Origin of the sequence: Paenibacillus tuaregi, from assembly GCF_900086655.1 — a bacterium.
GTDB lineage: Bacteria > Bacillota > Bacilli > Paenibacillales > Paenibacillaceae > Fontibacillus > Fontibacillus tuaregi.
In genome coordinates this window covers 952,243-1,182,928 of sequence record NZ_LT575476.1, presented here as the reverse complement: position 1 = coordinate 1,182,928, position 230,686 = coordinate 952,243, and the positions used below count along the sequence as shown (strand labels likewise).

General features: G+C 49.1%; 198 protein-coding genes (1 of these 198 cut by a window edge). 55 read left to right on the top strand and 143 right to left on the bottom strand.

The window, feature by feature from the left end; all coding sequences use genetic code 11:
- From BN6628_RS05395 to BN6628_RS05350, 9 genes are all read right to left on the bottom strand, one after another.
- Positions 1-779: the 5' portion of a cellulose biosynthesis cyclic di-GMP-binding regulatory protein BcsB gene (locus BN6628_RS05395; protein WP_068615324.1), read on the bottom strand. Its footprint begins 1,303 nt before the window's first position; 779 of the gene's 2,082 nt are visible here — the first part of the coding sequence; the start codon lies at positions 777-779; its stop codon lies beyond the left edge, outside the window.
- Positions 780-795: 16 nt separating this feature from the next.
- Positions 796-2,046, bottom strand: a complete 1,251-nt coding sequence (locus BN6628_RS05390) for a glycosyltransferase family 2 protein (protein ID WP_068615322.1) — start codon at positions 2,044-2,046, stop codon at positions 796-798.
- A 12-nt stretch (positions 2,047-2,058) separates the two neighbouring features.
- Complete coding sequence (locus BN6628_RS05385) at positions 2,059-3,609, bottom strand: hypothetical protein (RefSeq protein ID WP_068615320.1); 1,551 nt, start codon at positions 3,607-3,609, stop codon at positions 2,059-2,061.
- 41 nt (positions 3,610-3,650) lie between these two features.
- Positions 3,651-5,147, bottom strand: coding sequence for a glycan biosynthesis hexose transferase WsfD (wsfD, locus tag BN6628_RS05380; RefSeq protein WP_187386111.1), 1,497 nt, complete (start codon positions 5,145-5,147; stop codon positions 3,651-3,653).
- 41 nt (positions 5,148-5,188) lie between these two features.
- A complete protein-coding gene (locus BN6628_RS05375; protein WP_068615318.1) occupies positions 5,189-6,346 on the bottom strand; it encodes a glycosyl hydrolase family 8 in 1,158 nt (385 codons plus the stop codon).
- Positions 6,347-6,389: 43 nt separating this feature from the next.
- The gene (locus tag BN6628_RS05370; RefSeq protein WP_068615316.1) at positions 6,390-7,397 is read right to left on the bottom strand and encodes a glycosyltransferase; all 1,008 of its coding nucleotides are present in this window, start codon (positions 7,395-7,397) and stop codon (positions 6,390-6,392) included.
- 447 nt (positions 7,398-7,844) lie between these two features.
- Positions 7,845-8,315 (bottom strand): GNAT family N-acetyltransferase, encoded by a 471-nt coding sequence (locus BN6628_RS05365; protein WP_082926806.1) that lies wholly within the window; start codon positions 8,313-8,315, stop codon positions 7,845-7,847.
- Between the two features lie 395 nt (positions 8,316-8,710).
- Entirely contained in the window at positions 8,711-9,205 is a 495-nt protein-coding gene (locus BN6628_RS05355) for a hypothetical protein (RefSeq protein ID WP_235847582.1), read from the bottom strand.
- A 227-nt stretch (positions 9,206-9,432) separates the two neighbouring features.
- Entirely contained in the window at positions 9,433-10,359 is a 927-nt protein-coding gene (locus BN6628_RS05350) for a DMT family transporter (protein ID WP_068615312.1), read from the bottom strand.
- 217 nt (positions 10,360-10,576) lie between these two features.
- On the opposite strand from BN6628_RS05350, the gene BN6628_RS05345 reads away from it, so the two are divergent.
- From BN6628_RS05345 to BN6628_RS05325, 5 genes are all read left to right on the top strand, one after another.
- Positions 10,577-11,308 carry an MORN repeat-containing protein gene (locus tag BN6628_RS05345; RefSeq protein ID WP_068615310.1) on the top strand — a complete coding sequence of 244 codons (732 nt, stop codon included), beginning with the start codon at positions 10,577-10,579 and terminating at the stop codon, positions 11,306-11,308.
- A 186-nt stretch (positions 11,309-11,494) separates the two neighbouring features.
- Positions 11,495-12,616, top strand: coding sequence for a VanZ family protein (locus BN6628_RS05340; protein ID WP_068615309.1), 1,122 nt, complete (start codon positions 11,495-11,497; stop codon positions 12,614-12,616).
- A gap of 105 nt (positions 12,617-12,721) precedes the next feature.
- Positions 12,722-13,060: a VOC family protein gene (locus tag BN6628_RS05335; RefSeq protein ID WP_068615307.1), complete on the top strand. Its 339-nt coding sequence runs from the start codon at positions 12,722-12,724 to the stop codon at positions 13,058-13,060.
- A gap of 99 nt (positions 13,061-13,159) precedes the next feature.
- Entirely contained in the window at positions 13,160-13,927 is a 768-nt protein-coding gene (locus BN6628_RS05330; protein WP_068615305.1) for a MerR family transcriptional regulator, read from the top strand.
- A 170-nt stretch (positions 13,928-14,097) separates the two neighbouring features.
- The gene (locus tag BN6628_RS05325; protein WP_068615303.1) at positions 14,098-14,673 is read left to right on the top strand and encodes a hypothetical protein; all 576 of its coding nucleotides are present in this window, start codon (positions 14,098-14,100) and stop codon (positions 14,671-14,673) included.
- A gap of 112 nt (positions 14,674-14,785) precedes the next feature.
- Here BN6628_RS05325 and BN6628_RS05320 read toward each other — a convergent pair whose 3' ends face one another.
- The 3 genes from BN6628_RS05320 to thrC all read right to left on the bottom strand — a co-directional run bounded on the left by BN6628_RS05320 (position 14,786) and on the right by thrC (position 18,769).
- Positions 14,786-16,177, bottom strand: coding sequence for an aldehyde dehydrogenase (locus tag BN6628_RS05320; protein WP_068615301.1), 1,392 nt, complete (start codon positions 16,175-16,177; stop codon positions 14,786-14,788).
- 29 nt (positions 16,178-16,206) lie between these two features.
- Entirely contained in the window at positions 16,207-16,971 is a 765-nt protein-coding gene (locus BN6628_RS05315; RefSeq protein ID WP_068615299.1) for an exodeoxyribonuclease III, read from the bottom strand.
- 397 nt (positions 16,972-17,368) lie between these two features.
- The gene (thrC, locus tag BN6628_RS05310) at positions 17,369-18,769 is read right to left on the bottom strand and encodes a threonine synthase (protein ID WP_068615297.1); all 1,401 of its coding nucleotides are present in this window, start codon (positions 18,767-18,769) and stop codon (positions 17,369-17,371) included.
- A gap of 195 nt (positions 18,770-18,964) precedes the next feature.
- Between thrC and BN6628_RS05305 the strand changes: the two genes are divergently transcribed.
- Complete coding sequence (locus tag BN6628_RS05305) at positions 18,965-20,125, top strand: MFS transporter (protein WP_068615294.1); 1,161 nt, start codon at positions 18,965-18,967, stop codon at positions 20,123-20,125.
- A 240-nt stretch (positions 20,126-20,365) separates the two neighbouring features.
- Here the strand turns inward: BN6628_RS05305 and BN6628_RS05300 are convergent, their stop codons facing one another.
- The 14 genes from BN6628_RS05300 to BN6628_RS05235 all read right to left on the bottom strand — a co-directional run bounded on the left by BN6628_RS05300 (position 20,366) and on the right by BN6628_RS05235 (position 34,425).
- The gene (locus tag BN6628_RS05300) at positions 20,366-22,336 is read right to left on the bottom strand and encodes a methyl-accepting chemotaxis protein (protein ID WP_068615291.1); all 1,971 of its coding nucleotides are present in this window, start codon (positions 22,334-22,336) and stop codon (positions 20,366-20,368) included.
- 293 nt (positions 22,337-22,629) lie between these two features.
- On the bottom strand, positions 22,630-23,001 hold the full coding sequence (locus BN6628_RS05295) for an Ig-like domain-containing protein (RefSeq protein ID WP_068615288.1): 372 nt from the start codon (positions 22,999-23,001) through the stop codon (positions 22,630-22,632).
- Between the two features lie 140 nt (positions 23,002-23,141).
- Positions 23,142-23,468 carry a hypothetical protein gene (locus tag BN6628_RS05290; protein WP_148449260.1) on the bottom strand — a complete coding sequence of 109 codons (327 nt, stop codon included), beginning with the start codon at positions 23,466-23,468 and terminating at the stop codon, positions 23,142-23,144.
- Positions 23,469-23,643: 175 nt separating this feature from the next.
- Positions 23,644-25,023: a PQQ-binding-like beta-propeller repeat protein gene (locus BN6628_RS05285; RefSeq protein WP_068615282.1), complete on the bottom strand. Its 1,380-nt coding sequence runs from the start codon at positions 25,021-25,023 to the stop codon at positions 23,644-23,646.
- 244 nt (positions 25,024-25,267) lie between these two features.
- A complete protein-coding gene (locus tag BN6628_RS26045; protein WP_157692460.1) occupies positions 25,268-25,438 on the bottom strand; it encodes a hypothetical protein in 171 nt (56 codons plus the stop codon).
- 534 nt (positions 25,439-25,972) lie between these two features.
- Positions 25,973-27,274: a pyrimidine-nucleoside phosphorylase gene (locus BN6628_RS05275; protein ID WP_068615275.1), complete on the bottom strand. Its 1,302-nt coding sequence runs from the start codon at positions 27,272-27,274 to the stop codon at positions 25,973-25,975.
- A gap of 92 nt (positions 27,275-27,366) precedes the next feature.
- Complete coding sequence (gene deoD / locus BN6628_RS05270) at positions 27,367-28,074, bottom strand: purine-nucleoside phosphorylase (protein WP_068615272.1); 708 nt, start codon at positions 28,072-28,074, stop codon at positions 27,367-27,369.
- A gap of 25 nt (positions 28,075-28,099) precedes the next feature.
- Complete coding sequence (gene deoB, locus BN6628_RS05265) at positions 28,100-29,278, bottom strand: phosphopentomutase (RefSeq protein ID WP_068615269.1); 1,179 nt, start codon at positions 29,276-29,278, stop codon at positions 28,100-28,102.
- A gap of 26 nt (positions 29,279-29,304) precedes the next feature.
- Positions 29,305-30,483, bottom strand: coding sequence for a NupC/NupG family nucleoside CNT transporter (locus BN6628_RS05260; protein WP_068615267.1), 1,179 nt, complete (start codon positions 30,481-30,483; stop codon positions 29,305-29,307).
- A gap of 79 nt (positions 30,484-30,562) precedes the next feature.
- Positions 30,563-30,991 carry a cytidine deaminase gene (locus BN6628_RS05255; protein WP_262363163.1) on the bottom strand — a complete coding sequence of 143 codons (429 nt, stop codon included), beginning with the start codon at positions 30,989-30,991 and terminating at the stop codon, positions 30,563-30,565.
- Position 30,992: 1 nt separating this feature from the next.
- Positions 30,993-31,658, bottom strand: coding sequence for a deoxyribose-phosphate aldolase (gene deoC, locus BN6628_RS05250; protein WP_068615261.1), 666 nt, complete (start codon positions 31,656-31,658; stop codon positions 30,993-30,995).
- Positions 31,659-31,829: 171 nt separating this feature from the next.
- On the bottom strand, positions 31,830-32,765 hold the full coding sequence (locus BN6628_RS05245) for a sugar-binding transcriptional regulator (RefSeq protein ID WP_068615259.1): 936 nt from the start codon (positions 32,763-32,765) through the stop codon (positions 31,830-31,832).
- A gap of 36 nt (positions 32,766-32,801) precedes the next feature.
- Positions 32,802-33,395, bottom strand: a complete 594-nt coding sequence (locus BN6628_RS05240; RefSeq protein WP_068615256.1) for a YdeI/OmpD-associated family protein — start codon at positions 33,393-33,395, stop codon at positions 32,802-32,804.
- Between the two features lie 142 nt (positions 33,396-33,537).
- Positions 33,538-34,425, bottom strand: coding sequence for a LysR family transcriptional regulator (locus tag BN6628_RS05235; protein WP_068615253.1), 888 nt, complete (start codon positions 34,423-34,425; stop codon positions 33,538-33,540).
- A 191-nt stretch (positions 34,426-34,616) separates the two neighbouring features.
- On the opposite strand from BN6628_RS05235, the gene BN6628_RS05230 reads away from it, so the two are divergent.
- The 4 genes from BN6628_RS05230 to pstB all read left to right on the top strand — a co-directional run bounded on the left by BN6628_RS05230 (position 34,617) and on the right by pstB (position 38,205).
- Positions 34,617-35,546 (top strand): phosphate ABC transporter substrate-binding protein, encoded by a 930-nt coding sequence (locus BN6628_RS05230; RefSeq protein ID WP_068615250.1) that lies wholly within the window; start codon positions 34,617-34,619, stop codon positions 35,544-35,546.
- A gap of 90 nt (positions 35,547-35,636) precedes the next feature.
- Entirely contained in the window at positions 35,637-36,536 is a 900-nt protein-coding gene (gene pstC / locus BN6628_RS05225) for a phosphate ABC transporter permease subunit PstC (RefSeq protein WP_068615248.1), read from the top strand.
- The gene (gene pstA, locus BN6628_RS05220) at positions 36,533-37,420 is read left to right on the top strand and encodes a phosphate ABC transporter permease PstA (protein ID WP_068615245.1); all 888 of its coding nucleotides are present in this window, start codon (positions 36,533-36,535) and stop codon (positions 37,418-37,420) included. Before pstC ends, pstA begins: the two co-directional genes overlap by 4 nt.
- A 29-nt stretch (positions 37,421-37,449) precedes the next feature.
- On the top strand, positions 37,450-38,205 hold the full coding sequence (gene pstB, locus BN6628_RS05215; protein ID WP_082926805.1) for a phosphate ABC transporter ATP-binding protein PstB: 756 nt from the start codon (positions 37,450-37,452) through the stop codon (positions 38,203-38,205).
- A 418-nt stretch (positions 38,206-38,623) separates the two neighbouring features.
- Here pstB and BN6628_RS05210 read toward each other — a convergent pair whose 3' ends face one another.
- Complete coding sequence (locus BN6628_RS05210; RefSeq protein WP_068615239.1) at positions 38,624-39,190, bottom strand: GbsR/MarR family transcriptional regulator; 567 nt, start codon at positions 39,188-39,190, stop codon at positions 38,624-38,626.
- A 228-nt stretch (positions 39,191-39,418) separates the two neighbouring features.
- Between BN6628_RS05210 and BN6628_RS05205 the strand changes: the two genes are divergently transcribed.
- Both BN6628_RS05205 and BN6628_RS05200 read left to right on the top strand, forming a co-directional pair.
- A complete protein-coding gene (locus BN6628_RS05205; protein ID WP_068615236.1) occupies positions 39,419-40,621 on the top strand; it encodes a quaternary amine ABC transporter ATP-binding protein in 1,203 nt (400 codons plus the stop codon).
- The gene (locus tag BN6628_RS05200) at positions 40,621-42,378 is read left to right on the top strand and encodes a glycine betaine ABC transporter substrate-binding protein (RefSeq protein WP_068622010.1); all 1,758 of its coding nucleotides are present in this window, start codon (positions 40,621-40,623) and stop codon (positions 42,376-42,378) included. The genes BN6628_RS05205 and BN6628_RS05200 overlap by 1 nt, the downstream gene beginning before the upstream one ends.
- A gap of 249 nt (positions 42,379-42,627) precedes the next feature.
- Here BN6628_RS05200 and BN6628_RS05195 read toward each other — a convergent pair whose 3' ends face one another.
- The 3 genes from BN6628_RS05195 to BN6628_RS05185 all read right to left on the bottom strand — a co-directional run bounded on the left by BN6628_RS05195 (position 42,628) and on the right by BN6628_RS05185 (position 44,220).
- Positions 42,628-43,020 (bottom strand): response regulator, encoded by a 393-nt coding sequence (locus BN6628_RS05195; RefSeq protein WP_157692459.1) that lies wholly within the window; start codon positions 43,018-43,020, stop codon positions 42,628-42,630.
- A gap of 171 nt (positions 43,021-43,191) precedes the next feature.
- Positions 43,192-43,866 (bottom strand): Na-translocating system protein MpsC family protein, encoded by a 675-nt coding sequence (locus tag BN6628_RS05190; RefSeq protein WP_068615230.1) that lies wholly within the window; start codon positions 43,864-43,866, stop codon positions 43,192-43,194.
- 129 nt (positions 43,867-43,995) lie between these two features.
- Complete coding sequence (locus BN6628_RS05185; RefSeq protein ID WP_068615226.1) at positions 43,996-44,220, bottom strand: hypothetical protein; 225 nt, start codon at positions 44,218-44,220, stop codon at positions 43,996-43,998.
- A gap of 187 nt (positions 44,221-44,407) precedes the next feature.
- Between BN6628_RS05185 and BN6628_RS05180 the strand changes: the two genes are divergently transcribed.
- Positions 44,408-45,286: a cation diffusion facilitator family transporter gene (locus BN6628_RS05180; protein WP_068615223.1), complete on the top strand. Its 879-nt coding sequence runs from the start codon at positions 44,408-44,410 to the stop codon at positions 45,284-45,286.
- A 366-nt stretch (positions 45,287-45,652) separates the two neighbouring features.
- Here the strand turns inward: BN6628_RS05180 and melA are convergent, their stop codons facing one another.
- Positions 45,653-46,954 (bottom strand): alpha-glucosidase/alpha-galactosidase, encoded by a 1,302-nt coding sequence (melA, locus tag BN6628_RS05175; protein WP_068615220.1) that lies wholly within the window; start codon positions 46,952-46,954, stop codon positions 45,653-45,655.
- Between the two features lie 543 nt (positions 46,955-47,497).
- Here melA and BN6628_RS05170 point away from each other — a divergent pair.
- Positions 47,498-48,367 carry an AraC family transcriptional regulator gene (locus tag BN6628_RS05170; protein ID WP_068615217.1) on the top strand — a complete coding sequence of 290 codons (870 nt, stop codon included), beginning with the start codon at positions 47,498-47,500 and terminating at the stop codon, positions 48,365-48,367.
- A 528-nt stretch (positions 48,368-48,895) separates the two neighbouring features.
- On the opposite strand, the gene groL is transcribed toward BN6628_RS05170, so the two are convergent.
- The 7 genes from groL to BN6628_RS05135 all read right to left on the bottom strand — a co-directional run bounded on the left by groL (position 48,896) and on the right by BN6628_RS05135 (position 54,243).
- Positions 48,896-50,515 carry a chaperonin GroEL gene (groL, locus tag BN6628_RS05165; RefSeq protein ID WP_068615214.1) on the bottom strand — a complete coding sequence of 540 codons (1,620 nt, stop codon included), beginning with the start codon at positions 50,513-50,515 and terminating at the stop codon, positions 48,896-48,898.
- A 97-nt stretch (positions 50,516-50,612) separates the two neighbouring features.
- Positions 50,613-50,894, bottom strand: a complete 282-nt coding sequence (gene groES / locus BN6628_RS05160) for a co-chaperone GroES (protein WP_068615212.1) — start codon at positions 50,892-50,894, stop codon at positions 50,613-50,615.
- A gap of 270 nt (positions 50,895-51,164) precedes the next feature.
- A complete protein-coding gene (tatC, locus tag BN6628_RS05155; RefSeq protein WP_068615210.1) occupies positions 51,165-51,926 on the bottom strand; it encodes a twin-arginine translocase subunit TatC in 762 nt (253 codons plus the stop codon).
- Positions 51,927-52,246: 320 nt separating this feature from the next.
- Positions 52,247-52,474, bottom strand: coding sequence for a twin-arginine translocase TatA/TatE family subunit (tatA, locus tag BN6628_RS05150; RefSeq protein WP_068615207.1), 228 nt, complete (start codon positions 52,472-52,474; stop codon positions 52,247-52,249).
- An 81-nt stretch (positions 52,475-52,555) separates the two neighbouring features.
- Positions 52,556-53,041 (bottom strand): MogA/MoaB family molybdenum cofactor biosynthesis protein, encoded by a 486-nt coding sequence (locus tag BN6628_RS05145; RefSeq protein WP_068615203.1) that lies wholly within the window; start codon positions 53,039-53,041, stop codon positions 52,556-52,558.
- A gap of 39 nt (positions 53,042-53,080) precedes the next feature.
- On the bottom strand, positions 53,081-53,548 hold the full coding sequence (gene moaC, locus BN6628_RS05140; RefSeq protein ID WP_068615200.1) for a cyclic pyranopterin monophosphate synthase MoaC: 468 nt from the start codon (positions 53,546-53,548) through the stop codon (positions 53,081-53,083).
- Positions 53,549-53,610: 62 nt separating this feature from the next.
- Positions 53,611-54,243, bottom strand: a complete 633-nt coding sequence (locus BN6628_RS05135; RefSeq protein WP_068615197.1) for a 5-formyltetrahydrofolate cyclo-ligase — start codon at positions 54,241-54,243, stop codon at positions 53,611-53,613.
- A gap of 247 nt (positions 54,244-54,490) precedes the next feature.
- Between BN6628_RS05135 and BN6628_RS05130 the strand changes: the two genes are divergently transcribed.
- The 3 genes from BN6628_RS05130 to BN6628_RS05120 all read left to right on the top strand — a co-directional run bounded on the left by BN6628_RS05130 (position 54,491) and on the right by BN6628_RS05120 (position 58,246).
- A complete protein-coding gene (locus BN6628_RS05130; RefSeq protein WP_068615194.1) occupies positions 54,491-56,443 on the top strand; it encodes an ABC-F family ATP-binding cassette domain-containing protein in 1,953 nt (650 codons plus the stop codon).
- 422 nt (positions 56,444-56,865) lie between these two features.
- Entirely contained in the window at positions 56,866-57,786 is a 921-nt protein-coding gene (cysK, locus tag BN6628_RS05125; protein ID WP_068615191.1) for a cysteine synthase A, read from the top strand.
- Between the two features lie 88 nt (positions 57,787-57,874).
- Entirely contained in the window at positions 57,875-58,246 is a 372-nt protein-coding gene (locus tag BN6628_RS05120; protein WP_082927081.1) for a rhodanese-like domain-containing protein, read from the top strand.
- Between the two features lie 149 nt (positions 58,247-58,395).
- Here the strand turns inward: BN6628_RS05120 and BN6628_RS05115 are convergent, their stop codons facing one another.
- Positions 58,396-58,764 (bottom strand): hypothetical protein, encoded by a 369-nt coding sequence (locus BN6628_RS05115; RefSeq protein ID WP_148449259.1) that lies wholly within the window; start codon positions 58,762-58,764, stop codon positions 58,396-58,398.
- Positions 58,765-58,914: 150 nt separating this feature from the next.
- Between BN6628_RS05115 and BN6628_RS05110 the strand changes: the two genes are divergently transcribed.
- Positions 58,915-59,694 carry a YqcI/YcgG family protein gene (locus BN6628_RS05110; RefSeq protein ID WP_235847581.1) on the top strand — a complete coding sequence of 260 codons (780 nt, stop codon included), beginning with the start codon at positions 58,915-58,917 and terminating at the stop codon, positions 59,692-59,694.
- Positions 59,695-59,702: 8 nt separating this feature from the next.
- On the opposite strand, the gene BN6628_RS05105 is transcribed toward BN6628_RS05110, so the two are convergent.
- The 12 genes from BN6628_RS05105 to tsaE form a co-directional block, all read right to left on the bottom strand.
- On the bottom strand, positions 59,703-60,263 hold the full coding sequence (locus BN6628_RS05105) for a GNAT family N-acetyltransferase (RefSeq protein WP_068615183.1): 561 nt from the start codon (positions 60,261-60,263) through the stop codon (positions 59,703-59,705).
- Positions 60,264-60,359: 96 nt separating this feature from the next.
- Positions 60,360-60,818 (bottom strand): GNAT family N-acetyltransferase, encoded by a 459-nt coding sequence (locus BN6628_RS05100; RefSeq protein WP_068615179.1) that lies wholly within the window; start codon positions 60,816-60,818, stop codon positions 60,360-60,362.
- Complete coding sequence (locus tag BN6628_RS05095; RefSeq protein WP_068615173.1) at positions 60,811-61,227, bottom strand: DUF2500 domain-containing protein; 417 nt, start codon at positions 61,225-61,227, stop codon at positions 60,811-60,813. Before BN6628_RS05095 ends, BN6628_RS05100 begins: the two co-directional genes overlap by 8 nt.
- A gap of 446 nt (positions 61,228-61,673) precedes the next feature.
- Complete coding sequence (locus BN6628_RS05090; protein ID WP_068615170.1) at positions 61,674-62,249, bottom strand: DUF1572 family protein; 576 nt, start codon at positions 62,247-62,249, stop codon at positions 61,674-61,676.
- A gap of 46 nt (positions 62,250-62,295) precedes the next feature.
- Positions 62,296-63,486 (bottom strand): SLC45 family MFS transporter, encoded by a 1,191-nt coding sequence (locus BN6628_RS05085; protein ID WP_068615168.1) that lies wholly within the window; start codon positions 63,484-63,486, stop codon positions 62,296-62,298.
- Positions 63,483-64,226: a glycerophosphodiester phosphodiesterase gene (locus BN6628_RS05080; RefSeq protein ID WP_082926803.1), complete on the bottom strand. Its 744-nt coding sequence runs from the start codon at positions 64,224-64,226 to the stop codon at positions 63,483-63,485. The genes BN6628_RS05085 and BN6628_RS05080 overlap by 4 nt, the downstream gene beginning before the upstream one ends.
- Positions 64,227-64,428: 202 nt before the next feature.
- Positions 64,429-65,085 carry a cysteine hydrolase family protein gene (locus BN6628_RS05075; protein WP_082926802.1) on the bottom strand — a complete coding sequence of 219 codons (657 nt, stop codon included), beginning with the start codon at positions 65,083-65,085 and terminating at the stop codon, positions 64,429-64,431.
- Between the two features lie 249 nt (positions 65,086-65,334).
- A complete protein-coding gene (locus BN6628_RS05070) occupies positions 65,335-66,123 on the bottom strand; it encodes an SDR family oxidoreductase (protein ID WP_068615163.1) in 789 nt (262 codons plus the stop codon).
- Positions 66,124-66,571: 448 nt separating this feature from the next.
- Positions 66,572-67,621 carry a tRNA (adenosine(37)-N6)-threonylcarbamoyltransferase complex transferase subunit TsaD gene (gene tsaD, locus BN6628_RS05065; RefSeq protein ID WP_068622003.1) on the bottom strand — a complete coding sequence of 350 codons (1,050 nt, stop codon included), beginning with the start codon at positions 67,619-67,621 and terminating at the stop codon, positions 66,572-66,574.
- Positions 67,618-68,139, bottom strand: a complete 522-nt coding sequence (gene rimI, locus BN6628_RS05060; protein ID WP_068615160.1) for a ribosomal protein S18-alanine N-acetyltransferase — start codon at positions 68,137-68,139, stop codon at positions 67,618-67,620. The genes tsaD and rimI overlap by 4 nt, the downstream gene beginning before the upstream one ends.
- Before the next feature lie 12 nt (positions 68,140-68,151).
- A complete protein-coding gene (gene tsaB, locus BN6628_RS05055; protein ID WP_068615157.1) occupies positions 68,152-69,003 on the bottom strand; it encodes a tRNA (adenosine(37)-N6)-threonylcarbamoyltransferase complex dimerization subunit type 1 TsaB in 852 nt (283 codons plus the stop codon).
- Positions 69,000-69,494: a tRNA (adenosine(37)-N6)-threonylcarbamoyltransferase complex ATPase subunit type 1 TsaE gene (tsaE, locus tag BN6628_RS05050; RefSeq protein WP_187386110.1), complete on the bottom strand. Its 495-nt coding sequence runs from the start codon at positions 69,492-69,494 to the stop codon at positions 69,000-69,002. The genes tsaB and tsaE overlap by 4 nt, the downstream gene beginning before the upstream one ends.
- Positions 69,495-69,773: 279 nt before the next feature.
- Between tsaE and ku the strand changes: the two genes are divergently transcribed.
- From ku to ligD, 3 genes are all read left to right on the top strand, one after another.
- Positions 69,774-70,679, top strand: coding sequence for a non-homologous end joining protein Ku (gene ku, locus BN6628_RS05045; protein ID WP_068615154.1), 906 nt, complete (start codon positions 69,774-69,776; stop codon positions 70,677-70,679).
- A 97-nt stretch (positions 70,680-70,776) separates the two neighbouring features.
- A complete protein-coding gene (locus BN6628_RS05040; RefSeq protein ID WP_068615151.1) occupies positions 70,777-71,721 on the top strand; it encodes an ATP-dependent DNA ligase in 945 nt (314 codons plus the stop codon).
- Between the two features lie 278 nt (positions 71,722-71,999).
- Positions 72,000-72,893 carry a non-homologous end-joining DNA ligase gene (gene ligD, locus BN6628_RS05035; RefSeq protein WP_068615148.1) on the top strand — a complete coding sequence of 298 codons (894 nt, stop codon included), beginning with the start codon at positions 72,000-72,002 and terminating at the stop codon, positions 72,891-72,893.
- A 7-nt stretch (positions 72,894-72,900) separates the two neighbouring features.
- Here the strand turns inward: ligD and cls are convergent, their stop codons facing one another.
- Positions 72,901-74,331, bottom strand: a complete 1,431-nt coding sequence (gene cls / locus BN6628_RS05030; RefSeq protein ID WP_068615145.1) for a cardiolipin synthase — start codon at positions 74,329-74,331, stop codon at positions 72,901-72,903.
- Between the two features lie 196 nt (positions 74,332-74,527).
- Here cls and BN6628_RS05025 point away from each other — a divergent pair, with 196 nt between their 5' ends.
- On the top strand, positions 74,528-75,493 hold the full coding sequence (locus BN6628_RS05025) for a M23 family metallopeptidase (protein ID WP_068615142.1): 966 nt from the start codon (positions 74,528-74,530) through the stop codon (positions 75,491-75,493).
- A 93-nt stretch (positions 75,494-75,586) separates the two neighbouring features.
- The gene (locus BN6628_RS05020; protein ID WP_068615140.1) at positions 75,587-76,006 is read left to right on the top strand and encodes a bactofilin family protein; all 420 of its coding nucleotides are present in this window, start codon (positions 75,587-75,589) and stop codon (positions 76,004-76,006) included.
- 374 nt (positions 76,007-76,380) lie between these two features.
- Here the strand turns inward: BN6628_RS05020 and BN6628_RS05015 are convergent, their stop codons facing one another.
- The 9 genes from BN6628_RS05015 to BN6628_RS04975 form a co-directional block, all read right to left on the bottom strand.
- Positions 76,381-77,208, bottom strand: a complete 828-nt coding sequence (locus tag BN6628_RS05015) for an ABC transporter permease (protein WP_235847580.1) — start codon at positions 77,206-77,208, stop codon at positions 76,381-76,383.
- On the bottom strand, positions 77,192-78,097 hold the full coding sequence (locus BN6628_RS05010; protein WP_068615134.1) for an ABC transporter ATP-binding protein: 906 nt from the start codon (positions 78,095-78,097) through the stop codon (positions 77,192-77,194). Before BN6628_RS05010 ends, BN6628_RS05015 begins: the two co-directional genes overlap by 17 nt.
- A gap of 89 nt (positions 78,098-78,186) precedes the next feature.
- Complete coding sequence (rfbD, locus tag BN6628_RS05005) at positions 78,187-79,074, bottom strand: dTDP-4-dehydrorhamnose reductase (RefSeq protein ID WP_316245794.1); 888 nt, start codon at positions 79,072-79,074, stop codon at positions 78,187-78,189.
- A gap of 300 nt (positions 79,075-79,374) precedes the next feature.
- Positions 79,375-79,920 carry a dTDP-4-dehydrorhamnose 3,5-epimerase gene (gene rfbC, locus BN6628_RS05000; protein ID WP_068615131.1) on the bottom strand — a complete coding sequence of 182 codons (546 nt, stop codon included), beginning with the start codon at positions 79,918-79,920 and terminating at the stop codon, positions 79,375-79,377.
- 702 nt (positions 79,921-80,622) lie between these two features.
- The gene (gltB, locus tag BN6628_RS04995) at positions 80,623-85,218 is read right to left on the bottom strand and encodes a glutamate synthase large subunit (RefSeq protein WP_068615128.1); all 4,596 of its coding nucleotides are present in this window, start codon (positions 85,216-85,218) and stop codon (positions 80,623-80,625) included.
- 351 nt (positions 85,219-85,569) lie between these two features.
- Positions 85,570-87,843 carry a YhgE/Pip family protein gene (locus BN6628_RS04990; protein ID WP_068615125.1) on the bottom strand — a complete coding sequence of 758 codons (2,274 nt, stop codon included), beginning with the start codon at positions 87,841-87,843 and terminating at the stop codon, positions 85,570-85,572.
- Positions 87,844-87,888: 45 nt separating this feature from the next.
- Positions 87,889-88,467 (bottom strand): TetR/AcrR family transcriptional regulator, encoded by a 579-nt coding sequence (locus BN6628_RS04985; protein ID WP_068615122.1) that lies wholly within the window; start codon positions 88,465-88,467, stop codon positions 87,889-87,891.
- A gap of 212 nt (positions 88,468-88,679) precedes the next feature.
- Entirely contained in the window at positions 88,680-90,863 is a 2,184-nt protein-coding gene (locus BN6628_RS04980; protein WP_068615119.1) for a YhgE/Pip family protein, read from the bottom strand.
- 24 nt (positions 90,864-90,887) lie between these two features.
- Positions 90,888-91,502 carry a TetR/AcrR family transcriptional regulator gene (locus BN6628_RS04975; RefSeq protein ID WP_068621995.1) on the bottom strand — a complete coding sequence of 205 codons (615 nt, stop codon included), beginning with the start codon at positions 91,500-91,502 and terminating at the stop codon, positions 90,888-90,890.
- Between the two features lie 304 nt (positions 91,503-91,806).
- On the opposite strand from BN6628_RS04975, the gene BN6628_RS04970 reads away from it, so the two are divergent.
- Positions 91,807-92,982 (top strand): MGDG synthase family glycosyltransferase, encoded by a 1,176-nt coding sequence (locus tag BN6628_RS04970; RefSeq protein WP_068621993.1) that lies wholly within the window; start codon positions 91,807-91,809, stop codon positions 92,980-92,982.
- Between the two features lie 37 nt (positions 92,983-93,019).
- Here BN6628_RS04970 and BN6628_RS04965 read toward each other — a convergent pair whose 3' ends face one another.
- The 7 genes from BN6628_RS04965 to tatA (BN6628_RS04940) form a co-directional block, all read right to left on the bottom strand.
- Complete coding sequence (locus BN6628_RS04965; RefSeq protein ID WP_068615117.1) at positions 93,020-93,784, bottom strand: cell wall hydrolase; 765 nt, start codon at positions 93,782-93,784, stop codon at positions 93,020-93,022.
- A gap of 145 nt (positions 93,785-93,929) precedes the next feature.
- The gene (gene thpR, locus BN6628_RS04960) at positions 93,930-94,493 is read right to left on the bottom strand and encodes an RNA 2',3'-cyclic phosphodiesterase (RefSeq protein WP_068615113.1); all 564 of its coding nucleotides are present in this window, start codon (positions 94,491-94,493) and stop codon (positions 93,930-93,932) included.
- 183 nt (positions 94,494-94,676) lie between these two features.
- The gene (locus BN6628_RS04955) at positions 94,677-95,015 is read right to left on the bottom strand and encodes a KGG domain-containing protein (protein ID WP_068615112.1); all 339 of its coding nucleotides are present in this window, start codon (positions 95,013-95,015) and stop codon (positions 94,677-94,679) included.
- Positions 95,016-95,202: 187 nt separating this feature from the next.
- Positions 95,203-95,370 carry a hypothetical protein gene (locus BN6628_RS26395; RefSeq protein ID WP_187386109.1) on the bottom strand — a complete coding sequence of 56 codons (168 nt, stop codon included), beginning with the start codon at positions 95,368-95,370 and terminating at the stop codon, positions 95,203-95,205.
- A gap of 274 nt (positions 95,371-95,644) precedes the next feature.
- Positions 95,645-96,112, bottom strand: a complete 468-nt coding sequence (locus BN6628_RS04950; RefSeq protein ID WP_068615109.1) for a Dps family protein — start codon at positions 96,110-96,112, stop codon at positions 95,645-95,647.
- A gap of 208 nt (positions 96,113-96,320) precedes the next feature.
- Positions 96,321-96,710, bottom strand: a complete 390-nt coding sequence (locus BN6628_RS04945; RefSeq protein ID WP_068615106.1) for a DivIVA domain-containing protein — start codon at positions 96,708-96,710, stop codon at positions 96,321-96,323.
- Positions 96,711-96,952: 242 nt separating this feature from the next.
- A complete protein-coding gene (gene tatA, locus BN6628_RS04940) occupies positions 96,953-97,156 on the bottom strand; it encodes a twin-arginine translocase TatA/TatE family subunit (protein WP_068615103.1) in 204 nt (67 codons plus the stop codon).
- A 183-nt stretch (positions 97,157-97,339) separates the two neighbouring features.
- Here tatA (BN6628_RS04940) and ytaF point away from each other — a divergent pair, with 183 nt between their 5' ends.
- The 3 genes from ytaF to BN6628_RS04925 all read left to right on the top strand — a co-directional run bounded on the left by ytaF (position 97,340) and on the right by BN6628_RS04925 (position 99,424).
- Positions 97,340-97,957 (top strand): sporulation membrane protein YtaF, encoded by a 618-nt coding sequence (gene ytaF / locus BN6628_RS04935; protein ID WP_068615100.1) that lies wholly within the window; start codon positions 97,340-97,342, stop codon positions 97,955-97,957.
- A 204-nt stretch (positions 97,958-98,161) separates the two neighbouring features.
- A complete protein-coding gene (locus BN6628_RS04930) occupies positions 98,162-99,097 on the top strand; it encodes a hypothetical protein (RefSeq protein WP_068615098.1) in 936 nt (311 codons plus the stop codon).
- A 75-nt stretch (positions 99,098-99,172) separates the two neighbouring features.
- A complete protein-coding gene (locus BN6628_RS04925; protein WP_068615092.1) occupies positions 99,173-99,424 on the top strand; it encodes an NHLP leader peptide family RiPP precursor in 252 nt (83 codons plus the stop codon).
- 41 nt (positions 99,425-99,465) lie between these two features.
- Here the strand turns inward: BN6628_RS04925 and BN6628_RS04920 are convergent, their stop codons facing one another.
- Positions 99,466-101,364, bottom strand: coding sequence for a sensor histidine kinase (locus tag BN6628_RS04920; protein WP_068615089.1), 1,899 nt, complete (start codon positions 101,362-101,364; stop codon positions 99,466-99,468).
- A 258-nt stretch (positions 101,365-101,622) separates the two neighbouring features.
- Positions 101,623-102,657, bottom strand: a complete 1,035-nt coding sequence (locus tag BN6628_RS04915; RefSeq protein ID WP_068615086.1) for a LacI family DNA-binding transcriptional regulator — start codon at positions 102,655-102,657, stop codon at positions 101,623-101,625.
- Between BN6628_RS04915 and BN6628_RS26040 the strand changes: the two genes are divergently transcribed.
- The 3 genes from BN6628_RS26040 (at position 102,647) to BN6628_RS04905 (ending at position 104,508) form a co-directional block, all read left to right on the top strand.
- A complete protein-coding gene (locus BN6628_RS26040; RefSeq protein WP_148449258.1) occupies positions 102,647-102,934 on the top strand; it encodes a hypothetical protein in 288 nt (95 codons plus the stop codon). The genes BN6628_RS04915 and BN6628_RS26040 overlap by 11 nt on opposite strands.
- Positions 102,935-103,094: 160 nt before the next feature.
- Positions 103,095-104,018: a hypothetical protein gene (locus tag BN6628_RS04910; RefSeq protein ID WP_068615083.1), complete on the top strand. Its 924-nt coding sequence runs from the start codon at positions 103,095-103,097 to the stop codon at positions 104,016-104,018.
- Positions 104,019-104,064: 46 nt separating this feature from the next.
- Positions 104,065-104,508 carry a hypothetical protein gene (locus BN6628_RS04905; protein ID WP_068615079.1) on the top strand — a complete coding sequence of 148 codons (444 nt, stop codon included), beginning with the start codon at positions 104,065-104,067 and terminating at the stop codon, positions 104,506-104,508.
- 181 nt (positions 104,509-104,689) lie between these two features.
- Here the strand turns inward: BN6628_RS04905 and BN6628_RS04900 are convergent, their stop codons facing one another.
- The 7 genes from BN6628_RS04900 to BN6628_RS04870 all read right to left on the bottom strand — a co-directional run bounded on the left by BN6628_RS04900 (position 104,690) and on the right by BN6628_RS04870 (position 112,853).
- The gene (locus BN6628_RS04900; protein WP_068615076.1) at positions 104,690-105,466 is read right to left on the bottom strand and encodes a Cof-type HAD-IIB family hydrolase; all 777 of its coding nucleotides are present in this window, start codon (positions 105,464-105,466) and stop codon (positions 104,690-104,692) included.
- A gap of 116 nt (positions 105,467-105,582) precedes the next feature.
- The gene (locus BN6628_RS04895; protein ID WP_068615073.1) at positions 105,583-106,398 is read right to left on the bottom strand and encodes an alpha/beta hydrolase; all 816 of its coding nucleotides are present in this window, start codon (positions 106,396-106,398) and stop codon (positions 105,583-105,585) included.
- Between the two features lie 39 nt (positions 106,399-106,437).
- A complete protein-coding gene (locus BN6628_RS04890) occupies positions 106,438-107,466 on the bottom strand; it encodes a FecCD family ABC transporter permease (protein ID WP_068615070.1) in 1,029 nt (342 codons plus the stop codon).
- Positions 107,463-108,467 carry a FecCD family ABC transporter permease gene (locus BN6628_RS04885; protein ID WP_068615066.1) on the bottom strand — a complete coding sequence of 335 codons (1,005 nt, stop codon included), beginning with the start codon at positions 108,465-108,467 and terminating at the stop codon, positions 107,463-107,465. The genes BN6628_RS04890 and BN6628_RS04885 overlap by 4 nt, the downstream gene beginning before the upstream one ends.
- 9 nt (positions 108,468-108,476) lie before the next feature.
- Entirely contained in the window at positions 108,477-109,460 is a 984-nt protein-coding gene (locus BN6628_RS04880; protein ID WP_068621991.1) for an ABC transporter substrate-binding protein, read from the bottom strand.
- Between the two features lie 154 nt (positions 109,461-109,614).
- Entirely contained in the window at positions 109,615-111,225 is a 1,611-nt protein-coding gene (locus BN6628_RS04875) for an AraC family transcriptional regulator (protein WP_068615063.1), read from the bottom strand.
- 185 nt (positions 111,226-111,410) lie between these two features.
- Positions 111,411-112,853 carry a SulP family inorganic anion transporter gene (locus tag BN6628_RS04870; RefSeq protein WP_089153592.1) on the bottom strand — a complete coding sequence of 481 codons (1,443 nt, stop codon included), beginning with the start codon at positions 112,851-112,853 and terminating at the stop codon, positions 111,411-111,413.
- Positions 112,854-113,054: 201 nt separating this feature from the next.
- Here BN6628_RS04870 and BN6628_RS26390 point away from each other — a divergent pair, with 201 nt between their 5' ends.
- On the top strand, positions 113,055-113,231 hold the full coding sequence (locus tag BN6628_RS26390) for a hypothetical protein (RefSeq protein WP_187386108.1): 177 nt from the start codon (positions 113,055-113,057) through the stop codon (positions 113,229-113,231).
- 344 nt (positions 113,232-113,575) lie between these two features.
- On the opposite strand, the gene speB is transcribed toward BN6628_RS26390, so the two are convergent.
- Positions 113,576-114,577 (bottom strand): agmatinase, encoded by a 1,002-nt coding sequence (speB, locus tag BN6628_RS04865; protein ID WP_082926800.1) that lies wholly within the window; start codon positions 114,575-114,577, stop codon positions 113,576-113,578.
- A gap of 328 nt (positions 114,578-114,905) precedes the next feature.
- Here speB and BN6628_RS04860 point away from each other — a divergent pair, with 328 nt between their 5' ends.
- The gene (locus BN6628_RS04860; RefSeq protein WP_157692458.1) at positions 114,906-116,138 is read left to right on the top strand and encodes a M20 family metallo-hydrolase; all 1,233 of its coding nucleotides are present in this window, start codon (positions 114,906-114,908) and stop codon (positions 116,136-116,138) included.
- Between the two features lies 1 nt (position 116,139).
- Positions 116,140-117,087: an AEC family transporter gene (locus BN6628_RS04855; protein WP_068615057.1), complete on the top strand. Its 948-nt coding sequence runs from the start codon at positions 116,140-116,142 to the stop codon at positions 117,085-117,087.
- A 240-nt stretch (positions 117,088-117,327) separates the two neighbouring features.
- Here BN6628_RS04855 and BN6628_RS26785 read toward each other — a convergent pair whose 3' ends face one another.
- On the bottom strand, positions 117,328-117,597 hold the full coding sequence (locus BN6628_RS26785) for an IS3 family transposase (protein ID WP_262363144.1): 270 nt from the start codon (positions 117,595-117,597) through the stop codon (positions 117,328-117,330).
- On the bottom strand, positions 117,497-117,949 hold the full coding sequence (locus BN6628_RS26565; protein ID WP_235847579.1) for an IS3 family transposase: 453 nt from the start codon (positions 117,947-117,949) through the stop codon (positions 117,497-117,499). The genes BN6628_RS26785 and BN6628_RS26565 overlap by 101 nt, the downstream gene beginning before the upstream one ends.
- A gap of 958 nt (positions 117,950-118,907) precedes the next feature.
- Here BN6628_RS26565 and BN6628_RS04840 point away from each other — a divergent pair.
- From BN6628_RS04840 to BN6628_RS04825, 4 genes are all read left to right on the top strand, one after another.
- A complete protein-coding gene (locus BN6628_RS04840; RefSeq protein ID WP_068615053.1) occupies positions 118,908-120,143 on the top strand; it encodes a helix-turn-helix domain-containing protein in 1,236 nt (411 codons plus the stop codon).
- A gap of 256 nt (positions 120,144-120,399) precedes the next feature.
- Positions 120,400-121,728, top strand: coding sequence for an aminotransferase class III-fold pyridoxal phosphate-dependent enzyme (locus tag BN6628_RS04835; RefSeq protein WP_068615049.1), 1,329 nt, complete (start codon positions 120,400-120,402; stop codon positions 121,726-121,728).
- Between the two features lie 37 nt (positions 121,729-121,765).
- Positions 121,766-123,109 carry an MFS transporter gene (locus BN6628_RS04830; RefSeq protein ID WP_068615046.1) on the top strand — a complete coding sequence of 448 codons (1,344 nt, stop codon included), beginning with the start codon at positions 121,766-121,768 and terminating at the stop codon, positions 123,107-123,109.
- A 538-nt stretch (positions 123,110-123,647) separates the two neighbouring features.
- Positions 123,648-123,971, top strand: a complete 324-nt coding sequence (locus BN6628_RS04825; protein ID WP_068615041.1) for a hypothetical protein — start codon at positions 123,648-123,650, stop codon at positions 123,969-123,971.
- A 92-nt stretch (positions 123,972-124,063) separates the two neighbouring features.
- Here BN6628_RS04825 and BN6628_RS04820 read toward each other — a convergent pair whose 3' ends face one another.
- The 5 genes from BN6628_RS04820 to BN6628_RS04800 form a co-directional block, all read right to left on the bottom strand.
- Complete coding sequence (locus BN6628_RS04820) at positions 124,064-125,002, bottom strand: aldo/keto reductase family protein (RefSeq protein ID WP_068615037.1); 939 nt, start codon at positions 125,000-125,002, stop codon at positions 124,064-124,066.
- A gap of 88 nt (positions 125,003-125,090) precedes the next feature.
- A complete protein-coding gene (locus BN6628_RS04815) occupies positions 125,091-126,194 on the bottom strand; it encodes a Ger(x)C family spore germination protein (RefSeq protein WP_082926798.1) in 1,104 nt (367 codons plus the stop codon).
- Positions 126,191-127,294, bottom strand: a complete 1,104-nt coding sequence (locus BN6628_RS04810; protein ID WP_068615034.1) for a GerAB/ArcD/ProY family transporter — start codon at positions 127,292-127,294, stop codon at positions 126,191-126,193. Before BN6628_RS04810 ends, BN6628_RS04815 begins: the two co-directional genes overlap by 4 nt.
- A complete protein-coding gene (locus BN6628_RS04805) occupies positions 127,287-128,663 on the bottom strand; it encodes a spore germination protein (RefSeq protein WP_068615030.1) in 1,377 nt (458 codons plus the stop codon). Before BN6628_RS04805 ends, BN6628_RS04810 begins: the two co-directional genes overlap by 8 nt.
- Positions 128,664-128,775: 112 nt before the next feature.
- A complete protein-coding gene (locus BN6628_RS04800; protein ID WP_068615028.1) occupies positions 128,776-129,849 on the bottom strand; it encodes a GGDEF domain-containing protein in 1,074 nt (357 codons plus the stop codon).
- A gap of 240 nt (positions 129,850-130,089) precedes the next feature.
- On the opposite strand from BN6628_RS04800, the gene BN6628_RS04795 reads away from it, so the two are divergent.
- The 3 genes from BN6628_RS04795 to BN6628_RS04785 all read left to right on the top strand — a co-directional run bounded on the left by BN6628_RS04795 (position 130,090) and on the right by BN6628_RS04785 (position 133,812).
- Positions 130,090-130,830 carry a peptidylprolyl isomerase gene (locus BN6628_RS04795; RefSeq protein ID WP_082926796.1) on the top strand — a complete coding sequence of 247 codons (741 nt, stop codon included), beginning with the start codon at positions 130,090-130,092 and terminating at the stop codon, positions 130,828-130,830.
- Positions 130,831-130,942: 112 nt separating this feature from the next.
- Positions 130,943-133,015, top strand: coding sequence for a class I SAM-dependent methyltransferase (locus BN6628_RS04790; RefSeq protein WP_068615023.1), 2,073 nt, complete (start codon positions 130,943-130,945; stop codon positions 133,013-133,015).
- A 128-nt stretch (positions 133,016-133,143) separates the two neighbouring features.
- Positions 133,144-133,812: a hypothetical protein gene (locus BN6628_RS04785; RefSeq protein ID WP_082926795.1), complete on the top strand. Its 669-nt coding sequence runs from the start codon at positions 133,144-133,146 to the stop codon at positions 133,810-133,812.
- Between the two features lie 134 nt (positions 133,813-133,946).
- On the opposite strand, the gene cyoD is transcribed toward BN6628_RS04785, so the two are convergent.
- The 5 genes from cyoD to BN6628_RS04760 form a co-directional block, all read right to left on the bottom strand.
- Positions 133,947-134,273, bottom strand: a complete 327-nt coding sequence (gene cyoD / locus BN6628_RS04780; protein ID WP_068615019.1) for a cytochrome o ubiquinol oxidase subunit IV — start codon at positions 134,271-134,273, stop codon at positions 133,947-133,949.
- A gap of 1 nt (position 134,274) precedes the next feature.
- Positions 134,275-134,880, bottom strand: a complete 606-nt coding sequence (gene cyoC, locus BN6628_RS04775; RefSeq protein ID WP_068615015.1) for a cytochrome o ubiquinol oxidase subunit III — start codon at positions 134,878-134,880, stop codon at positions 134,275-134,277.
- Complete coding sequence (locus BN6628_RS04770) at positions 134,880-136,862, bottom strand: cbb3-type cytochrome c oxidase subunit I (protein WP_068615012.1); 1,983 nt, start codon at positions 136,860-136,862, stop codon at positions 134,880-134,882. The genes cyoC and BN6628_RS04770 overlap by 1 nt, the downstream gene beginning before the upstream one ends.
- Before the next feature lie 24 nt (positions 136,863-136,886).
- Complete coding sequence (locus BN6628_RS04765) at positions 136,887-137,807, bottom strand: ubiquinol oxidase subunit II (protein ID WP_082926794.1); 921 nt, start codon at positions 137,805-137,807, stop codon at positions 136,887-136,889.
- A 280-nt stretch (positions 137,808-138,087) separates the two neighbouring features.
- A complete protein-coding gene (locus BN6628_RS04760; protein WP_068615010.1) occupies positions 138,088-138,348 on the bottom strand; it encodes a hypothetical protein in 261 nt (86 codons plus the stop codon).
- A gap of 327 nt (positions 138,349-138,675) precedes the next feature.
- Here BN6628_RS04760 and BN6628_RS04755 point away from each other — a divergent pair, with 327 nt between their 5' ends.
- Together BN6628_RS04755 and BN6628_RS04750 are read left to right on the top strand one after the other, a co-directional pair.
- A complete protein-coding gene (locus tag BN6628_RS04755; RefSeq protein WP_082927079.1) occupies positions 138,676-139,368 on the top strand; it encodes a threonine/serine exporter family protein in 693 nt (230 codons plus the stop codon).
- A gap of 21 nt (positions 139,369-139,389) precedes the next feature.
- Entirely contained in the window at positions 139,390-139,821 is a 432-nt protein-coding gene (locus BN6628_RS04750; RefSeq protein WP_068615006.1) for a threonine/serine exporter family protein, read from the top strand.
- A 30-nt stretch (positions 139,822-139,851) separates the two neighbouring features.
- Here the strand turns inward: BN6628_RS04750 and BN6628_RS04745 are convergent, their stop codons facing one another.
- Positions 139,852-141,474, bottom strand: coding sequence for an S-layer homology domain-containing protein (locus BN6628_RS04745; protein ID WP_235847578.1), 1,623 nt, complete (start codon positions 141,472-141,474; stop codon positions 139,852-139,854).
- 170 nt (positions 141,475-141,644) lie between these two features.
- On the opposite strand from BN6628_RS04745, the gene BN6628_RS04740 reads away from it, so the two are divergent.
- Both BN6628_RS04740 and BN6628_RS04735 read left to right on the top strand, forming a co-directional pair.
- Complete coding sequence (locus BN6628_RS04740) at positions 141,645-142,622, top strand: aldo/keto reductase (RefSeq protein ID WP_068615003.1); 978 nt, start codon at positions 141,645-141,647, stop codon at positions 142,620-142,622.
- Between the two features lie 107 nt (positions 142,623-142,729).
- Entirely contained in the window at positions 142,730-143,521 is a 792-nt protein-coding gene (locus BN6628_RS04735; RefSeq protein WP_068614999.1) for an SDR family oxidoreductase, read from the top strand.
- A 116-nt stretch (positions 143,522-143,637) separates the two neighbouring features.
- Here BN6628_RS04735 and BN6628_RS04730 read toward each other — a convergent pair whose 3' ends face one another.
- Complete coding sequence (locus tag BN6628_RS04730; protein WP_068614995.1) at positions 143,638-144,246, bottom strand: alpha/beta hydrolase; 609 nt, start codon at positions 144,244-144,246, stop codon at positions 143,638-143,640.
- Positions 144,243-145,193: a ring-cleaving dioxygenase gene (locus BN6628_RS04725; RefSeq protein ID WP_068614992.1), complete on the bottom strand. Its 951-nt coding sequence runs from the start codon at positions 145,191-145,193 to the stop codon at positions 144,243-144,245. Before BN6628_RS04725 ends, BN6628_RS04730 begins: the two co-directional genes overlap by 4 nt.
- A gap of 550 nt (positions 145,194-145,743) precedes the next feature.
- On the opposite strand from BN6628_RS04725, the gene BN6628_RS04715 reads away from it, so the two are divergent.
- On the top strand, positions 145,744-146,667 hold the full coding sequence (locus BN6628_RS04715) for an exonuclease domain-containing protein (protein ID WP_068614986.1): 924 nt from the start codon (positions 145,744-145,746) through the stop codon (positions 146,665-146,667).
- A 79-nt stretch (positions 146,668-146,746) separates the two neighbouring features.
- Here the strand turns inward: BN6628_RS04715 and BN6628_RS04710 are convergent, their stop codons facing one another.
- From BN6628_RS04710 to BN6628_RS04690, 5 genes are all read right to left on the bottom strand, one after another.
- Positions 146,747-148,687, bottom strand: a complete 1,941-nt coding sequence (locus BN6628_RS04710) for a sucrose-specific PTS transporter subunit IIBC (protein ID WP_068614982.1) — start codon at positions 148,685-148,687, stop codon at positions 146,747-146,749.
- Complete coding sequence (locus BN6628_RS04705; RefSeq protein WP_068614979.1) at positions 148,680-149,678, bottom strand: PfkB family carbohydrate kinase; 999 nt, start codon at positions 149,676-149,678, stop codon at positions 148,680-148,682. The genes BN6628_RS04710 and BN6628_RS04705 overlap by 8 nt, the downstream gene beginning before the upstream one ends.
- 42 nt (positions 149,679-149,720) lie before the next feature.
- The gene (locus BN6628_RS04700; RefSeq protein ID WP_068614976.1) at positions 149,721-151,190 is read right to left on the bottom strand and encodes a glycoside hydrolase family 32 protein; all 1,470 of its coding nucleotides are present in this window, start codon (positions 151,188-151,190) and stop codon (positions 149,721-149,723) included.
- A 164-nt stretch (positions 151,191-151,354) separates the two neighbouring features.
- Positions 151,355-152,353, bottom strand: coding sequence for a LacI family DNA-binding transcriptional regulator (locus BN6628_RS04695; RefSeq protein ID WP_068614972.1), 999 nt, complete (start codon positions 152,351-152,353; stop codon positions 151,355-151,357).
- Positions 152,354-152,511: 158 nt separating this feature from the next.
- Positions 152,512-153,027 (bottom strand): mismatch-specific DNA-glycosylase, encoded by a 516-nt coding sequence (locus BN6628_RS04690; RefSeq protein ID WP_068614969.1) that lies wholly within the window; start codon positions 153,025-153,027, stop codon positions 152,512-152,514.
- Between the two features lie 627 nt (positions 153,028-153,654).
- Between BN6628_RS04690 and BN6628_RS04685 the strand changes: the two genes are divergently transcribed.
- The 3 genes from BN6628_RS04685 to BN6628_RS04680 are packed head-to-tail and all read left to right on the top strand — an operon-like array spanning position 153,655 to position 154,690.
- The gene (locus BN6628_RS04685) at positions 153,655-154,269 is read left to right on the top strand and encodes a sigma factor-like helix-turn-helix DNA-binding protein (protein WP_068614966.1); all 615 of its coding nucleotides are present in this window, start codon (positions 153,655-153,657) and stop codon (positions 154,267-154,269) included.
- Positions 154,262-154,432, top strand: coding sequence for a YvrJ family protein (locus tag BN6628_RS25500; RefSeq protein ID WP_082926793.1), 171 nt, complete (start codon positions 154,262-154,264; stop codon positions 154,430-154,432). The genes BN6628_RS04685 and BN6628_RS25500 overlap by 8 nt, the downstream gene beginning before the upstream one ends.
- Positions 154,433-154,438: 6 nt before the next feature.
- A complete protein-coding gene (locus tag BN6628_RS04680) occupies positions 154,439-154,690 on the top strand; it encodes a helix-turn-helix domain-containing protein (protein ID WP_068614963.1) in 252 nt (83 codons plus the stop codon).
- A gap of 73 nt (positions 154,691-154,763) precedes the next feature.
- Here the strand turns inward: BN6628_RS04680 and BN6628_RS04675 are convergent, their stop codons facing one another.
- The 6 genes from BN6628_RS04675 to BN6628_RS04655 all read right to left on the bottom strand — a co-directional run bounded on the left by BN6628_RS04675 (position 154,764) and on the right by BN6628_RS04655 (position 162,661).
- Positions 154,764-157,145, bottom strand: a complete 2,382-nt coding sequence (locus BN6628_RS04675; protein WP_068614960.1) for a transglutaminase domain-containing protein — start codon at positions 157,143-157,145, stop codon at positions 154,764-154,766.
- A 307-nt stretch (positions 157,146-157,452) separates the two neighbouring features.
- Positions 157,453-159,432: a methyl-accepting chemotaxis protein gene (locus BN6628_RS04670; RefSeq protein WP_162272652.1), complete on the bottom strand. Its 1,980-nt coding sequence runs from the start codon at positions 159,430-159,432 to the stop codon at positions 157,453-157,455.
- Positions 159,433-159,715: 283 nt separating this feature from the next.
- The gene (locus BN6628_RS04665) at positions 159,716-160,342 is read right to left on the bottom strand and encodes a DedA family protein (protein WP_068614953.1); all 627 of its coding nucleotides are present in this window, start codon (positions 160,340-160,342) and stop codon (positions 159,716-159,718) included.
- A gap of 249 nt (positions 160,343-160,591) precedes the next feature.
- Positions 160,592-160,765, bottom strand: coding sequence for a hypothetical protein (locus BN6628_RS26035; RefSeq protein ID WP_157692457.1), 174 nt, complete (start codon positions 160,763-160,765; stop codon positions 160,592-160,594).
- Positions 160,762-161,778 carry a TIR domain-containing protein gene (locus tag BN6628_RS04660; protein ID WP_068621975.1) on the bottom strand — a complete coding sequence of 339 codons (1,017 nt, stop codon included), beginning with the start codon at positions 161,776-161,778 and terminating at the stop codon, positions 160,762-160,764. The genes BN6628_RS26035 and BN6628_RS04660 overlap by 4 nt, the downstream gene beginning before the upstream one ends.
- 67 nt (positions 161,779-161,845) lie before the next feature.
- On the bottom strand, positions 161,846-162,661 hold the full coding sequence (locus BN6628_RS04655) for a helix-turn-helix transcriptional regulator (RefSeq protein WP_235847577.1): 816 nt from the start codon (positions 162,659-162,661) through the stop codon (positions 161,846-161,848).
- A gap of 206 nt (positions 162,662-162,867) precedes the next feature.
- Here BN6628_RS04655 and BN6628_RS04650 point away from each other — a divergent pair, with 206 nt between their 5' ends.
- Positions 162,868-163,617, top strand: a complete 750-nt coding sequence (locus BN6628_RS04650) for an SDR family oxidoreductase (RefSeq protein ID WP_068614950.1) — start codon at positions 162,868-162,870, stop codon at positions 163,615-163,617.
- Positions 163,618-163,738: 121 nt separating this feature from the next.
- On the opposite strand, the gene BN6628_RS04645 is transcribed toward BN6628_RS04650, so the two are convergent.
- Positions 163,739-167,815 carry an RCC1 domain-containing protein gene (locus BN6628_RS04645; RefSeq protein ID WP_162272651.1) on the bottom strand — a complete coding sequence of 1,359 codons (4,077 nt, stop codon included), beginning with the start codon at positions 167,813-167,815 and terminating at the stop codon, positions 163,739-163,741.
- A gap of 306 nt (positions 167,816-168,121) precedes the next feature.
- On the opposite strand from BN6628_RS04645, the gene BN6628_RS04640 reads away from it, so the two are divergent.
- Positions 168,122-170,728: a winged helix-turn-helix domain-containing protein gene (locus tag BN6628_RS04640; protein ID WP_068614941.1), complete on the top strand. Its 2,607-nt coding sequence runs from the start codon at positions 168,122-168,124 to the stop codon at positions 170,726-170,728.
- 231 nt (positions 170,729-170,959) lie between these two features.
- Here the strand turns inward: BN6628_RS04640 and BN6628_RS04635 are convergent, their stop codons facing one another.
- The 22 genes from BN6628_RS04635 to BN6628_RS04530 all read right to left on the bottom strand — a co-directional run bounded on the left by BN6628_RS04635 (position 170,960) and on the right by BN6628_RS04530 (position 203,881).
- Positions 170,960-171,556 carry an SLOG family protein gene (locus BN6628_RS04635; protein ID WP_068614938.1) on the bottom strand — a complete coding sequence of 199 codons (597 nt, stop codon included), beginning with the start codon at positions 171,554-171,556 and terminating at the stop codon, positions 170,960-170,962.
- A 114-nt stretch (positions 171,557-171,670) separates the two neighbouring features.
- Positions 171,671-172,114, bottom strand: a complete 444-nt coding sequence (locus BN6628_RS04630) for a hypothetical protein (protein ID WP_068614935.1) — start codon at positions 172,112-172,114, stop codon at positions 171,671-171,673.
- Positions 172,115-172,222: 108 nt separating this feature from the next.
- On the bottom strand, positions 172,223-173,218 hold the full coding sequence (locus tag BN6628_RS04625) for a Gfo/Idh/MocA family protein (protein ID WP_068614932.1): 996 nt from the start codon (positions 173,216-173,218) through the stop codon (positions 172,223-172,225).
- 333 nt (positions 173,219-173,551) lie between these two features.
- Positions 173,552-177,973 (bottom strand): S-layer homology domain-containing protein, encoded by a 4,422-nt coding sequence (locus BN6628_RS26560; protein ID WP_068614929.1) that lies wholly within the window; start codon positions 177,971-177,973, stop codon positions 173,552-173,554.
- Between the two features lie 236 nt (positions 177,974-178,209).
- The gene (locus tag BN6628_RS04615; protein WP_068614926.1) at positions 178,210-178,836 is read right to left on the bottom strand and encodes a spore coat protein; all 627 of its coding nucleotides are present in this window, start codon (positions 178,834-178,836) and stop codon (positions 178,210-178,212) included.
- Between the two features lie 92 nt (positions 178,837-178,928).
- Positions 178,929-180,761, bottom strand: coding sequence for an ABC transporter ATP-binding protein (locus BN6628_RS04610; protein WP_068614923.1), 1,833 nt, complete (start codon positions 180,759-180,761; stop codon positions 178,929-178,931).
- A complete protein-coding gene (locus BN6628_RS04605) occupies positions 180,742-182,508 on the bottom strand; it encodes an ABC transporter ATP-binding protein (protein WP_068614920.1) in 1,767 nt (588 codons plus the stop codon). Before BN6628_RS04605 ends, BN6628_RS04610 begins: the two co-directional genes overlap by 20 nt.
- Before the next feature lie 46 nt (positions 182,509-182,554).
- On the bottom strand, positions 182,555-183,277 hold the full coding sequence (locus tag BN6628_RS04600; RefSeq protein ID WP_235847576.1) for an HAD family hydrolase: 723 nt from the start codon (positions 183,275-183,277) through the stop codon (positions 182,555-182,557).
- Positions 183,278-183,546: 269 nt separating this feature from the next.
- On the bottom strand, positions 183,547-183,813 hold the full coding sequence (locus tag BN6628_RS04595; protein ID WP_068614914.1) for a metal-sensitive transcriptional regulator: 267 nt from the start codon (positions 183,811-183,813) through the stop codon (positions 183,547-183,549).
- Between the two features lie 101 nt (positions 183,814-183,914).
- A complete protein-coding gene (locus tag BN6628_RS04590; protein WP_089153533.1) occupies positions 183,915-184,421 on the bottom strand; it encodes a DsrE/DsrF/DrsH-like family protein in 507 nt (168 codons plus the stop codon).
- A 292-nt stretch (positions 184,422-184,713) separates the two neighbouring features.
- Positions 184,714-186,558 (bottom strand): S-layer homology domain-containing protein, encoded by a 1,845-nt coding sequence (locus BN6628_RS04585; RefSeq protein ID WP_235847575.1) that lies wholly within the window; start codon positions 186,556-186,558, stop codon positions 184,714-184,716.
- Between the two features lie 116 nt (positions 186,559-186,674).
- A complete protein-coding gene (locus BN6628_RS04580; protein WP_068614905.1) occupies positions 186,675-187,925 on the bottom strand; it encodes an MFS transporter in 1,251 nt (416 codons plus the stop codon).
- A 177-nt stretch (positions 187,926-188,102) separates the two neighbouring features.
- A complete protein-coding gene (gcvPB, locus tag BN6628_RS04575) occupies positions 188,103-189,662 on the bottom strand; it encodes an aminomethyl-transferring glycine dehydrogenase subunit GcvPB (RefSeq protein ID WP_068614902.1) in 1,560 nt (519 codons plus the stop codon).
- 28 nt (positions 189,663-189,690) lie between these two features.
- Positions 189,691-191,094, bottom strand: a complete 1,404-nt coding sequence (gene gcvPA, locus BN6628_RS04570) for an aminomethyl-transferring glycine dehydrogenase subunit GcvPA (RefSeq protein ID WP_068614899.1) — start codon at positions 191,092-191,094, stop codon at positions 189,691-189,693.
- Between the two features lie 142 nt (positions 191,095-191,236).
- Entirely contained in the window at positions 191,237-192,019 is a 783-nt protein-coding gene (locus tag BN6628_RS04565) for an SDR family NAD(P)-dependent oxidoreductase (RefSeq protein WP_068614896.1), read from the bottom strand.
- A gap of 14 nt (positions 192,020-192,033) precedes the next feature.
- Positions 192,034-195,294, bottom strand: coding sequence for a glycoside hydrolase family 2 TIM barrel-domain containing protein (locus BN6628_RS04560; protein WP_082926791.1), 3,261 nt, complete (start codon positions 195,292-195,294; stop codon positions 192,034-192,036).
- Positions 195,295-195,883: 589 nt separating this feature from the next.
- Positions 195,884-196,696 (bottom strand): carbohydrate ABC transporter permease, encoded by an 813-nt coding sequence (locus BN6628_RS04555; protein WP_068614891.1) that lies wholly within the window; start codon positions 196,694-196,696, stop codon positions 195,884-195,886.
- Entirely contained in the window at positions 196,696-197,682 is a 987-nt protein-coding gene (locus tag BN6628_RS04550; RefSeq protein WP_068614888.1) for a carbohydrate ABC transporter permease, read from the bottom strand. Before BN6628_RS04550 ends, BN6628_RS04555 begins: the two co-directional genes overlap by 1 nt.
- A 26-nt stretch (positions 197,683-197,708) precedes the next feature.
- On the bottom strand, positions 197,709-198,971 hold the full coding sequence (locus BN6628_RS04545) for an ABC transporter substrate-binding protein (protein WP_068614886.1): 1,263 nt from the start codon (positions 198,969-198,971) through the stop codon (positions 197,709-197,711).
- Positions 198,972-199,086: 115 nt separating this feature from the next.
- Positions 199,087-200,304, bottom strand: a complete 1,218-nt coding sequence (locus BN6628_RS04540; RefSeq protein WP_068614884.1) for a response regulator transcription factor — start codon at positions 200,302-200,304, stop codon at positions 199,087-199,089.
- Entirely contained in the window at positions 200,291-202,033 is a 1,743-nt protein-coding gene (locus tag BN6628_RS04535) for a sensor histidine kinase (RefSeq protein WP_068614881.1), read from the bottom strand. Before BN6628_RS04535 ends, BN6628_RS04540 begins: the two co-directional genes overlap by 14 nt.
- Positions 202,034-202,174: 141 nt before the next feature.
- The gene (locus BN6628_RS04530) at positions 202,175-203,881 is read right to left on the bottom strand and encodes an amylo-alpha-1,6-glucosidase (protein ID WP_068614879.1); all 1,707 of its coding nucleotides are present in this window, start codon (positions 203,879-203,881) and stop codon (positions 202,175-202,177) included.
- A gap of 475 nt (positions 203,882-204,356) precedes the next feature.
- Here BN6628_RS04530 and BN6628_RS26780 point away from each other — a divergent pair, with 475 nt between their 5' ends.
- Positions 204,357-205,175 carry a DUF4183 domain-containing protein gene (locus tag BN6628_RS26780; protein ID WP_082926790.1) on the top strand — a complete coding sequence of 273 codons (819 nt, stop codon included), beginning with the start codon at positions 204,357-204,359 and terminating at the stop codon, positions 205,173-205,175.
- 119 nt (positions 205,176-205,294) lie between these two features.
- A complete protein-coding gene (locus BN6628_RS04520) occupies positions 205,295-205,579 on the top strand; it encodes a DUF4183 domain-containing protein (RefSeq protein WP_068614876.1) in 285 nt (94 codons plus the stop codon).
- Positions 205,580-205,881: 302 nt separating this feature from the next.
- Here the strand turns inward: BN6628_RS04520 and BN6628_RS04515 are convergent, their stop codons facing one another.
- A complete protein-coding gene (locus tag BN6628_RS04515; protein ID WP_068614873.1) occupies positions 205,882-206,337 on the bottom strand; it encodes an acyl-CoA thioesterase in 456 nt (151 codons plus the stop codon).
- A gap of 186 nt (positions 206,338-206,523) precedes the next feature.
- Positions 206,524-206,946, bottom strand: a complete 423-nt coding sequence (locus tag BN6628_RS04510) for a GNAT family N-acetyltransferase (protein WP_068621969.1) — start codon at positions 206,944-206,946, stop codon at positions 206,524-206,526.
- 334 nt (positions 206,947-207,280) lie between these two features.
- Between BN6628_RS04510 and BN6628_RS04505 the strand changes: the two genes are divergently transcribed.
- On the top strand, positions 207,281-208,045 hold the full coding sequence (locus BN6628_RS04505) for a carbohydrate-binding protein (RefSeq protein WP_068614870.1): 765 nt from the start codon (positions 207,281-207,283) through the stop codon (positions 208,043-208,045).
- A 47-nt stretch (positions 208,046-208,092) separates the two neighbouring features.
- Here BN6628_RS04505 and BN6628_RS04500 read toward each other — a convergent pair whose 3' ends face one another.
- From BN6628_RS04500 to BN6628_RS26385, 5 genes are all read right to left on the bottom strand, one after another.
- Positions 208,093-208,650 (bottom strand): GNAT family N-acetyltransferase, encoded by a 558-nt coding sequence (locus BN6628_RS04500; RefSeq protein WP_082926789.1) that lies wholly within the window; start codon positions 208,648-208,650, stop codon positions 208,093-208,095.
- A gap of 24 nt (positions 208,651-208,674) precedes the next feature.
- Positions 208,675-209,553: a GNAT family N-acetyltransferase gene (locus BN6628_RS04495; protein ID WP_068614863.1), complete on the bottom strand. Its 879-nt coding sequence runs from the start codon at positions 209,551-209,553 to the stop codon at positions 208,675-208,677.
- A gap of 18 nt (positions 209,554-209,571) precedes the next feature.
- Positions 209,572-211,104 carry a carboxypeptidase M32 gene (locus BN6628_RS04490; protein ID WP_068614860.1) on the bottom strand — a complete coding sequence of 511 codons (1,533 nt, stop codon included), beginning with the start codon at positions 211,102-211,104 and terminating at the stop codon, positions 209,572-209,574.
- A 169-nt stretch (positions 211,105-211,273) separates the two neighbouring features.
- A complete protein-coding gene (locus tag BN6628_RS04485) occupies positions 211,274-211,918 on the bottom strand; it encodes a TetR/AcrR family transcriptional regulator (protein WP_082926788.1) in 645 nt (214 codons plus the stop codon).
- A gap of 152 nt (positions 211,919-212,070) precedes the next feature.
- Complete coding sequence (locus tag BN6628_RS26385) at positions 212,071-212,178, bottom strand: sporulation protein YjcZ (protein WP_204249254.1); 108 nt, start codon at positions 212,176-212,178, stop codon at positions 212,071-212,073.
- A gap of 229 nt (positions 212,179-212,407) precedes the next feature.
- Here BN6628_RS26385 and BN6628_RS04480 point away from each other — a divergent pair, with 229 nt between their 5' ends.
- A complete protein-coding gene (locus tag BN6628_RS04480) occupies positions 212,408-212,788 on the top strand; it encodes a DUF1259 domain-containing protein (RefSeq protein WP_068614857.1) in 381 nt (126 codons plus the stop codon).
- Positions 212,789-212,935: 147 nt separating this feature from the next.
- Here BN6628_RS04480 and BN6628_RS04475 read toward each other — a convergent pair whose 3' ends face one another.
- From BN6628_RS04475 to BN6628_RS04450, 6 genes are all read right to left on the bottom strand, one after another.
- Complete coding sequence (locus tag BN6628_RS04475; protein ID WP_082927078.1) at positions 212,936-213,745, bottom strand: carbohydrate ABC transporter permease; 810 nt, start codon at positions 213,743-213,745, stop codon at positions 212,936-212,938.
- 93 nt (positions 213,746-213,838) lie between these two features.
- A complete protein-coding gene (locus tag BN6628_RS04470; RefSeq protein ID WP_068614854.1) occupies positions 213,839-214,720 on the bottom strand; it encodes a carbohydrate ABC transporter permease in 882 nt (293 codons plus the stop codon).
- A 54-nt stretch (positions 214,721-214,774) separates the two neighbouring features.
- On the bottom strand, positions 214,775-216,112 hold the full coding sequence (locus BN6628_RS04465) for an extracellular solute-binding protein (RefSeq protein WP_068614851.1): 1,338 nt from the start codon (positions 216,110-216,112) through the stop codon (positions 214,775-214,777).
- A gap of 182 nt (positions 216,113-216,294) precedes the next feature.
- Positions 216,295-217,083 (bottom strand): response regulator transcription factor, encoded by a 789-nt coding sequence (locus BN6628_RS04460; RefSeq protein WP_068614848.1) that lies wholly within the window; start codon positions 217,081-217,083, stop codon positions 216,295-216,297.
- The gene (locus tag BN6628_RS04455; RefSeq protein ID WP_068614844.1) at positions 217,058-218,863 is read right to left on the bottom strand and encodes a sensor histidine kinase; all 1,806 of its coding nucleotides are present in this window, start codon (positions 218,861-218,863) and stop codon (positions 217,058-217,060) included. The genes BN6628_RS04460 and BN6628_RS04455 overlap by 26 nt, the downstream gene beginning before the upstream one ends.
- Before the next feature lie 55 nt (positions 218,864-218,918).
- Positions 218,919-219,812 carry an AraC family transcriptional regulator gene (locus tag BN6628_RS04450; RefSeq protein ID WP_068614841.1) on the bottom strand — a complete coding sequence of 298 codons (894 nt, stop codon included), beginning with the start codon at positions 219,810-219,812 and terminating at the stop codon, positions 218,919-218,921.
- Positions 219,813-220,032: 220 nt separating this feature from the next.
- Here BN6628_RS04450 and BN6628_RS04445 point away from each other — a divergent pair, with 220 nt between their 5' ends.
- Positions 220,033-222,171, top strand: coding sequence for a glycoside hydrolase family 52 protein (locus BN6628_RS04445; RefSeq protein WP_068614837.1), 2,139 nt, complete (start codon positions 220,033-220,035; stop codon positions 222,169-222,171).
- Positions 222,172-222,331: 160 nt separating this feature from the next.
- On the opposite strand, the gene BN6628_RS04440 is transcribed toward BN6628_RS04445, so the two are convergent.
- From BN6628_RS04440 to BN6628_RS04430, 3 genes are all read right to left on the bottom strand, one after another.
- Positions 222,332-222,934: a restriction endonuclease gene (locus tag BN6628_RS04440; RefSeq protein WP_235847572.1), complete on the bottom strand. Its 603-nt coding sequence runs from the start codon at positions 222,932-222,934 to the stop codon at positions 222,332-222,334.
- Positions 222,935-222,978: 44 nt separating this feature from the next.
- The gene (locus BN6628_RS04435) at positions 222,979-224,187 is read right to left on the bottom strand and encodes an MFS transporter (protein WP_068614832.1); all 1,209 of its coding nucleotides are present in this window, start codon (positions 224,185-224,187) and stop codon (positions 222,979-222,981) included.
- 267 nt (positions 224,188-224,454) lie between these two features.
- Positions 224,455-230,686 (bottom strand): alpha-amylase family glycosyl hydrolase (locus tag BN6628_RS04430; protein WP_148449257.1); only part of this gene is annotated, 6,232 nt, incomplete at its 5' end.

Sequence of the window (230,686 nt, the reverse complement as noted above, 5' to 3'; positions counted from 1 at the left end):
GGTTGTCCGAGTGCTGTCTTCCACTTGTCAGGCAGGTTCTTAAACAGGGAGACGATAACAAGTTGACTCCGCTCGGCCAGATCTGCATCCTCCAGAGTCAGCATCGGAATCGTGGCATCTTCTGACCGGTTCCCCTTGGCCAAGCCTGAGAGAGCATAGACTGCCGCCTCAAGCTCGGAAGAGTCGCTGCGGTTTGGAACTGCGAGCGCGCTCATCTTGCCTTTTAACGTATCCGTCCCCACAAACTGCTGATAAAAGCTATGAATGCTGTTTCCTATAGCTTGTTTAGCATAATTAATCTCCGCATATGAGGTCTTATACAGCTCAAGCCAGCTGTCCCGTTTCTCTGTAGGGACACAAACACCATCAGGGAGATCGGTCACAATATACCCGTTGATGGACAGTGTATTGTTGCCTTGGACGAGTAACTCTTTGGGTACAGGTACTGTCAGGTTCATCTGCTTTTTGTCCACTACAGGACGGAAGGAGTAGAACCCTGTACCGTTCATCTTGAGGGTTACACTTGAATGCTCCTTGGCTGCCAACTGGGTGGCCTGATAATCCAAGTGCAGCGTCAGCGAGTTGACATTCCAGTAATCCTCCAGCCGGATATACATGGAGCTGGAGGCGGTGACTCCAGATAAGGAGACATTTGAGGTAGTAATCGGTGCCTCGTAGGTTAACCTGCCGCTTGAATCAGGCAGCGCAAATACCTGACCACAGGTAATAAAGAATAGAATCAAGCAAAGAATACCGGAGACCGTTGATTTGGTATTCACATTTCTCCCCCTTGTCTTAATAACGTTCGGTTTTATACCATTTGACTTCTCTTTTAAACAGCAAATCTTTGATATAGTTATACATGCCGTAGGCAACAACAACCATCCACAGCTGACAATACGAGATATACATCAGCATAATGATCCACAGATTCGAGAGTCTCATCTCTCCCTTTTCCGTAATCAGCGTAATAAAGGTCCCGCTCACAAATAGAATAATAGCCAGCAGCCATAGAAATGAGCTCAGCCCGGCAATGGTCGTATGCACCAGCCCAAGCGCGTATAGAATCAGCAGCGCATCGGACACAATCAGCGAGGTCAGCAGCAGGAAATAGATAGATAGGAAATAAAGAAGGTCGAAATGTATTCGTTTGGCTGACCGGTTGAATAACAACGGCACATTTTTGACAATGACATAAATATTCCCCTTGGCCCATCTCGTCCGCTGCTTAAACCATACCTTCAGCGTTTGAGGTTCCTGCTCCCAGGTCACAGACTTGGGCTGGAATTTGATCCGGTAACCCATCATGTAGATGCGGAAGCTGATTTCCGTATCCTCTGCAATCGCCTTAACATCCCACCCGCCAATCTCCTCGATAATCTCCCGGCGCATAATAAAGTTCGTGCCTGGAATGGTGCAGAGCTTGAACAGCTTCCAACGGCCGGCCTGAGCCATCCACTGGAAGGATAAGGTCTCAATGTTGATAAACCGGGTTAACAGGCTTGCAAAACGGTTGCGTGTACGGAACTTGCCAATTACCGCGCCAAGGGTTGGATCATGGCTCAGCTCGGCGACCAGATACCGCAGGGCCGTCTTCTCCGGGGTATTATCAGCATCGTAGATAGCGATAAACTCGCCTTTGCTCCGTTGAAAGCCGATATTCAGCGCGTTCGACTTCCCTTTTCCACCGGTAATGTTATCTGTATTGATCACGACCAACTGCCGAGTTGGATGCTTGGCCTGCAGCTTGGCAAGCAGCTCACTGCTGTTATCGCTCGAATTATCGTTAATGACGATGATCTCATAGCGGTCATGCGGATAATCTAGTGCAAGTAAGGCCTCGACCGTTTGCGTGATCACCTTGCCCTCGTTATGTGCAGGAACCATCAGCGTGACAAACGGTACCTCCTCGGGAAGCGGCGGCACCTCCCGGTTCTCATTCTCCATATAGTAGAGATAGCCGGCGATAATCAGCACCACATTCACAAGAAGCAGTGACCAAATACTCACGACAGCAATCAGCATCAAGATGTCTGCAGCAGTCATTAAACTGCCTCCTTACTTGTAAAATTTCCGTTTATACATGCGATAACCAATAATAAGGAAGCCGCCGAATACAAACAAGGTGATGAATATAATTACAATAAAAATTTGGTTCTGAACCGTAAACCAGGTCTCAAAACTCTTCTTGCCCTGCTGCTTGTATACATACTTAGAACTGGTCTCCACATGGCTGGCCTGAATGCCCAAGCTGACCCCATTCAGCACCAGGGAGCCCCGGTCTGAGCCTAGCTCGTTGATTTTGGTTTTCACATGATGGGCTTCACTTTTGTAGTCTTCAAAAGCGATCCAGCTCTTCTTCAGCCCCTCAATCAGACCTTCCAGCTCCGATTCCTTCTGCACAAAATCAAAAGTTACCGCAGTGTCCATCGGCAGCGAAGCGATATGGCGGTCATCCGTAAGATAACGCTGAAAGAACGCTGAGTCCAGACTGTACAGTGAGGACGCGAAGGCAGTTGAACGATTCCGTTTCGCTTTGTAGATCTGCCGCGTATCCGGGAACAGGATCACAGAGTCAAAAAACGCCATTCCCTCCGACACGTAATGCTCATCATAAGACCAATACATCTGGGCTCCCATTCCCAGCGGAACGACGCCCTCTTGTGCCAGCGCATCAATAAAATGCTCTGTCTGTTGATATAAGCTTCGATCCAGATCCTGGATGGTGGAGGCGACAACCGGAGCTTCTACAAGAATCGTTCCATTACGGGACTGGATGTACTTCAACGTATTGATATATCGTTTCATGGCCGGATAATCGGTATTGCTGTAAACCGGATGCACGCTAACCATGAACGGGATCCCTGCTTCAAACAGCTCATCCGACATTTTCTCCAGCAAGCCTAGATCTGAAAAGGGGTAAATCTCTTTAAAAACAAGAAAATAATGGCCTTCCTGATTCTCCTGAAGCCAATCCTTCAGCACGTAGGACAGGGCAAGCTCGCTTAAAGTATCCTTTTCCATAAAAGGAACATAAGCGTTAGCCCCCTTCCGTATTCCATAAGGGTAACTTAGATCTGCGGCTTGTACTTTCAGCTCGCCATACTTCTTCACACCGGGCTGCTTCGAGTCATACAAGTAGGGGACGCTGATGGATCTCTGGGCAAAGGTCCCAATCTGAAGATCCGCTACCTTCTGTTCGGATTGAAGCTGAAGCCCCAAGGACTGGACCAGCTTCTCTCCCGGCTTCTCGCCAATATAGAGGAAGTCCCCGGTATAAGACTGCTTGTCCTTGAGGAAATCATTGTTGTCATCTAAGAAATCAGAGCGGTTGCGCACCTCGATGAGCTTGGAATATTGGCTTAGCGATCCTGCGGTATATGAATCTAGCGATTCCGCTGTAACTTGTACGTGAAATGCTGCAAGCAGCCGCTTTAAGGCCTCCACATTTCCTTCCTGTTTCATACCCATTCCAAGACTGTCATACACAACAAGAACCGAGGAAAAAGAGGATGGGGCCGCCGCCCGCACCTGAGCAGGAAGAACCGCACTGGTTACCAGCAGCAGAAGCACCACCAGCACAACACCCCAGCGGTGGTTTCGTCTCATTAAATGTCGCCCCTCCCTTCTACCCTGTATCATCTGTGCCCTCATGCTGACTCATATTCAGCAAGCTGGTCATGCCACAAATTCCGGCATATCGCATCCGCTACTGCGGTGAACGTAACCAAATCAAAAGCCGCTGTAAACAAAAATTCATGTTTCGACAAATCCGCATCCCCTGCCCCGATAATCGAAACGAGGATTCCGGAGAGCCCCATCAACATCAGCATAAGAATCAACGGCAGCCGTACCATGCCGCGCACGTGCTTGGCCTTGACCGCGGCAGCAAATTGCGCGGTGTACAATCCCGCTACAACCAGCATCCAGATGATGATGAAGCCAAATGTCTTAGGGGCAAGCGCTTTTTTCAGCTCACTATATCCGGAGAAAAACATGGACTGCGCCCCAAAGGGCTTACCCACCGACTTCTCATAGTTCCCCATTGCGGATGGCCGGATCGTAAACGCATTTTTAGCTGCCAAGTCCATCATTTTCCCCGCCTGATCCGGATGGCTTACGTAATAAGCAAGGATAGATGCGAAGCCGTAGTGGTTATAGAAGTTATTCTCAAGAATCTGGGAGTTCACATCCACTGTCGTGTAAGGCTCATAATAAATGCTTCCATTAAGAATGGCGTACTGCTTGTCGATCCCGAAGGACTTCAAGGTCTCCTCAGGGTCTTCAGACTGCATAAGCACACCGCGGGTCATAGCATGGTATTTGTTGATATTGACGAATTCCTTCGGAATCAGCACATAGGTGGCAATCCCGGTAAGCATTAGAAGCACCAGCGATGAGGCTACAAAGGTTCTGTAAATCCGCTGCTTGCGCACGAAGATAAAGATGATACCGATCACTGCAACAATGATACCGACGGGGGCATTTTGCTGTTTGCTCGTTGTTAATAACAGACCGCTTATAAAGAACACAATCATCATCATATAGTCAGGATATCGTTTCCGGTACAGCAGCAGGCCCGAAGCGAACAAATAGATCAGCATGATCCAAACCATACTCTCGCTGAAGAACGAGTTGAAATATGCCGTATAGGCCGTATCCGCAAACAGAAACACAGCCAGCACAGCCACCCAGTACCCATACTTCGGTTTTACTTTCCAGGTTAACGCCTCAACGAATAGATAAACGCCAACTGTATATAAAAGCACCAACAGAGCCCCTTGCACCCGGATGTCAAACACCTGCTTGTCGAACCATTGATTCACCCATACCGACAAACGAATAAGCAGGGATTGGGAGGAGGTCAAGGTAGCTCCGTTTTCGTTGTAATACTGGAATATCCCAAATGCCTTGTTAAAATAGCCCAAGTATAAACTGTCATACTCAGGGTTATTAAAATACAGTCCGTTGCTGTACAAGACGCGAAAATAATCCCCATTGTCAGCCATCCCAATATAGGGCGGCACGAACAAGGCAAAAACCGTAATGATCAGCACCAATGACGCTGCCAATAAAGAAGGCGAAACATAACGGCTGAGAAGGGCCACCCTGGACCCGAACCCTTTCAACCACTGGGCTTTTGGCAAAATTCACACACCTACCTTCGTTCTCTCAAATGCCCGAGCTGCTAGTGAGCATAAGCGAGCAATGCCATTAAATTATCGAATGAAAAAGCTTGGTTAGCAGCCGCATCGCCATATCCGCCGTACAGCGGACTGTCCTTATCCGTAACCCGGTATTTCTCCATCTGCTTGATGCTGTCCCCATATAAATCAGCATCCTTCAGTGCCGAACCGATCAACGCGGTTATCGCATAAATTGCGGTAGACTGAATCTGATTTTGCGGCCTGCCCTTCTTGTCATACTTTCCGTACAAGGTTCCAGCCTTAACCTGCTGCTTCAAATAAGCAATGCTTGCCGGCTTCTGGAGACCAGCTTCAGATAACGACAGAATCGTCAGCAGCGATTCCACCGTATTGATGCCCTCTGAGCGGTATGTGTCCGTAGAATAATGATATCTCGTCTCGTAAAATGGGAACTCGTCCGACAAGTAACCCTGCTCAATAATCTTCTGCATGCTGCTGATTAAGGTTTCCTTTTCTGTGGAAGGGATGGGCAGCCGTTTCAACGTGGTCAGATCAATATAACACAAGGTAACAAAATCATTCGTGACCTTATAAGTGTCGTCGTAGAAGTCGTAAAGCTTGCCGCCCTTGATGTTATAGCTGGAGAAGCGCTTGCCGTAAGTGTCTGCCAATTCCGTATATGCAGCGGAATGAAACTTCTCCCCCGCATCATACAAGGCCCTGATCATCCGAAGATCGTCGACGGCAGCATTGATCGTATATTTCTTGTCCTGCTTGGGACTGTATCGGTAGCTGAAGCCTGAAGCAAGCTCAAAAACCTGCTTCGCCCGTTCCCATTCGGTCTGAAAGGCATCCTTCCGGTTCATCAGCACGTCATAACGCATCAGAAGTCCAGCGGACTCACTCAGTACCTCATGCCCTGTGGCAGCCGTGTCCGATTCACCCGAATCCTGATAATTCGTGTACACTCCATAAGGTCCGTACATCTTACTCATGATGAAACGTTCAGTCTCTTCACGGTGCGGCTGCAGCCCAAGCTGATCGCTAAACCGGGAAGTATGGTCAGGCACCGCTTTCTCAGATTTGTTCTGCTGTTCCGGCGGCTTCGGCAGAGCAGTCTGGGCCGGGGCATTTCCACAAGCCATCAGGACATTTAGCAGCAAAACGGCACTAAGTCCGCCTGTCCAATATTTTTTCACCTTCTAACCTCCCGCTCTGAGCCAGCTTCATGGTCTTTCCGGTCTACTTAGATACCATTTCTGACCGGGGATATTCACTTGAGTAGGACCCCTGCTGCCGGTTCATTTCCTCATGTGGATAGTGTACGGTGTCTTTAATAATGTACTGGGGTCTATTCTTGCTCTCATCATAGATGCGGGCAATGTATTCGCCTATGATGCCGAGCGATAGCATCTGTACTCCACTAAACAGAGTAATGGCCATCATAATCGATGTCCAGCCACGTTCTACTTGGGGAAGGTTGAACAACTTCGCACATAACGAGTACACAAGCACCACAAAAGCGAGGACAACCGTCAGCATACCCATTCGGGTAATCAGCTTGAGCGGTTTGGAGGAGAAGGAAATAATTCCGTCAGAAGCAAAGGCGATCATTTTGCGCAGTGGATATTTCGTCTCTCCGGCGGCCCGTTCATTCCGGTCATACTCCACAAAGGTCTGGTTGAACCCAATCCAGCTGACGATCCCCCGGATAAATTTATTCCTCTCTGTCATCCGGTTGAACACATGTACGATCTTGCGGTCGATCAGACGGAAATCCCCTGTATCGCGCGGAATGTCGGTGTCTGACATCCGTCTAAGAAAACGGTAGAACAACGAAGCTGTGGCAAGCTTGAAGAATGTCTCGCCTTTGCGCTTCCTCCGTTTTCCGTACACAACCTCGTATCCTTCCTCCCACTTTCTGAGCATGTCACGAATGACTTCGGGAGGGTCCTGCAGATCCGCATCAATAATAACGACACAGTCCCCTCTGGATTGATTGATTCCCGCAGTTACCGCGGCCTGGTGGCCAAAATTCCTGGCGAAGTTAATCACCCGCACATGCTCATCGTGCTTGGCCAGCTCATCCAGAATACGCATCGTCTGATCCTTGCTGCCGTCATTAACAAAGAGCAGCTCGTATTCATAGTCTATGCTCATCATGACGTCCGTTAGTGCGTCATAACATAACCGGATAACCTTCTCTTCGTTGTAAGCAGGGACAACCACCGAGACACGCTTATCGTCCATTCATCCCACTCCTTTTTAACCTTATAAACATATATAAACACTAGGCCCGGATACCTAGCGAATTACATCTATGAAAATAATTTGAAAACAAAATTGAAAATAGGCAATTTTCTACTCCATTACCTCCAATATAACATATGATCCTGTTACAGCGGCTTGGAATTTCAATAGTTTTTGCCTAAAAGATCACCTTTTTGTCTATGAATTGGCATCCTTTTCCTGAACAGCAATGTGTTCATCTGATTTTCAACCAAGTTAACCTGCATCGATCGGACTATGACTCTGTTCACACGAACAGGACTAACATTTCTCGCTCCCTAAGTCTGAGGGATTACGGACATTCCGTCTAATATAGGTGACCCGCCGACTAAGCGATGAGATTCTCAAAGCAGACGAAAAAAGCCGCCATAATTATGGCGGCGAGATCCTCTGGCTTCGTGTGATGGATCACGAAAACCTCAATTCACGAATAACTTCTTGTTCTTCACGGTCTACCTCTTCAAAGCCTAGGGAAGCGTACAAAGCAGCTGCCTGAACATTCTCGGGCCGGTGCCCGATTACAATCTTACTGCAGGCGTACTTATCCCGCATATACTGGATAAGCTGCTTCATTCCTGATCTTCCCAAACCCCGATTCTGGAATCGCTGATCAATCATAAAGGCCATGATCCAGTGGCTCCCGTCGTCAGGATCGACAGCCGTTACAGCATAACCGACCAGCTCTTCATCAGTGTACAAGGCCAGCGGGGTGAACCCGCAATAGGCTGATTCTGCAAGCCAATAGACTGCCGGCACAGGAAAAAAGCTCTTCTGCTCATCTGACACTTCGAGCTCGGTGCAGTCATACCAGTTGTTTTCATCAACCGGTCTGAGTTCTACCACGGGCCCGCAGCTATCGCGTAAATCTTCATTTAACAATTCCTTTTACCTCCCATTACCTAATGAGAGGAGTACGTCCTTATGAGTAACAACCTCTCACTGGTTCTTTAAATTGGATAACTTGGATATAAGTTTTCATAGCACCATCACTCCTAAAATTCATAGTAGGGACTTGAACATCAAATTCTGAGGTGAATTCTCCCTCATGGAATATTGTTGAATGGACTACCACTTTTATCAAGTTCAAGTTTGGTTTAAATTGTTTTATCCTACAACTGAATACTTGCAATAGGATACTGGCAAAAAAAGAAAACCCGCTTGCGCGGGCTCCTGGCATTAATCAATCTCTTGAATGAGCAGATGGTTATATTCATATTTGCTAAATGAATATTTAAAGCTCAGCACAATCCCGGCCTCTTCGATCCTTACGGACTTCAGTGCACGCGTTCGAATCCGGCTGCGGACAAGCCGGGCTGCCGCCATCCGGTCCCCCGCCGAATTGCACGGGCCAGTGCCAGCGCGTATCCCGATTTGGAGGCCAGCTCGCAATAGTACGGCAGAAGAGCCTTGGCAACCAAGCGGTGCACCCGGGGATTGAAGTAAAATTGTACGCTGCCCGGCGGTATCGTAGTTCCACTCGAATAATAGGCCCCTGCTGCCGAGAAGGAGATGAAGTAGCCAATTCCGTTGCTGCCCAGGCCCTGATTTCCAAGCCGCGGCGACACCTTATGCAGCAGCCTGCGCATGGCATCCAGGTCAGCTTTGACAACCGCCCGGCTCCAGGCTGAAGCATACCCGCGGCTGCGTTCCACAGCTCTCAGGAACGGCAGCATTCCTGCCGCCACCCGCCGCAAGAGTGCGGCTGTCGGCTGCTGCTTCGCGGTCCGCCGCTGACTCCCGCCTCTCCTAATGGTTCTAGACTTGCCCACTTCCCATCCCTCCTTAGGATAGACCAGCGTCCGACTTCTTCAGACTTCATTTCTCTATCCTATGTAAAAGCCTGGAACTCGGGAAGGGCTCCTGTCTAGAGACAGTCCAATATACAAACGTACACAACGTACGCCCCACATATCGCTACAATTAATCAGTCTCCTAGGGGACTCTTACATAAAAAAACCGGATGCGGCGAGCACCCGGTCTTTCACCAGTTCAAAGTTCAGGCAGACTCCTTAAGCGACGGAGGTTCAGTTCCGGCAGTGTCCGGAGCTTCTTTGCCATAACGGATAAATATCCATACCCCTGCCAGAATGGCCGCGCCCGCCAGCAGCTGCAGACCTGTCAAGCTTTCCTTAAGCAGCAGCCACGCCAGCAGCGAGGCAACGACCGGCTCGCCAAGAACAGCCATGGATACTGCCGAGGCGCTGATGAATTTCATCAGCCAGTTGAACAAGTAATGGCCGAACAAGGTAGGTATGAGGGCAAGCAGCAGGTAAATCCCCCACTCCTCCGGCACATAGCCGGTAAACGGGTAACCGCGGAGCAGATTATACCCCGCAAGCATGGTTGCCGCTATGAAAAACACCCAGAAATTATATACAAAGGCGCTCATTCCCCCCAGCAGCCGCTTGCCCATCAGCATGTGGGCGGCAACTGCTACCGTGCCAAGCAGAGACAATATATCTCCTTGGAGCGCCGTACCCGACAGCTTGAAATCTCCTGAGCCGATAGCTATCGAACCAATCAGGGCAAGACCCATTCCCGCCATCATGAAGCGGTTGATCTTCGCCCCGAACAAGAAGAATGAACCGAACACTACAAGAATCGGCTCCAGTGTCAGAATCACGGTGGAACTGGCTACCGTAGTCAAGCGGAGGGAGCTCATCCACAGCAGGAAATGCAGTCCAAGCATGGCTCCAGACAGCAGCAGCCCCAGCCACTGCTTAGGCTTAAGCGATAAGATTTCCTTGCGGTATTTCCAGGCAGCCGCCAGCATTAGCAGATTCGTCATGTACAGACGATACATGCCGACGACGGAGACCTCCGCGGTCGACCAACGAATAAAGATGGAAGAGAACGAAATCGCAATAATTCCGATAATATAAAGAAACTCCCAAGATACGAAAGATTTAGTTTTAATGTTCATCAGTCTGCCCCTAACCTCTTGATGATGCCTACAGACATCATCCGCAGGCCGCATTTAATTATAGAGCCTGCCGTGGATTCCAGCAATGGGGGACACTCAACCAGCCATCCCCCGTGGGCGTCTGCTCTGCTAGGGATGGCAACTTACCGCAGATTCTTGCGTCTAATATGGAAGAAAGCCAAACACACAATACATAATCTTGAAAGGATGTAGCACCATGAACAAAATATCAGCTCTAACTCTGACTGCAGCACTCAGCCTCTCCTTGACAGCAGCTTCTGTGACTGCAGCATCAGCTTCAGCCGATGCCGCTTCCGTCAAAGAACGGATTCAGGTAGCCGGGCAGGCTACGTATTACGGTGAAGTCAAGGAGGGTGTGCCCTCAGGGAGGGGGACGATCTCATGGGGGGCAAGCAAGCAGTATTCCGGTGATTTTATCAGCGGCAAGCGCGAAGGAACCGGCAAATACGTGAATGAATATGTTTCTGATGGAGAGAAGCATAAGATCGTATACACGGGAGCTTGGAAGCAGGACCAAATGAATGGCAAAGGCACGCTGACCCACAAAGTGACCATGCAGGACGGTGCCGTTAGATGGAACGAGATTCAAACGGGAACCTTTAAGAACGGAGTGCTTCAAGAAGGTTACGATGTCATTCATGCCGTGGCAGATCCCGATTACAGCTTCACCTACAAAAGCTCCCGCGAAACCTTGACTGTCATGGGCAGCAATACGAATATGAAGACAGATTGGAGAAAGGGAACCCTGTTCAGCGTAGATTACCTTAACGGCTCTGTCCACAAAGTCTACTCCATATTCCCCGGAGATACGAAAGCCGAGGAGCGTAAGAATCAAGACGCCTTAAAATATTTGCAGCCGATTCAGACGAAAATAAATCCTTATCTTGAGCAATTCGAGAAGCTGTCCAAACAGCTTCCACTGAAATAATCTATATAATCCCTTGTAAAAGCTGAGGCTGCGTGTATAGCGCAGTCTTATTTATTTTTTTCAAATTCTGACCTTATGCCAATTTTTAAACAAAATTTAACCAGAAAACAACTTAACCTGTGTTATGATGAGTACCGGCTGTTTGCGAACAGCTGAAGATTACCCTACAGGCAGGTGTACACTTATATGCTTCACTCTTATTTGTTCCCGATTTCGTATGCTTTTCTCGCATTCCCTTTTGTGGCAATGGCCTTCACACTCCCATTTCTGATCGTTCAATACCGTAAGCATGGTTATATTAACAAAGTGCGGGCGCTAGTACTTTATCTCTTTCTCTTATACTTGCTGAACGCTCTGTTCCTGGTTATACTGCCGCTGCCCTCCTCAAGGCATAACCCGCCGCTGGCCTCCGGCGCGCTGCAGCTCGTTCCGCTTAATTTTATTCATGATATTCTGAAGGAAACTTCCGTCAACTTCTCACAGCCGTCCAGCTATATTCACCTTCTGAAAGAGCGCGCTTTTCTTCAGGTTGTGTTCAACGTGCTGCTGACGGTTCCTTTCGGGATGGTGCTCCGCTACTATTTCCGCATCAACTGGCTGCGCGGACTGCTGCTCTCGTTCCTGCTGTCCCTGTTCTTCGAGGTGACACAGGTTACCGGCATTTATGGCCTGTATGACCATGCCTACCGTGTATTTGACGTTGACGATTTAATGACCAATACGCTTGGGGGAATCATAGGATATCTTGCAGCTGAATGGCTGGCCGGTCTGCTGCCCCGTATCGAGCAGCTCGATGCCAAGGTGGATATATCCGCCAAACGGGTTACTTATACCCGGCGGGCAATGGCTTTCATAGTGGACTCCATACTATGGCCTATCCTGCTGGGAATATGCATTATTCTCCAAATCCCTTTCTCCTTCTGGGTGGCAACTGGCCTGTATTTCATTCTGATGCCTTGGATCACTAACGGGGTTACTCCCGGAAAATGGCTGGTGCGCATCCGTCTCACCGACGGACAGGAGCGGATTAGCCTTGCATCCCTGATCGTCCGTTACGGTCTTCTATACTGGCTCTTCTTCGGAATGAATCGGCTGATGGTTGGCTCTCTGGGTGAAATCCCCGACATCGGAAGAGCCTTCTTGGGGCTGGTGGTGTTCGCCATGAACGCCTGGTTCTTCTTCCATGTTATCATCCGGGTAATCCGCAAGGATTCAGCCTTATTCTATGAGAAAATTAGTAAAACAAGCCACCAGATTATATGGCATGCCCCCTCTCCTTCCGCTAAAGAAGAACAAGGACCGTTATAGGCCCTTGTTCTTCTTTTTTTCCATTTTACACCAGCCATTATTTCGGTTTAATATGATAACTAAGCCCCCACCATCTTCTTAACAATATGAAAAAGGAGTGATCCCATGATTCTGAACCATCTCAATCTTACGGTCACGGATGTAACTGCTGCTAAGGACTTTCTGGTAAAGTATTTCGGGCTGCGCTGTCTGAATACACGCGGAAATGCGTTTGCTCTGTTGAACGATGACAACCAGATTATCCTTACCTTGATGAAAGGCTCAGAAGTTCACTATCCCGAAACATTTCATATCGGATTCACCCAGGAAAGCGAGGCCGTCGTAGATCAAATCAATCAGAGGCTGAAGGAAGACGGCTATGATGTTAATCCTCCAAAGCATGCTCACGGCTATACCTTTTATGTGAAGGCTCCAGGGGGATTTACGGTTGAAGTGGTGAGTTGAGCCGAATAAAAAGTTCTGAATCGGTCAAAAGTTCGAAAATCCCCTTGACCTTCACGTAGCGTTAAGGTGTACCCTTTAGTTGTCAGGAGGGAATTCAAGATGGAATACACGATACAGAAGCTTGGCCGGATGGCTGGCATTAGCACAAGGACGCTCCGTTACTATGATGAGATTGGCATTCTTAAGCCGGCAAGAATGAACTCATCTGGCTATCGGATCTACGGCCAGGCCGAAGTGGACAAATTACAGCACATTTTATTCTACAGGGAGCTTGGACTTAGTCTGGAACGGATTAATGAACTTGTGAACTCCGATTCCTTCGATGGAGTCAGCGCCCTGAAGGACCATCGCGAACAGCTCCTGGACAAGAAAAGGCAGCTCGACCTGCTCATCTCCAATGTGGAGAAGACCATCGCACTGCATGAAGGGAGAATTACCATGACCGATCAGGAAAAATTCGAAGGCTTCAAACAGAAGCTGATTGATGAAAATGAACTCAAGTACGGACAGGAAATCCGGGAGAAATACGGCGAGGATGCTATCGCCCGATCGAACGCCAAGCTGAAGAATATGAGCCAATCCGAGTACGAGGAAGTTACCCGTCTAACCGAAGAGCTGTATGCCACTTTGGCCGAAGCCTTCAAAACAGGGGACCCGGCAGGTGAACTGGCACAAAAAACAGCGGAGCTGCATAAGAAGTGGCTGACTCACTACTGGAGCAGTTACAGCAAGGAGGCACATGCTGGGCTTGCCCAAATGTATGTGGATGACGAGAGATTCAAAGCGCATTATGATGAGAAGGTGCCGGGAACGGCAGAATTTCTCCGGGATGCGATACTGATCTACACGGGAGTATCCAACCCGTAAGGTTATAAGGCTTTTAAGGGCAGCTTTCGGGAATAACAACCCACGGGCTGCCCTTAAGCCTTTTCACATGCATATCTCGTATGGTATATTGATCTGAGTCTTCAAGTCACCATAATTATCCAAGCAGTAAGTCCAGTTTAAATGACGGGGAACTGTACACGGAGGTCCATATGAAAGCAAGCAAGTTATTAGCATCATTTATTTTACTAATTTCAATTCCTATGTTCTTGGGTTCATCTGTGGATGCCCAGGCCGTTAAACCTCAGGATATAATGAAGAAAAAGTATCCTAAAGAAGTCATTACCGTAATAAAAACAGCGGACATCAATGCGGACAAGAAGAATGAATCTTTTGTGCTGACTAAATCGGGTAACTTCTACTACATGAATTCCAAAGGTGCTGTTGCTCTTATCAATACAGGAATAATAAGCGACGAGGAATACGGGGAGGACCCATCCATCCAAATCTACCCGGTATCCAAAAAAGAAAAACATGTTGCTGTGACCTACTCCTATTTCCCTTCAAATACCCAGCTGTATGTATACAGACTCCAGGGAGGAACACTGAAGAAGGTGCTGCAGCTGATGGGCGATCAGGGAGTTAAGATCGATTCCAAGGGAAGGGTACTTCAATATTGGAAAAAGTACCGGGAAGAAGGCGGATGGGACCCGGTGGAAGGAATTCTGACCTGGAATTCTAAGACGAATACATACAAGGGAACAGGTCAATATATTTTGCAAAAATAAAAAGAGCTCCTCTTAAGTGCTCTCCTTCAGATTAAATGAGACCCCCCGTCTTTTAGACAGGGGGTTTTGTTTTTTCATTGCCCGTACTGAGCATGGCGCAGACAGCTTTCCTTTACTTCAACAGCTTCTTCATTATTTTCAGAGCATATTTGGAGGAAGGATAACGGAAAGTGAAGTCAAAACGGGTAGTTTGCACGAGCACGCTCTTCTCATGCGAAAAGGTCTTGAAGCTCTCATAGCCGTGGTAGCTGCCCATACCGCTCTCCCCGACGCCGCCGAACGGCAAATAGGGGGTCGCGAGATGCATCAGCGTGTCGTTGATCGTGCCGCCGCCAAAAGATAGGGACTCTGTTACCTGCTGCTGGACAGAGCGGCTCTCGCTGAACAAGTACAGCGCTAGCGGCTTGGGATGGCTGCGGACTCCTTGGATAACCTGATCCAGGGAATCATACTCCATGACCGGGAATACCGGACCGAAGATTTCCTCTTTCATCATAGGCATATCCCAAGTTACCTGGTCAATGACGGTAGGTTCGATCTTGAGGAGCTCCTCATCCGAGCCGCCCCCCATAACAATCCGCCCATTCCCCGCGAAGGATACCAGCCTGTCGAAGTGCCTGCGGCTTACGATCCGGCCATAATCAGGATGCTGCAGGGGGCGTTCCCCGTAGAAACTATGCACGGCAATCTTCAGCTCGGATAACAATTCATCCTTGATGTCCTTATGAACCCACAAATAATCTGGGGCCACGCAGGTCTGGCCCGCATTGGTGAATTTACCGAAGGCAATCCGTCTGGCCGCAAGCTTCACATCCGCATCATGATGGACGATGCAAGGACTTTTCCCCCCAAGCTCCAGGGTGACCGGGGTAAGGTGCTTGGAAGCGGCCTCCATCACAATGCGTCCAACATTCACACTCCCGGTGAAGAAAATATAGTCAAATTTCTGTTCAAGCAGTGCGGTGCTTACCTCTACACCACCTTCTAGGACAACCACCTCATCTTCGCTAAACACCTCGCCCAGTATCCGCTTCAGCAGCGCCGACATGGCAGGCGCCAGCTCGGAGGGCTTTAGCACGACTGTATTCCCTGCCGCAACCGCTCCAACCAGCGGGGATACTGCCAATTGGAAGGGATAATTCCATGGGGCGATAATCAGCACGGTGCCATAAGGCTCAGGCACAATATAGCCTTTGGAGCCGACATGGGTGAGCGCTGTCTTGACCTTGCGCGGCTTCGCCCACCTGCGCAGGCGTCTGCGAATGTGTCTGATCTCCTCAAGCACAATCCCCAATTCGGTTGTGTAGGATTCCAGCTCAGACTTGTTCAGATCCTGCTGCAGCGCAGCCATAATATCGCGCTCATAAGACCTGAGCACCTCCGCAAGCCGCGCCAATCTTTCCAACCTCATGCTCACACTGCGGGTATTCCCGCCCTCCTGATAACGCCGCTGCCGCTGGAGATATGCTTCGATCTCTTGTCTGATAGGGCTAGAATCATTCATAGGCTCCTCCTCTTCTAGTAGCCATCCATCTATTTCAACTCATCCGCTAGAATTAATACGACCGGACAGTGGTCGCTTCCCAGGACGTGAGAATGAATCTCGGCGTCAGCCAGATTAGGCCCAAGCCTTGTGGAAGCAAGGAAGTAGTCGATCCGCCAGCCCACATTCCGCTCCCGAACCTTGGGCATATTGGACCACCAGCTGTAAGCCTCCTTCCGGTCCGGATAAAAGTGGCGGAAGGTGTCTATAAATCCGGCTTCCAGCAGCCGGGTCATCTTTTCCCGTTCCTCAGCTGTAAATCCCGAGTTGCCCTTATTCCCCTTGGCATTCTTGATATCAATCTCCTGGTGCGCCACATTCATATCCCCGCACACGATAACCGGCTTGCGTGCATCCAGCTTCTGCAGGTAAGACTTGAACCGGTCCTCCCATTCCAGACGATAATCCAGCCTGGACAGGTCCCGCTTGGCGTTTGGCGTATAGACATTAACCAGGTAGAATTCCTGGAACTCCAGGGTCAACACGCGCCCTTCCGGCTCATGATCCTCCTCCAGGCCATAGCGCACCGATAGCGGTTTGATCTTGCTGAATACCGCTGTCCCGGAGTAGCCTTTCTTCTCGGCATAGTTCCAATACTGCAGATACCTTCCTCCATGATCCAGATCGATCTGACCTTCCTGAAGCTTGATCTCCTGCACACAAAATATATCCGCATCCACCGCGTCGAAATAATCATTAAACCCTTTATTCACACAGGCTCTCAGCCCGTTCACATTCCAGGATACCAGCTTCACCTTATTCTTCCCCCTTACTGTAGGTAATTTAACCCAACTTCTATAAATTCAGATCCATCGTCTTTAGGAACAGCCTAAATTATACGATAGATAGAGAGCAAAGACTTATGAAATCTTTTAGAAACCTAGAATGAAAGAAGGTTGCAAGAATGAGATTTATTGTGAATCAGCAGCTTGCAACCATGAAAGAGGTTGAAGAGGCTGTGCAGATCTTGACCACTAAGACCGTGGAGCTTCAAGAGCTCTCCTCGCGCTTCCGGCTGTAGCGCATGTGAACGAGTTCCAGATCAGAATCCCCATTCGGACAGAAATAGATTTAAGCGCAAAAGACAAAGAACCTTCGATGCCATCCCAAGGGGTGGGAATATCGAAGGTTCTATTTATAAAATTAACTCTCTTACTTGTCTCCGTAGAACGTTTCCAGTTCACGAACAATCTTGTCCTGATCGTAGTCAACAACCTGCTGGTATTGAGGCTTCGACAAGAGAGCCGAGATTTCATCCGGGAACTGCTGCTTGATTTGGCATAGTCCAATGGCTTCATCAAATTTTGCCGGATGGGCGGTAGCAAGCGATATGGTAACTTCGCCGTCTCCGCTGCATTCTTGGTAAGCTGCAATCCCGCATGCCGTGTGCGGATCAAGCAAATAGTTATACTCGTTATAATATTTTCCGACATATTCAAGGCACTCCTCATTGGAAGCCCCGTAAGCCGAAAATTCAGACTGTACCCGCTTAAGAAGCTCAGGACTGATGTTGATTTGTCCCTCATTCTTCAGTTGAGCCATATATTCCGCGACCTTCCCGGCATCCTCATCCAGCAGGTAATAGAGATATCTCTCAAAGTTGCTGGCAACCTGAATATCCATGGAAGGACTGTACGTACTCTTAAAGTCCCCTGGCTTGTATTCACCAGTGCGCACAAAGCGCTCCAAAATATTATTTTCATTCGTCGCAATAATCAACTTATGAATAGGCAGTCCCATCTTCTTGGCCAGGAAGCCGGAGAATACGTTACCGAAGTTGCCGGATGGCACGCTGATGTTGATCTTCTTGGACTGCTGGTCCTCCAGATCCGTACGGAAGTAGGCATAGAAATAATATACGGTCTGGGCCAGAATACGCACGAAGTTAATCGAATTGATCGCCCGAAGATGATGCTTCGCCTTGAAGTCCAGATCCGAGAACAGGTCTTTAATCACTTTCTGGCAGTCATCAAAGTTTCCTTTGACTGAGAGGTTGAGCACATTGTCATCGTTCACCGTGGTCATCTGAAGCTCTTGAATCTTGCTGACCTTCTGATGAGGATAGAGAATGCAAATCTTAATCCCTTCCTTGCCTCGTACACCTTGGATCGCGGCCGCTCCGGTATCTCCAGAGGTAGCTCCGAGAATATGAATGATCTCCCCCTGCTTCTTGGAGACATAAGAATAGAATTCTCCCATAAATTGCAGCGCTACATCCTTGAAAGCAAAGGTAGGACCATGGAACAGCTCAAGAATGTACAGAGAGTCATTAATCTTTCTAACCGGTGCCACTTCCGGAGAACGGAAGCTCGCATAGCTGCGCCGTACCATATCCTTCAATTCCTCGGCAGGAATCTCATTATTAATGTAGTAAGAGAAAATGCGCAGGAACAGCTCTTCATAGCTCAGATTCCTCCACTCTTCCAAGGTGGAGGGGGAAATGACCGGGATTTCCCGGGGAATCATCAATCCGCCATCATCCGCAAGCCCCATGAGCACTGTATCGATAAAACCTTTGGGTTCTACTTGCCCCCGTGTACTAACATATTGCATACTCTTCCTCCAAAAGTGTATTTTGATTATGTCTATATTAACCTTTAAGAGTCCATCAACCAAGTACTATTTTTAATTTTATTCGTTTACATGCTTAAAGTTAAATCCCGGATTCAGAAATGTGCACTACCATGTTACAATGAATAAATTGGTTCAGTGAATCAAATATGTCATCATAAGGCAGGTATTATAGCTATGAAATCAACTACCCCGCTGCGGGCGTTTAATTTTTTGTATTTTGCGCTTCTGGCCATCTTTATCCCGTTTCTTCCGGTGTATCTCAGCGAACAAGGGCTGAATCCGGCCCAAATTGGATTCATCGTGGGAAGCGGCGGATTTATCACAATTATTGCCCAGCCCTTATGGGGGATGATCAGTGACCGCACCAAGACCATCCGTAAAGTGCTTCTGCTGCTGATAATATTTTCCACCTTACTGGGATATCTGCTTTATGCCTCGACAAACTACGGCATGCTGATTGTCTATGCCATGTTTCTCTATTTCTTTCTGATGCCGATCGATCCGTTAACCGAAAGCCTCAACTTCCGGGTCGGTGAAGCAGCTGGGGTCAGCTACGGTTCAATCCGTACTTATGGCGCTTTGGGTTATGGGGTTATGTCCCTTGCCGCGGGATATATTATGTCCTGGTACGGAGCCCATAGCCTTGCCTACCTGTTCGCCATCATCGGCGGTGTCAGCTTCCTGATCAGTCTGATTATGCCAGATGCCCCCGTTGCCGGGAAACCTGTTACACTGGAGAGCCTGAAGAAGTTTCTCGGGAACCGCGAAACTCTGTTGTTCCTGGTTCTCGTGTTCATCAGCTCTGTCCCGGCCCGGATGAACGATACGTTCCTCGGGGTCTACATCGGCCAGCTCGGCGGGAATTCCGAGCTCGTCGGCCAGGCCTGGTTCCTTGCTGCGGGCAGTGAAATTATCGTCTTCGCCCTCAGCTTCTGGTGGATGCGCAAGGGACACGAGCTGATGATCATTACTATTGCCAGCGCTTTCTATTTCCTGCGCTTCTTCATCTCAGCCTGGGTCACAGACCCGCATGCTCTGGTGTACATTCAACTACTGCAAATTCTCACCTTCCCTATATTCTACTCTGCCGCAATCCAGTACTTGTACCGGATTGCGCCGGTCGAATGGCGGGCTACCAGTCAGACGGTACTGGCTCTCCTGTTCTTCGGTGTATCGGGAATTATCGCCTCCTATGCTGGCGGAGCCCTGTATGAGGCCTTTGGCGGGCAGGCGCTGTTCTTAACAATCTCGGTCATGTCGCTCGCCGGCATGGTATTCGGGATTGTGCTGAACCGGATATATGGAAGGCGGAATATCCCCGCAGCCCAAGAATAGAAGTAGACATGTAGAGGCGGCACAGGTTGTGCCGCCTCTTGGTATTTTCAAAGATACTGTGTATGATCTAATGCCAAGTTATGCCCAGCACTCTAACTACAGATTAGCCGTTTAAACAGCACCTTCTCTCTGAAGCTGATCCAACTGGCCTGCTGCCACAAGACAAACACCTCCAAGATTCCTGTCCATATCTTATGACATGGGGTTGCATTTTCTTGGAGGTGTTTTATTAGTATTAGATTAAATCTTAAATCTACCGACCTCTTCCAGAAGACTGTCCGCGTTCTTCGTAAGCTCCCCGGACAGTTCAGAGATCTGGATAATCGCTCCCGACTGCTCATGAGTCGAGGAAGCTACTTCTTCCGTAGATGCCGCGCTTTGTTCCGCCACGGCCGCAACCGTCGAGATGACATCGGAAATATTGGTGGCATTGGCACTCAGCGCAGCTTCCGCTGCAGACACCTCATGAATCTGGACCACAATATTCTCTACAGATTCCTTAATTTTATCAAACGAGGCTTTCGTATCGCTTACCGCAGACTCCTGGTATTCTACGACTTGTTTGGCCTTTGCCATCTTATCCACACTTTGCAGGGTGGCCTGCTGAATCTCCTTAATCAGCACAATAATATTGTCACTTGATGCGGCCGACTGCTCAGCCAGCTTGCGGACCTCCCCGGCTACGACAGCAAATCCTCTGCCGTGCTCCCCAGCCCGGGCCGCTTCAATAGCGGCATTCAGAGCAAGCAGATTAGTCTGTGTGGCAAGGTTATGAATGACTCCGACAATCTCTTCAATCCGGTGTGATTTATCTGCCAGCAGCTGAATGGATTCCCCCACATCCTTCGTGGTCAGCTTGCTCTCACCCGAGAGCTGTACTTGGTTCACAATGGTCTTAAAGCCATCGCTCACCGCTTGGTTCACTTGATCGATCATCTGGACAGAGCGTTCGACGTTCTGTGAAATGCGCTGAACTGACTGGGTCATCTCAGTGACCATCTCTGCTCCCGTAAAGACCGACTCTGCCTGGTCTGTTGCTCCCTTGGCCAGTTCTTCCACTGCCGTCGAGATCTGTTCCGCGATCTTGCCGCTGTCAGACGCATGATGATGCATATTCTTGGATGTAGTGTCTATCGTGGTGGCTGAATCCGCCACCTTCTGAATAAGATGACGTAAATTCTCCGCCATGGTATTAAAGGAGTGCCCTAGCTCGGCAATCTCATCCTTCCCGTTAACGGATACTTTCACCGTCAGATCCCCTTCAGACATCTTCTGTGAGGTTGCTTTAAGGCGTGCCAAAGGCTTAATAATCTGCATGGAGAGAAAGAACGCCAAAGCTATCACAACCACAAGCGCAGCCACGTTAATCCAAATAAACTGTGTGCGGATTCGAGTCAGCTGCTCATAAGCCAGATCTTTGGAGATGGACGCCGCCACCACCCACCCGGAGCTCGGAATTTTTTTATACACAAGGATCTGGGTTTCATTCGTGTGGGTATACTCCGCTTGGCCTGAAGGCTTGGATATCATATCGCCTACCACAGATTTCAGGTCAGCGTTGTTCTTGAGATTCGTATTGAGCAGCTTCTTGTCCGGATGAGCCAGGACAGTTCCATTCTTATCCACCAAGAATGCAAAGCCCATCCCATCCAAGTTCACCTTGCTCACAATCGACGTAATATCGGACAGCAGAATATCCAGTCCGATTACTCCTTGAAGCTGACCGTTTTGATTTTTGAAGGGATAACTGATGGAAATGGTATAGCTTTTCGTTCCCATATCAAGGTAAGGATCCGTAACTACGAGCTTGCCAGTCTCTTTGGCCTGCTTGTACCACGGTCTCTTCCGGGGATCAAAATTCTGCGGTGCATTTCCCGAATCAATAAACTTTCCATCCTCATATCCAACATAAATACTCGTGACACTCCGGGCGATGTCATCATTTTTATGCGCCTGCAGATAAGCGGGGGTCAGTTGGTCCTCAGACACAGCGTCTTGCAGGAGTGTTCCCAAAGTTTTGACGACCTTAATATTCCCTTGAATCCAGCCATTCAGATCACTAGTTACTGTATTGGCTGTTCCTAGCATTTTGCTCTCGACCCTTTGGGTAGCCTGCTGCTCCAGATTCTTAAAACTTAAATAGCTGGTAGGCGCAATCGTGATTAGGGCAACTAAGATAAACATGGTAATCAGCTTAAATTTCACAGACATGGCAGCACCTCGAATATTATTTTTTTTGCCTACTAAGTGGATTGAATTAAAGATATTGCTGCTGATATAACATGATCGAGAATATGTCCCTGCAAATCTTTAATTTGTTACACCTTGTATTATGATTTAATTAGTTATATCGACAAAAAAAGACAGGATTTTATATTAATTGCCGAAAATGTTTTAACACAGATTTTACCAGGCAATCCTAAGTCCACTTGTTTCTGAGCATCACAAAAACCCTCCAGCCCACTATGGCTGAAGGGTTCAATCCTACTTATTGATAGAATATATTAATAAACATTCACCATTGCTGCTGCCGTCTTGCCACCATAAGTGGCCGTGATTACGGCCACCCCACGCTTCAGTCCTGTGATGTTGCCTTGCGCATCAATGGACAGCACGTCCGGGTTATCGGATTTGTACGTGCTGAATTTGGTTACCTTAACAAGAGCTCCTTCCGGTCCATTTACTGTAACTACAATATTAAAGGTGTCTCCCACATTAATGCTGTACTCTTCATCTTCAAACCTTAAGCCATCCCCAGGCAGATTCGGGTCGGTGCCAGGATTATCCGGATCGGCAGGAGTGGTCCACGACAACTTGACCAAACGATTTTTATCCGCGACCGCTACAACCTCTCTATTCGCAAGAGATTCTGCCACAGTTACACTTCCCCTGAAATGTCGGTCTGATAAATTCCGGTTGTTGCTCCAAAAAATATCCATGCGGATTCTCATCAAGCCATTGTATACTGCCGCTTCCCACTTTCTTACTCCATTCCGTATTTCCTACTCCATCTGTCTTAAGCAAATTGAATTGTTCGGCACCCCGACTGGCTATAAGATATCCTCCACTCCAAGTTCCCTTGCTCATCCATGCGGCCTAAAACGGCGTGCTCAAATTCATTGTATGAGTTACGCTGACCCAAGCCCCCAAATGAAAACTTACTCTGTTCAATTTGAGATACACCTGTAATTTCGCTGACTACCCCATCCAGCTTCTTCTCCCACTGGGTCACAGGCTCCTGGACTCCCGCAGAACTAGGTGGTAAAGCCGACTGAATCCCAGATTGTGCATCTCTCTCCGCTGCCGAGGCTTGCCCCGACCATGAGCCCGCAACCAGCATCACCGCAGTCATACTGCTGAACAGACCTTTTTTTCAGCTAATCCCTTTTATTTTTTATACACTCCTCCTAAAATTTGGTTCACCCATGTATAAAAAAAACAGCAAGTCAAGATGCGCACTGAGCACTTCAGTCTTGACCTGCTGTAGATATTTAGTTGGCCTATATGGTTAAATGCCGCTAGTACACACTCACTTCCGCAGCAACGCTCTGCCCTTCATAGCTCGCCCGGATCACGGTCTTTCCCCGCTTCACGCCTGTAATGTTCCCTTCGTTGTCAATTGTGAGCACCTTCGGATTATCTGATTGGAACTTGCTGAGCTTGGTTACTGGCACACGCCTTCCATTGCCGGATCTGGAGGAGAGTACGACCGTATCAAAGGTATCCCCGCTGCTGATGCTGTATTCCTCGGAGTCGAATTGAAGCTTGTCCGCCACCTTCGGCTGCAGCTTGGGCAGATTTCGATCAGACTTAAGTGAAGTGAAACTGCCTAAAGACAGTTTCTCCAAACGGTTTAAGGAACGGACTGCAACCATAGCCGTCCCGGCGGTCTTGTACAAGCCGGTTACTTTACGTATATTTGACGTCCCTTGGACTTCACCTTGATGGTTGAATTTAACGATTCCTTCAGAGGTACCAAGCAAGTAACCTCCATCTTGTGACAGTTCAAGAGACAAGATTGCTTTGGCCTTAAACGGTTGGCTCCACTCTTCGCCGCCTGCCCGCCCAAGCTTTACCAGCCGACCTTCTCCTGTTCTGCTTACGAGTGCCGCGATACCTCCCCCATCCTTGGATGCGATCACCCTGCCGCTTGAAGCTCCCTTGAAATTTTTGCTCCACACCATCTTCCCCGCTGAATCCAGTTTCCATACCGAGCATCTGCCGTTCTGGCTTCCTCCAACTAGAAAGCTCCCACCCGCAGAAGGATAGATAGACTCTGCGGTCACCCCTTCAGGGTCTGAGCCACTTGAAGAAATCACCTTGGTCCAGACGGACTCTCCCTTTTTGTTCAACCTTCCAATATAGGCATCCTGAGACTGACCATTTTGGGACGAGACGGCAGTGTAAACCATACCCCCATCTGATACAGGAGCAACAGAATAAACGTACCCAAAGCCTCCCGTCTCAACAACCTTTTTCCACTTCACAGCTCCGCTGTTATCCAGCTTAGTAAAATAAAGATCGGCATAATATTGACTTCTCCCTGGCTGGGAACCGCCGAGAAAATAAGCCCCCTGCACATCAGACTGTACGCTTGTAAATTGAATCTGCTTGTCATCCTCGGAAATTTCAACATCCTTGGACCAAATAATGTCCCCTTCTTTATTCGCCAGCGCGATATAACCATGTTTCTCGGAAGTAATCCCGCCAAGGGTGTACTGGACATTTCTAGTCAACTGAACATCGGTAATTCGTATACCCGGCCCAAGCCCGGCGGCCTCGAAGATGTTATGCCGTTCCCCTTCTGCTGAAGCCGTTCCTGCAGCCACAACCGCCACCAACAGGCAAATCATGAATTTGCCGGTTAACCTGCCGCCCCATAGGCGCTGCCTGCTCAACCCATATTCCCCCTTAATTCGTTCATGACAACATCTTGAAGGTGGTCTGGCAGCTTATTCAAGCTATTTATTACTAACCTTTTTCTATAAAAAGTACCGTTCGTTCGATATGTTTTCATAATAGCTGAAAAAGCAGCAGTCCACCTAAGCAGCCATACTTTAACAAAACCAGTGTGGACAAAGAGGTGGACAATCAAATATTCTATGTATTTGTCTTGGGTGCAGTAAAAATTCACACAAAGGCCTATCTTCTTAGACCAGACTTAGACGACTCCATTTTCTCACTTAAAATATCCCGGAAGCTCCGATGGTTGTCGTTCTCGCTCTCTTTTTTCTGTATATTAACATTTTGAGTTCTGAAGGGCTGATAGTGCTGATAAGCCATCGCCTGATGAACGGTCAAATTCGAATTCATATGTTCTCCTCCTAATACCACAGCATGCTAACAGCACATGCGAAATTTAGCCCTTTAGTTACCGGGTACGGGTCATTCAATCTTCGTTACGGGTCATCCAATTTTCGTGCGGTGACCCAATCTTCGATAATAACAATACCCGAATCCAATATAACGTAAACACTTTTTCGCAATTTAAGGAGGAAAGGGCCATGAATTTCAGCACAAATCACGACCTGCGGGGTAGGATATATGAAGAAAGGTCTACATAAGGCTTTCTTCTATTTGGGACAGTAATCAGACGATGTCCCTTGTCAACCAGGGACCAGAGACACCGTAAAATTCAGGACATTAGTCAGGTGTGCAGGCCTTCACTATGCTCCAAGTCACTATGCTCCAAGCCTCATCTCAAGCCAACCCTACGAGTTAAAACAACCTTTTATAGTTACTAATCACTTTCCTGCACATGAAAAAGAACATGGACCCGCAAAGGTCCATGCTCTTTAAATAAATATCGTTATCTGATCCGGTTCGCCGATCCAGCTACCAGATCATTTACTCCGTTACGATCCCATGCACCAGCACAGGCGCTTCCGCATGATCCGCAATACGGATGTTCTCATAAATCATTTCAATCACATCGTCCACCTGCTCGCGATTGGCATGGATGGTCACCAGAGACTCTCCAGCTTTCACCTGATCCCCGATCTTCTTGTTGAGCATCAGACCCACGGCCAGATCGATTTCCGATTCCTTGGTAGCGCGTCCTGCCCCAAGCAGCATCGCAGCTGTACCGATCTCGTCGGCCACAATCTCGGCCACTACCCCATCGGTCTTGGCTGGAACTTCAATCAGATATGCGGCCTGCGGAAGTTTCTCTGGATGATCCACAATCGAAGCGTCGCCGCCCTGATTCGCGATGAACTCTTTGAACTTCTCAAGCGCCTTGCCGTTCTTGATCACTTCCCGAAGCTTCTCTTCCGCTTCTTCCAGAGATGCCGCCTTGCCTGCCAGGAAGACCATCTGGCGTCCAAGGGCCAGACACAGCTCCTCAAGATCCTTAGGACCATGACCCTTGAGGGTATCAATGGCTTCCTTGACCTCAAGCGCATTCCCGATAGCCAAGCCCAGAGGCTGGCTCATATCTGAGATCACCGCCATCGTTCTGCGGCCTACATTGTTGCCGATGCTGACCATGGCATGCGCAAGTGCTCTGGCATCTTCGGCTGTTTTCATAAATGCGCCAGCCCCAGTCTTCACGTCAAGCACAATCGCGTCTGAACCAGCCGCGATCTTCTTACTCATGATCGAGCTGGCGATCAGCGCGATGGAGTCTACCGTTGCTGTCACATCCCGCAGCGCGTACAATTTCTTGTCGGCAGGAGTGATGTTCCCGGTCTGCCCGATGACCGCAATCTTGTGATTGTTCACAAGGTCCGTGAATTCCTCCTTGGTAATCTCCACGTGGAAGCCTTCAATGGCTTCCAGCTTGTCAATCGTACCGCCGGTATGGCCCAGTCCGCGGCCGGACATCTTCGCCACCGGAATGTCCAGGGCGGCAACGAGGGGCGCAAGCACGAGCGTAGTGGTATCTCCGACACCGCCAGTTGAGTGCTTATCCACCTTCACGCCTTCAATTGCGGACAAGTCGATGGTCTCTCCGGAGTTCACCATCGCCATGGTCAGATCGGCGCGTTCGCGTTCTGTCATGTCCTTGAAGAAGATCGCCATGGCAAGCGCGCTTACCTGATAATCAGGAATATCCCCTTTGGTATAGCCTTCGATAATGAAGTTGATTTCTTCTGTTGATAATTCCTTACCGTCGCGCTTCTTCTCAATAAGATCCACCATTCTCATACTTACACTCTCCTCACATTTCTTTTGTTGTAATGCCGACCTGCATAAACCTCTCCGCTGAGATCAGTTCATTCCAAAGTTCACTTATTTGCCTACAAAGTAATCGCTGTATCCAGAGCAACCTCTAACATTTCGTTAAATGTGGTCTGACGCTCTTCCGCTGTAGTTTCTTCCCCTGTAAGAAGATGGTCGCTCACAGTCAGAATGGTCAGTGCGTTAACACCGAACTTCGCAGCCAGGGTGTAGAGGGCTGTCGTCTCCATCTCAACCGCCAGAACTCCGTAATCCATCAGCTTCTGGGTGATGGATTTGTCATCACGATAGAAGATATCCGAACTGAAAATATTGCCGACATGCAGCTTCAATCCTTTCTCCACCGCACGGTCATAAGCTGCTTTAAGCAGCGGGAAACTTGCCACAGGAGCAAAATCATATCCGCCGAACAAGTTGCGGTTCATGCTGGAGTCCGTAGAAGATGCTTGCGCAAGAATGACATCACGCACGCGGATGTTCTGCTGCATTGCTCCGCAGGTTCCCACGCGGATCAGGTTCTTCACACCATATTCACTAATTAGCTCATTCACATAGATACTGATGGACGGAACGCCCATTCCAGAACCCTGTACCGATATTCTTTTTCCTTTGTACGTACCGGTAAATCCAAGCATTCCCCGTACCTGGTTGTAACAAGTTGCATCTTCAAGGTAAGTCTCTGCAATATATTTGGCCCGGAGCGGGTCACCTGGCAATAGAATCGTCTCGGCGATATCGCCTTTTTTCGCATTAATATGAACGCTCATGTGTGAATCCTCCCATTATTTATAATTATTTCAAATCCGCCAGAAAGCTTGTTCCGTACTCCGGCATCTTCACACCGAAGTTCTCCGCAACCGTTGCACCGATATCGGCAAACGTCTTACGAAGCGGCAGTTCCTTGCCTTCAGCAAATTTCGGCGAGTAGACCAAGAGCGGCACATATTCACGGGTATGGTCTGTCCCGCGGTAAGTCGGGTCATTCCCGTGGTCGGCTGTAATAATCAGCAGGTCTTCATCCGTCAGCTTGGCAAAAACCTCAGGCAGACGCGCATCGTACTCTTCCAGAGCTTTGGCGTAGCCTTCCGGATCACGGCGGTGTCCGAACAGGGCATCGAAGTCAACCAGGTTCAGGAAGCTGATCCCGGTGAACTTCTCGTCCAGCACCTGAACAAGTTTGTCCATCCCGTCCATATTGGACACAGTACGGATCGACTTAGTTACCCCTTCACCGTCGTAAATATCCGAGATTTTGCCAAGTGCGATCACATCCAGTCCCGCATCCTTAAGCTCATTCATCGTAGTCCGGCCAAACGGCTTAAGCGCGTAATCATGACGATTCGCAGTCCGGGTGAATTTACCTGGTTCGCCCACGAACGGCCGTGCGATAATACGTCCAAGCATATATGGATCATCCAGCGTAATCTCACGGCAGAATTCGCAAATTTCATACAGTTCCTTCAGAGGCACAATATCTTCATGAGCGGCAATCTGCAGAACGGAATCCGCAGAAGTATATACGATCAAAGCGCCCGTCTTCACATGCTCTTCCCCGAGCTCTGCGATGATCTCGGTTCCGCTGGCCGGCTTGTTACCGATGACCTTGCGGCCGGTCTTCTCTTCGATGCGCTGAATAAGCTCATCCGGAAAGCCGTTCTCAAATACACGGAACGGGGTGTCGATGTAGAGGCCCATGATCTCCCAGTGTCCTGTCATCGTATCTTTGCCTTTGGAAGCTTCCTGCATCTTGGTGTAATAGGCCATCGGCTTGTCCGCCTTCGGAACTCCCTTGACCTCCTTGATGTTGGACAGACCCAGCTTAGCCATGTTCGGCATGTTAAGCCCTCCGGTCGCCTCGGCGATGTGCCCGAATGTGTCCACATCGAAATCATCGAACTGGGCGGCATCCGGCGCTTCTCCAATCCCGACAGAGTCCATCACGACTACATGAATTCTTTTAAAATCTGCCATGTTCAGCATCTCCCTTACATTGTGTCTTAGATAAACAACCCTGCAACTGTAGCCGACAGCACACTTACCATAGTAGCTCCGTATAACAATTTAAGACCAAATCGTGCCACCACATTCCCCTGCTTCTCATGAAGCCCTTTTACCGCACCCGCGATAATTCCGATAGAGGAGAAGTTCGCAAAAGATACCAGGAATACGGATACAATTCCGACGGTATGTGCGGAAAGCGCCGTATGCTTGCCAAGGTCCAGCATCGCCACGAACTCGTTGGAGACCATCTTCGTTGCCATAATGCTTCCGGCCTCTACCGCTTCCTTCCACGGAACTCCCATTACAAAAGCAAACGGGGCGAACACATAACCGAGCAGCTCTTGGAACGAAATTCCCAAAATACCGCTGAAGATCCCATTAACCAGCGCAATCAGGGCTACGAAACCAATCAGCATGGCTGCAACGGTCGTTGCAACCTTGAAGCCGTCCATGATGTACTCTCCGAGCATTTCAAAGAACGACTGCTTCTCTTCCTCCTGCACCTCTAGAATATCCTCATCTTTGGACACCTCATAAGGGTTCAGAATAGAAGCAATGATGAATCCACCGAAGAGGTTGAGCACCAGGGCGGTCACCACATACTTGGGATTAATCATGGTCATATACGCACCCACGATCGACATGGAGACCGTAGACATGGCAGAAGCACACAGCGTATAGAGACGGTGCTTCGGCAGCATGCCGATTTGCTTTTTCACGGAAATAAATACCTCGGATTGTCCTAAAATCGCCGAAGCTACAGCGTTGTAGGATTCCAGTTTACCCATTCCATTTACTTTACTCAATATAAGTCCAATGTATTTAATGACAAAAGGAAGAACTCTCGTGTACTGCAAAATACCGATCAACGCCGAAATGAAGATGATGGGCAGCAGCACGGACAGGAAGAATGGAGCTTGTCCTTCATTTGCCAGACCGCCAAATACAAAGTTAACCCCTTCAGAAGCATAACTGAGCAGATTATCGAATACCGAAGCAAAACCTCCGATTAAGAATTCCCCTACACCCGTATTCAGCAGGATAAAAGCAAGCACCGCCTGCAGGACAATCATGATAACTAGCGGCCTGTAGCGAATCTTGCGCTTGTCATTGCTTGCGAGATAGGTAAGCAGAAATACAACCACAATCCCAATTAACGCAATTAAGTATTTCATGTAGTCTTTTCTCCTAACTCAATTTCGTATTTTCATTAAGCGCTTACAGCGTATTGAAAAAAGAAAAAATCCCGCAGGATTAATTCTTCTTATCCATATCCTCAGCCTGAAAGGCTCCAGGAAGGAGGCGTTCCATCGTCCACTCTTCTGTGTCACCATGAAGGTTAGTCAAATAAATCTTCGTATCTTGATCGCAAAATTCAGCCAGTACCTGACGGCAAGCCCCACACGGGGATACCGGACCCTCAGTGTCCGCAACGACTGCAATGGCTTCGATTTTCTTATGACCTTCGGATACTGCCTTGAAGATCGCCGTGCGTTCAGCACAGTTGGTCAGACCGAACGAAGCATTCTCGATGTTGCACCCACGATACACCTTTCCGTCCGTCAATACCGCGGCTCCGACTTGAAATTTCGAATAAGGCACATAGGCCGTCTTCCGTGCTTCAATCGCTTCATGAATCAACTGGTCTTTCATGGATAACTCCTCCTTCTTGGATAAACCTATCTTAATAAGAAGATGTAGACTGTCCGCCTTCCATGATCTTCACACCAGAGCTGGCTCCGATCCGGTTAGCGCCGGCTTCCACCATCTTGGTCATATCTTCAAGACTGCGTACGCCGCCGGATGCCTTAACCCCAACCGCATCTCCTACCGTGCGGCGCATTAAAGCCACATCTTCTGGAGTCGCTCCGCCTGTCGAGAAGCCAGTCGAAGTCTTCACAAAGTCCGCTCCGGCTTTGACCGCCAGCTCACATGCACGAACCTTCTCTTCATCTGTCAGAAGGCTGGTCTCAATAATAACCTTAACCAGTGCTTTGCCTGCTGCAGCATCAACCACAGCTCTGATGTCCCGTTCCACAAGCTCATCGTTGCGGTCCTTCAGAGCACCGATGTTGATGACCATATCCACTTCTCCGGCTCCGTTCTGAATCGCGTTGGAAGCTTCAAAGGCTTTGACTTCAGGTGTGTTAGCCCCTAACGGAAAACCGATAACTGTACATACCTTGACCGGAGTGCCTGCAAGCTGCTCAGCGCAGTAAGCAACCCAAGTTGGATTCACACATACCGAAACAAACTCATATTTCTTTGCTTCTTCTGTAAGCTTAGTAATCTCACTCTTCGTTGCATCCGCACGAAGCAGAGTATGATCGATTAATGCTGCAACATTCATATTGTTCACTCCTCAGAGAAAGTTGTCTAGACATTAGCTTGATTCATAGATATCTTACCACGCCATTGAACAAATGTAAACGTTATTATGAAATTATGTTCAAGTGTGATCTATATCCTAGTATTCACCCAAAAGAAACAAAAAAATCTGCCGCAGCAGGCGGCAGATTCATCATAATAACAAAGACTGGGCCGTGAATTGATCCGTAACCAAAATATTTGCATATCCCCCAATGAGGGCTGCACGGATCGCTTCAATCTTGCGGTGGCCTCCAGCCACAAGGATCGACTTCTCCTTGTTTCTTAAGTCCGGAAGATCAATGCCCACCGTGCGCTGGTTAATCTCTTCACTGATAATATTACCTTCTGTATCAAAAAATCTGGAGCAGATATCCCCCACGCCAGTTGATTCCAGCAGGTGCTGCTCCTCCTTGCTGAAATAACCCAGACGGAACAGCAGCGCATCACTCTTCACCGTTCCAACGGTAAATATGGCGATGTTCGCCTGCCTGCCGAGCTCGATAATCCTCTGGATATGCCGATCCTGCTCGACCATCTGCTTCACTGCAATATTGTCAAAGATGACCGGGAGCGGAAGATAACGGGCAGCGGTCTGATAGGCTTCAGCGAACAAATTCACGGTCTCCACCGCGTAGGTGTTGACGTGGGAATGGCTCACCCCGCCTTTCAGCTGGACAACCTCCACTCCCTTAACATGCTTCGGCTCAAGATTCTGTGCGACTGCGTACATGGTTGTTCCCCAGGTTACGCCAATGATATCCGTATCCTGAACGATGTCATGCAGATATTCAGCCGCACGCTTGCTGATGTGCTTCTGAATCTCCTGATACTCATTAAGCGGCGAGTAACTTACAAGCACATGATCCAGATTATACTTGGCCTTCAGGCGGTCCCCAAGCGTATCCAAATCCTCCAGAGGATCGATGATATCAATGCGCACATACCCCTGATCCTTGGCATGCTGCAGCAGCCTCGATATCGTAGGACGGGAGACGCCAAGCCTTGTTGCGATATCCTGCTGACTGTAATCAGATAGATAATAAAGCCTGGCGGCCTCAATACTCAGCCTTTGCTTCTCATCTTCCATGGGTCTCCCTCCATTTCATAAATGAGATTGATATTGTTAATCATTGAGTCCTTTTCCCTCTAAAATAAGTGGCATATATTTTTCAACCCTCGATTCCCGGGTTTTGGACTGCTTCGGACTAGCAAAATAAAGCAGGTAGGCTCTTTGCCGTCCCGGAGTCAGCGCTTCAAAGGCCGTTTTCAGGGCAGGGATTTCATCGAGTTTATTTTGAAATTCTTCAGGGATGGGATACTCCGAGTTCTTTTTATACTCTACCTCCAGCCCGGCTTTCTCAACTTCAATGGCTTCATGAATATAGGCTTTCAAGGTAGCTTCCATTTCAATGATTTCCTGAACAGTCGTGAACCGGATTTGGCGTCCCGCCTGCACATTCTCCGTTTGCTGGATCAGAATTCGCTCTGGGTCCTTTAACAGAACGCCTTTGTGGAACAGGAGGGCACAATATTCTTTAAATCCATGAATGATTACTATGTTCTTGTTCTCTAACGTGTAACAAGGATGCATCCACTTGAATTCCTCGGTCAGCTCACAGTCAAGAACAATTTGTCTTAACTTCTCATAAGCTTCTTTCCACTTCTTAGATTTCTTTATAAACTCATCAACCTTAGGATTCGTTCTGCTATTTGTCATGTAAGGAACGCCCCTCTTCAATTTTCAATCAGCTGGCAGCTATCGGTTTGGATAGCTTTTTTCCAAGTATACCACTAGCGTTCTTTTCTATTAAGGAATAAATATTAACTATATAAGTTGACCTATCGGGATTACACCGGTTTTACAAAGCTCTGAGAAAAGCCGCAAACTCCCGGCCCGCAGCCGTTACCGGCCTGTCTTTACGGTAGACCAGTGTGATCTCAGGCTCACGGATGGCATTGCCGGGGAGCGGGGCGGTCCGGATTCCTTCCGGAGCGGAGGGAAGCAGCAGCCCCCTCCGGGTATAGAAGGAAATCCCGGCCTTTGCCTGCACAGCAAGCTTCACCGCCTCCGGCGAATCCAGGCTTGCCGAGTTCCACAGGTTAACCTGGTTCGCAGAAGCCCATCGTTCAGAGAAACCCTTGATATAGGAGCCCTCGGCATGCTGAATGAACCTTTCCTGGGCGATCTGGTTAACCTCAATTTTTTTGAGCGCGGAGAAAGAATGCTCGTCAGGATAGATCAGTACCATCTCATCGCGGCCCAGCGGCTCACATTCCAGATGCTCTTCCTCTAAGGAACCGTCCGTATGCATTACGGCTAGATCAATTTCCGCACGCTGCAGCAGCTTCATGATCTCTGCGTCAGCCCTAACCCGGATATCCAGGTGAATGCCGGGGAATTTACGCATGAATCTCCCCGCCAACGCGGGAAGATAGGAGTTGCCCGGCAGCAGGCCCGCCCCAATGTGCAGCGTTCCTCTCTCCAGCGTATCAAAGTCAGCTACGATATTCATCGCTTCATCTGTTAGTGAGGTAATCCGCTGGGCATAGTAGAGCAGCGCCCTGCCCGCTTCGGTTAAGATAACTCGCCCGCGGCGTGAGTCGAATAGGACTGTACCGAGTTCCTCTTCCAGGCTCTTCATATGAAAAGTAACGGTGGGCTGCTTAAGCTTAAGCTCCCTCGCCACATCGGAGATTTTTTTATATTTGTCAATAAGAACGACAATTTTCAGCTTTACAATGTTCATACAATGCCTCCCTCACCTCCTCATAATAGCCAGTTATTTAAATAAAATCTATGGATACATCAATTTTTTATTTCATTTTTTATTTTTAACTTTACAAAGTTATGAATTTGGAATGATAGTTGGGTCCTATAATTTTACTTGTCGGGAACAAATTTCGACCAAAATTAATTCACTAGGGGAGAATACAAAACATGAAATTGAAGAAGTCGTTCCTTTTGACCCTCACGCTGGCTTTTGCCGTATCTCTGGCCGCTTGTGGCAACAAAGACAACAGCAGTGGAAGCACTACTACGGATACTACGAATAAACCAACCTCCGAAACCACAGCTCTCAGCGGTTCCATTCTAGCATCAGGCTCCACAGCCCTGCAGCCGCTTGTTGAACAAGTGGGTAAGAAGTTCATGGATAAGAACACTGGCGTTTCCATACAAGTTCAAGGCGGAGGCAGTGGTACCGGTCTGACTCAAGTGTCCGGCGGACAAGTTCAAATCGGGAACTCCGACGTATTCGCTTCCGAGAAAATGAAAGACGAAGCGGCAGCCAAAGAATTGGTAGATCACCAAGTAGCGGTAGTAGCTATCGCAGCAGTTACCAATCCTGAAGTAGGCGTAACAAATTTGACAAAGCAGCAGCTGGTGGATATTTTCACAGGTAAAATCACCAACTGGAAAGACGTTGGCGGTAAAGATCAAGCGATTGTAATTGTTAACCGTCCAAGCAGCTCCGGAACCCGCGCAACCTTTGAGAAGTTTGCACTTGGAACCAAGACTGAAGATTTGAAGGGCTCCATTCAAGAAGATTCCTCAGGAACCGTAAAGAAGCTTGTAACCGAAACTCCTGGTGCAATCGGATACCTCGCCCTGTCTTATCTGGATGATAAAGTGAAGGCTGTTCAATATGAAGGTGTAGATGCAACTGTAGATAATGTCGTGTCCGGTAAATATCCGGTATGGGCTTATGAGCACATGTACACCAAAGGTGAGCCGGATGCCACTACCAAGGCGTTCCTAGATTACTTCATGACTGACGAAGTTCAGAACGGCGACGTTGTGGAACTCGGTTACATCCCTGCATCCAAAATGCAAGTAAAACGTGACGAAGCAGGCAACGTAACGAAGTAATTTCACCACGGCAGCAAGGGCCATTAGACCAAGAGGCGGAAGATTACACTTCTGCCTCTATTTTCTCTTTAGAAAGGATAGAAGGACATAATGAAATCTAATCAGGATACCCCCCTTCTCCTGCGCAAGCACCGGACAGAGGAATGGATTGGACGGGGATATACAACCATATGTGTGCTCTTCCTCATCGTTATTATTATCTCCATTGTGTATTTTGTGGCCACTAAAGGCATCTCAACCTTTGCCATTGATCATGTAAGCTTGTCTGAGTTCCTTTTTGGAAGCACCTGGAGCCCTGATGATAACAAATTCGGTGCACTGCCATTTATTTATGGCTCCTTTCTGACCTCACTTCTCGCTGCGCTGATCGCAAGCCCCCTGAGCGTATGTGCCGCACTGTTCATGACTGAGATTGTTCCCAACTGGGGGAAAAAGGTGCTTCAGCCCGTAGTTGAGCTGCTGGCTGGTATCCCATCCGTTGTCTACGGCTTCATCGGCCTGAGTATTCTCGTTCCGTTCCTGCGGTCAACCTTTCCCGGGCAGGGGATTGGCGTTGCTGCCGGAGCCATCGTGTTGTCCATTATGATTCTGCCTACCATCACCAGTATTGCCACAGATGCGCTCAGCGCACTGCCCCGGAATTTAAAAGAAGCTTCCTACGGTCTGGGGGCCACCCGCTGGCAGACGATTTACGGCGTTATTCTGCCAACCGTGCTTCCGTCCGTTCTTACAGGGGTGGTGCTCGGTATGGCCCGGGCATTCGGTGAAGCATTGGCTGTACAAATGGTTATCGGGAACGCACCACATATCCCGACTTCCCTGTTCGAGTCAGCTTCTACGCTGACCAGTGTAATTACTCTAAATATGAGCAACACCGTAATGGGCTCGGTTCAAAACAACGCCCTATGGAGTATGGCTATGATTCTTATGCTGATGACCTTCGTCTTTGTCTTTGTCGTAAGGCTTCTCGAAAGGAGACATAAACTTTGAAACCGAAAGCCGCCGATAAGCTCGCAACCGGTATAATTGTTTTCTTCGCTCTGCTGATTGTTGCCGTACTTCTGGGCATGCTGGGCTTCATCCTGTTCAGGGGCCTGAGCCATATTGACTGGCACTTCCTGACTTCAGAACCACAGACTATCCGTGAAGGCGGCGGTATTGGACCGCAGCTCTTCAATTCCTTATATTTGCTTATCCTGACCATGATTATCACGATTCCACTTGGACTTGGGGCTGGGATCTACATGGCAGAGTATGCCAAGCCGAACCGTCTAACTGACGCCATCCGGCTCATTGTGGAAGTTCTGTCTTCCTTTCCGTCCATCGTTGTGGGCCTGTTTGGCCTCCTGGTTGTCGTACAGCAGTTCGACTTCGGGTTCTCCCTGTTCTCCGGGGCCATCGTGCTGACCATTTTTAATATGCCGCTGATGGTGCGCGTAACCGAGCAAGCCTTCCGCAGTGTTCCTAAGGAACAAAAAGAAGCCGGACTCGCCATGGGCTTGTCCAAATGGAAAATCATTACGTCCATCCTGTTCCCAGTCGCCCTGCCTATTATTGTGACAGGAACGATCCTGGCTGCAGGACGTGTATTTGGTGAGGCAGCGGCCCTGCTCTTTACCGCAGGCATGACCACACCACACATCAATTTCAGTGACTGGAATCCGCTGCACGCGGCTTCGCCACTGAATCCGTTCCGTCCGGCCGAGACGCTGGCCGTTCATATTTGGAAGGTAAACAGCGAAGGCCTTGCCCCGGACGCCATTCAGATTGCGGCGGGAGCTTCCGCCGTTCTGGTTATCATGGTCTTGGTGTTCAACCTGCTGGCCCGCTGGCTTGGAAGAGCCCTGTACCGCAAATTCACTTCGATTAAATAATTTTAAGTAATGGGAAGAGGAGACGGCTCATGACGGACACCTTACGAACTGAAAATCTTAAAGTCTATTACGGCGAACATGAAGCTGTAAAAGGCATTGATATGACCTTTGCCGAGCGAAGCGTGACGGCGCTGATCGGTCCATCCGGCTGCGGGAAGTCGACTTATCTTCGTTCCCTCAACCGGATGAACGATGAAATTCCCGGCTCCCGGCAGACAGGCAGCATCTGGATCGGGGATAAGGATATTAACTCCGCCGACACCGATGTAACGGTGCTCCGCCAGAAGATCGGAATGGTCTGGCAGCGGCCCAATCCTTTTTATAAGTCAATTTATGAGAATATCGCATTTGGCCCCAAATATCACGGGATTAAGAATAAGAAAGAACTGGATCGCATTGTAGAGGACAGTCTGCGTAAAGCCGCGCTGTGGGACGAGGTCAAAGACCGTCTGAACACCTCTGCGCTCGCGCTCTCCGGGGGGCAGCAGCAGAGATTGTGCATCGCGCGCGCCCTCTCGGTCAATCCGTCCATTCTGCTGCTGGATGAGCCTGCCTCCGCACTTGATCCGATCTCAACCGCCAAGATTGAAGAGACCATTGAGGAGCTTAAGAAATCACTCACCATCGTGATCGTAACCCATAACATGCAGCAGGCTGCACGGGTGTCCGACTTCACCGCCTACTTCTACCTTGGCAGCTTAGTGGAGTATAACGAGACCAGCATTATCTTTACGAACCCTGCCAAACCGAATACCCAGGAATATATTTCAGGGCGGTTCGGTTAAGCCGAAGATTCAACCTCGGGCCCTTAGCCAATCAGGCTCGACTTTAGCATATATTGAGGAAGCAGGCCCGTTTCATACGGGACCTGCTTCTTTGTTGTTACTCACTCTCTTATCTACATGTCTTTAATGCGGCTTATTCCAATTTTTATGATACAAGGCATACAGAGATCATTCTGCCACCTCGCAACAATATTAATACGCTATATAAAATGAACTAATGAAGTTTACCCTATTGGGGCGCTGCAATGCCGAGTGTTCTTTAAGGCCGCTGTTGTCTCCGAAATGCTTGAACTAAATATAGGGGCATTTCGGAGACAAAGGCGGACGCTCCACTTCTTCAGAATCACTCGGCCTCTCCGCTGAGATCGGTATATTCTAAAGTTCATTTTATATAAAAAAGCCTAAGCGGTATACCCGCCTAGGCTTTCTCATGTCCCTCGTGTTTGGGAACCAGGTTATAAATCTCTCCACTCTCCAGCGTATCGATCAGGCGATCCAGCCACATATAATACTCGGTGGCCTCCCTCATCTTGCGCTGGTCCCCCAGGAGAATCTTCTTCACATTCTCATCCTCTGTCCGGGAAATCCATTTTCCCAACTCGTCAATGGAACGCTTGAGAATGTTTAAATTTGTCTCGACCGCTTTACGCCATTTGATAGCAAAGAAGTCATTAAAGGTCTGATACCAATCATATTCGACCTCATACAGGTCTTTACGTGAACCCTTCTCCCAGACCTTGTTCACCATCTTCAGGTCCAGCAGCGTTCGCACCCCCGTGCTCATACTGGTCTTGCTCATCTTCATCTCATGGCCCATCTCATCGAGTGTCATTGGCTTGTCCGCAAAAAACAGCAGGCCGTATAAATGACCGGTCGATAAGGTAACCCCGTATAAGTCCATATTTCTTCCTATCGCTTCAATTACACGTTTACGAACTCTCATCAACTCGGATTGTTCTTGTTCACTAAGCTGGTCCAAGCCCATGCTTGCAGCCTCCTATTTAACCTTTGTCCTCTTATGTATCCATCTTAGAAAAAGCGTCTCTAAATGTAAAGAAACAGGCAAAGGAGCATATGGGAGCATTATGGAGGATTTTCGACATTTGTTTTGTACAGTTTTTCCTGTACGTTCCGTATGTACAGATTTAAGGGTTGATTAGAATGTCATATTATTGTTAGACTAAGACCTACAGAACAAGAGGGGTGAGTTTTTTTGGAAAATACAATTCTTGAGGTGCGGAATGTCAGCAAATTGTTCGGCCCAAATGCCCAGCAAGGCATTCAGCTATTAGAGAAAGGGCATACCAAAGAACAACTGGCCCGCGAGAAACAAATAACCGTGGGTGTTAACCGGGTTAGCCTGGATATTCGCCAAGGCGAAATTTTTGTCATTATGGGACTGTCCGGCAGCGGCAAATCCACGTTGGTTCGGATGTTGAATCGTCTGATTGAGCCATCGTCCGGTGAAATTCTGATCCATGGCAAGGATCTGCGCAAAATGAACAAAGCCCAGCTCCGCGAGGTGCGGCGTAAACAGATCAGCATGGTGTTTCAGAAATTTGCGCTGTTTCCACACCGGACTGTGCTACAAAATGTGGAATACGGAATGGAGATCCAGCAGGTTGACAAAGAGCAGCGCCGGGTTAAAGCGGAGCATGCGCTTGAACTGGTCGGCCTGAAGGGTTGGGGGGCCAAGATGCCCGATGAGCTCAGTGGAGGCATGCAGCAGCGGGTGGGTCTAGCCCGGGCGCTTGCGAACGATCCCGAAATTTTGCTCATGGATGAGGCATTTAGCGCACTGGACCCTCTGATCCGCCGGGATATGCAGGATGAGCTTCTGGAGCTGCAGGAGAAAATGAAAAAAACGATCGTGTTCATCACACACGATCTGGATGAGGCGCTGCGCATCGGAGACCGTATCGCTCTTATGAAGGATGGGGCTCTTGTGCAGCTGGGAACTCCGGAGGAGATGCTCACGCAGCCTGCTAACCGTTACGTTGAACGGTTTATTGAAGACGTGGACCTGTCCAAGGTACTAACGGCTGCACATGTCATGATACGTCCTGAAACCGTAACTCTAGACAGAGGGCCGCGGGTTGCATTACAGCTTATGCGGGAGAGAGGGATCTCCAACCTGTTTGTCATTGACCGGGCTAAACGGCTGCTCGGTGTTATTACAGCGGAGGATGCCTCTTCTGCCATGAAATCCGGAACCGGGCTATCTGAGATACTGATCAAGGATGGACCGGAAGTCAGCCCGGATACCCTGCTCGGCGACTTGTTCGAGGTCACCAGTTCCTCGAAGGTGCCGCTTGCCGTCGTTGATGAGAACCGACGCTTGCTCGGAGTCATTGTACGGGGAGCCGTACTAGGAGCACTCGCCGGGGATACCAAAAGCTTGGGGGGTGAGGAATGATGATGCCGAAAATTCCTCTTGCGGATTGGATCGAAGCTCTGGTCAACTGGATGGGGGATCATCTAGGAGCCCTGTTTGACGCCATCTCCACTGTGATTCAGCATGTGGTTGCATTCTTTTCAGGCCTATTCCTGCTGCCGCATCCTCTGCTATTCATCGTTATCCTTGGTATACTTGCTTATGCCATCGGCAAGGTTCCACTTACGCTGTTTACCGTGATCGGCTTCCTGCTGATTGATAACTTAGGATACTGGACCCAAACCATGGATACCCTGGGACTTGTGATCACCTCTGGGCTGATCTCGATCATTCTTGGGATTCCCCTGGGCATATGGAGTGCATACAGCAGAACCACGCACCGTATTCTCTCACCCATTCTGGACTTCATGCAGACCATGCCGGCCTTCGTCTATCTGCTTCCGGCGGTTACTTTCTTCAGTCTGGGTGTAGTGCCCGGTGTTATTGCTTCGGTTATCTTTGCGATTCCCCCAACCATAAGAATGACTTATCTGGGGATTAAACAGGTATCTGCAGAACTGACGGAAGCTGCCGAAGCCTTTGGTTCCACAACATGGCAGAAACTGTTCAAGGTGGACCTGCCTCTGGCGATGCCAACGATGATGGCTGGAATTAACCAGACCATTATGCTCAGTCTGTCCATGGTTGTCATTGCTTCCATGATTGGTGCCCAAGGCATCGGGGCGGAAGTCTACCGGGCGGTAGCTCAGCTTAAGATTGGCCAAGGATTTGAGGCCGGCCTTGCTGTAGTCGTGCTGGCCATTGTGCTGGACCGCTTCTCACAGAATCTGTTCAAGACAGGGCGCCGCAAAGCGGCAGCTCAAAGGCAGCCGCGCCGCCGCCTCGCTTATGCCGTATCACTTGCTCTGGTCATTATTGTTGGAGGCATTGCTCAATACCTGCTGCTTCCTTCCGGGACATCGGCGGACGCCAATCAAGGCGGACAGGTTGCCAGCCAGTTCCACAACCAGATCATTGGGATAGATCCTGGTTCAGGCATTATGAAATCTACCGCCAAAGCGATCCAGGATTACAATCTTAAGGATTGGAAGCTGATTGAAGGCTCCAGTACTGCCATGACGGCTATGCTGGATAAGGCAATCAAGAATAAGGAGCCGATTATCGTAACCGGCTGGACTCCTCACTGGATGTTCACGAAATACGATTTGAAATACTTGGATGATCCGAAGAAAACTTACGGTGAAGCGGAAGAAATTCATACGCTTGCCCGCAAGGGGCTCAAGCAGGATGAGCCAACCGCTTATACTTTCCTCGACCGGTTCAGTTGGACCGCGGACGAGATGGGTGAGATTATGGCAGCCATCCAAGAAGGCGAAAGCCCGGAATCAGCTGCCAAGAACTGGGCCGTTAAGCATTCAGACCGGGTACAGGAATGGACCCAGGGGCTTAACAAGGTGAATGGGCATAAGCTCACCCTCAGCTATGTGGCTTGGGATTCTGAAATTGCAAGCACCAACCTGCTTAAATACATCCTTGAGGAGGACCTTGGCTACAAGGTCAATGCCCTTCAGGTGGAAGCAGGCCCGATGTGGACCGGGGTTGCCAGTGGGGATGTAGATGCCACCGCTTCGGCCTGGCTTCCGCTGACCCATGCAGACTACTGGAACAAGTATAAAGGGGATCTGATTGATCTCGGTCCCAACATGACCCATGTACGCACCGGGCTTGTTGTTCCTGCTTATGTAGATCTTAAATCCATCGAAGACCTGAATAAATAGAAGTAAACGCGATAAGCCCCCAATTCCCAGCAAGGGATTGGGGGCTTTCTGGTGTACTTATATAAATTGAACTGCTGATTTACTCCCAGTAGTGCAGCCGCGTGAAATGTTCTTACGATCGCTGTTGCTCTCAGATTTCTTAAATTATATTTATAAGGTGGAAATCCGTTCACAAAGGCGAACGCTTCGCTTCTCCAGAATCATTTCACACTCTTGCCTGTGGGTCAATTCTCAAATTCACTTATATAGTTAGAATAATTTTTTTAACGCCAGCGACTGCTCTATTAATTCCTTAAATGCTTTCACTTGTATTGGCTTCGTAATATAATGCGCAAATCCAGCCTGCTTGCCCTTCTCCACATCCCCTTTCTGGGCATAGGAGCTTACGGCCAGGACGGGAATATCCCTGGTCTCTTGGCGTTCCCTGAGGAGCTTTAGAGCTTGGTATCCGTCCATACCGGGCAGCTGAATATCCATCAGAATCATATCCGGCTGTTTACTAACAGCAAGTTCAATTCCTTCTTCGGCATTTGGCACGCCGATGAGATCAACTTGCGGAATCTTTTTGAATATATGGTGCATTAGAGCCATGTTAAGCTCGTTATCTTCAATATATAGAATCGTATAGCTCGATGATTCCATGACCTCACTCCTTATTAGATAAGCATCTACCTTGGCTGTTACCATGGAATATACTTTTAGGAAGAACAGCTTTACCTCAAAATGTAAAAAAGCCAAAAAAGGAGTTGAGTACTCCTTCTTTGGCTTATGTTCAGCTCATTCTCATGTCTGACCCATTACAACCTATGTATGTTATTTAAATGTATACAGAATCACACTCCGGTCATTCGAAAAGTCCCAATCTACATAGAAGTCAGAAATTTTCTTACCTAGAGCCTGCTCAAAACCTATATTCTGCTCCAAATACCGCTTCTCCAGCTTGCGCTTGGTTGACTTTAAAATATGTTCATATCCCATATCAATGAATTCTTTCTCTATCAGAATCAGGATGCCTTCTCTGACGACAATCAACGTCTTTGGCCCCATCCACCAAGAATCAATATGGACAGGCTCTTTCTGTACCTTGCCGCTGACCTGGATCACATGATCATGCACGCTCTTCTGTCCTGGGTAGGATTCCGACTTTTCCGTGTGCCGTTCGAACAAGCCCACAATCATGCCTGTCGCATTATGCAATCCCCAATCATAGTACATCTCCTGAACCTCAAGTGTCAGCTCGTTCTTCAAATAAGCGGACAATTCGGGCAGCAGAGACTTCATCAGGAGCTCCCGGGTATATCGCAGCGCCTGCTCTTCTTGCTTATCCAGCAGAAATTGTTCAACCGGACTGATAAAGTTTCGGATATGTATGGCAATACCATGGGAATCCACAGATACATTGACAGACTCAGGACCCTTGCCGAAGCGGTTCCTGAGAAGCTTGCCTGTATAGCTTGCTATAAGTGTTGACTTTTCTTTTACAGTCATTTTACCACACCTTTTATAGATACTAAATATTTATACTAAAATTTAGGTAATATAATTCCCCGGGTACAGAACCACCACATCTTATACCTTGCAAATAGAAGGTGGTTACTTGCTAATTAAACCAACTGCTTACTTGCTGAAACCACTTACGGATTTCTTTCCGAGGACAGGCTGTACAGCCAGAATACGATCCACTCGAAAGGCACGCGGCTGCCCGCTCCTTAAACATTTTGCCCGAACAAGCCCGCATCGAATCCCATGCACCTCAATGTGGCGCTGCGTAATAGATCCGGCTCTGTCGATATATATTATTTCCACTTGTTCACCAACATATTTACGCACAAGCTGCTCCATAACCGATCACTCCAATAAGAACATTTGTTTGTATTATATACGATCGTTTGTTCGCTTATCAACATCAAAATGTTGGCATTTGTTTACCCGGATTAACTTTCTGCCGCATATGCAAATCTGTTTCTCTAGACCCACACGATTTCCATTTGCTATCATAACTTACAACTTAGCAGCAAAGGAGAAGCAGATGACTGACATTTCTGAAATGAAAGAAGGGGAAAAAGGGGCATGGTTAAGTATTTTCGCTTACATTGCTCTATCAGGGATAAAGGTCACTTTTGGTTATTTATATAGTTCAGAGGCACTTTTGGCTGATGGTATAAATAACATGACAGACATTGTTGCATCTATTGCCGTACTAGTTGGTCTTCGGATATCCCAAAAGCCGCCGGATGAGGATCATCCCTATGGGCATTTTCGGGCCGAAACGGTAGCCTCCCTAATCGCTTCATTTATCATGGCTGCAGTAGGTATACAAGTATTGATTCAAACCATTCAATCCTTGTGGCATGGAAAAGAGTCCTCCCCTGATATTGTAACTGCTTGGGTGGCTTTGTTCAGTGCCGCTTGTATGGCCTTTGTGTATTTATATAACCGCAAACTGGCAAAAAAGGTGAACAGCCTGGCTCTGATGTCAGCCGCAGCGGATAATCGGTCTGATGCTCTTGTCAGCATAGGAGCTGCAATTGGCATTTTTGGAACTCAATTCGGGCTGCCTTGGCTTGATCCCGTTGGTGCTATTATAGTTGGATTAATTATCTGTAAAACAGCTTGGGGAATATTTAAAGAGGCCACTCATTCTTTAACCGACGGATTTGACCGTTCTAAACTGCTGAATTTAACCGAGATTATTGAAAAAACAAAAGGTGTAAAATCAGTCAAGGATATTAAAGCGCGGTTTTACGGCAGTAAAGTCATTGTAGATCTTGTAGTACTAGTTGACGAGAACTTGTCACTTGTAGAAGGGCATCAGATTAGCGATGAAATTGAACGGAGTATGACCAAAAAACATAACATTATGAATGTTCATGTTCATGTAGAGCCTTATTCGGAAAATAGCGAGTAGCAGATTATTCAATATTTCTGATTCGCTTCTGTGTGATTTTTATGTTGATTTAACATTAAAAGAGGGGTGGTACCTCCATTTTACCAAAGAGCGGTTTCTTTTTGTTGTACAAAAAAATGAGAGGGCGCCCCTCAGTCAGTTAATGACTTTTAGAACACCCTCCTTTCTACTTTATTTTTTTCTAGTTAATCAAATCTGATTTTTGTAACAGCCGCTCAATGATTGCTGCAACATCCGCCCGGGAAATGTACCCTTTTGGCGCCAACTGGGTGCCATTCCAGTTCTGATACAAGATAATTCGGAGAAGGACCACAGCTTCGCTATACAGCTGGCATTCGTCCATATCAATGCTGTATGGCAGTTAGCTTAGTAAAAAGCCGGCAGCCAGTCGCCGTGGGCTTCAATCAAATCATCACACAGAGCTACGATATCATCGATGGACAATTCTGCTGCTGTATGTGGATCGAGCATCGCAGCATGATAAATGTGTTCCCGGCGTTTGGTCACGGCCGCTTCAATAGTCAGAAGCTGAGTGTTGATATTGGTACGATTCAGCGCCGCCAGCTGAGGGGGAAGGTCACCTATATACGTTGGTGATATTCCGCTTCTGTCCACAAGACAAGGTACTTCTACACAGGCCTCTTGTGGCAGATTCGTAATCAAACCGTTGTTCAGAACATTCCCGCCAATCTTGAAAGGTATATTCGTCTCGATGGCCTCCAAGATATATGAAGCATATTCGTGAGTCCGCTCGTGCTCCAGATTCACATTCCCAACCAGCTCATCCCTCATCCGGGTCCAGCCCTTAATCTGCTCGACACAACGGCGCGGGTATTCATCGAGTGGAATATTGAATTTATCGATAAGTTCCGGATAATTCTTCTTGATAAAATAAGGGTGATATTCCGCATTATGTTCGGAGGATTCCGTGACATAATAACCGAATTTCAGCATAAGTTCGAATCTTACCATGTCATTATGCTTGCCTTCCCTCTGCTTCTCCAGTGCTCTGCGCTTAATTTCCGGATACAGGTCCACACCGTCCCGGGATGCCTCGAGCAGCCAGGCCATATGATTAATCCCCGCAATACGTGTCTTGACTCCTGTCGTGTCCATACCTAAAGTCTCAAATAGACGTGGTACACATACCTGAACACTGTGGCATAACCCGACGGAGTTCACTCCTTCGTAACGACTCATGTAATTGGTCAGTACGGCCATGGGATTCGTATAATTCAGGAAGAGGGCATCCGGACATGCCTCGCGGATATCCACCGCAAACTGCTCAAGCACCGGGATCGTCCGCAGATTACGAAAGATCCCCCCTATCCCCACAGTATCGGCAATCGTCTGACGAAGTCCATATTTCTTCGGAATTTCAAAATCCGTGATTGTGCAGGGATCATATCCGCCTACCTGAATCGCGTTAATGATATACTTGGCCCCGCGCAGCGCTTCCTTCCGGTCGGAATATGCCTTAATGCGGCAGCGGCTTCCTGACGTTGTACGAATGTTGTTCAGCATCGTCTCCGAATCCCGGAGCCGCTCAGGATTAATATCGAACAGAGCAATTTCGAAATCTTGCAGAGCCGGAGTGAGCATGCAATCTCCGAGAACATTTTTTGCAAAAACTGTACTTCCTGCGCCTAAAAATACGATTTTATCCATATTGCTTCAGCCTCCTAAACAACGTCAACATGTCTTGATAACGCTTTCTATGTACTTAACTATAAAACACTAATGATCCGTTGGGCATGGAACATTGCCATCAACATATGGACATTTGTCGTTTGAAAGAGGCGGCTAACCAGATCTTTCACCCTCCATATTTCAAAAATGTGCCCATGACATTCGAAGAAACTTAGCTGGTTTGGCGGCTCTTTTTAGAGCTGTTGCTAGCGCTGCAGGCACTCAAAAAGAACGATGAGCATGGATAGAGTCATAACCATGTCGAACCACTTTTTAAACATTTCTTCATCCTCCTTGATGATTGTACGAACTCAGGCCGTTTCGAGTGCTGATATAACGTGATTTCATCGCCCATGAATCAATTATCTTATTTATTGATAACGCTTTCCATGTATTTTACTATAGAATACAAATAACGATAGATACCGGAATATTACCATCAACATATGGGTATTTGACATAAGGAATGGCTCAATTGGAGACAAGTAGCCTACTAATTTGATGACAGGGGCTGAACAACTCATGGAGACTCCGGAACATTATGAGTACAGGGTAGAGATTAACCCCTATCCTTATAAGAATGAGCTGAATGTAATGTTTGTTGGTGCTGCTAGACCTTATCCACTTCATCAGATTGGGCCTGCTGTCCATGATTATATTCTGATTCATAGCGTGGACCAGGGTGAGGGGACATTTGAATGGGAAGGGCATACATACCGCATCGGTCAGGGAGATACATTCGTTATTTTTCCAGGGGGATTATTCAGTTATCAATCCGATGAGAATGAACCTTGGTCATACCGCTGGATCGCTATACAAGGACAAAATGCGCTGGAACTGCTTGCCACGATCGGAATTACGCCGTCCAACCCCGTGATAGGAGGTGCCGATGCTGTAAATTTAGCCTACATATACGAACAAGCTGAGCAAAGTCTGGGAAAGCGGTCGGGAGAAATTTTAACGGGTCTGGAAGCTGGCGGCTGGCTCCGTCTCCTTCTAGCCGAATTCGCTCGCCAGAACACGGATAAAATTCCTGCCTCAGCACGAATATTGACAGAATCAGAACGCGTAGTCGAACAAGCCGTCAAATGGTTCCGTACTCAATATATGCTGCCTGTATCCATTGGACAACTGGCCGCTTCTCTTGGGTATCACCGAACACATTTTACGAAGATATTTAGACAGATTACCAGCCTTTCCCCTATGCAGTATGTCCAGCGTATCCGTATAGAAAGGGCTAAGGAGTTGCTTCATACTAGTCTAACTGTGGAGCAGGTGGCAGCTTCCTGCGGCTTTCAAGACCCGTTATATTTCTCAAGACAGTTCAAGAGCAGTACCGGGCAGTCGCCAACCCAATTTAGAGATCAATTGAGAACGATACAGGTAAAATAGCCCACACATCCTGCTGTAGGCTATCACGAAGTAATGAAACTTTAAGTGTAATTTTTCCTCATATATGCAGGGCTTTAAAAGCCGCTCAATATACAAGAAGCCAAGCCCCTTTTCAAAAGAGTTCTTGGCTGCTTTTGAGCAACAATATAAACAAGGAGTACTGGGATAACAGAGATTGTCCTGCCGACCATCATCAATGCCCAGTCCGCTACATAGAGACCTTTGAAAGAATCAGGCAAAATAATACTCCAGGATGAGGGACCCACTCCAGCGGCAAGAGAAAAAATTTGCGACAGCTCATATCATAATCATTTGCGCAATTCTTTCGAATTGAAGTTGAACTTCTTATCAACAAATAGCCCGAGAGTTGTTATCTAAACGTCACCAAAACCAAGAAAAAAAAGCCTCTCAAAAGTTTTCACAACTCCTGAGAGGCTTATGATTTGTTTCTTATGTGGTCATAAATTGATCAAACCCCATGTAACTTACCCAACAGCTCCTGTTGTACAAGGGTTTTTAAACCCTTTATTACATCATGCCGCCCATGCCGCCCATGTCAGGCATAGCTGGTTTTTCTGGTTCTGGCTTATCAGCGATCACGGCTTCAGTTGTCAGGAACAGGCCTGCAACAGATGCAGCGTGCTGCAGTGCGGAGCGGGTAACCTTGGCAGGGTCAACGATACCTGCTTCGATCATGTTCACCCATTCGCCAGTAGCTGCATTGTAACCTACGCCGATTTGCTCTTTCTTCAGGCGCTCAACGATTACGGAGCCTTCTTCACCAGCATTAGCTGCGATGGTGCGAATTGGCTCTTCCAGAGCGCGAAGCACGATGTTCACACCTGTCTTCTCGTCGCCAGTTACGTTAACAGCGGAAACCGCGTTATAAACGTTCACAAGCGCTGTACCCCCACCGGATACGATACCTTCTTCAACCGCAGCGCGGGTTGCGTTCAGGGCATCCTCGATGCGAAGCTTGCGTTCTTTCAGCTCAGTTTCAGTAGCTGCACCGACTTTGATTACCGCTACGCCGCCAGCCAGTTTAGCCAGGCGCTCTTGCAGTTTCTCTTTGTCGAACTCGGAAGTGGTTTCTTCGAGTTGAGCACGGATTTGGCTTACGCGAGCTGCGATATCGTTCTTGTCTCCGCTTCCGTCCACGATCGTTGTAGCTTCTTTGGTTACGCGCACTTGACGGGCGTTACCGAGCTGCTCGATGCTTGTGCTCTTCAGATCAAGACCAAGCTTCTCAGTGATCACTTGACCACCAGTCAGAGCAGCGATGTCTTGCAGCATAGCTTCACGACGGTCGCCGAAGCCAGGAGCCTTAACCGCTACCGCGTTGAATGTGCCGCGAAGTTTGTTCACGATCAGCATAGCTTGAGCTTCGCCTTCGATATCTTCAGCGATGATCACAAGCGGACGGGCTTGTTGAACGATCTTCTCAAGCACTGGCAGAATTTCTTGAGTGCTGCTGATCTTCTTATCTGTAATGAGGATGTACGGATTATCCAGTACAGCTTCCATTTTGTCAGTGTCGGTGATCATATAAGGGGAGATGTATCCGCGGTCGAACTGCATACCTTCAACCACTTCAAGCTCAGTCGCGAATCCACGGGATTCTTCAACAGTGATAACACCGTCTTTGCCAACTTTCTCCATAGCTTCAGCGATCAGTTCGCCCACTTCTTCGTCAGCCGCAGAGATTGCAGCTACTTGAGCGATAGACTGCTTGCCTTCAATCGTTTTGGAGATCTTTTGCAGCTCTTCTACAGCCGCGCGAACCGCTTTGTCGATCCCTTTGCGCAGGCCGATTGGGCTTGCACCTGCAGTTACGTTCTTCAGACCTTCACGGATCAAGGCTTGAGCAAGAACGGTAGCTGTAGTTGTACCATCACCGGCTACATCGTTAGTCTTGGTAGCTACTTCTTTAACGAGCTGTGCACCCATGTTCTCGAACGCATCTTCAAGTTCGATTTCCTTGGCGATCGTCACACCGTCATTCGTGATGAGCGGGCTTCCGAATTTCTTCTCCAGCACCACGTTGCGTCCTTTTGGACCGAGGGTTACTTTTACCGCATTTGCCAAAGCGTCAACCCCGCGAAGCATAGCGCGGCGAGCGTCTTCACTGAATTTAATGTCTTTTGCCATTGTTCAAAAACCTCCCTGATATATTGGTAATACGGTTCATACCGTATTCATCGTGCAAATCTGGACTGCGTATATTCAAGTTCAGGATTTGGCTGACTTAGCCGATAACTGCGTGAATGTCGCTTTCTTTCATAATCAAATATTCTTTGCCTTCATACTTAAGCTCTGTTCCTGCATATTTGGAGAACAGAACCACATCGCCCACTTTCACTTCAAGAGCTACATGGACACCATCTTTCACAGAACCGCTGCCTACAGCAATAACTTTGCCTTCCTGCGGCTTCTCCTTGGCAGTGTCCGGGAGCACAATCCCGAAAGAGGTTGTTTCGTTTTGTTCAATCGGTTCTACCAATACGCGTTCACCCAAAGGTCTGATCATGAAAAATAGCCTCCTTAAATTAGTTATGTTGGTTTTGCTGAATACTCTATGTTTGTTTTGTTAGCACTCAACTTCGTGTAGTGCTAACAGCCAACTTTATAATACTCAAACTCGCGTAAGATTTCAAGTCCCTGCGACCATTTTTTTCTTGGACACGCCTCTTTCATCCTATCCCTTCCACAGCTTAAATATTCCTTTTATATAGAGGAATTCGCAAAAAAGCCCCTTGGCTCATAAGCTTTGGAAGCTACGAGCCAGGGGCTTGCATAATTAAAGATCATATTCAGCTTTCCGCAGCGCCTCGGCAGCCTGCTGTTTGCGATACAGCCTGCCCGACAGCATAACGCTGAACTCATACAGCAGAATCATCGGAACCAGCACCAGGAACGCTGAGAAGAAGTCCGGCGGCGTAATCATAACCGAAACGACGACCAGCGCGAAATACGCAACCCGGCGCATCTTCTTCAGACGTTTGGGATTAAGCAGCCGTATCTGCGTCAGAAACAGCACTACGATCGGCAGCTCAAACAGCAGCGAGATCGGCAGGATAATATTCATCATGAACTTGAAATAATCCGCGATCCCGTAGGTCTCAACCAATCCGAGCTGCTTATTTAGACTGGTGGTGAAGGACATCGCCAGCGGGAACACCACGAAATAACCAAACGCGACACCAGCCAAAAAGCAAATAAACACAAAAGGGATATATTTCAGTGTGGCCCGGCGCTCCTTCGGCTTAAGTCCAGGGCTCACAAACGCCCAAATCTGATATATGGTAAACGGCAGTGTCACCGCAAGGGCAACAATCAAGGCCAGCTTCATGTACACATTGACCCCGTCCCAGAAAGAGAAGGCGTTCAGCTTCAGTTCCAATCCCTTAGGTCCTTGTACGGTCAAATAATCATATACCGGGTGCGCCACAAAAAAACCGCCGACAAGCACCACAGCAAACAGCAGCAGCGTGACGAACAAGCGCTTGCGAAGCTCCGCCAAATGATCAACTACCGACATTCCTTCCTGTTCCTCAGGCATTTAACGCCGCCCTCCTGTCTATCTTCAGCATAACCAGACAAAATAAAAGCACCTCCCGGTGCCGGTTCACGAGGTCTTTAGGTTCCTCCCCTTTTATAGGAAGCAGCCATTCCCGCGGTCTAACTCCTACTAGCTCCTGCTCAAATATACGAGCCTTAAGAAGGTACTAATAAAATGAACTTATGAAGGTTACACACCTCTAGGACGCACCGCTTCTTCAGAATCACTCGGCCTCTCTCCTGAGATCAAGTTAATTCTAAAGTTCATTTTATATCATAAAGAAGTCTTGAAAAAAACTCCTTCCTTCGGGAAGGAGTCTATTATTCCGGAAGTCTGCGCTCTGCAGGCTGTGTCTGAGCTTGCTCCACAGGCTTCACGGGCGCAGCCTCAACCTTCTTCACCTGCGGCTCGTCATCATCACTCACGATATCCCGTGTTGCCTCTTTAAATTCACGGAAGGTACGGCCCACCGCCCGTCCCAGATCCGGCAGCTTGTTCGGCCCGAACAGCAGCAGGGCTGCAATAATGATTATAATAATAGCTGACATCAGACTAGTTCCTCCGTTCTGTCCTTATGTCCACATCATATCATAAGTAAAAACTATGTGACAGGTCTAAGCAAGCATCCGCTATAACCGGAACTGGCCTGTCACCATCAGCAGCGCATCCGGCAGCTGGCCCATAATAGCTGCCAGATTCTCATGAACCCCTTTGGGCGTACCCGGCAGGTTCACAATCAAGGTTCGGCCCCGAATGCCTACAACGCCGCGGAACAGCATTGCCGCAGGGTTCTTCTGCATCGCTCTCGCCCGCATGGCTTCCGCCATGCCCGGCACCTCCCGCTCAATAATGCGCCGTGTTGCTTCAGGCGTCACGTCTCTGGCTGCCAGCTCGGTGCCGCCGGTGGTCAGCACCAGGTTCGCCTGGAAATAGTCCGTCATCTCAATGAGAGCGGCAATAATTTCATCCTGTTCGTCAGGAACGATGCGGTATTCCACAATTTCTCCGCCCAGTTCTTCCTCGACCAGTTCCCGGATAACCTGGGCGCTCGTATCTTCACGTTCGCCTCTGGCTCCCTTGTCGCTAGCCGTCAAGATCGCTGTTTTCCATACCATGAAGTCACCCTCCTTATCCGAATTGGAACATTTATCTGTCTATACCCCGAGGTTATAATCGCCGCTCTTCCCGCCAGTCTTGGACTTTAAAAGAGTCGGGCCAATAATCATATCTTTCTGCAGCGCCTTGCACATATCATATACCGTCAGAGCAGCTGCCGACACGCAAGTGAGCGCCTCCATCTCGACCCCGGTCTTGCCTTCGGTCTTCACTGAAGCCTCTATATATAACTCATCATGTCCGTTATCAGAGAACATAAGATTCACACCTGTCAATGGCAGCGGGTGGCACATCGGAATCCAGTCTGAAGTCCGCTTAGCCGCCTGAATTCCAGCAACCTGGGCTACAGCGAGGACATCACCCTTGCCTACCTTGCCCTCCTTGATGGCTAGCAAAGTCGAAGGCAGCATCGTGACCTTCGTAACCGCCACCGCTGTCCGGGCCGTGACCGCTTTCTCCGAGATATCGACCATTCTTGCCCGGCCCTGTTCATTGAAGTGGGTCATTTTTGCCTGATCTGATGCAGAATCCGTCAATATTCTCCCAACCTTTTATCTTCATTTATGCTTCAAACCGCTTGCGCAATCCGTATCACACCGTCAGCTGTAAAGAGCAGGTCCAACTTAAAATCATGCATCTCCATCGGAACCTCGGGAACCAGCTGCTCCTGCAAGGCGAGTGCCGCCAGCACTGGCTTACGTACCCCCTGCAATTGCCGCGTAAGCTGTTCCATAAACCGGTCGTAATAACCGGCCCCAAAGCCGATTCTTCCGCCTTTCCGATCATAAGCAAGTCCCGGAACGAGAACCAGATCAATCTCCTGGTACTGTTCAACCGGCCAAACCGGAAGGTGATCTTCAGGCTCAGGAATCCCCCAAGAACCTGGTGAATAATCGCGTTCGCTCTTAATCTCATGCAGACTCATTGAAGACTTCCCCGTTATACGTGGAATAAGAACACGGTCTCCATGGTGCCAGCAGCTTCGAATCAAAGGCAGGGTAGAGGGCTCGTCCCGAAAAGACAGATAGCTGAACACCACAAGTCTCCCGCCTGGCTTGTCCGCCCGAAGCCGGGATAGCAGCTGCTCCTCGGCCAGGAGGCTTGCTGACTCAGCCTGCTTAGTTCTGGAGATTTCGGGAACAGCCTCACGGATGCGAAGCATGCGCTCACGAAGCTCTCTTTTTAATTCAGGTATATCCAAGTTCGTAGCACCTGTCTTTCGAAATGCTTAGGTTGACGCCGGTCCGCAAGGAAAATTTCATTCATGCGCCAAATATCTCCCTTTAGTTTATCACTGTTCCGCCAAAATGAAAACTTGAACAAAGCGCCATCGTCCCCGAAGATCCGGGAGTATCCGGTGCATTTGCATAGGGTTTCATGTAAACTAGAAATAAGAACCCCTGGGCAGCACGCAAGGCTGCTATTAGACTATGGAGGATATACAAGTTATGCTGCTTCAAGCTACAGATATCAGAAAATCATATGGAACGACACATATATTAGAAGGCATCGGGCTGCAGGTGCTGGAGCGTGACCGGATTGGTCTGGTCGGTGTAAACGGGGCCGGCAAATCCACCCTGCTTCAAATCCTAGCCGGAGAAATGTCTTATGACAGTGGACAAATTTTCAAAGCTAAAGAGACAACAATCGGATATCTTGCCCAGAATAGCGGACTTCATTCAGACCGGACCATCTGGGAAGAGATGCTGAATGTGTTCTCACCTCTGATTGAGACTGAGGCGGAACTGCGCCAGATGGAGCTGGAGATCGCGAGTCCGGAAACCGCGGCGAATGAGAAGGCGTTTGAAGACCTGCTTGAGCGTTACGCGCGTAAGTCCGACTGGTTCAAGGACCACGGCGGCTATGAGATGGAGACGCGAATCCGCAGTGTGCTTCACGGCATGGGATTTGGCACTTTTCCTCCGGAGACCCGGATATCCACACTGAGCGGCGGACAGAAGACTCGTCTGGCTCTCGCCCGCATTCTGCTTCAGGCTCCCGATCTGCTGATGCTGGATGAGCCGACGAACCATTTGGACATCCAGACGCTGACCTGGCTGGAGGATTACCTAAGAAGCTATTCAGGCGCCCTTCTGATCGTCTCCCATGACCGGTACTTTCTGGACCGGCTGGTCACTGCCATTGTGGAGATCGAACGTCACCAATCCAAACGCTACACCGGGAACTACAGCCGGTTCATTGAACTGAAGGCTGCGGAATATGAGAGCCAGCTCAAGCAATACGAGAAGCAGCAGGACGAGATCGCAAGGCTGGAGGACTTCATTCAGAAGAACATTGTCCGCGCATCGACCACCAAGCGGGCACAGAGCCGCCGCAAAGCGCTGGACCGAATGGAAGTACTGGACCGGCCGCAGGGGGATCTGAAGAAGGCCAACTTCTCCTTCGAAGCGGAGATCATGTCTGGCAAGGAAGTACTGCAGGTTGAACAATTAGCTTATGCGTTCGATAAGGATGCTCCGCTCTTCCAGAATGTCAGCTTTGATCTGCGCCGGGGAGAGACGGTTGCCTTGATCGGTCCTAACGGAATCGGCAAGTCCACCCTGCTGAAAATGCTGACCGGCGACCTGAAGGCAACCTCCGGAAGAATCAACTGGGGAACCAAGGTCAAGCTTGGGTACTATGACCAGGAGCAGACCCATCTGAATCCAAGCAATACGGTGCTTGAAGAGCTGTGGAGTGCGTTCCCTCATATTGAAGAGGCGCGAATCCGCAGTGTGCTCGGCAATTTCCTATTCAGTGGTGAAGATGTGCTCAAGCGGGTCTCCGCCTTAAGCGGCGGCGAGAAGGCCAGGGTTGCTCTGGCCAAGCTGATGCTGCTCAAAGCTAATGTGCTGATCCTGGATGAGCCGACAAACCACCTCGACTTGTATAGCAAAGAGGTGCTTGAAGCAGCTCTGATCGAGTATGATGGCACACTGCTGTTTATTTCCCATGACCGGTACTTCCTGAACAAAATGGCTGAGCGCATCGTGGAACTGCACCCGCACGGAGCAGAGATGTATCTTGGCAACTACGACGATTACCTTGAGAAAAAACAGGAGCTTGAAGAGCTTGCTCTTGAGAAGGCGGCGGCCAATTCCTCCCCCGCCAAGAAGCAGACTGAGGAGGCCGCAGCTGAGCCGAAGAGCGGTGCCCAGTCCTTTGAGGCGGATAAACAGGCTAAACGTGAGGAACGCAATCGGCAGCGCCGTATCGATCAACTTGAACAGTTGATTGCCAATCATGAGGACAGTATCTCGGAACTTGAGGCCGAGCTCGCTCTTCCTGAGGTTTATCAGGACTATATGGCCGTGCAGGAACGGCAGGCGAAGATTGATGGCCTCAAGAACCAGCTGGCCGCGGCCTATACCGAATGGGAGCAACTTCTTGCTGAGGCTTAATGACAGCGTCATTAAATATATTTTTTATATCAGGCTTACAATCGGGTTAACTTATACACAGCCTTATCCACACAATTAAGAAATATGTCCTTATCCAAACGGCCTGTTTTGCTAGTTTTTCACCCGTCCTTACTCACTTAGCCTGTGATTATCCACTGGATTATCCACATTATCCACAGTTTGCACATTGAATTGTGAAAATCTTGTCCCCTTTTTCATGATTCATGTAAAGTGAATCTGGGTAAGGGTTTCAACATTTTATACACATTATTCAGGTAAACTGTGGATAACCTTGTCCACATCTTGACAACCACGACTTTTGTCCTATATGTGTGTTTAGCAGGGTTTAATTCATGTATCTTGCCCACGGACCAATTCATCGTCTAAGATAAACCATACTATCCAAGAAAGGCGGGCTTACGATGTCCGGGAAAATAGTGAACAGCATCACGGAACTGATCGGTGATACGCCGGCTGTAAAGCTTGGCCGACTTGTTGGGCCAGAGGATGCCGAGGTTTATGTCAAACTCGAATATTTCAATCCCAGCCGCAGTGTGAAGGACAGAGCGGCTTATCATATGATTCTCCGCGCTGAACAAGAAGGACATCTGAAGCCGGGTTCCACGATCATTGAACCGACCAGCGGCAACACCGGGATCGGCCTTGCAATGAATGCTGCGGCCAAGGGCTACCGTGCCATCCTGGTCATGCCGGATAATATGACGAAAGAGCGCATCAATATTCTCAAGGCTTACGGAGCTGAAGTAGTTCTTACCCCCGCTGCGAAGCGGATGCCAGGAGCTATCGAGAAAGCGCTTGAGCTGAAGGCGGAAATCCAGGACAGCTTCATCCCCCAGCAGTTCGAGAATCCGGCCAATCCGGATGCCCACCGTGGAACAACCGCTATGGAGATACTTGAGCAGATGGAAGGCCGGCTGGATGTGTTTGTAGCCTCATCCGGTACAGGCGGCACCATAACAGGAACAGGGGAAGTGCTCCGGGAGAAGCTCCCCAGAATCCAGATTTATGTGGTTGAGCCCAAGGGATCACCCGTTCTATCCGGCGGAGAGCCAGGCCCGCATAAGCTGGTAGGTACAAGCCCCGGGTTCGTCCCTTCCATTCTGAATACTGATGTTTACGACGAGATTGTGCAGGTTGCGGACGAGGACGCTCTGGAGACCACACGTAAGCTGGCAAGCCAGGAGGGAATTCTAGTCGGACCCTCAGCCGGAGCCACCGTATGGACTGCTGTCCAGCTGGCCCGAAAGCTCGGCCGGGGCAAACGTATTTTATGTATAGCACCGGATACAGGTGAGCGTTATCTGAGCATGGACATCTTTTGATCCAATATGAACGATGATAAACCGATAATTCAACCTGATATCGCTCAGGTACACTTTCAGCAGAAGGGTGGAGAATATAGTGAGCAAGATGATTTACGGCGTGTCCCATGTGGACCGGGAGGAACTGTACGAGATTCTGCATGACGATGAAAGGCGGGCTCTAGTCATTGATGTACGGGAGGTTGACGAATATACCGCGGGGCACATCCCTGGTATTCCATTGATTCCAATGGGGGAAATCGCTGCTTACCTGCAGGATTTTGACAAGGAGCGCGAATATGTCTTTGTCTGCCGCAGCGGAGGACGGAGTTACGAGGTTGCACGCTTCTTTCAAAGCCAAGGCTTCCCGAAGGTTCATAACTACGAAGGCGGCATGTTGAACTGGGACAAGGAGGTCGTGACCGGCCCAGAGAATGTAATTGAACAATTTGATGCCGACCGGCTGGAGCGTCAATCTTAATAACTGGCTGATATAGAGCAGCCCTGCACGCCCCCACTCAGGGAACGGCAGGGCTATTTTTAATGACCATACCAATGAATGGCCGTTCAGGTTCAAAGATTAAGAGCGATGGAGAGCAAGTGAACTTCAGATTCTTGACTCTCTCCTTCCTACATGCTCGTAATTAATACCCCTAGCAAATACAAGATGCCCAGAATCACACTGATTCCCCCCGTTAAGAGAAACAAAACGACGTTCTTGCGATTCCTAGTTTTCTTCCAAATCCCCACCACAGCCACATAAAGGCCTGAGAGGACAATCCACCACCAGATCGCATGCGCCCACATGCCAAGTCCTTGCAGTTTATCGGTCAGAAACAAAAGCAGAAAGACGACCTGCATCCCCAGCGTCAGACAGCTGTAACCGAAAAACTGCTGATTGAACTCCGAGGTGATCTCTCTTCTTCGGTTGACCTCAATTATAATTAAAGGAACAACCACGGCTCCCACAAAAATCAGTGTCATAAGTATTATCGTCATGATTCAAGACCTCTCTTCCTCCTGTGGATCCATCTTCTTGTTCTATACTTTACCAGCTATGTGAAATAAGAATATGTACATGATTGCTGTAGTCCTATATGGACAGTCACCTAAACCTGCTGTGCCTAATAAGCTGGGGGAGAAGGAGTGATGCAGATGATGCTTTATGACAAAGCCAATCTGGAGGATCACTATGTCCCGAAGGAGGACTGGAAGGTTGCCGCCTATCAGGCGTTCGCCGCCAAAATGACAAACCGGGAGGATAAGTTCCCTTGCATCCCAGCGACTCTCGGATTTGCCCACAATCACCTGAAATACGGGTTCGTGCCAGATCCCCGCAGCAGCGAAGCCCCGGCAGCGGTGTCCGAACTTGTAAGGCAATTTACAGATAACTCGAGACAGTTCGGTAAATATACCTCACTTATCTTGTTCTTCCATACTCCTGATGATCTGAGACACCATTCCTCCGTAGAACATTACGAGTCCCTGTTCTGGGATCTGTTAAGCCGGACCAGTGGTGAAGACACCCTGGATTGGCCAGCACATATTCCTACAGAGCCTTCGCACCACTTCTGGGAATATTGTCTTCATGGCGAATCCTATTTCGTCTATTGTGCAACACCCTCACATGTAAACCGGCAGAGCAGATATTTTCCTTATTTCATGCTCGCTTTGACCCCGCGATGGGTACTCGTAGAGTTCAATAAGGTTCCGAAGCAGGCTGAAACCATGAAGCCGTTGATCCGGCAGAGACTTGAAGCCTATGATACGATCTCTTCCCACCCGGATCTGAAACTGTATGGTGAGATGGACAATTATGAGTGGAAGCAGTACTTCCTCAGAGATGACCACAGCTCCGCCCCCTCATGCCCCTTCTCCAGGCACACACAGAAGAAATCCCATGCTTCTGAAGGACAGGGAACATCCTAGCTATGTAATTACTCCATTGCTTCATTCAGGAGGACCATATGAATATGGTCCTCCCATTTTCCGTTGATGCAGAGATACTTCCGGGCCAATCCTTCAGGTTGGAACCCGCACTTGCGGACGACGCTTAAGGACGCCTCATTACGGGGCATGATATTAGCTTCAATCCGGTGAAGGCCCAATTCCCGGAAGGCCAGATCAGCCACACACCGCACGGCTTCCGTCATATAACCCTGATTAAGCTCAGCCGCATCCAGCCGGTATCCCATATGACAGGATAGAAACGCGCCCCGGGCGATATTACTAAGCGAGATAGAGCCGATTACCGGGGAATCCGGCTGATCCGACTTGAACATCCACAGCTTATATAATTGACCTCCGGCCATATTTCGCATGTCGCCCATAATCAGCTGCCGCTGGTAGGCCAGCGTGTAATACTCCGTCTCTCTTGCGGGTTCCCACTCAGCCAAATGCTCCTTGTTGCGGATTACAAATTCAAGAATACGAGGGGCATAGCTCTCATCCACCACGCGCAGAATTAATCTCTCTGAAGTTACTTTTTCTCTAAACATGTTATCCTCGGTTTACTATAATTTTTATAGAGAAATCCCTATATATGTAAGGAGTCCAAAAAAAGATTAAAGGGGTCTTATATCGCTTAAGTATCATCATATAGCAAGAAAGTAATGATAATACACTAAATCTCGGACATAACCATTTCGTTCGTACAGCGACTGGGCTGTTTGATTCTCCACACCGGTGGATAACTGAATGCCTTTGGCACGCACCAGCTTGGCATACTGCTTGGCTTCGTCCATCAACAACTGCCCTACCCCGTTACGACGGTACTGCGGGGCGACATACAGATCATTGAGCAGCAGCAGCCGCTGCATGGAAATGGATGAGAAGAGCGGATACAGCTGTGTAAAACCAGCCGGTCTACCCGAAGCTGCTTCCTTCGCATAGAGTATCACGGACTCCTGGTGCTCGAACCGCTCAAACAGAAAGTCCCGGGCGCCTTGCAAGTCTGAAACCTGCCCATAAAACACCCTGTATTCATTAAATAATTCCGCTACTAAATCCAAATCCCTGATCGTAGCCTGACACACAATTATAGAGTTATCCATGCTGCTTGTACTCTCCTTTTATTCTCCGATTGAAATTTTTAAAGACACCACCCTGGTAGGTGATCTCGCCTTCATCCTTCTCCTTTAGTATGGCATACTCTCTTGCCGCCATCCGAAATTCCAGCTTTCGCCCATCCTCCAGTTCAAACGTGATGAAATAGCGGGGCGTATAAGGCCCGGAACCCGTCCCATGCATCTCCGTCCTCTTGGACGAGACTACCGCGTACTTCATGAGTAAACGGTTTTTGTTATTGGCAGACCAAACCATCAAACCTTTGATAATAGCATAAGCAAATATGGCTATGACGACAACCAGCAAAATGACACCTGCCACCTTCACCCACATCGGAACACCAATCAAAAATTCAAAAAAAGCTTCAGGTCCGCCAAACCCGTCAAATCTATCCATGGCTCCCAGCCTTTCTGTCATTATATTAGTTCTATACAGACTTATAGTTCCCGTCTCTCAAAGTTTCCTCATGCCTATATCTTCGTACACCGCCGTCCTTAACTATACAGGCCCGGAGATCCGAGGATTTGAGTCGACACTAGGGCTCACTCCTTTTCTTCCTAGTTTTTCATCTACGATTTAAATAGGTTGGAATTCTACTCTATACCATTTTCCATAATTATACAACTAATCCCGAAACTTGTAATCTCCAGCTTACAAAATAATAATTAATTAAGCGCGCCTATAGCAGAGCTTCTAAATAAGCTGAACTTCTCTCTTTGCCTGCTGCAAAAATACGGCATTTGCCGGAATCCGCATAAATTTTATTAAAAAAGAAAAACCGAAGCCCTAGAGATGGCCTCGGTTCTTATGAGGTTACAACAGCATCCTGTGTTAACCGTATACTATTTCAATCTCTTCAACTCTTCCTCCGTAAAATTACGGATCGTTCTCTCTTCAGAGAACTTCGCCGCATTATAGGACTTCGAGCTGTTCTTAGGGACCGACAGACTGGTCCAGTCGTCATGCTTAAGCAGCTTGGATGCGTAGATGATCTGTCCAACATGGTAGCAATAGTGCGCGAGCTGCCGGTTGATGGCCTCCATCACCGTATGTCCTTCATTGCGAATATAGACGATATCTGACAGCTGTTCAGGACGGAGCGGGTCCAGAGCCTCAAACAGACAGCTCCACCCTTTTTCCCATTTCTCCATAAGTCCTTCCCGGTCCACGATGATATCCTGCTCAAATTCACTATCCCTGTCTCTCCAAGGCTTCTCGCCGTCCTCTGCCAAAAAATTGGTCCATCTGGACAGCATATTGCCGCTAAGATGTTTAACTATAGTGGCGATGCTGTTCGTGTCGGTATTATACGTCGTGAACAGCTGCTCAGGCTCCAGCTGATCCATCGCCTTCTCTCCAAGTGTCTTGTAGTATAAGAACTGGTTTCTCATGCTTTTCAAATAGACTTCACCATTCATCGTTGTCTCCCCTTCCTTTCTTCACACATTGATCGGGTCGTTAGATTTATAAGGATGGAGCCTGAATTCCGCTTGGTGTATCCGGCTGTTCTCCGCGCACGGCAAGAAGACAAAGAAACGCGAGCAACAGGCCAGCGGAAGCCGTTATAAACAGCATCGGGTAGCCGAACAAATCCATCATCCAGCCAAGCAGCGGCGGCGAGATAATCGCGGCCAGCGAGGAAACCAGATAATACAATCCAGTTCTGGTTCCGATGCTCTGTTCTCTACCGGTCGCCACCACCCATGGATACGAATTAATATTGATGCAGGCCCAGAAGATCCCTCCCACAATCAGGAGAATTCGAAGCAGCAGTATAGAATGAACAAACAGTATGGACCCAAATATAATGAAAAGTCCCAATACACCAGCCGTTATGACACTCTTTTTGCCAAACTTGGCTCCAAGCCATCCGCTGGGAAGAGCAAAGATCAGAAAGGCAAGGGAGAAGAATGTGAGTGAGAAGGATGCGTCCTTATCCGACATTTCAAGATACTTTGTCCCATACAGGGTGAACAGTGTCTCCACTCCTTGGTAAGCAACGAACCAGAAGAAAATCGCCAGGAGGATAAACACGGTTGTACGATCCAGCTGATCCTTGATACGGACAGCGCTTTGTTCCCCAGCACCTTGGCTGCTTGCAACAGGCTCACGAATGACCAGCTTCAGGACAACCAGCGTGAGAAGCATGATCATACCCGCCCCGAGAAACGGAAGGTAAGAACCCATTCCATACAATGTGGAGCCTACGCCGAAAGCCAGCACAGAACCGAGCCCGCCCATAAAATTAATGATTCCATTAGCCTTGGTCCGCTTAGATTCTGGTGTGATATCCGGCATCAGGGCTACCGTCGGTGAGCGGAATAGACTCATTGAAAGATTCATCAGAACCATAAACACCACAAGCATAACCAGGCTGTTATACCAGGGAATGAGCGTAACAAACACAGCCGCCAGCGGCATTCCAATCAGGAGATAAGGCATACGCCGGCCATACCGGGTATGCGTCTTATCGCTCCGGTAGCCAATCCACGGCTGAATGAACAGCGCCAAATAGTTATCAATTGTCATCATAAAGCCAATCAGTGCCGCCTTGTTCAAGTAATCATCCAGGAACAGGGGCACAAACGCATTATACAACGCCCAAGTCAGACTGATACTGAAGAAGCCAAGCCCCAGCAGCCATGTCTTTCTCATCCGTTATCCTCCGCCTCAGCCAGCAGAGCCGCCAGCCGGTCCGGATAATCCGTAATGATGCCCGAGACTCCGGCGGTCAGAAGGGCTCTCATCTCCTGTTGTTCGTTCACGGTAAACGGGTGATAAGGCATGCCCTTCGCGGCAGCCATTCCCACGAGTTCAGGCGTCAATGCATACTTGAAGGCATGCAGGGCATCTGCCCCGATCCTTGCGGCGTAATCCCAAGGCTCGTATAACCCTTCCATGTACAGAATGCCTGTACGCATCTCAGGAGCCAATCTCTTGCATTCCACCAAAGAATAATGGTTGAAGCTGGACAGGATCACCCGCTCCTCCAGCTCATATTGGCGGACCACTTCAATCACCTTGGCTTCAAGTGAAGGGTACTGGACAATTCCGTTCTTCAGTTCGAGGTTAATCATCAGCTCATAGCCTCTTACCAATTCCAGCAAATCCTCCAATGAAGGAATCCGCTCCCCCTGGTAATCGGAATGATACCAAGAGCCGGCCTCCCGCTCCCGCAGCTCGGCCCATGTCAGATCCTTCACCCATTCCGGTGATCCGGCTGTGCGGGCAAGTGTCTCATCGTGGATCAGGACCAGCTGACCATCCTTGGTCATCTGCACATCCGTCTCGATTCCTGTCGCCCCAAGCTCAATGGCTTTGATAAATGAAGCCATCGTATTCTCAGGACAATGCCCGGCCGCGCCCCGATGGGCAATATTAATACAAGTGTGCACCGCGCTTCCTCCTTAGCAGCTAAAAGCATTCATCATATAACGGAAAAGAAAATCATTCATCCCTATAACTATAATCCCTGAATGTAAAATCTATGTTATATAAGTTGAACACGAGAATTACCAATAGGCACGGGGCAAGAACGTTTCACACAGCAATCTTACTTGTATAGCAGTAGTTAACTTGTATAGCAGCAGGTTCTGCTCACAGCACTTTATTCAAAGTCTCAAGCTTGGAAAGGAGCTGCTCGGTCTTGTATGTATGCACTCCGATGTTCGCAAGCTCTTGAATTCCCTTCTCATATACGCCAGACATGGCGTCCTCAATCAGAATCACCTTGAAATCCCGTTCACTTGCTTCATAAATACTAGTTCTAGGACAGTTGGGAAAATTACAACCGATGAAGATCAGCGTATCCACGCCCAACTCACGGGCAAACTTCTCCAGACTTGTCTGGTAGAACGCGCCCCATCTTGGCTTATACATCACCCACTCCTCCGGTCCTACCGGCTGAATCTGCCCATTCAACAAGGCCTCATAGTCCAGTTGGACGTTAGGGTCCGGACTGATTACATCCACCAGCTGGGCCCCGAACGTACCCGGATGAACAATTTGACTTCCATTTTGCAAAATCTCTCTGCGGCAAAGATCGGCATTGGACCCATCCGGCTCATAGATGCGAATAACGTGCACCACCGGCATATTCCGCAATCTGCAGGTTTCCAGAATTCTGGCCATGTTGGGCAGGACTTCATAGGTTCCGGCAATCTCGGCAACTGCCCCCGGAAGCGTAAAATCATTTTGGGTGTCAATAGTAATCACAGCAGCCTTCTCCAGATTAGGTGTCGTATACTTAGACATCTTCTTTCCCCTCATTCATATAGAAGTTCCTAACCGCCTTATCTTTTCCGTTCCCCCAATAGATCGCAATTCAGCTGGCAGGGCATTGTGCCTGCTCAGCACAGGCTGATTGGTTATTAAAGATTGTATCGTATACAGGTAAATTAAGTAATCGGGAATTTTATCAGGACCTATAAAAAAACCTTTCCGCACACACCAGTGCAGAAAGGTTCATATTTGTGAAATGACGGTCTCCCGCCTCTACTGCTGTTATAAGCTACGGACCATCCCGCCGTCCACAAGAATGGATTGTCCGGTGACATAGGTATTGGCCCAAGATCCATAGAAAGCCACTACCCTGGCAAATTCCTCCGGTTCCCCCATCCGTTCCAGCGGAATCCCCTTAACAATCCGCGATTGAATCTCCTCCAAGGAGCTGCCCTCACTTTCGGCCCGCTTGGAATCAAGCTCTGTTATGCGGTCTGTGGCAATTCGCCCCGGGGCAACCGTATTGATCAAAATGCCGCTGTCCGCAAGCTCCCCGGCAAGGGTCTTGGTCAACGACTGTACCCCGGCCCGGAACACATTGGATAGAATCAAACCTTCAATCGGCTGTTTGATCGAGGTTGATGCCAGATTGACGATTCTTCCAGAACCGGCGGAGCGCAGATGTGGAAGAGCTTCCCCAATCATGCGGATCACGCTTAGCAGATTAAGCTCATACCCCTTTTGCCAATCCTCATCCTGCATATCGGCAAAAGTTCCACCCGGAGGCCCGCCCGCGTTCGTAACCACGACATCCAGACCGCCTTGAGTCTGCACTGTAGTGCGAATAGCCCGGGCAATATCGTCCTGGCTTGTAGCATCCATCTGAATGACAGCCACCTTCTGACCTGTACTAGCTTCGATATCCTCAGCTGCACGGATAAGATGCTCTTCACTCCGGCTTGCAATCGTCACCTTGGCCCCTTCACGTGCGAAAGCCTCCGCACTGGCTTTGCCGAGACCTTTACTCGCTGCTGCGACAAATACAGATTTCCCTTCCAGTCCCAAGTCCAATTCGAGCACCTCCTATAATCATCCTGTAACCTGCTTAGCTAATAGAATCAGTAGAGCAACCGATCTTCAGCCAGGTCCAGGATGTGCAAGCTTAATATACATTATGAATTGTGTGGCTCAATCCCGGGTTAAAACCTCTTCACAAACCGGCAGCCACTAATCTGGAATCCCAGGCTTCATAGAACTCATAGCCTTAGTCTTCCTGGCTGGCTGGACCAGGCTAAATCGGACGTGAGTCCGGTCATCACCTGCAATCCTCCGCATGGTGAGTTCTAATTCTGATCAAGAGTCCTCTCCTCTATAGCCCTATACCCCTTGACCCATACCATGAATAATTACAGCATAATCCGAAGCTTCCTTATAGACAAAAGCCCACCTTAAAGCTTGCAGCTTATCAGGTGAGCTTGGTGGCTTTCCTCGTTCTTTCCATAGAGGGGTTATCCTAATCCTAATCTTCTACCGACCACGCTTCAAGAGAAAGTCCAGGCTCGGCCTTCATTGTCTGGGGAGCAAACTCCCCACTCTTCCATTTCAAATATGCGGCAGCCCCGATCATGGCCGCATTATCCGTACAGTATTTCAATGGCGGAATACGTAGGACGATTTCCTCTTGATCACACCGCTGTGCCAGAGCTTCGCGAAGCCCGCGGTTCGCAGCCACGCCGCCGCAGAGCAGCAGTTCCTTGGCTCCCGTCTCCCGTACAGCCCGAACCGCCTTCTCGACCAGCACCTCGATCACGGACTCTTGAAACCCGCGTGCAATGGCTGCCAGGTCAGGCTCCTCCCCACGCATCCGGCTCTGATTCAACACATTCAATACAGCGGACTTTAACCCGCTGAAGCTGAAATCATACGAATCCGGCTCCAGCCAGGAGCGTGGAAGCAGTGTCGCCTGCTCAGCCTCATGGGCCAGACGGTCAACATAAGGCCCGCCCGGGTAAGGGAACCCAAGGGCCCGGGCTACCTTATCGTAAGCCTCGCCAACCGCATCATCCCGCGTCCGGCCAATCAGCCGGAAATGCCCTTCCTTCTCCATCAGCACAAGCTCCGTATGTCCACCAGATACAACGAGGGCCATACAAGGATATTCAATCTCCTGCACCAGCCGGTTGGCATAAATATGCCCGGCAATATGATGCGTGCCAATTAACGGCTTGTCCAGGGCAAATGCGAGGCTCTTGGCCGCCATGATCCCGACAAGCAGCGCTCCCACAAGTCCAGGCCCCTGTGTCACCGCAACCGCGGACAGCTGGGCTGGAGCTATCCCAGACTGTACAACCGCTTCCTCCAGCATCTGCGTAATGCTCTCCACATGCTTCCGGGAAGCCACTTCCGGCACTACCCCGCCGAAAGCCTTATGGGTCTCAATCTGACTGAAGATCAGATTTGAGAGCACCTCCCGCCCATTCTTGACCACAGCTACCGAGGTCTCGTCACAGCTGGTCTCCACGGCCAGAATATAGGCATCCTGATCCGTTGGTTTATCATATATGCTCATAAGTTCCATTCGCTTCCTTCTGCAACGATATCTTCAGGGAGGTCACACCACATAATCAGTGCGTCCTCCTGATTGTCAGAGTAATAGGCCTTGCGCAGCCCGACCGGACGGAATCCCAGCTTGCTGTATAGGGACTGTGCCACCGTATTGGATACACGCGCCTCCAGGGTCATCTTGGTCATGCCCATCCGTCCGGCCATGAGCATCATCTCCCGCATTAACCGCTCACCCAAGTGCTGCCCCCGGTATGCCGTACGCACCGCGATATTGGTCACATGGGCCTCGTCCACTACGGTCCACATGCCTGCATAACCAATCGGGTCCCCATTCTTCTCCATAATGATATATTTGGCAAAATGATTCTGCGTCATCTCACTGCGGAACGCATTCTCCGTCCAAGGCAGCGTAAATGACTCATGTTCGATGACCATCACATCGGGGATATCGTCCAGCGTCATCGGACGAAACCGGATGCCGTCCGCCCCATGCAGGCCTCCCATAATCTGCGCCTCTTCCATTAACGTCCCCCCTTATTTGCCGCGAGCCAGGTTTGCCTCAGCCTCCGAAAGCTGGGTGTAATTCGGGACGAGCGAATGCACCTCGTCCGATTCTCCCCTTAGGAGCCGGTCCGCGCCCAGCAGACCGGCCCACGCCCCCTGCAGCAGATGCGGCCGGATCTGAAGCCGCCCTCCCAGAAGGGGGCGGAGTACTTCGGCAGCTTCCGCGTGCAGCTCGGTCTCGCCGGTGAACCACACGGCGGATGGCCGCGCCTCTGGCGCGAGCGCCTCCAGGCGTCCGGCAAGCGCTGCAGTCCAGCGCTCCATCAGCCGGATGCCGTCCGGCTCAAGGCGCCGGGGCAGCTTGCCCGGCGCTGCCTCAAACAGCGCGGTGTACACTTGACCGCGCCGCGCATCCACCAGCGGAATAATCCATTCCGCTGGCGCACTTCCAACAGCAGCCTGTTCACCGGCTGCTGTGCCTTGGCGGGCCGGGCTGCCCGCCGCGGCCGCGAAGGCTGCTGGCGGCTGATCTGTGCCCTCGGCCCAGCCGCCCAGCCCCAGCGCCGCGAGGCTGGAGATGCCCGCCACCGGCAGAGCCATCGACCACGCCAGCGTCTTCGCCGTGGTCACTGCAATCCGGATGCCCGTGTAGGACCCCGGCCCCACACCTGCAGCTATTCCGCTCAGTTCGCTCTTTCGGACACCGGCCTCGCCCAGCGCCTCTTCAATTGCCGTAATGAGATGAACCGAGTGGTTCCGCTCTGCTGTAATATTCCTCTCAGCCAGCAGATCGCCCCCATTCATCACCGCCACAGCCAATGAAGCCGTGGACGAGTCAAAAGCCAATGTGTACTTCGTAGATTTGCTCACTTCTTCGCTCATAATCCGGTTCCCCATTCTGTCTTGAAGGCCTGTACCCACTCGCAATAAGGGCTGCCTTCAGCCTTAAGATAAATCCGTCTCTCGCTCAGCCCGGTCACTTCAATGTACAGATGCAGATGCTCTGGCGGCAGAATTTCGGTGATCAGGCTGGCCCACTCCACAAGTGTAACTCCCTGTCCATCAAAGTACTCTTCCAGCCCAAGCTCATCCGCTTCCTCCAGCGACAAGCGGTACACATCCATATGATAAAAAGGCAATCTGCCCTCATACTCCTTAATAATCGTGAATGTCGGACTATTCACCTGTTCATGTACGCCCAGTTGCTTCGCAAACAATTGGGAGAATGCCGTCTTGCCCGCACCCAAATCGCCATCCAGCGCAATCACAGTGCCTGGCGCTGCCTTGTGCGCCAGCAGACTTGCCAGTCTGCCCGTATCCTCCAGATCCTTTGCATTCCAGACGAGATCCGCTTTATGTTTTAATTCTTCCACTCAACCAACCACCTTTTACCCGGAAAAGGGACACGCACTGCACCATGCCTGTCATGATGATTCCGGTCATTCTCTTACACGGTATGACCAAATTCACAGGCCATACATCTGTTCTCATTATATCGGTACCATGTCCCCCCCGCAAGAAAGCCTATCATGATTTGTATAGGGGAAGACTGTTATTAGAAAGCCTTTTTTGTCCCATACTAAAGGTATCACAGCACGATTATGGACCGTACCGGATCATTAATAACCTTTTTTGAAAGGAGCTGGAACAACATGCATACCGTATGGAAGGGCGCAATTAGCTTCGGACTTGTTCACGTGCCCGTGAAGATGTTCTCCGCCACGGAAGACAAGGACATTTCCATGAAATACATTCACAAAACCTGTGGAAGCCCGATCTCTTATGTGAGGAGATGCCCTTCATGTGAGAAGGATGTGGATTGGGAGGAAATTTCCAAGGGCTACGAATATGAAAAGGGGAGGTATGTCCTCTTTGAGAAGCAGGAGCTTGAGCAGCTCTCCGCGCAGGTGGAACGAACCATTACCATCCTTGATTTTGTCAACCTTGAGGATATCGATCCCATTTACTTTCAGAAAACCTACTATCTTTCTCCCGATCAGGCTGGCTCCAACGCCTATCTGCTGCTTCTTGAAGCGATGAAGCAGACTGGCAAGATCGGCATTGCCAAGATTGCCATCCGTTCCAAGAGCAGCCTCGCAGCGATCCGGGTTATGGAAGGGTGTCTCGCGATTGAAACCATTTTCTACCCGGACGAGATTCGCCCGATCAGTCAGGTTCCTAATCTTCCGGAAGCCGCCGGTGTCAACGATAAGGAGCTTGGAATGGCCAAGGTGCTGATCGAACAGCTCTCCACCCCGTTTGAGCCATCCAAATACACGGATGATTACCGCGAATCCCTGATGAACCTGATCCAGCATAAAATCGCCGGGGAAGAAATCAGCCTGGCTCCGGCCAAACCGGAGAGCAATGTAATCGACCTGATGGCTGCGCTGCAGGCGAGCATTGAAGCGGTCAAGCCTATTGCCACTGATCCGGGGCCTGCTGCGAAGAAAACCCGGACCAAACGGACGGCCGCGGCGGATGAAGCCGCTGACACAGCAGCAGCACCTAAGCCGAAGCGGAAAACCTCCAGCAAAGCCAAGAAGACGATCAGCTGATGATGACCGGGCTGGAACATCCCCCTATCGTCCGTAATATGGACATATTCGGCGCTAACCTGGCCCATACCCGATTCCATGCTAAGGGGTGGGCTTTATGAACCTGAAACCCATTATTCCTTTTGAGCCGGTGACCACAGACCGGCTTCCCGAAGGAGAAGATTGGACCGCTCAGATTAAATGGGACGGTGTGCGAATGCTAACCTATTATGACGGTCATGAAGTTCAGCTTGTTAACCGCAAGCTTAACGAACGTACTCTTCAATACCCGGAATTAACTTCTATTGGTGAATACTGCGGGGCTGATTCGGTGATCCTCGACGGCGAGATTATTGCCCTGGATCAAGGCAAGCCTTCCTTCCATGAGGTGATGCGCCGGGACGGTTCACGCAAGGCAGAGAACATTCGCCGTGTTCAGCAGGAGGTTCCAGTGACCTATATGCTGTTTGATATTTTGTATTACAACGGATCATGGGTGACAAGCTTGCCTTTAAGAGAACGACAGGAACTGCTTAGACAGACGGTGAAACCTACGGACAGGGTTCAGATCACAGCCGACTTCCCGTCTCCCGGCGTATTGTATGAGGTCATGAGCCAGCATGGCATGGAAGGCGTGATCGTCAAGGACCTGAACAGTACCTACGCCCCGGATGGCAAGGATAAACGATGGATGAAAAAGAAGGTCATTCAGGATCTTGTTGCTGTCATTGGCGGTTATACTCTGCGGGGGGGAATTGTTAACGCGCTTATGCTCGGTCTGTACGATCAAGAGGGGCGACTTTGGTATATCGGGCATGCGGGTACCGGCAAGCTGACCGTTCAGGACTGGAGAGACATCACGGAGACACTCAAGCCGCTTACTCAAACTGTGCTCCCCTTTGCCGCCCTGCCTTCCCGGAGCAAGGAGTCTTACTGGGTAAGTCCTCAGCTCACCGTGAAGGTTAATTTTCTGGAATGGACACCCGGTGGCACCCTCCGCCAGCCGAGCATCCAGGCGTTGGTCTCCGCTGATCCGAAGATGTGCAGGTTTGGGTCCAGCTAAGGGACTTTTCTCAAGTACAACCCGCCTATATAAAATGAACTTATGAAGGTTACCTTTCATTCTATATAGACTGAATATCAACTGCATTTTAACATGGATCATAATCTGTACTCGGCTTAACTGGCTTAGCCGCTGCTGCTTAATCCATAGCAACCCATGCCGCACACTGCTTGCTTTAGAACTCCCGCAGGAATGCCTTCTGCAGATCCTATTGCCAAAGGTTAAACTTTCTTTCCCACCAGCTGTCTATACCACAATGAACAAAGGAGCTGCTTCGCTTGCCTAAAACTGTCAGAGGTACTATCACCGTTGAAGGCTATGAGGTTCCCGTATCCAATCCAGGCAAGCTGCTCTGGCCGGAGGCCGGAATCACCAAGCGCGATTATCTGAAGAAGCTGGCGGAGCTGGCTCCCTACCTTCTTACTTACTGCCGCAACCGCTTGTTAACAACGATCCGGTATCCGGGCGGAGTGGACGGGCCCTTCTTTTACCAGAAGAATGCCCCCGAACCGCTGCCGGACTTCGTGAACACCGCAACACATGAGAATATCCGGTATATCGTGCTGGACAATCTGCCAACGTTGCTGTGGCTTGGGAATCTGGCGTCCATAGAGTTCCACCCTTCCCTCCACTATGTCAATGATTCCCTTCCCTGTGAGTGGATGATTGATCTCGATCCCACTCTCGAAGAGGACCCCCGGATTATGGAGGCTGCCGCCCATGTGGGAGATATTCTCGGCTCCCTGGGGCTTCAATCGGTTCCTAAAACCTCAGGGGCGACAGGAGTCCAGATCATTGTCCCGATTGAATACGGGGTCACCTTTGATGAGCTTCGGACGCTTGGACATTTCATTGCCAGGTTTGTTACAGAACGCTTTCCCTCTTTGTTCACGATTGAACGCCTGAAAAAGGACCGGGGAGACAAAATTTATTTTGATTATCTTCAGCACTACAGCGGCAAAACTCTTGCCGCCCCCTATACGCCCCGGGCTAAACCTGCAGCCAGCGTATCCACGCCGTTAACCTGGGAGGAGGTCCGCCAGAACCCGCACCCTTCCGAGTTTAATCTGAATAATATTGCCCAGCGGCTGCAGCAAAAAGGCGACCTGCTTCAAGCCGTGCCGCCTCAATCCGTAGATTTGATTTTGAAACACTTAAACCGGGTGAAGTAACCTTCCATTATAACAACGGTGACAGCATTCGTGTCAGCATCTCCGCCCCTTTCTGAAGACGGGATCGCTTGGAGAATTGCCGGAGATGGATAGGGCGGCAGTGCGTCAAATCCACCTCGAAATCGTTCATGAGCCGCCGGATAGGAGCCTGGTCGAACAGCACCGCTGTCATCTCAAAGTTATAAAAGAAGCTGCGCATATCCATATTTGCGGTTCCAACCGTTGCCAGCAGGTCATCGATGATCATCACCTTGGCATGGATGAAGCCTTTGGTATACTGGTAAAACTTCACGCCAGCATGCAGCAGCTCCTCTACATAGGAGAGCGAGGCCAGATGAACGAGCTTGCTGTCGGAATTGTAAGGAATGATAATCTTGACCTCAACCCCACTGACGGCGGCCGTCTTGAGAGCCGCATACACACTTGGGTCCGGAATGAAATAAGGGCTGGTGATCCATACCCGTTTCTTTGCTACAGCTATCGCTTCAAAGCACATCTCCTGGATTGCATCCCATTGCTGGTCCGGGCCACTTGTGAGAATCTGAACCTGCTCATTCTTCGCACAGTTATGCTCGGGGAATAGAGCAGGGTCCGAAATCCGCTCCCCGGAGGCCAGCCTCCAGTCCGTTAGAAATGTATTTTGCAGGAAATAAATCGAGTCGCCTTCGATCTGCAGATGGGTGTCCCGCCACTCTCCAAGCTTGGGGTACAGCCCCAGGTAATCTTCACCGACATTGATCCCACCCAGAAAACCCACCGTTCCGTCAATCACAACAATCTTCCGGTGGTTACGGTAGTTAATCCGCCTGTCAATCGTCGCGATAAGGGGCGGGAGAAAGAAGTAGAATTGAATTCCCGCCTCTTTCAGCTCATGGATAAATTCATTTTTCAAATAATAGCTGCCCAGACCGTCGCAGATCATCCGGATCTTGACCCCTTCCCGGGCCTTGCGGATCATAACCTCCTTGAACCTTCTCCCTACTTCGTCACTTCTGAATATGTAATATTCAATATGAATATGATCTTTGGCCTTGTCCATTTCACTAAGTATCGCATCATAGGTGTCCTCCCCGTTCGTTAACACCTTGGTGGCATTACAGCCTGTGATCGGACTTTCAGACAGATGAGTCAAGAGATTGAACAGCCTCTCCTGATGATGGAATTCCGGGTTTTGCATCTCTTCCACCCGCCTCACAATCTTCGCTTGGCGCCACAGTCTTCCTTTCATCTCTTGAAACAATCTCGTTCCCTTACGACGCAGATTTTTACGTTTCTTATAGTCCTGGGCAACAAAATAATAGAGAACAAAGCCGATTAACGGGAAGCAAAACAGGATGAACAACCAGGCTACGGTTTTGGAGGGATTTTTAAATTCGAGTATTAATATTGTCGCGCTTTGAAATATGAAAGCTATCAGCGCAATAACCAGCCAAAGCATGGATGTCCCCCTTCTATATCCTTATCTATTTGGCATGCAGCATGGAATACCCGGATACCGGATCCCTATGATAGCCATATAAGTCTGGTCTTTTAAGCATGTTTTGAGAGAGCGGTGAATACATAAATTATAGAAGTAATGTTGGATGAATTAAAGAAAAATATCAAAATTTCAGTTCTTTATGAAAGGAGATGCCATGAAAAATGCCCCGTTGTCCCGCAAAATGACCCTGCTTGTGCTGCAGGATGCCAACCAGTCCGTCAAGCAAATCCAGGTGTCCAAGCCCTTGGTCATCACGGTTCCCCTCGTTGCTCTGCTCTCCATATCCAGCCTGATTGTAAGCCTTCAAGCCTACTCCAACCACACAGCCGCGAGTCTGGAACAGGAACTGCAGAGCAGCAACACACAGCTTCAAGCGGTCGTAACGGACAAAGAGGAGGCCATTCGCCGGCTTCAACATCAGCTCGTGACTCTCACAGCGGAGTCAAAGAATATGAGAAGCCAGATCAAGAAAGTCTCGCAGATGGAGAATGAGCTGCAGCAGATTATTAATAAGTTCGGAACTGGCAACAGCAAAACGTCCGAAGCAGCCACTCCGGGCGACACCTCCTATATCGGCGGAGAATTCATCGCGGTTCATGATGTGGACAGCAGAATATCCGGCCAGGCCACCCGGGATGATTATGCGGAAATGTCAGCCCTTATCCAGGCTATGCTCCATAGAATCCCCGCTATGGTTGACCAAGCTGAAGCCATTCATGAATCGATGTCCGGCACCCCCTCCTTATGGCCAACACTCTCCAGACGCACGACCTCCAGCTTCGGCTACCGTACGGATCCATTCACCAAGAAAGCCGCTTTTCACGCAGGTGTCGATATTTCCGGGGAAATAGGAGATCCGATCTATTCGGCGGGGGCCGGCACGGTTCTTCAGGCCGATCACTCTCCTGCAAGAGGCAACTTTATTATTATTCAACATCCAGGCGGACTTCAGACATGGTATATGCACTTAAATAAAATTCAAGTTAATACAGGTGAGAAGGTCACAAAAGGGGAAGTGATCGGCAAGCTCGGCTCCACCGGACGAAGCACCGGCCCCCATCTGCACTTCCAGGTCGTTAAGGAGAATGAACCGGTAGACCCAGTTCCCTATTTGAATTAATTTATGCGCTTCTCCAGAATCACTTCACCCTTTTGCTTATTCCTAGGCCTTCGTTAATTCGGCTTCTACAAATCAAAATAATGGAGGAATATCATGTTTAAAGATAACAAAAATACCGCTGTAAAAGGAACTCATACCCTGATTGGTGCAGGCAGCCATTTCGAAGGAAAACTCCGCTCGGAGTACAACCTCCGGTTGGAGGGGAAATTCCAAGGGGAAATTGAATGTACGGGTGAGATTGTCATTGGGGAATCAGGAGAAGCCCACTCTTCAATCAAAGGAAATGAGATTATTGTGGCGGGTAAAGTGTTTGGTGATATTACTACAGAAGGCAAACTGACCATTACGGCCAGCGGGCATGTTGACGGAAATGTATCCGCCCATTCCCTGGTCATTGCGGAAGGCGGAGTATTAAACGGAATCAGTATTATGGAGAAGCCCTTGATCAGCGCGGTGCCCTCCCCTAACTCCAACAATAAGAGCAAAAAAACTCCTCAGCCTGAAGCCGGCTAAATTGCAGAAGTATATGAACAGCCCGGTCTCCCACCTATCCAAGCCCCCAATATGCTGTAATTGCACAGCACAATAAAGGGACACACTCCTGTGAGAATGTGTCCCTTCTTTTATTATTTAACTAGCCTACCCGGCTTTCTTGCCCGAACGGGTTGGCTGCCCGGAAGTTAATGCTGTGAGGACTTGAGCTAAAAAAGGGATTCGGGCAGCCACATTCACCTGTTTGGTATAAAGTTGCAGCGATTTCGCTTGCAACTAGACGGTACTACAGCAGCTTCTGGCTAACTTTACTTAGGCTGACTGTTTATGGTTGTTTACTAGCTGCTTATTGGCTGTTTATTGGCTGTCACTGCTAATCTTGCTATACCTGTCTCCTAAGCGGCAACATCCCGGCGCTTGAATACCATCCAAGCAATGGCAAGGAAGACCACCACATATACAGCGAGCACGATTGCAGAGAAGCCCATCGACATGCCCGCCTTTTCATAAAGGCTTGCGAATGAGAATGAAGTATCCCCTCCCGTATTCGTCACATATTTGGACAGATCCATATTGTGGAACAGCAGGTATTTGGCCCACGGATAACGAATCGGGTTGAGCAGCACGGCAATCGTATTCCCGGCCATCATGATGAACATAGACAATCCGATTGCAATTCCACTGGCCCTAAAGACCGTGGAGATCATAAATGCAAGACTCGAAATAACAAGAAGATCAATAAATTTGTATAGCAGTACCAGAAGCACCTGTTCCAACGGGGTCGAACCCAGCTCCAGGAAGGCTGGCGGATTGTGCTGGAAGAAGAGCATGGATACCGAGATTATAACGATGAAAAAGACAATGCTCATCAGGATACTAAAGAGCAGTACACTAAGCAGCTTGGACAAAAGCACTTTGCTCCGGGACCAAGGCCGAATGAGCAGCAGCTTAACCGTTCCCCAGGTGAACTCGCCCGCTACAATATCCGCAGCAACAATAAGGGTGAAGATTGACACCAGAAAGTAAATGGAGCTCAAATTCTTGGCCATATCCCAGGCACCCGTCTGCGAAGAGCCGGTATGGCTTTCGCTGAAGGCGATCAGACCTGCGAACACAATCGGCAGGACGATGATCATTCCGAACATAATCCAAGTCCGCAGCCGGCGGTAGATTTTCATATTTTCGTTCTGTACTAATGCCAGAAAATTACCCAATTTGCCCACCCCCCGTCATTTCCAAGAACTGATCTTCCAGCGATCTTGTCAAGGTCTGGATGCCGTATACCTTGATCCCAGCGCTGACAAGTCTGCTGTTCAAATCCGCAATCTGCTCGCGGTTTGCGGTTACAATCAGCCTTGTGCCTTCAAGACGGCCTGTCCCAATCAGTTCAAGCGCGCGTTCCGGCTCATTGACATCAAAGCCCGTTTCAGCATACTGCTCTCCGGCATCCTGAGATTTCAGGGAACGCACATCAATCAGCCGGCCTCCCTGGATAACCGCTACGGTATCACACATCAGCTCCATCTCGGATAAGAGATGACTTGAGACGAAGACGGTGGTACCTTCCTGCTGGGTCAACTGGCGCAGATAGTCCCGCAGCTCCCGGATCCCCTGAGGATCAAGCCCGTTGGTGGGCTCGTCCAGGATCAGCAGCTTCGGACGCTGAAGAATCGCCTGGGCAACACCTAGCCGCTGGCGCATACCCAGAGAATACGTCTTCACCTTATCGTGAATCCGGTTCTCCAGCCCGACCAGGGCAATAGCCTCGTCAATCCGCTCCTTGCCTACACCGGACATCCGCGCGTAATGTACCATGTTCTGATACCCTGTCAGAAATTTATACATTTCGGGGTTCTCTACAATCGCTCCCACATGCGCAACCGCTTTTTCGAAATCCGACTTGATGCTTGAGCCATTGATGACGATGTCTCCCTGTGTAATCGACATGAGTCCTACCATCATCCGTATCGTTGTGGTCTTCCCTGATCCATTGGGGCCTAAGAAGCCGAACACCTGACCCGCCGGGATATCGAGTGTAAGACGGTCGATGATGGTCTTGGCGCCAATCTTCTTCGTCACATTCGTCAGGCGGACAACAGGTTCCTGAGACATATGAATTCACTCTCCTTATGTACCCGTCCGATAAGGACGGAATGATTTTCTAATTTTACCACACCTGAGTATAACGTGCGGGCCCTGGATTAGGTTTCATGACTTGATCGTAAGAAGTCCTGCAGCGCTTCCCTCCAATGACGAATCGGATGGAAGCCGTTCAGCCTGAGAGCCTGATGATCCAGCACAGAATAGGCCGGACGTGGAGCCGGGCGTGGGTACTCTCCCGTAGTGACCGGAACGACGTCAACACGCATGCCTGCATCCTCAAATATAGCACAGGCGAACTCATACCAGGAGCAGCTGCCTGCACCTGATACGTGATACGTGCCATACCTCTGCGTTGAGCTCAGCTGCTCGATGACTGAAGCAAGGTCCCTGGTATAGGTCGGACAACCGATTTGGTCAGCAACAACCGAGACACGACCGTCTCTTTTGCCCACCTTCAGCATTGTACGTACAAAATTACTCCCACCTGCTCCGTATACCCAAGAAGTTCTTACGACAAAGAATCGCGTATGGAGCTGACGAACCAGCTCCTCGCCCTCCCATTTAGAACAGCCATACACATTAACCGGGTCGGTGGGATGAAACTCCGAATACGGCATAGTTCCCTTTCCGTTAAAAACATAATCCGTGCTAATGTATACCAGCTTGGCTCCGGCCGCTTCTGCCGCGGCTGCGATGTTGCGTGTCCCATAGGCATTCACCCGGTATGCCGTATCCGGATCGCTCTCAGCTTGATCAACCTGTGTATAGGCTGCGGCATGAATAACCACATCGGGGCGCACCCGGTTAAGCATGATATGACACTGCTCCGCATCTGTAATATCGAGGCTGTCCCGATCCATCCCATATACTTCATACCCTTTCTCCCGAAACACCCTTTGAAGCTCCAGGCCCAACTGGCCACCCGCACCTGTAATCAAAACCTTCGTTTTGTCTTCGGGCTGAGCTTCCCTCATCTTCTCCTCCAACCTTCTCCCCCCTGGCCTGCCTTAACTGGAACAACAGCCATCAGCTTCCGGACCTTAATACAGGACACTGCCCTGAATATGCTCATGTTCGTTTTTTAAGCTTTTTGAGTTCTTTGAGCCTTTTAACTTTTCTGTGTTTGAACCTCTTCTTTTCTGTTGCTCTGTTTTTTCCTTTACTATTTCTATCCCTTATGCCCTTGGCTCTCTACTTACTCTACTTCTATACTTCTCGTACAGTTGCCTTATTTTGCACCCACTCTGCTAATTACTCACATTCTTCCTCTTCAACCGCTGCGCCCGTCAGAAGTCAAACTCGGCATCCGCCCAAAGCGGATGGACTTTGTCTTTATCCGACAAAATTACTGTGGAGCCCGGCCAAGGAATATTCAGCTGGGGATCATTCCAGAGAATCCCCCGGTCATGCTCCTTCGAATAGAACTCATCCACCTTATACAGAACCTCAGTATGAGGCACAAGCGTATACAGCCCATGGGCGAAGCCTTTGGGAATGAGAACCTGTCTGTGATTGTAAGCGGTCAGGATGACCGACCTCCATTCCCCGTAAGTGGCTGAATCTTTTCTTAAATCCACAAACACATCATAGATTGCTCCCGACAGCACCCGTACCAGCTTGGTCTGCGCCTTGGGAAGCAGCTGGTAATGAAGCCCCCTGAGCGTACCTGCCTCAGCTGAATAGGAGTGGTTATCCTGAACAAAGTTATAATGAAGGCCCGCTTTATCCAGCACATCCCGGTTATAGCTCTCGCTAAAAAACCCCCTTATATCCCCGTGTACCTGAGGTTCAAGGATCACAGCCCCGGACAATCCTGTCTCTAGGATACGCATATGAACACACCTCCCCCGCTGCCTGCCAAAGGCGGCAGTTAGTCCTTGTTCCTAATGTATGTAAGGCTAGCCCCGTCTGGCACGGCGTGTGTCTCCTGGTCTTGAGCTTGAGAGATACCACTGCGTGTGCCTCTTGGTCTTATGCTTGAAAGATACCCCTGCGTGTTTCTCAGCTGTGATTGTTTGGGTTGTTAAGTGCTTAAGTTATTTGGTTATTTGGTTATTTGGTTATTTGGTTATTTGGTTATTTGGTTATTTGGTTGCTTAGGTTACTTGGTTGCCTGGTTGATTGGGTGCTTGGGATGCTTATGGGTGCGTAGGTTTTTAAGAACCACAGTAGTTTCCAGTAACTGCTTGGAGTGCTTGAATTTCTTGAAGTGCTTCGAATTGCGGAGTGCCTTGAGTTGATGGAAGCAGATATCTGTCTCGCCTGTCTCGCCTATCTCTACTATCTCTAGTATCTCTACTGTATCCTCTGTAATCCACTTGTATCTACTGTATTTACTGTATCTCTTGTATTTCTTGCACTTCTTGTATTTCTTACGTTGCTTTTATCGCCCGTCCCGTATTCAGTGAACTTTTGCCCATATATGTGGAGAAAAAAAAGACCCACAGATCCTTCATAGAAGGACCTGCAGGTCTAATCTCAACTTTATTACCGTAATTAAAGCTAATTCCGCAATCTGCTCTGTCAATTCCGAATTAGTTCCCTGTACGGGCCAGCTCACGCATGTTCGCCTCGAACGCTGCAAGCAGAGCAGCCTCGCCTTGAAGCCCCTGGTCCTGAACCTTGCGGATTTGCTGAAGCATGCGTTTGTAATCCTTCGGAATCACACGGACAAAAGCATTCAGCGACTCATTCCAGCTGTCTAGCACTCTGCGGCCCACAGCACTGTCTGTGTATTCCACATGGCGCTCAATCAGGGAACGAAGCTCGGCTGCTTCCTCGGCTTCCTCGACCCGCTCCAGGAGAACCATCTCCAGGTTGCAGCGGTCAAGTAAGGTGCCTTCCGGATCGTACACATAAGCGATACCGCCAGACATCCCCGCCGCGAAGTTGCGTCCGGTTCCACCAAGAACAACAACACGTCCTCCGGTCATGTATTCACAGCCGTGATCACCAACACCTTCAACCACCACGTTCGCGCCTGAGTTCCGGACGGCGAAGCGCTCGCCGGCAATACCGCGGACATAAGCTTCACCGCTGGTTGCACCGTAGAATGCCGTATTCCCGGCAATAATGTTCTCCTCAGCGACAAAGGTTGCCTTCGGTGAAGGTCTCACCGCCAGCTTACCGCCCGAGAGGCCTTTGCCAATATAGTCGTTGGCATCACCTTCAATCGTAAGCGTCATGCCCTTCGGCACAAACGCGCCGAAGCTCTGACCGGCCGATCCGATGAAATGGAACCGGATTGTATCCTCAGGCAGGCCTGCCGCCCCGTACAGACGGGTAACCTCACTGCCCAGAATCGTACCTGTGGCCCGGTCGACGTTCGTGATCGGAAGCTCCGCATAGACGGATTCCCCGCGTTCCAAAGCAGGAGCTGCAAGCTCAACCAGCTTTGTCATATCCAGTGTTTTCTCAAGTCCATGGTTCTGTTCCTGCGTATTATAACGCTCTGTCCCCTCTTGAAGCTCAGGCATATGCAGAAGCGGGCTAAGATCCACACCGCTCTTCTTCCAATGCTGCACAGCCTTGCTGGTCTCCAGGCAGTCTGTACGTCCGATCATCTCATTAATGGAACGGAAGCCAAGCTCAGCCATCCACTCGCGCAGATCTTCTGCCACAAAGGTCATGAAGTTAACCACATGCTGTGGATCACCTGTGAAGTTCTTGCGCAGCTCAGGATTCTGGGTTGCAACCCCAACCGGACATGTATCCATTTGACACACACGCATCATAATACAGCCTACAGCAATGAGCGGCGCTGTGGAGAAGCCGTATTCCTCGGCTCCAAGAAGTGCTGCTACCGCCAAGTCACGACCGTTCAGCATCTTGCCGTCGGTTTCGAGGACAACGCGGTCCCGAAGGTTGTTCATCATCAGGGTCTGATGGGTCTCAGCCACACCAAGCTCCCAAGGCAGACCCGCATGACGGATCGAACCTTGTGGGGAAGCTCCTGTCCCCCCATCATAACCGCTGACCAGAATGACATCGGCGCGGCCTTTAGCTACCCCAGCAGCAATCGTGCCCACACCGGCTTCAGATACCAGCTTCACGTTAATCCGTGCGCGCGGATTGGAGTTCTTCAGATCATAGATCAGCTCAGCCAGATCCTCGATCGAATAAATATCGTGATGCGGAGGCGGAGAAATCAGACCCACACCCGGGGTTGATCCGCGGACTTCCGCAACCCAAGGATAGACCTTACGGCCCGGAAGCTGCCCGCCTTCACCTGGCTTGGCGCCCTGCGCCATTTTGATTTGAATCTCATCGGCATTAACAAGATAATGGGAAGTTACTCCGAAGCGGCCGGAGGCCACCTGCTTGATCGCACTGCGGCGGGAATCGCCATTGGCATCTGGAATATAACGGGCAGGGTCTTCCCCGCCTTCACCCGTGTTGCTCTTGCCGCCGATGCGGTTCATCCCGATGGCGATCGACTCGTGTGCTTCTTTACTGATCGAGCCGAACGACATAGCTCCGGTCTTAAAGCGTTTCATAATCGAAGCCGCAGATTCTACCTCTTCAAGCGGCACTTTAGGTCCAGCTGGCTTCAGCTCAAGCAGGGAACGCAGGGTAAGATGACTCTCGTTCTCTCCTTGAACAAGCGAAGCGTACTTCTTGTATATACTGTAATCCCCCGTCCGAACCGCCTGCTGCAGCAGGTGAATGGTCTGAGGATTGAATAAATGCTCCTCCGAGTTGGCGCGCCATTGATACTCACCACCGGAATCAAGCACAAGGTCGTTACCGTCTTTCTCATTAAATGCGCGGTGATGTTGGGCAAGCGTCTCCTGAGCCACTTCCTCCAGCCCAATTCCTCCGATCCGGGAAGGCGTCCAGGTGAAGTAGCGGTCTACGAATTCCTGATTCAGCCCGACGGCCTCAAAGATTTGGGCGCCCCGGTAAGACTGGATCGTGGAAATTCCCATTTTGGACAACACCTTGACCACGCCTTTGGTTGCCGCTTTGATAAAGTTCTTGCAGGCTTTCTCATGGGTTACGCCGCGCAGCATGCCCTGGGTGATCATGTCATCCAGCGTCTCGAACGCCAGATAAGGGTTCACCGCACTTACCCCATAACCAAGAAGCAGGGCAAAATGGTGCACTTCGCGCGGCTCTCCGGATTCCAGCAGGATGCTTACCTTAGTGCGCGTCTCCTGGCGGATCAGGTGGTGATGCAGGCTGGATACCGCAAGCAGCGAAGGAATCGCCGCATTCTCAGCATCCACGCCGCGGTCGGACAGAATAAGAACATTGTGCCCTTTGTCGATAACGCGGTCGGCCGCCTCACAGAGGATTTCAATCGCTTTGCGCAGGCCTTCCGCACCCTCGGCAGCAGGGAACAGCGTTGGGATGGTCATTGATCTGAAGCCCGGACGGCGCACATGGCGCAGCTTGGCGAAATCCTCATTTGACAGGATCGGTGATTCCAGACGAATCTGGCGGCAGCTCTCCGGCTCCGGATTCAGCAAGTTGCGTTCCGGCCCGATCGTAGTCAGCGTTGAGGTGACCAATTCTTCGCGGATCGCATCAATTGGCGGGTTCGTCACTTGGGCGAACATCTGCTTGAAGTAGCTGAATAGACGCTGAGGCCGATCGGACAATACAGCAATCGGGGCATCGTATCCCATCGATCCGATTGCTTCCTGTCCTGTTGAGGCCATAGGTTCAATGATTTTGCGCAGCTCCTCGAACGTATAGCCGAATGAAAGCTGCTGCTTGGTCACATCGTCATGTCTCTTCTCCGGAAGCTCCGGCGCGTCCGGAAGGTCCTCCAGACGGATAAGGTGCTCATCCAGCCATTCACGGTAAGGATTCTCGCTCGCGATCGAAGCCTTCACTTCCTCATCGGAGATGATCCGGCCTTCCTTCGTATCCACAAGCAGCATCCGCCCAGGGCGCAAGCGGTCTTTGTACAGCACGTTCTCCGGTGCTATATCGAGTACCCCCGCTTCGGAGGAGAGGATGATCAGGTCGTCCTTGGTCACATAATAACGCGATGGACGAAGCCCGTTGCGGTCCAGTATGGCCCCAATCTGAATCCCGTCCGTGAAGCCCATTGCGGCAGGACCGTCCCATGGCTCCATCAAGCTGCTGTGATACTCGTAGAACGCCTTCTTGCTGTCGTCCATGGTTTCATGATTGTTCCAAGGCTCTGGCACCATCATCATTGCCACATGCGGCAGCGAACGTCCACTCAAATATAAGAATTCAAACGTATTATCAAACATTCCGGTATCGGACCCATCCGGATTGATAACCGGCTTCACCTTTGCGAGATCCTCACCGAACACCTCGCTCTGGAAGAGCGATTGGCGCGCATGCATCCAATTCACATTGCCGCGCAGCGTGTTGATCTCCCCGTTGTGAATCATAAAGCGATACGGGTGCGCGCGTTCCCAACTTGGGAATGTATTCGTACTAAAACGGGAATGTACCAGAGCGATTGCGGATTCCAGCTGTTCGTTCTGCAGATCCACATAGAATTCGCCCACCTGTTCGGTCGTGAGCATCCCTTTATAAACCACTTTACGGCAGGACAGGCTCGGCATATAGAATGCATCCCCCTGCTCAGCTCCCCCGTATCGGATGGCTAATTCCGCCCGGCGGCGGATGACGTACAGTTTGCGTTCGAAATCCAGGTCGTTCACAAGATCCTGGCTGCGGCCGATAAATACCTGGCGCACATAAGGCTTGGCTGCCTTGGCGGATTTGCCGAGCATCTCATCGTTAGTCGGCACTGTGCGGAAGCCGAGCAGCTCCTGCCCTTCCTCTTCCACGATCGCCTTAAAGCGGACTTCCTGTTCACCACGCACCTTCTCATCGTGCGGCAGGAACATCATACCCACGCCGTACTGTCCCGCCTCGGGCAGACGGAAACCGAGAGCTTCCGCTTCAGCCGCGAAGAAGCGGTGCGGAATCTGAATCATAATCCCCGCGCCGTCCCCGGAATTCGGTTCACTGCCTTGACCCCCGCGATGCTCCATATTGGTGAGCATGGTTAGTGCCTGGCTGACGATACTATGAGACGGGCGTCCCTTAATATGAGCGACAAAACCCATACCGCAGGCATCTTTTTCAAAAGACGGGTCGTATAAACCTTGCCTAGCAGGAATATCCGTATGTTTCATATCATTTTCAACCTTTCTGTTCGTAAAATAGCTCGTTCCCACCAATCTATACGTAAAACGACGGGTTTCCAATAGACTTTTGAACACTTTATTTGCATAAATCTTCAGTTGCTTGCATTAATTTTCTGCGCCCGTTCCATATCCTGTGCACCTGGATACACTGCACCCTCGTATTATGGGTTCTAATATTGTAGCATCCGCGCTATACGCTGGATAATCTAATCTTTTTATGATAGCGATAAGAAATTTTATGAAAATAACGGCCTTCCAAATGCTGTATATCTATAAAAAAATAAAGAGGCTGCACCTCAGCCATTAAGGCCTTGGGGCAACCTCCAAATTTATACTTTTTTACGCAAGCGGTGTTACAATCTCTTCCTGATTCATATCTGTGGATCTCGGAGTCCGAATAAGGAAGTAAGCCAGCGTAATCATCATGAATACCAGACCATATCCAAGCAGCAGACCGAACTGCGGCCACATGCTGCTGTAATCCCCACTGGAGATGACCGACTTGAAGCCAGTTACCGAATGGGACATTGGCAGAATTGGATTGATCGGTTTCATCCATTCCGGAAGCAGCTCGAGCGGGAATGTGCCCGCGCTTGTAGTCAGCTGCAGAACCATCAGGATGATGGCCAGGAACCGGCCAGGCTGATCCAGCCAGGTTACAATAGCCTGAATAATCATCATGAATGCAAAGCTCGTTCCGAAAGTGAACAAGTAGAAGAGCGGTACACTCTGCACTTTAAGACCAACCAGCACCAATACCAGGGTAGCAACTACCGCAGATTGGAACATACTCATCAGCAGGAACATGAACGTCCGGCTGAAGAACCGCTGCAGACCCGTTGCTCCTTCTACGGTAGTCCCTCTCATAGAGATGATGATCGTAGAGAGCAGGGCACCCACAAATAAACTGATGGACAGGAAGTAAGGGGCAATCCCTGTTCCGTAATTCGTAATTTTCTTGGACGTGTTCTCTTTAACATCCACCGGCTGGGCATACATCGTTACCCGCTCGTCTGTACCTTTGACATCCGAAGTCTTATGCGCTGCCTCGTTCAGTTTATCCGCCAGCTTGCCGGAGCCGCTGACCAGGTCGCCCATGCCGTTCTTGAGCTCACCGGCGCCCTTGTTCAGCTTCTCGGAGCCGCTGGCGAGCGTATTCACGCCGCCGCCAAGCTTGTGGATTCCCTGTACCAGGGAATCTGTGCCGCTGGCGAGCTGCCCGGCGCCTGAAGCCAGCTTGTGGCCTCCAGCTGCCGCTTCCGACAGCTTGCTGCCGAACTTTGCCATGCCGCCGGTCAGCTGCGGGCCTGCGGCCGTAAGCTTGTTTGCTCCTTCAACCAGCTTCTGGTTACCTGCCAGAAGCTGGTCGCTGCCGGCTACAAGCTGCTTGTTCCCTGCGGCCAGCTGGTCGCTGCCGTCAGCCAATTGCTTGCTTCCCGCAGCGAGCTGCTCGCTGCCTTGGGCCAGCTGCTTCTGCCCGTCAGCCACCTGCTGGCTGCCCTGGGCAACCGCCTGGCTTGCGGCTAGCAGCTTCTGAATAGAAGGGTCCTTGCCGAGTGCCGGATTCGCCTTCACCAATTGGTCGAGCCCTTGGGCTACGCCTTTGGCGCCTTCGGCAACCTTGGCACTGCCCTCTACCGAGGACTGCAGTCCCTGGTTCAGCTTCGCACTGCCGTCCACCGCAGAATGCAGGCCTTCTTGAAGCTTGGCCGTGCCCTCTGCCGAAGAGTGAAGCCCTTGATTCAGCTTCTTGTTCCCTTCAAGGGAGGACTGCAGACCTTGTGACAATTGGGAGACGCCTCCCACGGCCTGCTGGGTTCCGTTTTGAAGCTGTTTATGAGCCGCGCTCAGCTGATCAAGCCCGCTTGCGAGAGAGTTGGCACCTTTGCTCAGGTCGGTGGCTCCGCTATGAAGCTTGCCTGCCCCACTGGCTAGAGGAGCTACACCATCCTTCAGCTGAAGTGTCCCGTCCACAAGCTTGTTCAGATTCTCCTTCAGCTTCACGGTTCCGTCCTTAAGCTTGCCAGCACCGGTATGGATATCCCCGGCTCCATCGCCCGCTTCTTTAAGCCCGGAAGAGATCTCCGTTACTTTATCGAACAGGCTGTTCGTATAGGCCTCCGTAACTTTGGCGGAAATTTTCGCCTTGAGATCCTTCACGGCGCTGTTCCCGATCTGTCCTGCAACGAAGTTATAGTTGCCGTTAGGCTCATAGATCAGATCAGCTGGCTCGGGATGGTCGTTCATCAGCGTAGTGGCTTGTGAAGAGAAGTTTGCCGGAATCGTAATCTTCATATAGTACCGATTCTCGTCGATTCCCTTTTCCGCCTCCTGCTCGGTTACGAAATCCCACTTGAAATCCTTGTTCTTCTTCAATTCATCCATCAAGTCATTGCCGATGTGCAGCGATTTGCCTTCATATTCGGCACCCTTATCCTGATTCACCACCGCAACCGGCAGCTCATCCAGATGACCATACGGGTCCCAGAAGGCGGTTAAGTACATACCGCAGTACAGAATGGGCACAAAAATGACCGCAATGAAGGATATCAGGGTCATCGGTTTTTTTATGCCAGATCTCATGTCTTTGAAAAACACCGATAATGTTTTCATCGCGATTTTCTCTCCTTATGTTTCTCGTTCTCTCTATAAAATTATTTACCCATTCGCTAAGCCATCCGCGAGGAACAGCTTAAAATAAGACTTGATTTGCTCCTTATCCAGAGGTTCATAGAGCTTGTTCCAGTCGGATGCCAGCGTAATATACAGCTTCAGCATCACTAAGGACGTCACCTTGGGATCGACCTTGCGGATTTCCCCAAGACTCGCGGCACGTGTAATCTGCTGCTCCAAGTAGTCAAGGATCGCAACCTCAACCCTCTGCATAGCCTCTCTGGCTTGGGGTGTTCCAAATTCCCTCACCTCTTGCGACAGCTTGATAAGCAGCTCATGCTCCTTCCTGAATTCGAGGACTGAGTCAAGTCCGCTGTACAGATTGTCAAAAAAAGCTTTGTCTTCACGAACCTCTAATTCCGTAATTCGCTTCATCTCTCCGATGACCACATGAAGGATCTCATCGAACAGCTCCTCCTTGTTGGAGAAAAACGTGTAAATGGTCCCTTTGCCAACATTCGCAATCCGGGCAACCTGGTCCATCGTCGTCGCCTTATAGCCGAACATGGAAAAAGATTTAGTCGCTGCCTCAACAATCTGTTTGCGGCGATCTACTGAAGACATGGTTCTCCTCCTTTCCAGTGAAGATTTCATTTTAGTTTAGTTTTGACTAATAATCAATTTTAGTCATTCAGTCATTCGGTCACTGTTAAATTTATCACACTTTTTCTACGTTTTGCAACTCCCTTGTATAAATTTTCATCTTTTTTCAGAAAAAAAAAGCATCCGATGTTTTATATCGGATGCTTCCTCTTCACATATTAAGGTAATCTTTCTTAAGCGGTCAGCGCCTGTTCATTCTCAACTTCTGATGTACGCTTATGTTTCATTAGGAAGTAAATCAAAGTTAGAATCAAGAAGATGCCGCCAAAGACCGCAAGAATTCCAAGATATGACCATGCCAAATGCATATCACCGCTGGAGATTACAGCCTTATAACCAGATACACTATAGGTCATCGGCAGCCATGGATTGAATACCTTCATCCAGTCAGGAATCAGCTCAAGCGGGAAGGTTCCGGCACTTGTGGTCAATTGAATGATCAGGATCAGAATCGCAACAAAACGTCCAGGGTTATCCAGCCAGGTGACAAGCGCCTGGATAATGAACATGAAACATAGACTTGTTACGAAACTGAACAAGAACATCATCGGTTTGTTGTGCACCTGCAGCTTGAGTCCGTAAAGCACGAGCGTAACAGCAAAAACCGACTGCGCCAGACTCATAAGACCAAACGACAGGGAACGGCTGACGAACCGATTCCAACCACTCGCTTCATTTATGGAAGAACCACGAAGCGGAATAACCAATGTGGCGATCAACGCCCCCACGAACAGCCCCAGGGATAAGAAGTAAGGAGCGAATCCTGTACCATAGTTAGGAACTGGATTATGCTTGTTCTCTTGAATATCAATAGGCTTCGCATACATGCTTACCGTATCATCGGTCGCTTTCACTTCTGAAGTCTGCTTAGCGGCATCATTCAGCTTCGAGGCGAGTTCTCCAGAGCCTTCCGTCAATTTGCCGGTACCTTCCTTGAGCTGGCCCGCGCCGCTATCCAGCTGCTTGGAGCCGCTGGCAATGGCCTTGGTTCCGTCTGCAAGCTTACCTACTCCGGCGCTTAACTGCCCAGTTCCCGCGCTTAACTTGCCTGCCCCGGCTGCAAGCTCCTTACCGCCTGAAGCCGCTTCGGCCAGCTTGCTACCGAACTGCTTCATCCCGGCAGCCAGCTTGGACTGGCCTTCATTCAGCTGAGCTGCCCCCTGGGCAAGCTGATGCTGCCCTTCGACCAGCTGCTTGCTGCCTCCAGCCAGCTGCTCATGAGCCTCACCCAGGCTCTTGACTCCCTGGGCAAGCTGCTGCTGGCCTTTATACACCTGCTCACTGCCTTTGGCTACCGCCTGGCTGGCTGCCAGCAGCTTCTGAACCTGCGGGCTCTTCGCAAGTTCCGGGCTTGCTTTGACTAACTGCTCCAGGCCCAGGGCCACACCTTGCGCGCCTTCTGTGACTTTGCCGCTCCCCTGAAGTGCCGCTTCCATTCCTTCGTCAAGCTTGCTGCCGCCTGTCTTCGCGGCTTCAAGCCCAGCTTGCAGCTTGGCTGCTCCATTCAGCGAAGACTGGATACCTGCGTGAAGCTTGCTGCCACCTTGTTCAGCCGCCACGGCGCCCTGCTCCAGCTGCTTCTCCGCACCCGCTAATTTTCCCAGACCATCTGCCAGCTTGCTTGCTCCTTTATGCAGGTCCTTAGCGCCTTTATCCAGGCTGCTGACTCCTTGGGTAAGTGGAGTCACGCCCTGCTCCAGTTTCACGGTTCCTTCAACCAATTTGGCCAGATTTATCTTCAGCTTATCAGCACCCTCATCTACCTTGGCTGCGCCATCATGGATCTTATCTGCGCCGCTGCCTGCATCGGACAGCCCACCGGAAATCTTCTCCACTTGGGTGAGCAGGGTTTCCGTATAGGCTTCCGTGACTTTAGCAGACACCTTCGACTTAATCTCCTTTACGGCCGTTCCCCCAATCTGTCCAGCCAGAAAGTTATAGCCTTCGTTGGGTTCAAACACAATATCCGCAGGCTGCGGATGCTCATCCATCACCGTGGTGGCCTTGGTTGAGAAGTCTTCGGGAATTACAATCGTCATATAGTACTTGTTATCCTTAATGCCTTCTTCCGCTTCCTGGCGGGTTACAAATTCCCATTTGAAATCATCATTCTTCTTCAATTCCTCAATCAGATCCTCGCCGGCATGCAGAGATTTCTCCTTGAACTCGGCGCCCCGGTCCTGATTGACCACTGCAACGGGCAGCTCATTCATCTTGCCGTAGGGGTCCCAGAAGGCGGTAAGAAACATCCCGCTATATAGTACGGGAATAAACAGGACAACCAAGATAGGGATGATAACCCTCGGCTTTTTAAAACTGGATATCATATCACTTATAAACACAGATAAAGACTTCATTTCTCTTACACTCCCTTATCTAATCTATACCCGTTCAGTTTTCTTACAGGTCCGGTCTGTTTCCGTTACTGAGAGCCCTTCAGCAAGAAGAATCCGAGATACCTGCTTAATCTGTTCTTTATCTAGAGGTGTATGGTTCTTATTCCATTTCGAAGTGAGGGCAATATACAGCTCCAGCATGACAAAGGAGAGTATCTTCGGATCTAGTCTCCGAATGGCTCCTTGTTCCATGGCCCGCTGAATCTGAATCTCCAAGTGCTCAAGAATAACATTCTCTACCTTGTACATGGCCTCCTTAGCCTGGGGAGTACCAAAGTCACGAACCTCCTGTGAGAGCTTCATGAGCAGCTCATGCTCCTCCCGGAAATCCAGTAACACATCCAGGGTCCGCTGCAAATTTTCAGTGAATGACCTGCCCACCTGGACCTCGCGTTCTATAATCCCCTTCATTTCCACAAAGACAGAGCGAAGAATCTCATCAAACAGCTGCTCCTTATTCGCAAAAAAAGTATAGATGGTCCCCTTCCCAACACCCGCAATCTTCGCCACCTGGTCCATTGTTGTAGCCTTGTACCCGAACAAGGCAAATGATTTGGCAGCCGCCTCGGTAATCTGCTTCCGGCGATCCACCACATACATAGCTTTCACCCTTTCCACAGGTTCCTTATTGACCGATATTCTCATATGGTCATTTGGTCAATTACAAATGTACCACTTTCTTCCTCCAGCCGCAAGACCTAATTATTCCATACTCACTCCTCGACCTTGGTCCAGGATTTCACTGGTCCACGGCCTGTTCTCTCTGGAGCAAAAAAGTAATACACTATAAACAAACGAACGTTAATATATACATATCAAGGGTGGCTGCTCACATCTTTCTTTTGAAAGAAAAAAAATAGCCTCCTTAATATAAGGAGGACTATCCATGAAGCAGGTGAATATAGTGAAAAGAAAAAGAGTGCTTATTCTATCTGAAGGCTTCGGAGGCGGACATACTCAGGCGGCTTATGCAATCGCTGCGGGAATGAAACTCGTCAGTCCCGACATTCATACCAAGGTGCTTGAGCTGGGATCGTTCCTTAATCCTGTCATTGCTCCAATTATTCTGTCGGCCTACCGCAGAACTGTCGTTACAAGCCCGGCACTGATCGGGATGTTGTACCGCAAGCAATACGATAAACCTATTAACCGGCTGACTCGGCTGGCACTCCATAAAATATTTTACACCCAAACTATAAATGTTATTGAGCAGCTAAAGCCGGATCTGATTATCTGCACTCACTATATTCCGAGTGCCGTGATCTCCAGATTGAAGGCAGCCGGCCTTAAAGTGCCTTTATATACTCTGATCACAGATTATGACGCCCATGCGGCCTGGATTAACCCGGAAATCGACCGCTATCTGGTCTCCACCCCTGAAGTCCGCAGACTGCTGATGAAGCGGGGAGTTCAACCAAGCCAGATCCAAGTAACCGGCATTCCGGTGCATCCGAATTTTTGGACGACCAAGAATAAATCCTGTGCAAGAAGTGAACTGAATCTCCGCGACATTCCAACTGTGCTGGTCATGGGCGGTGGCTGGGGACTGCTGTTTAAGAAGCAGGTCCTGGATACGCTGACTTCCTGGAAAGACAAGGTTCAGCTGGTCTTCTGCACAGGCACGAACGAGAAGCTGGCCGCGAAGCTTCAGCATCACCCCTCGTTCACGCACCCGAATATTGTTATTCTCGGCCACACAAATGAGATTAGCAAATGGATGGATGCGGCTGACCTGCTCATTACGAAGCCTGGAGGCATGACCTGTACTGAAGCTCTGGCGAAGGATCTGCCTATGCTGTTCTGCGAGTCCATTCCAGGGCAAGAAGACAGCAATCGTGAATATTTCATCAATAGCGGTTACGGGGAAATGCTCAGTTCGGAAGCGATCGACCGCTGGCTTGAGCGTCTGACAACCAGACATCACCATGAACAGTCTAATCATTCCCGGATTAAAGCCTTCAAGCCGAATTATCAGCCAGACCGCTGTGTGCGTGATTTGGCGGAAATGCTGAACCAGATCCAGGCTGGGCGCTCCAAAAGCCATATTGACGAGCAGCTTCTAACTCCTATTGGCATGTAACGGTTGATTCACTCGGAATCTTCTGAAGAGGACCGGATCATTTATAGAATGTATGATTGCCAATCTGTTTGGTCTTCTTCTGAGTTCGTGCCACAGTTAAATCACTGGCTAACTTTATAGACAGGAAATAATAGGTGTCATCACTGACTTCCTTGCGTCCATACAAAGCTTCGGTAACAGCACGAACCGTATCCTTGTTGGGCTTCACACGCTTTAAGCGCCCATTGCGTACAGGACTGAATTGATGCTTTTGATATATAACTTCTTTAATGGTGTCGGGATAATTGGCTGACCGCAGCCGGTTCAGGACAACATTGGCAACTGCCACTTTGCCCTCGTACGGTTCGCCCTCTGCTTCTGCCATGACGATCTTTTGCAGGAGAAGCAGCTCTTCATCAGACAGCGCGTATTTCCAAGTGGATTTGGCTTGATCCTCTGGCTTTAACAGCGCCGTTTTGGTGAAGAAGATTTGTTTAGGGGGGATGGTTTTGTCTAATTTAGGAACAGCAGGTACCTGTTGCTCCTTAAGTAGTTGATGCTGCTGTATCATCTTAGATTTCAACGGAATACCCACCACAGCCGATTTCGGCAATTGATGGGTCTTGGCCCTGACGAAAGAAGAAGAAGCAGACTGAACCTGGTTATTCTCTTTCATCGGCATGTAGGAGTCCATCTCCTGCACAGGAAAATACTCCTGGCCTTCTACGACAACCGTTCTCCATAATAGACAAATTGACCCCACACACACTAATATAGCGCCGATTAAAAGCGCGACGTAACGATTCTGTTTGAATAAATCCATAAGTGACCTCCTACGCCCTTGTAAAATTCTCTCTCTATCATGAAGTGTTCTGGATACCCCGGATATCCCTCTCTCCCACAGAAGACACCTTCATGTTGATTTTTGCTCTATGCGTACTCTATCTATGTAACCGAATATGGAAGATTCAAAACGCTACCCTATCGATTACTTCATACATCGGGCTCTGGCCCATGCGTGTCCTGTAAACAACCAGTGTCTCCGCAGTCCATTCCCCGAAGCCCGCAGGAATCTCCAGCGCCCCTTGTACAAACGGGACATCCCCCTGATATTTTCGGGCCAGCGTGATATGCGGTTGATAAGCCCGCTCCTCCGGTATATACCCTAGTCTGGAGGTGGCGCCCGTTACAAGCCTATGAAGTTCCCCCAGACGTGTTGTCTCTCCACCGACCCCAGCCCACAGAATGCTTGGCTGCCCAGGCCTTCCGAAAGTGCCCACGCCTTTGGCTTCAAGTTGAATTGCACCAAAGCCCTTCACGGCTTCACGAAGCATCTCTCCAAGCTTCTTTAGGTTAGACGTAGGAGTATCCCCCAGAAACTGAACCGTAATATGCAGATCAGAAGGATGCACCCATTTGCGGAACATTCCCTGGCTCTGATAGGTCTTAGCCCAGTCATCCAACGTGCCTTTAAGTGTATCTGCGAGTGGAACTGCAATAAAAATACGCCAATTTTCTTCTCTAAGGCTCACGTTCAACCCCCCTTATCTATTCCACATAACCCATAATTTAGATTAGCCAGAACACCAGTATTCCACACACATTTTCCCAATATAACTTATTTGGGGTACAAAGATCAAGAAAATGCCCCGGATCGATAAGCAATCCGGGGCATTTTCTACTAATATATTCCAATTGAAGGTGCTGTTTGGTTCTTAATTATCACGCTGACGCGCCCGGGCTTCGCCGCCCTTGCGTCCAGCTTCTTCGCGGCTCATTTTGCCATCGCCACCATCGGAATCGCTTCTGGCTTCGCCGCCCTTTTGGCCAATTTCCTGATAGAATTCTTTACCATGACTCCGGGAAGTGGCTTCGCCGCCTTTTTGACCGATTTCCTGGTAGAAATCCTTATCATGATTTTTTGCGGTAGCTTCGCCGCCTTTTTGACCAATTTCTTGGTAAAACTCTTTGTCATGATTTTTAGCTGTAGCTTCTCCACCCATGCGTCCTGCTTCTTCACGGCTCATTTTGTTGTTATCGTTATTACGTGCCATTATGAATCACTCCTTATGGTTTTTGAAGTTTGTCAGACCTTGTTGTCTGCTACGCTATTCTATTACCCTGCTTCAGGTTTCCTAAACACAATTTTGTAAATAAGTAATTATAATCAAAATTTGGTATAAAAATATAAAAAGCACTCGATAGGATTATTCGAGTGCTTTAGGCATCTGCCAACGCTTGTTACAATGAGGCCGATTCAGCCGCCTCATTAGGACCTTGTTCGGCCCCAATTACGTATTGCCGGGCCACTGGAAGGTAAGTCTCCTCATCGATGAGCAGCTCGCTTCCTACCGGCTCACCGTTTACCGTGATCATAATTCTTTTAAAACGTTGTTCCTGTTCTCTCATGGTTATGCTCTCCTTTATCTTGTGCAGGGCTATCATGCCCATTGAATGTTTGGCTGAAGGTTTCATTGTTGACTTTAGCGATACTAGATTTATATACCCGATGATCTAAATTCGAAACAGCCGGCTAACTGGCTGGATCAAAGATCCATACACTTCATGGAAAACATAAAGAAACCTTATCTCACCAAGAGCTGCCACAAGAGCGGCAACCAGCTTAGACGAAGATAAGGTTTCTAAATTCAATTATTCACAAGATTTATTTCGTTTGATTAAATTAACCCAGATATGCGCTCAGCATCCAGATATGTTTGTCCAAGGCGGCCTGAATGCCCAGCAGGAGATCCGCACTCGCTTCATCGTCTGCTTCCTCTGCTGTACTCATCCCTTCCTTAAGCTCACTAACCAGCAGCTTGAAGTCCTGAATTACCGCTTCTACCATTTGATCTGCTGAAGTTTGACCGTCAGCTTCCTGTACAGACGCTAATTCAAGCGACTCTCGAAGTGTAGCCACAGGTCTTCCGCCGATCGCCAACAGCCGCTCTGCAATTTCATCTAGATATTCTGCTGCTTCTGTGTAAAGCTCCTCAAATTTTGCATGCAGAGTGAAGAAATTAGGCCCTTTGACATACCAGTGGAATTGATGAAGCTTCGTATACAGCACGGTCCAGTTAGCAACCTGCCGATTCAGCTTCTTCTCCAGTTCAGTTCCTGCCGCATTTACAATTTGAGTTGAATTTGCCATTTGTATGACCTCCATATGAAAAGTGAATTGTGACTCTCTGATCCAAGATTGATTTTAGACTTATTCTAATTCCTGATCTAATCATACCACTTAATTGCTTATTTCACATGAAGATTCAATGAACTTTATATGACACTTTGCTGAACACAAGAATCAATTCAGTTTATAAAATGAACTTATTTTTATACAGGCGATTATCCAATTTAACTCAGATATCAAATTCCTTGCGGATGTTTAGCCGGAACTGCTCTATGCAGCGTTCCATCGACCGTATTCCCTCATCGACCAGATGGCGGTCCACCATATTGGTGTTCTCCAGCTTGGCTCTCTGAGCCGTGAGTGCCCTTTTCTCGTCCTCCCAATAAGCCTGCCTCCGTTGAATTTCCTTATACTTATCAAGCAAATCCGTAATAATATCATAAAACCGCTCATAATCGACAATAACCTCATCCAGCAGACGGTCCACATCTTCTTTCTCGTAACCGCGCATCTTCACAGGAAATTCCTTCTCATGGATGGTAAGTGCGTCCAGCTTAATGCCAAGCTGCCTGAATAGGTCCTTCTGGTCTCTTAGTTTGCGTTCGTAGTCCTCCTGCATTTTGAATCCCCTCCATAACCTGAACAACTTGAGTCATATGGAATTGGCACTTAGCCATCTATCCATATTATTGTTCTTTTTCTCCTTATAATGTATCACATTTCTCATATCAGTAAAAAACCAAGCCAGCGAAGCATCCAACCCTTAGAATCCCTTTAACAACAGCAGGATATGCAAACGCTTCAGTTTAGTTATAAACAACAAAAAGGACACCCATTAACGGATGCCCTAGAACGATCTATCTATTTGCTATTAGTCTCTTCCAGCTTGTTCGTTTCCGGAGCCTTCTCTTCTTCAACGATATCTCCGCGTGCGCCCCGCTTGAACTCTTTCAGCATGGATCCAAAGCTTCTTCCAAGTTCAGGCAGCTTGCTTGGACCAAACAAGAGCAGTGCGGCAATAACGAGCAGCAGCAAGTGAGTTGGTCGCAATAAGTTCTCAAGCACAATTATCACTCCTCAGTGGATCATACTCAGATTATACACTGTTAACCCTGTTCTGGGTAACTTTTTCTCGACAAAATTGGAAACATTTCAATCAGGGTAAGTTTCGCTTCTCTTTTTCAAGAAACCAAACCCAGCTCCTGGGCATATGCTGATGTCATAAGCAATGGTAAAGGGGCGAACCTCATGAATACTTACAGTCTGATCGCAATTCTCACGATTGGAGTAGCTTCCAACCTTGACAATGCCGGAGTCGGGATTGCCTATGGCGTCCGTAAAATCCGTATCCCCTGGTACTCCAACCTGACGATCGCGGTGATCTCCTTTCTGGCAACACTATTGTCCGGCCTGTTCGGCAACCTCATTTCACTCTGGATTGAACCCTGGATCGGCCAGGCCATCGGGACCACGGTCATTGTCGCCGTTGGGATATGGGTTCTTCTCCAACCGTTCCGTGAGAAGAATGCTGCTGCTCCTGCATCCCCCGCACAAAGCGGCAATTTCACACGCTACCTAAGCAATCCGGAAGAAGCGGACCGGGACAGCTCCAAGAGCATCAGTCTCACGGAAGCAGTATTGCTTGGCATTGCGCTTGCCATGAATGCCTTGGCCGGGGGGTTTAATGCCGGAGTGACTCACCTTAATGTGTGGCTGACCTCGCTATCTGTGGGGATCTTCAGCTTTATCCTGCTTGCCCTCTGCTCTCTCTTCGGTGAACGTTATGCCGCGGAGAAGCTTGGAGACCGGGCTACCATTATCTCCGGAGTCCTCCTGATTCTGATTGGCCTGCATCAGATTGTGTAGATTGTCTTACAGCAATGCCAGACGGCAATACTCCCATCAGCCTCCGCTGCCCATTGCGGCGGCTGATCAGCCTGTATTTTGTCGATCATACTGGGGTTTTGTAAAATTTTCGTATATTAGCGTAACTTAAGTCGAACATGCAGTGTTATCACTATAACATCGCTTACTACACTGAAATGTTATAGGTCTATAAGGGGGAGTAATATGGAGGAATGGCTTACCGCCTATAGGGAAGATATGCAGGTTGTTTTCAATGAAGCAGAGGATATCGTATCGCATTTTCCTGTTCCGTTCAGGTCAGCAGGGTTGGATTTTCTGGACAAGTTCCATGTACTTAAAGAGGGACGAAGTAAGAACTACATAAGCTACCTGCTTCCACTCTGGCTTCGGGAGTGCTCGAAGCTCAGCATCATTGATAGCCGAAGATTTGCTTTAGCCAATATTTTCGGACTGCTATACTATCAGCTTATCGATGATGTCATGGACAACCCCAAATCCTCACCAGTCGAATCGCTTCCACTTGCGAGTCTTTTTCAACTAGAGTTTACTTCCATCTATTATTCTTATTTTCCGGAGGCTTCCCCGTTCTGGGATTATTACCGCAGCTATCTCCAGCAATGGGCCGCTGCGGTATCTCGCGAGCAGGAAGAAAACTACCTGCAGGATAATCCGCTGGGCATGGCCCATAAGGCTGCCCCGGTCAAGCTGTCTGTCGCTAGTGCTATGCTCCTGTCCAATCAACCTGGCCTTATTGCGGCATTGGACAAGGCGGTGGATTATACGTTAATCACGCTGCAGATGCTTGATGACATTAAGGACTGGAAGCAGGACTTGGAGAACAATAACTATAATAGTCTGATTGCTTTTGTAAGAGCTGAACTTGAAGTCCCAAACGGTCAGTCCCTATCTGAGGAGGAAATGGACCAAGCGATATTTATCGGAGACTGTCTCCTACGATACGGGGAGTTCGCAAACCTCAATCACATCCATGTTCAATCCATCTCCGAGCACTCCCCTCACTTAAGAGATTTCAGTATTCATATGGTAAATGAACTGCAAAGTATAGCGATGGAGATCAAAAACAATCGAAATTTACTAATCAAGGGGGGATTAAACTACTGGTTAACGAAAAATGTATAAGATTCCTAGATTACCCAGAACCTTTATGCTATATTTAGTTTGGATCAAAATACCTATTTTGAAAGGATGGTTACAATGTCTAATGATGCTATTCTTACTAATCAATTGATTCACAGAGCTTGGCAGGACCCCAGTTTTAAGGAAGAGCTGCTAGCCAATCCCAAGAAAGCTATCCAGGAAGCATTAGGTGTAATCCTCCCAGAGCATATTCGCATAACTACTCTTGAAGAGAAATCAGACGAATTCTATCTAGTGTTGCCCCCAAGCCCCAAAGAGGTTGATAGTAAAGTTCGCGCAAGAGGTATCTGGGGACCTGATCCAATATAATCCTTGAACAATGATTGTTAACAGTTATCCGGTTTCCAACTTTATTCCTTAACGCTTGGAAGCCGGATAACAGCTTCTGTTCCAACCCCTTTTTCACTTTTAAACGTTAATACTCCGCTCATAACCTCAATTATGCTATAGGTAACCATTAACCCAAGGCCTGTTCCCTTACTCTTATTCGAGAAATACGGCTCACCGAGACGTGCAAGTTCTGACGGAGTCATTCCCTCTCCATCATCCTTTACGTGGATATAAACATAATTCCCCTTCTCATAAGCCCAAATGTGTATCTCTCCATGTCCGTGCAGCGCTTCAATGCTGTTTTTTATTATATTAATGAAGGCCTGTTTGAATTTAGAGGAATTCCCTCTAACCTGAAGCAAAGGCGGAATGTTCATGGATATACGCCCGCCTTGCAGATTAGCCATAGGCACAAGAATTCCCTCGATATGTATAAACTCATTCAATACATTGAGGACTGTCGCTTTTCCCGCCTCCGGCTTGGCAAAGGTCAGGAAATCCGTAATAATTCCAGATGCCCGGTCAAGCTCCTCAAGTGCCATACTTAGATAGACCTTGTCCTGGCTTTGATGCTTCTCGGCCATGAGTTGGATAAATCCCCGCGTTACCTGCAGCGGATTTCGCACTTCGTGGGCCACCGAAGCAGCCAGCTCACTGATAATTTCCATTTTCTCGGATTGTTGAAGTTCATTATTGAACAATTCTAGTCGTCCTGAATATTCCACAAGCTGCTCATGATTCTTGACGAACTTTCTACCCAAAATAACGATTAGAGAAATAACAAAGCAAATTAAACCAAATTTCCATAATACAAGTACATATTTCTGATTTTCAGCAAAATAAATTATCAATTCGATAAGACTTGTAAATGCTAGCAAAATAAATCCAGTTGAGAAAACGATAGCCTCCATCTTCCCTTTGAGAGCCTCAACCAATGCAGTAGTTACCATAATAACAGACTGGACAATCATAATATAACCAGTAACTGTGGTGGTTAAAGTACGATATAAATTATCGTATTCATAGTTGTTAGCTACATTGAAGATGATCATGCAGAAACATATGAGTCCATAAACGGCATAAATTCTTCTTGTAATTGGGATGATGGAATAGTATCCTTTTCCAATCGTTTTCTCAAAAAACACGCTTATCGAGAATAGCAAAGCAAATAATGCACCATCAAAGATCCACTGAGTTCCTCTAATATTCACTTCATAAAAAGTGTACAAGAATGTTGAATAAGTAATGACCAATAAACCGCTTGATAAGATCACTACAGACAAAGCTATCCAACTCGTTAAAAACTCATAATTCAAAAAAAGCAAACAAATCAGCATTACTAACGCAATAAGTAAAAGTGTTCCACCAAGAATAAAATCCAAGATGTCCCTTTTCACATAATACTTCTCTAATTGTTCATAATCCCCTACCTTAATCGCATCTTTCATAAGCCCAGACCGGGAATTCTGTGGTGTTAACCCAATATAAATAGTCTTATTCTGATCCTTTACTTGAAAAGGGGCTATGATTTTCTTGGTCGGATAATCTTTCTTGGTCGATGATTGATAAATTTTAGTGTTCCCGATATAAATAACAATACTTCGGGCATAGACCTTGTCCAGGAGAACAGCTTGTGTACCCTCACCCAACGGGGGGAGCTGGAACCTAATCCATGCCTGAGCCGTGTTATCAGGCTCCCCCGGCATAGGATTGTCGATATCTGCCGGGTGCCAGCCGTTAATTGTCTTAATCTCCTCATTTTGTGCAGGCATGTTCAGGTCCTTCACCCATCCAACGTTCCATTTGGTCACGTTATAGGCATCCAGCTTGTTGTTATTAAGCAGGCCTGTGGAATACAGAGCAAAGCCAAGGCCAAGTAAAACCATTACAATGATAATTCCTTTGAGAACACCCTTCATTTTTGCACCTCTACGATTTAATGAAAGAACCGCATTCCTATTACTTCAACAACCTCAAGCCTGCAGAAGTTTGCTGACCATAAGAAAAGCACCTTCAACGGTGCTTATCTTAGCTGCTCATATCGTAGATGTTTGCTTGCCGGCTATCTTAACACTATCAAATATTTCCATTTTGGTAAATAGATTAGCATAATTTAATAGGTAAAAAGTTCTAATTCAAGTGCAAACATAGTAAAGGAGACCTCAAAATGAGATCTCCTAATCTTCATCTTCAGTTAACCGGCGGCAAGATTCACGGATCACTAGCTCGGTGGGTAGAATGACGTCTTGTGCGCCACCCTTCGCATCTGCGTTCACTATGGAACTGATAAGCATCTCGGCAGCGGTTTTTCCCAACAGATATGTATCCTGCCTGATCGTCGTCAGAGCCGGTGTAAGGTACTTCGCCATTTCAATATCATCAAACCCTATGAGCGAGAAGTCCTCTGGAACACTAAGCCCCTTCTCCTTAATTGCCTGCATGGCGCCAACGGCAAGATTATCCCCTGCTGCAAATATGCCAGTTGGCCAATCCTTAAGCTCAAACAGCTTGCGCATGGCATAATAGCCGCTGTCCACCGTGTAATCCCCCTCAATTCCCTCTACAATATAAGCGGGATCTAAGGTAAGGCCCAATTTAGCCAGCGCCTGCTTGTAGCCTAAATTACGTCTGGCTCCAGCGAAGGTGCTCATGCCTCCCGAGATATGGGCGATCCTCCGGTGTCCGAGCGAGTAAAGATATTCTACAGCTGTTATACTGCCCTCGGTATTATCCGAACTGACCGTACTGGCCCGGTCTGTATCATAGTCCAGCATGATCATGGGAAAGCTGCTGTCCATTAATTCATGGAAGTAGGGATCAGAATGATCCGGCAAAATAACAACGACCCCGTCAACTCCCCTGATCTTGCAGTGCTCCAAATAACCGCTTGGTCTCCCGCCAATGTCTTTGGATATGAATATAAGATCATACCCTAGAGAGGTCGCAACCTTCTTAAATCCTTCAATAACACCGGCAAAGTAGGGGTGGCGGATACCCGTGCCCGTCGGTTCGACAAACAGCATGCCTATCGTCCAGGAGCGCTTCATGGTTAAGCTCCGTGCATTGGCATTAGGCACGTATCCAAGCTCGGCAGCGGTATCCAGAATGATCCGGCGTGTCTTCTGGCTTACGTCGGTATAGCCATTGAACACCTTCGATACCGTAGTCGGTGAATATCCTGTAACACGGGCAATGTCATAAATGGTGATCAAGAAGTTCAGCTCCCAAATTGATTATATTTCCAGCAATCCTGTGCACATTGTAGACAAGCCCCCGCTAGAAGTCAACAACAAACAAAAAACAAGCCGCGAGTGCGGCGGAAAGGACTTAGAGCCTCGAGTTCTTGTCGCCTGGATGCAGTCGATTCGAGAAGAAGTAACCGTATCAGCCATCGTTGAACAGGCCGTTCGAGACTACACTACCTACTATCTCGATTCGATTGAAACAAAATTATTAACTGGTCGCCGGATTCCGACAACTGGCTATTAGACTCAATAGTGTTTTTGTCCTGTCTTATAAAAGGGGTGGTCCCCAAAAAAGGAGTGTGAGTAAAATTTAAAAGAGAAAAATAGTAAATATTTGTTTCAATAATACTTATTTGGGTAAATATACCATATTCATGATAATATTTATTACTAAGGAGGAATAGATGTTGAAGAAGGCGATAGTTTTTTCATTACTATTCTGTTTGGTATTTCCAGGATTGTCGTCAGCAAATGAAGGTTCTCAATTAACAACTAGAGAGGAACAAGAACAATATGTAATTAACAAGTATGGAATATCTAAAGAATTTGCTCAGGATTTGACTGATAAGGATTTAAAGAAATTTTCTTCCCAACAACCAATCGTAAGTGAGAACAAGGAGGAATATTTTAGAATAGAGTATGAACCGACAAAGTCAAATAATAACAAAGGTCTTAAAACAGCGGACGTAGAAAGTAAGCCGATTATTACGAAACTCACAAAAGAGCAGGCTTTAGCAGAAGTCGAACAAGCAAAAAGAAATGAAGGAGCCATTAGCCCATTATCAAATTCTGATTCTGATGTAAAGGTCACTGACTGGTTGCGATTAGAAACAAATATGACCTATTACGCTAATAATGGAACAATTTCTAATTATGCTACTTGGCTTAAGGATGCCAGCAATAAAAAGTTAGATATCTTAGCATTAGGAGTAAACCAAGGGGTGGCCATAAAAAAAGGGACAGCTAGTTTTTCACATAAAGCTGAATTATGGGATGGAACATATTCCAAATGGGATACTTTTACAGACAATTCAGCTGATATAGTGTATGATGTTGGAGGAGTTGCCGCTAAATTCGATCTATTTAATTCTCCGCGCCAAACACAAAATGAGCGTGCTTATATAAGTGTTACGGTTCTTCCAAGAGAAGGTAGTACCTGGAAGGTCGGATCTGTTTATGATACTAAAGGATACTATCGTCACCAAGAAACACAGGCAACTATTAGTCCAAGTGTTAGTCTTCCTCTAGGGGGGAGTTTGGGACTTACTTATGCTGACAAATTTGCTGACGTAAATTCGTTTTGTCAATTAACCTATAAAGCTCAATAAACCAAGTGACATTTGAGCTTTGGCTTAATACGTGAGGTGGTTATCTATGGCTAAGAGCTATAAATTCGTTATTTTGGGTTTGATTATTATTGCTGCGTTTTTTTTAATTATGACTTTTCAATATCAGCAGAAGGCAAGGAATTTGCAATTAAAAATTGATGATAGCTTGAGTTCAAGTGTCAGTGAATTAGACCATAAATTATCAAAAGTAGATATCACCACCTTACCATCAAACCTAAATGTAATACTGCAAGCTGCATCACATATGAGGGCCTTAGCCCCCTTAAGTAGTTTTAATAATTCACAGGCAGGGATCTCGTCGGTAGCAAATCTGCTTGAATCGGCTCTAATTAATATTGAAAATTCAACTTATAAAATAACCGAGGACCAGTTAAACAAGTTGAAGGGTCAAATAAAAGAGCTTTCCAAAGATCCTAGCAATGTAGATTTAACTAATCAATTAATCAACACGATAGGGGCCATCCGTTAATACTAAAAAGTTCAGCTCGTGGGACTAATCTCATAACATAAAACAAACAAAAACACCTTCAAGTGAATGCAGCCATTTCGTAAGATATGGAGATAACCTTGGAGGTGTTTTTGAGTTAGTAACCAGAATAAGCTACCTCTTAGAAATCAGATGAAGCTATAGAAATGAGGCTAGCCGGATTCTAGATAAGCCCTAACTGCAGAAGTCCATAGGCAACCCCGTCATCGCCCACATCCTTGGTTGTATATCTCGCAATGCGCTTCACGGCATCCAAGGCATTGCCCATGGCGACCCCGTGTCCGACATACGCAAGCATCTCAAGATCGTTCAGATGATCTCCAAATGCAATGACTTCTTCCCGCTCAAAACCGGTATGTTCCACAAACTTCGCGATTCCCGCCGCTTTGGAGCCGCCTGTCGGCAGCACATCAGCCGCCACCTCACCCCATCTTACAAATTTGAGGGACTGGGTAAAGCCCTCCAAATAACGCGCCTCCTCTTCCTCAGTACAGAAGAGAATGCACTGATATATGTCCCTACCCAAGTAATACTTTGGGTCATAGGTTGGGATATCCATTTTGTGCGGCACATAACTTGCAATTATCCGCTCATGCTCCACCACATTCAGCTTCATATCCTCCTCATCCATATACAAGAGTGGATGATCCTGAAGGGCCGCAAACTCAGTAAGCGACTGAACAATTGATGCCTCGATCGGATTCTTGTGAATGACCTTACCCTGGTAAACCACATATTGACCGTTCATCGATACAAAGGATTCAATACCCAGCCGCTCCCGGATTTCCTTAAAAGCAAACGGGGCACGTCCGGTGGCGATAGCCACCTCATGCCCAGCCTGTTTCAGCTGGTGTACCGCCTGAATCGTAGATTCAGGCAGCTCTTTTCTATGATCCAGCAGTGTACCGTCAATATCAAAAAATATGAGTCTTCGCTCCATACCTATCCCATCCTATCTTTAATGATGTCTGTAGGGAACAGCATAAGATATGAAACGCATTTCAGGTCAAGTCCCCTCTAAAATTTCTCTTTCCAATGGTGGAGCTATATTCCTGTCTACTGCATGCCAAAACGTAAAGTCCTGCTCATAAAAACAGGAAGGACAGATCCATGATTCTCGTCTTCAAATTCGTGGAATTCGGTATAACATCCGGCCCCTTCGAGCATGCGCAACCGCTCATAGAGTGCCTCGGCATTCTCATTCATGCGGCTGGGGTGTCTTCGCTCCAGTTCCCCTACCCCAATAAAAACACGAATATCTCCAGCCCTTGAGGGAAGGCTTCCGGCGAACTTGCACTCCAGATCAGCCAGAAGGCCCTCATTCCAGTGAATGGACGGGCTTCCTGCAGCGTAGTTCCTGAACAAATTCGGCTTTGTGAATAAAGTGTACAGCACAAACAGACCTCCCAGCGAATGGCCAGCCAAGGTCTGCCGGTCACGGTTCACCGGAAACTCCTGTTCAATGACAGGTCTGAGCTCTTCCTCGATAAATCGTAGGAACCGATCAGCCCCTCCTTGCCGGGGCCAGGTTCTACCTTCGGGATGGGCTGGCAGCTCCTCCAAGGGAACCTCCATGGTAAAGTCATAATGGCGGGCCGGGGAGAAAGGCTCATCCGTGTCATATCCAATCCCCACAATAACAGCTTGACTTACGCCTGTTTTCTCCGGACGTCTGGCCTGGATGCACAAGGCTTCAACTATCGTGTAGATCACGGCATTAGCGTCAAGCACATAAATAACCGGGTATCCATCTACCGGAGGTTCCGCAAAAGGACAGGCCACATAGATGCGATAATTCCGGTCCCCTGAATCGGATTTCATGGAGAAGTATCTCACATGCGGATGCGCCGCCTGAGTTTGTATAAGATTCATCTTTTCCACTGCCCCTTCCTGTCTAAAAGTCTATATTAGTCAGGCCTGCCGCCTGTTCCGGTACATTAAATAGATAAAATAAGGGCCTCCCAGGATGGCCACAACCATTCCCGCAGGCAGCTCAACCGGGGAGAATAATGTTCTCCCGATATAATCCGAGATCATGACAAGCAATCCCCCGATCAAACCACAGGCGGGAAGCAGGCGGGAATGGCGGCGTCCAACAAGACGCGAGGCGATATGAGGGGACATCAATCCGATGAACCCTATTCCGCCCGATACGGATACACAGGCACTGACAATACCCACGCTGCATAGAAGCAGCAGGGTTCTCTGCTTATCTGCTGCGACTCCCAAGCTTCTCGTGCTTTCATCCTTAAGCCCTAACAAGTCGAGCAGCCGGGATTTGGAATAAATGACTGGTATCAGAATCAGCAGCCAGGGAAGCATCGATACGATATATTTCCAATTTGCATTGTAGATGCTTCCTGCGGTCCAGACCGCGGCCATCTCAAAATCCTTGGCATCCATCTTCAGTGTAAAATAAATGGTCAGCGCTCCAAGCCCTGATGCCACGGCAATCCCGCTAAGCAGCAGCCTCTCCGGCTCAAGACTTCCTCTCTTCCAGGCAAAAACAAAAATCAGCGCGGCCGAAAGAAGTCCCCCTATCAGCCCGAACATCGGCATAGCCATGATCGCGCCCCAGCCCGTCCCTTTAATCTCGCCCTGATAAAAGAACAGAAAGATCACCATGGCTGCTCCTGCCCCCGCGTTAATCCCAAGGATTCCGGGATCGGCCAGGCCGTTCCGGGTAATCCCCTGAAGCACAGCCCCGGCTATTCCCAGACCGGCGCCAACCAGCACGGCAATAACAATCCGCGGCAGCCTGAACTCAAAGATAACCAGATCCCGGTCTGGCTGGACATCGAGGCGGAGCAGGGTCGTTATGACTTCCTTCACCGTCATATCCATGGAGCCTTGTGTCAGGCTGAAATAAGCCCCGAACAGAAGCAGCAGAATCATCACTCCAAGGACGGCCGTATAGTAACCTCTGCTTCCCTTGGTCATATTCGTCTGCCCCCTTTGGTCCGGATCAGATACAGGAAGAAGGGAACTCCGATGATGCCTGTCACGACACCGACCGGCATCTCCAGCGGATAATTTAATAAGCGGCTGAGAATATCACACAGCGCAAGGAAGCATCCCCCCAGCACGCCGGCACAGGGAATAATCCATTTATAGTCCGTGCCGGTAAGAAACCTTGCAATATGTGGGATAATCAGCCCGACGAATCCGATTTTGCCCGCAATCGCTACCGCAATCCCCGTTAACAGTACGACACTTGCAATGGCTGCACATTTGACCCAGAATGTTCTCTGGCCCAGACTCGTGGCGATATCCTCCCCTAAGGACATAATGGTGACCGATTTGGAAATGCTTAAAGCCAGCACAATGCCTACCACAGCAAATGGCATAGCCAGCTTGATGAGAGCCGGGTCCATTTGATGAAGTCGGGCATTATACCAGAAGCTGATATTTTGAGAAATTTGAAAATAGGCTGCCGCCGCTGCGGAGGCACTGCTCAGGAACGTGCCTATGACGGTTCCAAGAATAGCAAGTCTAACCGGGGATAAACCTCCCGGCATTAGAGACGCAAGCCCAAATACAATAACCATGCTAAGCGCAGAACCTATAAGCGAATAGCCGATCAGTTCCAGGGAAGACGATCCCGGGAGAATAATCATACCCAGCGTAACTGCAAATACCGATCCGTCTGAAATCCCCATAAGAGAAGGGGACGCAAGATAATTTCTTGTCATCCCCTGCATTAAGGCACCTGATATGGCAAGAAATGCTCCTATGAGCAGTGCCCCGGCGGCTCTTGGAATTCTGGACTGCATAATAATCTGATGGTTCACCTCGGTTGGATCAAAGTGGAACACCGCTTCGCTCAAGGTGTTCAGACTGATATTCTTGGCCCCATATAGAATGGAGAGAAGCATAATCAGCACGACCATGACAGGTGCGCTCCACAGGATCAGGAGATGAACAGGAATTTTAAAACGCATTAGACCCACTCACTTTGCTTGCATTAAGGTGCTGTTCTTCAAGGCTTCCAGGAAAGCGAATTTGCTGTATGCTGTTCCGCCCTGGGTCAAAGGATCAACGAGATTCGTGTATACATGCCCGTTCTTCACAGCGTTCACGCTTTTCCAGATCGGATTGTTCTGAAGCTCCTCGAACGCTTTTGGCGTTTCCTTATTCTCATCCTCCGAGAATTGGATAAAGACATAATCCGGGTTGATCTCCGAGAACTTCTCCAGAGAAATCAGCTGCTGGGCCTTGGCCGCAGCCACCTCATCAGGTACGGAGGCTCCTAATTCTTCATATATAGAAGGGTTAAAAAAGACGTTCTGCGGATAAATGCAGATGCTTCCTTTGCGGATGCGGATCGCCAGCACCTTTTTATCCTTGAACACCGGATTCAGGGTTTTCCTAACCTCAGCCAAGTCGGACTTATACTTCTCAAGCAGCTGCTTGGCCTGCGCCTGCTTTCCTGTAAGTTCCGCAAGGAGGTTCAGGTTCTTCTCCCAGTCCGATGAAATATGAGATACCGGGATCGTAGTACTGATTTTGGCGAATTTCTCCAAGGTTTCCGCAGGAAACTTGGTGCTGGCTAAAATCACATCCGGCTTCAGCTTCAAGATTCCTTCCAGATCAGGCTGTGTCTTCTCCCCAATTCCCACAGTCCCTTCAGTGATCTTGGTGAACAACGATGGGAATTTACCGCCCACGGTAATCGCCCCTGTCGGAGTGACATCCAACACAAGCGCATCCTCCATGGATTCGATCGATCCGGTAATTACAATCCGCTGCGCCTTGGCCGGAACAGTGTAAGTTTTGTCCAGGTAGGTAATGGTTCTCATCTCACCTGACTCAGCTGAGCCTGAGCTCTTGGACTCCCCTGCGGATGTGGTGACAGCTGTACTATTGGCCTTGGTTCCACCTGCAGAGTCCTTGACCTCCCCCTTCGATCCGCAAGCGGATAGTACTCCCACCATCAAAATAACGGCCAATGCGGCCCACCCTCTGTTCTTCACTTTCTTTGTTCCCCTCTCCTGGTCTTCTACTTATTCAATCACTTAGATTGATAATGATTCTCATTATTGATTATATAGGAGAGCTATTTCCAAAGAACATGGACGATCTCCAGAATCAATCTGGACGATCTCCGGATATATGATAAAGCAGATCATCCAGCATACGCTTGCAGGCATAAGCTGAATACTCCCGCCAAGGGTCCGAGTGGATCATATGAGCCTGATTCTTGCGAACGGCCTTAAGATCCCTCCACTGAGTTGAGGCTTTAAGCATCTCCCAATAAGCTAAAGTCTCGGATTCCTGCCGTACATTAAGCAGAATCCAGTCGGGATCAGACTCCATAAGCTCGCTCACTAGTATAGTATCCTGGCGATGCTCCAGACTCCTGGTGGGAACTGTCACATTCAACTGGAGATCATCCCGGATGACCTCCCCAACCGCTCTGGCCGGGCAGTTGATCAGCTCATCCTTATGCAGGCTTAATACCATCAGGCGTTCATCCCCGATCCTTCTCGACAGCTGTTCCCTGGCTGATCTTGCCTTCCATTCATAAGCCCTCAGCCAAGCTTCGGCTTCCTGCTCCGCCTCAACCAGACAGGCCACCTGTCTGAATTGGGTCCGCCAATCCGACATAGAATCAATCAGAGCAAGCTCTGCAGCCTGTTCAAGCTTGGCTTGTTCTTCAGGGCGGAGAATATCCAAGGCAATGATGAGGTCGGGGGCCGAATTCATTAAAGCATCCACATTGGCCTCCCAATCCTGGTTATAACGGTACGCACTAAGATGAAGAGGAATGTCGGAGCGGTACATTTTATGGTAGTAAGCCGTCCATTTCGGATGAAGTGGTGCGGCAAAAGGCATCATATTCAGCGGCAGCAAAAAGCCGAGCACCGGTGACATGTAAGCCGCGATTCTGCGCCTTCGGTTCTTTAAATAAGCTGTCGGGCATACTCCTGTCTCCTTTTTAAACTTGCGGCTGAAATAGAACTCATCGTTGAAACCAACCTGATGCGCAATATCGGCCAGACGGGCGTTCGATTGCAGCATCAGTTTTTTCGCTGAATTGACCCGGGTCTGGGCTATGTAGTCCATCACGCTGATGCCATAAGTCTTCTTAAACAGCTCCCCATAATATTTAGGACTGAGTCCCGCCATCTGGGACAATTGATGAACCGAAAGGGCCTCCGCGTAATATTGGTCTATATACAGCTTGGTCCGCTCAAGCGTCCCAAGGCCCTCATTGTCCTGTTCCGTGCGGAAATTCTTAAGTATTCTATACAGCAGCTCCTGAAATGCGGACTGTCCCCTGAACCGCTCAAGCTCGCAAGCGCTCTGGCTGCTTAGCAGCATCAAGTCACACAGCTCAAGCAGCTGATCTCCAGAGCCGACGGGAACTTCCCCTTTCAGCGGGAAGGAGTCAAAGGCTCCCGAATCCTGGTAGATATCAAAGTGAATCACGTACATTTCCAAATTGCTGTATGCCCCAAATTCAGCGCCTAGGGTCTGGCCGGGACGGATAATATATACAGTCTGGCCTCTTAGCCCATATTCCTGGAGATCCACCATGAGCTGACCCATGCCGGTTCGAACCACGATCAGAGCATAAGAGTCTAGGAGCTGCTGCGGCAGCCCGTCACCCCTTACCAAGTCAATCCTGCGGAATTTGAACCATAGATCGTCCAAGAATACCGGCAGGCTTTCAGTCCGGATAAGAGCAGAACACAAAGCAAACAACCCTTTCTATATGAAAATGATAATCATTATCGTTAAACTATCATAATCGTTCCTTCCCGGTCAAGTTATTCAGGAGACTTGGTTACAACGTAAAAAAGACGACCGGCCATATCCCATCAAGGACATGCTCTACGGTCGCCTTATTATAATGAAGCTTTATACTTCCAACCCGGCTTTCAGCCCCGGGCGTAACCCGCCTTATCCATCAACAGCCGGCTCTCTTCATTCAAGCCGGTGATTACAGCCTGCTTGCCGGACTCGGCATATTTGGCAGTCACTTTAGTGATCGCGGTTATCGCTGAATGGTCCCACACATGGGAACCGCCTAGATCAATGATCACCTTCTCAGGGTCCTCGGCCGCCGAGAACGCCTGAATGAACTGGGAAGCCGTGCCGAAGAAGAGCGGTCCAGTCACGGTGTATCTTTTGACATGACCCGAATCCATCTTGGATGTGAACCTCAGACGGGCCGCTCTCCAGCCGAATGATAATGCACTCAGAATCACACCACATATGACGCCAATGGCCAAATTGGACGTAGCTACAACGATCAGTACCGTTACGACCATAACAACCGCATCGGTCCTTGGAATCTTATGAAGACTTCGAAGTGAGCCCCAATCAAATGTTCCGAAGGAGACCATGAACATAACGCCTGTCAGAGCTGCCATCGGAATCTCCTTTACGACATCCCCAAGCACGAGAATAAGAAACAGCAGGAACGTGCCCGCCACAAAAGTAGACAGGCGTGTGCGGCCTCCAGACTTCACATTAATGACGGTCTGACCGATCATCGCACAACCCGCCATTCCTCCGAAAAAACCGGTTAGGACATTGGCTATCCCCTGGCCGCGGATTTCACGGTTCTTATTGCTGCTGGTCTCCGTCAGCTCATCCACGAGAGTTGCGGTCAGCAAGGATTCCGTCATGCCTACAACGGCAAGGGCGAGAGAGTATGGCAGAATTACCAGCAGCATGTCGAGACTAACAGGCACCTGGGGTATATGAAAGAACGGCAGAGACTGGGTGATGTTCCCCATGTCTCCCACAGTTCTCACATCGATCCCCCCAAGGACAGTCACCAGAGTCATCACAATAATCGCCACAAGAGCGGAAGGAACCGCCTTGGTCAGCAGCGGAAACAAATAGATAATGAGCAGCGTCGCTGCCAAGATCGCATAGACCTCCCAAGAAGCTCCTTCAAAGTTGGGGAGCTGGGCCATGAAGATGATAATAGCTAATGCGTTAACAAAACCTACCATAACGGAATGCGGCACAAAAGTAATGAACCGCCCAAACCGGAGCGCACCCATGATCCACTGCAAAATCCCAGTTAAGACTGTTGCGGCGAACAGATACTCAATGCCGTATTTGGCAATTAAGGGGCCCATCAGTGAGGCCATGGCTCCGGTAGCGGCGGAGATCATTCCCGGCCTTCCTCCGAAGAACGAAATGCTTACTGCAATTATAAAAGAGGCATACAAGCCCACCATCGGGTCTACCCCTGCCATGATGGAGAAAGCAATCGCCTCTGGAATCAAGGCAAATGCGACGGTAAGCCCTGATAAAATATCTTTACGGACATTTCCTAAAAAACCCTGTCTGATCCAATCCACCAGCAAAAATCTCTCACTCTCCGATCTTTATGTCTATGTCTCCAAATTCATCTTTTCCATTATATCGTACCCGTCAAGAAGATAAGGTCAGCACTATCTAGTGCGTAATAAAGCCTTTGTTTCATTCGTCAGGCATCCGTTTATAAAATATCAAACAACCGTAAGCGCTATGGAAAGTGATCTTACGAAAAGGAGGAAAAGATCATGAACAATCAGCAGGATCGGACAGAGGTAAGCAATGTGGAAGTAGAAAGACGGGATATCCAGCATAAAACGGATTCCAGCATGGTAGCTTCCACGTTTATCAAGTACGCGGCTTATATCATTCTGTTCTTCGGCTTTCTTTACTTCCTCGTCAAATATGTATTCCCCAAATTCTAAATAACCTTTGACTGTCTATTGAATAACCCGGGAAAGAAACTTCCCCGGGCTTTTTGCCTGTATAGCCGGAGCTAATCCCGGCTTGCTCTCATCTCTATTAATAGCAGACAACAAAATCAAAGATTACTCTGAAATGACTGTTGTAGTTAGGTGTTCTTTCAATGTTCCACTAATGGGGGTTGACCAACCCTCTTTTACGAAGATATTTATATTTGTATAAACAACTTGTAAGTAGGATAAAGCTACTAAGCGACTGTTCTCCAATGGCATATTTCTGAAAACAGTTGTTACAGCTTGTGAAAATTTTACTTTTCAACATGTTGAGAAGCGTTTGATCATTGCAATTAGATTTGGGATGGAATCGAGTTCTGTTTTTCCGTCATATTACGTTTCCGTATTCCAATCATCGCAATAAACATATGCATAAATTCTGCTGCCATATAACTCGTAATAGATCCAGTATCATATTGAGGACAAACTTCAGCAATATCATAGCCGACTATGTTAAGATCTTTAATTCCTTTCATAATACGAATAATTTCGCGCGAGTTAAACCCACCTAATTCATAAACTGCACCTCCTGGAGCGCATGAAGGATCCATACAGTCAATGTCAAAAGTAAGATATGCTGGTCCTTCGCCGATTCGGTCACGAATACGCTGGATAGTTTCTTCAATTCCAATTTCCTCAAAGTCCTGCATAGTAAGAACTTCGACTCCTAAATCCTCTGAAATTTTCCCCCCTGCGTCTTCGTTAAATAAGGTACCTTTAATACCAACGCTGATGATTCTATTTGGGTCCAACACACCTTCTTCTATACCGCGTCGTAACGTAGTTCCGTTGTTGTATCTTGAGCCGAAGCCTCCTTCATAAGAGTCAACATGTGAGTCAAAATGAATTAATCCTACAGCTCCATAGTGTTTCCCCACGGCTCGGATTGGGCCTAATGATATTGAGTGATCGCCGCCCATGGAAACCGGAATGATACCATGTTCTACAAGTTTAGTAATTTTTTCTGCTGCTCGATGTTGATTTTCTTCAGTGTTGGATGGTACACAGTTTACATCCCCATTATCAAAACCTCTGAGTTCTTCATCAATATTAGTTCCAATTGCCATATTTATTGATCTTAACATCGCAGAGATCTCCCGAATGGAATTTGGCGCAAAACGTTGACCTACACGAAAAAATGCACCAGAATCATCCGGGATGCCTACAACAGCAAAATCAGCTGGTTCTCCTTCCAATTCTTCAATTTCTTCAACTAAAGGTAATTTCATAAAAGTATTTACACCGACTGTTCTGTTTCTCAAAAGTTTATTCGTTGCTTTAAGTTTTTGACTCAATTGATTGACCCTCCTAAAACTTTTATTTTTTAGCTAAGTCGATAAATATGAGAAATGTTTTTCATTTATCCATATTGTATTAGTTTAATGAACCAGGAGGTATGGCCTTCTTGCATAATAAAAATATGCATCCTGTTGAACCTACAATAAACTAAAACATATAATTTGTTCTTCAACACAATTACAATCACTTGTTGATATAGGAACCCATGACAGTACTTTGATCTTTCAGCAGAATGCACATGTATTATGTTAGCTATGATAATTGTCCGTGATTTAGCTAAATCATATAATGCTAATCATTATGATTAGAGGAGAGGTATACATTATGAAGGTTAATATTACGAGGTATATTGAATCTTTTGATAAATTATTGGCTTGTGGTGGATATCAGGAAAATCGGGGCCTGACTAGATTGGCTTTAACAGATGAGGATAAAGCAGCAAGAGATATGTTGGTTGCTTGGATGGAAGACGCTAACTTAACAGTGAAAATTGATGATATGGGAAATATTTACGGTATCCGAGAAGGTAAAGATAACCAACTGCCACCTATTGTCATTGGTTCTCATCTCGATACTGTTCAAAATGGCGGGAAATTTGATGGAATCATCGGCGTGTTAGCTGGACTTGAAATAATAAGAAGCCTAAATGACATGGATATTTCGACTTTGTGCCCAATTGTCATGTGTTCCTGGACTAACGAAGAGGGTACTCGTTTTTTGCCAGGCATGATGGGTTCTGGGGTTATTGTTGGAACTTTTAATAAAGAGGAGTGTTACTCTCAAAAAGCAGTTGGTTCAAACATTACATTTGAAGGAGAATTAAAAAGAATTGGTTACTGCGGAGAAGAAGAAAATCGTATAAACAATATGAAAGCCTACTTGGAGTTACATATTGAACAGGGACCAATACTAGAAGAAGAAGGACTATCTCTAGGTATTGTACAGGGTGTAAAATCGATGGCATGGAATGAAATTGTAATTAAAGGGGAAGCAAATCATGCAGGTCCTCTACCCATGTCCATGCGTAAGGATGCATTATTGGCGGCTGCACAAATTGTAACTAAGGTGAAAGAAATGATTGAATCATATAACGGCAATACAACAGTTACATTTGGGAAATTTGAGGTGGAACCGAATATACCAAGTATTATTCCGGAGAAAGTTACTTTTACACAGGATATACGAAGTGAAGATTCCAAAATTGTAGAACATGGCTTAGAGATGGTCTATGAAATTGTAAAGAACACATGTGCAAAGTATAAAGTGGATTATGAAATTAAACGAATTGGTCATATGGAAGCTGTAATTTTTGATGATAAGATTAAACACATTATAGAGGAATCTGTAATTGAACGCGGCGATAAATTTAATTATTTATTTAGCGGAGCAGGCCACGATGCCTTTCAAATCTCAAACCTCTACCCAGTCGGCATGATATTTATAAAGACTGTTGGTGGTAAGAGCCATTGCCCAGAAGAAGATGCTCATTTTGCTGATATTGAAAAAGGCTTGAACGTTCTCCTAGATACCGTACTGAAGCTATCTAAGGAGGAGTGATATGATCATTGCTTTAGCTTTGATTAAGATATTTGTTATGATTATTCCAGGTTATGTTGCACGCAAATTCAATACTTTTAAAAAATCAACATCCATTGAGCTTGCAACGGTAGCAACAACGGTTACTTATCCGTGTATGATTTTAAGTTCTATGCAGTTAGAATACTCCTGTCAAGTCGTAAAAAATGCTTTAATCATAGTATTGATATTTACGATATTGATATTGGTGTTACTACTTTTAGCAAAGCTATTAGTTAAAATAAAAAATATCAACGTAAATCAATCGAATCTTTTTATTTTCATGTCAGTATTCGGTAATACAGGTATGATAGGCGTTGTTGTATTAAATTCTTTATTTGGTCAAGAGGCTGCTTTCTATGGAATATTATGTGACGCGGTGTACGATATCTTTATGTTTTCTGTTGGAATGCAGATGGTAAAAATGGGTGGAAGTAATATAAAAGATAAGTTTCGAAAAAAAACTTTCTTGCGAAGTCTGATGAATCCGTGCTTTGTTAGTGTAATTCTGGGCTTATTGTTATTCTCAGCGCAAATTTCACTGCCAAATGTTTTTAAAGAATCAATTGAAATTATAGGATCTGCTACACCTGCAATGGCTATGTTAATATTAGGAATACAATTGGCCACGATTCCAATCAAAGACTTTTTTAGTAACTCAATTATATTTTGGACGTGTTTTCTCAAATTACTTGTAACGCCTTTTCTGGCATTATTAATAGTACATCAAGTAACATGGATGCCTGATTTATTAAAATTGGTCATTGTTATTCAAGCTGGTATGCCCGTAGCGTTATCTTCTGTTGTATTTGCTCAAAAATTTGATAGAGATATCGATTTTGCTACAAAAGGGACATTACTTTCCACATTACTAAGTATTGTGACTATCCCAATAACAGCAATTTGTGCTCAATATGTACTTTTTCCATAGAAGTGTAGTAACAATCTGAGTAGATTCGATCAAGCGGGGTGTATTCAAAAGTCGTCAATGAAGACTTGTTGGATGCCCCCTTTTTTTGTAGGCTTAAAGAGATAATATTTTTATGTATACCGACTATTAACAAAGTGTGGCCGATCACCTTCGATATCGCCTGGAAAGCAAAAGCCTTCAAGAACCGGGTAGTGAACTGTAACCCCCTTTGTGGATAGCATTGAAAAAGTGACTATGATCTTAAGCAGCTAAGAGATGGCTTCTGAATTCATCAGAAGTCATCTTTTTTAATGTCCATTGATAGCCTTCTGAATTGTAATGGGCCATATAATCATTAACCTGTAGTCGCAGTTCTTTAAGAGATTGACAATCTTTGTAGTACCTAGCCTTGGCGATAAGGAGACGGGTTCTAGGGTGTGTATGGTGTGTCCCCCTGGTCGGAATGGAAGATGGCGTCTGGATGAATATTGCCGTCCAATCGTTTGAGTAAGCGAGCCATGGTCCGTTCAACCAATGTTAACTCCAAAGTTGAAGAGAGATAGTGCGCCAATATTTGCCTCGTAGCATCATCCTTCACACAAGAAAGATATGCCCATTGACCGCTACCATAGCGCATGCATGTGATGTCTGTAAGGAAGACCTTCTCTGGTTCTCCCTGATCAAACTTGCGCTCCAGAAGGTTAGGACATGTACGATGTTCTTGCGTCGCTTTAGCCATCTTGCGATAGGGATTGGCTTGACGGATCATAGCTGCCAACCCGAACTTGCGCATGATACGACGAATCTTTTTATGATTCATTACTATGCCATTCAATTTCTCCAGCCTCATTTTGATGACCAATGCGCCTGCTGTTCCGTTCAAGGCTTCAAAATGCCCCTTAATAAGCTGGAAGTCGTATGGATCGGCCGTCTCTCGTAGCCACGTGTTTTTTCAGCCCTGCACCAACGATAATAGCCGCTCGAACTAACATCAGCAATTCGACAAAGGTAACGTGTTAAACGTCGTAACGCATGCTTACGAACCGTTTGGTTAATGAGCTGAAAGCGCTCGGAAGGCGTCAACTCCTTACTGTCTCGCCTTTCGAGCGTTTCTAGCTTTTTTAAAAGCTCGTTCTCCGCTTCGAGGAGTTTAATCTGAGCATCTGCTTGTTTCAGCTTCTCTTCTGCTGAAGATTCACGTTTTGATCGTCCCTGTACTTCCTATACCTCTGCGCTCCGCTAGCAAACCAGCCTCATCGTACTTAGCATAGGTCTCTCTCCAACGGTATAGGCTCTCTGTAGGTGTCCTCTAACCGATGAATTCGATATTAAAGCCTGCTTTGGGAAAATTTCCTTGGGTGGCCCTCCCGCTTGGTTAGCTTGAACCGCTGCGAGCTTAAAAGCTGGAGCATACGAAATGTTTCTCCTCGATATGCGGCTTAGGTTCGGATTGGACTCCAACAGCCTGATCTCTACTTCAGTAAATCCTGTTCTGATTTTTCTCATGATGTTCATTCTCCGTGTTTTCTCGATAGTATGATTAAAACACAAAAACCCGTAAGAGGTCACTTTTTTCAAGTGTCCATCTTACGGGTTACAGTTCAGTAGTTGTATCATGTTCTTTTCATTTTCGGCAATATAACTAAAGTGGTCACCTTTAATTAAGTCTTTATAATAATAAACAAATTTATTATGTAACTTCCCCCACTAACTTCGAATTCTCTATTAACTCTTAATTACAATCAAGCCCTATTGTTATTATTGTTGACATATAATGATATATACAATAACATGAACTTCATATTACTCATTGACGACTTGCAAAAAAAGGGGGAGAACATATGTCTTATAGATGTATCCACTTGTTGGAGTCCCAGTATTTAAAACGAGCAAAACTATTGGCTGGCGAAAAGAAACTATATAATGCCATTAGATGGTCACATGTGGCAGAGTTATCCAAAAATCCAGGGGATGTAATTCCATGTCTTAGAAGTGGAGATTGCTTAATCATACTGGGAGAGATATTAAAAGAAAACCCAGAAGAGACACTGCTCTTTTTAATGCACAAAGCAATAGGACTAAATCTTAGCGCAGTTATTATTTATCAGAGTGATTACTTGCCACATGTTCCTATTAACGCAATTAATGCGGCCAAAGAAGGCGAATTGCCACTTATATATTTAGATAGCGAACAACCAGCCATAACAGACCTTGTCTCTGAAATTAGCTATCGAATTGTAAACAACGATGATAGAAGAATAAAGGGACAACACATTTTATTTGATATCATGACCAATGATATAAGAGATAAAAACGCTTTTATCGCAAGTGCAAGATTTCATAAATTCGAGTTATCACTCCCACATCAAGCCATTGTAATCTCATTGTCTATAACAAAACATCAAACAGACATGTCAGAATGGGTCAAAAGATCTTCTCAAGTGGTAGACTTTATCGAGAGTATTTGTAAAAAAACACTTAATCGCTACTTCGAAAAAGCTCTAATGGCCTCTCTATTGGACTCGTTTTTAATTCTAATTCCCAAGAACCAATTTGATCTTCCCATTAACAAAATCGCCAACATGATACTCAATGAACTTCAAGAATATAAAGATAAATCAAGTTTCAATATTGGGATTGGAAATATATACGAAGACCTCAATGACTTTCACCAGAGTATAGATGAAGCAAAGCAAGTCGCAAACGTCGCTTATAAGTTGGGAATTTCTAACAGGGTAATTGAAGTCAAAGATATGTTGATTCCTCTCTTTATTGTTTCTCAAATAAATAACCCTTTGCTTAATGAGTTAATTGAATTGAACATTAAACCTTTGTTAGAAATTGATCGAACAGAAAAAACGAATTTGTTTGAAACACTCAGCGTATATCTCGAATGTGATAAAAACATTAGCATAGCGGCAGAGAAACTGTTTATTCATCGAAATACCATGTCTAGCAGACTGCAAAAAATTGAGCAGATCATTAATAAGAACTTCCTTGACATCAATGATTGTTTCGAACTTCAACTGCTAACCATATTCTATAAACTCGCATTTTCGGACAGGCAATCAATCTAATCGATAACCCATATAATTTTAAGCTTATTCAGAATCGGAAAATCATTCTGTAATAAGCTTTTTTGTTGCAAAAAAATTCGAGCTGTGAAAGAAAAAATCAATAAGAATCAATCTATTTGTTAAGTTAAATAACATATTCATGTAATATTTGAGCACACGCTACAACATATATGTGCAGTTTAAACATTGTTTCGAGTTTTTCTAGAAGTTAATTTATAGATATGAAAAATAAAAAGAAAGGGAACGGTGTATATTTATGAATCAAAGCGAGATTATAAAAAAAAACAGGGATTATAGTTTATTCACATGGGCTGTCCAGAATAAGGTAACCGGAACACCAATGGTATCTGGTAACGGGCTATTTGTATATGATGCAGATGGAAATAAATATTATGATATGCGTGCCGATCAGGCTAGCTGCAATGTAGGAAAACAGCATCCAAAAGTAATTGCTGCCATGAAGGAACAGATCGATAAACTTACATGTGGCTCTCCTCAATACTCATCTATTCCTAAGGGTAATTTATCGGAAAAGTTAATTAGTAAGCTTCCTGATAATTTTGGAAAGATCTTTTATACTAACGCGGGTGCTGATGCTGTAGAAAATGCAGTTAAAATGGCGAAAATTTACACCGGTAGACAAAAGATTATCTCTCGTTATCGTTCATACCACGGTGCTACTGCTGGCGCTGCTTCGCTTACTGGTGATCAAAGACGATGGGCATCTGAGCCAGGTGTGCCTGGGGCTGTGAAAAGCCTTGCTCCTTACTGTTATCGTTGTCCATTCGGCAAAAAATCAGGATCTTGTAATTTGGAATGTGCTACTCACATTGAAGAGATTATGATGTATGAGAACCCATACAATATTGCAGCAGTAATTGTAGAAACCGTAATAGGTGCGAATGGTATGCTTCCTCCTCCTGATGGATATTTAAAAAAGCTAAGAGAGATATGTGACAAATTCAATATTTTACTTATCCTCGATGAAGTAATGGCTGGCTTTGGTCGAACAGGCAAGTTTTTCGCTTTTGAACATTATAGTATAAAACCAGATATGGTCGTCATGGCTAAAGGATTAACAAGTGGCTATATTCCTCTTGGAGCAGTGGCAGTAAGTACGGATATTTGTAACTATTTCGATGATAAATATTTACCAGCTGGTCTAACATATAGTGGTCACATTCTAGCTTGTGCGACGGCAGACGCTGTAATAGAGGTTATCGAAGAAGAACATATGGTAGAAAATGCAAAAAACATGGGTGAATACATTGATGAATGGCTCAAAACGCTTAGCCATAAACACCAGTGTATGGATGATGTGCGAGGTATTGGTTTAATGCGAGGTTTCGAGTTGGTTTACAGCAGAAAAACTCGCGAACCCATGTGTCCCTACTATGGAGGTGCAAGTCCTGTAGATGAACTGATTCGTTTTATGGAAGAGAATAGAATTTTATTTGGATATACCAAAAATATTGTACTAATTACACCTCCATTAATATGTACAAAAGAACAGATTGATGAAGTTATGTCTGTTTTGGACAATGGTTTATCTTTACTTGATAAATATGTGCACAAAGTTGATTGACAAGCACGTTCATTCATATTAGGGGGGGCATAATGCCATGAGTATTGCAGCATCATTAATTGAAGACTCTAAAACTTCTTCTAAAATAAGAAAAATAGTCGGGTTTGCTAGTGGTGGAATTTTTATTGATGGTTATATACTCATCATGATTGGTATTGCACTTGTTACCGCAGCGCCGGCACTGAGTATGAATGAAACTTGGATCGGTTTGGAGGCAATAGCCTCTTTGGTTGGTATGTTTTTTGGGGGATTAATAGGCGGCTATCTGTCTGATTTTGTCGGCCGAAAAAAAATGTATATCATAGATTTATTGATAATGCTTGTTAGTTCATTAGCAATATTTATAGTACAAAGCCCTTTTGAGTTTTTTATTACGAGGTTAATAATGGGCGTTGCGATAGGTGCAGATTATCCCATATCCATGGCATTAGTAACAGAATTCACTCCCAAAAAACATCGAGGTGTTTTAAATGGAGCAGTAATAACCATATGGAATGTTGGAGCAATTGTCGCTTCAGCCATTGGATTCTATATGTTATCATGGGGTCCTGATTCATGGAGATGGATGTTAGGAAGTTCAGCTGTTTTTTGCATAATCTTATTGATTGGTAGATGGGATACTCCTGAGTCCCCCCGTTGGCTTGCAAGTAAAGGGCGAGTCGATGAAGCCTTATTAATTGCAAAGAAGATATGGGGAGATAATGTTACAATTGAAGACCTGCAGGAAGATCAAAAAAATAAAACAAGTTTTGCCAAGCTATTTAAGAAGGAATATTTGGGAAGGCTTGTTTTCGTCATAACTCTGTGGTCCATTATTAACATACCACAGTATGCAATGTATAGTTTTGGGCCTCAAATTTTGCAAGCACTAGGATTGGCTGAAGGCAATCAATGGATTTGGGGATATGCTGCATTGACACTGTTCTTGCTCTTAGGCTGTTTTCCTGCACTACGATTAGTTGAAACTGTGGGTAGACGTCCTCTAGCTGTTTGGGGATATTTACTGTTAACGATACCTTTGCTTGTTTTAGGTTTTCTGCCGGAAGGAACGGGCATGATCGCCGTAATTTGTTTTGCTGTATACGCCCTCTTTAATGGGGGCCCAAATATTTTAACTGCAGTATATCCACTTGAACTATTTCCAACTGAAATCCGGGGGTCAGCTTTTGGCTTTGCAACTGCGATAACGCGTCTCTCGTCTGCCGTTGGAACTTATCTCGTCCCTGTTGCATTACTAAAAATAGGTGTCAATCAGACGATGATTTGGGCAGCAGTGTTATGTTTTATCGGTTTCTTGGTTGCATTAGTATGGGCTCCAGAAACAAAGAGAAAGACGCTACAAGAAACGAGTAGTCCAGGTAAAACCTTGAGATCCATTTAGAGCCCTTAAGCCAACAAAAAGATCAAGGAATTTTTCTCGATCTTTTTGTTGGCTTTGTTTACATAAACAAATAGTGCACAATATTATAGATCAGTTTTATTCCTGGCTTAAATATGCCCCAGAAGGTGGTACTGAAAATAAAATAAGAAGGAATGTAGTTAGTGATTTAGCATCAATACCAAAAATCAACTTTTCATTTAAGTATATTAAGGAAACAAAACAAACAATTCAAATATCAATGTACAGTGAAGAAAAAGCGATAGGTGTACCTAAAATTGATTGCCCAAATAACACAATAAAGAAAAGAAAGGGATTTCAGCAAACGGACCAAGTTCTTGTCCTACAAGTGACTATGTTCTTGTCCTCCGACACTTCTGGATGACTATAAAAGAAAATATGCAATAAATTATGAAGCTCTCCTTGAATAGTCTGATGCATATAATGCGTCCCCCAGCACTTCCCACCCTTTGCTTCGTTTGGAAGATAAGGGTTTTGGGTAAGCTCCATGTAAACAGCTGTTATAGGGAGGACGAGAGTTATGGAACACAATTCAAGAAGTTACGATAACCGGGGCGATCAGGAGTATGAGCAGTATAAAATTCTGGCAAGCCATGAACCTGAAAATGATATTCCAGCTGATGATCTGCTTCCGCATGATACAAGAATCACACAGAGCAAAAGTGCGTATTCCGAAGAGGGATCAGGCGACCTAGTGGATGCATCAGAGGACGCACCGCTTGAGGATGTGCCTGACGCTGATGCCATCCAGGAGAATACTCCGGTGGACCCGGCATCCCCGTCAGAGATTATTATGCACGGAACCGACCTGATTAACGGATATGATGGCGGAGAGGATGAGTAATCTTTAAATTCCCAAAATCTCACGCAGAATTAAATAACGCCCGCAGTTCTCAAAAACAGGAGCTGCGGGCGTTATTTCTTCGCTGCTATAAATTAGCCTAGGATCTCTTCAATCCGTTCCAGTGCCTCGCCCGGCAGAACGATGCCCGAAGCCTTCACATTCTCACCCACTTGTTCCGGCTTGCTGGCCCCTACCAGAGCGCTGGCCACATTCGGCTGGCGCAGAATCCAGGCCAGCGCCAGCTGGGTGAGGGAAATCCCCAGCTCAGACGCAACGCCGGCCAGCAGGTTCACCTTGGCAATCCGGTCCTCGGCCAGGCGAGTGCTGTCCCAGCCCAGCCTCGCCGCCCGGCTGTTCTCCGGGATCTCTCCGCTACTTGTGTATTTCCCGGTAAGCACGCCTTGAGCGAGCGGGGAATAGACAACCTGCCCAATCCCTTTGCGTTCACCCAGCGGAATAATCTCCTGTTCGATACCGCGTTCGAACATGTTGTAAAGCGGCTGGTTCACTACAATCCGGTCAAGCAGGTAGCGGTCTGCGACGCCAAGGGCGGCCTCCATCTGTGCCGCAGTCCACTGGCTGACACCAACATACAGTACTTTGCCCTGGCGTACCAGGTCATCCAGCGCCCGCAGCGTCTCCTCCAGCGGGGTCTCGGGATGATACCGGTGGCAGTAGTAGATATCTACATAATCAGCCCCCAGCCGCTTCAGGCTGGCATGGCATTGTTCGGTGATATGTTTGCGGGATAAGCCCTGATCATTAGGGCCATCGCCCATTTTGCCAAATACTTTGGTTGCAAGCACATACGACTCACGCGGATAATCCCTCAGAGTCTGGCCAAGCAGCTCTTCCGCTGCCCCTCGCTCATACACATTGGCCGTATCGAAGAAATTAACACCTTGATCATAAGCCGTACGGATAGATTGTACAGCCTTCTCTCGCTCGACATAACCGCCATAAGTCAGCCAGCTGCCCAAGCTGATCTCACTAACCTTGAGCCCGCTGCCTCCAAGTCTCCGATATTGCATGCCAGAAGCCTCCTTCAAATTGCTTAATTGTTGGATAAGTCTCCTATTATTGTACCTATGTCCTGGTCAAAAACAAAATGACCCGCAGCTAGCGGATCATTCCTGTATATTTGACCAAGACTTTACTGTTCACCTTAAACTTCAGCCGTTCGCTCATATCTGCCCATTCCTTAAATTCAGTACGGTTGTTCCAGTGGGTAGCCGCATAGCGCAGTCCCCAGCCATAGGGATCACTTCCGCTCTTGTGCACCTTCTCCAACGCCTTTTGAATCTTCTGATTTAGATCAGCTTCGGCCGCAGCACCCAGATCCCTAAGAAACTGCTCGGAGACGATGCTCTCTGTCTTGTTCTCTTCCAATTCTGCAACCAGCTTGATTTTATACTCGATATAAGGCTCTCCGTCTTTGGGCGTTTTAATTTTGTAGCTTGCTTTGGAGTGTTCCACATTATAGGCATAGCGAGATCCGTTGTAATTGACATTAAAATTTGTAAGTAAATTTTTGGTGGTCAGCAGGTTATAGAATCTTGTCTCCTCCGGATTCATTAGATATACGATCTTCTGTTTGTTGAACAGATAGGCGGTACTGATCTCGAATTCCTGCTCACTTTTGGCTTCAATTACCGGAAGAAGCGGGTCTAGACCGGTCTCATTAAACCGTCTATGAAGATTATAGAAAAAAATAGGCACGATGAATGGGGACTCGGTTCCATCTCTGCTGAGTGCCAGGAGCAAGGAATTAACGGGTATCCGTTCCGAGGCCGGCTGAACCCCAAGCACTTCCTTCGCTGAGGGCTTGCCCACAGCACAGTACATCATCATCTGAATATCCCTCCTGCGCATCGCCCAATCCAATGAATCGCGCAGGCTGGTCTTTGCATATTTCTCCCCAAATATCATGGCCTTGCAGTGCCCGAAATCAAGCTCCTTATCTACTCTCGACTTCATCTCCCGAACAGCCTCTGCGATGGTATCCGATTCCTGGGTTAGGATCTGGACTTTCTCATCCGCTTTCTTCGGATCACCTTGGGGGATGGCAATCTTAAGGGTTACTTTGATTTTATCTGGATGATCATCAGAGACGTCTAAACCTATCGCCATAACAAACAGCTTCAGGTCAATATCTTTAAACCTGCAGCCTTGCAGAGGGAGAAACAGAATAAGAGCGAGTATCATACAAGCTGCTTTCTTCATGTTTTCCTCCTCCTCCTCCTCTTTAACCAGTAGGTAAAGTAGACACTTAAGATCATAAACATTTCACCAACAAAACGAACATCAAGATACATAAGCCCCAGATGATCCAGTGTAAACTGTCCCATTTTCAGGCCCAACAAGGCCAATATGGAAAACGGAATAATAATCCACCATTCGATGCTCCGTTTCGGGGAGGTACGCTGTTTTTTTGAAACAAAAATGCCTTTGGTAAATTCAAGCGCCACGTGCCAGTGAACAATGGTGCTGACCAGTGAGAGCGTCAAATAAGTAAAATAAAACATAAACAGAACACGCTCAACGATAAAGGTCTTGGTCCTTAGAGCATCGGCGGTCGTAAACCAAGGATACACATGCCTTTCAATTCCTACTGTTCCCTGATAACCGATCGGAACCAGGAAGGATATAAGCAGGATTAGAAATCCCATTACGCCAATGAGCCAGAAGTGTCTAACCTTTAGATTTTTGAAAACACGGTTGAACAAGGCCAGATTAATATAACCCGAGAAAATAAAAGTGGCCTGGGCTATAGACTCGTAAGAAGGCATCGTCCATGAGTAGGTCACAATCTGCATGACCGCATCCCAGCTGAAATACGGATTCAAAAGGCCTTTCAGCAGGAAGTAGATGATCAGCGGAATGTTAAGTACAATCAGAACCTCCAGAGCATACATGATGGATTCTGAGGTTAATCGGATGGACAAACAGACCACAACCAGGAAGCCGATCATAATGATGTAGGAGGGAACGTCTGAGCTGATATACCGGAGTGAGACATCCACGAAAGATAACAGGGTGATCAGGCCTGCGGTGTACCAAAGCACAACATGTCCCAATAGCATCAAGCTTGAGATGATCCTCGGATAATTCTCATTCAGGATTTCAGGCAATCCCTTCTGAGGGAATTTGCTCATTCCTTTCACGAATAAATAAATAAACAGGGTGCCAATGAGTACGGCGATCAGAACGCTCATCATTGCCCCGCTGAACCGGTGGGAGATCAACCCCCTTGGGACAAAATTAATGATATTAATCAAGGCATTGATCAGGAACAAATAGTAGAAATACTTCGATTTAACCATCCGTTCTCTCCCCCTTGGAAGAGCTGCTCACCTTGGCTCTATCGACGGAAAACATTCTGAAATAAGGCTTTCCGAAGCTGCGGAGCCCTGTTAAATACATCACAACACCCACCATGCCTAGGACAACCCCAAGAAGACCGTAAATTGTACCCAGGAAGATAAATCCATACTTGAGGACCCGGATCGTAAAGCCCATCATATTTAGGGGAATGACAAAGTTGGATATCGCTACAGCGGAGACGAGAATGATCATAATATTACTGACCAGCCCCGCCTCGGTCGCAGCCGTTCCCAGAATCAGACCGCCTACCGTTGTTGCGGTTGGCCCGATAGCCTTGGGCAGACGTAAGCTTGCCTCGGTCAGAAACTCCATCATCAGCAGCATGAGAATAACTTCCATAAACGACGGATACGGCACGGTAGCCCGGCTCCCTGATACCAACAGCGCAATCTGCACCTTCCACACCTCGGTATTAAATGAAGTGAAAGCCACATAAAAGGCTGGCAGCGTTACGGTCATCATCAGACCGATATATCTTATGGTTTTGAGGAACCAGCCAACCGGAAGCACTTGGAGCTTATCATCCATTGCTGTAAAGAAGTCGTTAAAGATCGCCGGGAGTATCACGGCATACCCGGCCGTATCTACGAGCAGGACAATTTTCCCTTCCGAAATATTGAAGACAGCCCGGTCAGGCCTCTCCGTCACAATCGTCGTGGGGAACAAGCGGAACTTGTTGGCGGACAAATATTTGTCCAGTTCAGCCGAGGCCTGAAGAATGTCGATAGAGATTCCCTCCAGGCGTCTCTTCACTTCGGCTAACACATCCGGATCAATCCGGGTCTGATCATACATAATCGCCACACTGGTTTTGGACTTATTGCCGACAGTGGTTGTCTCTGCCTTCAAATCATGAGATTGATAGCGTCTGCGGATCAGATTCATATTCACTTCCAGGCTCTCGTTGAATGAATCTGAAGGCCCCTGTACAATAACCTCCGTCTGGGCATCCTGAACTGGTCCAGCCTCCACACGGACGGCTTCGAACAAATATATTTTGCCGCTATTAAAAACAATTCCCACACGCCCCTGCAGGATATAGTCCAGAATTTCCTTGATATCCTCGCTTGATGTTGTTCCGGGAAAAGAAGCAATATAGTTCTCATAAGACTGCTCGCTTTCTGTCTCGAAAAAGGGGGTGAGAATAAAACGGTTTAAAGTAGCGGAATCACACACGCTCTTCAAATAGATCAGCTTAACCTGATGCTCGGCGGTGCACAAGCTGCGTTGTTCCAAGTCTGAACTTTTGGACAGCTTCTCACTAAGACTCTCGAGGAGGCTGTCTGGCTTCTTCCTGCTGCTTGGCATGGACTATCGCTCCTTGTCCTGGGATTCCCACCCGCTCGTGGTTTCCCTATTTTGGCACAAAAAGCATAAAAACATGCAAAAAAGGAGCAGCCCTTCGGGCATGCCCCTCTTCCTATGCGCTTATTAAGCAAACCCGGTTTCTCCCCGATTCCTTGGCGGCATACAGCGCCTGATCCGCTTTTTCAAACAGCTCGTGAGCGTCTATATCCGGAAACACTGCCGCCCCTACCGAGACGGTAATCCTGAGAGTGCCTCCTCCTGGCAGGGCAAACACATGCCTCTCCACATTTCTGCGCAGCCTCTCCGCAGCAGGCTTGATTCTATCCCGGCCGCAGTGGTCCACGATCACAACGAACTCTTCCCCACCCTTGCGGGCGATGTGATCCTCTGGGCCAAACGTATCCCTCAGCACATGGGCCAGCTGCTGGAGGACAGCGTCACCCGCCACGTGACCATAGGTATCATTCACCCGTTTGAAGTGGTCGATGTCGACCACAAGCAGCGAGAAGACCTCCGAGGCTGCCCTGCTTGTCACAACTTTGGATTCAAAGAAAGTCTGGAAGGCACGTGAATTATACAGCCCCGTAAGAAAATCCCTGTGCGCCGCTTCCCGCATCATATCAAGCAGATCATCGGATCTTCTCAAATATCGGAGCAGATAGTAGGTGAACAGCCCCGCCATTCCGAAGACGAGACTGTAAGGCAGTACAATCCTCAACACATTCTCCTGAAGAGTTACATAGAAAATCGCCATCGTAGAGACCAGAGAAAGCCCCACCACCATAGCCCACTTGGATAAATGATTGTTCTTGCGCGGGAGCAGCGAGGCCGCAATTACGTAGGTCAGCACAGCATTTAGCGCTGCCAGAACGGAGGCTGAGCTTATCCCGTGCAGGAAATACAAACGGTATCCTGCAATGATCAGCGTGGTCCAGAATCCGGACACAGCCCCGCCCAGGTACACGGACACGATTATGGCAATCTGCCGAAAGTCAGCTATAACCAGCTTGTTTACAGAAAAGGTGAACTGCATTAACAGCAGCCCAAATAATCCAAGAACAATACCGCTGACGAAGTAATCGACCGCCCGGCTCACCTTCCCTTTCAGATACCGGCTCCTGGCCATATTCCCAAAGAACAAGAAGGAGGTAAGCAGTGTAAAGTTATTAATCAGTTTCTCAAACATAGGATCCCTCACAAGATGTTCATCCCGCAGGATGCATGATGAAATGTCAGTATATATTAAACAGGTAGGATATTCTATCAACCCCATAAGAATGAACCTAATCTTTATAGGATATCATATACAACTATGAAGAAGAAACTCTTCAGGAACGAATGTCCAGTCCTGAGCCAAGGTTTCTCTCAGTTGTACAAAGAGCTATAATAGACTCTGAGACACTATCATAAAGGAGATTTATTAACTATGTTAAAAGCCATCAAAACCCGGCCGCTCCTCATCATCATGATGTTGATGCTCATCTTCGTCCTCTCCGCCTGCGGAGCGAAGAAAGGCGCCGAAAATGCCAAAACACCGGATACGCCAGCAGCTCCATCGGAGAGTACCGGATCGCAAGCTCCATCAGGTAATGGCCAGGATGCAGCGACAGAATCGCTGGCCGATAAGATTGCCAATAAAGGCAGCAAGAATCCTGTTGTTACCATTGAGATGGAGGACGGCAAGATCATCAAGGCCGAGCTCTATCCTAAAGTCGCCCCCAATACAGTCAACAACTTTATTTCCCTCATCAAAAAGGGCTTCTATGACGGCACCAACTTCCACCGCGTCATCCCCGATTTTATGATTCAAGGTGGTGACCCGCAAGGGACTGGTGAAGGCGGTCCCGGATACAGCATTAAAGGTGAATTCAGTGAGAATGGATTCCAGAATGATCTGAAGCATACCCGCGGAGTTCTATCCATGGCCAGAACGAAAGCACCCGATAGTGCAGGTTCTCAGTTCTTTATTATGGTTGCCAAGGAGTATCCAAGCCTGGATGGCCTATACGCTTCCTTTGGCAAGGTGACTGAAGGCATGGACGTCGTAGACTCTATCGTGAATCAGCCGCGGGATGCCAACGACGCTCCTAAAACGAAGCAGATCATGAAGAAAGTGACCGTTGATACCTTCGGAGTCGACTACAAAGAACCAGAAACCATTAAATAAAGGTGCAGGCAGGCGGGATTCGTGAGATCCCACCTGCCTTTTTTTCTCTTACTTATCCGTCTATATATCGTTTATGATGGGGAGTAGAATCTGCCCCCGAGGAGGATTATTCATGCTGGCTTCACTTTCAAGCTTAACCCGTTACCGTCAAGGTGGTGGGGATATATCAGATTTGCCCGTCTGGATGGGCTATATCGTATCCGCTGAACAGACCGTCATTAATTTGGAACGCATTGACTCCCTGCAAGAACTTAAAGATGCCAATCCTGTTCTTGATTATGTGGAGAGAACCCTGCTTATTCTGGACAGCCTCCCTCTCTCCTTCTGGATTAAAGAAGTTGTGGAAGAAGTCCTCGTCTGGTCCGAGGTTGCGAAAGGCGGAACCCTCCGTCAGCGAAGAGACTGGCAGAGGCAAGGAATTAACCTGTTTGTACATAATATCGGCTCAGCCCAACTTTATCTTAAGCATCATAAGGAATCCGGTGACCGTGAACATATCATTCATACCTTAATCGCCACACACGGGCTGATAGGTCAACAGATCCGGGGAGAAGTACCTGCTGAGGAGAATCAGCCTTTGCAGGATTTAATTCATAGAGGACTTCTTACACCAGGGGAACTAACCCGCCTGCTGGCTGCTCTCAATCAGTGCATTATTGCCGGTGTGAGCTTTGACTTATGGACCTCGGTCCAGCAGGAAGTGCTCGATCTGATCAACCAAATCGCGGCGTCATCCCAGCTTCCCGAGAGTCCGCTTCAAGACAGGCTGCGCAAGCTGCGCTCGCTCCAGGTACAGAAGGGCGAACGATTTGATAATGAGCTTGCACTAGCTATGCAGCAGGTGGACCTTGAGAAGCTGCTTGCCCCGCTTAGACACCAGACTTTATGGTATGTGGAATCCGCCACTCAGGAATTCTCGCTGGACGACTTTCTCAAGATTCTAGTTCTGTCCGTTCACTGTGCCAATGCCCAGCCTGAACCTATTCGTCATATCAGCTTTGAGCGCCTGATGAACCATATGTATTATGACTACAAAGGCATCAAGAAAGTTAATGTTTACAAACAACGAATTATCGAAAAATATTTGTCCGGCCTAACCTGGGAAATGGTCCTAGATGGCAGAATGCCAGAGAGTCCGCACCTGACCCATACGGTAAATCCGCTCCAGGATCTCCCGGATACAATATTCTTCAATTTTGTGTTCTCGGCTGCAGCAGAGAAACTGATCGAGTTCTGCATTGAGGCTGAGAAGTCACCTCTTTACGAGAAAGCGGTGCTTATGCTGTTCGACCTGTTCGATTTGAGACGCGACGCTTATGATCGGTTTCATAATGAAGAAGAATATTTGTCGGACATGAATCAGACCTCGGACTACAAGAAGGTCATCCTAGATTATATTACCGGAGACCGTGTGCTTGATATCGGACCGGGCGGCGGCGTTATGCTCGACCTGATTGAGCAGGAGCTGCCCCAGGTTCAAGCGGTAGGGATTGACATCTCCACCAATGTGATTGAAGTCCTTGAGCGGAAGAAGGAACTGGAGGGACACACCTGGCAGGTGATGAAGGGGGATGCCCTGAACTTATCTGGCTATGTGGAACCCGGACAGGTGGACTCTATAATCTTCTCCTCCATCCTTCATGAACTGTACTCCTATATTGAATATGAAGGTCGCAGGTTCAACCACGCCACTATTGCCGCAGCACTTCAAAGCGCTTTTGAGGTTCTGCCCCTTGGGGGAAGAATCATTATCCGGGACGGCATCATGACCGAGCCGCTGGAGCTTATGCGGCGTATCCGTTTCCTCGAAGTGGATGGGCTGGAATGGCTGCAGAGATACCAGAAAGATTTCCGCGGACGCCAGATCCGGTTCGAGCTTATCGGTGACAGGGAAGTCCTTATGCCAGTCAATGACGCTATGGAGTTCCTGTATACCTATACATGGGGGGAAGAGGCCTATGTCCATGAGGTCCAGGAGCAATTCGGATATTTTACTCCTAGCGCCTATGCCGACTTCATCCGCTGCACTCTGGGAAGTCGTGCCCGCATCATAGAAAGCCGCCACTTTCTTCAAGAAGGCTACACCGAGGCTCTGCAAGGCCGGATCTTATTTATAGATGAACATGGCCAGCCAGCCTCTCTGCCAGACAGCACATGTCTCATTGTGATTGAGAAAAGTAAATAATTTGTAAAACAAGCTCATATTTTCCTTCTAAATTGTTACCGCAAGGTAACTGTACTGACACTCCATATACCAGGAAATTTATTACAATAAGTTTCGGAATCATACAAGTTTATGGAGGCGTGCAATTTATGAAAAAATGGGTAGCAGCAGGAGCAGCATGTATAGTAGCAACAGCAGTAATTTCAGCAACAGCATGGGCCAAATCAGGATTGAATCTGTTTATCAACGACATGCCCTATACGGCTGATTATTTGAAATTAAAAGTGGAAAACGGAACCACTATGGTGCCCTTGCGCAAGATTGTTGACGAGTTCAAAGGGCAGGTGACAGCGGATAAGAACAATATCCGGATCACACTGCCGAAGGCTACAGATCTTGCCCACCAGGTCAGCCAGTTCGAGAGCGCTTTGGAGGCGACAACCCCTGAAGAGGCAGTAAACACCTGGATCAAAGGCATACAGAACCGCAATGGTTCCCTTCAATATGCAGTCCTATCCCCGGCACTTAGGAAACAAACGCTCAAGGATTTCAATACCAACTACTGGGTGACTGGGGGGTCCAGTCCGCATATGGGCAAAGTTCAGCTCCCTGCTCCCGTTCAGCTCTCCAAGGATAAGGTGCAGTTTACTTTCGAATATCCACTAGTCGTTATGGAGGAGAACATTGATAAGGGCAAAGCCCAAATTACGGTGCAGAAGCTGACCGAGAATGAGCGGGATCGCTGGGTTATTTCCAATATCAAGCTCAAGGTGATTACAGACACAGGCACGATGATTGGCGCCGAGCAATTGAAATAAGCTGCAAAAAGGGCTGTTCTAAGCAGATCAATTCTGCTTAGAACAGCCCTTTTATAACATCCGGCAGCCTTCAGGCAACTTCCTTGCCTGTCTTTCCCGGAATCAACTATTCATGCTGCGACTGATCCGGCCTCTTATTGCACCGTGGAGTTGAAGGACATGATCCAGATGGACCCGGCCACCACTGTGAACACAATAATAACACCTACGATCAGTGTCATGACATTCCATCTTGGTTTCTCTCCTTCACGGATATGCATGAAGAAGAAGAGCTGCACAATCAATTGCAGGATCGCCATGATCATGATCGTAATTACGGTCTGTGTCTTATTGAGCAGACCGTTCATTACAATCACAAGCGGAATGATCGTCAGAACGATGGAGAAGATAAAACCTAACACATAAGACTTCAGAGAGCCGTGGCCCTCGGCATGTTCATGTCCGGTTTGATGCTGACTCATCTTACATCACCCCCATTAGATATACGACGGTGAAGACAAAGATCCAGATGACGTCAAGAAAGTGCCAATACAAGCTTAAATTGGTTACTTTGCGTTTCGTCACTTCTGTGACACCCCGGCGTGCAAGCTGAATCATCAGGGCAATCATCCAGACCAAACCGATGGATACGTGAAGTCCGTGCGTTCCTACCAAGGTATAAAAGGAAGACAGGAACGCATTACTGGAAATTTTGTGCCCTTCTTCTACGAGCAGAATGAACTCTTTCAATTCCAGCCCGATAAAGACAGCACCAAGAATAGCTGTTACGGCAAGCCAGGAAATCAGCTGCTTCACCTTGCCCTTATGCATAGCAAGCATCGCGAGACCGCTCGTAAAGCTGCTTGTGAGCAGGATGAATGTTTCTGCAATAACTCCTGGCATTTCGAACAATTCTTTGGCGCCAGGGCCGCCGTTCGTGTGCGTATGCAGTACGGCGTAACAAGCAAATAGAGTACCAAAAATCAGAATATCTGTAACGATGAAGATCCAGAAGCCAAGCACCTTCAGGGATTCATGACTCTCATGGGCTTCATGCGCGTGGGAATGCTCTGCTACCGCGTGTGCCATTAGACGGTCCTCCCTCTTAGAGCTGCCTCAGTGCGCTCAATTTCATCTACCGGAATGTAGTAGTCCGTGTCATAAGAGAAGGAACGTGCGAGCAAGCAGATTCCCACCCCGACCAGACCTGGGATAGCCATCCACATCCAGTCAAATACAAAGCCGAAGCCGGCAACAAACCAGCAGACTGACATGATGAACGGAATAGCCGAGTTCTTCGGCATGTGGATCGGTTCAAGCTTGACAGGTGCAGGCTTGATGCCTTTCTCCCTGTCTTCTTTCACTTTCCACCATGCATCGTCCGTAGTTACATGTGGTTCTACCGCAAAGTTATACATTGGCGCAGGTGACGGAATGGACCACTCGAGTGTACGTCCACCCCACGGATCTCCAGTGAGATCCCGCTCGCCATTCTTGATGCTGTAGCTGATCTGCCATACTTGGAAGATAAACCCGAGACCCATCAGGAAGGCCCCGACTGTGGACACCATGTTCAGCGGTGCCCAACCCAGATCCCAGCCTGTATCGGAACCGTAAGTGTACAGACGGCGGGTCATACCCATGAAACCGAGTGCATACTGTGGCATGAAACATACATAGAAACCGATGTTCCAGAGCCAGAACGCCCATTTGCCCAGGCGGTCATTAAGTTTGAAGCCGAACACCTTCGGCCACCAGTAGTACATCCCAGCCAGGTAACCGAACACAACGCCCCCGATCAATACTTGGTGGAAGTGCGCGATCAGGAAGTAACTGTTGTGGTACTGGTAATCCGCTGGCGCAACGGCCAGCATGACCCCGGTGGCTCCACCAACCACGAAACAAGGAATGAAGCCGAGGGTCCACAGCATCGGCTGGGAAATCGTAATCCGTCCCCGGAACATCGTGAACAGCCAGTTGAATATCTTAACCCCTGTCGGGATACCAATGACCATCGTAGATATCGCAAAGAATACGTTAACGTTCGCACTCGATCCCATCGTGAAGAAGTGATGGACCCAAGTGAAGAACGATACAATACTGATAAGCATCATGGAGAATACCATTGATTTGTAACCGAAAATCTTCTTCTTCGAGAAGGTGGCCACAACCTCGGAGAATATCCCGAATGCCGGAATAACCACAATGTATACCTCAGGGTGCCCCCACATCCAGATCAGGTTGACATACATCATCGGGTTGCCGCCCATATCCATTGTGAAGAAGTGCGCTCCAAGGAAACGGTCCAGGAAGAGCAGTGCCAGAGTAACGGTCAAGATTGGAAACGCGAAAATAATCATGATCGAACTGGAAAGTACGGACCAGGAGAACAGAGGCATCTTCATCATCTTCATGCCTGGCGCACGCATCTTAAGGATGGTTACCAGGAAGTTGATCCCCGTCGCCAGGGAACCGATACCCGAGATCTGAATCCCCCATATATAGAAGTTCTGTCCTACACCCGGACTGTGCGACAATTCAGACAGAGGCGGATAACTGAGCCAGCCCGCATCAGGAGAACCCCCGATAACGAAAGACAAGTTGAACAGCATAGCCCCCATCAGGAACAGCCAGAAGCTCATAGAGTTCAGGAACGGATAGGCCACGTCCCTTGCCCCCAGCTGCAAAGGTACAACCAGATTAAATAAGGCAAACATCAGCGGCATCGCCATGAAGAGGATCATGATCGTACCGTGTGTCGTAAATACAGCGTTATAGTGATCTGCCTGAAGGAACTTCATGTTCGGCAGAGCAAGCTGTGTCCGCATCAGCAGCGCATCGACACCACCGCGGAACAGCATCAGCAGTGATGCAATGAGATACATGATACCGATTTTTTTGTGATCGACGGTTGTAATCCATTCCGTCCAAAGCCACTTCCACTTTTTGAAATACGTCAGAACAAAGACGATAGCGATACTCGTCAATACGATGGCAACATCCGCACCATAAATCAGCGGATCACCGGTGACGAAAAAAGTGGAGGCGAACTCTTTAATATTTTCCCACATTACGTAACCCTCTTTCGCCTAACATTATGGTTTTGATGTTCCGTTGTAACTGCCGGTTTCGGTACTGTCCATGCCATGGTTCATATACATTCCACCGTTTTTAAATACAATTTCCTTATACAAATCCTCCGGATAGGAACCGAAGAATTCCTGCTTCGCTGTTCCTGGTTTGGCCAGTTGGGCGTACCCTTCCTTGGTCAAAGCAGGTGAGGAAGCTTGAACCTCTTTCACCCAGTCGTTGAACTCGGCTTGCGGTTTGGATTCAACCTCGAACTGCATATGCGCGAAGTCCCGTCCTGTAAAGTTCGCACCAGAGCCAAAGTACTTGCCAGGCTTATCGGCTTGAAGCCAGAGCTGCATCGCCATTCCCGGCATCGAGTATTCCTGACCGCCAAGCTGCGGAATCCAGAAGGAGTTCATCGGCGCATCAGATGTCAGTTGGAAACGTACTGGAACGCCTGCAGGGATCTGCACGTAGTTCACAGTAGCAATCTTCTGTCCCGGATATTGGAACAGCCATTTCCAGTCCAGCGAAGTAACCTGAATCGTAATCGGATTCGCATCCGTTACCGGAGGCTTCGCCAGCTTGTACGTGTCCCGTGCGGTGAAGTATCCCAAGACAATAATAATCACAATTGGAATCCCCCACCAAATAGTCTCGAGCAGTTTACTGTCGTTCCAATTCGGCTGGTAAGGAGCATCGTTATCCGGCGTATCCCGGTATTTCCATACGATGTACACCATGAGCACAATGACTGGAATCACGATAGCCATACATATGAGTCCTGTTAGAATGATCAGCTTCTGCTGAACTTCAGCAACAGGTCCTTTCGGATCAAGCACGATGAACTTATCCCATCCGAGGGCAACGGATACCGCGATGATCAGCGCATAACTGAGGACCAAAATCGTGAGCAGTTTCCAGCCGGACCGCTTGCTTTTCATATTCCCATCACCTCTTCATCAGGTACAGTCTGAAGGCGGATTTCCGCAAATTCAAACTGCACTTTATTAATATTAATACCCATACACACCAAAGCTGTTTCAGTTTAGCAGATTGCATGTGAGATTTGTCACGTTTTAACCAAATCGTCATAAATTGATTTGCACAAATCGGGATTATTTTCACGAAGTGTTCACAACTATTAATATGGACGCAAAAAAACCCTTTAAGACATGTCCTAAAGGGTTTTTACAATTTTGTTTCAACACACCATTACGATATTCAACGGCTCTCTTTATTGGAGTTCGATTGAACCAAATAAATGGAGGTCCCAATGGTATACACAAACACACTGGCGATCATGCTGCCGAGTCCGCCCATAAGAGCAAGGTTGCGGTCATTGAATTCGCTCAGATTAAAAAGGCAAAGGACAACGCCAAATATAAGAAGCGCCCAGGATATTACAGTCATATAGAAGGCAACGGTGTAGCCATCATCTTTCATTTGCTGAACTTTGCTGAAAGGATATACTTTGGCTGACATATTCATCACTCCTGGTTAAATGTTGAAAGGGGTTACTTGATGTATTAAGTATACCACAAAAAACGAAAAATGTTCATAATTTGTTCAAATTATTTTTATAATTCCGTCACATTTTGAACTTGTGTTAACTTATCATTCACTTACCCCTTCCCCATGAAGCGAAACATATCTTCACCGTGCCCCTCATGGTATAATGTGGTCGGTTAAGCCTGAATTAGATGTCAAGAGGAGTAGATTACATTGGAACAGAACCCGGCTGCTTCAGAGCCGAATCACAATATAAGCGCAGAAGCTGTTACAGATTTGTGTCTCCTGGCAGGAAAAATTATGCTGCAAAGCGGAGCTGAAACCTACCGGGTTGAAGATACGATGGCGCGGATTGCAAACAGCCTGGGAAGGCCCCGTCCACACAGCTATATCACACCGACAGGAATCATGTTCCAGTCTGACAGCGAGGCTTCCTCCAAGCTGATCGGAATTTCAGAACGCACCACTGATCTGCAGAAGGTTACCGCCGTGAACCTGATCTCGCGCCAGCTCAGCGCTGGCGACATTGATCTTGAGGGGGCCAGAGAAGCTCTGATGGATATCGACAAGGCCGCTCACGCCTTTCCGACCTGGCTGCTGATTACGGCGGCTTCCATTGCCAGCGCCTGCTTCATGATTATGTTCAAGGGAGGCTGGGACGATTTCCTGCCTTCCCTGATCAGCGGAGGCATCGGCTATTCGGCCGTCATTTATTTTCAACAGCTGGTACGGGTCAAGTTCTTCTCCGAGCTGTTCGCTTCCTTCCTGATCGGTTTAGTCTCGCTGATGCTCGTGCGGGCAGGCATCGGATCGTCCCTGGACAAGATCATCATCGGTTCAGTGATGCCTCTTGTCCCCGGTCTTCTCATTACGAATGCGGTACGGGATTTAATGGCCGGACATCTGGTATCCGGGCTAGCCCGCGGAGCAGAAGCCTTTCTGACCGCGTTTGCGATCGGAACCGGTATTGCGGTTGTGTTTTTATTTTTCTAGGATGAAAGAGGTATTTCCATCATGATCTTGGTTGCTCAACTGATTGTCAGCTTCATCGCATCTTCCGCATTCACCATTCTGTTCAATGTCCCGAAGCGGGCCCTTCTTCAGTGCGGGCTGGTCGGCATGCTCAGCTGGGTTATCTATCTTCTTCTGGAGGACTTTGGCCCCGTTGTGGCCTCCCTGTCCGCCAGTGCCTTTGTGGGAATTCTAAGTCTGATATTTGCGAAAATATACAAGATGCCTGTGATTATCTTCAGCGTGGCCGGAATTATCCCATTGGTTCCTGGAGGCCTCTCTTATGACGCCATGCGAAAGTTTATGGAGAACGATTATAATGCCGCTGTCCAGCTGGCCGCCAAGGTCTTCCTCATCTCTGGAGCCATTGCCATGGGCCTGATCCTGTCCGAAGTTCTTAACCAAATGTTGAGAAGAGCCAGACAGGGCAGGTAGCGGACTTAAGTTATTCCAGGTTTGGTTATTCTAAAAAGAGTATCCCGAGAATCTGGACGCATTGCGAAGGGCAGGCCACACGTCTCCACTCTCCCCGCCCACATACCAATAAGCAAAACCGCCGATATGACGGCTTGCTCCCAATAGATATTTCCTTGTCAGGGAGCGGCCGTCTTCCATCCAGATCCGGTGCCGTACGGAACCGGTCTTATACGAAGCGGCATATTGCTGCAATGTGCTGTCCCATGCCGGCTTCAGCTTGTAGGTGTTGACCCGTTTATTTTGCTCAGGCAGGGAGATATCTGCTGACGAGGCCGCCGTGCCGTCTGTCTGAAGCGCCCAATCCCGGGTGTACAAAGGCAGGGCAACAATAACCTTAGCTGCCGGCACACGGCCAAGCAGCTTATCCAGCCCGCTTCTCACCCAGGGCAGCGAAGACACCGATCCAGGGATCGGGTCCCCATCCCAGTGTTCATCATATCCCATCAGCACGACATAATCCGCATACTGGCCAATGGCCGTATAATCAAAAGCTTCGGTCCAGTCTGTGCCAAGGTCCGGCGAAACGCACACGGACAGCACCGCCTTCTCTGTATGAAGCCGGGCAGCAAGCTTTTGGATAAACAGGGTAAGACCGGCCTTATCCGCAGGATAAATATTCTCGAAATCCATGTTGATTCCGCCGAGCCCATATTTCTTCACGAGGTCCCCAAGCTGCTGGACGACCGAAGCCGTTTTGTCGGAATCAGCCAGGACTGTGTGGGTGGCATCCGCATCAAAGCCGTTGCCCAGCATCGCCCACACCTTCCTGTTATGCTGATCTGCCCAAGTAACCATGGTACGGTCCACGTATGAACTAACCACACTGTTATCCTCCAGGAACAGCCATCGAGGCGACATGACGTTAACCGGCGAATTCAGCACGCTCTGTTCATACTGGGCATTGGTCTGCCCATACTGCCACCCCAGCTGGATACCTGCCGCAGGCGCGCGGCTGATCTCGTCAGCCCAGTTCTTGTTCTGAAGCACCCGGGCCATCAGAACCGCGGTCTCCTCCCGGGTAATGGAATCATTGGGCCGAAACTTACCCTGATCCCCCTGCATCAGCCCCAGCTTCTGTGCGGCCGCCACGGAGGGTGCCGCCCACGGGGCAATTTCATCGCTATCTATGAAAACATTGGCCCCGTCCGCTGCAGAGGCTGTCATCTTCAGCGACCGGACCAGCCATACCGCAGCTTCCTGGCGGGTCAGCGGCTGCTCAGGCGCAAACGTGCCTGAACCCGTGCCCTCGGTAATCCCGATATTGACGGCAGCCTGGACGGTACTGTAATACCACCTGCCCTTTGGCACATCCGTAAACGCGGGTATCGCACCTTGGACGGGCTCAAGCTTAAGCAGGCGGGCAAGAACCGTCAGGCTCTCTGCCCGTGTAATCGGCCTGTCCGGCGAGAACAGGGTTGGCGAAGTTCCCAACATAATATTATCCTTGTAAAGACTAGCAATCTCATTTCTTCCATAAGCATGGTCAATGTCGGTAAAAGGCAGATTAACCGCCTCCGCAGATGCCCTGTTCCACACGTCTGATACCCCTAAGCTGCCCACACACACCATAGCTGTAATGACCAATATCCATCCGGCCTTCCCCTGTCTCACACTGCCACCTCTTCCAGAACACTGATTAAACCTCGCCGCCATACTATCAGAAAACCCTAGATCTATCGATGCGCAAATAATGGTAGAAATTAAATAACCCCTTTCTTGAAAGCGGTGTCTCCAAGATGTATGGTTAGAGAGTATGAAATCGCATCCGAGGAGGTAAACCTATGAAAATCATGCCACTTGAACAAAGAGGAATCTCTACCAGCCGCCTTATCCTAGGCTGCATGCCGTTCGGCGGAGGCTGGAATGAAGAACCTGTTAGAGAAGACCACGTCCTGCAGGCTGAAAGAGCTGTGGACGCTGCGCTGTCCATTGGAATATCCATGTTTGATCATGCGAACATCTATACCCGCGGCAAAGCCGAAGAGACTTTTGGGAAGCTGCTGAAAGCCAGACCCGGCCTCCGGGAACAGATCGTGCTTCAATCGAAATGCGGAATCCGTTTTGCCGAGGGCGACATTCCGGGGCGCTACGACTTCTCTAAGGAACACATTCTGGAGTCCGTCAATGGCATTCTGCAGAGACTCGGGACTGACTATCTGGATATCCTGCTGCTTCACCGTCCAGATCCGCTCATGGAGCCAGAGGAAGTAGCCGAGGCGTTTGGCAAATTGAAATCTTCCGGCAAAGTCCGGTATTTCGGGGTTTCCAATATGAGCGCCGCTCAAATCCGATTCCTGGAGAAGGCACTGCCAGAGCCTCTTGTGGTTAACCAACTGGAGCTCAGCCTGGAGCGGCTCGACTTCGTGGATCAGGGTGTACATATTAATCAGAAGGCCGGAACCGCCGTTAACTTTGCCGAGGGGCTGCTTGAATACTGTCAGTTCAACCGCGTACAGATTCAATCGTGGGGGCCTCTGGCTCAGGGTAAATTCTCAGGCCGGTCTCTGGATGATCAGCCCGAGAACATTAAGAACACAGCGGCGCTTGTGCAGCAGTTGGCCCAAGAGAAGGGCACCACAGCCGAAGCGATCGTGCTCGGCTGGCTCATGCGCCACCCAGCTATGATTCAGCCGGTTATCGGGACGGCCAATCCAGAGCGGATACAGGCCTGCCGGGATGCGGAAGCCCAGTCCAGACAAATGACCCGCGAGGAATGGTATAAGTTGTATGTCACCTCTCGCGGCGTGGCTCTGCCGTAAACCAGAAACGCGGCTGGGCTAAGACCAGCTGATTCAGGTCCAGGTGCCAGGGTATTTAACTACTGAATTGTATAAAATACAAGCCAGTTTAAGGAGGATACCCGAGCATGCCAGAACAACGCCTGAAAGGAAAGATAGCCGTCGTCACGGGAGGAGGATCAGGAATCGGGGAAGCGGCCGCGATTCGCTTTGCCGAACATGGAGCAGAGGTTTATCTATTCGACCGCACTCCCGAGAATGCCGCGAAGACCAAGGCAAAGATTGAACAATCCGGAGGCCGGGCATACGTAGTGGAATGTGATATATCCAAGCCCGGCATGATTGAGGAAGGATTCAAGCGTGTCAGCGAGCAGTCCGGCAGGCTGGATATCGTATTTGCCAACGCCGGCATCAATGGTGTTATGGCTCCTATCGAGACGATGGGCATTGAAGATTGGGATCAGACGATGAACATCAACCTCCGGGGAACCTTTGCAACCGTCAAATATTCAGTTCCCTACCTTAAAGATCATGGCGGTAGTGTGATTATCACCAGCTCCATTAACGGGAACCGTGTGTTCTCCGGCATCGGCTTCTCAGCCTATGCCTCGACCAAGGCAGCCCAGGTTGCCTTCATGAAGATGGCCGCTTTGGAGCTGGCCCGCTACAAAATCAGAGTCAATGCGATCTGTCCGGGGGCCATTGACACCAATATCAATGAGAATACGTATCCCAAAGACGATCTGGAAAAGGTCAAAATTCCGGTGGAATTTCCAGAGGGCAGCCATCCGCTTGAAGATCAGCCCGGCTCTCCGGCCCAGGTAGCCAACCTGGTGCTGTTCCTGGCAAGTGACGAGTCTTCCCATGTGACGGGGACTGAGATTTACGTGGACGGAGCCGAATCCTTGCTGCGCGGATAAGCCATCGAAGAATGAAGGCGCCCCTTCAGTGGGGGGCGTTATAAAACACAGAAGCCCTGACCTAATAGGTCAGGGCTTCTCCATATTTAATGAATGTTGGCTGATTAAAGAGAGAATTACTTAAAATGCTTGTGATACCATTCAGCCGCCGCGTTGACTTCTGTCTGTGTAAGCTGATGCCCTCTTTGTTCCCAGTGAACTTCAACGGAAGCATTGGCTCCTTGAAGCAGGGAGGCTAATTCCTCCGTTTCCTGTGGAGTACACATCATATCGTTCGAACCTGCTCCAATAAAGACCGGGATATCTGTAAGATCAGGAATTGGAATTCCTCTCCGGGGAACCATGGGGTGATGAAGAATGGCCCCTCTTAATGAGCCCGGTTCATGGAATAGCAGACTGCCCGCAATGTTCGCCCCGTTCGAGTAACCAAGAGCAATCACGTTCTGCCGGTCAAAGCCATATTGCTCTGCAGCAGAGTCCAGGAAAGCATTCAATTCCTGTGTGCGGAAGATCAAGTCCTCCTCATCAAACACGCCTTCAGCGAGTCTCCGGAAGAAACGCGGCATGCCATTCTCCAGCACGTTGCCTCTTACACTAAGATAAGAAGCTCCGGGATCAATCAGCCCGGCCAGCGGAATAAGATCATGCTCCGTTCCTCCTGTCCCGTGCAGAAGCAAAATCACAGGCGCTGCGGAATTTACACCTTTTTTGAATACATGAATCATTGTGCATCCCCCTCCAATACACGGACGTTGAACGGAAGCAGCCCCGCTTCAATCTCCGCCCGGTGCGGTTCAAACCAGCTAGGCAGCATCAGCTTCTGACCGAGCGACTCCGCCGGCTCGTCATTATCAAATCCTGGTGTATCTGTAGCAATCTCAAATAGAATTCCACCGGATTCCCGGAAATAAATCGCGTTAAAATACTGCCGGTCCTTAACTGGTGTCGGATTATACCCATTTTCGAGAATGTGGGCTCTCCATTTCGCGTGATCCTGGTCATCCGCTGCACGCCAGGCGATGTGATGGACGGTTCCGCTTCCGCCTCTTCCCCAGCCCACCGGGCTGGCATTTACGTCAATGAGATTACCAATATCCCCTTGAGCACGGAACCGGACCATACCGCTATCCTCTCCAACTCGTTCAAGCCCCATTACATCCTGCAGAAGAGCCATGGTCTCTGCCGGTGCTGTACTTAGCAGCTGGGCGCCTCCGAATCCCTTGATCGCTTTGTCGGCCGGAACCCCGCCGAATCCCCACTGGCTTAATGCCCCTTCCGCACGCTCCACAAGCTCAAGCTGAAGACCGTCATGATCTGTGAACTGCAGATACGATTCCGAGAATCTTTCCGCCTTAGTTACAGCAACTCCCAAACGGTTAAGCCGCTCCTCCCAGAAAGAAAGGGTTCCTTCCGGCACTGCAAAAGTTATCGTGCCCACCTGTCCCCCGCCAATTTTACCTAAGCGGGATTCGGGCCAAGGGAAGAACGTGATCGCCGTGCCTGGACTGCCAATATGATTGCCGAAATAGAGGTGATATACTTCTGGCGCATCAAAATTTATCGTTTGTTTCACCAGTCTAAGCCCAAGTACGCCAGCGTAAAAATCAACATTATCCTGTGGATTGCGAACAAATGCGGTGATGTGGTGAATACCCGCGGTTTTTTGTGTCATAGCTAGGACACTCCTTTTATTGTTGTTTTCGAAATCAATTTTAATTATCTTTAATTTGAATATCTTTAATTTAAGATAAATATACACCTGTTTACTTCCCACGTCAAGCCCCTTGTTCAAAGTGAAGTTTGAACTCCGATGAAAGCGGTTAATGAGACATACATCATCTCTGCTAGTATGGAAAGATTGGTACACAGGCCGCTTGGAGAGAAGCAGACGGAACCCTTAAACAGGCCTGGAGATGCCATTGGCTGTAGAGAGAATGCACAGTTCCAATCCGGTGCGGGCCAGACCCAACCAGAATTTGAACCCACACTTGGGATTCTGGAGGTTGCATCTTAACTCCATGAACCGATTCTATTAACCTTCAGATGAAGCAAAGGGACGCTGCCCGCGTCCCTTTGCTTTATCTTATCTTCAACTTTTCTTTAAGCTCTATGTGCAGCACTTAACCACCGGTAACTATATTTTACAAAAAACTTAATTTCAACTATACGACACCGGTTTATTGTAAAATAGATAGAGATACTGAAAGTGTGGTGACTCATCTATGAATTTTGTTTCTCTTGATTTTGAAACCGCAAATATGAATCCCGGCAGTGTATGCGCCATTGGACTTGTTGTTGTGAGCGAGGGCCAGATTGTGGATGAATTCTACTCTTTGGTGAATCCGCTTGCGGACTTTGATCCTTTTTGTGTGCGTGTCCATGGAATTACAGAAGCTATGGTCCAGGATGCGCCAACCTTTAAGGAGGTGTGGGAAACGGTCGGCCCAGTATTGGACAACCAGATCGTGGTCGCCCATAATGCCGCCTTTGATATCAATGTGCTTAAGCACTGCATGACAGCTAACGAGCTTCCAAGCGAAGGCTTTCAATATGTCTGTTCCTACCTGCTGGCCAAAAGAATCTGGCCGGGGCTCACGAGCTACCGGCTTAATTCCGTAAGCAGCTACCTCGGTCTGGATGCGTTCCGTCATCACGATGCGCTTGAGGATGCCAGGGCAGCCGCACTTGTCTTCATGAAGTGTCTTCAGACCGGAGACACCATGCTTGCTCAAGATCTGGCGCAGCGGTATGAATACCGGATCGGCTCTATTCTGCCCGATTATACACATATTACATTCGCATCCACCCGCAGCACCGGGGGAAGTGTCCGGGCTAGCCAGATCACTCCTTCCGTGACGGAGTTTGACGAGAATCATGTATTATTCCGTAAGAACGTCGTCTTCTCCGGTACCCTGGGCTCGTTGTCCCGCCGCGAAGCGATGCAGCGGGTGGCCGACGCAGGTGGTTTTCCCGCAGACCAAGTACTGCCAACTACACACTATCTTGTGGTGGGCACGAAGGATTATGTAAAGCACCAGGACGGCATCAAGAGCAACAGCAAGATTCGAAAAGCCGAAAAGCTGATCTCCTCCGGCCGGAAGGTCAAGATTTTGCCGGAAGAAGAGTTTCTGCCGCTGCTGGGCTAGATAATGCCTTCCCGTATCCCAAATCTAAACAAGAAGAGAGGCCGTCCATTTGGACGGCCTCTTTGCCTAGTGCACTGCATTAGGCAAGGTGCACTTTCATAACGCTTTTCTCATTAGCAGTCACATCTCCAGCGGCGCTTGGTGCAACCTCGGCCACCTGTTCCAGCCCTGAAGGGACAAGAACCGGAGTGATCAGCGGCAGCCCGGCAGCCCGGATGGCTTCGATATCGAACTCAATAAGCAGCTGCCCGGCTTTTACCTGATCCCCGGTTTGGACATGGGTGGTAAAGCCGTTCCCTTTTAAGGACACCGTATTGATTCCGATATGAATCAAGATCTGCACACCGCTCTCATGCTCCAGAATAATGGCATGTTTGCTTTTATCCATAACAAGCGCAACCGTACCGTCAAAAGGAGCAACGGCTTTGCCTTCGGAAGGCTCAATGGCGATGCCTTCTCCCATGTGCTTTTGGGCAAATGCGGGATCGGGTACCGTCTCCAGTGGAACCACTGTTCCTGTAATAGGGGCTGATACCTCCAGCACCTTCAGTTGAGTGACCGGAGCCGCCTTGTCAGCAGGGGCTGCCTTGCCAGACTCTGAATTCCCGCTTGAAGCTGCTTCCGGGGCAATCTCCGGCAGTTTGTCTTTATAACCGAACATCCATGTGAGGACAAAAGCTACTGCCATGGCAACCAGGTTGCAGAGAATGTACAGCGGAAGCTGATTATTCAAATACAGCAGCGTCCCCGGAATAACTGTAACGGCCATGCCGGTTGCAGCCAGGCCGAAGAGGGAGGCCAGAAAACCGCCGATCGCCCCACCGATCAACCCCATAATGAACGGCTTCATAAAGCGCAGATTAACCCCAAAAATCGCGGGCTCCGTAATTCCAAGAAAGGCGGAGAAAGAAGACGGCAGCGCAAGTGCTTTTAACTTCTTATCCTTCGTTTTGAGTCCTACTGCGAGACAGGCTGCCCCTTGTGCGGCCATAGCACTGGTTACAATCGCATTAAAAGGATTGTTGCCATACTTCTGCAGGAGTTGGATCTCCAGGAAGTTAAATATATGATGGACGCCTGTAACCACAATGATCTGGTTGAAGAAACCGATTACAAGGCCAGCGATTCCAAATGGCAGATGGAGCACAAATGTCGTCCCTTGAAGCACCCACGTCTCCAGAGAGTGGAAGATCGGACCGATCGCAAATAAACCGAGTGTAATCATCACGAGCAGGGTGATGAACGGGGTCAGGATCAAATCTAGGGCTTCCGGTATGCGTTTTCTGAGAAACTTCTCGAATTTGGCCCCCAGCATGCCCATGAAAAAGGCCGGCAACACAGAGCCTTGATACCCGACCACTGGAATAAATCCGAACATGGTCAGTGCTTCAGCTGAACCGTTCGCCACACTATATGCATTCGGGAGCGCTGGATTCACCAGCATCAACCCAAGCACGATGCCCAGGATTGGACTGCCTCCGAACACCCGGAACGCCGACCAAGCAATCAATGCAGGCAGAAAAGCAAACGCCGTATCCGTAAGAATCTGCGTGAACAGCAGGAAGTTAGCCGGAATGTCCTCCGGTACAGCCCCGAATAACGCAAGAACCTGGGGCTGCGTGAGCAAGCCGCGAAGTCCCATAAAGAGACCCGTAGCCACCAGCACAGGAATGATTGGCACAAACACGTCGCCAAAGGTCCGGATCGCACGCTGGAACGCGTTTCCCTGCTTTTTCGCCTGTCCTTTGAGATCCTCCTTGGACGTTCCTGTAATGCCAAGCTTCTCTACTTCCTCATAAATCCGGTTGACCGTGCCCGTCCCAAATATAATTTGATACTGGCCGGAGTTGAAGAAGGCCCCTTTAACCTTGTCAATATTCTCGATCTTCTTCTGATCGATCTTCTCCTTGTCATGAACCATAATGCGCAGACGGGTCGCACAGTGTGCGAAAGAAGCTATATTCTCCTGCCCGCCTATGGCCTGTACGACTTCTTTGGCTATATCCCGATTGTCAGACATTCTCCTCGCCCCTTTCTCTAGCTGCACCATTTATGAAATTTAATACATCCCGGTTGGACGGAAGCGCAGGAATCGCGCCTTTCCCGGTGGTCGTCAAAGCTCCGCTTGCATTGGCAAATCTTAAAATCTCGTTATGATCTGCAAGAAGGATGTTCTTCAGGCAGCTCTGATCTGCTCTTCTAACGAGCAGTTGATACAAGAAGCCTCCAACAAAAGCATCTCCTGCTCCTGTTGTGTCCTGAACCTCAACCTTATATCCGCTTGCGTTAAATTGATGATCCGGCAGGTGCAGCTCCGCCCCGTGCGCACCTTTGGTATAGATCACCGCTTGGACATTTCCTTTAAATAAAGAAGCCACGGCCTGCTCCTCATCCTGGATTCCGGTAATAAATTCGATTTCTTCCTCCGAGATCTTGATGAGATGGGCCAGCGGAATAAAAGATAGGATCGTCTGCCGGCAGGCTTCAGGGTCGTCCCATAAAGGCAGACGCACATTGGGATCAAAGCTGATCAGACCGCCCGCCTGCTGAACAGCTTCTATAGCCTTGATATGGGCTTGCTTCATTGGACTGTCCACCAAATCTACCGATCCGAAATGCAGAATATCCCCTTGTTGAAATTGCTCCATGTTCACTTCATCCGCAGTCAGGAGCAAATCGGAAGACGGGTTGCGGTAAAAAGAGAAATCACGTTCTCCATTATCCTTAAGGGAGACGAAGGCAAGCCCAGTATTTGCTTGTGAAGTCCGCAAAACCTGGTCCGTCTGGACTCCAGCGGCCTGCAGCTGCTCCAGCAGGAAATCACCGAACGCATCATTTCCGAGCTTTGTAATCATGGACGCCTCTTCCCCAAATTTCGCAACCGCAGCAGCCACGTTCGCCGGCGCTCCTCCAGCGGCCCGCTCGAAGGATACGACATCCTTAAGCGCGCACCCTTTTTGCTGTGGAATAAAATCAATTAGAACTTCCCCGATTGTGTATAACTTCCCCACGCTGTCACCTTCCAGCATAAAATTTGAAACAAGCTATCAGCATTAATATTTCCACATCACCGCATCGAGCTCCGCACTTCCTCCAGTGGCAAAAAAGCGGATTTCCGTACTCAGCTTGTCAGGAAAAATACGGCTTGTGAATACTTCCTCACCGTCATTGATAAAGATCTCCACCGACGAGGTATCCACGAACAGTTGAAACTTGAGCGCCGGGGCATCCACAGTGCACTCCCGGGTCAGCCCGTACTCTTCTCCCACCGTCTGGCCGGATAACGAGCGGTCCAGGATGACCTTTTTGCGGAGCCGATCATATTTCAACACTGTTCTCTCATGGGCACCGGCTCTAAACTCAATGCCGAACTGGTCGGCATCATGTGCACTGAATTCACAGATCATTTCGTAGGAGACTCCGCTGAAACCATCTAACCTGCGGGTTTCATCATGTAAGGAGTGATGGGCCCGGGTCATCTCTTTCCTAAGCTTGCTGAGTTCCCTAGCCGGCTTCTGAATCAACTTCCCTTCCCGTAAGGATAGCTCCCGTGGGAGAGTCAGACAGTGGGCCCACCCGCTGTCATCGGTCGGATACCCGATTTCCGGCAGTCCCATCCAGGCAACCAACAGACGCCGTCCGTCCGGTGCCGCCATCGTCTGGGGAGCGTAGAAGTCGAATCCCCGGTCCAGCTCCTGAAATTCACCATGCTCGAATACTCTCGTGTCCAGGTTCAGCGGCTTGCCTGTCAGATAACCGGACTGGTAAATATTACGGAAATGTTCTCCCTCCGGCTCTATGCCCTGTGGTGAGAAAATGAGAACGCCCTGGTCCGCAAGCTCAAAATAATCGGGGCACTCCCACATATAACCGAAATGGCTCAAGCGGGTCTCCATCTCCCCGAGAAGCTCCCACTCCTTCAAGTCGGGTGAGCGGTACAACAGCACACATCCCGTAAGATTGCTGCGCTGGGCACCGATAACACAGTAGTATTGGCCTGCCTCTGCCCACACCTTCGGGTCCCGGAAATGCTCGGTATACCCCTCAGGAACGGAGGAAATAACAGGCTTCTCCTCCTTAACAATTCGCCCGTGTTCGTCCATCACAGCGATGCATTGGTAAGGATTCCTGATCCAGTCCGCATCACGCGTATTCCCGGTATACATCAAATACAGCTTATGATCCTTCTCGATGGCACTTCCGGAGTAAGCTCCATGGGAATCATAAGGGCCTCCCGGCTCGATCCCAATCCCAACATCCTGCCAATGTGCAAGGTCAGCGGACTTCATATGATACCAATACTTCATCCCGTGCTCAGTTCCCAGCGGAAACCACTGATAGAACAAATGATACTCCCCTTGGTAGTATGCAAACCCGTTTGGATCATTAAGAAGCCCGGTGGATGGCTGTATATGAAAGATCTGTCTCCATGGGCACCGGCTGACCTGTTCCCGAAGCCGTTCTAGTTCGCCCGGCGCCGCCTGCTCAATCCGTCGGTACTTTTGCATTCGTGACATATTCATGATTGTTCTCCATTTGAAAATAGGATTTTCGTCAAAACGGAACCGGTTCCAAAACAAGCCAAAAAAAGAGAGGAACCGGTTCCAATTCAAAGTAAAAAAATTTTGGGCCGGTTCCACGTGTCTAAGCTCTTGCATAAACCACGACGGAACCGGTTCCAATGAAATTATAAATCAGAGCTCAAAACTTTGTCAACGCTTTCCCGGTCAATCAGCTCGTTGTTCAGTATGGTTAATCGATCCACTTGCTCTTCATTGACCAATTTGATAATGCTCTGCGCGGCCATTTTTCCCGCCTGCGAGTAGTAAAACTTAATTGTAGTCAGGGCTGGATGAATAATCTCTGTAATCTGGTACCCGCCAAAACCGGTAACAGACAGGCCCGATGGAATCGAAATGTGGTTCGAATAAGCCGTTTTGAATACCCCAAGGGCAATATTATCGGTTGCGCATACAATGATCGTTGGGTCATATTGTTCAAGGATTCGGGATGACGCTGTCACGGCATCCGCCATGTTGAATCCCGTCTCGAAGTACCTCACCTCACAGTCTCCAGTTTCACTTACAGCCTGCTTGAACCCCTCTTTCCTGTGTATGCCTACAGCCACATCTTTCTCTGTCACACCCAGATAGGCAATTCTCCGGTGCCCTTTCGCGAGCACATGCCTGCCCATTGTATAACCGGCCTGAAAATCATCATGAATCAAGCTATGCAGCTCAGAATGCTGCTGCCCTACCAGCAGGACTGGAATCTCAATCTCCCGGATGGCCTTAAGATGGCCTTCGGTCACTTGAGCGGCCAGCAGAATAATACCGGAGATTTTTTGCCTTGCCAGATCATAGATCGCTTCTATTTCCCTCTGCATATCCTGGCTTGTATTTGAAATCAGCATATGATAGTTAAAGTTCCTAAGCTCCTCATCAATCCCCATCAAGGTTTGCGAGGTTGCAAAAGAGTCCAGTCTAGGCACAACCGTCCCAATGATGCTGGTCTTTTTAGCTTTCAGGCTTTGAGCAAATGTATTAGGAACATAATTGTTGAGCTTAATAATCTGCTCAAGCTTCTGCTTTGTTGGCTCACTGACCGATCCCCCGTTCAAATAACGGGATACCGTGCTCTTGGATACACCTGCGATCCGGGCAATATCTGAAATCGTCTTTATCATTTGTTCACCTTCATATGATTATTGGCGATAGGATGCTCTGTCCATTCCAATTATACTTGGTTTGATCAAGCAGCATCCACCATCTCTGAAATTTCAGGCTGCACCTGCCCTACTCCCAACCAGAAGCCAATAGAGATTAAGTCGAAATAACAGCACCCCTATTCCTGATCCGGGGAGATAAAATCCCGCAGCTGTCTGTAGATAGCGACAATCTCATCCATAGGCATACGAACCAAACCGCTTGAAGAAGGAGCTACGAATTCATGTATACCCTCAACATAGGAATCCGGCTGAAATCCCCAGGCTACCTTCTTCCTCCGCGTAAGCTCCGTATAGACCCCCTTGCCTACAAAGCAGGCAATTTGCGGACGGTAAGTCTTAAGCTTCGCCTCAAGAATTTCCCTTCCCTCGCGGTATTCCTCCCGGCTAATATCTTCAACGCCCCGAGTAGGCCGGGCTACAATATTCGTGAAGCCATATCCCAGCTTGAGCAGATCCTGATCCTCAGAAGGATCGTACAGCCGGGGAGTGAGACCGGATTGATGCAGAATTCTCCAGAAGTTATTCCGGGGATTGGCATAATGATGCCCGACTTCCCCTGAGCGAAGACTTGGATTGAAACCGATAAACACAATTTGGAGACCATAATCCAGATGATCTGTGACTTCTTGCATGGTCTATTTACCTCCTTCCCTCTAAAAGCCCTATGACGCGGTAAAGCATTCAAAGATCAAGTGAGAGAAAAATCACTGACAAAATTGATAAAAAACCCGTAAAATAGGTTGTTTTTCCCATAAGTTGGGACACTTTAATAATATAAGCTTTTTACTTGGCTAGAGCCAGATCACCTTATTCTTCTATACCTCCTCTATAGATAGAACCAAACAAAGACCTAAGATTACCAGGTAAAAGCTTAAATAAACAGAGGGAGGGGTTGTCGTGTCAGATTGATAAGATTACATTTCGTCAAATCGTCTTGGTTGCAAATGTCGTGTTGTTTTGTCTCTCTCGCCGTGCTGTCTGTGATTATTCAACCACCGTTTCTTGCCCCTCTATGTACCCGTGCTGCCAAACTTGTTTCTAGTCTGCAACTTACCCTATGAATGATAACAGCAATCCGCTTCATTTCAGCCCTTTAGGCCCTTGTAAGAAAATTCCAGCTGTGAAATAATTGAACTCCAGTGAATTCACTATTATTTTTTTCTAAAAATAAGAACATACGTTCAAATACAGGTTTATTTTGGATAATCCTCTAATATCTTAAGTGTAAGGAGTCATCATAACGAAGGGGGTTTAGACTTATGAAAGTAAGAGCTTTAACCCGCGATGAGCTAACGATATTTGAGCATTATGCAGCTGTTCATGAAGTCGCCTTCCAGAATCCGGTTATCCAGTCCTTCTTCCGTCACACTCCTCATGTCATCACTCTAGCAAACGCTCTCACAGGGTGTATGAACTGTTGGAATCAAATTCAACGTGCCTTCCAGGAGCATCTGTTTCAAATCAGGTTCATCCGGTATGTGGCCTCCGTGATTCATCTGTCAACGCTGTCCTTCATCCGGTCGAACCAAAAGATACAGCAGCGCAATCCGCTGATCATTGATCAGCCGCTGACAGAAGACAGACACGGCCACCCAGCGCGTCCGTATGAGTATGGTCCATCCGTCGATTTTTATTTCAAAGAGTACTCCTCATTCGCCGATACCATTGAGGATGAGAAGCTTTACGGGTCGTTCCGCCTGTTAACCGGCAAGCAGCAGCAGATTGTGCTTATGTCTTACGTGCTTTGTTACAGGGATACCGAAATCGCCCAAAGCCTACAAGTTAGCCCGCAGGCCGTATTCAAGACCCGGCAGCAGGCACTGCACAAGCTGCGTTCCTCTGTCCAATCGAAAGGGGTGAAGAAAAGTGGATGAAGCTATGCTTAACTTTTTGGTTCACGCCGTTAACAACGTTGGCTTTCCCATTGTCGTCATTGGATATCTGTTCTTCCGGTTTGAGAAGAAGCTAAGTGCTCTCGACCACTCGATTCAGGAACTGGACGCCGACTTCCATAAAAGAAAAAAAGCAAAGGAGTAACCCGCGATGGAGAACAATACACTGCTTGAGCTGGTAGCCAAAGCCCAGTCAGGGGACAGGGATGCGCTCTATCAAATTTTGAACCAATTCGCTCCGCTGGTCAAAAAGCACAGCCGATCGGTCGGACGATCAGACCGGGAGGATCTGGAACAGAGCATCCATGAGAAGCTAACCGAGAAAATTCTCGCCTACGACCGAAGCCGCATACCTACGCTGACAGAGTTCATTCACACCTTGGAGAAGGAGGAGAGGGAATAGGTGTTTTATCCAAAAAAGGAGGGTCAGCCGATCGGCTGACCCTCCTTCTCTGTGCTCATTATATTTAATCAAATTATGGCTTAAGTACAATATATGTCCCCAAGGTGGCAAGCTTGGCGGTCTTAAGCTTATCCTTAGCCACCTCGCTTAGCACCTTGGCCGCCTCATCGAACACTTCATCTTCGTTTAACTTGGCCCCCATCCGGATAGCTATAACCGGTTTGCCTGACTTCAATTGATCTGCGAGCTTGGTTCCATATTCAGACACCGATTTAACTTCAAGGCCATTCATAACATAATAGTCCTTGGAATTATCGGTAGATTTGAATTCTGACAATTCCTTATCAAGCCAATAAGCCTGATCTGTTTCATATTCTATGGATTTTGCAGTAGTATCGTCAGAGTTGTACAGCAGATACGGCACACCCGAGTTGGTTGCGTTATTCGTTGTATCCACGTTTACCCATTCCTGCCCAATCTTCACCTTGTTCCATGCATGAGGAACTCCGCTCATATAGCCAGTGACCGTGATAGCTTTCAGCCCGGACAGATCACTAAGCATTTTGTAGGTCGCCGCGTAAGATGCACAGACACCCACCTTCTTAACCATGATTCCATAAGTGTTAAACGAATCACTATACTTCTCATCCACTTGCTTGAAGCCGCTTGCTTCCGCACTCTTTAAAGCTTCATCATCATACTTGGTATTATCGTTGAGATAATCATAAAGCGCCTTGCGTTTATCATCATCGGTCATACCCGGCTTGATTACTGCAGCTACAATCTTTTTGGCTTCCGCAATGATCTCGCCCTGTTTCTTCTTAATATGCTCCTCAGTGTCATCGTAATTTACTTCCAGAGTCAAAGTATCATAGTCATATCTATACTGCTTAACCCCAAGAATCAGCGGATTCTGATAAACCACTTTCTGAAGCACATCTGACAAGGTTTCAAAGTTCTGAGCTTCCGGAAATGCGCTAAGTGAAATTTCTTTCTTGGCATCAACCATATTCAGAGCCAGATATTCTTCAAGAGCAGAGTCTGCATTTACTCCTGCCTCTGAAGTAACTTCCGGTACAGGAACTTCCTGCTTGTTTCCTTCCTCCACCTGTTTCTTGGTGTTATCTTTCTGGGCATCTACCAGATTATCGGTTGGAGCTGGAGCCTCTTCCTTCTTCGGCTCCTCCTTCCCCTTGGTAGTATCAATAATTGTCGGGACATCCGGCGATGGGACGTAATCCGTTGTATTCTCCGGTTCAACATAACCGCTTGTATCCTGAACCGGCCCATTGCTTTCCAGCAGCTTAACATCATCAGGAGTTGCCTTCTTAACAAGGACAAAACCTTTAAGTGCTGTTCCTTTAACCTTGAAATGTACTTCTGTTGAGCCGTATTCTTGGATTTTGAGATTTGCTGTATCAAAGATCAGATCCCGTTGACTGTGAGATCCGTCAATAAATTCCACACTTACAGATCTGGGAATATCCGAAACCTGGTCATACACTTTAAGGAAAATATTGTCAGACTTCGCAAGCCCGGCCGGGAGACGCTCTGACAGATCAGCGGTGCTGACGCCCGCACTGAAATTGGACTCTTTGCCTCCTGCTATAGCCGTAACGTAGTACTCCCCTTTTACCAACATATTCTGTAGGGAAATCGTCGCATCACTGCTTTGTCCGAGTCCCCCACGTCCATCCTTCATAAAGTCGTCAAATTCAGTTCCGGTAACTGTTGTCACCAGCTGAGGAATGTTACCTGCATACCCTTCTTCAGCCCCTCTTAGCGGCTTATTCTCGTTCTTCATAAGGGTAGTTTTGCTGCGGTTATAAATTCTGTAACCTTCCGCGCCCTCCACCTTGTTCCATTTGAGCTTAAATCGGCCATCCTGGCTGATTTCGTATTTAACAGTTGGAACAGGTACCTCCGACTTGATCGTAAACGGAATGATCAGCGGCTGATCCAGTTTGGTCGGCACATCCGCATTCAAATCGTAGTTGATTCTTGCGTAATAAATTGGAGCATTGCCCCACGCTTTCTCATACGCTGCCGGATTATCATCCGAGGCAAGAACCCCAACCGTTGGTTTTACTTCTACGGTATCTTTCGCGGCGTTTTTATCCTTAAAATCCCTAAGCGTAAAAATCTCACTTTCCTTCAACGCCTTGCTATCCGTATGTATACTTACTACGTCTGCCGCAATCTGGTCTTTGAACTTGGTATTAAATTTAAATTCCAATACCTGTTTCTGATCCACGTTATAGAGCGGCATAATTGCCTTGTCAGAAAGCTGTGCCCCATATTTCTTCTTCAAATCCGCGACCTTCGCACCGCCGGCCAATCTGGTTGCGGCACCTGTGCCCGCTTCAGCTTTTTTTGCAGCGTCCTGTCCAGAGCCATCATCACAGCCGGATAACAGCAGCGCTGCAATCAAGAATCCCCCTAACAATTTCTTCATACTCTCATGCCCCTCTCAGCAGTCCACTCCCAAGAGCTACAACTTTACGATTTTGTGAGTTCTTAAGAAGTATATAGAATTTTATACCAATCTACTTTACTACTAGGGAGATTCCAAAATCAAGTAACTTTTGATATATTCCAACATAACCCCCTTTGATTTCCCTGAATTAGACTTAACTGAGAGTGCCGTATTCTGTAACGATTAGTCATGTTAAAAAAATGGAGTCAGCCGATCGGCTGACTCTATTTGTACGGATATTCTTCTCAACAGCTCTCGTCCAAGTCCTGCATTACTTGTTTTCCGACTAAGTATGGTCTATCTTAAATTTGCCAACCAGCTGCTCAAGTTCCTCTGCCATCCGGCTGAGCTCCGTAGATGATGATGCAATCTCTTCAACCGAGGCCAACTGCTCTTCAGCAGCAGCGGAAATCGTATGTGTACTTTCGGCCGCTTCCTCGGAAATGCCCTGAATATGTTGAATCGATTGCGACACACCAGCAGCTCCTTCAGTTAAATGGACAGCCGCATTCGCGATCGCCTTCATTTTGTCTGCGGCGGTTTGAACAGCCTCACGAATCTCGGCAAACGATCTGCCTGAAATATCAACTGCGGCTACCCCCTCTCCAACGCGCTCCTTAGCCTCCTTCATGGCCAATATCGCCTGCTTCATTTCAGTCTGTATCCAGCCTATCAACTCAGAAATCTGCTGCGCCGATTCTGCTGAACCTTCGGCAAGCTTACGAATCTCTGAAGCCACAACCGCGAATCCCCGGCCCTGCTCTCCTGCTCTTGACGCCTCAATGGAAGCATTCAGGGCTAGCAAATTGGTCTGCTGGGCGATGCCTGCAATGACACTGACGATCCCCCCGATTTCCTCTGTCCGTTCATTCAGCGTCTGAATTACCCCGCCAAGCTGTTCTACCGTCATATGAATGCTGTCAATTTTCTGAACCACCGTATCCGCAGCCATGTTACCAGCTTCTGCTGACTGGGAAGCTGCCTCAATGGTGGCTGTAACCTCCTGCATATTTCCAGAAATATGAGCCGCCTCTTGGCTCATCTGATCCACAATCTCCACCCCTTGCTGAACGCTGCGCAGCTGCTGCTCGCTTCCAGAGGCTACTTCCTGAATCGTGATCGTGACATGCTCAATCGCGTGTGTGGTTTGTTCAGCACCATCAGACAACTGCTCTGCGGAGGATGATACTTTGCGGGTCGTATCCTGCACTTGGAAGATCATTTCCCTGAGGTTCTCTACCATGGTCCTGAAATTGATCGCAAGATCACCTATCTCATCATTCCGGACAGCTTTAACCTCAGCTGTCAGATCACCCTGGCTTACACTAAGTGTTTCTTGTTGCAGACGCCGGATTGGGATTGTGATCGAACGAATCACGAAGTAGACCACGATGCCTGTAACCACAATCGCTCCAAGAAGAACACATAACGAGATGTAGAATATACCTGAGACGGAGTTCGTGATCTCATCTTGATCAATAATTCCGGCTATTTTCCACCCTGTCTCCGCATTGGTCATTGTCTCAATTCTGACATTCTTGCTGTCGGAGTTAGAAGCAAGCTCCGTCATTTGACCGTTGGCCTTATAGATCTCGTTAATAAATTCTTCCTTGGCTGCTTCCCCTGGAGTTCCCTTCGGGTTGATGACATAGTTCTTCTGGCTGTCTAGGATTGTGATATACCCAGTGCTTCCAAGCTTAATATCAATAGACTTCTGCAGGCTCTGCAAATTCACCGTGAGCCCGATCACGCCAGACCCGTCCGACAGCCTCCGGGATATATAGACAACCGGTACCTTATCTGTATTTAGGGAGACCGGACTAATAACCGTCTTGCTCCCTCCTATGGCCTCCTTGTACCAGACACGTTCTCTCGGGTCGTATTTGGGATCATCCGTTTTCTTGCTTTTTCCCCTGATCATCGTCCCGTCTGTAGTCCCTACAAAGATATTTCCGACATCCTCATTTACTCCCAAATATTCCTGAAGAATATCAAGCAGGCGGGTATTTTCACGGTTCAGCATATCCGATGTAATTCGGGTAGACAGATAATTAATATTTCTCATTTTTGCCGATATCTTCTCATCAACGAACTTACTGGCCACTTTCACGCCTTCTTTGGCACTATTCGTAACATCCCCCATGATTGAAGCGGCTGACGCAACGAAAATAGAAGTGCCAATCACTGTGGTTGGAATCAACAGCACTCCGAGAAATGCAAGTATAAGCCGCATCCGAACCGTGAATCTTTTTTCTCTCTTTTTCAAACCAAGTTCCCCCTCTGATCCAATAAACATTTCTTGTTATGTAAATAAACAGACTATTTGTTTATCGGGTGGAGCTTCCACGGAGTGTATATTAATTCGCTAAAATTCTTCAAAATTCGACTTTTATGCCTAAATACCGAGCCTGTTTCATACAAAAAAAGACTTCACACAGATAAATCCGCATGCAGCCTTAAAAGCTCCAAAATATGTAACATTTGTATGTCTTGTTATGTTAAAGAGTGTACCTGGACAATCGCAAGGGGTACGGTAAGTGAACGCTACCTCACCCCTTCTGGCGCCCACGTCTTCTGAAACGTCCTAGAATCGCCTCTTTGTTTCTTTTAAACAAGATGAATAGAACAAGCAGAATTCCCGCTACAGCCACAGCAGCACCCGTATATTGCGTAGCCAGGTGAAGCAGACGCTCAAAGCTTGGCCCTAATATTTTGCCAATGGTCACATACGTGAGAACCCAGAGAAAGCCTCCCGTACAGTTATAGATCAGGAACGTGCGCAGCTTAACTCTGAGAATACCTGAGAAATAGCCTGTAAAGTGTCTTAGACCCGGCACAAAATAACTGATGAAGATCAGCCGGCTGCCATACCGGTCGAACCATACGGACAGGGTATCCAATCTTTTCTGATTCAAAAAGAAGTATTTCCCGTACTTTTCAAAAAAGGGTGTGCCCAGCTTGTAGCCGAGGGCATAGGTCAGCAGGGTCCCTGTTATTGCTCCTGTATATGAACAGACGATGATTAACGGCAGATTGAAGCTCCCTCCGCTGGAGAGATGACCGGAAATAGCCATCGCCAATTCCCCCGGAAAAGGAAGTGCAACCGATTCGGCAAACAAACCGAGAAATAACACATAGTAACCATACAAGTCAAACAAATTGCTAATCCATTCCATGTATAAGCGCTCCTAACAGCCTCATTTGCTCAGTAATTATACATTTAGTGTATCTTCTGTAAGAAGACTGTGGAATTGGCTCTGGTATAGTCTTTGTACTGGACTTTGGTCTTGGAGCTTGCCAGACCCTACCGCGCCAGTTGAAGCGGGAAAGCGATTCCTCCCCACATAGGAACAAGCAAAAAAAAAGGGTTGTCCACTACGCTCATCCTGTGAGCGGGGACAACCCTTTCTATTAACTAGCCATGGCTAGATACGGTATACCGGCTTATCGTATTCGGCTTTACGTTCGAAGAGAACCGTAAAGGCCTCTTCTTCAACCCCATCCAGAGTAGGAGCCAGCACGATCTTCAAGTGACCCGGCAGGTGAACCGGACTTTTCAGTCTGTATCTTCCGAAAGTCAGCCTTGATTTTGGTTTCATGTCGTTTCCCCTCCCAGCAAATCGTGGATTGAATCTAAGAGCGTCTTGTTAACATAACAGATCGTTTCAAACAGCGTCTCATTCACCTGAACCGTGCCTTTCAGATGGATAGTGAACACATACCTCTTAGCTAGAGGATAACATAAGATATATTCCTTCACAATGGATTTACGGTTACGCTGGCTAAAAGATACATTGCCGCTGAGATGGACATCAACGACATGGATCACCTCATGCCCGGGCTTCTTATCCTGATTAACCTCAAGCGAATACTCGCGTCCAATCTCTCCAACCCCGTCACTGCCAACCTGGCGGATCACAAGCTCATCGGCACGGAACAGTGCCGAACCGCTAACCGTGTATGGAGCGGCGACAAAAGACAGCCTAAGCGCACGGCAGATCCGGTTATACAAATCCGTATCCAGCGAAGCTTTATAGTGAAGCTCTTCGAAGAAGCCCACGATTCTGAGCAGCCGTTCCCGTTCGTCCTCCAAACGGCGGATAAGCTCTGCCGGATCGGCGTTCTTGCAGCCGAGCTCCTCAATGACCGTCCCCATCTTCCCACAGGCTACTCCCACTGCGGAATTCCAATTCTTCGGGTTGAACTGATACGTCAGTGTGGTCATTCCCAGAAGATCCGATGGGGTGCGGAAGCCTTCAATCCGCTCTTCATCCTCCTGGTTCTGAACGGGAATATTGGCCGGCATCAGGAAGAATACCCGCTCTCTGCCAAGCCGGCTCCAGAAGAGTCCCATTTCAAATATCGTATTGTCTCTTGCCGTATAATATAACTTTCCCCGGATCATTGTGACATCGTCAGGATGAAATACAAATACCGCGAAATCGCTCTCACGAATCTGAATTTCAATGTCTTCCATCGTATAACGGCCCGCCTGAAACACGCCCCGGTGCCATGGCGTAACCAACGCATAATGCTCCAATTCCTCCTGAACGGCATTCACAATCGGAATGGCTTCCTTTGATGAGCCGATAAAAACGGATGGTCTACTCATTGTTTCCCCCATGTCACCATAATCTCCCTTTTTTACATTATATCACAGGTGACATGGGTATCATGACTTATTCATCTCCCGAATTTACCGCTGGCGTGTAGACTCTTAGCATATAATTGCCACCTTCGGAGACAGCAAACGTGTGATAATGCCACGTGAGATGACCCTCATCGGGATGATCCATAATTTTCACACCCTCAAAGCTGTCCGAAACCTCATGTTTTGCCCACCATAACCTAAATTCATCACTTTGCTCAAACAGCTCATCCACCAATTTCTCATACCATGGGTCCTGAAGATTCATCGCATACTGGCTTCTGAAATGGGCCAGCAGCTTACCGGCGAAGTTGTCCCAATTCAGAATTTGTTTTTTGACTTTCTCCATGATAAAGACACGCCAAAGAAGGTTCCTTTCGATCCCCGTGTTTCGTTTTAAATCCCCGCATAACGAAGTAATCATTGGATTCCAGGACGTAACGTTCCACCTATTATCGATGATATAAGCAGGGTAGTTCCCCAGCCTGTCAAGAATAGGCTGCAATCCTGGCAGCGCCGTATGCTCATCCTCTGTGTGGAGATCTGGTTGTTGTATAGAAGGATTCGCCAGTGTATATAGATACCTGCGTTCATCCTTACTCAGCCGGAGTGTCCGGACCAGGCTCTCAAGAACCTGATCGGACACTTGAATATCCCGCCCTTGTTCTAATGCAGTATACCAGGGTAAAGAAATACCTGATAGACTAGCTACTTCTTCCCTTCTTAGACCAGGAGTACGGCGTCGCAAAGCTTCAACCTGCAGACCTGCCTGCTGCGGGGACAGACGCGAACGCCGGGTACGCAGGAAATCAGCTAACTCCTTGCGTCTTTTTTCATGGTTCACCATAAGGACACACCTTCTTATCCAGTTATAATTCATACCAGTATAAATACCACTAATATCTTGAACAGTACTATAACTGCAGTTCTATGTACCGTTTATACAACAGATTATAATCGACTCATCCCCCTACGGTACAGGAGGGGCCGTGCACAGGTAAACACTAGATCACCCTAAACCTTCCAAAACAACAGACATAAAGGAGATTTGATATGGCAAGCCAAGAAGTTAACCAACCCACAAGCGGGCTGAACAGCAAACGTATTATCTTTCTTGGAGGAACTTCAGGAATTGGATTTGCAACCGCTAAGAAAGCTGCAGGTGAAGGGGCCTCCGTTGTTGTGGTATCCAGCCGTAAGGAGAAAGTGCATGCCGCTCTCTCCCGCCTCCCTCAAGGCTCTGAAGGACATATCGTTGATTTAACGAGTGAGGAGCAGATCAGCACATTTTTCAACGGGATAGGTCAATTTGATCATTTGGTCTATACAGCAGGCGATTCATTACAGTTTACAAATCTCCACGACATGGATACGGAGGCGGCACATCAAATGTTCAACCTGCGTTATTGGGGAGCCCTCTGGGCAGCAAAGTACGGCAGCCCGCATATCAATCCTGGCGGATCGATCCTGTTCACTTCTGGGGTTGCCGGAACCAGGCCCCCAAAGGGTCTATCCGTAGCCGCCAGCGTCTGCGGGGCAATCGAAGCGCTGACCCGTGCGTTAGCGGTTGAATTAGGCCCGATACGGGTCAACACGGCCTGTTTTGGTATAATGCGTACAGAGTTATGGGACACGGTTCCAGAAGCAGAACGGGATGCCATGTATGAAGCGGCAGCCAGCTCACTTCCCGTTGGATATTTGGGAGAGCCCGGGGATGGAGCTGAGGTCTTTCTCTATTTAATGAAGGAGAAATATTCCACCGGACAGGTTGTAGTGGTGGATGGCGGCTCCATATTGGTATAATTTTTTTCTTCTTCTTGGTGTATTGCCAAGCTGAAACTAGCAAGAAGAAGGGTGCCGGAAATATCCCGGTACCCTTTTTTGTTCTTACTCTTCCATTCTCAATTCCCCCGCTTACCTGATCTTACCGTCCCGTCAGTCCGGTTTCCAGCAGCATCCGGTTTATCATCACTGCTGTCTCAGCCCGGGTAACGCCCTTCAACGGCTGGAGGAGCTCATCCGCTCCGTAAATAATGCGGGCCTTGATTAAGACAGCTGCCGCCTCTCTGGCCAGGGTATGCGTCTGATCCTGATCCTTGAACCCGGCCAGCTGCCGCTCAATCTCCCCCGCCTCCAAACGGGTGGATACACCGGCGAGCTTCATCGCGTCCAAACGGGTGGATACACCGGCGAGCTTCATCGCGTCCATTAGGAGAATCATTGCCTCTTCGCGAGTAACCTTCTGGTCAGGACGGAACAGTCCTGATGGATCAGTCTGACCCATGCCATATTGGTGTGCTCTCGCTGCAGCCCCGCTGTACCAAGCCTCCGGCTTCACATCCTTGAAGGGGCTGCTGCTTATACGCCGGTCTCCCAGCCCCATGGCCCTGACCAGGATTGAGGTGAACTCAGCCCGGGTAACAGGGGCATCCGGTGCATACTTGGCTCCAGGAAGCCCGCTGAGAATTCGGCGAGATGTTAAATCAGCCACCGCCTGCTTGGCCCAATGGCCATCCATATCACTGAACGATGCGGGCTGCCTGATCAACGCATACACACTATTGGTCAGGCTCTTGACCACGGCGAAGCCATGTCCATCCCGGACTGTGATCCGGGTAGGGACTGGATGGATCGTACCGTCCGCTTCAAGTGCAACCGCCGTGCTTACCTGGCTGGATGCAGTACCCTCCGGCAAAGGAATTTCCCGTTCGATGTAAGTTCTGAAGGTATGAAGCTCTGAGGTTCGGCCATCTATTGTGGCCGTAATCGTAAAGTCCACAGGCGGAGCCACCACCTTGAAATTTTCCTGTTCTCCGGCTTTCTGAATAAGACCTGCGGCTGACTTGTCTGCAGTCGAGATCGAGATCGTATATGCCAGGTGGGGTGAGGCGGTCTTTGATGCTTGTGTCATCGGTATCATCGGTGTCGTTGATGTCGTCTGTATCGTCGGTGCCGTCGGTGTCATCGGTGTCGTCTGTATCGTCGGTGCCGTCGGTGTCATCGGTGTCGTCGGTACCGTCGGTGCCGTTTGTATCGTCGGTGCCGTCGGTGTCATCGGTGCCGTCTCCTCAGTCTCTCCTGACTGTGTCTGCTGACCACCCTCCGGCTGTATGAGCTCCTCTACCGGGATGGTGTATGACCCAAGCAGGGTCTGAACCTGGAGCACACTCTCTTTGCGAATAAGCAGCGGAACCAGAGATTCCGGGAGCTTAACCGTAATCCGCTCAGCCGGGAGCTGGACAGGAAATGTAATTTTCGAGCCATTCTGGGAACCAACGAGCAGAGCTGACAGCCTGCTCTCATTCAAGGTCAAGCTCAGGGCCGTGCCCCCATCCCTGCTGCTCTCTTCTACCGAAGCCAGTTGATCCATCTCCTGGCCATTTAAATAAGCTTTCATATATATTCCGGCTGGCTGCGGATTGGAATCTACAGCTGAAGAACCGCCGTCTGAGCTGATTGGCGGATTAGGAGAACCGCCGGGCTCACCACCGCCCGGATTACCACCCGGCGGGTTTCCAGAGTTCCCGCCACCGTCCGCAGGGGCTGCTCTGGCCACCTCAACCCCATAGGTGCTGGTACTCCCCCGTTGCGCGGTTACCAGAAATTCCAAGCGGCTGCTTCCGACCTCCAGGGGAATCAGCGGGCTTAGCTCACCCTGAAGCGATATCGGGCCGGTGGTCAGCTTGCCACCGCTGCCATATACACTGACGGTTACAGAGGCATGAGCCTCGGTGGTTACCGCCTGAACTTGGACTCCTGGCTCCATGTTGGGCAAACCCGCCTTATACTCCTTCGTCCCGCTTGCAAAAGCCGGGGACAGTTCCACCTCCCCGCTGACCGATTTGACGCTTAGGGAGCTTAGAGAAGAATCCCCGTTCTCTTCGGAAGGGACAGCTGCCGTACTGAAGGACCAGGTGCCCGGGTCGGTAATGCCGGCATAGCTGTGCCCTTGTTTATCTACCAAAGCGCCTGGGTTTATCCCAATATAATAACCGGCATCAGGCTCGAGCTCCTTGCTAAGCGTAACAGTTACCGTCTTCCCGGATATAGTGACACGGGCCGGATCGGCGGCATCGATGGTCTCCACGACGCTACTGTCCTGCTGCTTGAACACCGTTAATCTTTTGCCAGGTACAGCCTCGACCGCAGAACTGAATTCGATTGTTAGATCTGTGTTCTTAGGGACACCGGCGCTGCCGGGAACCGGGGTAAAGCGGGTGGCACGAAGCACAGGGTCCGGATCAGGTGGGGTATCCGGCTTCCACTGCGCGTATAGAATCACGTTCGCCGCCCCCAGGATCAGCGTACTTCCGGGCAGATATCCTTGCCCGGTTCCATCCGCCCTCGTGTTCCAACCTGCGAACGTGCTGCCTTCCCGGGTTAATTTGCCGGAATTATCAGCTACCGTTGCCGCCGCCCCTTCCTCATACAACGCGTTATCCACCGGGACGGCTCCTCCGGTACTCCCATTGCCGTCATAACTTAGGCTATAGATTGCTGGCTTTCTTGTTACTGCCTTCTGCATTTGATATGCGGTCTTGTACTCCCCGCCCGCATCTTTCACGATAACATTGAAATAATACGTTGTATTCGGTATAAGTCCGGTAACCCGGACAGTATCCATATCCTGCGTATACGTTCCAACAGGGGTTCCCCTCATCTCAATCTGGGCAACGGTATTTAGATTGCTCGAGGTTGACCGGTATACCTGATACTGGAGCTTCTCCTGATCCAGCATATTGTCGGTTGCTTTTGTCCATTTCAAGGTTACCTCTGAAGCCAATACTTCCACAGCCGTAATATTTCTATCTTCGACTGTAGGCGGAGTTGTATCCAGCACCGCCTTAGACTTCACCGGAGAAGAACGGTCAACAATATCCGCCGGATAGCTCCCCATCGCAAGCTGCCCGGACCTTCCCTTCCCCCAGGTCCAGACGGTTCCATCACTCTTGACCGCCAGACTGTGATATCCCCCACCTGCAATGGATACCACGTTCTGAAGCGCCTCGCCTGAAATTGGTACAGCTCTTGATGCATTGTTCATGGTTCCATCGCCGATCTGTCCGTTTCCGTTCAGTCCCCAAGCCCAGACATGACCCCTCTCATCCAGCGCAAGACTATGGTAACCGCCCGCTGCTATAGCTTTGATCCCGCTTAGACCAGATACTTGAACCGGAATGCCCCGATCGTCCGCCGAGCCGTCACCCAGCTGATTATCGTTGTTCCTTCCCCATGTCCAGACCGTACCATCATCTTTAAGCGCAACGTTATGATAGAATCCGGCGGAGATGGCCGTTACATGATCCAAGCCTTGAACCTGAACTGGTACAACTTGATCCAAGGTTGTCCCGTCACCCAGCTCGCCTTCGTTATTGAATCCAAACGCCCAGACGGTTCCGTCACTCTTCAGCACAAGGCTGTGGTAACCGCCCGCTGCCACTGCCTTAATTCCGCTCAGGCCAGGAATGACAGAAGGTGTATTGCGGGACACCTTAGTACCAATGCCCAGCTGTCCGTTCGTGTTCTTCCCCCACGCCCACACACTACCGTCCTTCATCAGCGCGAGAGTATGGTACCCCTCTCCGCCTTTGATATCCGCCACACCGGACAACCCGGGAATCTGAGTTGGCAGGTACTGAATCGTATTGTTGCCGATGCCCAGCTGCCCTTCCCTGTTATCCCCCCATGCCCAGACACTGCCATCCCTTTTCACTGCAAAAGTGCTCCGGATTCCCGAATGAATAGAGACCACATCCGCCAGACCATCGGCTTTCTTCGGTATACCTGTGGTAGTATTGTTGCCGATGCCCAGCTGCCCAAAATCATTGGCTCCCCAGCTCCACACTTCCCCGCTGCTAGTGAGCGAAATGCTGTACCAATATCCAGCGGATATTTGAGGAGCCACAGGTCCCTCTTGCGCACTAACGTTATTGGCCGGATATCCTGGCAGTGCGGTCAGGACAAGCACAAGGCACAATATAATTTTGCCTATCTGTTTCAACACACTCTCTCCCATCTGCTTAAGGTGGGCAACTGCCCTCCCTAAATAATCTAAATTCCATAGGTGACCTGCAAGCCTTCCAGCTCACTCTAAATTCCCCGGATGAACCAGGCTGTCTCTTGCTGATCTGGTTCCCTAGTCACACCGCCCGGTCCCCTTTGCAGCCCATCCTAGCAAAACATCCTCCCTATAGCGATTAACAAACGTTAACTTTTCGGCAACTTTTTCATATAATGGGTTTAATATGAGAATAGAACTAGTTCATCGATATTAAAGATAGATTTCATCAACATATAAGGGGAACCTATGAATCTTTCAGACTACTCCGTTATTTTAAAAGCCAAGATCGCCGTCCCTGCCCCCAAAGAGAAGCTGATCACCCGCAGCCGGCTTACGGAAGCCCTTGATCAAGGAACCCTTGGGCGTCTAACCGTGATTAGCGCCCCAGCCGGTTTTGGCAAATCCACCCTTCTGTCCCAGAGGGTTCACAGCCGCGAACAAGCCTGCGCCTGGTTAAGTCTGGACGAGCTGGATAACGATCCGGTCAGGTTCTGGCGCTATGTCGCCCACGCCATGTGTGCAGTGGTCGGTGAGGAATCCGCCGGAAGAATTAGGCAGCTGGCTAGCTCATTCCCCAGTATGTCTGCTCTTACGTTCTTGGATGCGTTAAACAACGAGCTGTATGAACTGCCTCGTCCAGTTGATCTGATCTGTGATGACTATCAATGCATCTCCAATCCGGAAATCCATGAGCAGACAGCCTATTTCCTCGAGTATCTGCCAGATCATCTGCATATGGTAATTTCTACCCGGGCCGAGCTGCCATTCTCTACTATGAAATGGGTTGCCAAGCAGGAGAGCACCCAGATCCGCACCTTGGATATACAGTTTACCAATGAGGAAACACAGATGTACTATAGCGAGCTTGCCGGACTTGAGCTTACCGCGGATCAGGCCAGGCAGCTCTCAGGACATATTGAAGGCTGGGCCACGGGTCTGCAGCTGATGTCCTTGTCCCTGCGTTCGGATAGAAATTTCAGCAAGCTTATAGAGGAATTTAAGGGAAGCCGCCATGATGTGGCTGAATACCTTTTCCATGAGGTCTTGTCCAAGCTGCCCGCCGATATCCGCCATTTCCTTTTGAGCACATCGGTCTTAGGCCGCCTTGATCCCCTGCTTTGTGAGCATGTAACAGGCGATCCCGGCAGCCCGGAGAAGCTGGAAACACTCAAAGACCTCAATCTGTTTGTCATCCCGCTGGATAGCGAGCATCATGAATTCCGTTATCATCATCTGTTTGCGCAATTTCTGCAGGGGCAGCTGAAGAGAAATGAGCGGGAGGAGTGGCTCCGTCTTCATGTGAGAGCGGCCCATTATTTGGCTGGGCGCGGGGCAATGGAGGAGGCGATCGAACACGCGATTGCAGCGGAGGACTATGCCTTAACCGAGGAATATTTGAGCAGGCACATTCCGGCTGCACTTGAGCGGGGGGAGCTTGGGACCCTTCTGTACTGGTTCGGAAACATTCCTGCTGATTATGACTTATCGTTGGAAATGTCTTTGTTTCATACCTTTGTCCTTGTGATGACAAAACAACTCGAAACGGCGGAATGCCAGCTTGAACGCATCCAGACCTCACTGGGCGGTGTCCAAGATGCCGCCCGGAGAGAGCAGCTACAGAGTGGAATTTTATTTGTAAGATCGAATCTGGTGTTCATGAACAGGGATTTTGCCAAATGGTTTGCTTTTATCGGCGGCATTCTGGATAATATAATTCCCGAGAACCCGACCTATTACAATATTAATTACAACCTTACAGAGCCACTTGTAAGGCGCACGCCTATGGGGTTAAACGGCGTATTATCGGAGGATACGGAAAAGATAGGCACAATGTTCACGGGCGCTCTGGAAGCCCATGGGTGGCAGGATTCTCTCATTAACTTATATGTGAAGCAGTCGCTGTGTGAAGGTTATTATGAGTGGAACAAGCTGGCTGAATGCCGCAGCCTGATGCCTGCAATTGAAAGGGCAGCCACGAGCAAGAATATTTGGGGGTTAATCGTCCCGCTGGTTATTATGGAGGCCAAGCTGTATATGTCGGAGGGACGATTCCATATGGCCCATCATACCCTCGACGAGGCTGCCGCCAAAGCGGAGGCTTCCGGGCAGGACATGCTTTGGACTAAGCTGCTTGCCTCCTTTCGGGCACGAATATATCTGCGGGAAAACAGAGTTCAAGAAGCCAGGAAGGAAGCTGCCAAGCTCGGTATCTCGGGCAAGGACAAACCAACCTATAATCAGGAATACCATTATGTAACCCTTGCCCGTCTACTCGGCAGTCAGCATAAGGAGTCCGAAGCTCTGCGCCTGCTTGAACTGCTGAAGCCGCAGGCGGCAAGGGAGCAGCAGCTCGCAAGCCTTGTGGAAATCACGGTCCTTCAGGCGCTGATTCAGCATCAGTGGGGACAGAGAACCATGGCCATTACGCTGCTGCACGAGGCTCTCATTATTGGAGAACAGAACGGATATAAACGCAGCTTCGCAGATGAAGGCCCGGAAATGGGCCCGCTGCTTGGCGTGTATTCCAGATGGCGGGAGGATGGGATGAACAAGGAGCAGGCCCAAGGCGTGTCTGATGCCTATGTTCAGTCACTCTTGGAGTTATTTCCAAAGGCAGACAAGCCTTTTGCCAGCCGCCAAACCAAGAGTCAGACCGAATCACTTAATCCAAGTGAGCAGAAGATTCTAAAGCTGCTGCAGCAGGGAGCTGCGAATAAACAAATTGCAGCCGAGCTCGGGCTGACAGAAGGAACCGTCAGAGTTTATCTGTCCAGAATGTACGAGAAGCTGCATGTCTCTACCCGTACTCAGGCCATAATCGCCGCACAAGAGCTTACGCTGTCAGGGGAATGAGCCATTTTCAAGCTGCCTGGGCAGCAGCCACCTGCAACAATTACACAACACACCCACATGGGGCCGTCCTTTGGGACGGCCCCTGATTTGGTATAGGAGCTCGGTTAGTGTTCGAAAGGCTCCAAGAACGAATGCCGGCTCCCATCCCGGTTGGTTTTGGGATGCCCTCCTGAAGGTCCGTATGTGCAAATTCCACTGAGCCGGAGTCCGGAGCAACTTTTGCACCGATTGTTACCACTCTTCTGGCAGATCCTGCGCGGCATCTCCCGGATACTCGTTCATCGCTTCCTCATCTGCAATGCTCTGAATATCCTCTGACGTGAGGCTGAGGTATATATACCCTTCCTCCTCATGCTTCTTCAGCGCACGTTTCTTCATAAACTTCGGGCTGGCCTCACCGGCGTCCTCGTCATAGAACATCAGAATACCGTCTGTCTTGCGGAGCAGCAGATCGTCTCTGGCCGTAAGCTGCCACACCCCGCTATATGGCTGATTGCTGACCGAACCGTAATAGTCCACACCTCTAAGAATCTGGCTGAAGTATTCTTTCTTGTCTTCCTTCCAGTTCTCTTCCGGGTTCTTATATGCGGAGAGGATCGAACATTTCAAACCAGGATACTGCTTCTTCAGATCGATCACCGCTTCGCAAGCCCACAGATCCACCCCGTACTGGCCGGGTGTAATGACCCATTCCAGCCCCTCTTCAATCAGAGGCAGCAGCTTGCCGGTAATGGCTTTGCGTATATATTTAATGCCCTCGTGCTTCTGATTATAAATGCCAAGCTCATGTGCCCGGTAACCGGTGACAAGCAAATTTTTGACGGCCATTGGCCTCACACCCTTTGTTCCTCTTCTACTCACATTTACCCGGTTATTATACCATGCTCTTCTTAATAAAAGAGACCGCCCCGTGGCTGAACCACGGAGACGGTCTCGATTTCATTATTCCACAGGGGTCTGCGACCCAGCTTGTACAGCCTGAGCCGCTTTAGGAGCGGCGATCTTCCAAGCCGGTATAACAGCCAAGGCCAGGAACAGGATATCCATAGCGTCAAAGATATCCCCGCTCATTTCCTTAAATGCGTTGAAAGTATTGCTGTCGAACATCCCATCCATTCCATCATTGCCGATGTATGCGAACAACAGATATTTTCCAAGCAGAACACCAATGATACTTGCGATAACCGCAATAATCTGATGGGCCCGACTCGTACGCTTACGTGCAAGCAGCTGAACAGCAAAGCCGGTTAATGCCCCTACTCCCAAAGCGACATAACCCACTTCCCGCTCTGTCGATACTCCGACAACAGTCCATAAAACAGCCCCCAGAACTGCCGCCACCAGTGCCCCCAGAATAGATAAAACTAAATTTTGCCCTCTTTCCACGACTTGCTTCCTCCTTGAATAAAAAAGAAATGATATGTACCATTTTACATATTGTCACAAAATTTCCCTTTATTCAACAAGTTTCTTACTAAATATATCCTTGATTTCCTAATTTGAACGCCGGTCTGCCTCATACTCCAGCCCGATCTGACGCCGGACTTCCTCCATAATCTCGGCAACCATAAGAGACGTAGCATGAGAATTAATAGAGCTCTGGCGTTCCCCACTGATGATTAAATCGATGAACTCCCGGGCTTCATAATACATCGATTCGTGCATTTGAGGCTTCGACAGATCCTCAATCGTTCCGTCACGGTAATGAATTTTCACAGAGTATGGCTGGTTAATCTTATCGATAACCATCGTTCCATTCTCCCCCTGAATTTCAGTTGGCAGGTAGGAGTCACAGATCTTGGAGTGGGTGACGACCGCATCCATCTCATCATATTTCATGATGATGCTGCCCTCCCCATCCACGCCCGAAGAGAGCATTACTCCCACAGACTGTATGGATTGCGGTTTCCCGAACAGAGCAACCATCGGATACAGACAGTAAATGCCCAGGTCCATTAGTGAGCCGTTAGAGAAAATTGGGTTAAAAGCATTCAAAATAGTCCCTTGTTTAAATGCATCATACCGGGACGAGTATTGACAGTAACTGGATGTATACCGGCGAACCCGATCCAGTTTATATAAATTGTCTTTAATAACTTTGAAGTTGGGCATCTGGGTAGATTTAAGAGCTTCCATAAGAACAACGTCATTCTTAACAGCTGCTTCGACCATCCTTTTCACCTCAGCGGTGTTTGAAGCGAGCGGCTTCTCACAGAGCACGTGCTTGCCATGATTCATACACAGTACAGCCTGCTCCGCATGAAACGAATTCGGACTCGCAATATATACCGCGTCCACCTCATCACCCGCAACCATTTCGGTTAAGTCGGTAAACACCCTCGGATTGTTAAAGTTGCCAGCAAACTGCTTTCCCTTCTCTTCCGTCCGTGAGTATACTGCTGCCAGAACAAATTGATCATTCTCCGAAGCAGCCTGTACAAAGCGTTCTGTTATCCAGTTCGTTCCGATAATACCGAATCGCACCAACATGACTCATTCCTTCCCTCAAAAATTTCAATACAAGTATTCTCTCATTCTATATAGTAGATGTCTACCTCGGCAGGTAAGGTTTATGATTTTACAGCTGATCTATGCTCTCGTTTAAAATTCCGGGCTTGGGGTATATTTCAACTATTAGCTATCAGATTAGATTGACAGTCTATAGTTCATTCCATTCCTACGACAGAAAAGGCATCATTCTACAGGCATCATTGCTGTAACAATATAAGGATCATCTTCTCTGACCAATTGTACTATCTCTATAAAAAAGAGGGATTTCGCCCCGCGAAATCCCTCTTTCTGTCTTATCTTGCTTTATTCAGTTTAATAAAGCTTCAGCAGCATCGCAGCTGCTTCTGCCCGTGTTGCCTTCGCCCCCGGAGCAAACCGATTGCCTCCGACTCCGCTGAGCAGGCCTGCGTCAACAGCCGCGGCCACATACGGAACGGCCCATGCCGGAACGACTGCCGCGTCGGCGAATGCAAGCTTGGCTTTAGGATTCGTCTCAAGCTTGGCAGCCTTGGCGATGAGGACCGCCATTTCAGCCCGGGTGAGTTCCTGGGTTGGACGGACCGTATTATCGCTGTATCCGCTGATTAGACCGGATTGCACCAATCTCTGGGCAGCTTCGCGGCCCCAAGCTGGTATTTTGTCAGCATCCTTAAAATTCAGCTTCGGCCCTGAACCTGCAGCTTCATTCCCCAGAACACGATCCAGCATAACCATGAATTCCAGACGGTTCACCGCTTTGTCAGGCTGGAACTTACCATTCCCATAGCCGGTAACCAGAGCTTTGGCCAGCGCTTGATTGATAGCAGATTCCGCCCAGTGCCCTTTAATATCATTCAATTGGGAAACCTGCTGTCCCTTACCTGGATTATTTCCTGTGTTGCCAGTACCGCCATTAGCGTTACCATTACCGGCTCCTGGTGCTGTTGTGCCGTTCGGAGTGCTTCCGGTTCCGGTCCCTTTTCCATCTGAACCTGTACCTGTGCTGCCCTGCCCGATTGAACCGCCGGAGTTAGGATTTCCATTGCCGGTTCCCCCGGTATTCCCGCCATTGTTATTGCCGCCGTTTCCTCCATTACCACCACCGTTGTTCCCGCCACCCGGATTGCCGCCCGGGCTGCTCTTCTTCACGATCCCGAACTGATCGATAATGAACGGCTCCTTGTTGTTCAGATTCTGATCGATCTCATAAGATATAGCCGTCAGCTTGTCACCGTCAATCGTGATGCCGACGAAATTCTGTACCTGACTGCGTTTAGGCCGCTTATTATCGGACGGGTCCGGCCCATACTTGGCCGCATGGTTCTCGTCCGCAACCTCGAACAGACGATAGTAGGCGTCTCCAAGCTTCGGACTGGTGTTCTTGTAGTACACTTTCGGTCCGGCTGTAGCCGGGATCAGATAGATAGGGCTTCCCGGGTTGACCGTATACTCAATCTTTTTGCCATTGATGATTTCCGTGATCTTGCTTGCCTCCGAAGCCGTGCCGTCTTTCTTGATCGGCTTGGTGCGGGCATAGATGTGATCATGCCCTTGGAATACAAGATCGATTTCAAGCTCCGCCATAATTGGGGCGATCTTGGTGCGTACGCCAGTCGGTCCCATAATATCGGTGTCGGTTGCATGATTGGATGTAGTGTAAGGTCCCTTATGGAAATTGACAATAATCCACTTGGCCCCTGCCGCCCGGGCCTCCCTCACATCCTTCTTCAGCCATTCCACTTGGGCATCCGAGAAGTTTGAATAATTGGCTGAATCCTCATTGCTGTTCAGAATCGCAAAATGGGTATTTCCGTAGTTATAAGAATAGTAAGCTCCGGTACTCGTATCCGATTTATCGGGTGAATTGAGATTAAAATGCTCAATGAAGCTGTTCGCATCATCTTCATGATTGCCCGCTGAAGGCACAATCGTGGTGTTCAGCAGACTTCCTTCGGAATGTCCGAATAACCAGTCCCACTGCTTCTCGTCTTTGCCGGTATCCACGATATCCCCATTGATCATCATAAATCCGGCGTTTGGAACCGTTCGGAACGCTTTGGCAATGGTCTCCGAGGACAGAATAGCCTCCTCTTCATTCTTGGCCTGGGTATCGGTCAGATCGATAAAAGTAAACGCTCCGCTCTTAGGCGCTGTACGGAACGTGCCTGTCTTGCTCCATACGCCCTGGGCCTTATCCCCAACCCGGAAGAAATACACCGTATCCGGTTTAAGACCCGTAGCTTCAGCCTTATGCACAAGTTCCTTCGGCGAGTTCGTGGATTGCGCGTTCATGCCTGTAAACTCACGGGCTCCTGTGAAGTCAGCCTCCCCGCCTTTCTTCTCCACCACTTGAACATCGTTGCCCGGTGCTGAAAGCGGCGTAAACCAAGTGAAGCCTTTGGAAGTGGTCGCATCCCCATAGAAGGTTACGGTGACTTTGCTTACAGAAGCCCCGGCTCCCGGATCGCCTCCATCACCTTCATTCGTGGTTACCACTGTCTCCGGTGAATTGTTCCGGCCGCTCACAGCTTTAATTACGAACTGATAAGATTTGCCCGCTTCGGTCTCATCAATAACCATGCTGTATTCCTTCGTACCTTCTGTATGAGCTACGGCAGCGGTCCAATTATTCACCTTGAGCGCATTGTTCTTCTCATAAATCCGGTATCCGTTCACTGCGGCTCCCTTGGAAGGTGCCGTCCAGCTCAGTTTAACCTTGCCTTCCGGTGTTCTGGACCACTTGGCATTCTCAACAGGTGCTGGTGCCTCATCTGTCCGGGTAATCCCGTAATTGTCAAAGAGCTCGGTTGCTCCGCCCTGCTGCGTTGTATAAACCTCGAAGGAAAGACGATCCTTTGTAATATTAACGCCTGTAAACATCTCTTTGCCCGGCTGGCCGAACTTCGCTGCATAAGAAGCCTGATCATCCTTAACATTGTATCTCTTGTCTCCAGCCGCATTGGTGATTAGATACAAGGTACCTTTAGGATTAAGCACACTGCCGTCCTGGCCAGTCTGAACATCCTTCTGCGCTTCATGAGCAAGCATCTGATAGCTGCGGGTATACGTATGATCATGGCCGCCAAGCACCATATCAATGCCCAGTTCATCGAACACAGCGGTCAGCTTGTCGCGGAAGAATAATACATCCGAGTCCTTATAATGGTTAGCCACCGAATACGGTGATTTATGCAGCAGGACAATTTTCCACTTCCTATCCGTCTTGGCAACCTCATTCTTCAGCCAGCGCACCTGCTCCTGATATACCACGTCGGTCCCCTTGGCTTCGGAGTACTCCGTGTTCAGAATCATAAAATGTGCCGGACCATAATCATATGCGTAGACCGAGCCATCTGGCTTCGCTCCGGTTCCCGAGATGTTTGGCAGATTGAAATGATATGCATAGTTGTTATAATTCTTGCTCTCATGGTTGCCAACCAATGGAACCAGTGGATGGAACTGAAGCTCGGCTTTGGCCTTCTCAAAGAACCACAGCCACTGCTCCTCAATATCTCCGTTATCCACAAGATCCCCACTGTTAATAATGAAGGAGGAGTTCGGGTATTTGCCGATTCCTTCCTGCAGTGTATGCCCCCAGGTCACAAAGTTATTTTCGGTTGTTCCCTGCGAATCCGTGGTGAACAGGAATGTAAAATCCTGATTATCCAGCTTTTCGGTAGTATACCTGCCCACCTCGCTCCAGTGACCTTCTTGGCCGTCACCAACCCGGTAGGCATATTCCATTCCCGGCTTAAGCCCCGTCACAAGAGCTTTATGGCTGTTATATGTTGTGAGTTTCCCTGCACTTTTGTCGGCCTTCGACATATACACATCCACAGTCTCACTTGAGCCTTCAAATATAAGATCCGGCTCTGCTGGAAACTCTGATCCACCGCTCAGCTTCTGGGCCTCAACTACCTGAATTTGGGTTCCGGTAATTTCTTTAGGCGTATACCAGGCCGTGCCAAAACCAGTTTTCGGGTCCCCATTGAATACTACCGATACAGCACGTGGGGCACCATCTACGACAGGCCCGCCTGGATTGGTTCCCGGATCGGTCCCTCCACTAGGGTCTCCCGGCAGTTCCTTGTAACCCGCCAGCTCCATGTCAAAATAAATATCCGAGCTGGATTTGCTTTGCTGATGAATTTCAGCTGTAAATTCGTTATCGCCGTCTTTTAAAACCGGCTTAAGTGAGCTTGTGAGATCAATATTGCTGTAAATGACAGGGTCTGGTTCACCGGAGCTGGCATAGGTGTCGTAAGTAACGGTTCCGGTCGGCATACCTGCCCGGTAAACCTCGGTCCCATTCACATACAAGACGATCCCATCGTCTACCCCAAATTGACCGACAAATTTGAGATATGGATCGGCCTGATTAATATGTACGGTTTTGGAGAAATAGGTGGTCACGGGCTTGTTCTCTTTATCTTCTCCATAAGAAACCTTGGTCTGTATCGGCCCGAAAGCTGCGGTGGATACAACCTTATCACTATCCTTGTATCCCAGCGGGGCAGCACCTGACGCCCATAAGGTTTTGTCCAACCCCCACCATTGTGGGCCGAGATCGGTTCCTGCATCATAGAATTTCCACTCTGAGTTTTTTGCGAGCAGCACATCAGGACCAGCTGCACCAGCTGCTGTGCCCCCTTCTTCAGCCCCAACCGATACGGCCGGGATGGCTGTCCCTAATCCGCCTAACAATACAACAAATGCCAGAAAAACTTTGAAATAAATCCTTCCCCATCGCTTCATGACTACACTCCTTCTTAATGACTTAAGCTTCGCTGCTTCTCCAATCAGGCAACTGGATAAGACGAGGCTCTTCTAAGCGATTGTAGTCAAACTGTATTAATCAGGTGTCTCATTTATGTAAGAGCAATGTAAGTCTTCCAAAACAATCCAAACAAATATAATCAAGTAAAAGAAAACCATCCTTATATCAAAAATGGCGCCAGCAGGAAATTCCTGTGGCGCCGCTTGATCTTCTCTTAATGTGTCCGCCCCATGCCAGCGGAACCTTGGTTAATGCCTGAAGATGGAGCAAATCCGTTCAGCAGGGTGTGAAGATCCTGACCGGACAGCTGTGGTACTTGGTAGTAACCCCGAACGTTCTGATACTGATACAGCTCGTAAGCCATCTCAACGAAGTTCTGGGATTGGGATGCCAGCACACGGCGGAGTACAGGGTTAGTAACCTCTGTAGCCGATCTGGCTAGGCCGGAGGCGTGTGGTTTAATTTGGTTCAGCATCAGCGTGCTGATTGCCGCATCGTCAATTTCGGCCTGCGAGGCTGCTGGCTTTTTCGGCTGGCCAGGCTTCAAGCCGTAAACCTGCTCCTTCATGTCTGGAATCAGGTAAGGTTCGGTAACCTGGCTCGGTTTTTGTCCAGATTTGAAGCATTCCACAGTCAGGTTATACTGCGTTTCAATATAGCCGGCTTGACGATTCAAAATATCCATCAGATCCGGATCTTTGACAAATTGTTTGTAAATCGTATAGTTATCTAGAATGTTGATGGTACATTGAATAATCTCCTGAGCTTCGAAGATTTCGTGTCCACCATGGTTGAAGCCAGGAATGGCCTGGTTCTGTTGAGATCCTGTTTGCTGCTGCATCAGTCTGCTCCCCTTATTCATGTAATGTGATGGTTTGACTGTCATAGTATGAATTGGGAAGAAACTATTTATTCAGGCAAAAGCCGACTTTCTCAGCTGTCCTCTTGCTCCAGACGGCCTTGATACAGGCGGCTGTAAAAGCCCTGTCTGGCCATCAGTTCATCATGCGGCCCCTGCTCAATCAACCTGCCTTCTTTAAGCACAAGGATCTTATCCGCCTGACGGATCGTATTCAGCCTGTGTGCAATCACAAAGCTGGTCCGTCCATGCATCAGCCGCTGAAGACCCTCCTGGATTTTGATTTCCGTAATGGTATCAATGCTGCTCGTGGCTTCATCCAGAACCAGAATGGCCGGATCGGCCAGAATTGCTCTCGCAATGGCCAGCAACTGCTTCTGGCCCTGACTAATCCCGCCACCACCTGTCTGCAGGATCTTGTCATAACCACCGTCCATCCGCATGATAAAGGCATGTGCGTTCGCAAGCCTGGAGGCCTCCTCCACTTCCTCATCCGTCGCATCCAGACGGCCGAACCGGATATTCTCACGAATCGACCCCTGGAACAGGAACGAATCCTGCAGCACAAACGCCATATGAGACCGCAGGCTTTCCCGCTGGATCGTGGTGATATCCCGTCCGTCTATTGTGATCGTTCCAGAGGAAGGATCATAGAACCGGGACAAGAGCTGAATCAGGGTAGTCTTCCCGGCTCCCGTCGGCCCCACCAAGGCAACCATCTCTCCGGGCTTAGCCTCAAAGCTGATATCTGACAGGGTATCCCCGTTCTCTTCATAGCCAAAAGAAACACGCGTGAACTGCACGTTCCCATCAACATGGTCAAGCCTCACCGCCGCCCCCTCGTCCTTGGCCTCCACATCCTCATCCAGCACCTCGAATACCCGCTCTGCCCCAGCAATAGCCGACAGCATCGTATTCCATTGGTTGGCCAGGTCGTTCAGCGGCCGGGTGAACTGCCGCGCATATTCTACAAACACAATGATGATGCCCACCGTAACCGCACCCCGGATGGCCAGAATCCCCCCAATGCCCGCCACAACCGCAAAACTCAGATTGTTCAGACTGTTCATCAGCTTCGGGATAAAGCCTGAAATCGTCTGAGCCCAGAAACCTGAGCGGCGGATAGCCTCGTTCCGCTCTTCAAATCCCCGAATCACCCTCGGCTCTTGGGAGAAGGCCTTGATAATCCGCTGCCCGGATAAAGTCTCTTCGATATATCCATTCAACTCGCCAAGGTTATTCTGGCGCTGCTTGTACAAGGGTCCCGTACGGCGTGTAATCCAGCGCATGCCTGCAATCATCAGCGGCACGACCAGAAAGGTCAGCAGGGTCAGAACGGGACTCAGATAGAGCATGACCACAAGCGTACCTACCAAGGTCAGCACACTGGAGAAAATCTCGATTGCTGAGCTGTTCAAGGTTGAGCTTACATTCTCAATATCATTCGTGACCCGGCTCATTACTTCGCCCTGCTGTCTCTTGCCGTAGAACGAAATGGGCAGCTTATGCAGGTGAGCGAACAGTCCGGTCCGCATCCGGTAGATGGTCTCCTGTGAAATTTCAATCATCCAGATGTTCTGCAGCCAGGAAGTAAGAGCGTACATCACATATACAAGCCCCAGCCCGGTCAGAAACAGTCCCCAATGTCCGCTGGTACCCGTCAAATAATGGTCAACGGCCATACCGATCATATAAGGACCAAGCAGGCTTAGCCCTGAGCTGGCCACAACCATCAGCAGAACCAGGATCAGCTTCGCCTTCCGGCGGGCCAGATACCCCCAGATCCGTCTTATGGTCCCGGCTGTATTCTTGGCTTTGGCCTTCGGTTTCCCGCCGCGGGCAGACCCACTCTGTAGCTCGATCTCTGGAAACGGCTGGCGGAACGGCTCAGCCAATGCTTTGAACATGATGAGATCCCTCCCCGTATTGGGAATCATAAATCTGGCGGTACAAGGAAGAGGTGGCAAGCAGCTCCTCGTGCTTGCCACAGGCGGTAAGCTTGCCCTCATCCAGAAGCAGAATCAAGTCCGCCGTCAGGGTGGAGCTGATCTTCTGCGTAATCAGGAAGGTCGTGCAGCTCAGGTCCTTGAGCGCGTCCAGCAGAGCCGCTTCCGTTGCCAGATCAAGCGCACTGGTGCTGTCATCCAGAATCAGGATCGACGGCTTCCTCACCAGTGCTCTGGCTATCGACAGCCGCTGCTTCTGGCCGCCGGACAGGTTCACGCCGCGCTGGCCCAGCATCGTGCCGAATCCGCCGGGCAGACGGGCAATCGTCTCGTAGATCTGAGCCTGTCTGGCCGCAGACTCGATCTCGGCGTCCGTTGCATCCTCACGATCCCAGGCAATATTATCTCTGACCGAGCCGCTGAACAGGAGAACCTCCTGAGGCACGTAACCGATAGAGGCCCGCAGCAGGGAGTCCGGAATCTCCCGGATATCCGTTCCGTCCACCCGGATTTCCCCTTCTGTTGGTTCGTGCAGATGAGGTATCAGTTGAACAAGCGAGGACTTGCCCGAACCGGTGGCCCCTAGAATAGCCACCCGTTCCCCCGCATTCACCCGGAAGCTGATGTTCTCCAGAACCGTGATATCGCTGCCGGGATAGCGGAAGCCGACCCTGCTAAATTCCACTTGTCCCAAGAGCGGCCGCTGACCCTCCTGAGCACGTTCAGCTTCAGCTTCATTACTCCCATAGGTCTGAAATTCAGCCTCACCCTCTGTATCCATCACTTCCTGTATACGCTTGGAGGATGCGATCGCCCTCGAATAATTCATGAGAATCCAGGATAATGCCGAAAGTGCCCCTATTATTCTTAGTGAATAGTTCGCCACCGCGACCACTTGTCCAACGGTAGCATGGCCAGACCTGATATCGATCCGTCCGAACCAGAGGACCGCAATGATCGCACAGTTAATCAGCAGCAGAATGAAGGGGGCTGTCGTCTCCATCAGCCGGAGCGCCCTAACTGTCCTTTTCATCAGGTCCATACTGAAGCGGGCAAACCGTTCAATCTCATGTCCCATACGGACGAATACCCGAATCAGGCGGATTCCGGTCAGATTCTCTTGAATCACGCCATTCACCGCATCCAGGCGCCGCTGAACCGCAGTAAAGTTAGAAGCGGCTCTTCTCATAATCCACACCACGATGAAGAGAAGCAGCGGCACCGTGACCACAAGAAGCAATCCCAGCTTCACGTCCACAATAAGCGCCATCAAGATGCTTCCGAATACAACAAGCGGGACCCTTGTGGCGAACCGCAGACTCATAAAGATCATATCCTGGAGCTGGGTGACGTCCCCGGTTAGCCGGGTAATCAGAGAGGAAGATTCAAACCTGCTGAAGACCGAATAGGTGAACGATTGTACCTTCCGGTACAGCGTGTCCCGTAGATCGAAGGCGAAGCCCTGGCTGGCATGGGAGGCGAAGAAGGAGCTGGAGATTCCAGCGATAAAAGCCAAAGCGGAGCTTGCAAGCAGCACGCCCCCCCACTGCCACACTACAGCCATGTCTTTAACCCGGATGCCATTGTCAATAATCTTGGAGATCAGATAAGGCTGCATCAGCTCCACAGACAGCTCGATGAGCATCATACACAGTGCGGCGATCGAGGTGGCCCGGTATTTTTTCAGAAAAGAAAGTATCATACCCATGCATCGTCCCCCTTATATTCCAACTCCCCGCGGCAGTTTCGCCGGATTATCCGGGAAGGCCCATATACAGGCTGCGGATCTCCTCATAACTTTCCGCAATATGATGCGGTTTATGATCCGATTCAGGTTTCGCGCCCCTGTGATTGAACCAAATGGATGTCCATCCCGCGTCCAGGCTTCCAACCACATCATTGCGCCAGGAATCCCCAACATAATAACAGCTTCCGCCCATGGTCCCGGTCCGTTCATTCACATACTCGAACAAGCGCTTGTCCGGCTTGGCATAACCTACCGCGCCCGACACAAAGATACGCTCTGAAGGGATCAGCTTGTCCAGACCTAGAACCGCAATCTTGTTCATCTGATGCTCCGGCGGGCCGTTGGTAATTAATCCAGTCACAACCCCTGCCTCATCCAGCTCACGGATCAGCTCTGTCGCCCCTTCAAAGGGCTCAATTTCAAATTGCCCCCGAAGATAAGAGGCCTGAAGCGCTTCAGCCTGCTCCTCCGTCACCTCTACGCCCATCTCCGCAAGACTCAGCATGAAGCGTCTTTGGCGCATCCGCTCCAGCTTGGCCTTCTCCGGCACGGCGGACAGTCCCTCCTCCTCTGAGAGAAGATCGCTATAGTAACGAAATAAGTAATAGGCTTTATCAAATGCAAACGTCTCCGGCAGTCCAAGCACACCCGTCAGGGCGCCTCTCAGGGGAGACAAGTGATCATACATCGTATCGTCCACGTCAAAAAATACAGCCTTCTGTCTCATCATACACCTCAGATTCATATAAATAATGATATAACTAAGATTCTAAACCTTCCTCTTGCGTTTATCAAAGGAATCAACAGCTGTGCCCAGAATATCAATACTTCTTATTAACCGGGCCAATTCAGGAGTTACCGAAATCCTGCCAGGGGTTAAGCACAAAATATAAAATCCCCCATGAATGCCGCACCTCTTTCATGACTGAAAAAAGGGGGAACATGGGGGTACTGAGGGCTTGAATGCTGCTTAAGCTAGACTTCTGCTGCTTGAAGTTGTTACCTGCTCTTAACGAGGAGCTCGATCGCTTCCTGCACCATTTTATTGGAATCACGTCCGGCTTCCTGCTCCTCCAGAATGCACTGCTGCAGGTTCTCGGCCACAATCTGCGCAATCGCCCTGTCTGCCGCATTGCGGATCGCCGACAGTTGGCTGATAACTTCCTTGCAGGATTTCTCCTCATCCATCAGCCTCAAAACTCCGCGTACCTGGCCTTCAATCCGGCGCAGGCGTTTTTTGATATCATCATGATAGACATACCCCATATCCGAGCACTCCTTTCAACCGTATACCTATACAGGTATTATAACCAAAATAGGGACAATCCGCATGTTCTCCTCACACCGGACTCCTTACTGGAGGCTGCTTAGATGAACAGGTTCACCTTCGCCTCTGACGCATCACCAAGATAGGCTGCCACTCCGGCGTACGTAAGCCCGTCAATCAGCTCTTCCTTCTGCAGTCCGAGCAGGTCCATCGTCATCGTACAGGCGACCAGCTTTACCCCCTGCTCTTGGGCCAGTTCAATCAATTGAGGCAAGGACAGCGCATTGTGCTTATTCATGACATGTTGGATCATCTTGGGACCCATACCCATAAAGTTCATTTTGGATAAGCCCATTTTCTTCGCGCCCCGCGGCATCATCCAGCCGAAGGCTCTCTCCAGCCAGCCTTTCCGCACCTTAACCACTTCATCCCTTCTCAGTGCGTTCAGACCCCAGAATGTGAAAAATATCGTTACTTCATGATCGTAAGCCGCGGCTCCGTTTGCGATTATAAAGGCCGCAATAGCTTTGTCCATATCTCCACTGAACAAGACAATCGTGGTCCTCTCCTTGGTGTCCGCGGACGATAATTCTGTGATAGCTTCCATAATCATTCACCTCTATTATTGTTTAAATACCCCACAGGGTATATATTCAAGTAAAAAAATTGTGCCTATTGTTTCTTCCGGCACAGGGACAAGACAGCTTGTATGACAAAGAAGCACGACTACCAACACAACGGCCACGATTACAATTACATATACCCCTATAGGTATATTTGAAAGTTTAACGCCTTATGCTTATGCCGTCAAGCGGAATCTCAGCCAACATGCCATATACAGAGAAAAGCCTGTCTTTGTCCAAATATTGAACACCAGACAGGCTGAATTTGATTGAGATTTATTCTTTAATCCTCTCATATAACTTCTCAAGCATAATATAAGTCTGCTCATAGGTTAATTTGCCTTGAGGTTCAAACCGATTCTTGCCAGTCCCATTAAGCAAGGACAAGTTTACAGCTTGATATACTTTATTTTTGGCCCACGCAGAGATTTGGCTGTCATCTGAAAAAGCTTCTTGAGCTTTACTTGCTACAGCTCCCTCACTCTCACTCCCATTAATCTCTACTGCCTTGTTATACATGTTCATGAGCAGTACGGCGGCCTCTTCGCGGGTCAATGTCTGGTAAGGGGAGAATAAATTCTCACTGGTGCCTTTAATGATATCATGATGACTGGCCCAGGCAACAGTGCTATCCTCGTAGTCTTTAAAAGGAGACTTTGTATCCGCATCGTCAAAATTAACAAGAGTCCGTTCTGTTATCGTTTCCAGTGCCAAAACAGCCATAGTTGTAAAATCCGCCCTCGTCACGAATCCTTGATAATCATGATCATGCCATTCAACCACAAGGCCGTTGCTTTTTGCCTTCATATAATCAGGGTATGCCCATTTACTCACTTTCTCAGAAGAATCCGGCTTCACAACATGAATGGTTAAGCTGCCCGCATCTTCAAAATAACTATTTATTGAAATCGTAGCCGTTCCCTCAGCCAAAGCCTGAACATTTCCCGATTCATCAATGCGTACTTTGCTTGCATCACTACTGGTGCAAATATTTTTGATGGACTGGGCTCCGTTGGTTAGCCGCAGCTTAAGCTTGTCCCCAACGAACATCTTGATACTGTTTCTCGGAGCTAGCGTGGATTCCAGCGTGAAGAAGGTTGTGGAGAAATGAATCTCGGCACTCTCCCCATTCACCTTGTAAAGACCTGTAATACGCACATCAAATTTCTCATCATTATTGAAACCATAGATCCCATCCGGCCTGAATATCACCGCAAACGGAATTCCATAATTGCTGGTCTGAACATTGAAGTACTTTCCATCCTTATTCGTATCCTTCTTATCGAAGGTCCACTGCTTCCCATCCCTGGTTCTTGTCAACTCCACAGCGATCTGGTCTGTTCTTTCATTATCGTATTTCTCATCGTTCAGCGACACCGACCAAGCATCCCGGGACGCGAATACTTCTTTGGGGAAGTATCCCGCGGAAGGCCAACTCACATAATCATATTGAACTTCATTCTGTGAACGGTCCTTATTAAATGCATACATGGCTGAATGCGGCGTACCCTGTTTGCTATAGACCATCCCAAACATCGTTTTCTTCATTCGCGGATTTAAAATCCATCTTCGATGACCCACCCGGTCAATATTACTTGAATCGCTGTCCGACATGTAACCTAATACATTTTTATAAAAGGTTGGGCTTCCCCAAAACAAATTACTGCTGCCTGTACCTTTGACACCCAACTTGTACATTCCCTCGCTCATGCCTTCAGGCTTAGAGGGTGAATGGCTCATACGGTTATTGACTGCATTAATCATTGCTCCGGTCTGCTCTTGTTCCTGCAGACTCCAATCGGGTTCGATGTCATTCGGAAGCCCTGCCAAATAACGAACGAAGTTTACAGCACCTACACCATCCTCTATGTATTCCTTCTTAATACTCCCAGCGGCATAAGGAGCTTCCACATTTGGGGCTTGCACGTATATTTTTTTGGCATCCATATAGTAACCGCCTGATTCCATAGGCCTATATTTCAACCATTGCTCTACTATGGCTTCCTTTGTCTTTGATGCATTGCTTGATTGGACGTTGAAGTCGTAAGCTTCTGCAGATTTTACACCAGCCGCAAGCCCGGTGATCACGAATAAAAAGATGATACTCACTCGCCTCAGCACTGAAATCTCTCCCTCTCATCTTGCGCAATTTGAATTAATAGGAATATCATACCATATACCTACGAACTATTTTCGGCAAAGAGTATTCGGCAGCCTATAGAAAGGGAGAGGGCCCTTCATTCCTCAAGCCGATGATCCAAGACCGGATGGATGAACCAGATGTAATATAGCGAGCAGATCAATAGTGCCGCAGAGGTTAAGAGAAAGGGCATACGATAATCTCTTTCAGTCAAAATCCATCCCGCCACCAGTGCGGCTCCAGAGGAGCCAATACTTCTGAATACCGATCTCATCCCCGCATACAAATTTCTCTCTTGCTCCCTGAAGGCTGACATCAGCTGGCTGTCGAGCAGATTGGACAGCATTGTCATCCCGCCGCCGCGAACAAGAAACAGTACTGTGAACATCCAGACTGGCATAGCCCAGTACAATATCGTAAATACAGCTGTATTCATCAAGAGAACCGACATAATCGCTTTATGATGGCCAAAGCGCTCCAGAATATAAGGTGTCATTAATGAAGCTGCAAACAATACTACGCCAGACACTGCAAGCAGAACCGATACCCTGTCGTCCATCCAGTTCAGCCGGTATTTCACAATCACATTAAGAAAAGAACCCGTAATTGCAATTGCCCCGCCAAGCAGGGCCATAAATACCGAGAACAGCCAGAGGGTGCCGGAGGGGAGCTTGTCCCTCCATCCTGCAGGTTTGCTGCTACACATCTCATGGTCCAGGTCTCGGCCCCGGAAAGATGTGGATGGTCTCACCTGTCCGCTCTCGGCAGGAAGCCACAGCCCCCGGGCCAGACAGTGTGTCACGAAGACCAGCGCGGCCAGCAGCAGCGTCAGGCTGTAGCCCCCTCCGTGGCTGGCACCGCTCGGAAGGTATCCGGCAGCAAGCGTGCCCGCCCCGGTAAAGGCTGTGAATACGGCGAACATCATAGAGAAGGCGCGCGCCTCCTCTTTTCGGGAAGCGCAGTAATGGAAGAGAAGCTGCACCTCGGTAGTCTCAACAAGTGTAAGGCCGATTGAGACCAGAGTCTGGGCTAAATAAAATATGCCGTTGTGCTCGCCAGCCGCATAAATTGCACTGCCCGCCGCAATGAATAGAATGCCGGATACCAGAAGCCTTTTGCGGCCTATCCGGCCCGCGGACAAGGATATAGGAATCGCGAGCGCCCCCATAATCAGGATACCTACGGAAGTTAGAGCTCCGATCTCATCCTCCTTCATTCCTTTGGACAGCAGATGCAAGTTAAGCACAAGCGAATACATTCCAACCCCGATGCCGTACAAAGCCTCGGTCATAAGAAACCGCCGGACGCCGACGGACAGACGCAGCAAGTCCCTTATATAGCCTGACATACCCATTCCCCCTCTCCTTGGTGTTCTGCCAAAACCCGAACGGCCCCATCTAAGAGGAGCCCTTCAGCGTACAATCTGTTATATTCCTCAGCTGGTTCGTATCTGTATAAAATGAACTTATGAAGGTTACCCTTTTGGGGCGCTTTATCTGGTCTGTCCAGCTTTCAGGTAGTAAAGCTATACCGGCTGAGTCTTTTTGAGATAAGCCCGCCATGTAATACACCACTGTGCAGGATCGTCCAGGGAGGATTCCACATTCCTGTGAACCGTGCTGCTGTGAGGCGCTGTCTTGACGATCTCAGGCTGCGTGTAGGCTTCGTTCGAGATATGCTTTAAGGCCTCGATATACTCGTCCAGATCCTCCTTGGAATACGATTCCGTCGGCTCCAGCGTGAACGGCTGAGGAACAATATACGGATGATGGGAGGTCCAGTAATGAAGACCAAAATCACACATGCGGCGTGTAATGTCCTCTGTGGTTATGCCGGTCTCATCCGTAAGCTGCTTCCAGCTGTACCGGACCTGCTCCAGTCTGCGGCCTTTGATATAAGGAGCGCTTGCCCCGCGGATTTGCAGGATTTTGTGATACAAGTAATTGTTGTTCAGCACCGCGATCTGGGCCACATCCTTCAGCCCTTCAGCACCGAGGCTCATGATCCATGCGTATGAACGGAGCACGGTCTGGGCTACGCCATGAAAGCTGCGGACCTTGCCGATGCTGCCATCCTTCTGCTCAGCAAGGAAATAGCGGCTGCCATCGGTGTCTACGAGCGGACCCGGCAGGAAGCGCTTGAGCTCCTCAGTAACCCCGAGGGCTCCGGTTGCCGGTCCTCCGCACATATGGGGTGCAGCAAAGGTTTTATGCAGATTGAAGAAACACATGTCAAATCCGGCTTCTTTGGCCCGGGTAATGCCGAGCAATCCATTCGCGTTAGCCTGATCGTAGAAACAGATTCCTCCGGCTGCATGAACCGCATCCGTGAATTCACGGATGCGGGGATTATAAATCCCGGTGTCTTCGGGATTCGCTACGACAAAGCCTGCCGTGCGTTCCGATACCGCGTTCTTCAGCTTCTCCAGGTCCGGGAAGCCGTCCTCATCCGGGTGCAGCGTGATAATCTTGTATCCTTTGACCGCAGCGGTTGCCGCCTGGGACGGATGCGAAAAGATCGTCGTAATAATCTCATCGCGCCGGTCTCCCTCACCACGCGAATCGTGATACGCCCGGACGATGGAAGCCATCGCCAGCAAGGCCTGGGTGCCGCTGCTTGGCTGGAACGAGAAGGCGTCCATCCCCGAAATCTCCCGCATGGCAAGATCCAGCTTGTAATAGATTTCGAGCATACCCTGCACTGATGACGGGTCCTGAAGTGGATGAAGCTCCATCAGATTCGGAGTGCGGATCAGCATCTCATTGATGCGGGGAATGTATTTCATCGTACATGTGCCTTGGCCGATCTCCACATTCAGATCCGAGCCAAGTGTCTCTTGGGACAATCTCAAATAATGGCGGAGAACCTTGGCCTGGCCGATCTCCGGCAAGCCCGGTGCTTCCTTTCGCTGCATGGATGCCGGAATGGCTGACGTTCCCTTCAGGGCATCCCCTTCCATGGTAGCTTCAACTCCCGGTGGGATAACTCCCCGCTCACCTGGGCGGTGAAGCTCAAATATGACCGGTTCATCCCATTTCGCCTGATGGAAGCGGCGTATCTTATGGTCTCTGCGAATCCGTTTCATTGGCTTTCCTCCTCCTTGTAAGCTGTTTTTATGATTGCTTCCCTACAATACGGGTAACTTCTGATACAAGACGGTCCAGATCAGCCTGCATATGAACTTCCGTTACACAGTACAGAGCACATTGTCCCCAGGCCGGATAGGATGACGATAAATCTTTGCCTCCGAAAATCCCTGCCTCCAGCAGACGCTCATTAATCTCAGCAACAGTAATGCCGGCCTCATTGAAATCAACAATAAACTCCTTGAAGAACGGTGTATCCTTGAACAGCAGCGACACTCCAGGTATAGAAGAGAGCTTGCTGGCGGCATATTGGGATTTTCGCATGATCGTCTCTCCAACTTCCCTCATGCCGGACGGCCCCATAAGCGATAGATACACTCCTGCCGTAATTCCCCACAGAGCAGTCTGGGTTCCAACTGATTCCTTCCCCCTCTCCCGTAGGGCAAAAGAGGTGCGTTCGTAAGCCACATCCCCGAAGCCGTATTCGCCCTCCACCTCGGTAGGCACGATCCCGAACAGGCGTGAAGGATATTCCATAACATAGGTCTCTTCATCCCTGGTTGCAATGAAGCCCGCCTGGCCCCCGCCGTAGTTCATATGCATTCCGAGCGGCTGCAGATCTCCACAGACAATATCAGCGCCATAGCGGCTTGGAGGCTCAAGCACGCCCAGTGAGATCGGGTCCACACCCACAATAGAGATCGCATTCACACTATGCACAAGCTGTGAGATTTCCGCGCCCTGATCTTCAATGATGCCGAGATATCCCGGATTCTCAAAATAAACGGCGGCCGTGGTCTCATCCAGCTTGCGGCGCAGATCTTCCAGATCAATGCGGCCGCTCGCCGGGTCAATCTCAACGTACTGGATTTCCATAACCGGCGTACAGTAATTTGTAATAATCTTGGCTTTGTCCGGATCAACGGACCGTGGAATCAGGGCAACCTTGCGGCCGGTGATACGCCCAGCCATGCGGATGGCTGTGGAAGCAGCCTGAGCCCAGTCAAAGGTCGGAACGTTGACCACGTCCATATCTACCAATTCGGCCATAAGGCTCTGATATTCGAACAGAGCCTGAAACCGTCCATGATCCTCATAGGGCTCTCCTGCATAAGCTGTGACGAACTCGGAGCGCTGGTTAATCTCGTCGCATACCGCCGGAACAAAGTGCTGCCAGCAGCCGGCTCCCAGAAAATTAATATAGTCCGCGCCATGTTTGTTCTTCGACAGCAGATCAACAATATAGCGGCGCAGCTCATATTCATTCATGGCTGGAGGGAGCTTCATGTCCCGCTTCAGCTTCAAGCTGTCCGGGATGGCGTCATGCAGTTGATCTATAGAATCAAGGCCGATTTCCTTCAGCATCGCCTCCCTTACTTCCGGAACCGTATTCGGAATATAGGGGTGGGCATAAGTTCTGTGTTCAGACAAGGTTAACGCCTCCATCCTTGAAAATTTAGGTTTTTGCTAATTCGCGTTGAGTTTATATAGAACAGTTAAGAGCACTACATACTCGGGCAGGGGCAATCCATGCAGACTGATCCATGTCAGTTCAGCTTGAATATCTTGCTCTCTATGCGATCCCGCCTCCATCAACCACCAGCACACTACCGGTAACCCAGGAAGACAGGTCACTGGCCAGGAACAGCACCGCGTTGGCAATGTCCCGTGGTGTACCCAGCCGCTCCAGCGGGCGCCCGCCTGCCGAGGCGACCAGGAAGGCCGCTTCGTCCTGCTTAAGCTGCTTGGCTTCATCCCGCAGAAGCGGAGTATCGGTGTCCCCGGGAGATACGCAGTTGACGCGGATGTTCGCCGGTCCATGATCAATGGCCATTGCTCTGGTGAGATTGACCACGCCCGCCTTGGCGGCACAATAGGAGGCGGCGCGGTCTCCGCCCTTCAAGCCCCAGCCGGAGCCGGTATTGATAATGCTGCCCCCGCCGCTCCGCTCCATCACGGGAATCAGATATTTGGAGAGCAGATACACTCCCTTAAGCGAGACATTCATCACCAGATCCCAGTCGGCTTCTTCAAGCTCGACCACGGTCTTCCGGCGGATAATCCCCGCATTGTTGAACAGAATGTCCACCTTGCCATTAATCCGTTCAATCTCCTCTGCCACTTGCTTGCAGCTCTCCGAGGATGAGACATCACAGCAGTAAAAGCTGGCAAGCCCTCCCCGCTCCTTGATCTCGTGAACAGCCTGCTCCCCCTGCTTCCCGTTAATATCCAGCAGAACCACATGGGCTCCGAAATCCGCAAGCAGCCCAGCCGTAGCAAGACCAATCCCTGAAGCTCCTCCGGTAACCACGGCTACCTTACCGCTTAAATTGAACACATCCTGTGTATGGAGCATGCCGCTTCCTCCTCTCATCGGTTTATTACATCAGCCAGCATCTGTCTGCTCCTATACTCTGGAGATTGATCGTCGGAGAAATATGGAGCCAGCAGGATACGGAAGCCGAAAGCATCAGCCGTCAGCTTATGATCCGGCATCTGAGCAGGCCCGCAGCTGTTGCTGCCCAGCCCGTTCTGTCTATAATCCAGATTGAGCGTTATGAAATCACGTGCTGTAAGCTCACTTGCATGTTTAGCTTCTTCAAGGTCCTTATCAGTGAAACGGCGCGCGCTGAACTCAAGGGTTGGCATCCCCGCCGCGATCAAGCCCAGACCAGCTGAATCCCTGATGGATATCCACCTGACGTCAGTTCTGTTGCCGTTCTCTTGCGGATAAATGTAGTTGGTGAACAGTCCGTCCACCGATGACGAATACACACCGACGGGACACGCTTCCTTGCTGTCCGAATAATTCTCCCCGGGTCCACGGCCATACCATTTCACATGGCCCAGATCTCCAGGCACTTCAAGTTGAAGGCCGATCTTAGGCAGCATCTCCGGCGGTTTGCCCTCCGGTGTGCCCTGAACATCTATAGTGACGACTCCGCTGCCGGTTACCGTATACTTGACTATACAGCGGAAGCCCCAGTCAAATACCGGCGGAGCAATCCGTGAGCTTACTGTGATCCGGACCGTCCCCGCATCCAGCCGGGTGCATTCCACGGCGTCCACACGCTCAGTGAGCCGGTCCAGATGTGCCTTGCGCCACTCGGGCAGCACATACATGTCATTATCGATCGGCGCGCGCCAGAAGTTCAGCTTTGGTCCAGCGGTCAGAAGCTCCTTGCCACCAAGGCGGAGGGAGCTGATCCGCCCACTGCGCTTATCGAACACCATTCGGAAATCATTACTGAAAAGGATAAGGTTGGCATTTGCCTCTCTGCATTGAAGGTTCGGTCGGAGTGACACACCCACAGCATTTGAAGCAGCCATATCTAACTCTTGAACCTGCTCCAGATCTGGTTGTTGAGCTTGCTCCTCAGCCTCCTTCCGGATTTGTTTCTGATTATCCTCACGCCCCTGACCATCCTGATAATCCACACCATGTCCCTCAGCCTGCTTTTGAATTTGAGCCAATCCGGGGACAGACTTTACAGGGAACTGGGCCCAAGCCACCTCATGTCCTTGCTCCGCCCAAGCAAGGTCCTCCTTCAAGGTAAACCGGATGTTTAGCCACCATTCTCCTTCGGTATATTTGCCATACAGAGGAGCCTCAGCTAAGTCAAAAGGAATTTGCAGCTCAGCTCGCTCGCCGGGACCAATTTCCGGAAGTTTCATATTGCCGCTCTGCACGATCCGGCCGTCCAGTGAAACGTTCCAGCTCGCATGAAGATGATCCAAGGTGACGAAGTCGTACCGGTTCATTACGCCGATTGTGCCTGCATCTCTATAATCAACCCGGACGGGTTCGATGATTTTCTTATATTCAAGAAGACCCGGGGATGGCGTGCGGTCCGGCTGGACCAATCCATCGATAACAAAGTTGCTGTTATTTGGCACGTCCCCATAATCTCCGCCATAAGCGTAGTCCTGTTTCCCCTCAGGGGTCTTCCAGCTTAGTCCATGGTCAATCCATTCCCAGACAAAACCGCCCTGGAGTCGGGCATATTTATCAAATGTATCGAAATAAGGCCGCAGCCCTCCTGGACCGTTGCCCATCGCATGGGCAAACTCACATAAAATATGCGGCTTCGGGTGGTCGGTCAGCTGCCCGAAGCCTTCCATTTTTTCCACCGAAGAATACATCGTGCTGACCACATCACATACTTCGGCCTCACGGTCCTCTTCATAATGAACGAGCCGGGTTGGATCAGCCTCTTTGCACCACTTCGACATTGCCCTGAAGTTGCAGCCGAAACCGGATTCATTCCCAAGCGACCAGAAGATTATAGAAGGATGGTTCTTGTCCCGTTCTACCATACGCTCCAAACGCTCTACATAGGCTTCTTCCCAGGCAGTGTCATCACTGAGTCTGGAAATGTTACCGAGCAGCTCGAACCCATGGGTCTCAAGGTCCGTCTCTTCCATTACGTATAAGCCGTATTCATCACACAGATCATAAAATCTTGGATCATTCGGGTAATGTGCCGTTCTCACCGCATTGATATTATGCTGCTTCATCATCTTAATGTCCTGGAGCATGGTGGAGACCGTCACCGTACGTCCTGTGTTCGGGTGATGATCATGCCGGTTAACCCCTTTGAGTTGAATGGCCTTGCCGTTCACCAGGAACTGGCCGCCTCGCACCTCGATGCGACGGAATCCAACCCGTTGGGCTATCATCTCCAAGGTGTCCCCGTGCTCATCAACCAAGGTGATAAGCAGATGGTACAGGGTAGGGGACTCGGCGCTCCAGAGCTTCGGCTGGCCTGCCCGCATTTCCAGATTCACAGCTTCATCAGCTGAAGCCGCCGCATCGGCTGCGGCGACACTTTGTCCGCTTGGGTTAAACAGCTCCAGCTTGATCCGTCCCTCTGCTCCCGCTTCACCAAGCAGGCTCGCCTGAACCTTAAGCGTGCCCTCACGGTACGCTTTATCCAGCTCTGTAACGACCCGGTAATCCGCAACCCGCAGCTTCGCGGGCTCCGAGATCAGATATACATCCCGGAAAATTCCACTCATCCACCACATATCCTGGTCTTCAAGATAGCTTCCATCCGACCATTGATACACTCTAACCGCGAGAGTATTAACCCCAGGTTTCACATAGGAAGTCAGATCGAACTCCGAGGTCAGCCGGCTGCCTTGACTGTAGCCGGCCGGCATACCGTTCACCCAGATGTGAAAGGCGCTGTCCACTCCGTCGAACTTAATGACGATGTTCCGGCCCTTCCAGGCTTCGGGAATATGAAACTCCCTTACATAGCTGCCCGTCGGATTGTCGTCGGGCACATGCGGGGGGTCCACCGGGAATGGATAATACAAATCGGTGTAATGCGGGTGCCCATATTTACCCTCTCCTTGAAGCTGCCAGAAACCCGGAACCTGAATGTCATCCCAGCCGCTGGTATCATAATCCCGCTGGAAGAAGCCTTCCGGGGCCCATTTCGGTCCCTTGGCATAATGGAATTTCCACATGCCATTCAGCGATTTGAACCAGGGCGAGCTTCCCCGGTCGCAGCTTAGAGCCACGGAGCGGTCGGCATGAGGGATGAAGTAAGCCCGGCTCTTTGCCCTTCCGCGCTGAAGGACTTTCAGGTCATCCCAGTCACGTCCGAAATTGATCTGTGTCATGGTTGAGTTCTCCTCTCTTCTCTTAAGTCTCTATTTCTCTTAGATCTACCTCTTGATGCGACACTGGGATGGTACCCCTTGATCTACCATTTGGTGTACCTCTCGGTGTGCTTCTTGCTATACTTCTTGGTATATTTCTTGGTATGCTTCTAATGAGCGTCTAAATGCACTTGCGGTTGTACCTTTTTGCCCGACATTAAGCACACCTTTCAATGTATCTCTGCTGCATCTTTGCTGCTCCTACATCATTCCATGCACCTCATCGTCATCTAAATGCTTCACGTATTGATGCGTTTTTAATGCAACCGTACTGCCGGTCTGTTGACGTGTTAGTTCTAATTCCTGTTCGCAACGAGTTTTTGTTAATTCAATATTTATGGAAGTATTGAATTAACAAATAGTTATCCTCCCAGCCCCTTCTACAAACCAACACTAGTCAGGTTGTTTTCTACAAAAGTCCAGTCAGATCATACCTTGGAACTCGGCGGGTTCTATTTATCTACATGCCCACGCTGCTCCAGCAGATTCCTGCCTTGGTCGGCATCGCTGCCTTATTGATACCTGTCCGAGATTCAGATGTCCCGCTGAACTAACCCTTTATCCCGGTGGTCGCAATGCCCCCAACAATGTAGCGCTGGGCGAAGAAGAATATGGCCAACGGCGGAATCGAGATCAGGCAGGTAATCGCCATAATCGACTGCATATCCACCCCATACATGCCTTTGAACTGGGACAGGCCAAGCGTTAGCGTGTACTTCATCTGATCATTCAGGAAGATGAGCGGTCCGAGATAATCGTTCCAGCAGCTCATAATCTGGAACACCGCAACCAGAATCAGTGAAGGTCCCATCAGCGGAACAATAATACGCATAAGCACTGTCAGCTTGCTCGCCCCATCAATGGTGGCCGCTTCATCCAGCTCCCTCGGGATCGTGAGAATGAATTGGCGAAGCAGAAAGATAAAGTAGGCGGAACCAAAGAATGACGGGACAATAAGGGGCTTAAGTGTGTTGATCCAGCCCAGATAATTAAATTCCATATATTGTGGAATCATGGTAACTTCCCATGGAATCATCATGGTAGCCAGCACAATCAGGAACAAGAAGTCCCTGCCCTTAAAGCTGAATCTGGCGAAGCCATAAGCAACAAGCGTACAAGAGATCAACTGGCCGATCGTAGCCATAACCGTAATAATCAGCGTATTTTTCAAAAAGGTGTTAAAAGGCTGAATGTTCCACGACTCAGCGAAATTGCTGAACTTCCATTCCGAAGGAATCCACTTCGGCGGGAACAGATACAGCTCTGTAGGTGATTTCAACGAGGTCGTAACCGCCCAGAACAACGGTGCGATGAACAGCAGTGAGAAAAAAATCAGCAGTGCGTAAACGACTACTTTTTTCACTAAGAACCTCTCCTTCCTTGCGCCTCCAGCTTCTTCTGAGGGTTCTTCTTCATCTCGCCTTCGTAGAACACCCAGGCCTCCGACGATTTGAACACGATGAAGGTCAGACTGAGCACAATCAGGAACATGAACCAGGCGTTGGCCGCCGAGTAACCCATCTTGAAGTATTTGAAAGCATTCTCATACATGTACATAGCATAGAAATATGTGGCCTTCATCGGGCCGCCGCCGGTGAGCAGGAGGGCCAGCGTAAGCTGCTGGAAAGCCGCAATGATAGAAGTAATCAAGTTAAACAGGATCGTTGGTGTGATCATTGGGATGGTGACACTGAAGAACTGTCTGATTTTGCCCGCACCATCGATGGAAGCGGATTCATAAAGATCTTTCGGAATCCCTTTAAGTCCGGCCAAGAAGATTAGCATCATCGAGCCCTGTCCCCATAGACTCGCAACCACCATTGCAACCAGCGACCATTTGGTATCATTCAGCCAATCAGGGCCTTGAATACCGAATATGGACAAGAAATAATTCAGAATTCCATAGTCGCCGCTGTAGACCCAGGACCAGATCATTGCCAGGGCCACCCCGGAAATTACGGAAGGGATATAGAAGGCGGTCCGGAAAATTGCGCTGCCGCGTGTTTTCTGATTCAAGAGAATCGCAAGCCCCAACGCCACAATGATGTTGAGCGGCACGAACAGAGCCGCAAATTTCAAGGTGACCCAGAGTGAAGTCCAGAACAGAGGATCGTCCGTGAACATATCCGCATAATTGCCAAAACCGATAAAATGAACTTCGCCTACAATCGGCCAATCAAAGAATGAAATGACCAGGGAGAATAGTAGCGGCCCCAAGGTAAACACGAGGAACCCGAAGATCCACGGGAAAATGAAGAGGTAGGGGATAGCCCCACCCCATCTGTTTTTTCGTGTAGGCTTGAGCTGGACTGCGGGTTCCTCTGCTTGCTGCAGAAAGTTCTGAGCCATCTCTTAACCCTCTTTCTGTATTAGTGTTATTTCAAATAACGCTCGCTGTCTTTGACAGCCTGATTCAGCACTTCCTGGGCATTGCTTCCATGCATGACTGATTCCACCGCTGCGGACAATTGACGGTTCACTTCATTCCACTTCGGATTCAGCAGGAAGGCCGGTGTGTTGCTGGAGCGTTCAAGCATCGTATAGTAAGGCTTATAAAGTGGGTCCTGATCCTTCTTCAGCTCGTTCACGACACTGACTCTTACCGGTAGATCGGCGACACGCATCTTGATGGATTCGTTGGACACATAGAATTTCACGAACTCCCAAGCCAGGTCTTTCTGCTTGGAATCCTTGGCGATCGACAAGGCCGATTCTGCCAGCACACCCTTAACCGGTTTGCCCGGAAAGGCTGGGATTTCAACGGTGCCTACATCAATGCCTGCTGTCTTGAACGATTCCAGCGGCCAGATTCCGCTTTCCCACATCGCGATTTTGCCGGCTTTGAAGATATCATCGCCGCTCTGCTGCCCCTTGCCGCCAGTCAGTACGGCCGAGCCGTTCTTGACCATGTCGCCGAGCATTTGAATCGCCTCAGCTGTTTCCTTACTGTTCATGTAACCATCAATCTTTTTGCCGTCATCGGAGATGAAGGAGCTTCCATTGCTCCAGACAAAGCCCTGCAGATCGTACGTATCATTCTCAGCCCGCACGCCGAAGCCGTACTGCTTCTTCGACTTATCGCTTAGCTTGGCGGCAATGTTCTGAAAGTCCTGCCAGGTCCATCCGTCCTTCGGATAAGGAACCTTCGCCTCATCGAACAGCTTCTTGTTGTAATAAACGACGCGGGTGGTGAAGCCTGCCGGAATTCCGTACAGCTTGCCGTCAATCTTTCCGTAGTTGAACAGGCCCGGATAGAAATCATCAATATTCAAGTCTTTATCTTTGCTTGCATAAGTATCGAGTGGTTCCAGGGATTGATGATATGTTGGGAAATCCCACATATACATCACATCAGGAGGGTTGGTCGCTCCAAATCCGGCTGCGAGCTTCTGGTCGAAACCGTCGGCATAAGCCTCCACCTGTACCTTCGTTCCAGGATGGGCTGCTTCAAACTTCTTGGCAATGTCCTGCTCAATCTTCAGCGCGTCACCGGTGTCCCATGTGGCGAACCTGAGCATCTTCGTCTGCCCCGAATTCGCGCCGCCTGAGGATGAGGATTCACCTGTTCCCCCGCAAGCTGTGACCATGGTTGCCATTAACGTTGTGGCAAGTACAATAAGTGAAATTTTCTTTTTCATTGTGGCAGCCTCCCCTTTGAATGAGGTTATAATAATTGAACCGCTTTCATCTTAACTTTTATGAAAGCGGTTCAAAACCGATATCTATTCGAATGTTTGCGTATTTTTGTCCGATTTAATCCTTAGGGTGTTCATCTGTCCTGGATAGGGCGCCTTTTTGTTGGGTCCGGTAGTGGCTGGGGGTCAGACCCATACACCGCTTGAACCATTTACTGAAATATTTGCTGTCGCCAAGCCCCGTCCTCTCGGCAATATCCTGCATCGTCAGCTGGGTGCCGCGAAGCAGCTCGGTAGCAAGCTTCAGTTTCCGCTTGTATTGGAAGGCCACGAAGCTGTCTCCCACCGTCTTCTTGAACAAGGTGGAGAAATGGCTGCGGCTGAGGCCCACCTGTCCCGCCAAATCGCTGACTGACCAATCCGCACCCGGATTATCGTACAGCAGCTTCACAGCCTTCCATATCGGCTCAGGCCAATCGCCGGACGAGATGCCGTGCAGCTTCTCAAGCTCAGCCTCCTTGTGCAGCTCGCGGAAGGCCGAGCTGATCCCCCCCGTATCTTCCAGCGGCAGCGGTCCTCTTCGGGCCCACCTCAGCTTCTCCGCCTTACTCTTCATCTGCAGCAGCAGACTATCGGCTGTCTCGGCAGCCGAAGCAGGCACAATCCAATAACACAGCTCCTCGCCGTAAGGGATGACCGCAACACCGCGCAGCAGCCGTCCTTCCCGGTCTTGAGCTGTGTCCAGCACCTCCGCATTGCCGCCACAGCCGCCCGCCTTAAGCAGGTATACATACAGCGGGCCTTCCCCCGGCAACCACTCCTCCTGGACAAAACAGCCGATCTTTGCGATGAACTTGTCACTGTGCCCGCTGAGCCAGGCAAGCAGCAGGGAACCGAGCCGCTCCTCCCGGCTGTCCTCCACCACGTTCTCCACCGCAGCTGGGGCCGTTAGTTCCGCCTGGAACTTCTCCAGCATGCCCTCCAGCTCCTCATCCTCAAACGCGGTCTTGAGCAAATACCCAGAAGCGCCAAGCTTGATTCCCTGCTGGGCATACTCGAAGTCCCGGTGGCAGCTCAGCAGAACGATTCTCGCTTCCTTATCGGCTTCTTTCACTTTGCGCAGCAGTTCTATCCCATTCATCTCCGGCATAACAATGTCGGTAATGATCACCTGTGGCCGGTGCGTCTGGTAAGCCTCCCAGGCTTTTAGACCATTTGGCGCATCCGCGACCACTTCCATGCCGTATTTATGCCAAGGCACCGTGGATCGAAGTCCTTTACGCACAATACTCTCATCATCGGCCAGCAGTACTTTTATCATCTTAGCTGTCTCCATGCGGATTCTCCTCCTTCTTGGGCCAACGGATTACAATGGTGGTGCCTTCGCCTTTTCTTGAATGGACGGTCAAGCCATACTGGAGGCCGAAATGGAGCTTGAACTTCTGGTTCGCGTTCTGCACCCCAAGCCCACCTCTTCCTTTCGGCTGCTCCTTAGGCCTTTGAGTGTTCAGCTGCTTCAGCTTCTCCTCGGTCATTCCTGCCCCATCATCAGACAGGGTAAGAACCAACTGTTCGCCTTCCTCCTCAACACGAAGCCTGATCGTTCCCTCCCCATCCTCAAAGGCATGAAAGAAAATATTCTCAAACAGCGGCTGTAGTGTCATACGCGGGATCAGGTATGGCTTTAAATCTTCACTGCACACCTGCTCATAGGTGAACACCGATCCGTAACGGACCTCCTGTATTTTTAGAAAATGTTCAATCATCCGCAGTTCCCGCCCAAGCGGTATCAACTCCTGGGAAATATCCAGATTCCCTTCCAGCACCATTGTCAGATGGTAAATCATCTGACGAATGTCTTCAGCCCCTTGGAGCCGCGCTTTCCACTGGATGGAATTGAGCGTATTGAACAGCAGGTGCGGGTTGATCTGATAATGAAAAGCCTTGAGTTCGGCCTCCTTCTTCAGCCTCTCGCTGATCTCCACCTCCTGAACCAGCGACTGTATCCCGCTGACCATCCGGTTGAAGCTGGTATCCAGGCTTCCAAGCTCATCCTTGCCCTCTACAAGCGTTCTCGTATGCAGCTTGCCGAAACTGACCTTCTGCATGGCATCCTTCAATCTTCTGATCCGGGCTGTGAACCTGGATGAGAAAATATAAGCCAGGCCAAACGCCAGCAGGCAGGAAACAACGGCCACAACAACGGTATTGGACCTGATCAGGTTAGAGGACAGATAGAAGGCCTGAGCGGGCAGCCTAGCCTCAATCTTCCACCCGTTGGCGGCAAGTGTCCGGTTCCAGACTACGTCACTGCTGTTTGGGGTGAACGCGGCCTTGGTCTCATAAATGGTCAGGCCTGCCGGGTCTTTGACCGTCAGATGCGCCTTTGTATCCCCTTCGAACATATGAAACATACGAAGAAGCCCCTCGGCATTCTCTTCAATTAGAATTGTGCTGCCATGCTGTGCTCCCTTCGGGTTGTTAATCCTCACAGCCAGACCCAGAACAGGCTCACCCTGATGCTGTGTATCTCCCATGCCATGGTTCATCGGGTAGAAGCCCAGCCAGTGGGCCCCCTTGGATACGCTCGTCATGGACCGCCAGGCAGGGATGCTGTCCAGCTTGCTCACATCAAGATTATTCTCACCATAGTAATACCCCGATCGCGTAATCAAATAGATTCCGGTTGTCTTGTCGGTCTTAAGCGACTTAAGCAGCGCCTCGAAATCATCCTTATCCATGATCTCTTGATACGTAGAGGGAACCTGATTGCCAAGCCCCGCGCGGGCGGGGTCCAGCAGGTACGAATAGATCGTTCCTGTCGTCTGGTTCATCCGGCTCAGCGATGAACTGATCTGCTGGTCAAGCTGGGCAACCGTATTTTCCCCGTATTTGCCGAACTGGGAATTGATAACTTTGGCTGATTGATAATAATTTAGAGCCCCCAAAGAGAGAAGGGGAATAATCGTCACAATAAGGAAACAAAAGAGCAGCTTGGCCCTAATACTGCGATAAGAGTGAACGGAGAAGCGTTGGTAGAACTGCTTGCCAAGACGAATGAACATGACCTCTCATCCCCCACTTTTTATATACCGCATATGTATTTGAAGTGTAGCATGGACGGGCTGGACGGGGAACATCCCGTTAAATGGTAAAAGCACTTCCCTTTAGACCCGGTTGTCCGGGAGGAAGTGCATGTATTACATTCAGGTTGTATACTCGTGTCCCAGAATCAGGAACACACTTGATGTCCAGGTAAAAGCCCTGTCGCGCAGCCCTTCACCTGTTAGGGCATCAAAATTCTCAGCCATGCCGCTTTTGTCCAGCATGCTGCAGAACCGGTGGGACACTTCACGGGCCAGCTCTATATCTCCTGCGGCGGCAGCCCCTTCCACCAGCAGCATCGTTGAAGGCGCCCAGATTGGCCCCCTCCAGTAGCCGTCCGGCGTGTAATAAGGGCTCTTCACGCTTTCCGTGGCCCAACCGTTCGGCGTCAGGAAGCGGCTCTCATCCCGCAGCCCCTCCAGCAGGGATTGCAAAATGTGCTGCGGCAGTCGCTTCCCAAGCAGAATGGGCACGAACAGCAGCAGACTGTCCCCCTCGGACACCTCGTGGGTTCCGGAGCGGCAGGCGATGAATCGGCCGCCCTTCCAGAAGTGGCGCAGCATCCGCTCTAGTGTCTCTTCTCCCAGCCTCCGCCAGGCGGCGCTTTCGTCGGTAAGACCAAGCAGCCCCGCGATCTCGGCAAGCACCTCGATCTGCAGAATCAGGAACGTAGCCAGATCCGGGCTTTCGACCGGTATGCCGTTGTTAAACGCCGTACTGTTATCCCACCCGGAATCGTTACCGTGATTGTACTGCGGGATTCCGTCCCCATCATGATCACGGTAATAGAACCACCAGTTCGTCCACCTGCACAGGGGTCCGTATACCTCGCGCAGATGAGACTCCTTGATGAAGTCCGTACGCTGCATCATCCAGGCGAGCGTCCAGCCATGAATCGGCGGCTTGTTGCAATTCCACAGCTCATACTTGTCATTAATAAAGTCGGGAATCAAGCCGCTCTCATTCTGCCGGTCGAAGAAAATCATGAATTGGTCCCAGGCCAGCTTCGGATTATTCCTGACCAGAGCCATGGCATTGAAGCAGTGGTCCCAGCTCCAGATATTGGTCATCCAGTTCTTGGACATATACATAGCAGGCCGGGTCAAGCATCCTTCATCAGGAACAAGGCAGGACCAGGTAATGTACGCCGCGAGCTCACGGCCGGCCTGCCAGCGCTCCGGCACCGTCAAGCTGGCATTCAGCCAAGCGTCAAATTCCTCACGAACCGCACCTGCGGCTTGCTCCCAAGGCGCCCAGCTTTCACATGGCTCCCACACGGTGCGGAACTCCTGTACCGCGAACTCGACCGAATCCGTGCCCTCCTCGGGAGAGAATTCTGCCACAATCCGGGAGCTCTTGATTTTGTCCCAAGGGACTTCCATCTGAAGCTTCCCGGTTAAGCTGATCAGCATAAACCTGCACTCATGGGTGAAGCTGTTAACTTCCCAGTTACCAACGCTGTGTTCGTAAGCGTAGTCGTATGCGGAGGTTCGGAAGGTCAGCCGGAGGCCGCATCCCTTCGTACGGAATCGGACCGTATGGGCGTCTGTCATGCAGACCTCCGCATAGACCGGGGCCGAGTCTGTATCTAAACGCAGCAGTGAAGGGGACGCCTGGGCTTCATAAGGAATGAACTGACCGTGCTTATCAAGCAATTCAATAAGAAAAGCTTCCCCAAATTTATCGTCCCCACCACGGACGGTCCGCAAATAAAGGCCCTCTTGCCGTTCACCGGCTTCAGGCAGTTCGGAAATCGCCAGAAATGTTCCTCTTCGGCTGAAGGGAACCACATTAAGATCAAAGTTCATAGCGGGTAGGCTCCTTTGGCAGAAAGTATGCGCTTTCATTGTATCTGAGGGCGGAAAGGTTCGGAACAGACAGGTGTTTGGGATGGGGAGTTAAAATGTTGGGCAAAGATGCAGAATGGTTATATAGGGTTTTTTTTGTTAGGCGTAAGGTGTAATTTTGTCTTGTTTATATAGAAAGCCTGCAAGATAACACCTCAATATTGTGGAGCCTATTTTCATTCAAAATGGTCTCTTGCTAATTGGATCTAGGCTATTCGTCCACTCCCGGAGTGTGCATTTGACATATAGATATGACATCTACACACACTCTTTTACCTAGGGGAAGGTGGCGGGATTGAAGTATTCGGTAACACAAAGGCCCGGAAGTTGGAGATCTGGACGGAAATACAGATATGCACAAAGAATCAAAAGAGCAGGTATTCACAAGAAGCGTCTTTGTAAGAAACCATTAAGGAGAAAGCAAAAACCTCGAACTATGATTGATCAGCAAGCTTTACAAGCTGCCATACAAAAAGCTAAATCCCAAATCCGGGCCGAAATAGCCAAAATGTGCGGGATTCAAGAACCTCCAGGGACACAAGGGGGCCCTGGTTCCTCGGGTGAGGGAGGGCCAGGCGGAGCTGAAGGCCCCCGGGGACAACAAGGAATTATTGGACCTGTAGGAGCTGCGGGGGTCCAAGGTCTTCAAGGGGTCCCCGGGGCTGCGGGAGCTCAGGGAGTTGAGGGAGCCCAAGGACCGCCAGGACCCCAAGGAGCACAGGGGATTCAAGGGATCCCGGGGCCATCGGGGCCTCCTGGACCATCAGGGCCTCCGGGACCATCAGGACCACCGGGACCTCCAGGGGCAACAGGACCCCAGGGGGCAACAGGACCCCAAGGGGCAGCAGGGCCCCAGGGAGCAGCAGGACCTCAAGGAGCAACTGGGCCTCAAGGTCCAACAGGACCCGAAGGGCCTCCTGGAGAATTAATTATTCCCGGGATTGCCGTTACTCCTGCAATAAACCGTTATTTTTATGAACCGGACACCGATCTTGATTTAACTATGCCGGTTACGATTCCTGATAATCAATTCACGAATGACACGGGGGCACCTGTTGAGGGTTTTGCCGGTCTCGGCCCCGACAGTTATTACAATCTTTATATTAACGGGATTCTTCAGCCAGGATACTTATACAGCGTTAATCCGGCAGCCTTGGTTCTATCCGCTCAGGACTCTACGATCTATGCTGGCACACCTTTCGTGTTAGAAATCGTGCAGGTAACAGCAAATGTTATATTGTCTAGCAATTTTTGATAGTTAGCCCTCGCATCTTTCAAACCTTCTGAATTTAATAAATATGAAGATCAGGCAAGCTTCTAAGTTCTATACTTGGATTTCTGCATGCTCTTCAAAAAAAAGGGGAGGTAATGAAGATGGCAATCGTAACACCGTATCAAAACAGCAGAAGATTCACTTCAACTATTGGAGCTGGAACAGGAACTGGGGCAACATTTGCAATTGCTGCAACAGCGTTCACCAACGATGCCGGTACAGCTGCTACGGCTTTTCCGGCATCGTATAATTATTACAATCTTTATGTGAATGGCGTGATGCAGACAGCTGATGTTTCTACCGTTACCACAACAACGATAACTATTCCTGGTGGCGATGCGTTGGATGCCGGAACACCAATCTTAGTTCAATTCGTTGTTTCCTAATCCGCTATAGTTTTACCGTAAGCCTTGTTTCTTCAAGACCCGCTCTGTTCTACAGGGCGGGTTTTATTAAGACTAAGTTAAATTATCTTTCTATCCAGGAAGATCTCCACAGCACACATCTCAACAAAATTGAAGTAAGACATAATAAGGTTAACGAGAAATACCGGGAAATTATCTACTTCATTGAACTGTTCAGCTTGGACAACAACAGGGATATCTTCAATACCAAAAACAGGCACATCAGCCTCAATAGGTCGGGTATGCCTGTCTTGTCTTCTACTAAAAATTAAATCAGCACGCAGCTACTCCATCTTCTCAAAGCTCCGGATCGCCTCGCGGGCCGAGTCGGGGATCGGCGTGCTTTTGCCGGTTTTGGTATCTATTAGTACAATTGCACCCCTGCCAGCCGCCTTCAGTTCATCATGAGCCACCAGGGCATACTCCACATCAATGGACGAACGGCCAAGCTTGGCTACCCGAATATACAGCTTGAGCGGGTCTCTCAAATAGATTTGCGCCAGATACTGGCACTCCAGATCAGCTACGACGGATACGCGTTCATCACTGAACAAGTCCTGCGTCAATCCCAGGTTCTCAAAGTACTCAATACGCCCCTGCTCAAAATACATAAAATAACTTACATTATTCACATGTCCCAGCAGATCGGTCTCGCAGTAACGGACCTTAATCGGAATGAAGAATTGGAATTTAGCCAGCCAGCTTTCCGGATCAGGCTGGACAAAAGATTCTTTGCGCATGCTACAAACCCCTCTCGCGGTGCCGGATTGCACCTTCTAGTATGAAACCGGATATTCCATCATCATAACATGACTGGATTTACTGGATAAAGATGACCTGAGTACAAGCAGCTTTCCAAGGCAAATCAAATAAAAGCACCCTCTGCCCAACAGGACCAGAAAGTGCTTCTCTCTAATGCAATCCTTTTACTTGTCCAGCACCTTAAACATGCCGGTCATGCCTGGTGAGTAGTCTTGGAAACCGTACTTCTCATAAAACTTGTCCTTGCCCTCCGAGGCAAAAAGCCCGGCAAAAGCGACCCCGTTCGGAAAACGGCGCTCGGCGATGAATTCCATAACCCGCTCTATGATTCGGGCTCCAATTCCATTCCCTTGATGCTCCGGCAGAACGGCCACATCCTGAATGTAAAAGTACATCGCCCCATCGCCTACAATCCGGCCCATGCCAACGGTCTTCCCTTGATGAACCGCAACGACTCCATATAGGGAGCGGGCGAGTGATTCCTTTGTCATCTCTGTATTTACGCTGCCCCAGCCTACCGCTTCCCATAAAGCTTGATGCTCCTGTACCGTTGGAAGTCTATCTATAATTTCATAGGGATGATTCATACTCATATGAAGTAACCACCTTTATTTGAATGTAAGGGTGGCTGTATTTTCTAAAGACAACCACCATAGTTATTGGCCGTTAATTGTTGTCAGCTCCATGTCGTTCATCTCCTCTTGAAATAGTCATAAACAGGATAATACACTATCGTGCATTTGACCAGATATATCCAGGTTGCAAATCATCGGCAGCGTAGTACTTATTGCTTTTATAACCCCTTATGTGCAACCGTTTCCACGAAAAACTTCAAAACTTTTCCGAATAAGTGTTTATTTTTGGAAAATTTAGTGGTATTTTTACTTTGGAATATATAAAAATTATAGGAGATGGTATGAAATGTTAAGAAGAATGAAGAAGCATCTATCAAGTTTGGCTTTTTTATCGATTTTGGCGCTAACGTTTGCACCATCTGTTTTTGCTAGTGACCAGCCGGTTCAATTGATTTCGGCCAATCTCTATGCTTACAAGTATGGCTATGTGGGATTTAGCGGCAGTGTCGAAGTAAATAACCTGAACTACCAGAAAACCGTAACCATCCATTATACTCCTGGAAACGGTCAGTGGTATGATACGCCTGCTTCCTATCAAGGTCCAACAGACTCTTCGCATGAGAAGTGGAACTTCGCAATTTCCACTTACAGTGGGGACACTACGAACCCGCAGCTCCAAAACGCTCAAAACATTCAATTCGCAATCAAGTATGAAACCGGTGGTCAAACGTACTGGGATAATAATAACGGACAGAACTATTCCGTCAGCCGTTATAATATGAGCTCGACCATTCTTGGCGGACCGAACGTTCTTCGCGCTTTCGATTCTTTAACTCAGAACACCTTCGCAGGCGGTGTATTCGTTAAAAACCTGGACTACAACAAAACAGTTAAAATCGAGTATACCACAGATAATTGGAATACAACCAAAGAAGGCTACGCCACTTACTATGGGCCAGCTAACTCCGATAGCAGCGTACAAGAATGGCATTTCAGTATCAACAATATTGACTCCGGTGTGTCCCAAATTAAATACGCTATCTCTTACACTGTTAATGGACAAACCTATTGGGATAACAATTATGGAAGCAACTACCTAGTTAACAGATAATCCGATCTACCATAAGAAGGGGCCGTCTTTGAGGACGGCCCCTTCTGTCAACGCGGAATGTATTCATGCTTGAAGAGTCCCATCAGGATATTATCGTGGTACTCCCCGTCGAAATATAGATCTTCCCGGATAACGCCCTCCCGGACAAAACCCAATTTCTCATACGTTCTAATAGCCCGGTCATTGTAAGCATACACATTGATGTTGATTTTGCGCAGATTCAGCGTGTTGAACATATAAGGAATGATCAGATGAAGGGCTTCGCTTCCATACCCATTACTCATGTAGGCCTCATCTGCGATTGCGATACGGAAGCTGCCTTTCCGCTCCCGGTAATCCACATCCATAATTGCCAGATCCCCGATCACCTTGAAATCGGATTTGAGACAGATGACAAGGTCAATCCGGCTGTCATCCAGGCTCCACTTTTCAATTGCCTGCTCCAGCTGAGGTTTGGTGAAGAAGGAGGTTGTTCCGGTCAGCCTCCGGATCTTTGGATCGGATACGGCTTTTAGGAAATAATCCACATCGGTGTCGGTGATCCTGCGCAGAAAAATTCTTTCTCCATCTAAGTACTTAAGTGACTTAATCTGTTCACTCATCATAACTTCTCCTTTGTTTAGGCGGGCTTACAGTTCTTTGACCATCTGCACCTGAGCCGCCATTGTAGTGAAGCCGGCCTCCCGGAGAACCGAATAGGTAAGAGCACTTGCCGTGAGCGGCACATTCGGGACGATCCGATTAATGTCGTCATTGAAATCGCCGAACACATACGCCAGCATCAACCGGATAATCCCTTCTGCCTGTGAATGGCCCGGAGCTGCCTCACACTGAAACAGCGTGGTAGCCGTATGTATCCCAGCCGGGCTGTATGTTTTGCGGAAATACGCATATCCGGCGGGTGTCCCCGATTCATCGTGAATAATGACCGCCTCGCCATCCTTGGCATTCTGCCATTGTGTCTGCCATGTGTAGTCTGCCCTATAGAATGGAAGCTGACCCGCTTGCACCGGAGCAACCCTCTTTGCCGTATAGCCTTGAATACCGGCAGGAAGCGGATTTGCGGGGGCCGCTCCTTTCAGATTAAGATGCTCAAGCTGATCCACAATCTTATAACCGAGCTTCTCATATAGAGCAATGGCCTTGGCATTCTCGCTGATCGCTTCGAGCGTGGACAACTCCACACCTTCCTCCTTCAATGCAGCAATGGAGGCTTCCATAAGGGTACGCCCATTGCCTGAGCCGCGGAGCGGCATAGCCACTCCTGTTCCGCCATTCCAAGCAATTCTGCGTCCACCCGAATCGCGGACCCCACTGAGCACAATGCCCACTGGGCGGTTATCCTTGAAAGCTACAACAGACAAGGTGGGTGACAGTTCCTCCATCGTCATTCTTTTTATGAATGCTTCCGGTGTTGTCGTGGCATTGAAATAGTACCCTTCAAATCCGTCATTCCACGCTTGCACCGCTTCTTCCAGCGTACATGCCGATAAGCGTCTGATTTCCATACAACCGTCTCCTATCCGTTACAGATTATAAATCCGGCTGTATTTATCTTCTAAATAATTCACCAGATAATCCGCCTTCAAATCTTCTCCGGTCACATTCTTGATAAGCTGTTCAGGTGTATACAGCTTGCCGTGACGGTGAATGTTCTCTTTCAGCCACTGCTGAACTCCCGCGAAGTTCCCAGCCTGAATCTGGTCATAGAAATCCGGCTTCTCACGTACGATTGTACTCAACAGCTGGGCCGCGTACAAATTGCCAAGCGAATAGGACGGGAAGTAGCCGAAGCCTCCGAAGGACCAATGAACGTCCTGCAGCACGCCCTCGGTGTCCGTAGCCGGTGTAATGCCGAGGTAATCCTGCATCTTCTGGTTCCAGATTTCCGGCAGGTCTTTAACTTCAATCTCTCCGCCAATCAGTGCTTTCTCAATTTCATAACGAATCATAATGTGCAGATTGTAGGTAAGCTCATCCGCTTCCACCCGGATCATTGTCGGCTGCACACTGTTAATGGCCCGATAAAACTCCGTAAGGCTGACCTGACCAAGCTGTTCCGGGAAGTGCTGCTGAAGTGTTGGATAAAAATGATGCCAGAACGCTTCACTGCGTCCCACCATATTTTCCAGGAACCGGGACTGCGACTCGTGAATCCCAAAAGAAGCTCCAGTCGATAGAGCGGTTCCCTCCAAGCGCGGATCAATATTTTGCTCATAGATGCCGTGGCCCGCTTCGTGAATCGTGCCAAATACCGCGGACCGCACATTATCCTTGAGATATCTTGTTGTAATCCGGACATCTCCGGTATTCATTGGCTGCGCGAACGGATGCACGGTCTCATCAAGTCTTCCTGCGTTCATATCAAACCCGATCAGTGGAAGAAGATACTGATTGAATTTCTTCTGCTGCTCCACATCATAAGACTGCTCAAAAATCCCGACATTCGGTTTGCTCCCGGATTGCTTAATCCTTTCCAGCAGAGCTACACTGGACTCTCTGAGCTTCGCAAACAAGGGGTCCAGAACGGCCACGCTTAAGCCTGGTTCATACTGATGCAGCAGCGCATCATAAGGATGATGCTCATAACCAAAGATCCCGGCCACTTTGCGGTTATAGTCAACAATCTTCTCCAAAAAGGGCTCAAAGATACTGAAGTTATTCGTCTCTCTGGCTTCTTCCCAGGCATCATTGGCCCGGGCCGTCAGCACAACATAGTCCCGGTACATGTCTGCCGGAATCTTTTTGGAACGGCTGTACTCTTCCTTGCGCTCACGAATTTGGGCCTGTGTAATTTCATCCAGGTTCGCGTATACCTCAGGAGTTGACAGCGTATTCAACAATTCTCCCATTTCATCCGACACGGACAACTTGAACTCCTCTGTACGGAATGTGCCAATCGCTTTGGCGAAGATCGGTCTGCCTTTCTTGGGAGCGGTTACCTTCTGATCCCATTCGAGCAGACTGGATATGCTCAGGAAATGAGCGAGTTTCTCTTCTAAAGCTTTGTACTGGTCAACGGCTGCCTGAACTGCCGGATCAAGGGTTTTCTGTTCCATAGTATAAGCCTCCCAAAAAGAAAATTAGACCGGAATCCAAAATAGACTCATTAGTCTATTTTATTTAATCACATTTTTTACCTGTGTTCAATTTATTTCCAAATGTTATATACAACAAAAAAACCTAATTCCGGTATACGCCAAAATTAGGCTCAGAGTGCAGTCCTCTTCATGTCAGATAAGCAACAAACATCTCTTTCATCTGGCTTAAAGCCTGCTTATATGGGTATGCCGGATCTGTCACAATACAGATAGAGGCCCCATCGATCATCCCCCAGAACGTATGCGCCAAGATGAGCGGTTCAAGCTCATTTTGGATCTCTCCCTTCTTCTGACCCTCCTGGACAATATCCACGATCAGACTGATGAAGGATTCCTGGCGCCTTCGCGTAAGGTAGCTGGCAATTTTCTCATCCCGGCAGGACTGCAGGCGGAATTCGTAATACACCTGGAACAGGGCCTTTTCAGCCGGATCGCTATGATCATTGTTAATATAAGTATCGAACAGGCAGGCCAGCTTATCCAATGAGGTGAACAGCTGTGCCAGCTTCTCCTTCACCGTATTATGCATGCTGGAGGTGTTCTCGTTCACAGCCTCAAAATAAATTTCTTCCTTTGATTTGAAATAGTTATAAATGGCACCTTTGCTAAAACCCGAATGCTCTACAATATCATCCATCGTAGCCTGCTGATAGCCTTTCTTGGCAAAACAAATCAGCGCGCTGGACAGAATCTCCTGCTTCTTCTTTACTTTATAATCTTCGGATACCACAGGCGGCACATCAGCCACCTCCTCTTCCTGGGTAGCGATCATATATCATCCAGTTCAATTTAGCACAGAACTTACACCTGTACAAACCCTCATCTCTGGATCTCCATCCCAGCCAAAGCGCATGGCATATAAAAGCCCCCACTGAATTAGACCAAGCGGGGGTTGGGTTTCGAGCAATGAGTTAATCAATGTAATTAATAAAGAATTGTTTTGGAGACAATCACAAGCAATATGAAAAGAACCAGAATTGCTCCAGTAGATGTAAACATTCCGCCGCCATATCCTCCAGCTGCTTCACTCATCAACCTCTCCTCCTTTACGCTCTGCTTATGCCCCCTTGGGAACTATACAATTTATGTAAGACACATACTTTTGGTAAAGGCTTTAACATAAATCCGGAACTTTAGGTGCTGCAATTACCAGTTGAATGCTGAAGTCTATGCAATAGTTAAAGATGATAATTCTGTCTAGCACTCTATCTTTTTCGGAAGAGTATGCTGTATTACTTCTGAAAGAGAGAGGATGAGCTGAATGGGGATTACAGAGACTCTTTGCCGGCGTCTGGCACGTATTCTTGGTGGAAAAGGACAGCATGAGAATAACGAATGCTCTATCACAGTTAAACGCAACCTGAATGCCACGATCCTGGGAAAGAAGTACGATACTGAGCATGAAATTGTAATTCAATCCTTGAAAAATGGAAAATCCCTGAATACGGGGGAAATCACCTTATTACAGAGGGAAGTTCAGTCATTTATCCGTCAGGCCGTGAAACTAGGATTAAGAGTAACCGCAGTGCACAATCACTGGCTGTTTGACAAACCCCGGCTGATGTACGTGCATGTTGAATCAGTCGAAAATCCGATTGTCTTTGCCAGAAAATTAGCATCCATTATTAAACGTCTTAAATAATCCCGTGGACTGCTGAATCACTAAGCTCTCTAGAGGCAGATCCTAATTGATAACTGAAAAAAAACTATAAGGTAATGAAGCAAACTTGCAAGGTAATGAGGCAAGCTGGCGCGGGTATAGCTTCCCGGCGCCAGCTTGCACAAAGCTCTATCCTTTAACAGATCCGGCGGAGATTCCTTCCACAATCCGCTCGCTCATGATCAGGAATGCCAGCAGGATCGGCAGAATGCTGATCATTAATGTGGCTCCGATCGCCCCCCAATCAGTCGTATACTGTCCGATAAAGTTCTGAACTCCGACTGTGAGCGTTTTGTATACATCCGAACTAATGAAGGTATTCACGAAGATAAATTCGTTCCAGTTATAGATCATATTGATGATCCCCGTGGTTGCCAGCACCGAAGAGGTCATGGGCAGGATGATCCTAAGGAACATCCGGTTGACCGAGCAGCCGTCCATAATGGCGGCTTCCTCCACCTCTCGGGGCAGCGCATAATAGAAGCCCAGAAGAATCATAATGGTCGTTGGCAAATTAAAGGCGGTGTACGATAAAATCAGCGAGCTCGGATTGTCAATCAGATGCAGCTTTTGAAATGTGCTGAACAACGGAATCAGTGTGGAGTGTACAGGGATCATAAGACCCACCATGAACAAGCCCAGGACAAACGAGCGTGCCCTCCACTTCATCCGGGTTACCGCATACGTCACAAAACTGGCGAGCAGTACAGTCAGAATCACCGCACCTGCCGTAATCCATACACTGTTGAGAAAATAAACACCAATGTTCCCGCTCTCCCACACATTCACATAATTCTCCCAATGAGGGTTCGTGGGAATTGAGAACGGTGGAGCGCCAAGCACTTCCTGGTTATTCTTCAGGGAGAACAGCATGAGCCATATCAGCGGCAGAATCTGAAGAACAGCCACAAGAATAAGCGCCAAATACATTAGCCCCATACCGGCTCTGCGTCCTGCCTGCCGAGCAGCACCAGGGGCTCCGAGCGGATACGCGGGTATCACTTCCGTCTTCACGAATATCCTCTCCTTTCCCTAGTGAAATTGAACCGTATCCTTGGTGGCAGTAGCCTTCCGGATCAGATACGTGGCAAGCAGACAGATCAGGAGCAGGAAGAAGCCGATGGCGCTGCCGTAACCGAAGTCAAAGCTGCGGAACGCTTTGTGGTACATATACGAAGCCATTACTTCGCTGGCACCGTTAGGTCCTCCGTCCGTCATTACATAAATTAAGTCAAAATATTTCAAAGAACCTACCACAGATAACACGACGGTTACCTTAATTATTTCAGTTACAAGCGGAAGCTTGATCCGCATAGCAATCTGCCAGCTGTTAGCCCCGTCAATACGCGCCGCTTCTGTCAGCGTTTCCGGGATATTCTTCAGCCCGGCATAATAGATAAGGATATAGAATCCCGCATACTGCCATACAATGGGCACGAACAAAGAGAACAGGACAACCTTGGGATCAGCCAGCCACGAAGGCGGATCACTGATTCCAATAGAGTTCAGAAACGTGTTCAGTACCCCGTTTGAAGGATGATAGATTTTGATCCACAGCTGTGCTATGGCCACGGAGGAGAGCAGCATGGGAATCAGGTAAATTTTACGCAGCAGATTCGCGCCTTTGATTTTTCCCGAGAGCACCAGGGCAATCGCCAAATACCCGATCAGGCTGATCGCAGAAAACACAGCCAGCAGCAGGGAATGATACGCGCTCTGCCAGAATGCCTGGTCCTGAACCAGCGTTTTATAGTTATCAAACCCGATAAAGGACATTGGACTAATTCCGTCCCATTTGTTAAGTCCATAGTACCCTGTCAGCACGATCGGAATGTAGACAATGGAGAGCAGCAGCAGGAGTGACGGGAGCACATACAGCGCAATCACGCCTTTGTTGGACATCACTTTATCCATGGGGAATTCACTTCTTTCTCTACTTGGACTCGGCTGGTCAGCGAAGCGGGCGGGCTATTTGCCCGCCTGTACCGCCGCCTGATGCTTCTTGGCGAATTCTTCCGGCGTCACAGCCTTGCCGAACAAGGCTTGAATCATGTCCAGATGCGTCTGTGCAGCATCAGGCTTCAGCTGGACATCCGCGAATAACGTAATATTGCTTGCCTTGTTCAGTTCACCAAGCAGATCCACATACATCTGCGGCAGCTTCATATTCGCCGTATCCACCTTGGTTGCCGGAATCACACCAGCATCCTTTACGGACTGCTCACCCCATTTGGCGACGAAATACTCTACGAACTTTTTGGCTTCCTCTTTCACCTTCGAGTTCTCGGCCACGAATAACCCCACTCCCGGTCCGCCAACCCAGCTGTCCCCACTTCCTTTACCGCCATCCACAGTAGGAAACTTGAAGAAGCCTACCTTATCCTTAAACTCCTGCGGAATGTCCGGATTTGTGGTGAAGTTTGGAATCTCCCACGTTCCCATCAGATACATCGCGGCTTTGCCGTTCATAAATTCCGATTTGCCTTCATCGTTGGACAAGCCGTTGAACCCTTTATTAAAGGCATTCATGTCTACAAGGCTCTGCACCTCGCTGGCAGCCCGAATCAGAGTCGGATCTTCGAAGCTGCCTGAACCGTCCATCGCTTTCTTCAGCGTATCGCTGCCAGCAATCCGGTCAGCCAGATACATGTACCATAAGGAACCTGTCCAGCGGTCCTTGTTGCCGAGGGCAATCGGCTCCACTCCCGCCTCGGACAGCGTCTTGACCACTTGCTTAAATTGCTCATAGGTGGTTGGGATCTGCAAATTGTGCTTTGCGAACAAATCCTTGTTGTAGTAGATTGGCGTGATATTCAGCTCAATCGGCAGCGCATAAGTCTTGCCGTTAATCGCATAAGCTTCGGCTGTACCAGGCACGAATTTGTCCTTCAGTTGTGCCCCGCCAAGGATATCGTCCAACGGCGCGAACAAATTCCCTTTTACATACGGCTCCAGGAAGCCCGCCGCCCAGGTGATTCCGACATCCGGCAGCTCATTGGAGGCCGACAGCACTTTGAGCTTGTTCTTGTACTGCTCGTTATCCATAATCTCTGTCTTAATCGTTACATTGGGATGATCCTTCTGATATTGATCAATAATTTGCGTCACGAGTTTGTTCTGCTGTGCCGAGCTGCCTGCTGGCCACAGATGCATCATCTTCAGCGTAACCCGATCGCTTCCAGATCCGCCGGAGCTAGAGCCGGTATTCCCCGTCTCGTCAGCCCCCTTCGCTCCTCCGCATCCCGATAAGACTATCAGAATGCTTAAAGCCAGCAGCAGGCCGGACACCGTCATTTTCTTGAACATGGATTGACCCCCTTGAATGATTATCAATCTTCGTGTAACCGCTAACAATTTGATTGTAGCAAAGGGACTCCCGCCCTATAAGGTCACTGTGATTAGGTAAAATTCCACTATGATTGGATTGTGGCGGACAACCCTGAAGGTGGTGAGCCAATTATGTTCAAGAACGATATGTAAGAGACGGATTAGCCTAATCGTTCGGATTCTTCGCTTATCTCCTGTCTGTAACGGCTCGGGCTGACACGCTCCTGCTGCTTGAACACTTTAATAAAATATTTATCCGTCCGGTAACCGACACGTTCCGCAATTTCACCTACCGGAAGCCGGGTCTGAGCCAGCAGCTCCTTCGCCCGCTGAATGCGTCTGCGGGTTATATATTCCGTATACGGGATGCCGGTCTGCTCCTTGAACAGCACACTGAAATAGCTGGCATTCAAATGGAGGCGTGCGGCCAGATGCGCCAAGGTCAGCGGCTCCTCCAGATGCTTCTCGATGTACTCAACCGCCTCCTTAACCGGCTCGCCGAATCTTCCGTGCTGCTCATCAAGCTCCAGCAGCTTTGGGTCCACCAGCCTTTCCATCATGCCGACCCGGCTGCGCTCCTCCTCCAGCTTCAATGCCTGCCGGACAACCTCCAGCAGTTCCTGCTTCTCAATCGGTTTCAGCAGGTAATTGACCGCACCGAGGCGCAGCGCAGCCTGAACATATTCAAATTCCGCATGCCCGGAAATGACAACGGCCACAGGCTGGAACGGATGCTCCCTCAGGGCAGAGATCAGATCAAGACCGCTGACCTCCGGCATGCACACATCCGTGATCAGCAAATGCGCCGTCTCCCGAGACAGCCACTCCAAGGCTTCCACCCCGTTCTCCACGCATTCCACCCGGCAGCTCCCGTTCGCCCAAATATCCAGTGTCTTCTTGATGCCCAGCCTCGTCCTCGGTTCATCATCCACGACCAATATGGTTCGCATTTGTGCCACTCCCTCCGATTTGTGTCACATCGTCTTCTTCCGGGATGTCAAAATACACCCTGGTTCCTTTCTGGATACCGCTCTCCACACGGAGACCCGCCCATGCGGTTCCGCTCTTGCCGTAATACAGTCTTAAGCGCTGCTGAACATTGACCAGCCCTACCCCTGTGCTCTTGGATGCAAAAGAGTTTCCTTCCTCCAGCCCAAGCCGGAGCGCATGAAGCGCCTCTTCATCCATTCCGGGTCCATCATCCTGTACTGCGATTTGAATCATTCCCCTCTGCGCTGCCGGACGTACGCTCACAGTCACTGAACCCGGGCCGATCTTGCTCTCAACGCCATATTTGATCGCATTCTCCACGATCGGCTGGATCAGCAGCTTTGGAATGGGCACAAACGCGGTCTCCGGAGACACATGGATGTTCCAGGTTAATCTGTCGCCTAGTCTCATTTGGATTAACATCAAATAGCGTTCCACCTGATCCAGCTCCTCCTGGATCGTCACCCACTCGCTGCTCTGTGAGCTGCTGATGATATAACGAAACAGCTTCGACATAGCGACAACTAAGCCCGCCAACTCCTCTTCCCCCTTGTCTTCCAGCGACCAATTGAACGCCTCAAGAGTATTGAACAGGAAGTGGGGATTGATCTGTGCCTGCAGGGCTTTAAGCTCTGTGCGGCTCTGCAGCATTTCTTTCTCGTATACAACCCGGATCAGCTCATTAATATGATAGACCATCTCATTATAGGAATGGTTCAGCTCCCGCAGCTCCATCGTCGACACCGGTTCAGGATTTGGCGTCAGCACACCGAGCCGGGATTTGCGCATCGCCCGGATCAGGTGGATAATCGGCCTGGTCAGCATCGTGGACAAGATGAAGGACAGGATCACGAACCCGAATACGGCCAGTCCGCCTGAGACCAGCAGGACGGTTCGCAAAGCAGATATTCCTTTGGTGACATAACTGACCGGAGTCAAGATGATGAGGGTCCAATTGGCCGCCTCCGAGTATTGCTTCACCATGACATATTCCTTGTCCTGGAACATAACGGTCTGTTCATTATTCCGGAGCAGACTGGTCAGATCAAGCCCGGAAGAGACATCCCCGATGCCGAGCAGCTGCCCCCGGTCATTGGCCAGCAGAATGGACTCTCCGTTCCCACCGCCGGGAGCCGGATCATTGAGTTGAAAGTATCCCCGCTGAATGCGGGCAATTAGATATCCGCCGGGAGAGAACCAGCGGTCGTACAGATTGACCCGGCGGATCGCAAGCACCGACTGGGCATTGTCCGGGTCGATTCCGATCCAGACCAGACGGCCCTTCTGCTTGTTGACCTCCTGAATATACCGGGAGTCAATTCGGGTATCCAGGCGTCCTTCCCGGATCGGGTAGACCTGACTGCCATCATTGGTATACAGCTCAAGCGATTCCAGTCCTGGCGTATACGCCTGGTAGCTTCCCGCAATCTGCAGCAGGGGCTGCCGCCGATTGAAGGTGATCGCCCGCCCGTTCACCTTGTCCAGCAGCAGCTGCTGGACATACGGATGCCCAGACACCTGGGCTGTGAGGCTGTCAATCTGAGTCATCAGCGCGTCCAGCCGACCGCCCGCCTGAACGGCCGTCTGCTGGATATGCTTCTCGGCATTGTTCTTAAGCAGTGAAGAAACTTGGTCATAGATGAAGAATCCGGCCACACTAAAGATGACCAGCACGACCAGAAAGAATCCGATAAAAATCTGATTGCGCAGCGTGTTAAGCTTCTGAAGCCCCAGCATCATCTCCGCCCTTCCCCTATAGCTTCAATCTTTAACTTTCACTCACAACAATGACTGCTTATATATGATTGCGTGCTCTGAATTTCCCGGGCGGCTCTCCTGTCCAGCGTTTGAATTGGCGGCTGAAATGGGCAATATCCCCGTATCCCAGCAGACGGGAAATCTTCTCCACAGACAGCTCAGGCTGCATAAGCAGCAGCTTGGCTTTCTTCAGCTTAAGCTGGGACAGATACTGACGGGGGGACATGCCGTACACGCTCTGGAACATCCGGGAGCAGGCGGACGGGCTGTAACCAAGACCCGAAATGACCGACTGAACCGTCTCTCCCGTATCCTCGTCCAGAGCCGCTTCCCCTTCTGCCCGCTCCGCAACTACGCGCTCCAGGCTTGCCGCAATGGTCTTTGCAATGCGGGATGAGCGCTGATTCGCCGGAGCCATGCTGCCCTGCTCCGACAGACAGCCGGTGATGGCCCCGAACAGCTCGAACACAACCGAGAGTGTGATCATTTTGGTCTGCAGCTTCCATTCGCCCTCATGCAGAGCAAGCGAGATGAGCTTATCCAGACTTGGCCGGATGGCACGGGCGAACGGACTATCGTGCGTGAAATCACGCCGCTCGTCACGAAGGAGCAGCTCTCTTAAGGCACGCTCGTCGGAGTCGAAGTGAATACAGTAGTAGGTCATTGCTCCCGGCCCCCCATTCCGGCTCTCATGTGCATCCTCCGGCTTCAGCAGCATGATATCACCGGGATGCTGCACATATTCCTTGCCATTCACGGTCATCTTCTGACTGCCCTCCAGCAGCAGATTAATCTCAAACAGCGGGTGTGTATGATGCGGGTAGGTCCACTCCTCTGTCACCTTGCGCCAGTGGGCGGCAAAGATTCGGAAGGTCGATTCCATATCGGGCAGCATCACTTCCTGGATCTGATACTCGTCCTCTGCTCTCATTGTCCATCTCCTCTCAAACAAGACTGCCAACTATTTGTTGATCTTTCGTCTAATGACATTCAACCATCCACCTCCAACGATTCTCCTACCTCCATCTAATAGCTTTCATTCTTGCTCAATTTGGATAAATACTCTCCGAGTATGGGTATAGAAAGCGCTTTAATACCTAGTTATTATGAACATATCACATTCATTTGTCATTGGATAGGAGGTAGTTAAAATGGATAAACACAAATTCTTCAACGCCCATCACGCCCCGGTCGGCGCGTTTGCAAGCTTTACACTTGGCTTCCCGGGGAGAAGCGGAGGCTTCGATCTGGAATTCGGCAGACCCCCTGAGCAGAATATTTATATCGGCCTCCAGGAGCAGGATGGGAACAGCTACCGGACCCTGCCCTTCTACGATCAGGCTGGGGATGAATCCACCCGGTATACAGCCGGAAATGAAGGCCCGGTGGCGGCGTCAGCGGATTTCAGCATCCATCCTTTTGATCAGGCAGAGATTCGGCGGACTTTCAGCGCGGGCACGGACACTTGGACGGCTGGAGATCTCACATTCCGCTTGTACTCGCCGTTTGATTCCGTGCCTGATCCGAAATCTGCGGATGAGGAGGAGCTGCGGTTTGCCCTGCTGCCGGCGGTGCTTGCGGAGATCACCGTGGACAATACATCAGGCGGGCAGACACGCCGGGCCTTCTTCGGCTTCCAGGGGACGGACCCCTCCACGGCAGTGCGGCGGCTGGAGGATACCACCGGCGGCAAGCTCTGCGGGGTAGGACAGGGGCGCCATACTGCATTGGCCGCCTGTGATCCGCGTGTGCGCAGTGCAGGACATTTTACAATCGAGAATATTTTGCAGCCCGAAGTCGAGGAGAATTTGCGCTTCGGCCTGGGGCCAATAGGCGCCCTGCTTATGGATGTCCCCGCTGGGAAGAAGGAGACTTACCGGTTCGCCCTATGCTTTTACCGGGGAGGATTGGTAACTACGGGAATGGATGCGGCTTATCTCTATACCCGTTACTTCGCCAATATTGAGGAAGTAGCAGCTTATGCCTTGGAGCATTTTGACCGCAAAGTGGAGATTTCCTACCGAAATGATGATCTTATCGCCTCCTCCGCTCTGTCGGACAACCAGAAATTTATGCTGGCCCACGCCATCCGCAGCTATTATGGCAGCACGGAACTGTTAATTTGCGGGGATGAACCGCTCTGGATCGTGAACGAGGGTGAGTACCGGATGATGAACACCTTCGATCTGACAGTGGACCAGCTGTTCTTTGAGTTGAAAATGAACCCGTGGACGGTTCGTAGTGAACTGGACCTGTTCACCTCCCGTTATAAATACGAGGACACCGTGCGCTTTCCAGGAGAGGATACGGACTATCCCGGTGGTGTAAGCTTTACGCATGACATGGGGGTAGCCAATTCCTTCTCCAGGCCAGGCTACTCGGCCTATGAGCAGCACGCCATCAGGGACTGCTTCTCCCATATGACCCAGGAGCAGTTAGTGAATTGGGTGCTTACTGCAGCGGTTTATGTCAATCAGACTGGAGATTTGGAGTGGCTGCAAGGGAATATCATCTTGCTTCAGCAATGCCTGGAAAGCATGGTTAACCGGGATCATCCTGACCCGGCTCAGCGAAATGGCATTATGGGCCTCGACAGCTCCCGGACGATGGGCGGAGCGGAGATTACAACCTATGACAGCCTCGATGTCTCCCTTGGCCAGGCGCGCAACAACATTTATCTGGCCGGGAAGTGCTGGGCGGCTTATGTGGCGATGGAGCGCATCTTTGCGGAGAACGGCCGGGAAGACCTGAAGCGTACTGCTGGGGAACAGGCCGAGCGCTGTGCACGAACGATCACGGCCCAGGCCACTTCTGAGGGCTACATTCCTGCCGTGATCCAGGAGGGTAATGATTCCCGGATTATTCCTGCCATCGAAGGGCTCGTGTTCCCGTTGTTCACCGGCTGCAGCGATGCACTTGATCCGGGTGGGCGCTTCGGGGATTATATTACCGCACTCCGCCGGCATTTCTACGCCGTGCTGAAACCGGGCATCTGCCTGTTCCCGGATGGAGGGTGGAAGCTCTCTTCCACCAGTGACAATTCATGGCTGAGCAAAATTTATCTGTGCCAGTTCGTCGCCCGACGCATCCTCGGTCTGCCACAGGACGAACAAGGGCATGCCGCAGATGCGGCTCACGTGGGTTGGCTGATACGGGAAGACAATGCATTCTGGAGCTGGAGCGACCAGATGATGGCAGGCACCGTCTGCGGCAGCCGGTATTATCCGCGCGGCGTTACAGCGATCTTATGGCTGGATGAGGAAGTGGCAAATGTAGAAGAGCAGATGTAAGCTGCTGATGAGGCCATAAAGAGACTCTTCCCGTGGCTGTAAGCTTAAGGTGTACACAGTACACCGTCCAAATCATCGTCCCTGCTTAAACGTAAAAAACAGTAAGCCCTCCAATCACAGGAGGCTTACTGTTTAATTAAGGAGACCGTATATTGCAAGCTCAACGACTAGCCTTCTTCTCTACTCTCATATCTTCGTCCCAAGCATCAAGAATCAGCTCAGGCTCCGCCTCAATAATATCCATGACTTCCATCCATTCATTTGCTTTAAACAGATCTATCATCTCTTTAAGCTCAGAACGGTCTATTAATCTTACTCCATTATAGCCAGCCAAAATCTCGCAAGCCTCGGTATAACGGCTTGAAGCAATCACAATCGACTTCTGGGCACCGTAGTAGCGCATCGAGCTGTATATTTCCTGAACAGCGCTTAGACCCACCGGATTGGATTCGGCATAACGCTTGGCCTGAATGACATTCCGGCTTCCCCCGCGGTCTGTAAATACAAGATCAGCCCCAAAATCACGGCTGCCAACGGTTTTATAAGCATCCTCATATCCCAGGGCCACGAACAACCGATAGAGATACTCTTCAAACTCCTTGCCGTCCTCCATCTTGTCAATATCCCTGATGCTTACCTTCATGGGATCAATAATGCCTTTTCGGTTGTAGATGCTTTTTCGCTTGACCAGCCCCCGAATAATCAGGCCAACGACGATGATGACCAGCAGTGCAGCGATATAAATTTCGTAAGAGCCGAACACGTTTATCCTCCTTTTGCCTGTTGACCCGTCCCCAGTCTGCTATATCAATCCGTTTGTTTCTTCCCCCGTCGCTCTATGGAATAGCTTAAAATTGCTCCTCCACACCCTAACAACGCGAGCCCTGCGGCCAGCCATGGCACATTGGGCAGCCCTGCATACGTAATCACAAGACCTCCCAGATAGGCTCCGCTTGCATTGCCCAGATTCAAAGCGGAGTGGCTGGATGTGGAGGCAAGCAGCGGGGCCTTGTGAGCCAGGTTAAGGATGCGCACCTGAACGCCTGGCATAATGCCAAAGGCGGCAACTCCCCATACGAATACGGTAATAACAGCCAAAACCGCATTATGGAGTGTGAATGTTAATACGGCCAGAATGATGCCTAGCACAGCAAAATTTATGATGAGGGAGGGCATAAGCCTCCAATCGGCCAGCTTGCCCCCCACAAGATTGCCTAGCGTAACCCCGATTCCGAATAACACTAGAATCCAGGTCACTTCATGCTCCTTGTATCCGCTGATCATTTCCAGGGCCGGAGTCAGATAGGTGAACATGGAGAACAAGCTCGCACATCCGAACGCTCCGGTAAGAAGCATCAGCAGCACCTGCGGATGAATGAGGCTGCGGAATTCCTGAACCAGACTGGACGGCTGGTCCTGGCGGATAACCGGAATGAACCGGATAATCCCGAGCAGCGAGATGAGTCCAAGAATTGTGATCGCTCCGAAGGAAGATCTCCAGCCAAGCTGCTGGCCGATAAATGTTCCAAAGGGAACGCCGATAATATTGGCTACGGTTAATCCGGCCAATACCATAGACACGGCGCCCGCCCGCTTGTCCGGCCGGACCAGCCGGGAGGCGATCAGGGAGCCGACACCCAGAAATGTGCCGTGAGCCAAAGCAGTTACAATTCTTGCTCCTATGAGCAGGAAATAGGTCGGGGCTATGGCTGAAAATGCATTCCCGGCGATGAAGATCGCCATCAGCAGAACGAGCAGCTTTTTTTGCGGCATCCGGTGGGTTAATACCGTCAGCAGCGGGGCTCCTACAGCCACGCCAAGCGCATAGCTCGTAATGAGTTGGCCCGCCTGGGGAATGGTCACGCTCAGGTCGTGTGCAACATTCGGCAGCAGACCCATAATAATAAATTCCGTCATCCCAATGGCAAAAGCACCAAGGGTAAGGCACAGCAGAGAAAGCGGAAACCGCTCTTGGTTCGGGGAGGGTTGAGGTTGGTTATGTACGGATAATTCCATGCTGTCTCTCCTTCTATTATATGTCTCTCTATCTGTAGGCAGTATACCACCTGCGTCAAGAGAGTGTGCCTGCGTTATATGTATGTCTAGCCCTGATACCTGGGCATCCTCTCTCACGGGCAGCAAGAAAACACCCGCCTTCCTATCAAGGGAAGTACGGGTGTCACCTTTACCACAATCTAATATGAGATGCGGCTGTATCCAGAATACATACATTGACCTCAACGCTATCGTTACTACCGTTACCGTTATTAAGATTTGGGCTGCTTACTTCTGACTGCTAAGCAGCTTATAGATCACCTGAGCGCTTTCCGCCCGGGTGGTCTTGCCTTTAGGCATGAATCGGTTGTTTCCTTGACCGTTCAGAAGGCCAAGGCCCGAAGCTGTCTTGATGGAATCCACGGCCCAGCTGCTGATGTCTTTGGCATCGGTATAGGCAAGCTCTGAAGCTTGACTGGCCTTTGTTTTGTTCAATACGTCGTACGCGCGAACCAGCACCACAGCCATTTCTTCACGTGTGATCACCGCATTCGGCTCGAACCGGGATGCAGTCCGGCCCTGAACGATTCCCGCCTCATTCGCGGCGGCGATCGAGCTTGCGTACCAATCGTTCACCGAAATATCCGTGAACCCGGCTGGATGAACCGCCTTTAGTTCCAGTGCCCGCACAATCAGGGCTGCGAATTCACCGCGGGTAATACTGCGGTCAGGTTCATATGCAGATTCGCTTGTACCCTTAATAATATGCTTCGCAGTTAACGACTGGACTGCCTTCTCGGCCCAGTGTCCGGCAGGAAGGTCCGTGAAACTCTTGTTCATTTCAAGCACCGCATATTTCGAGAAATGGTGAATCTCAGCCGTCAGGGTATCGCCTTTCAGCTTCCCGCCAATGTATTCGACCTGCCCCTTATCCGGCAGATAATACACGCCGATGTTGTTCTTATTCGCATTGGCCGCTACTTTGAATGTAAGCTGGAGCGGCACATCGAATCGGTTCAGCTCGGCAATTGCCTTACCGCTGCTGTTAATCAGGAGCAGACGGTAGTCATAGATCCGGGATGCTGCCTTCAACTTGGTCTGGCTGCTGTCCGCCTTGGATACAAGCGCTTGGGCAGCCTGATCACTCAGAGGCTCGGCCTGAAGCTGGATCTGTGCGCCAGCCGCAGCTGTGGCTGTGCCTGCTGTGCCTGCTGTGCCTGCCGTACTAGCCTGCTGAACAAGCTGAGACAGCACCTTGCTTGGAATCACAATCGAATCGCTGCCGAGTGCAACCTCAAGCGGCTTGTCACCAAGCAAGCTGGCTGCGTCAACAGGCAGAAGTATACGAGTAGAACACCCGGCCTCAATCTTAACCACCCTGCTGCCAGAAGTGATTGAGCGGTTTAAAGCGTCTTTAAGCTGCTGTTCGGTAACCGAAACCGATTTGTTATCTGTATCCTTGCTGCTTCCTGGATTGCTGTTATTTCCTGAATTCGTGTTATTGCTGCTGCCCTCACTTCCGTTGTTCCCACCATGGCCAGCACTTGTAACTGTAACTACACAGGATGCCTGATGACTTCCATCCTTGGTTGTCACCGTAATTGTAGCTGTTCCCGGCCTTAGTGGAGTAACTACACCGTTCGCATCCACCTTCGCGATAGTCTCATCACTGGATGTGAAAGCAACCGTCTTATCGCTAGCACCCTCCGGCTCTACCGTCGCCTTCAAGCGACCTGTAGCTCCCCCGGCCGTAAGCGTAAGCCTGCTTTGGTCCAGCTTGACTCCGGTAACAGCCACAGGGTCCGGATTCCCGCCAGCATCTTTGCGGGTGATGCTCAGCTCTAAGCTCTTCGTAGCCTGACTTGCTCTGCCTTTATCCTCGTACCATGGGAGATTCAAGGTTTCAGCTGACGGTTCAATATGCAGCGTATATTTATTGGAGCCAGGGTTAATCGGAATATCCTTCAATTCCACATTGCCTTGGGCATCCATGGCTCCCGGCGGAAGCGGCTGATCATTAATGGTGAACTTCACACCGTAAGGCACATTGGCCTTTAAGGTAAACTTGTTGTCCGTGGTTTCATAAGTGATATTATCCCCATAAGAGATGCGCGGCATCGTCACAATCATCGGCATATCCACCCACCTGAGGATATAATCATCGACAACCATCTGGTTGCTGCCTTCGTTCTTCACGGTTAATTTCATGTTCGTGTCTGTGGAGGAATACGCATAGTTACTGTAATCCTCTGTGTCATTAGCCTTCCGGTTATGGGAGGTTAATGCCTCGGTGGCCCAAGTGCCTCTGGTGTATTTATATTGGAGGGACTTGCCGGCCATCATCTTAAAGCTGTATTCCACCACATCCCGGGTGGTCGCACCACTCGGCACGTTTAGCTTGCCTCCGGCCTGGTTCCAGCCGTTGAAATCTCCTGCAATATAAATATCGTCTGTTGCAGGCGTATACCCAGGCAGGTGCACGCGAAGCTTGACGTCAACCATTACCAGCTTAGGCGTTACAGCCTGTTCATTGGAATATGCCCGGTTATAGGAGCTGTCTACGGCCGCAACTTTGTAGGTATAAGCTGTATCATTGCTTACCGTAAGGTCCACATAGGATTTGGCCGTTTTGTCCACGGTAGCGATCTTCTTGTATTCCGCTCCTCCGGCATTCCGGTAGATCTCATACTGGTATACAGTGTCATCCTCTTCAGTCCAGCTCAGCTGTACCCGACTAGATTCAACTTGGATCGGGCTCAGTTCAGGAGCCGCTGGAGCTGTGGTATCATTCTCGTCGGCCTGCACATCGACATAAGACGATGCAGAATCCGTGTACTTCTGACCATTATCCGTGGATATACGGGCAAAATAATAGTAAGTGCCTGCTTCTGTAGGCTCAAACACCGCCCAATATACCTTTTTACCATCAGAGGTATCACTCTTGTAACGCAGCTTCACTTCGGAAGCATTGTCTTTGGATGTCCCTTCTTTGTAGTATGCAAGCTTCGCAATAAGACCAGGTGCTTCTTTTCCGGTAAAACTCATGTTATCTGTGAGCCCGGGAATATCGAGAGTCACCTGAATCTCCGAGGTTTTATTCCCTGCCCCCAGCACTACAGAATTGGACTGCTGCGAAATTTCCACACTTTGAACAGGAAAAAATGGTGTTGCTGATACATAATCACTCAAGCTGCTTTCCCCACTGGAGGTCTTTGCGGTCACTGTATAATAATATTTCGTGCCGTTATTAACTTTTGTATCCGTCCATGAGCTGTCGGTTACACTTCCAACAACTTCAAGTTCGCCTCCCTCAAGCGGCGCACGATAGACACGATACTCAGCAGCACCCGGTACAGCATCCCAGGTAAGCGTTACTAAACCGTTGCCCGGGGCCGCTTTCAGGTTGGACACTACGGGCACATTTGTCAGATCAGAATCTGAAGTCATCATCATGCCGCTCATGGCTTTGACGGTCAGGCTGATCTTGCCCTGAACTACTGCAGCCGCAGCTTTGCTGCCCAACTGGTCTGTCAGGCTCACCCCGTCTGGCAGATATCCGGTCACATCCGCAGCTATCGAAGCATCCGAGCTGCCGCGGTTAATAACAACCAATCCTGCTGTACTGTCCGTCTTGCGGGCGTACGCAATCACATCGCCCTTATTATAAACAACTTTTAGATCGCCCGTACGGAACACTTCATTCGTATTACGCACTTCTGCTGCTTGTTTATAGGTGTTAAACAGACTTTCATACCGCCCCGTACCGCTGTATTGTCCGTCAGAACCCATCACTCTCTCCCATGGGAACGTTCTGCGGGAATCCGGGTCTTTGGTGCCCTCAAGCCCCACTTCATCCCCATAATAAATTGTTGGGGCTCCCGGATACCCCATCTGGAAAATAGCCGTAAGAGCCTGCTTCTGAATGGCCTGGTCCGTAGGGGGCGGCGCAATCTCCAAGTGCTCCTCTTCCCAATTAGGTTTATCGTACTTTGTGATGGAACGGATCGTATCATGGGAATCCACCAGGTTCAGCATCACTTCCCAGGCTTCCCTCGGATAGTCTTCGCGGATCGATTCCAGCGCATCGTTGAACTGCTGGGCGTTGCCGTTCATAATAAAGCTCTGTACGGCACCGCGGAAGCGATAGTTCATCACCGAGTCGAACTGGTCGCCAAGCAGGAACTTGGTGGCAACGCCCCACTCTTCGCCGAGAATGATCGGGTCGTCGATGCGTTCGCCGTTGGCGTCGCTGCGCCCTCCGGTTGATTTCACCGCCTGGCGGAACTTCTCCCAGGTCCCCGCGGATACATCCGGAGCCACATCAAGGCGCCAGCCGCGCGCGCCGAGCCATTCCCAGCGTTGGGAATTGGCATACTGCATCTTCGAAGCAGCCTCCGTATCGGACATCCCCGTCAAATCATGGCCGATCACCTGATCGCGGTATCCCTGCACGTTCCATTCATGGTTACCCGCCAGCCCATCCGCATCCCCTGCCGCGGCTTCCGGCGCATCAATGACAGGCAAGGAATCATATCCCCACCAGCCTTCATACTTGTAATGCCCATCCACCTTCTCATTGGTGACTTTGAACCAGTGGGTGAAATCAAAATCATCCGGGTACACATAATTCTTGCCTGTTGCCGGATTGATCTGGGAAGTGAAGGAATCGATGACTTCCTGTTCAGCAGCAGTTTGTGTTTTCCCGGCATTCATCCTGTCATAGACCTTGGACCAATATTCATAGGCCCCAATCTCCGGATATTTCTCATACCGGTCGAAATAGATCGAGTCATCGCCGACATGGTTGAATACGCCGTCCACGATCAGCTTGATGCCTTTGGCTCGGGCCTGCTTCGCGAATTCGGTAAATACCCGGTCCGAGGCTACCCGTGTCTTCTCATAGTCAAGTCCTGACGCAGGGTCTCCCGGGGTATTGTATACGGGCTCTCCGAACATCGGATCCAGATGCTTGTAATCTGTCGCATCATACTTGTGGTTGGAAGCTGCCCAAGCCACCGGATTGAAGTAGATTACAGTAACCCCCAGGGATTTCAAATAATCCAGCTTTTGGCCAACCCCTTGAATGTCCCCGCCATAGAATTCATTTGTCCAAATCCCGTCCGTGGTGGCATTCGGAAAATAAGGCTTATTCTCCGGCTTGGTCCGGTCAGGGTTCTCCGGAACATGCGGCCATTTCCCGGCTACCTGCTCCGGGGCTGGATCATCGGGAACCCCACCGTCGAAGAATTGAAGCTTATGACCGTTCTTGGTCGTTAAGGTCTCACCTGGAAGAGCCTCACCCCCGCGGTAGCCATCTACAATTTTGGCCCGGTTGTTCGACTGGTCCCCGTCAAAGAACCGGTCCGGGAATAACTGATACACCACCGCATTCTTCATCCAGTCCGGTGTCGTAAAGTCCTTCTTATAGACGGTTAAATCGTACGGAACTACACCTTCATCCGCTGTGGTTCCCGTACCTCCGCGCGCATTATCATCCCCATATTCCACTTTAGCTGCACCGTCAATAAGTATGAACTTATAATTCCAGACCCCAATGCCTTTAAAGGCCGACTTGGGAATGGTAACTTCCCAGTAATCCAGCCCTCCTACAGAGGTTGAGGTGTGCATATCGTAGGCTGAAGCAACGCCCTGCGGGTTCGTAAGTTCCGCCCTGGCTAACTGTACATCGCCAGCTGCCGCTGCAATGCGCAGGGTAAGGTCTTCGCTTTCTTCCTTAATCGCGCCAAATGGCTTTTTGTAAGTGACCAGGCGGGAATCGAACGCTAGCTTGCCCTTGTCAATCTTGCCGTCCCACTGACTGTCCGAAGGCAAGTAATTCGAAGTCAGCTCTTTCATTTCCTTGCTGAGATCAATGGAGAAGGTAACATCGGCAGGATCAATGGTCTGCAGAACAAAGTTGCCTCCAGTTGAGTTCCCGTATGAGGGAGTATTCTCCCACGTGTTCCCTAGAACCACCTTCATTTCGTACCGGCCAACGGGTAGGGTGCGCTGAAGTTCGAACACAGAGCCGTCAAAATGCGTATCCACGAACATCTGCCTAGCCTCTTCCGGACTCCATTCCTTCTCCTGGAACAGCTTCTGTATATCCCCTGTCAACCGTGGCCAATTCGCCTCAGTATATTTTGGTGTGTACTGCTGAATTCCTTGCACACCCGGAATATTAATGCGAGCCTGATTCAGGGCTTCATTCACATAGAAGTTAATTTTGGCTGCTTCCGCCAAATCAAATGAAAAGTTGCTGTCATTATCGTTGGCGAAACCTTTCCAAGTACCGCTTTTAACAATTTTAAATTCGTAATGCCCTGCTTCCAGCACCGTGGAATACTCATAAAAGTCGCCAACCAGATGTTTAAGCTGTGTTGCGCTTGAGGTATTATTCCACCCTTGGAAACTGCCCGCGACCACCCACTTGGATTTCGCCCCCGGCTGATCCACAAGAACATCCGGCTGCAGTTCCCCTTTGGCCGCTGGAGCTTCTGAAGCTGCTGGAGCGGCGGGT

What these genes read in the sequence shown, in the direction of transcription:
- BN6628_RS04885 (WP_068615066.1), bottom strand. Translation starts at nt 108,467, where the DNA reads ATGCGTTTTAAAATTCCTGTTCATCTCCTGATCCTGTGGAGCGCACCT.
- BN6628_RS04600 (WP_235847576.1), bottom strand. Translation starts at nt 183,277, where the DNA reads ATGATGAGACAGAAGGCTGTATTTTTTGACGTGGACGATACGATGTAT.
- BN6628_RS05260 (WP_068615267.1), bottom strand. Translation starts at nt 30,483, where the DNA reads ATGAAATACTTAATTGCGTTAATTGGGATTGTGGTTGTATTTCTGCTT.
- tatC (WP_068615210.1), bottom strand. Translation starts at nt 51,926, where the DNA reads ATGCCTGAGGAACAGGAAGGAATGTCGGTAGTTGATCATTTGGCGGAG.
- BN6628_RS05105 (WP_068615183.1), bottom strand. Translation starts at nt 60,263, where the DNA reads ATGTTTAGAGAAAAAGTAACTTCAGAGAGATTAATTCTGCGCGTGGTG.
- BN6628_RS04610 (WP_068614923.1), bottom strand. Translation starts at nt 180,761, where the DNA reads ATGTTCAAAGCATTGGCTGAGCCGTTCCGCCAGCCGTTTCCAGAGATC.
- BN6628_RS04605 (WP_068614920.1), bottom strand. Translation starts at nt 182,508, where the DNA reads ATGGGTATGATACTTTCTTTTCTGAAAAAATACCGGGCCACCTCGATC.
- BN6628_RS04490 (WP_068614860.1), bottom strand. Translation starts at nt 211,104, where the DNA reads ATGGAACAGAAAACCCTTGATCCGGCAGTTCAGGCAGCCGTTGACCAG.
- BN6628_RS04565 (WP_068614896.1), bottom strand. Translation starts at nt 192,019, where the DNA reads ATGCTCCATACACAGGATGTGTTCAATTTAAGCGGTAAGGTAGCCGTG.
- BN6628_RS04710 (WP_068614982.1), bottom strand. Translation starts at nt 148,687, where the DNA reads ATGTCTGACAATCGGGATATAGCCAAAGAAGTCGTACAGGCCATAGGC.
- BN6628_RS04880 (WP_068621991.1), bottom strand. Translation starts at nt 109,460, where the DNA reads ATGGTGGGAGTACTATCCGCTTGCGGATCGAAGGGGGAGGTCAAGGAC.
- groL (WP_068615214.1), bottom strand. Translation starts at nt 50,515, where the DNA reads ATGGCAAAAGACATTAAATTCAGTGAAGACGCTCGCCGCGCTATGCTT.
- BN6628_RS05085 (WP_068615168.1), bottom strand. Translation starts at nt 63,486, where the DNA reads ATGAGAAAGACATGGCTGCTGGGGCTTGGCTTCTTCAGTATCAGTCTG.
- BN6628_RS04795 (WP_082926796.1), top strand. Translation starts at nt 130,090, where the DNA reads ATGTTAAAAGCCATCAAAACCCGGCCGCTCCTCATCATCATGATGTTG.
- BN6628_RS05115 (WP_148449259.1), bottom strand. Translation starts at nt 58,764, where the DNA reads ATGACGATAATACTTATGACACTGATTTTTGTGGGAGCCGTGGTTGTT.
- cysK (WP_068615191.1), top strand. Translation starts at nt 56,866, where the DNA reads ATGTCCGGGAAAATAGTGAACAGCATCACGGAACTGATCGGTGATACG.
- BN6628_RS04835 (WP_068615049.1), top strand. Translation starts at nt 120,400, where the DNA reads ATGAATCAAAGCGAGATTATAAAAAAAAACAGGGATTATAGTTTATTC.
- BN6628_RS04890 (WP_068615070.1), bottom strand. Translation starts at nt 107,466, where the DNA reads ATGACCAAGGGAAGCAGAGGTTACTATACGGCCGTCCTTGGAGTGATG.
- BN6628_RS04650 (WP_068614950.1), top strand. Translation starts at nt 162,868, where the DNA reads ATGGCAAGCCAAGAAGTTAACCAACCCACAAGCGGGCTGAACAGCAAA.
- BN6628_RS04955 (WP_068615112.1), bottom strand. Translation starts at nt 95,015, where the DNA reads ATGGCACGTAATAACGATAACAACAAAATGAGCCGTGAAGAAGCAGGA.
- BN6628_RS04980 (WP_068615119.1), bottom strand. Translation starts at nt 90,863, where the DNA reads ATGAAGTCTTTATCTGTGTTTATAAGTGATATGATATCCAGTTTTAAA.
- cls (WP_068615145.1), bottom strand. Translation starts at nt 74,331, where the DNA reads ATGCTTTGGCTGGTTATTGCGCTGATAGCTTTCATATTTCAAAGCGCG.
- BN6628_RS04700 (WP_068614976.1), bottom strand. Translation starts at nt 151,190, where the DNA reads ATGAATATGTCACGAATGCAAAAGTACCGACGGATTGAGCAGGCGGCG.
- BN6628_RS26035 (WP_157692457.1), bottom strand. Translation starts at nt 160,765, where the DNA reads ATGAAACCAAAATCAAGGCTGACTTTCGGAAGATACAGACTGAAAAGT.
- BN6628_RS05330 (WP_068615305.1), top strand. Translation starts at nt 13,160, where the DNA reads ATGGAATACACGATACAGAAGCTTGGCCGGATGGCTGGCATTAGCACA.
- BN6628_RS04830 (WP_068615046.1), top strand. Translation starts at nt 121,766, where the DNA reads ATGAGTATTGCAGCATCATTAATTGAAGACTCTAAAACTTCTTCTAAA.
- BN6628_RS04550 (WP_068614888.1), bottom strand. Translation starts at nt 197,682, where the DNA reads ATGGCTCAGAACTTTCTGCAGCAAGCAGAGGAACCCGCAGTCCAGCTC.
- ytaF (WP_068615100.1), top strand. Translation starts at nt 97,340, where the DNA reads ATGAATACTTACAGTCTGATCGCAATTCTCACGATTGGAGTAGCTTCC.
- BN6628_RS04985 (WP_068615122.1), bottom strand. Translation starts at nt 88,467, where the DNA reads ATGTCTTCAGTAGATCGCCGCAAACAGATTGTTGAGGCAGCGACTAAA.
- BN6628_RS04485 (WP_082926788.1), bottom strand. Translation starts at nt 211,918, where the DNA reads ATGATCGCTACCCAGGAAGAGGAGGTGGCTGATGTGCCGCCTGTGGTA.
- BN6628_RS04695 (WP_068614972.1), bottom strand. Translation starts at nt 152,353, where the DNA reads ATGATAAAGACGATTTCAGATATTGCCCGGATCGCAGGTGTATCCAAG.
- BN6628_RS05230 (WP_068615250.1), top strand. Translation starts at nt 34,617, where the DNA reads ATGAAATTGAAGAAGTCGTTCCTTTTGACCCTCACGCTGGCTTTTGCC.
- tatA (WP_068615207.1), bottom strand. Translation starts at nt 52,474, where the DNA reads ATGTCAGCTATTATTATAATCATTATTGCAGCCCTGCTGCTGTTCGGG.
- BN6628_RS26385 (WP_204249254.1), bottom strand. Translation starts at nt 212,178, where the DNA reads ATGAGTGAAGCAGCTGGAGGATATGGCGGCGGAATGTTTACATCTACT.
- BN6628_RS04540 (WP_068614884.1), bottom strand. Translation starts at nt 200,304, where the DNA reads ATGGAGACAGCTAAGATGATAAAAGTACTGCTGGCCGATGATGAGAGT.
- BN6628_RS05100 (WP_068615179.1), bottom strand. Translation starts at nt 60,818, where the DNA reads ATGGATAACTCTATAATTGTGTGTCAGGCTACGATCAGGGATTTGGAT.
- BN6628_RS26560 (WP_068614929.1), bottom strand. Translation starts at nt 177,973, where the DNA reads ATGAAGCGATGGGGAAGGATTTATTTCAAAGTTTTTCTGGCATTTGTT.
- BN6628_RS05235 (WP_068615253.1), bottom strand. Translation starts at nt 34,425, where the DNA reads ATGAACATTGTAAAGCTGAAAATTGTCGTTCTTATTGACAAATATAAA.
- rfbC (WP_068615131.1), bottom strand. Translation starts at nt 79,920, where the DNA reads ATGCGTATCCTAGAGACAGGATTGTCCGGGGCTGTGATCCTTGAACCT.
- BN6628_RS04925 (WP_068615092.1), top strand. Translation starts at nt 99,173, where the DNA reads ATGTCTAATGATGCTATTCTTACTAATCAATTGATTCACAGAGCTTGG.
- BN6628_RS05390 (WP_068615322.1), bottom strand. Translation starts at nt 2,046, where the DNA reads ATGACTGCTGCAGACATCTTGATGCTGATTGCTGTCGTGAGTATTTGG.
- moaC (WP_068615200.1), bottom strand. Translation starts at nt 53,548, where the DNA reads ATGACCCACTTCAATGAACAGGGCCGGGCAAGAATGGTCGATATCTCG.
- BN6628_RS04765 (WP_082926794.1), bottom strand. Translation starts at nt 137,807, where the DNA reads ATGAAAAGCAAGCGGTCCGGCTGGAAACTGCTCACGATTTTGGTCCTC.
- ku (WP_068615154.1), top strand. Translation starts at nt 69,774, where the DNA reads ATGCATACCGTATGGAAGGGCGCAATTAGCTTCGGACTTGTTCACGTG.
- BN6628_RS04590 (WP_089153533.1), bottom strand. Translation starts at nt 184,421, where the DNA reads ATGGAAGCTATCACAGAATTATCGTCCGCGGACACCAAGGAGAGGACC.
- BN6628_RS04965 (WP_068615117.1), bottom strand. Translation starts at nt 93,784, where the DNA reads ATGGATTTATTCAAACAGAATCGTTACGTCGCGCTTTTAATCGGCGCT.
- BN6628_RS04690 (WP_068614969.1), bottom strand. Translation starts at nt 153,027, where the DNA reads ATGCAAGAAGTCACAGATCATCTGGATTATGGTCTCCAAATTGTGTTT.
- BN6628_RS04535 (WP_068614881.1), bottom strand. Translation starts at nt 202,033, where the DNA reads ATGTTCATTCGTCTTGGCAAGCAGTTCTACCAACGCTTCTCCGTTCAC.
- BN6628_RS04950 (WP_068615109.1), bottom strand. Translation starts at nt 96,112, where the DNA reads ATGGCAAATTCAACTCAAATTGTAAATGCGGCAGGAACTGAACTGGAG.
- BN6628_RS05120 (WP_082927081.1), top strand. Translation starts at nt 57,875, where the DNA reads ATGATTTACGGCGTGTCCCATGTGGACCGGGAGGAACTGTACGAGATT.
- BN6628_RS04660 (WP_068621975.1), bottom strand. Translation starts at nt 161,778, where the DNA reads ATGAGTAGACCATCCGTTTTTATCGGCTCATCAAAGGAAGCCATTCCG.
- BN6628_RS04635 (WP_068614938.1), bottom strand. Translation starts at nt 171,556, where the DNA reads ATGGCCGTCAAAAATTTGCTTGTCACCGGTTACCGGGCACATGAGCTT.
- BN6628_RS04475 (WP_082927078.1), bottom strand. Translation starts at nt 213,745, where the DNA reads ATGGGGCTAATGTATTTGGCGCTTATTCTTGTGGCTGTTCTTCAGATT.
- BN6628_RS04530 (WP_068614879.1), bottom strand. Translation starts at nt 203,881, where the DNA reads ATGAACTTTGATCTTAATGTGGTTCCCTTCAGCCGAAGAGGAACATTT.
- BN6628_RS04815 (WP_082926798.1), bottom strand. Translation starts at nt 126,194, where the DNA reads ATGAAGAAAGCAGCTTGTATGATACTCGCTCTTATTCTGTTTCTCCCT.
- BN6628_RS04500 (WP_082926789.1), bottom strand. Translation starts at nt 208,650, where the DNA reads ATGATGAGTGAACAGATTAAGTCACTTAAGTACTTAGATGGAGAAAGA.
- BN6628_RS04975 (WP_068621995.1), bottom strand. Translation starts at nt 91,502, where the DNA reads ATGTATGTGGTGGATCGCCGGAAGCAGATTACCGAGGCGGCTGCCAAA.
- BN6628_RS04640 (WP_068614941.1), top strand. Translation starts at nt 168,122, where the DNA reads ATGAATCTTTCAGACTACTCCGTTATTTTAAAAGCCAAGATCGCCGTC.
- BN6628_RS04515 (WP_068614873.1), bottom strand. Translation starts at nt 206,337, where the DNA reads ATGCGCAAAGAATCTTTTGTCCAGCCTGATCCGGAAAGCTGGCTGGCT.
- BN6628_RS04460 (WP_068614848.1), bottom strand. Translation starts at nt 217,083, where the DNA reads ATGCGAACCATATTGGTCGTGGATGATGAACCGAGGACGAGGCTGGGC.
- BN6628_RS04900 (WP_068615076.1), bottom strand. Translation starts at nt 105,466, where the DNA reads ATGGAGCGAAGACTCATATTTTTTGATATTGACGGTACACTGCTGGAT.
- BN6628_RS04725 (WP_068614992.1), bottom strand. Translation starts at nt 145,193, where the DNA reads ATGACACAAAAAACCGCGGGTATTCACCACATCACCGCATTTGTTCGC.
- BN6628_RS04675 (WP_068614960.1), bottom strand. Translation starts at nt 157,145, where the DNA reads ATGAAGAAATTGTTAGGGGGATTCTTGATTGCAGCGCTGCTGTTATCC.
- BN6628_RS05010 (WP_068615134.1), bottom strand. Translation starts at nt 78,097, where the DNA reads ATGTCTCAGGAACCTGTTGTCCGCCTGACGAATGTGACGAAGAAGATT.
- BN6628_RS04445 (WP_068614837.1), top strand. Translation starts at nt 220,033, where the DNA reads ATGGATAAACACAAATTCTTCAACGCCCATCACGCCCCGGTCGGCGCG.
- BN6628_RS04785 (WP_082926795.1), top strand. Translation starts at nt 133,144, where the DNA reads ATGAAAAAATGGGTAGCAGCAGGAGCAGCATGTATAGTAGCAACAGCA.
- BN6628_RS05240 (WP_068615256.1), bottom strand. Translation starts at nt 33,395, where the DNA reads ATGACAAATAGCAGAACGAATCCTAAGGTTGATGAGTTTATAAAGAAA.
- BN6628_RS04680 (WP_068614963.1), top strand. Translation starts at nt 154,439, where the DNA reads ATGGAGAACAATACACTGCTTGAGCTGGTAGCCAAAGCCCAGTCAGGG.
- BN6628_RS05320 (WP_068615301.1), bottom strand. Translation starts at nt 16,177, where the DNA reads ATGAATGATTCTAGCCCTATCAGACAAGAGATCGAAGCATATCTCCAG.
- BN6628_RS05300 (WP_068615291.1), bottom strand. Translation starts at nt 22,336, where the DNA reads ATGTCTGTGAAATTTAAGCTGATTACCATGTTTATCTTAGTTGCCCTA.
- BN6628_RS26395 (WP_187386109.1), bottom strand. Translation starts at nt 95,370, where the DNA reads ATGAGAGAACAGGAACAACGTTTTAAAAGAATTATGATCACGGTAAAC.
- BN6628_RS04990 (WP_068615125.1), bottom strand. Translation starts at nt 87,843, where the DNA reads ATGAAAACATTATCGGTGTTTTTCAAAGACATGAGATCTGGCATAAAA.
- BN6628_RS05075 (WP_082926802.1), bottom strand. Translation starts at nt 65,085, where the DNA reads ATGTCTAAGTATACGACACCTAATCTGGAGAAGGCTGCTGTGATTACT.
- BN6628_RS04945 (WP_068615106.1), bottom strand. Translation starts at nt 96,710, where the DNA reads ATGCAGGAGGACTACGAACGCAAACTAAGAGACCAGAAGGACCTATTC.
- BN6628_RS04755 (WP_082927079.1), top strand. Translation starts at nt 138,676, where the DNA reads ATGCTGCAAAGCGGAGCTGAAACCTACCGGGTTGAAGATACGATGGCG.
- gcvPB (WP_068614902.1), bottom strand. Translation starts at nt 189,662, where the DNA reads ATGAAACGGATTCGCAGAGACCATAAGATACGCCGCTTCCATCAGGCG.
- BN6628_RS04740 (WP_068615003.1), top strand. Translation starts at nt 141,645, where the DNA reads ATGAAAATCATGCCACTTGAACAAAGAGGAATCTCTACCAGCCGCCTT.
- BN6628_RS05305 (WP_068615294.1), top strand. Translation starts at nt 18,965, where the DNA reads ATGAAATCAACTACCCCGCTGCGGGCGTTTAATTTTTTGTATTTTGCG.
- BN6628_RS04825 (WP_068615041.1), top strand. Translation starts at nt 123,648, where the DNA reads ATGGAACACAATTCAAGAAGTTACGATAACCGGGGCGATCAGGAGTAT.
- BN6628_RS04810 (WP_068615034.1), bottom strand. Translation starts at nt 127,294, where the DNA reads ATGGTTAAATCGAAGTATTTCTACTATTTGTTCCTGATCAATGCCTTG.
- BN6628_RS05040 (WP_068615151.1), top strand. Translation starts at nt 70,777, where the DNA reads ATGAACCTGAAACCCATTATTCCTTTTGAGCCGGTGACCACAGACCGG.
- BN6628_RS05145 (WP_068615203.1), bottom strand. Translation starts at nt 53,041, where the DNA reads ATGGTATGGAAAACAGCGATCTTGACGGCTAGCGACAAGGGAGCCAGA.
- BN6628_RS05350 (WP_068615312.1), bottom strand. Translation starts at nt 10,359, where the DNA reads ATGAACATTAAAACTAAATCTTTCGTATCTTGGGAGTTTCTTTATATT.
- BN6628_RS05210 (WP_068615239.1), bottom strand. Translation starts at nt 39,190, where the DNA reads ATGGGCTTGGACCAGCTTAGTGAACAAGAACAATCCGAGTTGATGAGA.
- BN6628_RS04920 (WP_068615089.1), bottom strand. Translation starts at nt 101,364, where the DNA reads ATGAAGGGTGTTCTCAAAGGAATTATCATTGTAATGGTTTTACTTGGC.
- groES (WP_068615212.1), bottom strand. Translation starts at nt 50,894, where the DNA reads ATGATCAGACCTTTGGGTGAACGCGTATTGGTAGAACCGATTGAACAA.
- BN6628_RS04520 (WP_068614876.1), top strand. Translation starts at nt 205,295, where the DNA reads ATGGCAATCGTAACACCGTATCAAAACAGCAGAAGATTCACTTCAACT.
- BN6628_RS04560 (WP_082926791.1), bottom strand. Translation starts at nt 195,294, where the DNA reads ATGACACAGATCAATTTCGGACGTGACTGGGATGACCTGAAAGTCCTT.
- BN6628_RS04930 (WP_068615098.1), top strand. Translation starts at nt 98,162, where the DNA reads ATGGAGGAATGGCTTACCGCCTATAGGGAAGATATGCAGGTTGTTTTC.
- BN6628_RS04790 (WP_068615023.1), top strand. Translation starts at nt 130,943, where the DNA reads ATGCTGGCTTCACTTTCAAGCTTAACCCGTTACCGTCAAGGTGGTGGG.
- BN6628_RS04435 (WP_068614832.1), bottom strand. Translation starts at nt 224,187, where the DNA reads ATGGAATTATCCGTACATAACCAACCTCAACCCTCCCCGAACCAAGAG.
- BN6628_RS04495 (WP_068614863.1), bottom strand. Translation starts at nt 209,553, where the DNA reads ATGGAAATCAGACGCTTATCGGCATGTACGCTGGAAGAAGCGGTGCAA.
- gltB (WP_068615128.1), bottom strand. Translation starts at nt 85,218, where the DNA reads ATGAAACATACGGATATTCCTGCTAGGCAAGGTTTATACGACCCGTCT.
- BN6628_RS04805 (WP_068615030.1), bottom strand. Translation starts at nt 128,663, where the DNA reads ATGCCAAGCAGCAGGAAGAAGCCAGACAGCCTCCTCGAGAGTCTTAGT.
- tsaD (WP_068622003.1), bottom strand. Translation starts at nt 67,621, where the DNA reads ATGAGCATATATGATAAACCAACGGATCAGGATGCCTATATTCTGGCC.
- BN6628_RS05180 (WP_068615223.1), top strand. Translation starts at nt 44,408, where the DNA reads ATGACTGACATTTCTGAAATGAAAGAAGGGGAAAAAGGGGCATGGTTA.
- BN6628_RS04820 (WP_068615037.1), bottom strand. Translation starts at nt 125,002, where the DNA reads ATGCAATATCGGAGACTTGGAGGCAGCGGGCTCAAGGTTAGTGAGATC.
- BN6628_RS26390 (WP_187386108.1), top strand. Translation starts at nt 113,055, where the DNA reads ATGAACAATCAGCAGGATCGGACAGAGGTAAGCAATGTGGAAGTAGAA.
- BN6628_RS05385 (WP_068615320.1), bottom strand. Translation starts at nt 3,609, where the DNA reads ATGAGACGAAACCACCGCTGGGGTGTTGTGCTGGTGGTGCTTCTGCTG.
- pstC (WP_068615248.1), top strand. Translation starts at nt 35,637, where the DNA reads ATGAAATCTAATCAGGATACCCCCCTTCTCCTGCGCAAGCACCGGACA.
- BN6628_RS05090 (WP_068615170.1), bottom strand. Translation starts at nt 62,249, where the DNA reads ATGAATGGTGAAGTCTATTTGAAAAGCATGAGAAACCAGTTCTTATAC.
- BN6628_RS04505 (WP_068614870.1), top strand. Translation starts at nt 207,281, where the DNA reads ATGTTAAGAAGAATGAAGAAGCATCTATCAAGTTTGGCTTTTTTATCG.
- BN6628_RS05170 (WP_068615217.1), top strand. Translation starts at nt 47,498, where the DNA reads ATGGAGACTCCGGAACATTATGAGTACAGGGTAGAGATTAACCCCTAT.
- pstB (WP_082926805.1), top strand. Translation starts at nt 37,450, where the DNA reads ATGACGGACACCTTACGAACTGAAAATCTTAAAGTCTATTACGGCGAA.
- BN6628_RS05325 (WP_068615303.1), top strand. Translation starts at nt 14,098, where the DNA reads ATGAAAGCAAGCAAGTTATTAGCATCATTTATTTTACTAATTTCAATT.
- BN6628_RS05275 (WP_068615275.1), bottom strand. Translation starts at nt 27,274, where the DNA reads ATGAGAATGGTGGATCTTATTGAGAAGAAGCGCGACGGTAAGGAATTA.
- BN6628_RS04840 (WP_068615053.1), top strand. Translation starts at nt 118,908, where the DNA reads ATGTCTTATAGATGTATCCACTTGTTGGAGTCCCAGTATTTAAAACGA.
- BN6628_RS04510 (WP_068621969.1), bottom strand. Translation starts at nt 206,946, where the DNA reads ATGAATCATCCCTATGAAATTATAGATAGACTTCCAACGGTACAGGAG.
- BN6628_RS05110 (WP_235847581.1), top strand. Translation starts at nt 58,915, where the DNA reads ATGCAGATGATGCTTTATGACAAAGCCAATCTGGAGGATCACTATGTC.
- BN6628_RS04615 (WP_068614926.1), bottom strand. Translation starts at nt 178,836, where the DNA reads ATGCAGCAGCAAACAGGATCTCAACAGAACCAGGCCATTCCTGGCTTC.
- rimI (WP_068615160.1), bottom strand. Translation starts at nt 68,139, where the DNA reads ATGGAAGAGGCGCAGATTATGGGAGGCCTGCATGGGGCGGACGGCATC.
- deoB (WP_068615269.1), bottom strand. Translation starts at nt 29,278, where the DNA reads ATGGCAGATTTTAAAAGAATTCATGTAGTCGTGATGGACTCTGTCGGG.
- BN6628_RS04655 (WP_235847577.1), bottom strand. Translation starts at nt 162,661, where the DNA reads ATGGTGAACCATGAAAAAAGACGCAAGGAGTTAGCTGATTTCCTGCGT.
- BN6628_RS04760 (WP_068615010.1), bottom strand. Translation starts at nt 138,348, where the DNA reads ATGTCAGCCAAAGTATATCCTTTCAGCAAAGTTCAGCAAATGAAAGAT.
- BN6628_RS04545 (WP_068614886.1), bottom strand. Translation starts at nt 198,971, where the DNA reads ATGAAAAAGAAAATTTCACTTATTGTACTTGCCACAACGTTAATGGCA.
- BN6628_RS05095 (WP_068615173.1), bottom strand. Translation starts at nt 61,227, where the DNA reads ATGGATAGATTTGACGGGTTTGGCGGACCTGAAGCTTTTTTTGAATTT.
- melA (WP_068615220.1), bottom strand. Translation starts at nt 46,954, where the DNA reads ATGGATAAAATCGTATTTTTAGGCGCAGGAAGTACAGTTTTTGCAAAA.
- BN6628_RS04735 (WP_068614999.1), top strand. Translation starts at nt 142,730, where the DNA reads ATGCCAGAACAACGCCTGAAAGGAAAGATAGCCGTCGTCACGGGAGGA.
- BN6628_RS04855 (WP_068615057.1), top strand. Translation starts at nt 116,140, where the DNA reads ATGATCATTGCTTTAGCTTTGATTAAGATATTTGTTATGATTATTCCA.
- BN6628_RS04470 (WP_068614854.1), bottom strand. Translation starts at nt 214,720, where the DNA reads ATGGATAAAGTGATGTCCAACAAAGGCGTGATTGCGCTGTATGTGCTC.
- BN6628_RS04750 (WP_068615006.1), top strand. Translation starts at nt 139,390, where the DNA reads ATGATCTTGGTTGCTCAACTGATTGTCAGCTTCATCGCATCTTCCGCA.
- cyoC (WP_068615015.1), bottom strand. Translation starts at nt 134,880, where the DNA reads ATGGCACACGCGGTAGCAGAGCATTCCCACGCGCATGAAGCCCATGAG.
- BN6628_RS04770 (WP_068615012.1), bottom strand. Translation starts at nt 136,862, where the DNA reads ATGTGGGAAAATATTAAAGAGTTCGCCTCCACTTTTTTCGTCACCGGT.
- BN6628_RS04595 (WP_068614914.1), bottom strand. Translation starts at nt 183,813, where the DNA reads ATGGGGTATGTCTATCATGATGATATCAAAAAACGCCTGCGCCGGATT.
- BN6628_RS04860 (WP_157692458.1), top strand. Translation starts at nt 114,906, where the DNA reads ATGAAGGTTAATATTACGAGGTATATTGAATCTTTTGATAAATTATTG.
- BN6628_RS04625 (WP_068614932.1), bottom strand. Translation starts at nt 173,218, where the DNA reads ATGTTGGTGCGATTCGGTATTATCGGAACGAACTGGATAACAGAACGC.
- BN6628_RS04465 (WP_068614851.1), bottom strand. Translation starts at nt 216,112, where the DNA reads ATGTTCAAGAAAATGACGGTGTCCGGCCTGCTGCTGGCTTTAAGCATT.
- BN6628_RS05200 (WP_068622010.1), top strand. Translation starts at nt 40,621, where the DNA reads ATGATGCCGAAAATTCCTCTTGCGGATTGGATCGAAGCTCTGGTCAAC.
- BN6628_RS04450 (WP_068614841.1), bottom strand. Translation starts at nt 219,812, where the DNA reads ATGAGAGCAGAGGACGAGTATCAGATCCAGGAAGTGATGCTGCCCGAT.
- BN6628_RS05190 (WP_068615230.1), bottom strand. Translation starts at nt 43,866, where the DNA reads ATGACTGTAAAAGAAAAGTCAACACTTATAGCAAGCTATACAGGCAAG.
- BN6628_RS04455 (WP_068614844.1), bottom strand. Translation starts at nt 218,863, where the DNA reads ATGATGCTGGGGCTTCAGAAGCTTAACACGCTGCGCAATCAGATTTTT.
- BN6628_RS05130 (WP_068615194.1), top strand. Translation starts at nt 54,491, where the DNA reads ATGCTGCTTCAAGCTACAGATATCAGAAAATCATATGGAACGACACAT.
- thrC (WP_068615297.1), bottom strand. Translation starts at nt 18,769, where the DNA reads ATGCAATATGTTAGTACACGGGGGCAAGTAGAACCCAAAGGTTTTATC.
- BN6628_RS04480 (WP_068614857.1), top strand. Translation starts at nt 212,408, where the DNA reads ATGGGGATTACAGAGACTCTTTGCCGGCGTCTGGCACGTATTCTTGGT.
- BN6628_RS04905 (WP_068615079.1), top strand. Translation starts at nt 104,065, where the DNA reads ATGGCTAAGAGCTATAAATTCGTTATTTTGGGTTTGATTATTATTGCT.
- deoC (WP_068615261.1), bottom strand. Translation starts at nt 31,658, where the DNA reads ATGAATGTTGCAGCATTAATCGATCATACTCTGCTTCGTGCGGATGCA.
- BN6628_RS05195 (WP_157692459.1), bottom strand. Translation starts at nt 43,020, where the DNA reads ATGGAATCATCGAGCTATACGATTCTATATATTGAAGATAACGAGCTT.
- BN6628_RS04730 (WP_068614995.1), bottom strand. Translation starts at nt 144,246, where the DNA reads ATGATTCATGTATTCAAAAAAGGTGTAAATTCCGCAGCGCCTGTGATT.
- BN6628_RS05370 (WP_068615316.1), bottom strand. Translation starts at nt 7,397, where the DNA reads ATGGACGATAAGCGTGTCTCGGTGGTTGTCCCTGCTTACAACGAAGAG.
- BN6628_RS05245 (WP_068615259.1), bottom strand. Translation starts at nt 32,765, where the DNA reads ATGGAAGATGAGAAGCAAAGGCTGAGTATTGAGGCCGCCAGGCTTTAT.
- BN6628_RS04685 (WP_068614966.1), top strand. Translation starts at nt 153,655, where the DNA reads ATGAAAGTAAGAGCTTTAACCCGCGATGAGCTAACGATATTTGAGCAT.
- BN6628_RS26040 (WP_148449258.1), top strand. Translation starts at nt 102,647, where the DNA reads ATGGTGATCAAGAAGTTCAGCTCCCAAATTGATTATATTTCCAGCAAT.
- BN6628_RS05185 (WP_068615226.1), bottom strand. Translation starts at nt 44,220, where the DNA reads ATGGAGCAGCTTGTGCGTAAATATGTTGGTGAACAAGTGGAAATAATA.
- BN6628_RS04580 (WP_068614905.1), bottom strand. Translation starts at nt 187,925, where the DNA reads ATGTCAGGCTATATAAGGGACTTGCTGCGTCTGTCCGTCGGCGTCCGG.
- BN6628_RS04910 (WP_068615083.1), top strand. Translation starts at nt 103,095, where the DNA reads ATGTTGAAGAAGGCGATAGTTTTTTCATTACTATTCTGTTTGGTATTT.
- BN6628_RS26780 (WP_082926790.1), top strand. Translation starts at nt 204,357, where the DNA reads ATGATTGATCAGCAAGCTTTACAAGCTGCCATACAAAAAGCTAAATCC.
- BN6628_RS04715 (WP_068614986.1), top strand. Translation starts at nt 145,744, where the DNA reads ATGAATTTTGTTTCTCTTGATTTTGAAACCGCAAATATGAATCCCGGC.
- BN6628_RS05020 (WP_068615140.1), top strand. Translation starts at nt 75,587, where the DNA reads ATGTTTAAAGATAACAAAAATACCGCTGTAAAAGGAACTCATACCCTG.
- BN6628_RS04800 (WP_068615028.1), bottom strand. Translation starts at nt 129,849, where the DNA reads ATGTTTGAGAAACTGATTAATAACTTTACACTGCTTACCTCCTTCTTG.
- BN6628_RS05335 (WP_068615307.1), top strand. Translation starts at nt 12,722, where the DNA reads ATGATTCTGAACCATCTCAATCTTACGGTCACGGATGTAACTGCTGCT.
- BN6628_RS04895 (WP_068615073.1), bottom strand. Translation starts at nt 106,398, where the DNA reads ATGAATCTTATACAAACTCAGGCGGCGCATCCGCATGTGAGATACTTC.
- BN6628_RS04665 (WP_068614953.1), bottom strand. Translation starts at nt 160,342, where the DNA reads ATGGAATGGATTAGCAATTTGTTTGACTTGTATGGTTACTATGTGTTA.
- BN6628_RS05025 (WP_068615142.1), top strand. Translation starts at nt 74,528, where the DNA reads ATGAAAAATGCCCCGTTGTCCCGCAAAATGACCCTGCTTGTGCTGCAG.
- cyoD (WP_068615019.1), bottom strand. Translation starts at nt 134,273, where the DNA reads ATGAGTCAGCATCAAACCGGACATGAACATGCCGAGGGCCACGGCTCT.
- BN6628_RS05340 (WP_068615309.1), top strand. Translation starts at nt 11,495, where the DNA reads ATGCTTCACTCTTATTTGTTCCCGATTTCGTATGCTTTTCTCGCATTC.
- tsaB (WP_068615157.1), bottom strand. Translation starts at nt 69,003, where the DNA reads ATGAGCGAAGAAGTGAGCAAATCTACGAAGTACACATTGGCTTTTGAC.
- deoD (WP_068615272.1), bottom strand. Translation starts at nt 28,074, where the DNA reads ATGAGCGTTCATATTAATGCGAAAAAAGGCGATATCGCCGAGACGATT.
- BN6628_RS26045 (WP_157692460.1), bottom strand. Translation starts at nt 25,438, where the DNA reads ATGAATTCGAATTTGACCGTTCATCAGGCGATGGCTTATCAGCACTAT.
- BN6628_RS05345 (WP_068615310.1), top strand. Translation starts at nt 10,577, where the DNA reads ATGAACAAAATATCAGCTCTAACTCTGACTGCAGCACTCAGCCTCTCC.